The 230,686-nt window shown below is 67.9% G+C and carries 205 protein-coding genes, 5 tRNA genes, 1 other RNA gene and 1 pseudogene (2 of these 212 running past the window's edge); 86 read left to right on the forward strand and 126 right to left on the reverse strand.

Translation table 11 applies throughout. The features are described from left to right. Nucleotides 1-426 carry the 3' portion of a YgiQ family radical SAM protein gene (locus tag ING98_02185; protein ID MCA3100658.1) on the forward strand. 1,884 nt of this gene lie to the left of the window's left edge, so 426 of the gene's 2,310 nt are visible here — the last part of the coding sequence; the start codon falls outside the window, past its left edge; the stop codon is at nucleotides 424-426. Nucleotides 427-457: 31 nt separating this feature from the next. Here the strand turns inward: ING98_02185 and ING98_02190 are convergent, their stop codons facing one another. From ING98_02190 to ING98_02215, 6 genes are all read right to left on the reverse strand, one after another. Next, nucleotides 458-2,446 carry a hypothetical protein gene (locus tag ING98_02190; GenBank protein MCA3100659.1) on the reverse strand — a complete coding sequence of 663 codons (1,989 nt, stop codon included), beginning with the start codon at nucleotides 2,444-2,446 and terminating at the stop codon, nucleotides 458-460. Between the two features lie 80 nt (nucleotides 2,447-2,526). Beyond that, nucleotides 2,527-3,501, reverse strand: coding sequence for a 2-dehydropantoate 2-reductase (locus ING98_02195; protein MCA3100660.1), 975 nt, complete (start codon nucleotides 3,499-3,501; stop codon nucleotides 2,527-2,529). Between the two features lie 134 nt (nucleotides 3,502-3,635). After that, nucleotides 3,636-5,483, reverse strand: a complete 1,848-nt coding sequence (locus ING98_02200) for a methyl-accepting chemotaxis protein (protein ID MCA3100661.1) — start codon at nucleotides 5,481-5,483, stop codon at nucleotides 3,636-3,638. Continuing rightward, a complete protein-coding gene (locus ING98_02205; protein MCA3100662.1) occupies nucleotides 5,483-7,282 on the reverse strand; it encodes a HAMP domain-containing protein in 1,800 nt (599 codons plus the stop codon). The genes ING98_02200 and ING98_02205 overlap by 1 nt, the downstream gene beginning before the upstream one ends. A 526-nt stretch (nucleotides 7,283-7,808) precedes the next feature. Then, complete coding sequence (locus ING98_02210) at nucleotides 7,809-8,390, reverse strand: DUF2238 domain-containing protein (GenBank protein MCA3100663.1); 582 nt, start codon at nucleotides 8,388-8,390, stop codon at nucleotides 7,809-7,811. Between the two features lie 62 nt (nucleotides 8,391-8,452). Further along, on the reverse strand, nucleotides 8,453-8,905 hold the full coding sequence (locus ING98_02215) for a 6-carboxytetrahydropterin synthase (GenBank protein MCA3100664.1): 453 nt from the start codon (nucleotides 8,903-8,905) through the stop codon (nucleotides 8,453-8,455). 120 nt (nucleotides 8,906-9,025) lie between these two features. Here ING98_02215 and ING98_02220 point away from each other — a divergent pair, with 120 nt between their 5' ends. Further along, the gene (locus ING98_02220; protein MCA3100665.1) at nucleotides 9,026-10,255 is read left to right on the forward strand and encodes an aspartate kinase; all 1,230 of its coding nucleotides are present in this window, start codon (nucleotides 9,026-9,028) and stop codon (nucleotides 10,253-10,255) included. Between the two features lie 33 nt (nucleotides 10,256-10,288). Here the strand turns inward: ING98_02220 and ING98_02225 are convergent, their stop codons facing one another. Then, a complete protein-coding gene (locus tag ING98_02225) occupies nucleotides 10,289-11,296 on the reverse strand; it encodes a tripartite tricarboxylate transporter substrate binding protein (protein MCA3100666.1) in 1,008 nt (335 codons plus the stop codon). A 144-nt stretch (nucleotides 11,297-11,440) separates the two neighbouring features. Here ING98_02225 and ING98_02230 point away from each other — a divergent pair, with 144 nt between their 5' ends. Further along, a complete protein-coding gene (locus tag ING98_02230) occupies nucleotides 11,441-11,842 on the forward strand; it encodes a RidA family protein (protein MCA3100667.1) in 402 nt (133 codons plus the stop codon). Nucleotides 11,843-11,874: 32 nt separating this feature from the next. Further along, nucleotides 11,875-11,968 (forward strand) — tRNA-Ser (locus ING98_02235). 177 nt (nucleotides 11,969-12,145) lie between these two features. On the opposite strand, the gene ING98_02240 is transcribed toward ING98_02235, so the two are convergent. The 3 genes from ING98_02240 to ING98_02250 form a co-directional block, all read right to left on the reverse strand. Beyond that, nucleotides 12,146-12,997 (reverse strand): alpha/beta hydrolase, encoded by an 852-nt coding sequence (locus ING98_02240; GenBank protein ID MCA3100668.1) that lies wholly within the window; start codon nucleotides 12,995-12,997, stop codon nucleotides 12,146-12,148. A gap of 247 nt (nucleotides 12,998-13,244) precedes the next feature. Further along, complete coding sequence (locus ING98_02245; GenBank protein MCA3100669.1) at nucleotides 13,245-15,494, reverse strand: EAL domain-containing protein; 2,250 nt, start codon at nucleotides 15,492-15,494, stop codon at nucleotides 13,245-13,247. Between the two features lie 19 nt (nucleotides 15,495-15,513). After that, nucleotides 15,514-16,917 (reverse strand): transcriptional antiterminator, encoded by a 1,404-nt coding sequence (locus ING98_02250; GenBank protein ID MCA3100670.1) that lies wholly within the window; start codon nucleotides 16,915-16,917, stop codon nucleotides 15,514-15,516. Nucleotides 16,918-17,225: 308 nt separating this feature from the next. Between ING98_02250 and ING98_02255 the strand changes: the two genes are divergently transcribed. The 7 genes from ING98_02255 to ING98_02285 all read left to right on the forward strand — a co-directional run bounded on the left by ING98_02255 (nucleotide 17,226) and on the right by ING98_02285 (nucleotide 25,247). Further along, a tRNA-Arg gene (locus ING98_02255) sits at nucleotides 17,226-17,302 on the forward strand. A gap of 149 nt (nucleotides 17,303-17,451) precedes the next feature. Continuing rightward, the gene (locus ING98_02260; protein MCA3100671.1) at nucleotides 17,452-18,210 is read left to right on the forward strand and encodes a 3-oxoacyl-ACP reductase FabG; all 759 of its coding nucleotides are present in this window, start codon (nucleotides 17,452-17,454) and stop codon (nucleotides 18,208-18,210) included. Next, nucleotides 18,207-19,598, forward strand: coding sequence for an MmgE/PrpD family protein (locus ING98_02265; GenBank protein ID MCA3100672.1), 1,392 nt, complete (start codon nucleotides 18,207-18,209; stop codon nucleotides 19,596-19,598). Before ING98_02260 ends, ING98_02265 begins: the two co-directional genes overlap by 4 nt. A 4-nt stretch (nucleotides 19,599-19,602) precedes the next feature. Then, nucleotides 19,603-20,667 carry a tartrate dehydrogenase gene (locus ING98_02270; GenBank protein MCA3100673.1) on the forward strand — a complete coding sequence of 355 codons (1,065 nt, stop codon included), beginning with the start codon at nucleotides 19,603-19,605 and terminating at the stop codon, nucleotides 20,665-20,667. A gap of 62 nt (nucleotides 20,668-20,729) precedes the next feature. Continuing rightward, nucleotides 20,730-22,703, forward strand: a complete 1,974-nt coding sequence (locus ING98_02275) for an acetoacetate--CoA ligase (protein ID MCA3100674.1) — start codon at nucleotides 20,730-20,732, stop codon at nucleotides 22,701-22,703. Between the two features lie 54 nt (nucleotides 22,704-22,757). After that, nucleotides 22,758-25,037 (forward strand): copper-translocating P-type ATPase, encoded by a 2,280-nt coding sequence (locus tag ING98_02280; GenBank protein ID MCA3100675.1) that lies wholly within the window; start codon nucleotides 22,758-22,760, stop codon nucleotides 25,035-25,037. Between the two features lie 3 nt (nucleotides 25,038-25,040). Further along, nucleotides 25,041-25,247: a heavy-metal-associated domain-containing protein gene (locus ING98_02285; GenBank protein MCA3100676.1), complete on the forward strand. Its 207-nt coding sequence runs from the start codon at nucleotides 25,041-25,043 to the stop codon at nucleotides 25,245-25,247. A gap of 39 nt (nucleotides 25,248-25,286) precedes the next feature. Here ING98_02285 and ING98_02290 read toward each other — a convergent pair whose 3' ends face one another. Then, nucleotides 25,287-26,180 (reverse strand): outer membrane protein assembly factor BamD, encoded by an 894-nt coding sequence (locus tag ING98_02290; GenBank protein MCA3100677.1) that lies wholly within the window; start codon nucleotides 26,178-26,180, stop codon nucleotides 25,287-25,289. 29 nt (nucleotides 26,181-26,209) lie between these two features. Between ING98_02290 and ING98_02295 the strand changes: the two genes are divergently transcribed. The 6 genes from ING98_02295 (at nucleotide 26,210) to rimO (ending at nucleotide 32,792) form a co-directional block, all read left to right on the forward strand. Then, a complete protein-coding gene (locus ING98_02295) occupies nucleotides 26,210-27,217 on the forward strand; it encodes an RluA family pseudouridine synthase (protein ID MCA3100678.1) in 1,008 nt (335 codons plus the stop codon). Beyond that, a complete protein-coding gene (gene pgeF, locus ING98_02300) occupies nucleotides 27,214-27,972 on the forward strand; it encodes a peptidoglycan editing factor PgeF (protein ID MCA3100679.1) in 759 nt (252 codons plus the stop codon). Before ING98_02295 ends, pgeF begins: the two co-directional genes overlap by 4 nt. Then, a complete protein-coding gene (locus ING98_02305; protein MCA3100680.1) occupies nucleotides 27,969-29,639 on the forward strand; it encodes an alpha/beta fold hydrolase in 1,671 nt (556 codons plus the stop codon). Before pgeF ends, ING98_02305 begins: the two co-directional genes overlap by 4 nt. A gap of 232 nt (nucleotides 29,640-29,871) precedes the next feature. After that, nucleotides 29,872-30,615 carry an acetoacetyl-CoA reductase gene (phbB, locus tag ING98_02310; GenBank protein MCA3100681.1) on the forward strand — a complete coding sequence of 248 codons (744 nt, stop codon included), beginning with the start codon at nucleotides 29,872-29,874 and terminating at the stop codon, nucleotides 30,613-30,615. A gap of 233 nt (nucleotides 30,616-30,848) precedes the next feature. Further along, nucleotides 30,849-31,415 (forward strand): polyhydroxyalkanoate synthesis repressor PhaR, encoded by a 567-nt coding sequence (phaR, locus tag ING98_02315; GenBank protein MCA3100682.1) that lies wholly within the window; start codon nucleotides 30,849-30,851, stop codon nucleotides 31,413-31,415. Between the two features lie 3 nt (nucleotides 31,416-31,418). Beyond that, on the forward strand, nucleotides 31,419-32,792 hold the full coding sequence (gene rimO, locus ING98_02320; GenBank protein MCA3100683.1) for a 30S ribosomal protein S12 methylthiotransferase RimO: 1,374 nt from the start codon (nucleotides 31,419-31,421) through the stop codon (nucleotides 32,790-32,792). 45 nt (nucleotides 32,793-32,837) lie between these two features. Here rimO and ING98_02325 read toward each other — a convergent pair whose 3' ends face one another. Further along, nucleotides 32,838-34,838 carry an ATP-dependent DNA helicase gene (locus ING98_02325; protein MCA3100684.1) on the reverse strand — a complete coding sequence of 667 codons (2,001 nt, stop codon included), beginning with the start codon at nucleotides 34,836-34,838 and terminating at the stop codon, nucleotides 32,838-32,840. Between the two features lie 146 nt (nucleotides 34,839-34,984). On the opposite strand from ING98_02325, the gene ING98_02330 reads away from it, so the two are divergent. Together ING98_02330 and ggt are read left to right on the forward strand one after the other, a co-directional pair. Beyond that, entirely contained in the window at nucleotides 34,985-36,634 is a 1,650-nt protein-coding gene (locus ING98_02330) for a DEAD/DEAH box helicase (GenBank protein ID MCA3100685.1), read from the forward strand. A gap of 68 nt (nucleotides 36,635-36,702) precedes the next feature. Beyond that, nucleotides 36,703-38,415 carry a gamma-glutamyltransferase gene (gene ggt, locus ING98_02335; GenBank protein MCA3100686.1) on the forward strand — a complete coding sequence of 571 codons (1,713 nt, stop codon included), beginning with the start codon at nucleotides 36,703-36,705 and terminating at the stop codon, nucleotides 38,413-38,415. Nucleotides 38,416-38,452: 37 nt separating this feature from the next. Here ggt and rfaD read toward each other — a convergent pair whose 3' ends face one another. From rfaD to gyrA, 15 genes are all read right to left on the reverse strand, one after another. Further along, nucleotides 38,453-39,454, reverse strand: coding sequence for an ADP-glyceromanno-heptose 6-epimerase (rfaD, locus tag ING98_02340; protein MCA3100687.1), 1,002 nt, complete (start codon nucleotides 39,452-39,454; stop codon nucleotides 38,453-38,455). Between the two features lie 2 nt (nucleotides 39,455-39,456). After that, the gene (rfaE1, locus tag ING98_02345) at nucleotides 39,457-40,440 is read right to left on the reverse strand and encodes a D-glycero-beta-D-manno-heptose-7-phosphate kinase (GenBank protein MCA3100688.1); all 984 of its coding nucleotides are present in this window, start codon (nucleotides 40,438-40,440) and stop codon (nucleotides 39,457-39,459) included. Next, entirely contained in the window at nucleotides 40,437-41,783 is a 1,347-nt protein-coding gene (locus ING98_02350) for a UDP-glucose/GDP-mannose dehydrogenase family protein (GenBank protein MCA3100689.1), read from the reverse strand. Before ING98_02350 ends, rfaE1 begins: the two co-directional genes overlap by 4 nt. A 3-nt stretch (nucleotides 41,784-41,786) precedes the next feature. Further along, the gene (gene pyrF, locus ING98_02355) at nucleotides 41,787-42,503 is read right to left on the reverse strand and encodes an orotidine-5'-phosphate decarboxylase (protein MCA3100690.1); all 717 of its coding nucleotides are present in this window, start codon (nucleotides 42,501-42,503) and stop codon (nucleotides 41,787-41,789) included. Between the two features lie 92 nt (nucleotides 42,504-42,595). Then, entirely contained in the window at nucleotides 42,596-43,771 is a 1,176-nt protein-coding gene (gene lapB, locus ING98_02360) for a lipopolysaccharide assembly protein LapB (GenBank protein MCA3100691.1), read from the reverse strand. Continuing rightward, on the reverse strand, nucleotides 43,761-44,195 hold the full coding sequence (locus ING98_02365; protein ID MCA3100692.1) for a DUF1049 domain-containing protein: 435 nt from the start codon (nucleotides 44,193-44,195) through the stop codon (nucleotides 43,761-43,763). Before ING98_02365 ends, lapB begins: the two co-directional genes overlap by 11 nt. A 75-nt stretch (nucleotides 44,196-44,270) precedes the next feature. Beyond that, a complete protein-coding gene (locus ING98_02370; GenBank protein ID MCA3100693.1) occupies nucleotides 44,271-44,558 on the reverse strand; it encodes an integration host factor subunit beta in 288 nt (95 codons plus the stop codon). Nucleotides 44,559-44,567: 9 nt separating this feature from the next. Further along, the gene (rpsA, locus tag ING98_02375; GenBank protein MCA3100694.1) at nucleotides 44,568-46,310 is read right to left on the reverse strand and encodes a 30S ribosomal protein S1; all 1,743 of its coding nucleotides are present in this window, start codon (nucleotides 46,308-46,310) and stop codon (nucleotides 44,568-44,570) included. A 200-nt stretch (nucleotides 46,311-46,510) separates the two neighbouring features. Next, nucleotides 46,511-47,239 (reverse strand): (d)CMP kinase, encoded by a 729-nt coding sequence (locus ING98_02380; GenBank protein MCA3100695.1) that lies wholly within the window; start codon nucleotides 47,237-47,239, stop codon nucleotides 46,511-46,513. Next, complete coding sequence (aroA, locus tag ING98_02385; protein MCA3100696.1) at nucleotides 47,236-48,582, reverse strand: 3-phosphoshikimate 1-carboxyvinyltransferase; 1,347 nt, start codon at nucleotides 48,580-48,582, stop codon at nucleotides 47,236-47,238. Before aroA ends, ING98_02380 begins: the two co-directional genes overlap by 4 nt. 27 nt (nucleotides 48,583-48,609) lie before the next feature. After that, entirely contained in the window at nucleotides 48,610-49,527 is a 918-nt protein-coding gene (locus tag ING98_02390) for a prephenate dehydrogenase/arogenate dehydrogenase family protein (protein ID MCA3100697.1), read from the reverse strand. Next, nucleotides 49,524-50,654: a histidinol-phosphate transaminase gene (locus ING98_02395; GenBank protein ID MCA3100698.1), complete on the reverse strand. Its 1,131-nt coding sequence runs from the start codon at nucleotides 50,652-50,654 to the stop codon at nucleotides 49,524-49,526. The genes ING98_02390 and ING98_02395 overlap by 4 nt, the downstream gene beginning before the upstream one ends. Nucleotides 50,655-50,732: 78 nt before the next feature. Then, nucleotides 50,733-51,878, reverse strand: a complete 1,146-nt coding sequence (gene pheA / locus ING98_02400; protein MCA3100699.1) for a prephenate dehydratase — start codon at nucleotides 51,876-51,878, stop codon at nucleotides 50,733-50,735. A gap of 65 nt (nucleotides 51,879-51,943) precedes the next feature. Next, nucleotides 51,944-53,026, reverse strand: coding sequence for a 3-phosphoserine/phosphohydroxythreonine transaminase (gene serC / locus ING98_02405; protein MCA3100700.1), 1,083 nt, complete (start codon nucleotides 53,024-53,026; stop codon nucleotides 51,944-51,946). Next, nucleotides 53,023-55,653 carry a DNA gyrase subunit A gene (gyrA, locus tag ING98_02410; GenBank protein MCA3100701.1) on the reverse strand — a complete coding sequence of 877 codons (2,631 nt, stop codon included), beginning with the start codon at nucleotides 55,651-55,653 and terminating at the stop codon, nucleotides 53,023-53,025. Before gyrA ends, serC begins: the two co-directional genes overlap by 4 nt. A gap of 261 nt (nucleotides 55,654-55,914) precedes the next feature. Here gyrA and ING98_02415 point away from each other — a divergent pair, with 261 nt between their 5' ends. From ING98_02415 to ING98_02445, 7 genes are all read left to right on the forward strand, one after another. After that, nucleotides 55,915-56,805 carry an OmpA family protein gene (locus ING98_02415; protein MCA3100702.1) on the forward strand — a complete coding sequence of 297 codons (891 nt, stop codon included), beginning with the start codon at nucleotides 55,915-55,917 and terminating at the stop codon, nucleotides 56,803-56,805. Nucleotides 56,806-57,057: 252 nt separating this feature from the next. Beyond that, complete coding sequence (locus ING98_02420; GenBank protein ID MCA3100703.1) at nucleotides 57,058-58,386, forward strand: TRZ/ATZ family hydrolase; 1,329 nt, start codon at nucleotides 57,058-57,060, stop codon at nucleotides 58,384-58,386. 67 nt (nucleotides 58,387-58,453) lie between these two features. Next, on the forward strand, nucleotides 58,454-59,158 hold the full coding sequence (gene ubiG, locus ING98_02425) for a bifunctional 2-polyprenyl-6-hydroxyphenol methylase/3-demethylubiquinol 3-O-methyltransferase UbiG (protein MCA3100704.1): 705 nt from the start codon (nucleotides 58,454-58,456) through the stop codon (nucleotides 59,156-59,158). Between the two features lie 11 nt (nucleotides 59,159-59,169). Continuing rightward, nucleotides 59,170-59,841, forward strand: a complete 672-nt coding sequence (locus ING98_02430) for an HAD-IA family hydrolase (protein ID MCA3100705.1) — start codon at nucleotides 59,170-59,172, stop codon at nucleotides 59,839-59,841. Between the two features lie 58 nt (nucleotides 59,842-59,899). Beyond that, nucleotides 59,900-60,264: a transfer-messenger RNA gene (gene ssrA / locus ING98_02435) on the forward strand. A 307-nt stretch (nucleotides 60,265-60,571) separates the two neighbouring features. Beyond that, entirely contained in the window at nucleotides 60,572-60,802 is a 231-nt protein-coding gene (locus ING98_02440) for a hypothetical protein (GenBank protein ID MCA3100706.1), read from the forward strand. 3 nt (nucleotides 60,803-60,805) lie between these two features. Continuing rightward, entirely contained in the window at nucleotides 60,806-61,186 is a 381-nt protein-coding gene (locus ING98_02445) for a type II toxin-antitoxin system death-on-curing family toxin (protein MCA3100707.1), read from the forward strand. 188 nt (nucleotides 61,187-61,374) lie between these two features. Here ING98_02445 and ING98_02450 read toward each other — a convergent pair. The 6 genes and pseudogenes from ING98_02450 to ING98_02475 form a co-directional block, all read right to left on the reverse strand. Continuing rightward, a pseudogene (locus tag ING98_02450) lies at nucleotides 61,375-62,868 on the reverse strand (IS66 family transposase). Nucleotides 62,869-62,948: 80 nt separating this feature from the next. Beyond that, nucleotides 62,949-63,377, reverse strand: coding sequence for a hypothetical protein (locus tag ING98_02455; GenBank protein MCA3100708.1), 429 nt, complete (start codon nucleotides 63,375-63,377; stop codon nucleotides 62,949-62,951). A 305-nt stretch (nucleotides 63,378-63,682) separates the two neighbouring features. Next, nucleotides 63,683-64,939, reverse strand: a complete 1,257-nt coding sequence (locus tag ING98_02460) for a radical SAM protein (protein ID MCA3100709.1) — start codon at nucleotides 64,937-64,939, stop codon at nucleotides 63,683-63,685. Between the two features lie 7 nt (nucleotides 64,940-64,946). Further along, the gene (locus tag ING98_02465) at nucleotides 64,947-66,197 is read right to left on the reverse strand and encodes a radical SAM protein (protein MCA3100710.1); all 1,251 of its coding nucleotides are present in this window, start codon (nucleotides 66,195-66,197) and stop codon (nucleotides 64,947-64,949) included. Then, nucleotides 66,194-66,838, reverse strand: coding sequence for a class I SAM-dependent methyltransferase (locus ING98_02470; GenBank protein MCA3100711.1), 645 nt, complete (start codon nucleotides 66,836-66,838; stop codon nucleotides 66,194-66,196). The genes ING98_02465 and ING98_02470 overlap by 4 nt, the downstream gene beginning before the upstream one ends. A gap of 54 nt (nucleotides 66,839-66,892) precedes the next feature. Next, nucleotides 66,893-67,360 carry a 2OG-Fe(II) oxygenase gene (locus tag ING98_02475; protein ID MCA3100712.1) on the reverse strand — a complete coding sequence of 156 codons (468 nt, stop codon included), beginning with the start codon at nucleotides 67,358-67,360 and terminating at the stop codon, nucleotides 66,893-66,895. A gap of 299 nt (nucleotides 67,361-67,659) precedes the next feature. On the opposite strand from ING98_02475, the gene ING98_02480 reads away from it, so the two are divergent. Further along, nucleotides 67,660-70,359, forward strand: coding sequence for an HAD-IC family P-type ATPase (locus ING98_02480; GenBank protein ID MCA3100713.1), 2,700 nt, complete (start codon nucleotides 67,660-67,662; stop codon nucleotides 70,357-70,359). A gap of 177 nt (nucleotides 70,360-70,536) precedes the next feature. Here the strand turns inward: ING98_02480 and ING98_02485 are convergent, their stop codons facing one another. Continuing rightward, on the reverse strand, nucleotides 70,537-72,783 hold the full coding sequence (locus ING98_02485) for a xanthine dehydrogenase family protein molybdopterin-binding subunit (GenBank protein ID MCA3100714.1): 2,247 nt from the start codon (nucleotides 72,781-72,783) through the stop codon (nucleotides 70,537-70,539). Between the two features lies 1 nt (nucleotide 72,784). Beyond that, complete coding sequence (locus tag ING98_02490) at nucleotides 72,785-73,240, reverse strand: (2Fe-2S)-binding protein (GenBank protein ID MCA3100715.1); 456 nt, start codon at nucleotides 73,238-73,240, stop codon at nucleotides 72,785-72,787. 334 nt (nucleotides 73,241-73,574) lie between these two features. Here ING98_02490 and ING98_02495 point away from each other — a divergent pair, with 334 nt between their 5' ends. From ING98_02495 to ING98_02510, 4 genes are all read left to right on the forward strand, one after another. Beyond that, entirely contained in the window at nucleotides 73,575-73,955 is a 381-nt protein-coding gene (locus tag ING98_02495; protein MCA3100716.1) for a hypothetical protein, read from the forward strand. Nucleotides 73,956-74,064: 109 nt separating this feature from the next. Next, nucleotides 74,065-74,502: a cytochrome c5 family protein gene (locus ING98_02500; protein MCA3100717.1), complete on the forward strand. Its 438-nt coding sequence runs from the start codon at nucleotides 74,065-74,067 to the stop codon at nucleotides 74,500-74,502. A gap of 54 nt (nucleotides 74,503-74,556) precedes the next feature. Beyond that, nucleotides 74,557-75,855: a glycosyltransferase gene (locus tag ING98_02505; protein ID MCA3100718.1), complete on the forward strand. Its 1,299-nt coding sequence runs from the start codon at nucleotides 74,557-74,559 to the stop codon at nucleotides 75,853-75,855. A 62-nt stretch (nucleotides 75,856-75,917) separates the two neighbouring features. Next, nucleotides 75,918-76,313 (forward strand): DoxX family protein, encoded by a 396-nt coding sequence (locus ING98_02510; protein MCA3100719.1) that lies wholly within the window; start codon nucleotides 75,918-75,920, stop codon nucleotides 76,311-76,313. Between the two features lie 8 nt (nucleotides 76,314-76,321). On the opposite strand, the gene ING98_02515 is transcribed toward ING98_02510, so the two are convergent. Further along, entirely contained in the window at nucleotides 76,322-77,068 is a 747-nt protein-coding gene (locus ING98_02515) for an aspartate/glutamate racemase family protein (GenBank protein MCA3100720.1), read from the reverse strand. A 329-nt stretch (nucleotides 77,069-77,397) separates the two neighbouring features. Here ING98_02515 and ING98_02520 point away from each other — a divergent pair, with 329 nt between their 5' ends. After that, nucleotides 77,398-78,324 (forward strand): fused MFS/spermidine synthase, encoded by a 927-nt coding sequence (locus ING98_02520; GenBank protein ID MCA3100721.1) that lies wholly within the window; start codon nucleotides 77,398-77,400, stop codon nucleotides 78,322-78,324. Nucleotides 78,325-78,408: 84 nt separating this feature from the next. Here ING98_02520 and ING98_02525 read toward each other — a convergent pair whose 3' ends face one another. Further along, nucleotides 78,409-78,891 carry a cupin domain-containing protein gene (locus ING98_02525; GenBank protein MCA3100722.1) on the reverse strand — a complete coding sequence of 161 codons (483 nt, stop codon included), beginning with the start codon at nucleotides 78,889-78,891 and terminating at the stop codon, nucleotides 78,409-78,411. Between the two features lie 72 nt (nucleotides 78,892-78,963). On the opposite strand from ING98_02525, the gene ING98_02530 reads away from it, so the two are divergent. Next, a complete protein-coding gene (locus ING98_02530) occupies nucleotides 78,964-80,022 on the forward strand; it encodes an alpha/beta fold hydrolase (GenBank protein MCA3100723.1) in 1,059 nt (352 codons plus the stop codon). 102 nt (nucleotides 80,023-80,124) lie between these two features. Here the strand turns inward: ING98_02530 and ING98_02535 are convergent, their stop codons facing one another. The 22 genes from ING98_02535 to earP form a co-directional block, all read right to left on the reverse strand. Then, nucleotides 80,125-81,060 carry a tripartite tricarboxylate transporter substrate binding protein gene (locus ING98_02535; GenBank protein ID MCA3100724.1) on the reverse strand — a complete coding sequence of 312 codons (936 nt, stop codon included), beginning with the start codon at nucleotides 81,058-81,060 and terminating at the stop codon, nucleotides 80,125-80,127. Between the two features lie 59 nt (nucleotides 81,061-81,119). Continuing rightward, complete coding sequence (locus ING98_02540) at nucleotides 81,120-82,127, reverse strand: tripartite tricarboxylate transporter substrate binding protein (GenBank protein ID MCA3100725.1); 1,008 nt, start codon at nucleotides 82,125-82,127, stop codon at nucleotides 81,120-81,122. 14 nt (nucleotides 82,128-82,141) lie between these two features. Next, nucleotides 82,142-82,840, reverse strand: a complete 699-nt coding sequence (locus ING98_02545; GenBank protein MCA3100726.1) for a class II aldolase/adducin family protein — start codon at nucleotides 82,838-82,840, stop codon at nucleotides 82,142-82,144. Nucleotides 82,841-82,877: 37 nt separating this feature from the next. Continuing rightward, nucleotides 82,878-83,402, reverse strand: coding sequence for a hypothetical protein (locus tag ING98_02550; GenBank protein ID MCA3100727.1), 525 nt, complete (start codon nucleotides 83,400-83,402; stop codon nucleotides 82,878-82,880). Nucleotides 83,403-83,419: 17 nt separating this feature from the next. Further along, complete coding sequence (locus ING98_02555; protein MCA3100728.1) at nucleotides 83,420-83,992, reverse strand: TMEM165/GDT1 family protein; 573 nt, start codon at nucleotides 83,990-83,992, stop codon at nucleotides 83,420-83,422. A gap of 161 nt (nucleotides 83,993-84,153) precedes the next feature. Then, the gene (locus ING98_02560) at nucleotides 84,154-85,227 is read right to left on the reverse strand and encodes a tripartite tricarboxylate transporter substrate binding protein (protein ID MCA3100729.1); all 1,074 of its coding nucleotides are present in this window, start codon (nucleotides 85,225-85,227) and stop codon (nucleotides 84,154-84,156) included. Between the two features lie 111 nt (nucleotides 85,228-85,338). Further along, nucleotides 85,339-86,673: a sensor histidine kinase N-terminal domain-containing protein gene (locus ING98_02565; protein MCA3100730.1), complete on the reverse strand. Its 1,335-nt coding sequence runs from the start codon at nucleotides 86,671-86,673 to the stop codon at nucleotides 85,339-85,341. 86 nt (nucleotides 86,674-86,759) lie between these two features. Further along, nucleotides 86,760-87,437, reverse strand: coding sequence for a response regulator (locus ING98_02570; protein ID MCA3100731.1), 678 nt, complete (start codon nucleotides 87,435-87,437; stop codon nucleotides 86,760-86,762). Between the two features lie 14 nt (nucleotides 87,438-87,451). Next, a complete protein-coding gene (locus tag ING98_02575) occupies nucleotides 87,452-88,075 on the reverse strand; it encodes a hypothetical protein (protein MCA3100732.1) in 624 nt (207 codons plus the stop codon). Between the two features lie 44 nt (nucleotides 88,076-88,119). Next, on the reverse strand, nucleotides 88,120-88,938 hold the full coding sequence (locus ING98_02580) for an SDR family oxidoreductase (protein ID MCA3100733.1): 819 nt from the start codon (nucleotides 88,936-88,938) through the stop codon (nucleotides 88,120-88,122). Beyond that, nucleotides 88,935-89,618: an iron-containing redox enzyme family protein gene (locus tag ING98_02585; protein MCA3100734.1), complete on the reverse strand. Its 684-nt coding sequence runs from the start codon at nucleotides 89,616-89,618 to the stop codon at nucleotides 88,935-88,937. The genes ING98_02580 and ING98_02585 overlap by 4 nt, the downstream gene beginning before the upstream one ends. After that, a complete protein-coding gene (locus ING98_02590; protein MCA3100735.1) occupies nucleotides 89,605-91,131 on the reverse strand; it encodes an AMP-binding protein in 1,527 nt (508 codons plus the stop codon). Before ING98_02590 ends, ING98_02585 begins: the two co-directional genes overlap by 14 nt. A gap of 11 nt (nucleotides 91,132-91,142) precedes the next feature. Next, nucleotides 91,143-91,853: a thermostable hemolysin gene (locus ING98_02595; GenBank protein ID MCA3100736.1), complete on the reverse strand. Its 711-nt coding sequence runs from the start codon at nucleotides 91,851-91,853 to the stop codon at nucleotides 91,143-91,145. A gap of 71 nt (nucleotides 91,854-91,924) precedes the next feature. Then, nucleotides 91,925-92,908: a tripartite tricarboxylate transporter substrate binding protein gene (locus ING98_02600; GenBank protein MCA3100737.1), complete on the reverse strand. Its 984-nt coding sequence runs from the start codon at nucleotides 92,906-92,908 to the stop codon at nucleotides 91,925-91,927. A gap of 34 nt (nucleotides 92,909-92,942) precedes the next feature. After that, the gene (locus ING98_02605) at nucleotides 92,943-94,586 is read right to left on the reverse strand and encodes a UbiD family decarboxylase (protein ID MCA3100738.1); all 1,644 of its coding nucleotides are present in this window, start codon (nucleotides 94,584-94,586) and stop codon (nucleotides 92,943-92,945) included. 43 nt (nucleotides 94,587-94,629) lie between these two features. Beyond that, entirely contained in the window at nucleotides 94,630-95,634 is a 1,005-nt protein-coding gene (locus ING98_02610) for a tripartite tricarboxylate transporter substrate binding protein (GenBank protein MCA3100739.1), read from the reverse strand. A gap of 45 nt (nucleotides 95,635-95,679) precedes the next feature. Further along, the gene (locus tag ING98_02615; GenBank protein ID MCA3100740.1) at nucleotides 95,680-96,681 is read right to left on the reverse strand and encodes an amidohydrolase; all 1,002 of its coding nucleotides are present in this window, start codon (nucleotides 96,679-96,681) and stop codon (nucleotides 95,680-95,682) included. Nucleotides 96,682-96,739: 58 nt separating this feature from the next. After that, on the reverse strand, nucleotides 96,740-99,163 hold the full coding sequence (locus tag ING98_02620) for a xanthine dehydrogenase family protein molybdopterin-binding subunit (GenBank protein ID MCA3100741.1): 2,424 nt from the start codon (nucleotides 99,161-99,163) through the stop codon (nucleotides 96,740-96,742). A gap of 11 nt (nucleotides 99,164-99,174) precedes the next feature. Further along, nucleotides 99,175-99,672, reverse strand: coding sequence for a (2Fe-2S)-binding protein (locus ING98_02625; GenBank protein ID MCA3100742.1), 498 nt, complete (start codon nucleotides 99,670-99,672; stop codon nucleotides 99,175-99,177). 100 nt (nucleotides 99,673-99,772) lie between these two features. Continuing rightward, nucleotides 99,773-100,666, reverse strand: a complete 894-nt coding sequence (locus ING98_02630; protein MCA3100743.1) for an FAD binding domain-containing protein — start codon at nucleotides 100,664-100,666, stop codon at nucleotides 99,773-99,775. A 103-nt stretch (nucleotides 100,667-100,769) separates the two neighbouring features. After that, complete coding sequence (gene efp / locus ING98_02635; protein MCA3100744.1) at nucleotides 100,770-101,330, reverse strand: elongation factor P; 561 nt, start codon at nucleotides 101,328-101,330, stop codon at nucleotides 100,770-100,772. A gap of 109 nt (nucleotides 101,331-101,439) precedes the next feature. Next, complete coding sequence (gene earP / locus ING98_02640; GenBank protein MCA3100745.1) at nucleotides 101,440-102,651, reverse strand: elongation factor P maturation arginine rhamnosyltransferase EarP; 1,212 nt, start codon at nucleotides 102,649-102,651, stop codon at nucleotides 101,440-101,442. A gap of 118 nt (nucleotides 102,652-102,769) precedes the next feature. On the opposite strand from earP, the gene ING98_02645 reads away from it, so the two are divergent. Continuing rightward, complete coding sequence (locus ING98_02645; protein ID MCA3100746.1) at nucleotides 102,770-103,255, forward strand: hypothetical protein; 486 nt, start codon at nucleotides 102,770-102,772, stop codon at nucleotides 103,253-103,255. Nucleotides 103,256-103,272: 17 nt separating this feature from the next. Here the strand turns inward: ING98_02645 and ING98_02650 are convergent, their stop codons facing one another. The 3 genes from ING98_02650 to ING98_02660 are packed head-to-tail and all read right to left on the reverse strand — an operon-like array spanning nucleotide 103,273 to nucleotide 104,885. Continuing rightward, a complete protein-coding gene (locus ING98_02650) occupies nucleotides 103,273-103,887 on the reverse strand; it encodes a hypothetical protein (GenBank protein MCA3100747.1) in 615 nt (204 codons plus the stop codon). Between the two features lie 3 nt (nucleotides 103,888-103,890). Further along, a complete protein-coding gene (locus ING98_02655) occupies nucleotides 103,891-104,466 on the reverse strand; it encodes a hypothetical protein (GenBank protein MCA3100748.1) in 576 nt (191 codons plus the stop codon). Continuing rightward, a complete protein-coding gene (locus tag ING98_02660) occupies nucleotides 104,463-104,885 on the reverse strand; it encodes a hypothetical protein (protein ID MCA3100749.1) in 423 nt (140 codons plus the stop codon). The genes ING98_02655 and ING98_02660 overlap by 4 nt, the downstream gene beginning before the upstream one ends. A gap of 40 nt (nucleotides 104,886-104,925) precedes the next feature. On the opposite strand from ING98_02660, the gene ING98_02665 reads away from it, so the two are divergent. The 5 genes from ING98_02665 (at nucleotide 104,926) to ING98_02685 (ending at nucleotide 113,175) form a co-directional block, all read left to right on the forward strand. Continuing rightward, nucleotides 104,926-105,762, forward strand: a complete 837-nt coding sequence (locus ING98_02665; protein MCA3100750.1) for an ABC transporter ATP-binding protein — start codon at nucleotides 104,926-104,928, stop codon at nucleotides 105,760-105,762. Nucleotides 105,763-105,806: 44 nt separating this feature from the next. Further along, on the forward strand, nucleotides 105,807-108,353 hold the full coding sequence (locus ING98_02670) for an FtsX-like permease family protein (GenBank protein MCA3100751.1): 2,547 nt from the start codon (nucleotides 105,807-105,809) through the stop codon (nucleotides 108,351-108,353). A 61-nt stretch (nucleotides 108,354-108,414) separates the two neighbouring features. Continuing rightward, nucleotides 108,415-109,587, forward strand: coding sequence for a carotenoid 1,2-hydratase (locus ING98_02675; GenBank protein MCA3100752.1), 1,173 nt, complete (start codon nucleotides 108,415-108,417; stop codon nucleotides 109,585-109,587). 136 nt (nucleotides 109,588-109,723) lie between these two features. Then, nucleotides 109,724-112,081, forward strand: coding sequence for a xanthine dehydrogenase family protein molybdopterin-binding subunit (locus ING98_02680; protein ID MCA3100753.1), 2,358 nt, complete (start codon nucleotides 109,724-109,726; stop codon nucleotides 112,079-112,081). Between the two features lie 83 nt (nucleotides 112,082-112,164). Then, nucleotides 112,165-113,175: an ABC transporter substrate-binding protein gene (locus ING98_02685; protein ID MCA3100754.1), complete on the forward strand. Its 1,011-nt coding sequence runs from the start codon at nucleotides 112,165-112,167 to the stop codon at nucleotides 113,173-113,175. Between the two features lie 25 nt (nucleotides 113,176-113,200). Here ING98_02685 and ING98_02690 read toward each other — a convergent pair whose 3' ends face one another. From ING98_02690 to ING98_02750, 13 genes are all read right to left on the reverse strand, one after another. Continuing rightward, complete coding sequence (locus ING98_02690; protein MCA3100755.1) at nucleotides 113,201-114,151, reverse strand: N-carbamoyl-D-amino-acid hydrolase; 951 nt, start codon at nucleotides 114,149-114,151, stop codon at nucleotides 113,201-113,203. A gap of 52 nt (nucleotides 114,152-114,203) precedes the next feature. Then, nucleotides 114,204-115,436, reverse strand: coding sequence for an amidohydrolase family protein (locus ING98_02695; protein ID MCA3100756.1), 1,233 nt, complete (start codon nucleotides 115,434-115,436; stop codon nucleotides 114,204-114,206). A 12-nt stretch (nucleotides 115,437-115,448) separates the two neighbouring features. Next, complete coding sequence (locus ING98_02700) at nucleotides 115,449-116,420, reverse strand: ABC transporter substrate-binding protein (protein MCA3100757.1); 972 nt, start codon at nucleotides 116,418-116,420, stop codon at nucleotides 115,449-115,451. A 64-nt stretch (nucleotides 116,421-116,484) separates the two neighbouring features. Further along, entirely contained in the window at nucleotides 116,485-117,471 is a 987-nt protein-coding gene (locus ING98_02705) for a tripartite tricarboxylate transporter substrate binding protein (protein MCA3100758.1), read from the reverse strand. A gap of 61 nt (nucleotides 117,472-117,532) precedes the next feature. Next, nucleotides 117,533-117,916: a PaaI family thioesterase gene (locus ING98_02710; GenBank protein ID MCA3100759.1), complete on the reverse strand. Its 384-nt coding sequence runs from the start codon at nucleotides 117,914-117,916 to the stop codon at nucleotides 117,533-117,535. 369 nt (nucleotides 117,917-118,285) lie between these two features. After that, nucleotides 118,286-118,636, reverse strand: coding sequence for a hypothetical protein (locus ING98_02715; GenBank protein ID MCA3100760.1), 351 nt, complete (start codon nucleotides 118,634-118,636; stop codon nucleotides 118,286-118,288). Beyond that, nucleotides 118,633-119,070 (reverse strand): phage holin family protein, encoded by a 438-nt coding sequence (locus ING98_02720; protein ID MCA3100761.1) that lies wholly within the window; start codon nucleotides 119,068-119,070, stop codon nucleotides 118,633-118,635. The genes ING98_02715 and ING98_02720 overlap by 4 nt, the downstream gene beginning before the upstream one ends. Nucleotides 119,071-119,089: 19 nt before the next feature. Next, a complete protein-coding gene (locus ING98_02725; protein MCA3100762.1) occupies nucleotides 119,090-119,392 on the reverse strand; it encodes a DUF883 domain-containing protein in 303 nt (100 codons plus the stop codon). Nucleotides 119,393-119,500: 108 nt separating this feature from the next. Further along, nucleotides 119,501-120,439 (reverse strand): dimethyl sulfoxide reductase anchor subunit, encoded by a 939-nt coding sequence (locus ING98_02730; GenBank protein MCA3100763.1) that lies wholly within the window; start codon nucleotides 120,437-120,439, stop codon nucleotides 119,501-119,503. A gap of 1 nt (nucleotide 120,440) precedes the next feature. Beyond that, the gene (locus ING98_02735; protein MCA3100764.1) at nucleotides 120,441-121,202 is read right to left on the reverse strand and encodes a 4Fe-4S dicluster domain-containing protein; all 762 of its coding nucleotides are present in this window, start codon (nucleotides 121,200-121,202) and stop codon (nucleotides 120,441-120,443) included. Next, nucleotides 121,199-124,078 carry a molybdopterin oxidoreductase family protein gene (locus ING98_02740; GenBank protein ID MCA3100765.1) on the reverse strand — a complete coding sequence of 960 codons (2,880 nt, stop codon included), beginning with the start codon at nucleotides 124,076-124,078 and terminating at the stop codon, nucleotides 121,199-121,201. Before ING98_02740 ends, ING98_02735 begins: the two co-directional genes overlap by 4 nt. Before the next feature lie 301 nt (nucleotides 124,079-124,379). After that, a complete protein-coding gene (locus tag ING98_02745; protein ID MCA3100766.1) occupies nucleotides 124,380-125,237 on the reverse strand; it encodes an isocitrate lyase/phosphoenolpyruvate mutase family protein in 858 nt (285 codons plus the stop codon). A 27-nt stretch (nucleotides 125,238-125,264) separates the two neighbouring features. Beyond that, nucleotides 125,265-125,852, reverse strand: a complete 588-nt coding sequence (locus ING98_02750; GenBank protein MCA3100767.1) for a TIGR00730 family Rossman fold protein — start codon at nucleotides 125,850-125,852, stop codon at nucleotides 125,265-125,267. A 245-nt stretch (nucleotides 125,853-126,097) separates the two neighbouring features. On the opposite strand from ING98_02750, the gene ING98_02755 reads away from it, so the two are divergent. From ING98_02755 to ING98_02765, 3 genes are read left to right on the forward strand one after another with little or no spacing between them, the layout of a single operon-like run. Next, a complete protein-coding gene (locus tag ING98_02755) occupies nucleotides 126,098-126,670 on the forward strand; it encodes a LemA family protein (protein ID MCA3100768.1) in 573 nt (190 codons plus the stop codon). Between the two features lie 43 nt (nucleotides 126,671-126,713). After that, on the forward strand, nucleotides 126,714-127,640 hold the full coding sequence (locus ING98_02760) for a hypothetical protein (protein MCA3100769.1): 927 nt from the start codon (nucleotides 126,714-126,716) through the stop codon (nucleotides 127,638-127,640). Nucleotides 127,641-127,696: 56 nt separating this feature from the next. Beyond that, nucleotides 127,697-128,641: an alpha/beta hydrolase gene (locus ING98_02765; protein MCA3100770.1), complete on the forward strand. Its 945-nt coding sequence runs from the start codon at nucleotides 127,697-127,699 to the stop codon at nucleotides 128,639-128,641. Nucleotides 128,642-128,669: 28 nt separating this feature from the next. On the opposite strand, the gene ING98_02770 is transcribed toward ING98_02765, so the two are convergent. Then, nucleotides 128,670-129,746 (reverse strand): AI-2E family transporter, encoded by a 1,077-nt coding sequence (locus ING98_02770; GenBank protein MCA3100771.1) that lies wholly within the window; start codon nucleotides 129,744-129,746, stop codon nucleotides 128,670-128,672. A gap of 134 nt (nucleotides 129,747-129,880) precedes the next feature. Between ING98_02770 and ING98_02775 the strand changes: the two genes are divergently transcribed. Further along, a complete protein-coding gene (locus ING98_02775; protein ID MCA3100772.1) occupies nucleotides 129,881-130,231 on the forward strand; it encodes a hypothetical protein in 351 nt (116 codons plus the stop codon). Between the two features lie 40 nt (nucleotides 130,232-130,271). Next, nucleotides 130,272-131,165, forward strand: coding sequence for a hypothetical protein (locus tag ING98_02780; protein ID MCA3100773.1), 894 nt, complete (start codon nucleotides 130,272-130,274; stop codon nucleotides 131,163-131,165). Here ING98_02780 and ING98_02785 read toward each other — a convergent pair. The 5 genes from ING98_02785 to ING98_02805 form a co-directional block, all read right to left on the reverse strand. After that, nucleotides 131,119-132,819: a glutamine--tRNA ligase/YqeY domain fusion protein gene (locus ING98_02785; protein MCA3100774.1), complete on the reverse strand. Its 1,701-nt coding sequence runs from the start codon at nucleotides 132,817-132,819 to the stop codon at nucleotides 131,119-131,121. The genes ING98_02780 and ING98_02785 overlap by 47 nt on opposite strands. 239 nt (nucleotides 132,820-133,058) lie before the next feature. Then, nucleotides 133,059-133,262, reverse strand: coding sequence for a cold-shock protein (locus tag ING98_02790; protein MCA3100775.1), 204 nt, complete (start codon nucleotides 133,260-133,262; stop codon nucleotides 133,059-133,061). Nucleotides 133,263-133,529: 267 nt separating this feature from the next. Next, nucleotides 133,530-134,123: a disulfide bond formation protein B gene (locus tag ING98_02795; GenBank protein MCA3100776.1), complete on the reverse strand. Its 594-nt coding sequence runs from the start codon at nucleotides 134,121-134,123 to the stop codon at nucleotides 133,530-133,532. 103 nt (nucleotides 134,124-134,226) lie between these two features. Then, nucleotides 134,227-134,568: a hypothetical protein gene (locus ING98_02800; protein MCA3100777.1), complete on the reverse strand. Its 342-nt coding sequence runs from the start codon at nucleotides 134,566-134,568 to the stop codon at nucleotides 134,227-134,229. A 76-nt stretch (nucleotides 134,569-134,644) separates the two neighbouring features. After that, the gene (locus ING98_02805; protein MCA3100778.1) at nucleotides 134,645-135,631 is read right to left on the reverse strand and encodes a quinone oxidoreductase; all 987 of its coding nucleotides are present in this window, start codon (nucleotides 135,629-135,631) and stop codon (nucleotides 134,645-134,647) included. Nucleotides 135,632-135,823: 192 nt separating this feature from the next. Here ING98_02805 and ING98_02810 point away from each other — a divergent pair, with 192 nt between their 5' ends. Both ING98_02810 and arfB read left to right on the forward strand, forming a co-directional pair. Continuing rightward, nucleotides 135,824-136,030 carry a DUF465 domain-containing protein gene (locus tag ING98_02810; protein MCA3100779.1) on the forward strand — a complete coding sequence of 69 codons (207 nt, stop codon included), beginning with the start codon at nucleotides 135,824-135,826 and terminating at the stop codon, nucleotides 136,028-136,030. 14 nt (nucleotides 136,031-136,044) lie between these two features. Beyond that, complete coding sequence (arfB, locus tag ING98_02815; GenBank protein ID MCA3100780.1) at nucleotides 136,045-136,479, forward strand: aminoacyl-tRNA hydrolase; 435 nt, start codon at nucleotides 136,045-136,047, stop codon at nucleotides 136,477-136,479. Nucleotides 136,480-136,483: 4 nt separating this feature from the next. On the opposite strand, the gene ING98_02820 is transcribed toward arfB, so the two are convergent. The 4 genes from ING98_02820 to ING98_02835 all read right to left on the reverse strand — a co-directional run bounded on the left by ING98_02820 (nucleotide 136,484) and on the right by ING98_02835 (nucleotide 139,690). After that, nucleotides 136,484-137,581: a carbon-nitrogen hydrolase family protein gene (locus ING98_02820; GenBank protein MCA3100781.1), complete on the reverse strand. Its 1,098-nt coding sequence runs from the start codon at nucleotides 137,579-137,581 to the stop codon at nucleotides 136,484-136,486. Between the two features lie 33 nt (nucleotides 137,582-137,614). Further along, entirely contained in the window at nucleotides 137,615-138,346 is a 732-nt protein-coding gene (gene dnaQ, locus ING98_02825; protein ID MCA3100782.1) for a DNA polymerase III subunit epsilon, read from the reverse strand. 19 nt (nucleotides 138,347-138,365) lie between these two features. After that, on the reverse strand, nucleotides 138,366-138,818 hold the full coding sequence (gene rnhA / locus ING98_02830; protein ID MCA3100783.1) for a ribonuclease HI: 453 nt from the start codon (nucleotides 138,816-138,818) through the stop codon (nucleotides 138,366-138,368). 77 nt (nucleotides 138,819-138,895) lie between these two features. Further along, nucleotides 138,896-139,690, reverse strand: coding sequence for a class I SAM-dependent methyltransferase (locus ING98_02835; protein ID MCA3100784.1), 795 nt, complete (start codon nucleotides 139,688-139,690; stop codon nucleotides 138,896-138,898). Between the two features lie 60 nt (nucleotides 139,691-139,750). On the opposite strand from ING98_02835, the gene gloB reads away from it, so the two are divergent. Then, on the forward strand, nucleotides 139,751-140,578 hold the full coding sequence (gloB, locus tag ING98_02840; GenBank protein MCA3100785.1) for a hydroxyacylglutathione hydrolase: 828 nt from the start codon (nucleotides 139,751-139,753) through the stop codon (nucleotides 140,576-140,578). Between the two features lie 242 nt (nucleotides 140,579-140,820). Beyond that, nucleotides 140,821-142,389 carry a transglycosylase SLT domain-containing protein gene (locus tag ING98_02845; protein MCA3100786.1) on the forward strand — a complete coding sequence of 523 codons (1,569 nt, stop codon included), beginning with the start codon at nucleotides 140,821-140,823 and terminating at the stop codon, nucleotides 142,387-142,389. Nucleotides 142,390-142,410: 21 nt separating this feature from the next. Here the strand turns inward: ING98_02845 and ING98_02850 are convergent, their stop codons facing one another. The 4 genes from ING98_02850 to ING98_02865 are packed head-to-tail and all read right to left on the reverse strand — an operon-like array spanning nucleotide 142,411 to nucleotide 149,253. Continuing rightward, a complete protein-coding gene (locus ING98_02850) occupies nucleotides 142,411-144,465 on the reverse strand; it encodes an ABC transporter ATP-binding protein (protein ID MCA3100787.1) in 2,055 nt (684 codons plus the stop codon). A 29-nt stretch (nucleotides 144,466-144,494) separates the two neighbouring features. After that, a complete protein-coding gene (locus ING98_02855) occupies nucleotides 144,495-145,976 on the reverse strand; it encodes an ABC transporter permease (GenBank protein MCA3100788.1) in 1,482 nt (493 codons plus the stop codon). After that, a complete protein-coding gene (locus tag ING98_02860; GenBank protein ID MCA3100789.1) occupies nucleotides 145,973-146,950 on the reverse strand; it encodes an ABC transporter permease in 978 nt (325 codons plus the stop codon). The genes ING98_02855 and ING98_02860 overlap by 4 nt, the downstream gene beginning before the upstream one ends. Further along, nucleotides 146,947-149,253, reverse strand: a complete 2,307-nt coding sequence (locus ING98_02865; protein MCA3100790.1) for an ABC transporter substrate-binding protein — start codon at nucleotides 149,251-149,253, stop codon at nucleotides 146,947-146,949. Before ING98_02865 ends, ING98_02860 begins: the two co-directional genes overlap by 4 nt. A gap of 103 nt (nucleotides 149,254-149,356) precedes the next feature. On the opposite strand from ING98_02865, the gene fabI reads away from it, so the two are divergent. Further along, nucleotides 149,357-150,139 (forward strand): enoyl-ACP reductase FabI, encoded by a 783-nt coding sequence (gene fabI, locus ING98_02870; GenBank protein ID MCA3100791.1) that lies wholly within the window; start codon nucleotides 149,357-149,359, stop codon nucleotides 150,137-150,139. An 81-nt stretch (nucleotides 150,140-150,220) separates the two neighbouring features. Here fabI and ING98_02875 read toward each other — a convergent pair whose 3' ends face one another. The 9 genes from ING98_02875 to ING98_02915 all read right to left on the reverse strand — a co-directional run bounded on the left by ING98_02875 (nucleotide 150,221) and on the right by ING98_02915 (nucleotide 159,525). Next, a complete protein-coding gene (locus tag ING98_02875; protein MCA3100792.1) occupies nucleotides 150,221-152,116 on the reverse strand; it encodes a SurA N-terminal domain-containing protein in 1,896 nt (631 codons plus the stop codon). 105 nt (nucleotides 152,117-152,221) lie between these two features. Beyond that, a tRNA-Asp gene (locus ING98_02880) sits at nucleotides 152,222-152,298 on the reverse strand. A gap of 198 nt (nucleotides 152,299-152,496) precedes the next feature. Continuing rightward, nucleotides 152,497-152,572, reverse strand: a tRNA-Val gene (locus ING98_02885). A 12-nt stretch (nucleotides 152,573-152,584) separates the two neighbouring features. Then, complete coding sequence (locus ING98_02890) at nucleotides 152,585-152,857, reverse strand: HU family DNA-binding protein (GenBank protein ID MCA3100793.1); 273 nt, start codon at nucleotides 152,855-152,857, stop codon at nucleotides 152,585-152,587. A 332-nt stretch (nucleotides 152,858-153,189) separates the two neighbouring features. Then, on the reverse strand, nucleotides 153,190-155,685 hold the full coding sequence (lon, locus tag ING98_02895) for an endopeptidase La (GenBank protein MCA3100794.1): 2,496 nt from the start codon (nucleotides 155,683-155,685) through the stop codon (nucleotides 153,190-153,192). A gap of 239 nt (nucleotides 155,686-155,924) precedes the next feature. Beyond that, a complete protein-coding gene (clpX, locus tag ING98_02900) occupies nucleotides 155,925-157,196 on the reverse strand; it encodes an ATP-dependent Clp protease ATP-binding subunit ClpX (protein MCA3100795.1) in 1,272 nt (423 codons plus the stop codon). A 114-nt stretch (nucleotides 157,197-157,310) separates the two neighbouring features. Next, entirely contained in the window at nucleotides 157,311-157,895 is a 585-nt protein-coding gene (gene clpP, locus ING98_02905; GenBank protein MCA3100796.1) for an ATP-dependent Clp endopeptidase proteolytic subunit ClpP, read from the reverse strand. A gap of 117 nt (nucleotides 157,896-158,012) precedes the next feature. Continuing rightward, a complete protein-coding gene (locus tag ING98_02910; protein MCA3100797.1) occupies nucleotides 158,013-159,326 on the reverse strand; it encodes a trigger factor in 1,314 nt (437 codons plus the stop codon). 114 nt (nucleotides 159,327-159,440) lie between these two features. Continuing rightward, a tRNA-Leu gene (locus ING98_02915) sits at nucleotides 159,441-159,525 on the reverse strand. A 215-nt stretch (nucleotides 159,526-159,740) separates the two neighbouring features. On the opposite strand from ING98_02915, the gene hpnC reads away from it, so the two are divergent. From hpnC to ING98_02935, 4 genes are all read left to right on the forward strand, one after another. Next, on the forward strand, nucleotides 159,741-160,601 hold the full coding sequence (gene hpnC / locus ING98_02920) for a squalene synthase HpnC (GenBank protein ID MCA3100798.1): 861 nt from the start codon (nucleotides 159,741-159,743) through the stop codon (nucleotides 160,599-160,601). Beyond that, nucleotides 160,598-161,452: a presqualene diphosphate synthase HpnD gene (hpnD, locus tag ING98_02925; GenBank protein MCA3100799.1), complete on the forward strand. Its 855-nt coding sequence runs from the start codon at nucleotides 160,598-160,600 to the stop codon at nucleotides 161,450-161,452. Before hpnC ends, hpnD begins: the two co-directional genes overlap by 4 nt. Continuing rightward, complete coding sequence (locus tag ING98_02930; protein ID MCA3100800.1) at nucleotides 161,449-162,783, forward strand: FAD-dependent oxidoreductase; 1,335 nt, start codon at nucleotides 161,449-161,451, stop codon at nucleotides 162,781-162,783. The genes hpnD and ING98_02930 overlap by 4 nt, the downstream gene beginning before the upstream one ends. Before the next feature lie 90 nt (nucleotides 162,784-162,873). Next, a complete protein-coding gene (locus tag ING98_02935; protein MCA3100801.1) occupies nucleotides 162,874-163,665 on the forward strand; it encodes an SDR family NAD(P)-dependent oxidoreductase in 792 nt (263 codons plus the stop codon). A gap of 37 nt (nucleotides 163,666-163,702) precedes the next feature. On the opposite strand, the gene ING98_02940 is transcribed toward ING98_02935, so the two are convergent. Continuing rightward, entirely contained in the window at nucleotides 163,703-164,101 is a 399-nt protein-coding gene (locus ING98_02940; protein MCA3100802.1) for an acyl-CoA thioesterase, read from the reverse strand. Nucleotides 164,102-164,325: 224 nt separating this feature from the next. Between ING98_02940 and ING98_02945 the strand changes: the two genes are divergently transcribed. The 7 genes from ING98_02945 to glgA all read left to right on the forward strand — a co-directional run bounded on the left by ING98_02945 (nucleotide 164,326) and on the right by glgA (nucleotide 179,850). After that, nucleotides 164,326-166,047, forward strand: a complete 1,722-nt coding sequence (locus tag ING98_02945) for an electron transfer flavoprotein-ubiquinone oxidoreductase (GenBank protein MCA3100803.1) — start codon at nucleotides 164,326-164,328, stop codon at nucleotides 166,045-166,047. A 41-nt stretch (nucleotides 166,048-166,088) separates the two neighbouring features. After that, nucleotides 166,089-167,726 carry a glucose-6-phosphate isomerase gene (gene pgi, locus ING98_02950; GenBank protein MCA3100804.1) on the forward strand — a complete coding sequence of 546 codons (1,638 nt, stop codon included), beginning with the start codon at nucleotides 166,089-166,091 and terminating at the stop codon, nucleotides 167,724-167,726. A gap of 185 nt (nucleotides 167,727-167,911) precedes the next feature. Continuing rightward, nucleotides 167,912-171,358 (forward strand): PAS domain S-box protein, encoded by a 3,447-nt coding sequence (locus tag ING98_02955; protein ID MCA3100805.1) that lies wholly within the window; start codon nucleotides 167,912-167,914, stop codon nucleotides 171,356-171,358. 61 nt (nucleotides 171,359-171,419) lie between these two features. Next, nucleotides 171,420-172,376 (forward strand): response regulator, encoded by a 957-nt coding sequence (locus tag ING98_02960; protein MCA3100806.1) that lies wholly within the window; start codon nucleotides 171,420-171,422, stop codon nucleotides 172,374-172,376. Nucleotides 172,377-172,422: 46 nt separating this feature from the next. After that, nucleotides 172,423-173,487, forward strand: coding sequence for a response regulator (locus ING98_02965; GenBank protein ID MCA3100807.1), 1,065 nt, complete (start codon nucleotides 172,423-172,425; stop codon nucleotides 173,485-173,487). Between the two features lie 4 nt (nucleotides 173,488-173,491). Next, entirely contained in the window at nucleotides 173,492-178,159 is a 4,668-nt protein-coding gene (locus ING98_02970) for a PAS domain S-box protein (protein MCA3100808.1), read from the forward strand. A gap of 98 nt (nucleotides 178,160-178,257) precedes the next feature. After that, complete coding sequence (glgA, locus tag ING98_02975; protein MCA3100809.1) at nucleotides 178,258-179,850, forward strand: glycogen synthase GlgA; 1,593 nt, start codon at nucleotides 178,258-178,260, stop codon at nucleotides 179,848-179,850. Here the strand turns inward: glgA and glgP are convergent. From glgP to orn, 3 genes are all read right to left on the reverse strand, one after another. Then, nucleotides 179,810-182,374, reverse strand: coding sequence for an alpha-glucan family phosphorylase (gene glgP, locus ING98_02980; GenBank protein MCA3100810.1), 2,565 nt, complete (start codon nucleotides 182,372-182,374; stop codon nucleotides 179,810-179,812). The two genes, glgA and glgP, sit on opposite strands and share 41 nt — an antisense overlap. Before the next feature lie 19 nt (nucleotides 182,375-182,393). Further along, nucleotides 182,394-182,888 (reverse strand): TIGR02281 family clan AA aspartic protease, encoded by a 495-nt coding sequence (locus ING98_02985; GenBank protein MCA3100811.1) that lies wholly within the window; start codon nucleotides 182,886-182,888, stop codon nucleotides 182,394-182,396. Nucleotides 182,889-182,970: 82 nt separating this feature from the next. Then, on the reverse strand, nucleotides 182,971-183,516 hold the full coding sequence (gene orn, locus ING98_02990; protein MCA3100812.1) for an oligoribonuclease: 546 nt from the start codon (nucleotides 183,514-183,516) through the stop codon (nucleotides 182,971-182,973). A gap of 230 nt (nucleotides 183,517-183,746) precedes the next feature. Between orn and ING98_02995 the strand changes: the two genes are divergently transcribed. The 3 genes from ING98_02995 (at nucleotide 183,747) to rsgA (ending at nucleotide 186,417) form a co-directional block, all read left to right on the forward strand. Next, the gene (locus ING98_02995) at nucleotides 183,747-184,991 is read left to right on the forward strand and encodes a M48 family metallopeptidase (GenBank protein MCA3100813.1); all 1,245 of its coding nucleotides are present in this window, start codon (nucleotides 183,747-183,749) and stop codon (nucleotides 184,989-184,991) included. Between the two features lie 31 nt (nucleotides 184,992-185,022). Further along, nucleotides 185,023-185,367, forward strand: a complete 345-nt coding sequence (locus ING98_03000; protein ID MCA3100814.1) for a 4a-hydroxytetrahydrobiopterin dehydratase — start codon at nucleotides 185,023-185,025, stop codon at nucleotides 185,365-185,367. 132 nt (nucleotides 185,368-185,499) lie between these two features. Further along, nucleotides 185,500-186,417, forward strand: coding sequence for a ribosome small subunit-dependent GTPase A (gene rsgA / locus ING98_03005; protein MCA3100815.1), 918 nt, complete (start codon nucleotides 185,500-185,502; stop codon nucleotides 186,415-186,417). Here rsgA and ING98_03010 read toward each other — a convergent pair. After that, the gene (locus ING98_03010) at nucleotides 186,414-187,457 is read right to left on the reverse strand and encodes a class I SAM-dependent methyltransferase (protein ID MCA3100816.1); all 1,044 of its coding nucleotides are present in this window, start codon (nucleotides 187,455-187,457) and stop codon (nucleotides 186,414-186,416) included. The genes rsgA and ING98_03010 overlap by 4 nt on opposite strands. 124 nt (nucleotides 187,458-187,581) lie before the next feature. Beyond that, a complete protein-coding gene (locus ING98_03015) occupies nucleotides 187,582-187,974 on the reverse strand; it encodes a hypothetical protein (protein ID MCA3100817.1) in 393 nt (130 codons plus the stop codon). Nucleotides 187,975-188,131: 157 nt separating this feature from the next. Between ING98_03015 and ING98_03020 the strand changes: the two genes are divergently transcribed. Together ING98_03020 and ING98_03025 are read left to right on the forward strand one after the other, a co-directional pair. Then, nucleotides 188,132-188,797, forward strand: a complete 666-nt coding sequence (locus ING98_03020) for a hypothetical protein (GenBank protein MCA3100818.1) — start codon at nucleotides 188,132-188,134, stop codon at nucleotides 188,795-188,797. 39 nt (nucleotides 188,798-188,836) lie between these two features. Next, nucleotides 188,837-189,241 carry a hypothetical protein gene (locus ING98_03025; protein ID MCA3100819.1) on the forward strand — a complete coding sequence of 135 codons (405 nt, stop codon included), beginning with the start codon at nucleotides 188,837-188,839 and terminating at the stop codon, nucleotides 189,239-189,241. A 49-nt stretch (nucleotides 189,242-189,290) separates the two neighbouring features. Here ING98_03025 and ING98_03030 read toward each other — a convergent pair whose 3' ends face one another. The 8 genes from ING98_03030 to ING98_03065 all read right to left on the reverse strand — a co-directional run bounded on the left by ING98_03030 (nucleotide 189,291) and on the right by ING98_03065 (nucleotide 196,554). Further along, nucleotides 189,291-190,124: a pantoate--beta-alanine ligase gene (locus ING98_03030; GenBank protein ID MCA3100820.1), complete on the reverse strand. Its 834-nt coding sequence runs from the start codon at nucleotides 190,122-190,124 to the stop codon at nucleotides 189,291-189,293. 23 nt (nucleotides 190,125-190,147) lie between these two features. Continuing rightward, a complete protein-coding gene (gene panB, locus ING98_03035; protein MCA3100821.1) occupies nucleotides 190,148-190,975 on the reverse strand; it encodes a 3-methyl-2-oxobutanoate hydroxymethyltransferase in 828 nt (275 codons plus the stop codon). A gap of 147 nt (nucleotides 190,976-191,122) precedes the next feature. Then, nucleotides 191,123-191,767, reverse strand: a complete 645-nt coding sequence (locus tag ING98_03040; GenBank protein MCA3100822.1) for a deoxynucleoside kinase — start codon at nucleotides 191,765-191,767, stop codon at nucleotides 191,123-191,125. Between the two features lie 22 nt (nucleotides 191,768-191,789). Further along, on the reverse strand, nucleotides 191,790-192,227 hold the full coding sequence (folK, locus tag ING98_03045; protein MCA3100823.1) for a 2-amino-4-hydroxy-6-hydroxymethyldihydropteridine diphosphokinase: 438 nt from the start codon (nucleotides 192,225-192,227) through the stop codon (nucleotides 191,790-191,792). Between the two features lie 67 nt (nucleotides 192,228-192,294). Continuing rightward, entirely contained in the window at nucleotides 192,295-193,824 is a 1,530-nt protein-coding gene (pcnB, locus tag ING98_03050) for a polynucleotide adenylyltransferase PcnB (GenBank protein ID MCA3100824.1), read from the reverse strand. A gap of 110 nt (nucleotides 193,825-193,934) precedes the next feature. Next, nucleotides 193,935-194,597 carry an HAD family hydrolase gene (locus ING98_03055; protein ID MCA3100825.1) on the reverse strand — a complete coding sequence of 221 codons (663 nt, stop codon included), beginning with the start codon at nucleotides 194,595-194,597 and terminating at the stop codon, nucleotides 193,935-193,937. 27 nt (nucleotides 194,598-194,624) lie between these two features. Next, entirely contained in the window at nucleotides 194,625-195,371 is a 747-nt protein-coding gene (locus ING98_03060; protein MCA3100826.1) for a DnaA regulatory inactivator Hda, read from the reverse strand. A gap of 109 nt (nucleotides 195,372-195,480) precedes the next feature. Next, a complete protein-coding gene (locus ING98_03065; GenBank protein MCA3100827.1) occupies nucleotides 195,481-196,554 on the reverse strand; it encodes an AI-2E family transporter in 1,074 nt (357 codons plus the stop codon). Between the two features lie 256 nt (nucleotides 196,555-196,810). On the opposite strand from ING98_03065, the gene purM reads away from it, so the two are divergent. The 13 genes from purM (at nucleotide 196,811) to ING98_03130 (ending at nucleotide 210,668) form a co-directional block, all read left to right on the forward strand. Then, nucleotides 196,811-197,830 (forward strand): phosphoribosylformylglycinamidine cyclo-ligase, encoded by a 1,020-nt coding sequence (gene purM, locus ING98_03070; protein MCA3100828.1) that lies wholly within the window; start codon nucleotides 196,811-196,813, stop codon nucleotides 197,828-197,830. Nucleotides 197,831-197,885: 55 nt separating this feature from the next. Further along, a complete protein-coding gene (locus tag ING98_03075; GenBank protein ID MCA3100829.1) occupies nucleotides 197,886-198,563 on the forward strand; it encodes a phosphoribosylglycinamide formyltransferase in 678 nt (225 codons plus the stop codon). A 12-nt stretch (nucleotides 198,564-198,575) separates the two neighbouring features. Next, a complete protein-coding gene (locus ING98_03080; GenBank protein ID MCA3100830.1) occupies nucleotides 198,576-199,355 on the forward strand; it encodes a DUF3108 domain-containing protein in 780 nt (259 codons plus the stop codon). Between the two features lie 149 nt (nucleotides 199,356-199,504). After that, the gene (locus ING98_03085; GenBank protein ID MCA3100831.1) at nucleotides 199,505-200,431 is read left to right on the forward strand and encodes a DUF3108 domain-containing protein; all 927 of its coding nucleotides are present in this window, start codon (nucleotides 199,505-199,507) and stop codon (nucleotides 200,429-200,431) included. Between the two features lie 243 nt (nucleotides 200,432-200,674). Continuing rightward, nucleotides 200,675-201,904: an RsmB/NOP family class I SAM-dependent RNA methyltransferase gene (locus tag ING98_03090; protein MCA3100832.1), complete on the forward strand. Its 1,230-nt coding sequence runs from the start codon at nucleotides 200,675-200,677 to the stop codon at nucleotides 201,902-201,904. Nucleotides 201,905-201,912: 8 nt separating this feature from the next. Continuing rightward, the gene (locus tag ING98_03095; GenBank protein MCA3100833.1) at nucleotides 201,913-202,521 is read left to right on the forward strand and encodes a phospholipase D family protein; all 609 of its coding nucleotides are present in this window, start codon (nucleotides 201,913-201,915) and stop codon (nucleotides 202,519-202,521) included. 136 nt (nucleotides 202,522-202,657) lie between these two features. Next, nucleotides 202,658-203,653, forward strand: a complete 996-nt coding sequence (locus ING98_03100) for a tripartite tricarboxylate transporter substrate binding protein (protein ID MCA3100834.1) — start codon at nucleotides 202,658-202,660, stop codon at nucleotides 203,651-203,653. Between the two features lies 1 nt (nucleotide 203,654). Then, a complete protein-coding gene (locus ING98_03105) occupies nucleotides 203,655-204,668 on the forward strand; it encodes a tripartite tricarboxylate transporter substrate binding protein (GenBank protein ID MCA3100835.1) in 1,014 nt (337 codons plus the stop codon). 93 nt (nucleotides 204,669-204,761) lie between these two features. Next, nucleotides 204,762-205,742, forward strand: a complete 981-nt coding sequence (locus tag ING98_03110) for a tripartite tricarboxylate transporter substrate binding protein (protein MCA3100836.1) — start codon at nucleotides 204,762-204,764, stop codon at nucleotides 205,740-205,742. A 142-nt stretch (nucleotides 205,743-205,884) separates the two neighbouring features. Then, entirely contained in the window at nucleotides 205,885-206,811 is a 927-nt protein-coding gene (locus tag ING98_03115) for an SMP-30/gluconolactonase/LRE family protein (protein MCA3100837.1), read from the forward strand. Nucleotides 206,812-206,938: 127 nt separating this feature from the next. Continuing rightward, complete coding sequence (locus tag ING98_03120; protein MCA3100838.1) at nucleotides 206,939-207,859, forward strand: hypothetical protein; 921 nt, start codon at nucleotides 206,939-206,941, stop codon at nucleotides 207,857-207,859. A gap of 11 nt (nucleotides 207,860-207,870) precedes the next feature. Beyond that, on the forward strand, nucleotides 207,871-209,682 hold the full coding sequence (gene recQ, locus ING98_03125) for a DNA helicase RecQ (GenBank protein MCA3100839.1): 1,812 nt from the start codon (nucleotides 207,871-207,873) through the stop codon (nucleotides 209,680-209,682). A gap of 80 nt (nucleotides 209,683-209,762) precedes the next feature. Next, on the forward strand, nucleotides 209,763-210,668 hold the full coding sequence (locus ING98_03130; GenBank protein MCA3100840.1) for a TauD/TfdA family dioxygenase: 906 nt from the start codon (nucleotides 209,763-209,765) through the stop codon (nucleotides 210,666-210,668). A 47-nt stretch (nucleotides 210,669-210,715) separates the two neighbouring features. Here ING98_03130 and ING98_03135 read toward each other — a convergent pair whose 3' ends face one another. Genes ING98_03135 through ING98_03145 form a run of 3 tightly spaced genes read right to left on the reverse strand, consistent with a single transcriptional unit; the run spans nucleotide 210,716 to nucleotide 213,574 of the window. Next, nucleotides 210,716-211,612, reverse strand: a complete 897-nt coding sequence (locus ING98_03135; GenBank protein ID MCA3100841.1) for an NAD(P)-dependent oxidoreductase — start codon at nucleotides 211,610-211,612, stop codon at nucleotides 210,716-210,718. 2 nt (nucleotides 211,613-211,614) lie between these two features. Beyond that, nucleotides 211,615-212,721, reverse strand: a complete 1,107-nt coding sequence (locus ING98_03140; protein ID MCA3100842.1) for a hypothetical protein — start codon at nucleotides 212,719-212,721, stop codon at nucleotides 211,615-211,617. Between the two features lie 55 nt (nucleotides 212,722-212,776). Further along, a complete protein-coding gene (locus ING98_03145; protein ID MCA3100843.1) occupies nucleotides 212,777-213,574 on the reverse strand; it encodes a GntR family transcriptional regulator in 798 nt (265 codons plus the stop codon). A gap of 141 nt (nucleotides 213,575-213,715) precedes the next feature. On the opposite strand from ING98_03145, the gene ING98_03150 reads away from it, so the two are divergent. The 5 genes from ING98_03150 (at nucleotide 213,716) to ING98_03170 (ending at nucleotide 219,118) form a co-directional block, all read left to right on the forward strand. Continuing rightward, a complete protein-coding gene (locus ING98_03150; protein MCA3100844.1) occupies nucleotides 213,716-214,672 on the forward strand; it encodes an enoyl-CoA hydratase/isomerase family protein in 957 nt (318 codons plus the stop codon). 10 nt (nucleotides 214,673-214,682) lie between these two features. Continuing rightward, nucleotides 214,683-215,942: a CoA transferase gene (locus tag ING98_03155; protein MCA3100845.1), complete on the forward strand. Its 1,260-nt coding sequence runs from the start codon at nucleotides 214,683-214,685 to the stop codon at nucleotides 215,940-215,942. A 3-nt stretch (nucleotides 215,943-215,945) separates the two neighbouring features. After that, the gene (locus ING98_03160; GenBank protein MCA3100846.1) at nucleotides 215,946-216,368 is read left to right on the forward strand and encodes a VOC family protein; all 423 of its coding nucleotides are present in this window, start codon (nucleotides 215,946-215,948) and stop codon (nucleotides 216,366-216,368) included. Between the two features lie 113 nt (nucleotides 216,369-216,481). Further along, nucleotides 216,482-217,840 carry a mechanosensitive ion channel gene (locus tag ING98_03165; GenBank protein ID MCA3100847.1) on the forward strand — a complete coding sequence of 453 codons (1,359 nt, stop codon included), beginning with the start codon at nucleotides 216,482-216,484 and terminating at the stop codon, nucleotides 217,838-217,840. 105 nt (nucleotides 217,841-217,945) lie between these two features. Then, nucleotides 217,946-219,118, forward strand: a complete 1,173-nt coding sequence (locus tag ING98_03170; protein MCA3100848.1) for a fatty acid desaturase — start codon at nucleotides 217,946-217,948, stop codon at nucleotides 219,116-219,118. Nucleotides 219,119-219,184: 66 nt separating this feature from the next. On the opposite strand, the gene ING98_03175 is transcribed toward ING98_03170, so the two are convergent. The 5 genes from ING98_03175 to ING98_03195 all read right to left on the reverse strand — a co-directional run bounded on the left by ING98_03175 (nucleotide 219,185) and on the right by ING98_03195 (nucleotide 224,291). After that, a complete protein-coding gene (locus ING98_03175) occupies nucleotides 219,185-219,796 on the reverse strand; it encodes a glutathione S-transferase (protein MCA3100849.1) in 612 nt (203 codons plus the stop codon). Nucleotides 219,797-219,888: 92 nt separating this feature from the next. Beyond that, on the reverse strand, nucleotides 219,889-221,382 hold the full coding sequence (locus ING98_03180) for an amidohydrolase family protein (GenBank protein ID MCA3100850.1): 1,494 nt from the start codon (nucleotides 221,380-221,382) through the stop codon (nucleotides 219,889-219,891). 74 nt (nucleotides 221,383-221,456) lie between these two features. Continuing rightward, nucleotides 221,457-222,278 carry an ABC transporter permease gene (locus ING98_03185; GenBank protein MCA3100851.1) on the reverse strand — a complete coding sequence of 274 codons (822 nt, stop codon included), beginning with the start codon at nucleotides 222,276-222,278 and terminating at the stop codon, nucleotides 221,457-221,459. Nucleotides 222,279-222,312: 34 nt separating this feature from the next. Further along, a complete protein-coding gene (locus ING98_03190; protein MCA3100852.1) occupies nucleotides 222,313-223,194 on the reverse strand; it encodes an ABC transporter permease in 882 nt (293 codons plus the stop codon). Next, nucleotides 223,191-224,291 carry an ABC transporter ATP-binding protein gene (locus ING98_03195; protein ID MCA3100853.1) on the reverse strand — a complete coding sequence of 367 codons (1,101 nt, stop codon included), beginning with the start codon at nucleotides 224,289-224,291 and terminating at the stop codon, nucleotides 223,191-223,193. The genes ING98_03190 and ING98_03195 overlap by 4 nt, the downstream gene beginning before the upstream one ends. A gap of 257 nt (nucleotides 224,292-224,548) precedes the next feature. On the opposite strand from ING98_03195, the gene ING98_03200 reads away from it, so the two are divergent. After that, on the forward strand, nucleotides 224,549-225,601 hold the full coding sequence (locus ING98_03200) for an extracellular solute-binding protein (protein MCA3100854.1): 1,053 nt from the start codon (nucleotides 224,549-224,551) through the stop codon (nucleotides 225,599-225,601). 126 nt (nucleotides 225,602-225,727) lie between these two features. Here ING98_03200 and ING98_03205 read toward each other — a convergent pair whose 3' ends face one another. From ING98_03205 to radC, 4 genes are all read right to left on the reverse strand, one after another. Beyond that, entirely contained in the window at nucleotides 225,728-226,309 is a 582-nt protein-coding gene (locus tag ING98_03205; protein MCA3100855.1) for a superoxide dismutase [Fe], read from the reverse strand. Between the two features lie 136 nt (nucleotides 226,310-226,445). Then, complete coding sequence (rpmG, locus tag ING98_03210; protein ID MCA3100856.1) at nucleotides 226,446-226,601, reverse strand: 50S ribosomal protein L33; 156 nt, start codon at nucleotides 226,599-226,601, stop codon at nucleotides 226,446-226,448. 25 nt (nucleotides 226,602-226,626) lie between these two features. Continuing rightward, on the reverse strand, nucleotides 226,627-226,863 hold the full coding sequence (gene rpmB / locus ING98_03215) for a 50S ribosomal protein L28 (GenBank protein ID MCA3100857.1): 237 nt from the start codon (nucleotides 226,861-226,863) through the stop codon (nucleotides 226,627-226,629). Nucleotides 226,864-227,070: 207 nt separating this feature from the next. Continuing rightward, entirely contained in the window at nucleotides 227,071-227,748 is a 678-nt protein-coding gene (gene radC / locus ING98_03220; protein MCA3100858.1) for a DNA repair protein RadC, read from the reverse strand. A 200-nt stretch (nucleotides 227,749-227,948) separates the two neighbouring features. Between radC and coaBC the strand changes: the two genes are divergently transcribed. Continuing rightward, nucleotides 227,949-229,139, forward strand: a complete 1,191-nt coding sequence (coaBC, locus tag ING98_03225) for a bifunctional phosphopantothenoylcysteine decarboxylase/phosphopantothenate--cysteine ligase CoaBC (GenBank protein ID MCA3100859.1) — start codon at nucleotides 227,949-227,951, stop codon at nucleotides 229,137-229,139. After that, nucleotides 229,136-229,603 carry a dUTP diphosphatase gene (dut, locus tag ING98_03230; protein MCA3100860.1) on the forward strand — a complete coding sequence of 156 codons (468 nt, stop codon included), beginning with the start codon at nucleotides 229,136-229,138 and terminating at the stop codon, nucleotides 229,601-229,603. The genes coaBC and dut overlap by 4 nt, the downstream gene beginning before the upstream one ends. A gap of 52 nt (nucleotides 229,604-229,655) precedes the next feature. Here dut and ING98_03235 read toward each other — a convergent pair whose 3' ends face one another. Together ING98_03235 and ING98_03240 are read right to left on the reverse strand one after the other, a co-directional pair. Continuing rightward, entirely contained in the window at nucleotides 229,656-230,156 is a 501-nt protein-coding gene (locus ING98_03235; protein ID MCA3100861.1) for a hypothetical protein, read from the reverse strand. Nucleotides 230,157-230,255: 99 nt separating this feature from the next. Continuing rightward, a protein-coding gene (locus ING98_03240; GenBank protein MCA3100862.1) for a fumarylacetoacetate hydrolase family protein crosses the window boundary here: on the reverse strand, nucleotides 230,256-230,686 show its final stretch. Its footprint extends 454 nt past the window's final position; the window shows 431 of its 885 coding nt (coding positions 455-885); its start codon lies beyond the right edge, outside the window; its stop codon occupies nucleotides 230,256-230,258.

Here is a 230,686-nt window from a genome sequence, read left to right on the forward strand (position 1 = left end):
CAGGTGCAGACGTTCTATCCCAGCCCGATGGCCACGGCCACCGCGATGTACCACTCGGGCCGCAACACCTTGCGCAAGGTTCGCCGCGAGGCCACCGCCGAGGACGCCGTGGATGTCGTGCGCGGCGAGCGCCGCCGGCGCCTGCACAAGGCCTTCCTGCGCTACCACGACCCGAACAACTGGCCGTTGCTGCGCGAGGCGCTCAAAGCCATGGGCCGCGCCGACCTCATCGGCAACGGCAAGCACCACCTGATTCCCACCTTCCAGCCCGCCGCCGACGGGCACTACGTCTCGGCGCGGCGCAAGAACTCGACGCCGGGCGGCCAGCCTCAGCGGGGGCGCCTGCTCACGCAGCACACCGGGCTGCCGCCGCGCGCGACCGGCGGCGGCAAGCCGGCTCCCGGGAATCGTCGCAAGCGAGGCTGAATGAAAAGATGCCCGGGCCGGCGCCTCGCATTCACCAGCGCACCCGCGCCGCCCTCGACTCGATCCGCTGCGCGTCTTCCTCCAGCAGCAGGCCGGACTTCACCATGCCGTCAGCGACTGCCCGTACCCGCGACAGGTAGGCCTCCGGCGTCTGGTAGCGCTCCGACAGCGACGGCCTGGGATCGCCGAAATCGCGCCGCTGGTCGGCACGCCGCAGGAACGGCACGATGCTTCCATCGAGGTAGCACAGTTCGCCCGGCGTACCGGACGCCGCGCCGCGCACGCCCCAGCCCATGCTGGTAGCCACCGGTACCGCCTGCTCCGGCACCCGCAGCCCGCCGATCTCGTTGCCGTCGGCATCGACCTGGGGTACCCGCACCGGGTAGTCGCCAGCCAGGACGCCGGGCAGCCCGCCGGCGAACCGGCCCTGCGCGAAATCGGGTCCGTAGTCGAAGCGCCTCTTCGGTGCCGGACCGGTCGCCTTCTGCACGCCGGGCAGGTTCGGAAAACGCCAGCGCGACGCCGCCACCAGCGTGCCATCGGAGAGCTTCGGATAGGCCGACGCCGGCGGCGGCGTGCCGTCGCGTACCCAGCGGTCCATCGCCAGCAGCAGGTTGCGCAGCAGCGGCCGCGGGTCGATGGTGTTGGGCGGCAGTGCGCACACGCCCGGCGGCATGGTCGCACCCATGATGTGCTGCGTGCCTGCGAAGTGGTAGACGCGCACATCGTCTGGCAAAGCTCCATCGCGCTGGCCGGTGGGGTCGGTCGTCACCAGCGACTGACCGCTCTGCCAGTACTCGATGCCGGTGGTCGTGTGGACCACCTTCGGGCAGTTGTTGCGCGCCCGGCACCGGTTGAGGATGCCGTCGACCCGGCCGCCGAACGGATCGGTCTCGTCCTGGTAGGCAAACGGAAACGTGGTGTCGGGGAAGCCGAGGAAGCCGTACCCGATGTCGGTCATCCGGATGGGCTGCGCGAAGCGCTGGTTCAGGAACAGCCGCGCCGTCGATATGTGCGGGTTGATGGCATCGAACACCTGTCGGCCGGCCTCGTCCTCGTTGAAGCCACGCCAGGTGAAATCGCGCAGGTAGCGGCCGCTCTGCGATGCGCCGTAGGCCAGCGTGCGCTGCACGCCACCGGCGAGCGGGTTGGCTTCGCTGCGGTCGTGGCGCAGGAAGGAAACCAGGTCACGCGTCGCCGCGAAGCCGATGCCGGACACCGGCGGGTTTTCTGCCGGATAGACGAACTGGTAGAGCACGCCGAGTTCGAACGGCGTACCCGAAGGCAGCAGGCGGATCGAACGGTCGCCCGAGTACTCCCAGGCCCCCGCGGGGACCAGCGCGGGCTCGTCAGCATTGCGAACGCGCCGGTAGAGCTTCGCCCGCGCCGGGTCGGTCGATGCCGGGCGGAACGTGAGCGGCATCGTCATCGCGTTGCGGGTGTTCGGCAGCAGTTCGTCCCAGACGTCCTGCGCCAGCCCCGGTGCCGAGGGCACCTGGATGCGCAGCGCCCCACCCGCCGCCGGCAACTGGTGGATCCAGCCACTCCACACGACGGTGATCCCCTGCCGCATCAGGAAGCCGTTGCCGAGGTCGTCCGGCTTCAATGGGTTGTTGGTGTCACTGCCGTCGTTGAAGTCGCGCAGTGCGCGCTTGTTGCCACGGTTGTTCACGTCGTAGAGCAGCGCGCCGCTGCCTTTGGCGAGATCGACCGGCTTCAGTATGTCGAGGTCGGACACGTACTCGACGCGGCCGCGGGCGTTGCGCGGCGCAAGCGCGATGTCGACGATGTCGCGGTTGAGCGGATGGACCGGGTCGAGTTCGCCATGGAAGCGCCCGGTGATGCGCTCGTATGCACCGACGGTGCCGAACCCCGGGCCCGGGATCACGTCGCGCCGCACGATCTCGATGCGGGTGACTTCGGCACGTGCGGGCACGGGCAGGCCCGGCAGCGCCATTGCACCCAGCAGTGCCGCAGCCCATACGGCCGGTACCCCGGCCGCCGCTCTCGCATTTCCCATGTTCTCCTCCCCTGATCGTGGTCTTCCCCGGCTTCGACGAAGTCCGCCGCCCCTGGCCGGACGAGCCCGTACGGCGCCGGTCAGCGCGCGCGCAGCGACTGTCCCAGCCCGCGCAGCAGCGGCAGGATCGCATCCATCGTCGGCACCGGCACGCCGGCCTCGTGCGCGAACGCATGCACCTGGCCGAACAGCGCCTCGACTTCGATCGGCCGCCCCTGCAGCACGTCCTGCAGCATCGACGGACGCTGGCCCCAGGTACCGCGACGCGCGATCGTCGGCAGGTCCATCTGGCCGCGCAGATCCCAGCCGAGCGCGGCCGCAACCGCCAGCACTTCCTCCATCACCGACACCATCTGGCCGCAGAGGTCCGGATCGGCCGCCAGCGCGCCCAGGTCGAGCCGTGTCAGCGCGGCGATCGTGTTGCCCGAAGCGTTCGACACCAGCTTGCCCCAGATGTCGCGCCGCAGGTCGTTCGACGCGCGCCCGTCGATGCCGCCCCGGCGCAGCATCGCGACTGACTGCTCCAGCCTTGCGCTGCTGCTGCCATCCGGCTCGCCCAGGATGAAGTGGTTGCTGCCGACATGCGAGATCACGCCAGGCTCGACCAGTTCGCACGGGCAGTAGATCACGCAGCCGACCACGCGCTCGGGACGCACCTCGCGCCACAGCGCGCCGTCGGGGTCGAGCAGCGGCAGCGTACCGCCGGGCCCGGGCCGGCCATGCCGCCACCACCACTGGATGCCATTGAGCATGAACACTACGCTGCCGCCGGGCGCCAGCAGCCGCGCGATGGCTGCGGCCGCCCCCGGCACCGCATGCGCCTTGAGCGTCACCAGCACGAGGTCCTGAGGCGGCAGGGTTGAAGGATCATCGGTCGCCGCCGGCACCGCAGCCTTCAGTTCAGTGCCGCCCGATCGAAGCACCAGACCCCGGCTGCGCATCGCCTGCAGTTGCGGCCCCCGGGCCACCACCGAGATATCGTCTGCACCGGCTGCCAGCAAACGGGTCGCCAGGCTGCCACCGACCGCGCCCGCTCCGAACACGCATACCTTCATTGCACTCCCCCGTCTGTCGCGCGGTTCGCCCGATACGGGGACAGCGCGCTCAGCCGGGATTGTGCGCCCAGTCACGGCGGGCTGCGCAGCCCGCCGCAGGATCAGGGAGCCCTCAGTCAGCCCTCAAGCAGCCCTCAAGCAGCCTTCCGGTCGAGCCGTCTCACGCCCCTGGGCTTGCGCTGCTCGGTACCACCCTCGTCCGCCAGGCAGAAGAAGGCCATCAGGCGCTGCACTTCATCGGCCCTGGCGCGCAGTTCATCCGACGTCGCCGCGAGTTCTTCAGAGCTCGCAGCGGCCTGCTGAGTCGTCGCATTGAGCTGGCCCATCGAATGGGTGATCTGCGTGACCGCATCGCTCTGCTCGGCCGATGCACCGGATATCTCCTGGACCAGCTGGCTGGTCTTGCGGATCGACGGCACCATTGCATCGAGCATCTGCCCCGCACGTTCGGCCTGCTCGACGCTCGATCGGGCCAGCGCCCCGATTTCCTGGGCCGCAACCTGGCTGCGCCCGGCGAGCTGGCGTACCTCGGCCGCCACGACCGCAAAGCCACGCCCGTGTTCGCCGGCGCGCGCTGCCTCGACAGCGGCATTCAGCGCCAGCAGGTTCGTCTGGTAGGCAATGTCGAAGATCACCGAAATACGGTCGGCGATCGCCCGCATCGCCTGCACGGTCTCGGCCACCGCCTTGCCGCTCTCCTGCGCTTCCGTTGCGGCGATGGTCCCGATCTCGTCGGTCTTCGCCGCGCTGCGTGCGTTCTGTCCGACGGAATCGCTGATCTCCTTCAGCGATACGGCGGTCTGGTCGACGCTCGATGCCTGTTCGGACGCGGTCTGCGCGAGCGCCTGCGAGGTCTGCGAGACCTCGGCCGAAGACAGCACGACTGCACCGGCCGCCACGTTCACGTTGCGCACCGTCTGTGCAAGGTGCTCGACGGTGGTCGACAGCGCCTCGGACAGCCGCAGGAACGTTCCCTGGAAAGACCCGGTTTCGCCGACGGTCAGGTCGCCCGTCCGCAGGCGCCCGAGGCCTGCCTCCAGCGCTTCGAGCGGCTGCCTGACCGCATCCAGTGTATCGTTCATTCCGGCAACGACCCGTCCGTAGTGACCGGCATGGCGGCCCGCATCCACCCGCGCATCCAGCCGGCCTTCCGCCGCTGCTGTGGACAGCCCGGTGGCATCTTCCACCAGCGTGCGGACGTTGCAGCGGACCTGCTCGAGCGATCGTGCGACCAGCGCCAGCTCGTCCTGGCCCGACGCGTCCACCGGCTCATCGAGGTCGCCGGCAGCGATCCGATCCGCGATCGAAGCGAGCCCGGACATGCCCGCCGTGATACGACGCACGGTCTGCCTCGCGAGCCAGCCGATGCCCAGGCAGGCGAGCAGCGTCGCGAGCGCAGCAGCGGCGAGGACGAGGCGTTCCATGCTGCGGATACCCTCCCTGGCAGCGCCCACCCGAAGGTCGATGGACTTCGTGACTTCTTCGAACGCCTTGTCCGCGGTCCGGACAGCGGCCTTCAACGGCTCCATCGCCGCATTGCCTGCGGCAGGATCGCTGAGCCGGCCCGCCCGGATGCCCTCGTGGATGCCCTCGACCCCCTTCCGATACCCGGCCAGGCCGCCGCGCAACCGGTCGACGGTCGCCTTCTCTTCCACCGAAAGCAGCGGAAATGCGACGGCCAGGTGGGCTTCGGCGCCGTCCAGGGCCTTGCGCCACTGGTCCATGTACTGCGCAACGCGCTTGGCATCGGTGATGTTGAGGAAAAGGTCCTTCTCGTAGCGCCGGGTGTTGCCGATCCCGGACTGCGCGGCATCGAGTGCGCGCTGGGCAACGAGCTCGCCGTCGAGCAGCCGCCCATTGCGATCGGCCACGCCGCTCAACGCGACCATCATCGCCACCGCGACGACCAGCAGCACTGCACAACTGATCGCGGAAAGCACCAACAACCGGGCACGGATGGTCATCGTCGAACGGACGCTCATCATGCAACCTTTCTTGCAGTGCGTGCGCTGACTACATTGTCTCGCCGATGCCCCCGTACGGCAGCGGGTGCCGCGTCCGCAGCCAGGCGGAAGTACGCCATCAGGCTCTGCAGCTGCTCGGCCTGCGCCGACAGCTGCTCAGCGGTGGCCGAGAGTTCCTCGGATGCCGCTGCCGTCTGCTGGGTGCTCGAGTTCAACTGGCTCATGGCATCGGAGATCAGCGTGACGCCCTGGCTCTGCTCGCCGGATGCCGCAGCGATCTCCTGTACCAGCCCGCTGGTCTTCTTGATCGACGGCACCATCGCCGACAGCAGCTTGCCGGCGCGCTCGGCCAGTTCCACGCTGGACCCGGCCAGCGTGCCGATCTCCTGCGCCGCGACCTGGCTGCGTTCGGCCAGCGTGCGCACTTCGGCGGCGACGACCGCGAAGCCACGCCCGTGTTCGCCGGCACGCGCAGCCTCCACCGCCGCGTTGAGCGCCAGCAGATTCGTCTGGTAGGCGATGTCGAAGATCACGGAGATCTTCGTGGCGATCGACTTCATCGCATCGACTGTCTGCGCAACCGCCTGGCCGCCTGCCTCGGCCTCACGCGATGCCTCGGTGGCGATGCCGTCGGTGAGCGTCGCGCTCTCCGAGTTGCGCTTCACCGAGATGCTGATCTGGTGCAGCGAGGCGCTGGTCTGGTCGACGCTCGCCGCCTGCTCGGACGCAGCCGTGGACAGCGATTGCGAGGTTTCGGAGACCTGGCCCGAAGCCGAGGTCAGTTCATTGGCCGCGTTGCGGACCTCGGCGATCGTGCCGCTGACGGTCTCGATCAGATCGTTGAACTTGCCGCACAGCTCGGCATGGAAGCGCTCCTTGCCGTCGAGCGGGATGCGGTGCGTGAAGTCGCCACGGGTGGCTCCGTCGACCGCGACGCCGATCTCTTCGGCCACGAGGGAGGCAGCCTTTGCGGCGGCCTCGGTGGCTGCCATCCGCTCGGCATCGTCGGCCTGCCGCTGCCGCAGGTTACCCTGCATCGCCTTGAAGCACTTGAGCAGTTGGGCAGCCTCGTCGTTTCCGCTGTCGTCGATCGTATGATTCAGGTCGTTGGCTGCCACCGCATTGGCAGCATCGACCGCCAGTCCGAGCGGGCGCGTGACCGATCGGGTGATCGCGACGCCGAGTACGATGGCCAGCAAGCCCATGGCGCCAAGCATGCCGAGCAGGCTCGCCAGCTGCAGTTGCGTGGACTGCACGCGCTCGGACAGCAGGGTTTCCAGCGCGCTGGCGGTCTCGTCGATCGCCTTGTACTGCGCATCGACGGCCACCGTGCCGGCCTTGAAATAGTCGCTGGCTGCCATGGTCGCGGTTCCAGGCTGCGCGAATTGTGCGTCGGCCAGCTTGAAGAACTTTTCTGCCTCGGCAGCGCTGGCGGCGCTGGTGCCTCCGATGATGCGCTTGACATCGGCGCTGATGGTGGTGGCCTTGCCGATCTGCATCGACGCACGACCATGCAGGTAGCGTGCCGCGCGCACGTCGAGGCCGATCAGGGTGCGCTCGCCATCTGTGACTTCCGTTGTAGACAGCATTGCCGCGCCACGCCCGCGCATCGTCGCCACCGACTCCGCGAGTCTGGGCAGGTGGTCGATCAGCGCGGTCATCACGTAGTAGCTCTCGGCGACCGGATCCAGCGACAGGCCTGACCCGTCCGCGATCAGGTCAAGGACCAGGAAGTTCCGTTCGATCAACGCAGTGTGCGCGGCGAAGCTTTCGGCCGCGGACAGGCTGCGCGCATTGACTTTTTCGCTGAGCGCCATCCAGCCGGCCTTGATCGCGGCCAGCTCGTCCGACGCGCCCGTATAGCCGGCTGCCGCGAGCGACGAACCAAGCTTGTCGAACTCGGCGTTGACGTCGGCAAGGCGGGCACGGCGGTCACCGTCCACAGACGTGTTTCCGCCGAGCAGCATGCCGGACAGCCCGCGATGAGCCTGCAGCTGGCGCTGCAGAGCCACGGCGCTGCGCGCGGGGCCCAGGCCTTCGGCTTCGGCGCGCGCCACCGCGATCTCGCCGTTCTTGTACTTGATCACTGTCATCAGTGGGACGGCGCACATCACCGCGCCAATGACCGCGAGAGCCGCGAACTTCTGCCACAATTTCAACGACCTGAGGGAGCTTTTCATCGAGGGCCTGTCCTGTGCAATGCTGGAGCCGCCACGGTTGACTGACCGCGGAACGAGAGGGGGCCGAGTGCCTGCCAGACGTTCCGCAGGCGAACCAACCCGAGTGCCTCAGTGATAGCGGCAGCCCGGCTGAATCCTTGAGCGCGGCTACCGGCCTTTCTGACTAACGGCCTGGGAACCCCATGCGCGCGAGCTGTCTTCCGTGCAAGCCGGACAGCATGATGAGCGCCATCGTCGCACCGACCAGTGCGAGGAACATGTCCCATTGCGTATCCCACGGATCGCCCTGCGTACCGAGGAAGGCCACTGCCTCGTCGCCGCTCGCGAGAGCGACCCACCATTCGATCAGTTCGTAGAATGCCGAGAACGCGAGGCAGAAGCAGACGACGAGAAACGGCAGCCAGCGACTGCCTGCCAGCGGCGAACGGCGCAGCAGCACCTCGCGCGCGACGATGGCTGGCGTGAAGCCCTGCATCAGGTGCCCGAGCCGGTCATAGTGGTTGCGCGCAAGGCCATAAGCGTCGCGTACCCAGTCGAACAGAGGGACCTCGGCATAGGTGTAGTGCGCACCGACCAGCAGCACCGCGGCATGCAGCGCGATCAGCACATAGGCAAGCGTCGTGAACCGGAAACGCGCGTAGATTCCCGGCAGCAGTAGCAGCACGACCAGCGCGGGCAAGGCCTCGAGCCACCAGGTGAGGCCATCCTTGGGCGCGATCGCCGACCAGGCCGTCACGGCCGCCACGGCCAGCCAGAGCAACGCGGGAACCGCAGGACCCGGTGGCGAAGGCGGTGTGCCCGGCACGCTCACCGGGCACCCGGCCCGGCATCCGCCCAGGCATTCGGCGTTTCGTACAGGCGTACCCGCGACAGCACGACGCGCGCCCCGTAGCGAGCGGCGAGCGCCGCCTGCAGCAGATCGAAGGCAGTCGCTGCCAGATGCTCGGCCGTCGGCGGCTGCTCGAATTCGACGGTCCGGTGGCCAGGCAGCGTCGCCAGGAAATCGACAACCTGCCGATCGTGCTTCCATGCAAGGAAGGCGTGGTCCCATGCTTCGACCACGGTGCGATTGGCGATCGCCTTGACCTCGGAGAAGTCCGCCACCATCGCCTGATCCGGCGCTCCGTCGACATCGACCAGCGCGCCCACCACCGTGATCTCCAGGGCATAACGATGTCCGTGCAGGTGACGGCACTGGTTGGCATGATGGGGAATGCGGTGCCCGGCGTCGAACTCGAGCCGTCGGGTGATGGTGACCACGCGTGTCGCCTCGTGTCGATTATGGCGATAGTCTAGCAGGGCCATCGCAGGACGGAAGTGCGCCACGGGCTGTGTCGCGCTATGATTGATGGTTTACCTCGATTTCCAACACGCCCACTCATGGCACTCATCGTCCAGAAATACGGCGGCACCTCGGTCGGCTCGCCCGAGCGCATCAAGAACGTCGCGCAGCGTGTCGCGCGCTGGAAGGCCAAGGGCCACCAGGTCGTGGTCGTGGTCTCGGCCATGTCCGGCGAGACCAATCGGCTGATCGCGCTCGCGCGCGAGGTGCAGCCCGAACCCGACCCGCGCGAACTCGACCAGATGGTGTCCACCGGCGAACAGGTCACCATCGGGCTGCTCGCGATGGCGCTCAAGCAGGCCGGTGTGGACGCGCGCAGCTATACCGGCCCGCAGGTCAGGATCCTCACCGACAGCGCCTTCACCAAGGCCCGCATCCTGAGCATCGATGAACAGAACATGCGCGCCGACCTCGATGCCGGTCGCGTTGTCGTGGTGGCCGGGTTCCAGGGCATGGATGCCGACGGCAACATCACCACGCTCGGTCGTGGCGGCTCCGACACGACGGGCGTGGCGCTCGCGGCGGCCCTCAAGGCAGACGAGTGCCAGATCTACACCGATGTCGACGGGGTCTACACGACCGATCCCCGCATCGTGCCGAACGCACGCCGGCTGAAGACGGTCACCTTCGAGGAAATGCTCGAGATGGCGAGCCTTGGTTCGAAGGTGCTGCAGATCCGCTCGGTCGAATTCGCCGGCAAATACAAGGTCAAGCTGCGCGTGCTGTCCTCGTTCCAGGACGAGGGCGATGGCACGCTGATCACGTTCGAAGAGGAAGCAGACATGGAACAGGCGATCATCTCCGGCATCGCGTTCAACCGGGACGAAGCGAAGATCACCGTGCAGGGCGTGCCAGACAAGCCGGGCATTGCCTACCAGATCCTCGGTCCGGTGGCCGATGCCAACATCGACGTCGACATGATCGTGCAGAACGCGGGCATGCACGGACTGACCGACTTCTCGTTCACTGTGCCGCGCAACGACTATTCGCGAGCCAGGAAGCTGATCGAGGAGGTACAGAAGCATATCGGCGCGAAGGAACTGATCGGCGACGACCGGATCGCGAAGGTCTCGATCGTCGGGGTCGGCATGCGCTCGCACTGCGGCATCGCCAGCAAGGCCTTCCGCGCACTATCGGAGGAAGGCATCAACATCCAGATGATCTCTACATCCGAGATCAAGATCTCGGTGGTGATCGACGAGAAGTACCTGGAACTCGCGGTGCGCGTGCTGCACGACGCATTCGACCTGGCGCACGAGCCGGCATGATCGACCGGCGGCGGGCGGTCGCGCCGCCTGCCGCTACTGAACCTGGCCCCTGGCCCCCGACTGCACGATCACCGGGCCCCAGCGACGGATTTCCTCCTGCAGGAATCGCCTGAAATCCTCAGGCGTGCCCGGCAGCGGTTCGCCACCGACGTTCCGGATGCGCTCGGCCGTCTCGGGCGTGTTCAGTGCCTTCACCGCGTCGGCGTTGAGCCGGGCGACGATCGCGCGCGGCGTGCCCGAGGGCACCACGATGCCGCCGAAACCAACGGCCTCGAACGGCACGCCAGCTTCCTTGAAGGTGGGGATGTCGGGCAGCGCACTGGACCGGATGCGGCTTGCCATCGCCAGGCCGCGCGCCTTGCCCGCCCTGACCTGTGCGAGCGCGCCGGGAACGTTGCCGAACATCACGTCGGTCTGGCCACCGATGAGCGCGGTGAGTGCCTGCGGACTGCCCGGATACGGCACATGCGTAGCCTGGAACCGGTTCTGCGTGCGGAACAGTTCCATCGCCAGGTGCTGCGGGCTACCCACGCCGAGCGAGCCGTAGTTGAAGCCGCCAGCCTTGCCGCGAGCCGCGTCGAGGAACTCCCTCACGGTACCGATCGGTGACTTGGCCGCCACCAGCAGCACGTTCGGGAACTGCGCAAACAGCGCGACTGGCGCGAAGTCCTTCTCGGTGTCGAAGGCGAGCTTCTCGTGCAGATTCAGGTGGAACGCGAACGGTGTACTGACGAACAGCACTGTATGGCCATCGGCCGGCGCGCGCGCGCCCAGTTCATAGGCGATCAGACCGCTGGCGCCGGGCCGGTTGTCGAACACCAGCGGCCGACCGAGCGACTCGGCCATCCGCTCGCCGACCAGCCGCGACAGGATGTCGGACACGCCGCCGGCCGGGAAGTCGATCAGGAAGCGGACCGGCCGCGACGGATAGCCCGCCGTCCCCTGAGCGAAGGACGGCGTTGCGAAGAGCAGCGCAGTCAGGGCGCATCCGGCCACCAGGCCGCGGACGATGGAACGGCAGAACGGTTCGGTGGGGGCCATGGCACCTCCTGAGTGGGAGTACAACAGGATAGCCCTGCCCGGCGACAGACGGCAACCCGAGGGAACCAGGGCTGCGCGGTTGGCTCGAGCAGTGGTACCGTCCAGGCAGTCGGCCCCCCCTGCCGCATCGACCAGGAGCAGATGATGAGCGACCTCGACAAGCAGCTGATCTTCCCCGACGGGCTGTCCCGCCCGACCGGCGTCTGGAGCACCGTCACCGTGGCCCGACCGGGCCGGCTGGTGTTCGTGTCCGGCCTGACCGCCAAGAATTCAGCCGGCGTGGTCGTCGGCAAGGACGACATCCGCACGCAGACGATCCAGGTCTGCGAAAACCTGAAGCTGGCGATGGCCTCGGCTGGCGGCACCCTGCGCGACATCATGCGGGTGGACGTCTACATCAAGGACATGGACCACTTCAAGGTGATTCACGAGGTGCGCGGCAAGTACTTCGACCAGGACCCGCCCGCCTCCACGATGGTGGCGGTGTCCGCCTTTACCCATCCGGACATGCTGATCGAGATCAACGCGATCGCAGTGCTGCCGTAAGACGCCCCGGTTGGGTATACTCAGCCCTGTCCGGAGAGATGGCCGAGTGGTCGAAGGCGCTCCCCTGCTAAGGGAGTATACGGGCTTAAACCTGTATCGAGGGTTCGAATCCCTCTCTCTCCGCCAGAACACGGCCCTGCTGCGTACGCGGCCAGGTTGCAGAATGCTGTGAGCCCCGCGCCTCGCGGGGCTTTTTGTCTTGGGCTCCTGACTGACCCCATCGCCCCCCCGAAACCCGTCTCAAACTCCGGCTCGTCTCTGAACCTCCTGACTTTTTGGCTGCGATACGGCGGGAGGCGACGCTCAATTCGTGGCGAGATCCACACCCTGCAATCGCGTGGCGGAACGACAGTCACCCCGATGGAGCCCGTCGAGGAAGGCGCCGATGACCTGGGAGGTCAGCGTTTCGGTCTTGCGCGACATCCCATTGCCAGCGAAATTCAGATGACTGGCCCCTTCGATGACTCCCAGCCACTTGCATCCCTTGGGCATGTTCTTGGAGGGCTCGGTGCGCGTTTCCCAGGAAGCGCCCCCCAGTTCATTGTCGTGGGTTCCCGTGAGGAGCAAGACAGGTTTGGTAATCCCCGACCACGCGTTGTCGGGAAAGATCAGTCCCGCGCCTTGCGGCGACAGTGCGATATAGGCGCTGAACGCATCGGCTCCCTGGATGCCGAGCTTGTTGCGCGCACCCGCCTCCATCATCACAGTCGCCGCACCCATCGAGTGCCCGATGAGGAGGGACTCGCTCGCTTCGCATCGGCCTTTGGTCCACTGGCGCGACACTGCGATGTCCATGAATCGTCCGCGGTAGGCCTCCGGATCTGTGATCAGTTCGGCCAAGCCTTCGCGAAGACCGTTGCCCCGAACGTGCTCGCGCAGGGCTCTTCGACCACTCTCGGGGTGACCGATGACAACCGCAAAGTAGCCGAGGGATGACATGGCTTCACCAAGATATCGATAGCCCTGCTCGGACCCGCCCGCTCCCGGTGAAATGATTGCAACACCACGGCAGATTCTGTCCCGTGGAGCGTAGGCTGTCATTGACACGACTACCCGATCCTTGCGGGCGAGTTGGATTGTCTCCTGACTGAGGGCTGCACTTGGGGCCCATTGAGCCAGGGCGCCCAGAAAAATGAGGAAGGTGGTTTTGCGCATGCACGACTTCGTACGGAAGGTATCGGTTGCCTGCGATTGACCAGTTTGCATCATTGGAGCAATCAAGTTCGAATTGCCAAGCCTGCCAGGAACACGGGGTCTGGAAACTGAGCGAGTTGTCTATACAGTCCCTTTTGGGCCGCCAGAACAAGACCTTCCAACCCGCTCAGCAGGCTTGCAATGCACCGGGGGTTCCGCACCAGGCGGGACTTTCTTTCGTGAGCTCCTGGCGGTAGCGGGCGAAGGTTCACGCAGCGTCCCCGAGTGGCTCCCGATCGGCGCCCGATTTCGACGGCTGGCGCAGCCAGCACGCTTCGAACTCTTGCGCCGGCAGCGGATGGCCGACGTGATAACCCTGAAGCAGCGGGCAGCCCAGCTGTTTCAGGATGGATTGCTGCGCCGCGCTCTCGACCCCTTCCGCAACCACGCTCAGGCCCAGTTCCTGCCCGAGCCGAACCGCTGCTGCCACGAGCGCGCGGGCACCGTCATCGTCGTCCATCTCGCGCACGAACTCGCGGTCGATCTTCAGCACGTCGAAGGGGAAGCGATGAAGGCAGGACAGGGAAGAATAACCGGTGCCGAAATCGTCCATGGCCAGGCGTACGCCGGCCTCGCTCAGGCGCAGCAGGGTCTCGCGCACCTTCCGTGGATTGTCGATCATCAGCCCCTCGGTGACCTCGATCTGCAGTTGCCGTCCTTCGAGGTCGTTGCTCCGCAGGGCCGCGAGAATGCCATCGGTCAACCCGGAGTCGCGGAACTCGCGCGGCGATACGTTCACGCTGATGTGATCGAGCCGCGCACCGGAGGCAAGCCACCGGGCCATCTGCGCGCAGGCCTGCTCCAGCACCCACCGACCGAGCGGGACGATGAGACCGGTGCGTTCGGCGATCGGGATGAACTCCTCGGGAGATACCGCGATACCGTCGCCGCCGGTCCAGCGCAGCAGGGTCTCGGCTCCGACCAGGCGCCCGTCGGCCGCAGTGACGAGCGGCTGGAACGACAGCCACATCTCGCCGCGCTCGACCGCTCCGCGCAGACGAGCTTCGATCCCGAGATTGCGCGCCGCGCGTTCGTGCATCGCGGCGTGGAAGAACCGGAAGGTGTTGCGTCCGGCCGCCTTGGCTTCGTACATGGCAAGGTCGGCGTTGCGCAGCAGCGTCGAGGGGTCGCGACCATCGTCGGGATAAACGGCCATGCCCAGGCTGGGCGTGATGTGGACGGACGAGTCCACGACCCTGAAGGCCGGCTGAAAGGCGTGTCTCAGCTTGTCCAGAACGGCGTGGGTGCTGTCGACGTTCGCGATGTCGCCGAGTACGACGATGAATTCGTCGCCGCCGAGCCGCGCCACGGTGTCACTCGCGCGCACGGATTCGCGCAGGCGCCGTGCCGCCTGCATGAGGAGTTCGTCGCCGCCGGCGTGGCCGAGGGTGTCGTTGACCTTCTTGAAGTCGTCGAGGTCCAGGAATACAACCATGGCCAGCGTACCATCGCGCTCGGCGTGAAGCAGCGCCTGCGACAGGCGCTCCAGGGCGAGCATGCGGTTGGGAAGATCGGTCAGGCTGTCGTACTGCGCCTGGCGCTGCAATTGCGCCTCGGCGTCCCGGCGCACGCCGACTTCGTGCAGCAGCGCGGCGTTGGCGCTGGCGAGTTCGTTCGTGCGCTGTTCGACACGGCACTCGAGCTCTTTACGCGCCGTACGCAGCAAGGCCTCGCGCTCGGCGACCCGGTCCTGCAGCGTGTTGAAGGCATCGCCCAGATCGGCCAGTTCGTCCCGTCCCGCCACCGGCACGGGCACCTGGGCCGTCCCCTCGGCGACTCGTATCGCAGCGGCGCGCAGCCCGGCAACGCGGCGCAGGAGCTGGCGCGTCAGCGCGCCCAGGCCCAGACCCACCGCCAGCAGCCCGCTCAGCGAAACCAGGACGAACCACGCACGCTGTCGTTCGCGGGCCTGCGCAGCAGCAACCAGCTGCTGCTCCGCTTCGCGTTCGGTGTGACCGCTGGCCGCCAGCAGCGCGCGCGTGATGGCCTGATGCCGGGGCCCGGACTCGAACGTGGAGATTGCAGCGACGGCGCGGCTGTCCATCGCCATCGCCAGGTCGATGATCCTTTCGAGATCGTCCTGGTACCGCGCCCATTGGTCGATCAGGCGCGCGAGGTCGTTTGTCGGCAGCGCTGCCGCCGACTCCGTCCAGCGCCGCAGGCTGACATCGAAGGCCGACGCTTCCGAACGCAGAAAGCTTACCTGATCGGACATCGCGAACATGTCCTCGATCCGTGCCAGCTCGATCTCGAGTACGCGTATGCGGGCCGCCTGGGCCTGCAGTCCGTTGAGCTGCACCAGGGGCAGGAGCTGTTGCTGACGAGCCTTCTCGAGCTGCACGGCCGCTTCCCGGAGCGTCCGGTCACCGAGAAACACGAGCGCGAGCACGAGGATACCGACGCCGACGAATGCCAGCGTCAGCTTGATGCGCAGGGAGTTGCGGTGCCGGACAATCACTTCTGTGGCGACGGGAGGATCACGGTCCGCTCGTCGCTGCGGTGCCGGGCGCCGCCTGCTGCAGTGCGCGCCAGTGTGCAATCTGCGCCGCGCGTCCGAGCCGGTCGGTAATGGCATCCCACTCGCGCGAGGTTCGCGCCATCGCCTCGCGCGAGGTGATGCGCCCGGCCGCCGCCTGCCAGAGCTGGTTGCTCAGCGCCGCCATGTACTCGGCATCGCCGGGCAGCCCGGTGCCTCCCGGGCGCACGATGCGCAGCTCCTGGCGCATGAGGTCCAGCGCCTGCGGCGTGTAGAGCGCCCGCACCTGCTCGTCGCGCAGGTGGTGGTGCCGGTAGGGGTCCGCGAGACCGTTGGCCGTGACCGAACGCAGCGAGTTGTCGGGATCGGTAAGCCACATCGCGTAGAGAAAGGCGAGCTCCGGCTGGATGCCGCTTCTGGGAATGACGAGGTTGTTTCCGTAGATGAAGGCAGTGCGGCGCAACAGCTTTCCATCATGCACGTATCCGGGCATCGGTGCGGCAATGAAGCGGCCGCGGATCGCGGAACCTTCGCGGTTGGCAATCTTCGCGGTCGCAACGGTGAGGATCGTCGAGAACGTGTTGCCCCGAACGAACAGCGGCAGCGTATAGTTGAAATCCTTGCCGTCCTCCAGCACCTGCGGCGGCGAGAAGGGCACCGTGGCGAGAAAGCTCTCGGTGGCGGCGATGCCTGCCGCCGTGAGCAGTTGCGGGCGCATGCGCGCGTCGAAGAAGGCGGTCCCGCCTGCGCTGGCAGAGAGGTAACGGGGCAGCCAGTACATCCACGCGGTGTGTCTCTCGCGCGGCTCCCCGGCGCCGTAGAAGCCATCCTGCGGCCGGTGGAAGAACTCGGTGAGCTGCTGATAATGCGCCCAGGTCGCAGGCGGTGCCAGCTCGCGGCCGTAGCGGGCACGGAACCGGGTCCGGTTGTCTTCGTTCTCGAGCAGATCGCGGCGCAGGAAGAGCAGTGCCACGTCGAGGTCGGCAGGGATCGCCAGCAACTTGTCGCCGCGGCGCGACTGCGCATCGAGCAGCAGGTAGCCTTCCGGCTCATCGGCCTGCAGCTGGAAGCCGAAGCGCTGCAGCAGCGGGCGCAGGTCGGCGATCAGCCCGGCAGCGTCGAGATCGGCAAACTCGTGCGTGCGTGCGATGGTCAGGTCGGCGTCACGCCGGTCCCGGATGAAGGTCATCGAGTCGACCTGAGGCATGACGCTGGCGTCGATCGGGATGCCGGTCAGACGCTCCCACTCGCGTTGCAGTTCAGTGTCGCGGCCCAGCAACGAGACGAGGTTACCCTGCTTGGCACGCAGGCGCAGCACGGTCCCTGGCTTGACCTCACCTGAGGCGACAAGCTTGCGCACGGCAGCGATCGCCCGGTCGGCCTGCTCACCGGCCACCGCTTGCATCGAACAGAGCGCGAGGGCTGCAGCCAGAAGGGCTGCGTGGATCAGATGTGGCGAGCGCGGTGCGATACTGTAACGTCGCGCCGCGAAAGGAAAATGTATCGGGTGCTCCATGACGGTGTTTCTGAGGTGCTAAAGTTGTGTAGTTTATCCCTTTGAACGAATGGCTCATATCGATCATTTCACGTCGGCAGCAGCAACTTTGGCATGCAGCGGGCTGCCCGGCGGAATGCTCCCCTCCAGGCTCATGCCTCGCTGGAAAAGCCGTTCGATGTTCAGGAAGACGATTTTTCGCATATAATCCGGGCTGTGCGCCTGTAGCTCAGTTGGATAGAGTACTTGGCTACGAACCAAGGGGTCGTGGGTTCAAATCCTGCCAGGCGCGCCACCTCTTCCACGCCCGGACTTCGGTCCGGGCGTTTGTTCTTGTGCCGGTGCCCGCGCAGCACCGTTCCCGCGGCTGGCGTTCTGCTAGCATCTCCCGCACTTCGGCAACGCCGGAACGCAGGGGGAGAACAGGTGTCCAGCACGATCGGCATGGCGCCCGGGCGCGAGCTCGAAGGCAAGGTAGCACTCGTCACCGGTGGCGCGCGCAACATCGGGCGTGCGATCTGCCGCTCGCTGGTCAGCGGCGGCGCATCGGTGATGATCAACGCCAATACATCGAAGGCCGAGGCCGATGAGACGCGCGCGATGATAGCGGCCGCCGGCGGCACGGCGGAGGTGCATGTCGCCGACGTCACCGATCCGGAGGCGGTCGAAGGCCTGGTCGAAGCGACGGTGAAGCGCTTCGGGCGAATCGACATCCTGGTCAACAATGCAGCGGTACGCGCAGAGACACCATTCGCGGAGATCACCCATGCGGAATGGCAGCGTGTGATCGCGATCATCCTCGACGGCGCCTTCCTGGTCACTCAGGCCTGCCTTCCACACCTGTCGAAGCACGGCAATGGCGCGGTCGTGATGATCGGCGGCCAGACCGGACACAAGGGAGCGGCCGGGCGGGCGCACGTGGTCGCCGCCAAGGCCGGCCTCGCGGGCTTCACCAAGGGGCTTGCGCTCGACCTGGCGCCGATGGGCGTGACGGTGAACAACGTGGTGCCCGGCACGATCGACACGGTGCGCGGCCTGCCAGGCGCGCCGGCCAGGCCAGCCCACCGCACGAGCCTGCCGCCACTGGGGCGGCGCGGCGAACCGGAAGAGATCGCGGCGATGGTACGCATGCTGTGCGGACCGGACGCGCGCTATCTGACCGGACAGACCATACACATCAACGGCGGGGGATGGTTGCCATGAGTGGCGCTGGCGCAAAGGGAAAGAAGGGCCCGGCAATCTCGCCGATGATGACCAAGCTGGCCGCCTACCTGGCAGCCTCGCCGCGCAAGGCACTGCCGCCGGCCGTAGTCGAGAAGACCAAGCACCACCTGCTCGATACGCTGGCGGCGATGGTGTCCGGATCGAGGCTTTTGCCCGGCGAGCGCGCGATCGCATTCGTGGAGGGGCTCGGCGGCAAGCCGGAAGCCTGCGTGATCGGCACGCCGATCGTCACCTCGGCGATCAACGCCGCGCTGGCCAACGGCATGCTGGCCCATGCCGACGAGACCGATGATTCGCACGCGCCCTCGCTGACCCATCCGGGCTGCGGCATCGTGCCGGCAGCGCTGGCGATCGGCGAGCGTAACCGCGTGTCCGGGCGCGCGCTGCTGCGCGCGATAGCGGTCGGCTACGACCTGTCATCGCGCCTGACGATGTCGCTGAACGCCTACGAGTTCCGCGAAGACGGGCATTCCACGCACAGCTTCGGGCCGATGTTCGGTGCGGCCGCCGCCGGCGGCGCGCTGCTCGGTTTCAACGCGCGGCAGATGCGCCACCTGCTCTCGTACACCGCACAGCAGGCCTCGGGCGTGTCGTGCTGGATGCGCGACCCCGACCACGTCGAGAAGGCGTTCGACTTCGGTGGCATGCCGGCGCGCAACGGCGTCTATGCTGCGCTGATGGTCGATTCCGGCATGACCGGCGTCGAGGACGTGTTCTCGGGAGAGCGGAACTTCTTCGTCGCCTACGGCCGCAAACCGGAGCCCGAGATGCTCGTGAACCGGCTCGGCAGCACGTTCGAGATCATGAACACCAACATCAAGCGCTGGTCGGTCGGCTCGCCGATCCAGGCCCCGCTCGACTCGTTGCTCGAACTGATCACCAGCAAGGGTGTGCGTGCCGAGGATGTCGCGCAGGTCGATATCCGGGTCGCGAAACAGGGTGCGAACACCGTCGACAACCGCGAGATGCCCGACATCTGCATGCAGCACCTGGCTGCCGTGATGCTGCTCGACCGCACGGTCACGTTCGTGTCGACGCACGACGTCGCGCGCATGCGCGATTCGAAGGTGCTGGCGCTTCGCAAGCGCGTGACGCTCACCGGCGACGAGGCGCTCACGCGCGCAATGCCGAGCCGGCAGGGCATCGTGTCGATAACCCTGAAGGACGGCACGAAACTCACCCACCACACGAAGGCGGTGCGCGGCACGGCGGAGAACCCGATGAGCCGGGCCGAGGTCGATGCGAAGTGCTACGACCTGCTGGCGCCGATCACCGGCAAGCGCCGCGCGCGCCGGCTGTGCGACACCGTGTGGTCGCTCGACAGGCTGGCCGACGTCCGCGCACTGCGCCCCTTGTTGAAGGCCTGACGCCATGCGCACTTACACGATTGCATCCATCCCGGGCGACGGCATCGGCAAGGAAGTCATCCCCGCAGGCCAGCGCGTGCTCGAGCACCTGGCGCAGAAGAGCGGCGACTTCTCGATCGCGTTCCGCAGCTTCGACTGGGGCAGCGATTACTACAAGCGGCACGGCGTGATGATGCCCGCCGACGGGCTGTCGCAGTTGAAGGACCTCGACGCGATCTATTTCGGCGCAGTCGGCGCACCCGACATTCCCGACCACATCACGCTCTGGGGCCTGCGCCTCGCCATCTGCCAGCCGTTCGACCAGTACGCCAACGTGCGCCCGGCGCGCGTGCTGCCCGGCATCGCCAGCCCGCTGGCGAGCCCGGACGCGGCGAAGATCGACTGGGTGATCGTGCGCGAGAACTCCGAGGGCGAGTACTCGGGTGCCGGCGGACGCGTGCACCGCGGGCTGCCGGAAGAGACCGCGATGGAAGTGTCGGTGTTTACCCGCACCGGCGTCGAACGGGTGATCCGGTTCGCATTCGAGCTCGCCCGCTCGCGCCCGCGCAAGCTGCTGACGGTGGTCACGAAATCCAATGCCCAGCGCCACGGCATGGTGCTCTGGGACGAGATCGCCGAAGAAGTCAGCCGCAAGTACCCGGATGTCACCTGGGACAAGATGCTGGTCGACGCGATGACGGTGCGCATGGTGGTGAAGCCGGCCAGCCTCGACACCATCGTGGCCACCAACCTGCACGCGGACGTGCTCAGCGACCTCGCAGCCGCGCTGTCGGGTTCGATGGGCGTCGCGCCGACGGCCAACCTGAACCCGGAGCGCCGGTTCCCGTCGATGTTCGAGCCGATCCACGGGTCGGCCTTCGACATCACCGGGATGGGCATCGCCAACCCGATCGGCACCTTCTGGTCCGCAGTGATGATGCTCGAACACCTTGGAGAGAAGGAGGCTGCCGCCCGCCTCATGGGAGCGATCGAGGCGACGACGAAACAGGGCCGGCTGCACACCCCCGACCTCGGTGGCGAGGCTTCCACCGAACTGGTCACCGAAGCCGTGCTCGACTTCCTCGGCTGATACCACCCACCGACCGATCCGGCCACGTTGCCGGGCCGATCGCCCCTGCCCCCTCCGATGCCATGAACGAACCTGCCCTGCCCCTGTGGTCCCCGTCCGCCGACCGTGTCGAACGTTCGCACCTGAAGCGGTTCATGCGCGAGGTCGAGCGCAGATGGGGCGTCCACTGCAGCGACCATGCTTCCCTCTACCGCTGGTCGATCGAACAGCCTGAGCGGTTCTGGCTTTCAGTCTGGGACTTCTGCGACGTGGTTGCGCAGACGCGTGGCGAGGTCGTGCTGGAAGAGGGCGACCGCATGCCTGGGGCACGGTGGTTCCCGGGGGCCCGCCTCAACTACGCGGAGAACCTGCTGCGCCGGGCCGACGACGCGGTGGCGATCGTGTTCCGGGGCGAAGGCAAGGTACGCAGCTCGCTCACGTATGCCGAGTTGCACCACGAGGTCTCCAGGCTGCAGCAGGCGCTGCGCGCGGCCGGCGTCGGCGTCGGCGATCGCGTCGCCGGATACGTGCCCAACATCCCCGGCGCGATCATCGCGATGCTGGCTACCGCCAGCCTCGGCGCGACCTGGTCGTCGTGTTCGCCCGACTTCGGACCGCAGGGCGTGCTCGACCGGTTCGGACAGATCGAACCGAAGGTGCTGATCGCGGCCGACGGCTACTTCTACGGCGGCAAGACGATAGACGTGATGCCGCGCGTGGCGGAGGTGGTATCGCGATTACCGTCGGTGCATCGCACCGTGATCATTCCCTACACGCGCCGCGACCCTGATCTCGCAGGCATACCGGGGGCGGTCGACGTGCACGATTTCATGGCGCCGTTCCAGCAGGCGAAGCTGTCGTTCGAGCAGCTGCCGTTCGACCATCCACTGTTCATCATGTTCTCCTCGGGCACCACCGGCGTGCCCAAGTGCATCGTGCACGGCGCCGGCGGCACGCTGCTGCAGCACCTGAAGGAACACCAGCTGCATGTCGACCTGCACCCGACCGACCGCCTGTTCTACTTCACCACCTGCGGCTGGATGATGTGGAACTGGCTGGCGACCGGCCTGGCGAGCGGCGCGACGCTGATGCTGTTCGACGGCTCGCCGTTCTATCCGAGGGGCAACGTGCTGTTCGACTTCGCGCAGGACGAAGGCATGACGATCTTCGGCACATCGGCGAAGTACATCGATTCGCTGCGCAAGCTCGACCTCAAGCCGAAGGACACGCACGACCTGTCGCGGCTGCGCACGATGCTGTCCACCGGTTCTCCGCTCGTGCCGGAGAGCTTCGAGTACGTGTACGCGAACATCAAGGCCGATCTCTGCCTGTCGTCGATCTCGGGCGGCACGGATATCGTGTCGTGCTTCGTGCTCGGCAGTCCGATGCTGCCGGTGTGGCGCGGTGAGATCCAGTGCCGCGGGCTGGGCCTGGCGGTCGATGTGTGGAACGACGAAGGCCAGCCGGTGCGCGGGGAACGCGGCGAGCTCGTCTGCACGAAACCCTTCCCGTGCATGCCGATCGGGTTCTGGAACGACCCGGACGGCAGCCGCTACCGCGCCGCCTACTTCGAACGCTTCCCGAACGTCTGGTGCCACGGCGACTTCTGCGAACTGACCGAACACGACGGGCTGGTCATCCACGGCCGCTCCGATGCCGTGCTCAACCCGGGCGGCGTACGCATCGGCACCGCCGAGATCTACCGGCAGGTCGAGCAGCTCGATGAAGTGGTCGAGTCGCTGGTGATCGGGCAGGACTGGCCGCCCGCGCGACCGACCGACGTCAGGGTGGTCCTGTTCGTGCGCCTGCGCGAAGGCCTCGTACTGGACGACGCGCTGGTCTCGCGCATCAAGGCCCGGATCCGCGACAACACCACGCCCAGGCATGTGCCGGCCAAGGTGCTGCAGGTCGCCGACATCCCGCGCACGAAGAGCGGCAAGATCGTCGAACTCGCCGTGCGCAACGTCGTGCATGGCCTGCCGGTGAAGAACCGCGAGGCGCTCGCCAATCCCGAGGCACTCGAACTGTTCGCCAACCGCCCGGAACTGTCGGGCTGATCGCCACCCGCACCCACGCTTGACCCGCATGCCCCGCGGGCGTAGGTTCGATGGATGGATACCCAGCCCGAGCCGGGCACGCGGCGCCCTTCCCCTGCGTCGCTGGACCTCGCCATCGAAGGCATGACGTGCGTCGCATGCGCCGCGCGCATCGAGAAGGTGCTGGAGCGCCTGCCAGCGGTGCGCGCATCGGTGAACTTCGCGACCGGCCACGCGCATGTGGCGTTCGATCCCGGCTGCACAGACGCGGCGGCATTGACCGATGCGGTCGCGCGCGCCGGCTACGCCGCCCGGGTCATCGAAACCCTGCCCGGGGCCGAAGACGCGACGGCCACCGCCGCAGCCGATGCCCGTCGGCATGAGGCCACCCTGGCCCTGGCAGGGTCCGCGCTGCTCACGCTCCCGCTGCTGGCGCAGATGGGCGGCATGTTCACCGGTCGCCACGAGTGGATGCTGCCCGACGTGCTGCAGTTCGCGCTCGCGACCGCCGTCCAGTTCGGCTTCGGCCGGCCGTTCTACCGGGGCGCGTGGAACGCGCTGCGCGGCGGCGGCGCGAACATGGACGTGCTGGTCGCGCTCGGCACCTCCATCGCCTGGGGCTACAGCGCCGTGGTCACCTTCGTCACGCCCGGCGGCCACCTCTACTTCGAATCCAGCGCGACGATCATCACGCTGGTACTTCTGGGCAAGTGGCTGGAGGCACGCGCCCGAAGCCGCACCGGCGCGGCGATCGCCGCGCTGATCGCCCTGCAGCCGCCGACCGCCCGCGTTGAAAGCACATCGCCGGCTGGCGCCATCGATGTGCTGGAAGTGCCGGTATCGCAGGTGCTGCCCGGCGATACGCTCCAGTTGCGGCCAGGCGAATCGTTCCCGGTGGACGGCGAGGTCATCGATGGCCGCTCCACGGTCGACGAAGCCATGCTCACCGGCGAGAGCGTGCCTGTGCAAAAGGGCAGCGGAGATACCGTGTTTGCCGGGACGCTTAACGGAACCGGCGCGCTACGGGTACGCGCCACGGGCATCGGTTCGACCACGGCACTGGCCCGCATCGTCCGGCTGGTCGGCGAGGCGCAGGGATCGAAGGCTCCGATACAGCGGCTCGCCGACCGGATCGCGGGCGTATTCGTCCCCGTCGTGCTGGCCCTGGCCATGCTCACCTTCGGCGGGTGGATGCTCTCCGGCGCTGCCCTGGTCGATTCTCTGGTGCCGGCGATCGCGGTGCTGGTGATCGCCTGCCCGTGCGCGCTCGGCCTCGCGACGCCCACGGCGGTGATCGTCGGCATCGGCGAAGGTTCGCGTGCCGGCATCCTGATCCGCAACGCCGCCGCGCTGGAAGCCGCGCACCGGCTCGACCTGCTGATCGTCGACAAGACCGGCACCCTCACGACCGGCGCGCCGCAGGTGACCCGCGTCATCGCATTCGACGGCGCATCCGAGGCCGACGTGCTGGCGATCGCCGCCGCGCTGGAAGCCGATTCGGAGCATCCGCTGGCTGCCGCGATACGCCGTGCGGCCGCCGCAGTACCCGGTACGCCAGCGCCGCGCGCCGAGGCCTTCCAGGCAGTGATCGGCTGCGGCGTACGCGCCCGCATCGATGGCCGCGATGCGCTGCTCGGATCGGTCGACTGGCTGCAGTTCGAGGGTGTCGTGCTGCCGGCACAGGCACAGCCTCCCGGTGAAGATGCCGACCCGCTGACCTGGGTCGCGGTCGCCTACGGCGGACGGGCGCTGGGCATGGTCGGTATGGCGGATGCGTTGCGGCCCGACACGGCTGGCGCTGTAGGCAGGCTGGAGTCCGCCGGCGTCGAACTCCTGATCATGTCCGGCGATCATCCGGCGGTCACGGCGCGCATCGCGGCGCAGGCTGGCATCGAACACTGGCGAGCACGCTGCACGCCGGCCGACAAGGCGGCCGAAGCCGTGCGTCTGAAGGCCGCCGGTCGTTCGGTCGGCATGGTCGGCGACGGCATCAACGACGCGCCTGCGCTGGCCGCAGCCGACGTGAGCTTCGCGATCGGCAGCGGCTCCGGCATCGCACTGCACACGGCCGACATCACATTGATGGCGAGCCGGCTGTCTCAGGTCGTCGATGCGATCGACCTGTCGCGCGCGACGATGACGAAGATCCGCCAGAACCTGTTCCTGGCCTTCGCCTACAACGTGCTCGGCATCCCGCTGGCAGCAGCTGGCCTGCTGGACCCGGTGATCGCCGGCGCCGCGATGGCAGCCAGTTCGGTATGCGTCGTCGGCAATGCGCTGCTGCTGCGCCGCTGGCGCCCGGCGCACCCGGCGCCGGAGCAAATCCTGCACTACCCTGCGACGAAAGGAGCCTGAACGATGGAAACCATCCACATCGCAGTCGATGGCATGACCTGCCAGGGCTGCGTGAACAGCCTGACCCGAGCGCTGCAGACGGCGCCTGGCGTAGCGTCCGCGACGGTCACGCTGGTGCCGGCGCAGGCCACCATCGAGCACGACCCGGCGACCGCGCCAGTGGATGCGCTGCGCGCCGTGATTGCCGATGCCGGATTCGAAGCGCGCTGAGCCTGCGTCCGGGCCGCCGGACAAGGCCGCGCTGCCGGTTCACCAGAGATGCCACCACCGCCGCCCGTCCGTGCGCGGGTCGCTGGCCAGGTACTTGCTCTTCGGGAAGTTCGCCCGCATCACCCGCTCGGCATCGTTGCGCAGGTCGACCAGGCCCATCGCGTCGTAGGCCTTGACCATGATGAGCAGGCCTTCTTCGTTCGCGGGCGCCTGGGGATAGGTGGTCAGCGCCGTCTGTGCACGGTTGGCAGCGGCGACATATGCGCCCTTGCGCAGATAGAAACGGGCGACATGCACCTCGTTCGATGCAAGCATGTTCACGACGAACTTCATCCGCGCCGCAGCGTCGGGTGCATAGCGACTGTCGGGGAAGCGCGTGACCACTTCGCGGAAGGAGTCGAACGATTCGCGCGCCGAGCGGGGGTCACGCTCGCTGACATCCTGCCGCGACAGGGAGCTCAGCACGCCCAGGTCGTGGTTGAAATTGATCAGCCCGCGCAAGTACCACGCATAGTCGGCGCTGGGATGCGTGGGATAGAGTTTCAGGAAGCGGTCGATCGTCGCCAACGCCTGGACCGGCTCGACGTCCTTCCATTGCGAGTATGCGAGTTCCAGCATTGCCTGCTGCGAGTACCGTCCGAAGGGATAGCGCGACTCGAGCGTCTCGTACAGCTTGATCGCGCGCTGCCAGTTCCGGCCGTTCATCTCGTCGCGCGCTTCCGCGTAAAGCTTGGGCGCGGACCAGCCGCGGGTCTCGTCGAAGTTGCGGACGGACGCGCAGCCGCCGATCAGGGCGGCCGCAACGACCGCGATCACCGCCTGGCGCACTGCCAGTACACTTGGCCTTCCCCTCGCGCCCGACGCGGGCGGGCAGGAGCCACTACCTGTCCGGTCGGCATCCGGCCGATCGGGATTCGAAGCTGCGGCTTTCATCGATTCGTCCGTTCCATGGCAAGCAATTGATTCGCCAACAGTATAGCCCGTCCCTTCCGTCACCCGACAGCGCACCGGAGCACCGTCCCGCGCACGACAGCGCCACCGCGCCGCAGCCGCTGGTGATCCCGGTATCCAGCGCCGGAGAGCGGATCGACCAGGCACTGGCCGCACTGCTGCCCGAGCACTCGCGCAGCCGGCTTCAGCAGTGGATACGCGACGGACGCGTGCTGGTCGACGGCCGCACGGTGCGCAGCGCAGACAAGGTCTGGGGCGGCGAGCGCCTGGACGTGTCGCCCGGGACCGACCCACGGCAGGATGCTGCGCTGCCCGAGGCGATCGCGCTGCAGGTCGTCCACGAAGACGAGGCGGTGATCGTGCTCGACAAGCCACCCGGGCTCGTCGTGCATCCCGGCAGCGGGAACTGGACGGGGACCCTGCTCAATGCCCTGCTGCACCACCATCCGCCGATCGAAGGACTGCCGCGCGCGGGCATCGTGCATCGCCTCGACAAGGACACCAGCGGGCTGATGATGGTCGCCAAGACACTGGTCGCACACACCGCGCTGGTGCGTGCGCTCGCCGCCCGCGAGGTCGAGCGCATCTACCAGGCGATCGTGGTCGGCATCCCGGCGCCATCGGGCGAAGTCGAACAACCGATCGGGCGCCACCCGGTCAACCGCGTGCGGATGGCGGTGGTCGCGGGCGGCCGTCCGGCCCTGACCCGCTTCCGCCTGCTCGAGGCGCTCGCCGGAGCGGCGCTGGTCGAATGCCGCCTGGCCACGGGCCGCACCCACCAGATCCGGGTGCACATGGAATCGCTCGGCCACCCGGTGCTCGGCGATCCGGTCTATGCACCGAAGGCAGGCCGCCTGGCACCCGCGCTGGCGGCCGCCTCCACGGCCCTGGACCGGCAGGCGCTGCATGCGGTGGAACTGGCCTTCGCACACCCGGTGACCGGGGCACAACTGCGTTTCCGTTCATCGCTGCCGGCCGACATCCGCGCGGCGCTCGAAGCCCTGCGCGCACCGGCATGACGGCCACCGGTTCCATCGCTGCAGCCGATCTGTTGGTGCCCGACTGGCCTGCACCGCCGGGTGTGCATGCGTTGTGCACCACCCGCAGCGGCGGGGTCAGCACCGGCCCGTACCGGTCGCTGAACCTCGGCACACGGACCGGCGACGATCCCGCCGCGGTAGCCGAGAACCGGCGCCGCCTCGATGCACTGCTGCCGGGGCCTGCGCGCTGGCTGCAGCAGGTCCACGGCAGCCAGGCCATCGCCGCGCATTCGATCGAGGCGCCACCGCAGGCCGATGCTTCGTTCACCGACCGTGGCAGTACCGTGTGCACGGTGATGATCGCCGACTGCATGCCGGTCCTGCTGTGCAGCGAAGACGGGCTTCGCGTCGGCGCCGTGCACTGCGGCTGGCGTGGCCTCGCGGGCGGAGCGATCGAGAACACGCTCGCCGCGATGGGCGTCGACGGGCAGCGCATCATCGCATGGCTCGGGCCCGCGATCGGCCCCGCCGCGTTCGAGGTCGGCGCAGACGTGCGCGATGCTTTCCTGGCGGCGGATCCATCGGATGCCGCTGCCTTCGTGCCGTCGCCGACGCTGCCCGGCAAATGGCACGCAGACCTGTTCGCGCTCGGCCGGCGCCGGCTGGCGCGTGCCGGGGTCGAGCGTGTGCATGGCGGCGGCCTGTGCACCGTGTCCGATCCGGACCGTTTCTTTTCCTACCGGCGCGACAAGGTGACCGGACGCATGGCCGCGCTCGTCTGGAGGGACGCGTGAACCACACGCCGGCCATCGCGCGTGCGTTCGCGACACTGGCGGCGGCACTGGAGCGCAAGCCCGGCACGTGGCAGGCGCTCGGCCGCGAGCTGACCGAACGCCACCTGGCGCTGTGGCAATCGGCGATCGGACAGCCCGCCCAGGCGGCGCCCGACCCGGAACTGCAGGCGCTGGCCGCTCGCGACCGCCGCTTCAACGCACCGGCCTGGCAATCCCACCCCTGGTTCGATTACCTGCGGCAGGCACAAATCCTCAACGAACGCTGGCTCGAAGGGGCAATCGCGGCGGCGGCCCTCGATCCCGCGAGCGAGCGGCACGCCCGCTTCTTCCTGCGCCAGTGGATCGATTCGATGTCGCCCGCGAATTTCGCGCCGACCAATCCGGAAGTGCTGGAGCTGGCGGCACGCAGCGGCGGAGACAGCCTCGCGCGCGGGCTGCAGCGCGCTGCCGAGGACGCGCGCCGTGGCGCCCTGACGATGACCGACGAACAGGCCTTCGAAGTCGGCCGCAACCTCGCGGTGACGCCGGGGGCGGTGATCCACCGCAACGAGATCGTCGAACTGATTCACTACCGCCCCGCAGGGCCGACCGTGCATGCGCGGCCGCTCGTGATCGTGCCACCGTTCATCAACAAGTACTACATCCTCGACCTGCAGCCAGGGAACTCGTTCGTGCGCTTTGCACTGGAACAGGGCTTCGATGTGTACATCCTGTCGTGGCGAAATGCACCGACGGAACTCGGCCACCTGCGCTGGGAGGACTATGCGCAGCGCGGCGTGCTCGAATCGATCCGTGTCGCGCTCGAGGTCTCGCGCAGCGCGCAGGCCAATGCGCTCGGATTCTGCGTCGGGGGTACGCTGCTGTCGACCGCGCTTGCCCTGGCCGCCGCCCGCGGCGAGCACCCGGTTGCATCGACGACCCTGCTGGCGACCCTGCTCGACTTCAGCGACGTCGGCGACATCGGCGTCTATATCGACCGCGACGCGGTCGAAGCCTGCGAGCGCCGGTTCGATCCGTCCGCTGCACCGGCGGTGATGAGCGGGCGCGACCTCGCGTTCACCTTCGCCAGCCTGCGCGCGAACGATCTGATCTGGCGCTTCGTGGTCGACCACTGGCTGAAGGGCAAGGCTCCGGAACCGTTCGACCTTCTCTACTGGAACAGCGACGGCAGCAGCCTGCCCGGCGTCCTCTACGCCTGGTACCTGCGCCACATGTACCTCGAGAACCGTCTGCGCCAGCCCGGCCGCGTGCAGCTCGACGGCGTCCCGCTCGACCTGCGGGCGATCCGGTCGGCCTGGTACCTGCTCGCGGCCGAGGAAGACCATATCGTGCCCTGGCGAACCGCGTGGCTGGCGCGCGGACTGCTGCGCGGCAGCCGGACGTTCGTGCTGGCCGCCAGTGGCCACATAGCAGGCGTCGTGAACCCGGCCTCGAAGAACCGCCGGCATTTCCTTGCAGCAGACGGTGCTGCCGGCTCACCGGCGCGCACGAAGACGCCCGAGGCCTGGCTCGCCGCGGCCAGCCGCCACGAAGGCAGCTGGTGGACGCACTGGGCGGGCTGGCTGAAGAAGCGCTCCGGCCGGCGTGTGAAGGCGCCCGACATCGATGCCGATCCGACACATCCGCCGCTCGATCGCGCGCCCGGGCGCTACGTCCTGGAACGCTGAACCGCACGACCTGGCCGGACTTGCAAGCGTCATTCATCTGGCACGCTTGCTGCTTCGCAGCAGCGGTTTTCGCCGGAGGCGGCGAAGGCTTGGGTTAACATCTTCGTCACGATACGTCGTTACCGTGCTGCTCCTTCCAACTGGCGGCCATCGGGTCTGCGATGCGATCCGGCGCGTGTCCAGACATGGTCGGACGAAGGATGCATTGTTCAACGAAGCAACGGAGGACCTGATGACGAAGCGAGTGGCACTGGTGACGGGCGGCATGGGCGGGCTGGGCGAGGCGATCGCGACCAAGTTGTCCAACATGGGCGACAAGGTGGTGGTCAGCTATTCGCCCGGCAACACGAAGGCTGCCGGCTGGCTGGCAGAGATGAAGGAGAAGGGACACGACATCTACGCCGTGCAGATCGACGTCTCGGACTTCGACTCCTGCGCTGCCGGCTGCGCGCAGGTGATGGCCGATGTCGGGCCGATCGACGTGCTGGTGAACAACGCCGGCATCACCCGCGACATGACCTTCAAGAAGATGGGCAAGGTCGACTGGGACGCGGTGCTGAAGACGAACCTCGACAGCGTGTTCAACATGTGCAAGCCGGTGGTCGACGGCATGGTCGATCGCGGCTGGGGACGCGTGGTCAACATCTCGTCGGTGAACGGCCAGAAGGGCGCGTTCGGCCAGACCAACTACTCGGCAGCGAAGGCCGGCATGCATGGCTTCACCAAGGCCCTGGCACTGGAAGTGGCGCGCAAGGGCGTTACCGTCAACACGATTTCGCCCGGCTACATCGGCACGAAGATGGTGATGGCGATCCCCAGGGAAGTGCTCGACACGAAGATCGTGCCGCAGATCCCGATGGGCCGGTTGGGCAAGCCGGAGGAGGTGGCTGGTCTGGTCGCCTATCTGTGCTCGGAAGAGGCGGCGTTCGTCACCGGCTCCAACATCGCGATCAACGGCGGCCAGCACATGTCCTGACCGGGGCGCCCTGCGGCTTGCGATTTCCATGAACCGATGGAAATCCATTAAAATCCGCGCCCCCGGGAAGCCTGCAGGGCCCATGTGGCGTGCGCTGTTCGCGCGTCGGTTGGCGCACGGCCGACAAGTCATGTCCGATCCGCCGGGCGATCGGCACCACGGCGAACAGGTGCATACTCGCCACTGCAGCATCGACGCTACCGTTGAACAGCCGGACGAGGGATCAAGGGACCATGAGCGACACGCCGCGCATCATCAAGAAGTACCCGAACCGCCGTCTCTACGACACCGCCACCAGCACCTACATCACGCTGGCCAACGTCAAGCAACTGGTCATCGAACAGACACCTTTTCAGGTGATCGACGCCAAGACGAACGATGACCTCACGCGCAACATCCTGCTGCAGATCATCCTCGACGAAGAGAACAGCGAGGCGCCGATGTTCTCGTCCGACATGCTGTCGCAGATGATCCGTTTCTACGGCAATGCGATGCAGGGCATGATGGGCAGCTACCTCGAGAAGAACATCCAGACGTTCATGGGCATCCAGCAGCAGTTGCAGGACCAGTCCCGCTCGCTGTACGGCAGCAACCCGATGGTGAACACCGAAGCCTGGAACCAGATCGTCAAGATGCAGGGTCCGGCGGTACAGAGCCTGATGAGCGGCTACCTGGAGCAGAGCGCGAAGATGTTCGTCGAGATGCAGCAACAGATGCAGAAGCAGACCCAGAACCTGTTCAGCGGCTTCCCGTTCCCCGGCTTCGGCGGCACTTCCGGCAGCAAGCCGGAAGAGAAGTAGGCGTTGCCTCCCGCGCGAGGGCGTCCCGGCAAGACCGGCGGCGCGGCGCAGTCGGACGCGCCCGCGGTGCCGCGGGTGGGCTTCGTGTCGCTGGGCTGCCCGAAGGCGCTCGTCGACTCCGAACGCATCCTTACCCAGCTCCGCGCCGAGGGCTACGCGATCTCGCCCGACTACGCCGGGTCAGACATGGTGATCGTCAACACCTGCGGCTTCATCGATGCCGCCGTCGAGGAATCGCTGGAGGCGATCGGCGAGGCCCTGGCGGAAAACGGCAAGGTGATCGTTACCGGCTGCCTCGGTGCCAAGGGCACGGTGGTACGCGACCACTTCCCGAACCTGCTGGCGGTCACTGGCCCGCATGCCACCGAAGCGGTGATGCAGGCAGTGCATGAGCACCTGCCGCATCCGCACGATCCGTTCACCGATCTGGTCCCGCCGCAGGGCATACGGCTGACGCCCAGGCACTATGCGTATGTGAAGATCTCGGAAGGCTGCAATCATCGATGCACCTTCTGCATCATCCCGTCGATGCGTGGCGACCTCGTCTCGCGGCCGGTCGGCGACGTGCTGCAGGAGGCAGAGAACCTCGTGCGCGCCGGCGTCAGGGAACTGCTGGTGATCTCGCAGGACACCTCGGCCTACGGCGTCGACGTCAAGTACCGTACCGGCTTCTGGGGCGGGCGCCCGGTGAAGACCCGCATGACCGAACTCGTCCACGCCATGTCCTCCCTCGGTGCCTGGGTGCGCCTGCACTACGTCTACCCTTACCCACATGTCGACGAGGTGATCCCCCTGATGGCCGAGGGCAAGGTGCTGCCCTACCTGGACGTTCCCTTCCAGCATGCCAGCCCGCGCATCCTCAAGCTGATGAAACGTCCTGCCAGCGCCGAGAACAACCTCGCCCGCATCCGCGCCTGGCGCGCAGCCTGTCCGGACCTGACCATCCGCAGCACGTTCATCGCCGGCTTCCCCGGCGAGACGGAAGCCGAGTTCGAACAGCTCCTCGAATTCCTGGAAGAAGCACAGCTCGACCGTGTCGGCTGCTTCGCCTATTCGCCGGTCGAAGGCGCGGCCGCCAACGCCCTGCCCGACCCCGTGCCGGACGAGGTCCGCGAAGAACGGCAGGCGAGGTTCATGGAGGTACAGGCGCGCATCAGCGCCGCCCGGCTCGCGCGCAAGGTCGGCACGACGGTTCGGGTGCTGGTCGATTCGGCCGAGGGCACCCGCGCCGTCGGCCGCAGCGCCGCGGATGCACCCGAGATCGACGGGCTGGTCCATGTAGCGCGGGCGCGCGGCGCCAGGCCGGGCGACTTCATCGACGTCAAGGTCACCCGCGCCGACGAGCACGACCTGCACGGCAGCCGGGTCGGCGACTGAGGGCGGCGACCGGCGCATGGCCGCCGCGCGTCCTCGAAATCCCGCTCAGTCCCGGAAGAACGCCTGCACCGGGGCCAGCTCGCGCGTGAGCTTCATCGGCGGCAGGCTCTTCAGGATCTTTCGTCCGTAGCCCTTGGACATCAGCCGCGGGTCGCAGATCATCAGCACGCCACGGTCGGTCTCATCGCGGATCAGACGGCCTGCGCCCTGCTTGAGCGTGATCGCCGCGTCCGGCAGCTGGATCTGCGCGAACGCGTTGCCGCCGTTGCGGTTCATGTGTTCGATGCGTGCGGCGAGCACCGGGTCGTCCGGCGGCGCAAACGGCAACTTGTCGATCACCACCAGCGACAGGGCGTCGCCGCGCACGTCGACGCCTTCCCAGAACGAATGGCTGGCCACCAGCACGGCGTTGCCGCGCGTGCGGAACTGCTCGAGCAGTTCGGTACGCGAGGCCTCACCCTGGACCATCAGCGGGAACAGCAGTCCGCGGCGCCGGAAGGCCTCGTCGAGCAACTGGTGCGCGGCGCGCATGGCGCGCAGGCTCGTGCACAGCAAGAACGCGCGGCCCCCTGCTGCCTCGATCACCGGCAACGCGGCCTCGACGACCGCACGCACGTAATCGGCGGTATTGGGTTCCGGCATCCCGGTGGGCACATACAGCATCGACTGGCGCGGAAAATCGAACGGACTCGGCCAGGTCGCGCATTCCGCATCCGACAGCCCGAGCGCACCCGCGTAGTGGCTGAAGTCGCCCTCGATCGACAGCGTCGCGGACGTGAACACCCAGGCCTTCGGATGGCCGCCGTTGCCGCCGAGCTGCTGGCGGAAGATGCGGGCGATCGACAGCGGCGTGGCATGCAGTTGCAGCGACTGCGCGAAGGTCTCGCCCCAGAGTACCCAGCCGGCGTCGTCGTCCGCGCCGGCACCGTCACCTTCGTCCTGATCCGGACGTCCCGCGCGTACGGTCTCCGCGACTGCCTGCACATGCCAGCGCGACAGGCGGCGGAACAGTTCATCGCAGCGCTCGGCGCACTTGCCGAGCCCTTCGCTGCGCTCGCCCTGCTCCGCCAGGTGCCCGGACAGCGCCTCGAGCGCAGCCAGCAGCTGTTCCAGCGCGGGGAGGAACGAAGCACGCTCACGCAGCAAGCGGAGCGTCAGGCGGCCGGCATCCTCGCGCACCGCGAGGCGGAGGTCGCGCGCCGCCTTTTCCAGCACGCCGGCAGCCAGCGGCAGCGGCGCATAGTCGCGGGCGCCCGCAAGCCCCTCGGCCCGCGTGTCGCGTGCCAGGTCCAGCAGTTGCGAGGTCGATACCGATTCGCCGAAGAACATGCTGGCGGTGTCTGGCAGCGCATGGGCTTCGTCGAAGATCACGGCGTCGCAGGTCGGCAGCAGTTCGGCAAAACCGGTGTCACGCAGGGCGACGTCGGCGAAGAACAGGTGATGGTTCACCACGACGAGGTCGGCGGCGAGCGCGTTGCGCCTCGCCTCCATCACGAAGCACTGCTGGAACTGCGGACATTCCGCGCCGAGACAGTTCTCGCGCGTGGACGTGGCCATCGCCCACGCCGGTGCGTTGTCGGGTACGGCCGCGAGTTCGCTGCGATCGCCCGACTTGCTGGTGGCGGCGAAACGCTCGATTTCCCGGAAATGCCGCACGTCCTGCGCGTTGCCGAAAAGGCCCTCGCGCGCGTTGCGCCCAAGGTGGTAGTGGCACACATAGTTCGAGCGCCCTTTCAGCAGAGCCACCGAAACCGGTACGTTGAGCGCCGCACGCACCAGCGGCAGGTCGCGGTCGAACAGCTGGTCCTGCAGCGTCTTGGTACCTGTCGAGATGATCACCTTGCCGCCGGAGAGCAATGCCGGCACCAGATAGGCGAAGGTCTTGCCAGTCCCGGTGCCGGCCTCCGCGACCAACACTCCGTTGCTGTCCAGCGCGCGCGCGATCGACTCGGCGAGTTCCACCTGCCCGGGTCTCGGGCGGTAGCCGGGCACCGCGCGGGCGAGCGGCCCACCGGCGGAAAAGACGTGTTCGAGACTGGAGTTCAGGACGCGGAACCGGTTGCTTCGGGTTGTCGCTGATGATCGCACGGGCCACCGCAGGGCGGGCGCCGGGAACAGGCGCCCAGTCGCCGATACCGGCACACCGGCCCGGCTTCGCGTGTCGAGCAGGGCGCGTGCTATGCTTACGGGTTATGGCGAGTACAGAACAAACCGATCAGACATCAGCCGAGAACGGCGTGAGCAACGGCGAAGCGCAGAACGTTCGCCCGACGGCCGTCCCCGAACCCTCGCCAGCGCTGGCGCAGATCGCGGCCGCTCCAGCAGCGCCGTCAACGGAGCCGCCTCCCGTGGTGCAGTTCCGCGACCTCGGCCTGGCCCCGGAAATCCTTCGCGCGCTCGACGAACTCGGCTACAAGGTGCCGACGCCGATCCAGACTCAAGCCATCCCGCATGTGTTGCGTGGCATCGACCTGCTCGGCGGCGCGCAGACTGGCACTGGCAAGACCGCGGCCTTCGCGCTGCCGATGCTGCAGCGGCTGCGCGTGCACGCGAACAACAGCGTGTCGCCCGCGCGCCACCAGGTACGCGCGCTGATCCTCGCCCCGACGCGCGAACTGGCCGCCCAGGTCGAAGAAAACGTCCGTGCGTACTCGAAGTACACGATGCTGCGCGTGACCTGCGTGTTCGGCGGCGTCTCGATCGACCCGCAGATCGCCCAGCTGCGCGCGGGTGTCGAGATCGTGGTCGCCACACCGGGTCGCCTGCTCGACCATATCCAGCAGAAGACCCTTTCGCTGTCCCAGGTCGAATACCTGGTGCTCGACGAGGCGGATCGCATGCTCGACATGGGCTTCATGCCCGACATCAAGCGGATCCTCGCGCTGTTGCCGGAGCGGCGGCAGAGCCTGCTGTTCTCGGCCACGTTCCCCGAAGAGGTGAAGCGCCTGTCCGAGCAGCTGCTCAAGTCGCCGATCCGCATCGAGGTGGCACGCCCGAACGCGACCGCCGAGACGATCACGCACATCATCCATCGCTGCGACGACGGCAACAAGCGCCGCCTGCTGTCGCACCTGGTACGCAGCCGCAGCCTGACGCAGGTGCTTGTCTTCACGCGTACCAAGCAGACCGCACGCAGGCTCACCGTATCGCTGCAGCAGGAAGGGTTGTCCGCTGCCGAGATCCACAGCGACAAGACGCAGGCCGAGCGGATGCAGGCGCTGGCCGACTTCAAGGCAAACCGGATCACGCTTCTGGTTGCCACGGACATCGCCGCGCGCGGGCTCGACATCGATCACCTGCCGCACGTCATCAACTACGAGCTGCCGCAGTCGGCCGAAGACTACGTGCACCGCATCGGGCGCACCGGACGCGCTGGCATGCTGGGCGAGGCGATCTCCCTGGTCAGCCCGGGCGAAGACGAAATGCTCGCCAGCATCGAGAAGCTGATCAAGCGCAAGCTGCCCGTGTGCGAGGTAGAAGGCTGGACACCGTCCGTCCGTCCCGGCCCCGGTCTCGGCGGCGGACATGAACGCGAACGACCCCAGCGCGATGGCGATCGCGGTGGACGCCCTGGCGCGTCGCACGGGCGCTCCTCGGCGCCTGCGTCCGAACGTCCCGCGCGCGGTGAACCGATGCGCGAACGCGGCCGTCCCTCCGACAGGCCGGCGCCGGTCGGTGCACGACGGCGTATCCCGGACGATCCGCTGTTCACCACCGCCTACGTGCCGCCGCCACTGCAAGAAAAGCCCGCGCTCGCCAGCCCCGCCGGTCAGGCCGCCATCGTCCGCCGCCGCCGGTCGCCGGTGCCGGCGCTGCTGGCGGCACCGCCCGAGTCGGCCTGACCGGTACGACGATGCGGTTGCCCGGTCGCCTTGCCGGTGCAGCCCGTGCGATCGTGGCCGCTGGCACGATCGCGCTGGCACTCGTGCCAGCGAGCCTCTCCGCGCTGCTGTCCACTGCAGCGCCCGCGCGGGCGGCGGCGCAGGGCGAACCGGCTGCCCGGCCGGCTCCGGTACCGGCTTCGCGCGAAGGCATCGCCTCTGCGCACCCGCTGGCGAGCGAAGCCGGCCGCCAGGTACTCGCCGCAGGCGGCAATGCCTTCGACGCCGCGATCGCGGTCGCCGCCGCGCTTGCGGTCGTCGAGCCCTATTCCTCGGGCATCGGTGGTGGCGGGTTCTTTCTGCTGCACAGGGCGCATGACGGCCATCAGGTGATGGTCGACGCGCGCGAGACCGCACCCGCCGCAGCCGATGCGCACATGTATGTCGACGAATCCGGGCGTGCAGTACCGCGCGCGTCGCTGGATGGCGCACGTGCGGCGGCGATCCCGGGACTGCCGGCAGGGATCGTGCACCTCTCCCGGCAGTACGGGCGGCTGCCGCTCGCGCGTTCACTGGCACCGGCGATAGGGCTCGCGCGCGACGGCTTCACGGTGGATGCCCGATTCGCGACCGTCGCCCGCCTGGCCTCCGCGCGCCTGCAGCGCGACGCACGTACTGCAGCCGTCTTCATGCCCGCAGGCCGCGCGCTCGCGGAGGGAGACCACCTGCGCCAGCCCGCGCTCGCCGCGACGCTCGAGCGGCTCGCGAGGGACGGCCACGCCGGCTTCTATGCGGGCCCGGTCGCTGCCGAACTGGTTGCCTCGGTGCGCGCCGACGGCGGGATCTGGCAAGCGCACGACCTCGCCGCCTATGCCGTCGTCGAACGCCCGCCGATGCGGTTCGAGTACCGCGGCGCCACGATCACCGCGGCTGCGCTACCGTCGTCCGGCGGCGTGGTGATTGCACAGAGCCTGGCTATGCTGTCGCGGTTCGGCGCGCTGGAGCACCGGTCGCCGGCAGGCGCACACCTGGTTTCCGAGGCGCTGCGGCGTGCATTCGATGAGCGGGCCCGCTGGCTCGGTGACCCCGACTACGACCCGGTACCCCTCGACCGGCTGCTGTCGGAAGCGCACCTGCGCGCGCGCGGGGCCGATATCGATCCTCTGCAGGCGACCCCGAGCAGCCGCCTGGGCGACAGCCCGGCTGCGCGCGGGAGCACCGACACGACCCACCTGTCGGTGGTAGACCGCGACGGCAACCGGGTCGCGGCGACGCTCACGATCAACACGCTGTTCGGCTCCGGGTTCATCGCCGGCAGCACCGGCGTGCTGTTGAACAATGAAATGGACGACTTCGCGCTGCCCGGTGCACAGCCGAACGCCTACGGGCTGACCGGGCGCGAAGCGAACCGGATCGAACCCGGAAAGCGTCCCCTGTCCAGCATGACGCCGATGTTCGTCGAGACGGCCCGCGGCGTCCATGTCCTGGGGGCGCCCGGAGGCTCACGCATCATCAGCATGCTGCTGCTGGCGGTGCTCGACATCACCTCCGACGATCCACCCTCGCCGGCCGTGCTGGTGGCACGGCCACGCTATCACCACCAGTTCAGGCCTGACCGGATCGAGGTCGAGCCGGGTGCGTTTGCCGACGACTGGATCGACGCGCTGCGCAGCCGGGGCCATGCAGTCACGATCGGTGGCCGTGCGTGGGGCAACATGCAGGTCGTCCACATCGACAGAGCCAGCGGCGAGGTCAGCACGGCGAGCGATCCGCGCGGGCGCACCGGGATCGCCTGGTTCTGATCCACGCCGCCCCGCAAGGCCTGCGTAGCCGCGCAGCTTACGCAGCGCGCGCGAGATGGTCCACGTAGCGCACGACGCCCTCGCCCACACCCGCGAACGGCGCAGCATAGCCGGTGCGCCGCAGCAGCGACAGGTCGGCTTCGGTGAAACTCTGGTACTTGCGCGCGAGGTCGGCGGGCATCGGGAAATACTCGATCAGCCCCGCGGCCCGCATCGCGTCGAGCGACAGCGAGCCCTGGTCGTGCTGCGCGCGGCAGGCGTTCACGGTCGCTACCGCGACATCGTTGAACGTCTGCGCCCGGCCGGTCCCGCAGTTGTAGATCCCGCTGGCGTCGGCCTTGCCGAGGAAATGCATGTTCACCGACACCACGTCGTCGACCGATACGAAGTCGCGCCGCTGTTCGCCATCGCCGTAGCCAGCGGAGCCTGCGAACAGGCGGACCTTGCCGGTGGCCCGGTACTGGTCGAAGAAATGCATGGCCACCGACGCCATCCGCCCCTTGTGGCGCTCGCCGGGGCCGTACACGTTGAAGTAGCGCAGCCCGACGATCGGAGCAGTTCGCACGGCGAGTTGCCGGCGTACGACCTGGTCGAGCAGGAACTTGGAATAGCCGTAGACATTCAGCGGCCGCTCGAACTCGCGCGACTCGCGGAACACGCCGCTCCCGCCGTAAACCGCAGCCGACGATGCGTACACCAGCGGCACCTCCTCGGCCTGGCAGAACTCGATCAGTTCAGCCGTCCAGCGGTAGTTGTTGTCCATCATGTAGCGCCCGTCGGACTCGACCGTGTCAGAGCAGGCCCCCTGGTGCAGCACGGCCTCGATACCGCCTTCGAACGCACCGTTCGACAAGGCCTCGAAGAAGTCCTTCTTGTCGAAGTAATCGGCGATCTCGCAGTCGACCAGGTTGCTGAACTTGTCGCCGCGCGTGAGGTTGTCGACTGCGATGATGTCCCGCTCGCCACGCGCATTGAGCGCCCGCACGAGGTTGGACCCGATGAACCCGGCCGCGCCGGTGACGATGTAGTAGCCTGCCATCTTCAGTTTCCTTCCTGCATGGGCGCAGCGAGTTCTTCCGGATGCACGACCGCCGTGCCCAGCTTGCCGACGACGATTCCCGCGGCGCGGTTGGCCACGCGCATTGCCTCCGGCAGCGCTGCGCCGCAGGCGAGCATCACGCCGATAGTCGCAATCACCGTGTCGCCGGCCCCGCTGACGTCGTAGACCTCGCGCGCATGCGTCGGCTGGTGATGCATGCCGTCGGCGTCGAACAGCGTCATGCCTTCCTCGCTACGCGTGACGAGCAGGGCTTCGAGGCCGAGGTCGGCGCGCATGCGTTGTGCCTTGTCGGCCAGGGCAGCGTCGCCGCTCCAGTTCCCGGCAACCTGCCGGAACTCGCTGCGGTTGGGCGTGAGCAGCGTGGCACCACGGTAGCGCTGGTAATCCTCCCCTTTCGGGTCGACCAGCACAGGCTTGTTCGCCGCGCGAGCCGCCGCGATCATCCGTTCGATGTGGGCGAGCCCACCCTTGGCGTAATCGGACAGGATCACCACGTCCGACTCGGGCAGCGCCTCCTCGAACGCGGCGAGCTTGGCGGCCAGCACCTCGTGGCTCGGCAGCGTTTCGAAATCGATGCGCATCAGCTGCTGCTGCCGACTGATCACCCGCAGCTTGACCGTGGTCGAGATGGTCCGGTCGCAGTGCATGTCGGCGACCACGCGCTCTGCACCGAGCAGGCGCTCGAGCGTGGCGCCCGCCTCGTCATCGCCGACCACGCACAGCAGCCGCGTACGCGCGCCTAGAGCGGCTGCGTTGCGTGCCACATTCGCCGCTCCGCCGGGCCGCTCCTCGCTGCGCTCGATGCGCACCACCGGCACCGGCGCCTCGGGGGAAATACGCTCGACCGCGCCGAACCAGTAGCGGTCGAGCATCACGTCACCGACCACCAGTACGCGGCCCGTGCTGGCGCGTTCATGGGAATAGACGCCCGGATGCGAACCCTCGGGGCGCGGAGGGTTCTTCATGGTGCCTCGGACGCCTTCGACTGCGCCCGACCAGTCGGGTAGTACTCGATCCCGGCGTCGGTCACCATCGCGGGATCGTACAGGTTGCGCCCGTCGATGATCACCGGATGCCTGAGCTCGCGGCGGATCGACTCGAAATCGGGGCTGCGGAATTCCTTCCATTCGGTGACCACGAGCAGTGCATCGCAGCCTTGCAGCGCGGCATGTGCGCTGTCGAAGAACGTGACGCCGGCGCGCGCCTCGAGCAGACCACGCGCGACATCCATGGCCACTGGATCGTAGGCGTTCACGGTGGCACCCCGCGCGAGAATCGCGTCGATGATCACCAGGCTAGGCGCCTCGCGCATGTCGTCGGTGTTCGGCTTGAACGCGAGCCCCCAGAGCGCGAAGCGCCGGCCGGCGAGCGACTCGCCGAAGCGCGCCACGACCTTGTCGACCAGCACCTGCTTCTGCCGTTCGTTCACGTCGTGCACCGCTTCCAGGATGGCCAGTTCCATGCCGTACTGCTGCGCGGTCCGGCGCAGCGCCCGCACATCCTTCGGAAAGCACGATCCTCCGAAGCCGGCACCGGGATACAGGAAGTGGTAGCCGATGCGGGGATCGGAACCGATGCCCTTGCGCACCTGCTCGATGTCCGCCCCGAGCCGCTCCGCCAGGTTGGCCAGTTCGTTCATGAAGGAGATACGTGTCGCGAGCATCGCGTTGGCTGCGTACTTGGTGAGTTCGGCCGAGCGCACGTCCATCACGATCAGCCGCTCGTGGTTGCGCTGGACCGGTGCGTACAGCTCGCGCATGATGCGCAGCGCGCGCTCGTCGTCCACGCCGAGCACGACGCGGTCGGGCCGCATGAAGTCCTCGACCGCCGCACCCTCCTTCAGGAACTCGGGATTGGACACCACGCTGAACGGATACGATACGCCGCGCCGCGCGAGTTCTCCGGCGATCGCCTCGCGCACGAGATCGGCGGTACCCACCGGTACCGTGGACTTGTCGACGATCACGCGATAGCCGTCGAGGTACTGGCCGATCGACCTTGCCGCGGCGATCACGTGCTGCAGGTCGGCCGAGCCATCTTCCCCCGGCGGCGTGCCGACGGCGAGGAACTGCACCCGGGCGAACGCTGCGGCCTGCTGCGGGTCGGTCGTGAAGGTCAGGCGCCCGGCGGCGACATTGCGCTTGACGATCGCCTCCAGCCCCGGCTCGTGGATCGGGATGCCGCCGGCCCGTAACTGCGCGATCTTGCGCTCGTCGATATCGAGGCACAGAACATCGTTGCCGAGGTCGGCGAAGCAGGCGCCCGAGACGAGGCCCACGTATCCGGTACCGATCACCGTCAGTTTCATCGGCTAGCCCCCGGTCTGTTCGATGATCGAGGACAGTGCCTCAACAGGATCGGCCGCCTGTGTGATCGGCCGTCCGATGACCAGGTAGTGCGCCCCGGCGGCGACCGCCTCCGCCGGCGTCGCGATGCGCGACTGGTCGTCGGCCGCGGCTGTCGGCGGCCGCACGCCCGGGGTAACCAGCACGAAACCCGGCCCGCAATGCTCACGCAGCAGGCGTGCCTCACGCGGGGAACACACCACGCCGTCCATGCCGCTGTCCCTGGCGAGAAGCGCCAGCCTGAGCACCTGCGCTTCCGGATCGGCGGGCACCCCGACCTCGGCAAGATCGCGTGCATCCATGCTGGTGAGAACCGTCACCGCGACCAGCAGCGGACGCCGGCTGAACGGGGCGAGCGCCTCGCGCGCGGCTTCCATCATCCGCCGTCCGCCGCTCGCATGCACATCGAGCATCCAGGCCCCGTCCGAGGCTGCTGCGCGGCAGGCGGCCGCCACGGTGTTCGGAATGTCGTGGAACTTCAGGTCGACGAACACCTCGAAGCCCATCGCGCGCAGCCGCGTCACCAGCAGAGGGCCGCCGGTCGTGAACAGTTCCTTGCCAACCTTCACGCGACAGCGGCGAGGGTCGAGCCGACGCGCCATCTCGAGCGCTGCGTCGGCGCTGGCGAGATCGAGCGCGACGATCACGCGCGGTCCGATCGGAAAGGAGGACTGGTCGGTCATCGTCAGGGTCATGGAATGGACTTGAAGTTCATGAGAGGTGCCACAGTACAGGGGCAAAGTGACCCTTGCAGGACAGCGGATCGAAAAGCCCTTCAGACGCTCAATTCACGTTCCTCGGTACGTTTCGGCGAATAGGTCTCCCAGCCGCGGCAGGCCGGGCAGTGCCAGTAGAACTGGCGGGCCTTGAAGCCGCACTGGTCGCAGCGATACATCGCCAGGCTGCGCGTCTGCTGCTGCACCACGTTGCGGATGAGTTCGAGGTCGGCACGCTGTTCGATCGGCGTGGTGACCAGTTGCGCCTCGAGCAGCTTGCCGAGCCCGATCAACGTCGGAGTGCGCTTCAGTTCGTCGCGCACCAGCCGGTAGGCGTCCTCGGCCCCCTGCTGCTCTAGGGTCGCCTGGAACACCACGGCCATCAGGTCGAGGGACGGATGGTTCGCCAGGTAGTACTGAAGCAGACGCAGGCCGACCTCGGGCTTTTCGAGGGTCCGGTAGGCATTCAGCAGCCGTTCAGCGACCATCGACAGATAGGCCGGATTCTGCGACTCGATCCGCTTCCAGGCGTCGATTGCCGCCTCGACCTGCCCGGTCGCCAGTTCGATGTCGCCGAGCAGGATGCTTGCACGGACGCTCTTGCGGTGGCCGGCCAGCGCTTTTTCGAGGTGGTGGCTGGCCTCCTCGGGGCGGGCATGGGCGAGTTCGTTGGCGGCCAGCTCGCAATAGTAGTTGGCGATGTCCATCTGGAACGAGCGCCCGTCGCGCGATTCGGCGCGGCGCGCTGTCTCGATCGCGCGCTCCCACTCGCGTTCCTGTTCGTAGATCTCGAGCAGAGCAAGCGCCGCGAGATCCTCCCTCGCCGTGCCTTCGAGCTTTCTGAAAAGCTCCTCGGCGCGGTCGAGCAGGCCAGCCTTCAGGTAGTCCTGGGCGAGTTCGTAGATCGCGTCCAGCCGCTGCTCGGCAGGCAGGTCTTCCCGGTCGACCAGGCTCTGGTGCATGCGGATCGCCCGCTCGACCTCGCCGCGCCGGCGGAAAAGGCTGCCCAGCGCGAAGTGCAGCTCGACGGTCTGGGGGTCGACCTTGACGACCTCGATGAACGCCTCGATCGCCTTGTCCTGCTGCTCGTTGACCAGGAAGTTGATGCCGCGAAAATAGGAGACCGGCAGCGCTCGCGACTCGGTCACCAGTTGCTTGATGTCGATGCGCGCAGCAAGCCATCCCAGACCGAAGAACGTCGGGAAGGCGAGCAGCCACCAGTACTCAAAGTCCATGGGGCACCGGGCGGACAGCGGCCGTACCGCCGGCCGTCGGCAGCGCTGTATCCGCTGTCGCCGGTGCGGCTGGCGCCAGCACCGCGAGTTCGCCACGCAGTCGGTCGCGTTCGACGCACAGATCGTCGCGTTCGTGACGCAGCGCGACCGCTTCCGCCCGTGCGCGCGATCCGTCGCGGCGCAGGCGGAACGCATACCCCGCCATGGCCAGCACGCCGAAAAACGCGCCGGCACAGAGCGCGGCCACCAGGGCGAGCGCGAGCGACGTCTCGACCTCGCGCCCGAGGAAGAAACGGAGCGTGACCGGCTCGCTGTTCTTGACCGCCAGCACGAAAACGAGTGCGAACAGGCCCAGCTTGATCGCAAGCGCCACGTAACCGAGCAGGCGCTGCAGCGCGGAAGGTCTGCCGGGCGGTACCGGCAAAGGCGCCCCGTTGCTGGCAACCGACTCCCGTGCAGGAAAGCTAGGCACGAGGGGAAGAATCCGGGTCGACGGCGCTCACGCGCCGGCGACGTCGACGCGTTCGCGCAATTCCTTGCCTGCCTTGAAGTGCGGCACGTGCTTTGCAGGCACGTGCACCTTCTCGCCGGACTTCGGATTGCGTCCGACCCGGGGCGGTCGGTAGTTGAGGGCGAAACTGCCGAACCCGCGGATCTCGATTCGATGCCCGTCCGCGAGGCTGTGCGCCATCGTGTCCAGTATCATCTTGACCGCGAGCTCGGCGTCCTTCGCGACCAGTTGCGTATGACGCGCCGCAAGGTTGGCGATCAGCTGCGACTTGGTCATGGCGGACGATTACTCCGACTTGTTGTCGAGTTTGGCCTTCAACAGCGCGCCCAGGTTGGTCAGGCCCGCATTGGACGGCTGCTCTCGGGTGACCTGCTGCATCGCCGATGCTTCGTCGGCCATTTCCTTGGCCTTGATCGACAGGTTGATGCCGCGGTTCTTGCGGTCGATGTTGATCACCATGACGGTGATCACGTCGCCTTCCTTCAGGTGCGTGCGGATGTCTTCCACCCGGTCGCGCGCCACTTCGGAAGCCCGCAGGTAGCCTTCGACCTCGCCCTCGAGCATGATCACGGCGCCCTTCGGATCGATCGCCTTCACCGTGCCGCTGACGATGCTGTTCTTGTCGTAGCGCGAGACGAAGCTGTTGAACGGATCGCCCTCGAACTGCTTGATGCCCAGCGAGATGCGCTCGCGCTCGACATCGATCGACAGCACCATCGCCTCGACCTCGTCGCCCTTCTTGTAGTTGCGCACGGCCTCTTCGCCCGGCGCCGACCACGACAGGTCGGACAGGTGCACCAGGCCGTCGATGCCGCCCGGCAGGCCGATGAACACGCCAAAGTCGGTGATCGACTTGATCTGGCCGGCGACCTTGTCGCCCTTCTTGAAGGTCATCGAGAACTCGTCCCACGGGTTCGCCATGCACTGCTTGATGCCCAGCGAAATACGGCGGCGGTCTTCGTCGATCTCGAGGATCATGACTTCGACTTCCTCGCCGACCTGCACGACGCGGCCCGGGTTGACGTTCTTGTTCGTCCAGTCCATCTCGGATACGTGCACCAGGCCTTCGATACCCTGCTCGATCTCGACGAACGCACCGTAGTCGGTGATGTTGCTGACCTTGCCGAACAGGCGGGTGCCCGACGGATAGCGGCGCGAGATGCCGACCCACGGATCTTCGCCGAGCTGCTTCAGGCCCAGGGAGACGCGGTTCTTCTCCTGGTCGAACTTGAGCACCTTGGCCTCGACTTCATCGCCGACCGCCAGAACTTCCGACGGATGCTTGACCCGGCGCCAGGCCAGGTCGGTGATGTGCAGCAGGCCGTCGATGCCGCCGAGGTCGACGAACGCACCGTAGTCGGTGATGTTCTTGACGATGCCCTTGACGACCGAACCTTCCTTCAGCGTCTCGAGCAACTGCTGGCGCTCGGCGCCCTGCGTCTGCTCCAGCACGGCACGGCGCGAAACGACCACGTTGTTGCGCTTGCGGTCGAGCTTGATGACCTTGAAGTCGAGCAGCTTGCCCTGGTAGGCGGAGGTGTCCTTGACGGGACGCAGGTCGACCAGCGACCCCGGAAGGAAGGCACGAATGCCATCCATCATGACGGTCAGGCCGCCCTTGACGGCACCGTTGACCATGCCCTGCACCACCGAGCCGGTGTTGTGCGCATCTTCCAGAGCTAGCCAGGCGGCCAGCCGTTTGGCCTTGTCGCGCGACAGGCGGGTCTCGCCGTGACCATCCTCCAGCGATTCGATCGCCACGCTGACGAAATCGCCGGCCTGCACTTCGACTTCGCCGCGGTCGTTGTGGAACTCCTCGACCGGGATGTAGCTCTCGGACTTGAGTCCTGCGTTGACGACCACGTAGTTGGGGTCGACACGGACCACCTCGGCGGTGATCACCTCACCCTGGCGCATTTCCTTGCGCAACAGGCTTTCTTCGAACAGGGCGGCGAAGCTCTCCGGCGGATGCTGGGAGATGGCGTTGGAGACGGCGGAGGCAGCAGCAGAAGCGGTGGCGGTTGACATGCGGTAGGTGACCTGTGTTTTCTGTTTCCGGGTTCGCACCGGGGTGGGTAAGGAGAAGAATCCGGCCCTGTCCCATGACGGCACCCGGTTGCGGCGAACACGCTACCGGGCGACAGGGAGTGCTCCGATGCGCCGCTGGTTCACCTCCGGGCTGCCACGGACCCCGGCAGCTAGCAACCCGCCTGCCGTATGACCCGCCGTCAATCCTGGAGTGTCGAACCACCTGCGCCGGCGGAACGGCCGAACGCCTGAACACGCACGGCGATGCGGTACCGTTCCAGGACGATCGAAACGACCTGTTCGATCGTCAAATCGTCGGAATCGAGGACAGCCTCGGGTGCGCCTGCCTGCAGAGGAGCGACTGCACGTCCCGAATCACGGGCATCACGCATACGCAGATCATGAAGGATTGTCTGAAGGTTAGCAGGTAATCCCTTTCCCATCAACTGCTTATAACGGCGCTCGGCGCGCGTTTCGGCAGTCGCGGTCAGGAACACCTTCAGGACGGCGTCCGGGAAGACCACGGAGCCCATGTCGCGGCCATCCGACACCAGTCCCGGCGGCTCGCGGAAGGCACGCTGGCGATCGAGCAGCGCATCGCGCACCGCCGGATGGGCGGCGACGATCGATGCCGCCTCCGAGATCGGCTCGGCCCTGATTGCATCGCCGACCTCCTCGCCCGCCAGTTCGATTCGACCGTCCGGAAACGCCACCGGCAGGCTGGCAGCGACCGATGCTACACGTGCCGCGTCGCCGGTCGGCACGCCGGCACGCAGCGCGGCCAGCGCAGTCAGGCGGTAGAGCGCACCGCTGTCCAGGTAGTGGAAGCCGAGCACCATGGCCACCCGCTGGGCGATCGTGCCCTTGCCGGAAGCCGTCGGCCCGTCGATCGCAATCACCGGCACCGTGCCGGGGACGGGCGCATTCATGCCGCGATCGACGCGAACACGTCGAAATAATCAGGGAAGGTCTTGGCCACGCAGTCGGGATCGTTGATCCGCACAGGCACTCCGCCAAGTGCCGCGAGCGAGAAGCACATTGCGATACGGTGGTCGTCGTAGGTGTCGATCGCCGCCCCCGGCAGAAGCGCCACCGGCGCCTCGACGCGCAGGTAGTCCGCACCGGCCTCGACGGCGGCGCCGAGCTTTGCCAGTTCGGTGGCCATCGCATGTATTCGGTCGGTCTCCTTGACGCGCCAGCTTGCGATGTTGCGCAGCGTGGTCGGGCCATCGGCGAACAGGGCCAGCACGCCGAGCGTCATCGCGGCGTCGGGAATCCGGTTGCAGTCGAGGTCGATGCCGCGCAGGCGTCCCTGCGGCGCGGCAGCTTCGATCCAGTTGTCGCCGAGGTCCACTCGTGCCCCCATGAGGCGCAGGGCATCGGCGAACGCGACATCGCCCTGGATGCTGGACCGGCCGACACCGTTCACCCGTACCGGCCCGCCACCGATGGCCCCGGCCGCCAGGAAATACGACGCAGCCGATGCATCGCCCTCGACATGGACGGTACCGGGCGATCGGTAGCGCGCGCCGGTTGGCACGGTGAAGCGCAACCAGCCGTCGCGCGCAACCTCGACGCCGAACCGCGCCATCAACGCGAGCGTGATCTCGACATACGGTTTCGAGATCAGTTCCCCTTCGACCTCGATCACCAGCGGAGCGCCACCGGCATCGGTCGGCGCGCCGATCAATGGCGCGGCAAGCAGCAGCGCCGTGAGGAACTGGCTGGACACGTCGCCACGCACCCTGATCGGGCGCCTGACGACCAGCCGGGCCGGATGCAGTTCCAGTGGCGGGTAGCCCTCGTTGCCCAGGTAATCGATGTGCGCGCCCAGTGCACGCAGGCTGTCGACCAGATCGCCGATCGGGCGCTCGTGCATCCGCGGCACGCCACTCAGCCGGTAGTGCCCGCCGACGGCGGCCAGCGCGGCGGTCAGCGGCCGGAAAGCGGTGCCGGCGTTGCCCAGGAAAAGATCGGCCTCGCGTACCGGCAGGTTGCCGCCGCACCCCTCGACCATCGCCGTCAGGCCACCGCCTTGCGCGCTGCCGTCGACGGACTGGACAATGTCCACGCCGAGCCCTTCGAGCGCATCGAGCATGCGGGCAGTGTCGTCCGAGCGCAGCAGGTCGAGCACGCGCGTGCGCCCCTCGCTGAGCGCGCACAGCAGCAGCGTCCGGTTGGATATGCTCTTCGACCCGGGCAGCCGGATCGTGCCCGCCGCGCGCGACAGCGCGGGCAGGTCGAGGTATTCGCGTCGCGCAGCATGGGCCATGTCGGATCCTGTTGCCGGTGGCACGCCTCAGTCGCGCGGCCGGGCGCTGGCGTTTAGCATCGTGGTCAGCCCCTCGCGCGCCACGCGAGCGGACTCGAACTCGCGCTCGAGCGCGGGCCCGTCGCCCATCGCGATCCAGTGCCGCAGCTGCGCAAGGCGCGCGCTGAACGTGTCGATCTCGTTGCACAGGGAGTCACGGTTCGCCAGGCAGATGTCCCGCCACATCTCGGGATTGCTCGCGGCGATGCGAGTGAAATCGCGGAAGCCGCCGCCGGTCAGCGACAGCATCGCCTCGGCCTGCGGACGCCTGGCGATCTCGTTCATCATCGCGAACGCCAGCACATGCGGCAGGTGGCTGGTCGCGGCCAGCGCCATGTCGTGCATGGCGACATCCATGCGCAGGGTCTTCGCACCGGTGAGCTGCCAGGTCGCCCGCACGCGCTTGAACGCGAACGGATCGGTCTCCTCGATCGGCGTGATCACTACCGGCCGGCCAACGAACAGGTTCGGCCGGGCCGCGGCGGCCCCGCTCTTCTCCGCACCGGCGATCGGATGGGCCGGCACGAAACGCGGCAGCGCCTTGCCGAGGGCGGCACGGGCATAGAGCACCACGTCGCGCTTGGTGCTGCCCGCGTCGGTGAGCACAGTGTCCCTGCCGATGCGCGGTGCGATCACCGGCAAAACCTCCGGCAGCTGGCCGACCGGCACCGCGAGCAGGATGAGGTCGCATCCTTCGATGTCGTCCCACCCCGTAGCGATCTGGTCGATCACGCCCATCTTGCGCGCGGTGTCGAGGTTGGCGCGGCTGCGCCCGAAGCCGACCACGGTATCGGCCGCCTTGACGGTCTTGAGCGCCAGCGCGAAGGAGCCGCCGATCAGCCCGACACCGACGATGCCGACGCGCCTGAAGCGCAGCGTCGACACGCCCGAAACGTCGAAGCTCATCGCACGTTCCCGGACAGCACGCCGGGCAGCCCGGCGGTGACGGTGCGCAGCGCATCGAGGAAGCGCTGGTTCTCGTCGCGCGTTCCGATCGAGACCCGCAGGTACTCCGGCATGCCGTAGCCGGCGATCGGACGCACGATCACGCCCTGTTTCAGCAGGCGGTCGAACACCTCGGCAGCCGGGCCGACGCGGAACGACACGAAGTTCGCACACGAGGGGATGTAGGCGAAACCGAGGGCGCGCAGGCCATCGGTCAGCTGCTTCATCCCGGCAAGGTTGACCTCGAAGCTGCGCTCGAGGAAAGCCGGGTCGTTCAGCACCGCGACCGCACCGGCCTGGGCCACGCTGTTCACGTTGAACGGCTGGCGGACCCGGTTCAGCAGGTCGATCACCGCGGGCGAGGCAAGGCCGAAGCCCACGCGCAGCCCGGCCAGCCCGTAGGCCTTGGCCAGGGTGCGCGACACCATCAGGTTGGGATGCTTCGCGAGCCAGGCGACGCTGTCGTAGCGCAGCGCCTTCGGCAGATAGTCGGTATAGGCCTCGTCGAGCACCACCAGTACGTCGGGCGGCACCGCCGCGATGAACCGGGCCAGGCTGCCCCCGTCGATGAAGGTGCCGGTCGGATTGTTCGGGTTGGCGAGGAACACGATCCGTGTATCGGACTCGATCGCGGCCAGCATCGCGTCCAGGTTGTGGCCGAAATCGCGCGCCGGCACTTCGATGCCGCGCGCACCGGTGGCCTGGGTGACCAGCGGATAGACCGCGAAGGCATGCTGCGCGTAGACGGCGGAACTGCCCGGCACCAGGAAAGCGCGCGCGGCCAGTTCGAGCACGTCGTTCGAGCCATTGCCGAGCACCACCTGCTCCGGATCGACGCGGAAGCGGCGGCTGATCGCCGCCTTGACCTCGAAGCCATTGCCGTCCGGATAGCGGGTGACCTCGGCCAGCGCTCTGGTCATGGCGGCCAGTGCCGCCTCGTTCACGCCGAGCGGATTCTCGTTCGACGCGAGCTTGACGATGCCCGCCTCGTCCAGGCCTAGTTCGCGTGCAAGGTCGGAAATCGGCTTGCCGGGTTGGTAGGGGGCGATCGCCTTCACATGGGCGGGGGCGCGGTCTTCGACACTCATGGGATGCTCATTGACTGCTGCAGGGTTGCGGGATGCCGTGTACGCCTTGCCGGCGGCCGGGCGCCGGCCATGGCGGGCTCAGCCGCGCGCGGCGGGATAGGCACCGAGGCGTTTGACGAAGGTGGCGCGGGTCTCGATCTCGGCCAGCGCACGCGCGACATGGGGTTGCGACGGATGGCCCTCGATGTCGACGAAGAACATGTATTCCCAGCGGCCGGTACGCGCCGGGCGCGACTCGAACCGCGTCATGCTGACGCCATTGGCCGCCAGCGGCTCGAGCAGCGCATGCACGGCGCCAGGCTGGTTCTTCGCCGCCACCACCAGGGACACCTTGTCCTGCCCGGATGCGGCGACTTCTTCGCGGCCGATAACCAGGAAGCGAGTGGTGTTCTGCGGCTCGTCCTCGATGTTCTGGTGAAGCACCTGCAGGCCGTAGCGATCGGCGGCGGCGCGCCCGGCGATCGCGGCCGTGCCGGGCTCCGCCGCCGCCTGCCGCGCCGCCTCGGCGTTGCTCACCACCGGCACCGGGCGCGCATCCGGCAGGTGGCGCGCCAGCCAGCGCGCGCACTGACCCAGGCTCTGGCTGTGCGAATAGACGATACGCACCGGCGCGGATGCGTCACCGCCGGCAGCGGCCATCAGGCAGTGGTGGATAGGCAGCAACAGTTCGCCGGTGACCGACAGCGGCGTAGCCAGCAGCAGGTCGAGCGTGCGACCGACCGCGCCCTCGGTGGAATTCTCGACCGGCACCACGCCGTAATGGGCGTTGCCCGCCTCCACCTCCCGGAAAACTTCGTCGAAGGTCGCGCAGGCACGACGCTCGACCAGCGTGCCGAACTGCCTGACCACCGCCTCTTCGCTGTAGGTGCCGGCCGGCCCGAGGTAGGCGACCACGAGCGGCGCCTCGATCGCCCGGCAGGCGCCCATGATCTCGATGAAGACGCGGCGCAGAGAGTCCGAGGGCAGCGGGCCCGGGTTCGCGGCCGCCAGCCTGTCGAGGACCTGCGCCTCGCGATCGGGACGGTAGACCGGCCCCGTACCCTTGAGGTGGCCGATCTCGCCGGCGAGGCGCGCGCGCTCGTTCAGCAGTCCGAGCAGTTGCGTGTCGATCGCGTCGACGCGGCCGCGCAGGGCCAGCAGGGCCGCCGGCACTGCTGGCGCCGTGTCAGGCGCCGTCGCCACTGCTGCAGCCTCTGCGGGGCGTTCGCTGCGGGACGCGTTCATCGCAACCTCGATCCTGTTCTCGGTTTCAAATCGTATCGACGGAATCGTAACGCCGCACCAGTGCCTCAGCCGTTGCGCTGCTCGAAATCGCGCATGAACGCGACCAGAGCCTCGACGCCGGCACGCGGCATTGCGTTATACAGCGACGCCCGCATGCCGCCGACCGAGCGATGCCCCTTGAGCTGCTGCAACCCGGCCGCCTCGGCTTCCTGCAGGAAGCGGTCGTCCAGCCGTGCATCGCGCAGCGTGAACGGCACGTTCATCAGCGAGCGATCCGCCAGCGCCACCGGGCAGCGGTAGAACTCGGTGATGTCGAAAAGGTCGTAGACCAGCCTCGCCTTTTCGGCATTGCGGCGTGCGATCTCGTCCAGCCCGCCGAGGTCGCGCAGCCAGTCGAAAACCAGTCCGGCGATGTAGATCGCCCAGGTCGGCGGCGTGTTGTACATGGATTCGCTCGACGCCTGCACGGCATAGTCGAGCATCGCGGGCGTGGACTTCGGCGCGCGCCCGAGCAGGTCGTCGCGCACGATCACCACCGTCAGCCCGGCCGGGCCGATGTTCTTCTGTGCGCCCGCGTAGATCACCCCGAAGCGGGACACGTCGACCGGGCCGGACAGGATATCGGACGACATGTCGCACACCAGCGGCACCGGACCCGCGTCGGGGACATGGTGGAACTGGACGCCGCCGATGGTCTCGTTGGAGGTGTAGTGCAGGTAGCTCGCCGCCGGATCGCACGCCCAGGCCTCGCGCGGCGGGATGCAGCTGAACTTCGACGCGGCGCCGGTCGCCACCACGTTGACCGGACCGGACTTGAGCGCCTCGTCGATCGCCTTCTTCGACCACTGGCCGGTATTCAGGTAATCGACGCCCGCGCCTGCCCGCCGCAGGTTCATCGGCACCATCGCGAACTGCAGCGTCGCGCCGCCCTGCAGGAAGAGGACCCGGTAGCCCGACGGGATGCCCATCAGCGAACGCAGCCCCGCCTCGGCGCGCGCGGCGATTTCGATGAACTCGTCGCTGCGATGGCTCATCTCCATCACCGACAGGCCGCGCCCGCCCCAGCTCAGCATCTCGGAGGCCGCGCGCTCGAGCACCGACTCCGGCATCACCCCGGGACCGGCGCTGAAGTTCAGCACGCGCTTCATGCGGCGGGCGCGTCGCCACCGGAATCGAGGCCGGCGCCACCCTCCGGGCCGACGTCGGCATTGCCCGCGTCCTCGTCGGAATCGACCACCGTTTCGAGCCCGGCGAGGCGCTCGCCGCTGTCCAGCGCGATGAGCGTCACCCCCTGCGTCGACCGGCCCATCTCACGCACTTCGGAGACCCGCGTGCGGATCAGCACGCCGCCGGTCGTGATCAGGATGATCTGGTCGGCGGGCGCCACCAGCCGCGCGGCCACCACCTTGCCATTGCGATCGCTCGGCTGGATGGAGATCATGCCCTGCGTGCCACGGCCGTGACGCGTGTATTCGATCACCGGCGTGCGCTTGCCGAAGCCGTTCTCGGTGGCGATCAGCACCGATTGTCCGTTCGCCTCGTCGGCCACCAGCAGGGAGATCACGCGCTGGCCCTCGGGCAGTCGCATGCCGCGCACGCCGCGCGCCGTGCGTCCCATCGGCCGCACGTCGCGCTCGTCGAAGCGCACCGCCTTCGCGCCTTCGGAGAACAGCATCACGTCCTGCGTGCCGGAGGTGAGCGCGACACCCACCAGGTAGTCTTCCGGATCGAGGTCGATCGCGATGATCCCCGACGCACGTGGCCGCGAGAACTCCGACAGCGGCGTCTTCTTCACGGTGCCGTCGGCGGTCGCCATGATCACGAAGCGATGGTCGTCGAACGCCTTCACCGCGAGGATCGCGTTGATCTTCTCGCCCTCGGCCAGCGGCAGCAGGTTGACGATCGGCTTGCCACGGCTCTGGCGGCCGCCCTGCGGGACGTTGTAGACCTTGATCCAGTACACCCGGCCGCGGCTGGAGAAGCAGAGGATGTAGTCGTGGGTGTGTGCGACGAACATCTTCTCGATGAAATCGTCGTCCTTGGTACCGGTGGCCTGCCGGCCGCGGCCACCGCGCCGTTGCGCCTGGTAGTCGCCCACCGGCTGCGCCTTCATGTAGCCGCCGTGCGACAGGGTGACCACGACGTCTTCCGGCGTGATCAGATCTTCCATGTTCACGTCTTCGGCGTTCTGCACGATCTCGCTGCGCCGGTCGTCGCCGAACTGGTCGCGGATCGCGGTCAGCTCGTCGGAGATGATGCGGGTGACACGCTCCGGCCGCGCAAGGATGTCGAGCAGGTCGGCGATGCGTGCCATGACCTCGTGGTATTCGCCGGTTATCTTGTCCTGCTCGAGTGCGGTCAGGCGCTGCAGACGCATGTCGAGGATGGCCTGGGCCTGCACCTCGGAGAGCCGGTAGCCCTGGGCCTGCAGGCCCAACGCGGCATCCAGTCCGTCCGGACGCGAGATCGCGGTGCCGCCACCGGCGCCCTGCATCGCGCGGTTCAGCATTTCTTCCACGATGGGGGAGCGCCACGCGCGAGCCATCAGCGCGGACCGGGCTTCGGCCGGGGACGCAGCCGCCTTGATCAGCGCGATCACCTCGTCGATGTTCGACATCGCGACCGCCAGGCCCTCGAGCACATGGCCTCGCTCGCGCGCACGCTTCAGGTCGTAGACGGTGCGCCGCACCACGACCTCGCGCCGATGGCGCAGGAATGCGTCGAGCATCTGCCGGATGTTCAGCAGGCGCGGCTGACCGTCCATCAGCGCGACCATGTTGACGCCGAAGCTGTCCTGCAGCTGGGTCTCTTTGTACAGGTGGTTGAGCACCACCTCGGGAACCTCGCCACGCTTGAGTTCGATCACCGCGCGCATGCCCGACTTGTCGGACTCGTCGCGGATCTCGGAGATACCCTCGAGGCGCTTCTCGCGCACCAGTTCGCCCACGCGCACCAGGAGGTGCGCCTTGTTGACCTGGTAGGGCAGTTCGTCGATGACGATCGCCTGCCGCTGGCCGCGGTCGATATCCTCGAAGTGGGTGCGACCGCGGATCACCACACGGCCACGGCCGGTGCGGTAGGCGTCGCGGATGCCCGACACGCCGTACAGGATGCCCCCCGTCGGGAAGTCGGGCGCGGGCAGGTGCTCCATCAGCCCGTCTACATCGATCTCGGGGTTCTCGAGCAGGGCGAGACAGGCCGCGACGACCTCGCGCAGGTTGTGCGGTGGAATGTTGGTGGCCATGCCCACCGCGATGCCCGAGGACCCGTTCACCAGGAGGTTGGGCACCTTCGCCGGCAGGATCAGCGGTTCGCGCTCGGAACCATCGTAGTTCGGCCCGAAATCGACGGTCTCCTTGTCGATGTCGGCCAGCAGTTCGTGGGCGATCCGGGACATGCGGATCTCGGTGTAGCGCATCGCCGCCGCGTTGTCGCCGTCCACCGACCCGAAATTGCCCTGGCCGTCGACCAGCGGATAGCGCAGCGAGAACGGCTGGGCCATGCGCACGATCGTGTCGTAGACCGCGGAATCGCCGTGCGGGTGGTACTTGCCGATCACGTCACCGACGATGCGGGCAGACTTCTTGTATGCCCGGTTCCAGTCGTTCGACAGTTCGTGCATCGCATAGAGCACCCGCCGATGCACGGGCTTCAGCCCGTCGCGGACATCCGGAAGCGCCCGCCCCACGATGACGCTCATCGCGTAATCGAGGTACGACCGGCGCATCTCCTCTTCGAGGCTGACGGGTACTGTTTCCTTGGCGAATTGATCCATCTATGGCCGGTCGGTGAGCGTTGATATGAACAAAGCCATGCATTCTATCATCCGGGCAGACCCCGCCCTTGCCCCCGTGCGCGGCAGACTCGACAGGGGCGTCCGGACACGGACCCGCATTGCTCCCGCGATATTCCGAGAATACGTGTTGCGTTGACGCCACAAATCTCCCTACAATCCGCCAGCTTTCTGGGGTTTATGTGGAAAGCCAGCTATCTTTGGCGCTCAAGGACCCTAAGTCCGCGTGTTAGACTCAGATCGTTGAACTCAGTTGCCGGATTTGTTGTTGCCGGGTCGCGACGCTTCGGCAGAATCCCTCGCCTTTTCGGAAATACTTCGCCTCGTAAGAATAAGGAGGAAGTCGTGGAGCATAGTGAAGTGATCAAGAATCGAATCCTCAGCGGTCTGAACCTTTCCGCCGCCGCACTGATGATGACCGCCGGCCTTGCCTCGGCCCAGGTCGACCGAGGCGCCTATCTCATCACCAGCACTGGCGAGGCCGTTCGTGCCGCTGGCTACGGTGTCTGCGTCCGCAGCAGCAACTGGACGCCTGCACAAGCCACCGAGCAGTGCGATCCCGATCTGCTGCCGCGGAAAGCGCCGCCCGCGCCGCCCGCGCCGGTAGCGAAACCCGTGCCCCCGCCCGCCCCGGTCGTGAAGCCTGCACCGGAGATGAAGCCCGAGGTGAAGAAGCCGGCCGCACCGCTGCCGTTCTCCGAGCGCGTGGACGTGCCCTTCGAGTTCGCGAAAGCCGACCTGACCGCCGATGGCCGTACGGCACTCGACGAGCTCTTCAAGGAACTGAAGAAGGGTCCGGTCACGATGAACGTCGTGATCGTCACCGGCCACACCGACAAGATCGGCAGCGCTGCTTACAACAAGAAGCTGTCGGAAGCGCGTGCCCAGGTCGTGCGTGACTACCTCGTCAACACGGGCGGTCTCGACTCGAAACTGATCTTCTGGGAAGGCGTCGGTCCCCGTCAGCCGGTGAACGTCACCAAATTCTGCGATGCGAAGATGAATCGCAAGCAGCTGATCGACTGCCTGGCACCGAACCGCCGTACCACGGTTGAAGTGACCGGCACGCGTCCGAAGCCGGCACCGAAGCCTGCCGCCGCCAAGCCGGCCGCGAAGCCTGCTGCGACGATGTAAGCAAGTCCGCTCCAACAGAAAGCCCTGCACTCCGGTGCAGGGCTTTTTGCTTTCTGAGGGGCATGCATCGCTCCGGAGTCGCTGTGAGGTCCATGTCGGAGACAAAGTCCGACGCAGTGCATCGCGGCCGGGATCAGATAAGCTCCGGCTGCCATGGCCTCGCCGACGACCGACTTTCCTGCGCCCACCCGGCCCTGCATGCCGGGTGCCTCCGATGCCGCCGGCATGAGCCGGGAGAGCACTGGCACGACGATGCCCTCGTTCGACCTCGCGATCGACGCGGGCATCGTCGTGCCGGTGCGTCCTGCGCGCACGGTGCTGCGCGACCACACCGTGCTGGTGCGAGACGGGCAGATCGAAGCTGTGCTGCCGAGCGCTTCCACGTTGGACATCGACGTGCACGAGCGCGTGAGCCTGCCCGAGCACCTGCTGATGCCGGGCCTGGTGAACCTGCATACGCATGCCGCGATGGCCCTGATGCGTGGCCTGTCGGATGACCTGCCGCTGATGCGCTGGCTGCAGGAACACATCTGGCCGGCCGAGGCGAAGTTCGTGTCCGACCCGTTCGTCGAAGCCGGTACCCGCCTCGCCTGCGCCGAGATGCTGCGAGGCGGCATCACCTGCTTCAACGACATGTACTTTTTCCCCGAGGCAGCGGCACGCGCCGTGCTGCAGGCCGGGATGCGCGCCAGCCTGGGCATGATCGCAATCGAGTTCCCGACCGCATATGCAGCCGATGCACAGGACTACCTGGCGCGCGGCATCACGACCCGCGATGCGCTGCGCGGCGAGCCGCTGCTGTCGTTCTGCTTTGCGCCGCATGCGCCCTACACCGTCAGCGACGACACCTTCGCGCGCATCCGCACCTATGCCCAGCAACTCGACACGCCAGTGCATGTCCACCTGCATGAGACCCGGCAGGAGATTGCAGACAGCCTGGCCGCGTTCGGCGTACGCCCGATCGAGCGGCTGGACCGCCTCGGCCTGATCGGTGCCGAGACCATTGCCGTGCATGCCGTACACCTCGACGAGCAGGACATCGAGACGCTGGCCCGCCGCGGCGCGCATGTCGCGCACTGCCCTTCCTCGAATCTCAAGCTGGCCAGCGGCTTCGCACCGATCGCCCGGCTGGCGGCCGCCGGCGTCAATGTCGGCCTGGGCACCGACAGCGCAGCGAGCAACAACCGGCTCGACCTGTTCGCCGAACTGCGGCTTGCCTCACTGCTGGGCAAGGCGGTCAGCGGCTCGGCCGAAGCCATTCCTGCGTTTGACGCGATCGAGATGGCCACGTTGGGCGGTGCCCGCGCGCTCGGGCTGGACGGCCGGATCGGCTCGCTGGAACCGGGCAAGGCCGCCGATCTCATCGCACTGGACATGTCCGCGATCGAACTGCAACCCTGCTACGACCCGGTGTCGCAACTCGCCTACGCAGCCGGTCGCGAACAGGTCACGGATGCCTGGGTTGCCGGCCGGCGCTGCCTGCACGACCGCCGGCTCACGACGATCGACACGGCTGCGCTGTCACTGGAAGTAACCGAATGGCGCCACCGCCTGGCCGTGCATGCGGACGGGCGCAGCTGAGCCCCGACTTCCGATGACCGACTTCGATGCAGCATCCGACACCCTTCACCCCGCCCGAGGCAGACTGATGACCACCCTCAATTCCGATCCGGCAGAACTGGCCAAGTTCAATGAACTGGCCCATCGCTGGTGGGATCCGACCAGCGAGTTCAAGCCGCTGCACGACATCAACCCGCTGCGCCTGGACCATATCGACCGGATCGCCGGGCTGGCGGGCAAGCAGGTGCTGGACGTAGGCTGCGGTGGTGGCATCCTGTCTGAATCCATGGCTGCGCGCGGCGCGCAGGTGACCGGCATCGACCTGGGCGAGAAGCCACTCGGCGTCGCGAAGCTGCATCTGCTGGAGAGCGGCCTGACCGTCGACTACCGCGCCATTGCCGCCGAGGCCCTGGCCGAGGCGCAGCCGGCGAGCTTCGATGTCGTGGCCTGCATGGAGATGCTGGAACACGTACCCGACCCGGCGCGCACCGTCGCGGCCTGCGCGACGCTCGCGAAACCCGGTGCCCACCTGTTCTTCTCGACGCTCAACCGCAATCCCAAGTCGTTCCTGTTCGCCATCATCGGCGCGGAGTACGTGCTCAAGCTGCTGCCCAGGGGCACGCACGACTATGCGAAGTTCATCACCCCGTCCGAACTTGCACGCATGTGCCGCCAGTGCGGCCTCGAGCCGGCCGGCGTGACCGGCATGACGTACAACCCGTTCACCAAGGTGTACCGCCTGGGCAGCGACGCAACGGTGAACTACATCATCCACGCGCGGAAGCCGTCTTGAGCGCGCCACCGATGCGGACGACACAGACGGTCGACTGTGTACTCTTCGACCTCGACGGCACGCTCGCCGATACCGCCCCCGATCTGGCGTATGCACTGAACCTGCTGCGTGCCGAGCGCGGCCTGGATCCGGTACCACTCGCCACACTGCGCGCCCATGTCTCGCACGGCGCCCGTGGCATGCTCGAGGCCGGCCTCGGTCTTCTGCCGGACGCCCCGGAATTCATCGCCCTGCGCGACCGCTTCCTGCAACTGTACGAAGACAACCTCGTGCGCGACTCCCGCCTGTTCGACGGCATGGCCGCACTGCTCGACGACCTCGAAACGCGCGGGCTGTCGTGGGGCATCGTCACCAACAAGGCCGAACGCTTCGCGGTGCCGCTGGTCGCCGGCCTCGGCCTCTCGACGCGTACCGGCTGCCTGGTCGGCGGCGACACGACGGGCAAGGCCAAGCCGCACCCCGACCCGCTGCTCGAAGGAGCCCGGCGGATCGGCGTCGATCCGTCCCGCTGCCTCTATGTCGGCGACGATCGGCGCGACGTGGAAGCCGGCATCGCCGCAGGGATGACGCCGGTGATCGCGCTGTACGGCTACCTGCACGGCGCCGACCCGCACGACTGGGGGGCGCCATGGATGATCGAGGAGCCGCTCGACCTGCTCGTTGGACTGCCGCCCGTCAGGTAGGCGCCCGCTCAACGCGATGCCCTTGAAAGCCGGGATTGCGCTACCATGTACCTCTCATGGGGGCGTCCCGGTTTCGACGCGGGTTACAAAGCAGATCAGTGCATGCCGAGGGCCAGAATACCTCGTAAATCCAGTCTGGAAACGCTACAAACGCCAACGACGAGCGTTACGCTCTAGCCGCTTAATCCGGCTGGACTTCGCACCGGTCAGGTCCCGGGCCGGGAGGGGCAACCCTCAGCGAAGCCATTCAGGGACCTCGTGTCGAGTGGGGCTACGACGCCCGGCATTAAAGTCGCAGTAGATCGCCCGAGATGAGCCCGTCGGCCGGCGCATCAACGGTTAAATCCAAAGGGTCAGACTAAGCATGTAGACCTGGCTGTAGAGGGCTTGCGGACGCGGGTTCAATTCCCGCCGCCTCCACCACTCACAAGGGCTCGGATAGTCTCCGGGCCCTTTCTTTTGGCGTTTCCCCGGGGAAGCGCGTCGATGTGCTGCGGGTGACTGCCGGCCGAAGTAACCGAAATCGACCGCTTTTCGCCCCGGCCCCGTCTCTGTTCTCTGTTTGGCCTGCGGGTAGGCGCAGCGGGTGGTCATTCAAATTCAACCACTTACGCGCGCTGGTTCGTTGTCAACCAAGGCGACCAAGCACGCTTTGGACTCTTTAGACGCTAGCGCAAGTGCCCATCTTGCTTTATCATGAAATGTCAAGAAAAATCATGATGAGGGTGCCATGAGCACTGCCGCACGCGAAAAGTTTTCGTCACAAGCCGCGCCCGATGTCCTCGCGGCATTGCGCCACATCGCAGAAAGCCAGGGGCGCCAGTTCCAGGCCGTGCTCGATGATGCCCTGCGCGACTACATCGACCGGCAACAGAAAGAGCGTCCCCGTCGCCATGTGATGACCGCGTTCGCCTCCAGTCTGCAAGAGTTCGACAGCCTCTACCGCGACCTGGCCAAGTAAATCGTGGCAAGCGACTACCTGACCGTCGCCGATGTGCTTGGCATGCACAGCGTGCTGATGCAGCGGTATGGCGGCGCTCCGGGCGTGCGAGATCCCGGGGCACTCGAGGCTGCACTATTCCGGCCGCAGACGGGCTACTACGAAGACATCGTGGCTGAGGCTGCCGCATTGATGGAAAGCCTGGCGATCAACCATCCGTTCGTGGACGGAAACAAGCGCATCGCCTTCGCCGCGGCCGACGTATTCCTGCGCGTCAACGGCTGGCACTTGAAGCGTGCGCCGACGCAGATCTACTCCGAGATGATGCAGATGCTCGAGTCCGGCACGTTTGACATTGCCCACCTCGATCCCTGGTTACGGTCTTTCGCCAACCCTGTGGAGTGATGCCCCGGCGGCCACCCAAATTCCCCCACCTGTGGCCACCTCTTTCCTAAATTTCCAGTTCTTGTTGGTAAGCGTCCGATCAGCGCCGTATTGACTCAGCCATCATTGGCTGATCGATCTCGTCGGCGCCGGGCGTACAGGCCGGTGTCTACGCCGCCAGGCGGGATTGCAGAGCGGGTTCGAGGGGGGACGCACCACGGCAGCAATTCCTCGAGGCGATTGATCGGGTGCTCAGCAATACGCTCGATAACGTAGCGCAGGTAAGCCTCGGGATCCAGCCCGTTGAGCTTGGCCGTGCCGACGAGACTGTAGATGGCTGCCGCCCGCTCGCCACCGGCGTCCGAGCCACAGAAGAGGTAGTTCTTCCGGCCTAGCGCCACGGTGCGCAGCGCCCGCTCGGCCGCATTGTTGTCGATCTCGATCCGCCCGTCATCGCAGTAGCGCGTGAACGCCCCCCATCGGGTCAGCACGTAGCTGATAGCCACCGCGAGCCCGGACTTCTTCGACGTTCTGGCCAGCATCTCGTGCAGCCACTGGCGCAACTCGTTGAGGATCGGCACAGCGCGCAGCTCGCGCTGTGCTTTGCGTTCATCCGGGGGCTTGCCGCGGATGTCGGCTTCGATGTCGTAAAGCTTCCGGATTCGCGCCAGCGCCTCGGCCGCGATCGGCGACTGTGTGGCCTGGTGCACATCGTAGAAGCCACGCCGCGCGTGCGCCCAGCAGGCTGCTTCCTTGACTTTGCCGCCTGCGTAGACGGCATTGAAACCGGCGTAGGCATCGGCCTGCAGGATTCCGGCGAAGCCCTTCAAGTGCTGCCTGGGTCGCTCGCCCGCGCGGTCGGGGGCGTAGCGGAACAGCACCGCAGGCGGATCGTCACTGCCAGCCGGCCGGTCATCTCGCACGTAGGTCCACAAGCGCCCGGTCCTGGTCTTGCCGCGCCCCGGGTCGAGCACCGGAACCGGCGTGTCGTCGGCATGCAGCTTGCCGGTGGCCAGAACGTAGCGTCTGAGCGCGTCGACGAGCGGGTCGAGCAAGGCGAAGCCCCCGGCCACCCAGTCGGCGAGCGTCGAGCGCTCCAGGTCGACGCCTTCGCGCGCGTAGATCTCCGACTGACGGTACAGAGGCAAGTGATCGGCGTACTTCGATACGAGCACGTGAGCAAGAAGCCCGGCGCCGGGAAGCCCGCGCGCGATCGGCCGCGACGGTGCGCTCGCCTGCGCGATATGGTCGCAGCGCGTGCAGGCGAACTTCGGGCGCACATGACGGATCACCCGGAAGCGCCCAGGTACGTAATCGAGTATCTCCGACACATCGTCACTCAGATGCTTCATCTGCCCGCCGCAGTCGGGGCAGTTGCATTCACCCGTGACCGGCGAATGAACGATCGGCTCGCGCGGCAGGTGATCGGGCAAGGGCTTGCGCCCGCGTGGCGCCTTGTCTTCCTTCGTCTCACGTGCAGCCGCTCTGTCGGAGATCGCCGTCTCGGTCTGCAGTTCGTCCAGTGCGAGCTCCAGTTGCTCGATCTCCTGCGTGACGCGCTCCGATGATCGGCCGAATTGCATGCGCCGCAGCTTCGCGATGAACAGCGTGAGCGCTTCGATGCGGGCGCGCTGCTCGATCACGATGCGCTTGAGCGCATCGATCTCTTCGGGAAGCTCGTTCTGTGCGGCGTTGGTGTTCACGCGATTCGGTGCTCGTCGTCGATGCCGGTCTTGTTCTAAGACTGGCATCGCCCCTCGGAGTTCCGGGCCCGATCAGATATTCATGCAGCCAGCTCCGGTTGCGCGTGCCCGCAGGCAGCGCGATCATCGGGTATGTCCGAGCGCAGCACGTTGTGCAGCGCGACCGCCTCGACGGGCACGTACAGTCGAACGACGGCGTGCCCGATCTGGATCTCGATCACGCCCGCGGTCGGACGATCGTTGGGCGCACGATCTGGCTTTATCGACCGCCGCTTCGTCGCTTTTCGAGCCAACCGCGCGGGAGGCTCATCGACCTCGCTCACCGACACCGGAATCAGGCGCTGCCGCCCCATGGCTTCGGCTTGCGCCGCCTGATGGGCGCGAATCCACTTGCGCACCAGGTTCGCGTCGAACCCATGTGCCATAGATACCGCGGCCAGGCACTGCTCAACGACACGCCGCTTGTGCTCGGCACCGAAGTACCGGCGACCGTTGCGGGTGATCGTCAACGGTTCGACCCCTGATCCCTTGCGCTCCAAGTCCATGTGTCCACCAACTGTTTTGGTGGACACCATCGTCGCTGGCTACCTCAACGTCGGCAAGACGGTGGTGGTCGGACGCTTACGGCCAGTCTGCACATGGTCAACCGTCCTCCACCACTCACAAGGGCTCGGATAGCATCCGGGACCTTTTCTTTCTGGCGTTTGCCCGGGGAAACGCGAGGATATGCTGCGGGTGTCAGGGCGTGCGGCTACAACGGACAAGCATCCGGGTCCAGCCCAGTGGCCTTCGCAGCAACCACCGTCACCGCAGATCAGTAGGGCTCGCCGGGCGGTGGAAAGATCCAGAAGTACTCGCCCGCCCTGCCGCCCTCGGCGGCAGCCCTCATCGCCACGTGCTCACACTCGCGGCGCAGCGACTGTGCCGTCCAGCCCAGGCAGGCACGCATCTTCAGCGTGACCGGGTCGAAATCCATCGCGTAGCTCGCCGGCGCGCGCACCATCAGCGCCGAGGGCAGCACGACACAGTGATACACCCGCAGCGCCACCGGCAGGGCCCGGGCGCGCTCGAAGCTGCGGCGGAAGTTCTCGGGCGTGTCGCCGGGCAGCCCGAGAATGATCTCCACGGCCACCTTCGACACCGATTTCAACTGCCAGAGCGTGTCTTCGAAGCGGCGCTCGTCGTAGGAACGCTCGACATGCGCCAGCACCCCGTTGTCGAAGGACTGCAGCCCGATGCCCACCAGCGCCTGCCCTACCCCGCCGAGGAAGCGGATGTGCTCGTCGCGCACCGCTGCCGGATACACCTCGCAGACGAGCGCGCGCTCGCGCAGGAACCCGTGCCGCTCGACCGCCTCGCGCAGGTTGCGGAAGGCATGCGGATTGAGGTTGAGCCCCGCATCGACCAGGATCGCACCCTGCACATCGAGCGCAGCCATGCCCGAGAACTCGCGCTCGAGCTGCGCCACCCCGCGCACCCGCCGCGGCGACTCGAGCGTGCCCCACTCGCAGAACGAGCAGGTCATCGGACAGCCACGGTAGGTCTGCAGCACGGCAAGCCCGCCGCCCGGCACCACCCCGAGTTCGTAGGGCGAGGCCAGCGTATCGAGATCGGCGAGCGGTCGCTCCGGCGTCGACTGCCAGCCCTGCTCCGTGGGCAGAGCGAGCCCGGGGATGCCGGCGAGCGACTCGGCGCTGCGGTCGGTCGCCGCGACGATCTGCGCGAAGGTGTGCTCGCCGTCGTTGATCGCCAGCGCGTCGACCCACCGGCGCGCGGCGCGGAACGGCAGCAGTCCGAACATGCTCGGGCGTGCCGAGGGGCCGCCGAAGACGATCAGCCGCGACGGGTCGTCGCGCTTGAGCTCCCGGGCGACGTCGACGAAGAAGGCGAAAGACCAGATGTAGGCAGAAAAACCGACCACGTCCGGATCCCAGGCGACGAGCGCGGAGACCAGTTCGGCGGCGGAGCCACCGGACAGGTCCCACACCTTCAGTTCGAGATCCTCGAGGCCCGCGGTACGCAGCGCCGCCTCGACCATGCGCAGCCCGTGGTTCGAAATGAACTGCGGCATCGCGCGGTCACGCGCGGGATAGCGCGCCACCAGTGCGACCCGGCGGCCGCGGCGGCGGACAGGCAATCATCGCGAGCGTCTGCGGGTCGAAGCGCATGTCCCAGCCCTCGCGCGCGCGCGACAGCAGGGCATCGGGCAACACCAGGCAATGATAGGCACGTACCCCGACCCGGAACGAGCGGGCGTACTCCAGCGTGCGCAGGAATCCCTCGGGCGAGTCGCCCGGCAGGCCGAAGATGATCTGCAGTTCAGGGGTGGCCACGGTGACCAGGTCGCGCATCGCACGCTCGAAGCGCGCCCGGTCGAACGGCCGATCGTGCTCGCGCAGCACGTCAGGGTCGAGCGACTGCAGCCCGACGCCGAGATAGGACGCACGCACCCTCGAGAGGAAGTCCAGGTGCTCGCGGCGAATGTGGGTGGGGTAGATCTCGGCCCACAGGTCGGCCGACTGGAACAGTCCGGTGCGCGCCTCCGCCTCGACCAGGTTGCGAAAGCCGCGCGCGTTGAGGTTGAGGCCCGCGTCGAGCAGGAACACCGACGGGACGCCATGGTCGCGGAAGGCCCGCAGTTCCCGCTCGATGTAGTCGGCGGAGAACACGGCGCGGGAGGTCTCGGCGGCACCCCATTCGCAGAACCGGCAGGACATGGGGCATTCGCGGTAGGTCTCGAGGTACGCCACCGACCCGCGCGGCATCAGCCCGAGCTGGAACGGCGAGGCGATCGCATCGAGGTCTGCGATCGGATCACGATGGGCGGTCTGCAGCCACCCCTCGGGCGTGGGCAGGTGCAGGCCGGCGACGCCACGCAGCGCCGCGTGGGTGAACACCGGAAGGCGGGCCACATCCTGGAATACCGCCTCGCCCTCCGAGCTCACCAGCGCGTCCATGTAGTCGTGCGCAGGCGCATAGGCCGGAAGGTCGAACAGTTCGCGCCGGGCCGACGGGCCGCCGAAGACCACCGCACAGGCCGGACGTGCGCGCTTGATCCGGCGCGCCACCTCCACCAGGCAGGGCGTGGACCACACGTAGATGGAGAAGCCGACGAGATCGGGCTCGAACTGCAGCAGCGTGTCCACGTAGGCCTGCGGATCGGGACGTGCAAAATCGACCACGGCGATGCGCGCATGGGCGAGCGCGGGATCTCCGGCGACGGCGGCCAGTACCCGGCGGATGCCGTAGCTGGGAAGCGTGGCCCCATCCAGTTCGCCGCCGTCCGGCGTGGGCGTCATGCACGCGAGCGCGATGCGAAGTGCGCTCATCGTGCAGCCGGCTCGAGGCGCAGCAGCACGTAGCGCAGATGCCCCTCGTCGTGCAGCCACTTCAGCATGAGTGCCGCGCGCGCGGCCGGCCCCGCCGCGGGCGAGGCCAGGGCCTCGCGCAGGGTGATCCCGCTGGGGGCGGTGAACCGATGACTCGGGCGGACCTGCTCGCCGACGTCCTCGAGCACCGAGCAGTGCAGGCCCGCCTCTCGGGCGAGTCCATGGTGCCCGCCCTCCTCGCCCCAGAAATCAGGCCAGGGGCCGTAACCTTCGTCAAGCACCCGGCGGATCGGAAACGACGGGCTGTCGAGCGCGCGCGCCGCCGCCGAGACGATCAGGTCGGATGCCACCAGCACGCCGGAGGCGCGCAACACCCTCGCCGCCTCCGCCATGAACCGGCGCCGCGACGCGAAGTGGAACATCGCCTCGACGCAGAGCAGCCGGTCGAAGCGGTACGCCGCGAAGGGCAGCGCACAGGCGTCCGCGGCAACCCAGACGAAACGGTTGCCTGCCCGGGGAAGCAGCTGTCTGCAGAGGTCGAGCTGGCGCGGATCGCTGTTCAGCCCGCAGAGCACCACCCGCACCTCGCGTTCGTTGATGGTATCCAGCGTTCCGCCCAGCCCGCAGCCGACATCGAGCACGACATGGCCGGGCCGAAGGTCTGCCAGCGCGAGCAGCCGCTCGTCGAGCCGGTGCTAGGCGAGCGCGAAGCGCTGCGCCGACTGCTCGCCCGGCGCGGACGTTGCACCGGGCGGCGGCGGCGGGTCCCAGTAGCCCAGGTGCGCCGCGCGCGCGATGAAGCTGCAGGCGGTCCAGCGGCGCGAGGCGCCGACCACTGGCGTCACGCGGTGCAGGTATCGGCCGGAATCCACGATGATCATGTCGCCAGCCGGCACGCGGAAGGCGACCGACGCGAGGTCATCGAGACGCGGGCGCACCGCCCCGTCGGCGCTGATCATGCGCGCATCGCCCGGCTCGCACCGGCAGTCGAACACCTCGAGCGCGCCCCCGGCCTGCGCCATCGACAGCGTGAGCACGAACGACGACATGTCGGCCTCGACGATCTCGCGCAGGTGGGCAAAACCCGGCCGCAGGGCCTGCTCGTTGTCGAAATGCGGAGGAATGTAGCCGCCTTCGGCGTGGCCGCGCAGGGTGGTAAACAGGTAGCGCGTGTCCGGGCGCGACCCTGGCGGGGCGAGAAAGGGACGTCAGTCGTCGACATGGGCCGGAATCGCGTACGGGCATGGGCCGGAAGACGCAAGTGCGGGCCCTGCCCCCGCGTCGACAGCACCTCAGCGTGGGGCCGGCGGTGACGTGGCTCGTACCGGACGGAACTCGTGTGAATCCGACGGCGCACGGCGTATCCTGAAGCGGTACCGACGTAAGTCAGGCCACCGTCCGCCGGCTCCGCCTCGAGCGCTGGCCGCCATACCGGTGGCTGCGCCGATTGCGGGCAAGCGAGATGACCAACGAGCGCTCCAACCCACCCCAGGCCTGGCATGCCTTGCAGGCAGACGCCGCCCTGGCACACCTGGGCTGTGAAGCCGGTGTCGGGTTGTCAGCGCCTGGCGCTGCGCAGCGCATGGTCGAGCACGGGCCGAACGCCTTGCCTGAAGCCGCCCGGCGCCCGGTCTTCCTGCTCCTGTTGAGCCAGTTCAAGAGCCCGCTGATCTACATCCTGTTCGTCGCTGCGGCACTGGCCAGCGCCATGGGTTACTGGGGCGACGCTGCCGTCATCCTGGGCGTCGTGCTGGCGAACGCCCTGATCGGCACTTGCCAGGAAGGGCGTGCCGAACGGTCGATGGCTGCGCTGCGCCGGCTGTCGACGCTGCAGGTGCGGGTTCTGCGCGAAGGCGCGGAAAGCACCATCGCAGCGCGCGACCTCGTGCCCGGCGACATCCTGCTGCTGGCTGCGGGCGACGCGGTGGGCGCGGACGCGCGGCTGGTGCAGGCGGCCTCGTTGGCCGCGGCCGAGGCGGCGCTCACCGGTGAGTCGGTGCCGGTACCGAAACACGTGGCACCGTTGCCCGAAGCCACGGGCCTGGCCGACCGCCGCAACATGGTGTTCTCCGGCACGTACATCACCGCGGGACGCGCACGCGCGGTGGTAACGGCGACGGGGATCCACACCGAGGTGGGTGGCATCGCGCGCCTGACCGAAGATGCACCGGAGCCGAAGACGCCCCTGGAGTTGCGCATCGCACAGTTCGGCCGCTATCTCGTGGTCGCCGCCCTGGTGCTGTTCGGGATCGTCATGGCGCTCGGCCTGGTGCGCGGGCTGCCCTTCGCCGACGTGCTGATGGTGGCGATCAGCCAGATGGTGTCGATGGTGCCCGAGGGCCTGCCGGTGGCGATGACCATCGCACTGGCTGTCGGCATGCAGCGCATGGCAGGGCGCGGTGCGATCATCCGTCGCCTCTCTGCGGTAGAGACCCTGGGATCGACCACGGTCATCTGCAGCGACAAGACCGGCACGCTGACCCGCAACGAGATGACCGTCAGCGTCTTGTGGCTGCCTGGCGGGCGGTCGGTCGCCGTCAGCGGCGTAGGGTACTCGCCGGAGGGCGCGCTCACCGAAGCCGGAGCCGCCATCGATCCTGGAGACACGGCCGTCCATGCGTTGCTGCAAGCCGTCGCGCTCTGCAACGACGCCGAACTGGTGCCGCCCCACGATGGCGCGACCCAGTGGACGGTTCTCGGCGATCCGACCGAGGCAGCGCTGCTCGTCGCCGCAGGCAAGGCCGGCATCGATGTGGGCGCCCTGCGCCGGCGATGCACTCGCGAAGCCGAGTTGCCCTTCGACTCCGATACCCAGATGATGGCGACACGTCACGGCGGCTTGCCGTCGCCACGCCGAGTGTTCATCAAGGGCGCACCGGAAGCCGTATTGCGCCTGTGCACGGCCGACGGCCAGGCAGCGCTCCAGGCGGCCCGGGAGGCTGCCGAAGGCATGGCGGCCCGGGCGCTGCGGGTGCTGGCTGTCGCAGTGGTGGCGGACGACGCACTCGAAGCGCAAGCGGGCTTCGATGCGCTGGCGGGTCGTGCCACGCTGCTCGGGCTGATCGGTCAGATCGACCCGCCGCGAGAAGAGGTCAAGGTGGCGGTCGCCCAATGTCGGGCAGCCGGTATCCGGCCCATCATGGTCACCGGCGACCACAAGCTCACGGGCCTGGCCATTGCCCGCGAACTGGGCATCGCGCGCGCAGGCGACCACGGCATCGACGGCGCCGAACTGGAACGGATGAACGAGGCCGAACTGCTGGAAGGCCTTGACCGCATCGTCGTGTTCGCGCGCGTGCATCCGGCGCAGAAGCTGCGCATCGTGGAAGCGCTCCAGTCGCGCGGCGACGTGGTGGCCATGACCGGCGACGGCGTCAACGACGCCCCGGCGCTGGCCCGCGCCGACGTGGGCGTGGCGATGGGCATCACCGGGACCGAGGTGGCCAAGAGTGCCGCCAGGATCGTGATCACCGATGACAACTTCGCGACCATCGTGGGTGCGGTCGAACAGGGCCGGGTGGTCTACGGCAACCTGAAGAAGGTGATCCTGTTCCTGTTCGTCACCTCGGTCGACGAGGTGCTGGTGCTGCTGCTGGCGCTGGTGGGTGGCTTTCCGTTGCCGCTGGCCGCGGTGCAGATCCTCTGGATCAACATCGTCACCGAGAGCACGCTGACGGTGAACCTGGTGATGGACCCGCCCGATGGCGACGAGATGGCTCGAGCGCCGGTGCCGCGCAACGACCGGTTGCTCGACCGCGCGATGCTTTGGCGCATCGCCCTGCTGGCGCCCATGGCCGTAGCCGCGACCTTCGGCTGGTTTGTCTGGAGGCAGAGCGTGGGCGTACCCTGCGAGATCGTGCGCACAGAAACGTTCACCATGCTGGCGGTGTGCCAGTGGTTCAACGTGCTGAACTGCCAGTCGGCGACGCGTTCGGCGTTGACCTTTCGCATCTTCAGGAACCGATGGCTGATCGGCGGGTTGGCCCTGAGCGTCGTGTTGCAGGCGCTGGTGTTGTACTGGCCGCCGTTGAACACGCTGTTTCACACGGTGCCGATTCCGCTCGCCGATCTGCTGCCCATCGTGGCCGTGGCGAGCGGCGTGCTGTGGATGGAGGAACTGCGCAAGGGTTTCATTCGATGGCGCAGAAGCCGCTCGGCTTGAAGAACGGCCCGCTCAGGGCGAGCGGGTAATCGAGAAACCCGCGCGCAACTGGCCCGGCAGCCACCGGTTGTCGTCGAGGATGCTCTCGCCGTAGCCATTGAAGTGGCAGGAGAGCAGGCTCGCGCACTCAGCGCGGACGCAATGACCGCTGGGAGCCGAACTGCAGCAGTGCGAAGCTCAGGCGCGCCTCTCCTGCAGCCCCTGCAGCACCCGCGCCGGCGTCAGCGGCAGGCGCCGAAAGCGGATACCGGTGGCATCGAACACCGCGTTGGCCAGCGCTGCACCCGTGGGTCCCTGAGAAGCTTCGCCAGTGCCGAGGAACGGCTGGCCAGGACGGTCGATCAGCACCACATCCACGGGCGGCACTTCCGAGAAGGTGAGGATCGGGTAGCTCGCCCAGTCCTCGGAGAGGATCCGGGTCTCGTCCATCTGCACCTCTTCCTTGAGCGTCCACGACAGCGACTGCACCAGCCCACCCTCGATCTGGTTGCTGACGCCATCCGGGCTGACGATATGCCCGCTGTCGGCGCTCGCCACCGCACGCAGCACACGGATGCTGCCGCTGCGCGAATCGACCTCGACCTCGAGCGCCACCGCGCAGTAGCCAGCGATGTTCTTGTACCGGGCGAAGGCGATGCCACGTCCCCGCCCGGGAGACCGCTTCCAGGTCGACCAGCCGAAGCGGTCGGCAGCCGCGCGGATCGCGTCGCGCGCACGCGGGTCATTCAGGTGCCGTACCCGATACTCGGCGGGGTCGCTGCCCGTCGCGTGGGCGAGTTCGTCCATGAAGGATTCGATCGCGAACACGTTGCCGTACGCGCCCAGCCCGCGATGCGAAGACACCCGCACCGGCATCTCGGTGATGAAGTGCGTGAGCACGTTCTGACCGGGGAAATCGTAGAGCGCGATCGCGTTGCGATCGGCTGCGTAGTTGGGCGCCCCGTTGTTCGCCGGCACTGGCTGCACGAACGGCTTGCCGAGATAGCCCGCCGGCAGCAGATTGCCCGGCTGGTTTGCAGGGCGGGTCGTGTGCGGCGTCGACCAGAGTTCGAAGTCCCAGTCGAGGACTTTGCCCTGCGCATCCAGGCCCGCCCGCGTGCGGATCAGCATGGCCGAACCGTAGGGCTCCCAGCGGTGCTCCTGCTCGCGCGTGTACTGGAATCGCACCGGACGGCCGGGCACCTGCACCGCGAGCAGCGCTGCATCGGCGGCGGCATCGTCGGCGAGGTTGTGCCCGTAGCAACCCGCGCCCTGCACATGCTGCAGCCGCACCCGCTCACGCGGCAACCCGAGCATCGCGGCGATCGCGGTCGCCGTCTCGAACACCGACTGGCTGTGGGTCTGCACGACCAGCGTGCCGTCCGCGCCCATCGTGGCCACGGCAGCAGAGGGACCGATCGAGGCATGCATCTGGTACGGGCGGAAGTAGGAGGCCTCGACCGTACGGATCACCTCGCCAGGCGTGGTGCGTGGCTGCCGGCGCGTGGGGATGTCACGGGCGATCGGTGCCGATCGCAGCCAGGCCTCCACCCCTTCGGTGCGCGGCAGCGCGGAGGGCGTCTCCCAGCGACAGCTGCGCGCGAGTGCCTCGGCCGCGGCATTCGCCTGCGATTCGCGCTGCGCGACCACGCCGAGGAAGCTGCCGTCGCGCACGACCTTGACGACGCCGGGCATGCGCTCCACGGCGGCGGTATCCGCTGCGAGCAGCCGCGCCCGATAGGTCGAAGGCCGCACCACCCGCCCGAACAGCAACCCTTCCGGGCGCAGTTCGTGCACGAACATCGCCTGGCCGAGGATCTTCGGCGTGAGGTCCAGCCGCGGTACGGAGCGCCCGATGTAGCGGTGCCCGGAACGCTTCGGCGGCACCTTGCCGGTGGCCTCACGGCGCAGTTCCTCGCCGGCGGGAAGATCCCAGTAGGTCGTGCGCGCACCGGTGTCGGCAATGACCACCGCATCGTCCACCCGCAGGTTCGCCATGGCGACGGCCAGCCGCGTCGACGCCAGCTCGAGCAGCGCCGCGCGCGCCTCGGCCGCGGCATGCCGAACCGCATTGCCGGAGTCAGGCATGGAGAACGAGCCGGCGGTCGTCCCTTCGTTGGGTACCACCGCCGTGTCGCCGGAGACGATGCGGATACGCTCGATGTTCACGTCCAGCTCATCGGCGCAGAGCTGCGCGAGGGCCGTGAGGATGCCCTGTCCCAGTTCGACCTTGCCCACCATAAGCAGGATCGAGCGGTCGGCCGGCTGCACCCGGATCCAGGCGTCGAGCCGGCGGTTGCGATCGAGGCTGCCAGGCAGGCGGGCTTTCGCGGGCTCCGCTGGCGTCTGGGCGAGCCCGCTCGGCAGGGGCAGCGAGAAGGCGAGCGTGAAGCCCCCGGACTGCCGCAGGAAGCGCCTGCGGTCGCTGCGAGCGACACCAGCCATGTCAGGCTCCCTTCGCCGCGCGCAATACCGCGCGCACGATGCGGTTGTGCGCGCCGCAGCGGCACAGGTTGCCGTCGAGTGCCGCGCGCACCTGCGCGTCGCTCGGCTTCGGGTTGCGCTGGAGCAGCGCCTGCGCCTGCAGGATGATGCCGGAGGTGCAGTAGCCGCACTGCGCGGCCTGCTCGTCGATGAACGCCTGCTGCAGCCGACCCGGGCGACCGCCCTCGGCAAGCCCGGCGAGCGTGGTGATGGTGCGTCCGTCGGCTGCCGACAGCGGCAGCACGCAGCTGCGTACCGGGTTTCCGTCCATCAGCACGGTGCAGGAGCCGCACTGCGCCTTGCCGCAGCCGTACTTGGGGCCGTCGGCCCCGAGATCGTTGGCGAGGACCTGCAGCAGTGGCTCGCCGGAAGGCAGTGCAACCTGCACGGCGCGTCCGTTCAGCGTGAAACGGGTCATGGACTCCTCCTGACGGCGCCGGCTCGCGGGAGGCCGCGGCAGGCTTGTATTGTTGTCGCTGGCATTCTATCAGCGCTCCTGCAAGCCGCCCGGCCACGAAAAGGCGGCCGATGCTGCAATCGACAGATCCCTTGATCCTCATCAACAGGCGGCGGGCCCGGGCCTGCCACGATCGTGCAGTCGACATCCTGTTCGATCGCCTGCTCGCCGAACCCTGGGGCCCTGCATTGCGCCGGCTGCGCGTCGGCGTGCGAGCGCCAGGCGCAGACGGGCGGCGGCACCTTTGCCGGGCTGTTCCCCATTCAACAGTTCCCCTCTTTGCAGGAGTGCCCAGATGACCTTGTTCCATGCAGTCGTCCGTATCGACCACCATGCCGCCCAGATCCTGCAGTTCGACCAAGACCACATCGAGGCGCAGACACTCAGGGCGCACAATCACCCGACGCGCCAGCATGGCAGCCAGCTGCGCACCGAGCACGAATTCTTCGGTGCGGTCTGCGACGCGCTCGCCGGCACAGGCGAGGCGCTGGTGGTCGGCTCGAAGACGGCGCAGACCGACTTCAGGCACTACGTCGAGAAGCACCGGCCGCAAACCCTGCCGCAGATCGTCGGCTACGAAACGATCGACCAGCCCAGCGACGCGCAACTCGTCGCACTGGCCCGGAAGTACTTCGTGAAGCACGACCGAATGACCGGCCGGCCTACGCCGACCTGACAGCCGGGATCGCGGCGCGAGTGGGTCAGGCGACGCTGCCATGCAGCGTACGCGCGGCGGAGGAATGGGAGTAGAGTGGACCAGGGAGTCACGGTTGGAGGCTGAACACATGACGGTATCGATCCATCCACTCGCCCTCGCCCGTCCGGGCAGGCGCGCTTCACTGCTGGTACTGATGGTCGGGCTGTTGGCGCCAGCAGCATTTGCCGCCGAGACGGCCGCCTCCGGCGAGCAGGTCTACAAGCAGGTGTGCATGGCCTGCCACGCCGCTGGCGTCGCCAACGCGCCGAAGCTCGGCGACCGCACGGCCTGGGCGCCGCTGATCAAGGAAGGCCAGGAGGTGCTTACCGCGCATGCCTGGGTGGGTGTGCGCGCAATGCCACCCAAGGGCGGTCAGGCGGATCTGCCTCTGGATGCGTTCGCACGTGCCACGGCTTACATGGCGCGCGCAGCCGGCGGCAACTGGAAGGATCCCGATGCCGCGATACTCGGCCGCATCCGTGCCGAAGAGGTCAAGCGAATCGCGCAGATGAAGGCGATGAAATAGGGACGGGGGTGCCTCCGTCCACGACTTCGCGTTCATCATGCAGCAGGTGATCCATTGGCAGCTGAACATCCGGTAGCACCGGCTCGACGCGCGCGCGTTCTGCTGCACTGTATCGGCAGCGCAGGCGACGTGCTGCCGTTCATCGCGATCGGCCGGCAACTGGTCGAGCTTGGTGTCGACGTGACGCTGGCGACCAGCGCGTATTTCGAACCGCAGGCGCACGCAGCCGGCGTGCCGCTGTGCGCGCTCGGGACGCCGGAAGACTACCGCGCGGCACTCGCCGATCCGCTGCTCTGGGACCCGGCACGCGGCATCAGCCGGTTGTGGGCGCGCGTCCTGCACGCGGCGCCACGCGCACTGGAGGCAATGATGCCGTGGACCGAGGACCCGCACTGCCTGCTGGTCGGCTCTACGCTCGCGCTGGCTGTGCGTATCGCTGCTGAGCGCGGGCATCCGCGTACGGCGAGCGTGCACCTGTCACCACTGTGTCTGCTCTCGGCGCACGACTTTCCGTGTGTCCCCGGAGGCGGCTGGGTGCGCCGCCTGCCGCTGGCGGCTCGGCACGGCGCACTCGGTGTCATGGCGTGGCAGCTCGATCGGATGGTCGCGCCCGGTCTCAACGCGCTGCGGGCGCAGTACGGGCTGTCACCGTCGCGCGAAGTCCATCGGCACTGGTTGCATTCGCCCCACACGGTGATCGCGGCCTTCCCCGAGTGGTTTGCCCCCGCCCAGCCCGACTGGCCAGCCCATGGCGAGCAGTGCGACTTCGCGCTGCCGTGGCCTGGCGACGCAGCACCCGGTTCACAAGGGCTATCCCCTGAGCTGGAGGCATTTATTGCCGCTGGCCCGGCACCGGTGGTGTTCACCGCAGGCACCGGAATGGCGCAGCCCGAGCGATTTCTCGCGTGTGCGGTCGACGCGGTGCGCCGTGCCGGCTGCCGAGGGCTGCTGGTGAGTGCGCTGGCCGATGCATTCCCGGCGGACTTGCCGGCGTCGATGATGGCGATCCGCCGTGCGCCGTTTGCCCGATTGCTGCCGCGCTGTGCGGCGATCGTCCACCACGGTGGCATCGGCACCGTCGCCAGCGCGCTGGCGGCGGGTATTCCGCAACTGATCGCGCCGTTCGCCTACGACCAGTTCGACAACGCTGCACGGATCGAGCGTATGGTCGCGGGACGACGGGTGTCCGCGCGCAACGCTGGCGACTGGGCGACGGCACTGCGTGAGGTGAGCGGCGAATGTACCGAGCGCGCGCAGGCACGCCGGCTTGCGCAGCGGATGGCCAGTGCCCCCGCTGGGGCGCGTCGAATCGCCGAGCGGCTGCGTGCGCTCGCTGCACCGGCGGGTCGCTAGCGCCGCGCGGCGGTATTCGCCATGGTATGGTTTCGACCGTCGTGTAATCTTTTGCAGGATGCATGCACTCGCTCGTAGCGCTCGATATCGCATTGCTCGCCCTGCGACTGGCCATCGGTGCCGGCTCGTTCGTGCATGGCTGCAACAAGCTCGGCCATGTCGGACGCTTTGCCCAGGCCCATGGATTACCGACCTGGCTGGCGGGCCTGGCCACCGGTGTTCAGATCGGTGGTGGCGCTGCGCTGGTGCTCGGGTTGGCGACGCCGCTTGCGGCTGCCGGCCTGACCGTGTTCGGGGCCTGGGCGACCCGTGAACTGATCTGGCGCAAGCGCGAGCCGTTCGCTGCCCCAGGGCAGCACAGCTGGGACGCCGGCCTGATGTACACGGTGATTCCGCTGGTGCTGCTGCTGCTCGGGCCGGGCAGGCTGTCGCTCGACCACCTGTTGGTCGGCGTCTGAGCAGGCGCTCAGCGCCGATCGACCGGTGCCATCGGTGCGAATACGCCGTCGTAGCGCTTCGCCCGCGGTGGCGCATAGGCGCCCCGACGAGAGGTCGAAAGGCCCAACCCGACCAGTGACTCGGCGAGCTTGACTGCGGCGGCGACGCCGTCCACTACCGGTACCCCATGCTCGCGTGCGAGATCACGGGCGAGGTCGGTCATGCCTGCACAGCCGAGCACGATCGCCTCGCTGCGGTCTTCGCGCAGCGCCGCGGCGATCTCGGCCGAGATGCGGGCGCGGGCATCGGAACCGGGCTGTTCCAGCGCCAGCACCGGCACCTCGGCTGCGCGCACCCGGGCGCAGCGGGCGGCCAGCCCGTAGCGCAACAGATTGTGCTCGATCGCCGCGATCGAGCGCGCGAGCGTGGTCACCACGCTGAAGCGGGTGCACAGCAGGCTGGCCAGATGGAAGGCTGCCTCGCCGATGCCGATCACCGGCGAAGCCGTCAGGCAGCGAGCGGCATCCAGTCCGGTGTCATCGAAGCAGGCGATGACATAGGCGTCGGCAGGCCCGGCGCGCTCGGCACCGGCAATCAGCGAAAGGATGCCGGGTACCGAGAACGCCTCGTCATAGTAGCCCTCGATCGACTCCGGGCCGTCCGGCGGTTGAAGTGCGATCAGCGCGGTACCGGCACCGGCCGCCGCGCGCGCGGCGTGCCCGATCTTTTCGGTCATCGATACCGTCGTGTTCGGATTGATTACCAGAAGCTTCATGGAGGCGTCTCTATCGTCGGATCGGCAGGTGCGCCTGCCAGGGTGGCAGCGGTGCGCAGGCAGCATGCGTCGTACGCGACTGCAAGCTCCACCTGGGGCAGCCGGGTCGCTGCCCAGGCAGTTTGCATTCACGCGCAGCGTTCAGCAAATGCACCGCCTGCCGGCAACCGCTTCAGATCGGACGCCGAGCGCACCGTACGCCCGGATCCTGAGCAACGCGATCGTTCAGGAGTGACGCCGCCCGCGGGAGCCAGCCGCCGCTGCTATGCTAGACGCGCAGCGGGGTCCTGCCGATCGGCGGCCACAGCCCGCGCCCGGAGGCTCGCCCCATGCATCCCCCGATTCCCTGGAACCGCCGACGGCGCACTGCACCGCTTGCGTGCAGCCTGCTTGCGCTGCTCTTTCTGACATGGAGCCTCGGCGCGTTCGCACAGGTCGCGGAGCGGGTGATCCACACGGCGCCATCGCGCTTCAGCGACCTGCTGGTGGTCAGCGAGGACAGCGACGGGCTGCGATCACTCCGGTTCGAGATGTATGGCGCACGGCAGAGCGTGGTGAAGCCCGGTGATCCGGACCACCTCGAGCTTGCGTATGCACGGGCAATCCTCGCCGTGTTCACCTGGAAGCCGGAACCGCGGCGGATCCTGGTCGTCGGTCTCGGTGGGGGCACGATCCCGATGTTCATGCGCAAGCACCTGCCGGACGCGGACATCGACGTGATCGAGCTGGATCCGGCGGTAGTCGAGGTCGCGCGCTCCCATTTCGGGTTCCGCGACGACCGGCGCCTGAAGGCGCACGTCGGCGACGGCCGACACTGGATAGAACGCGCAAACAGCCGGTACGACCTGATCGTGATCGATGCCTTCGGTGCGCATGCCGTGCCGTATGCGCTCGCGACACGCGAGTTCCTTCTCGCGGTGCAACAGTCGCTGGCGGCAGACGGCGTTGCCATCGCCAACATGTGGGGCCGGTCTGCCAACCCGCTGTACGACGACATGGTCTCCACCTACCTGTCGGTGTTCCCCGCCGTGTCGGTGATGGATGTCGCCGGTTCCGGCAACAGGCTGATACTCGCCAGCCGTTCGACGGCAGTACCGGACCTGGACGAGGCGACCGCGCGCGCCAGTGGCCTCAACGCGCGGTTCAGGCTGCGCCACGACCTGGCGGCAATGGTCAGGCGGGGATTGCGGCAGGCCGATCGCGACGAGCGTGGCGGTTCGGTGCTGACCGACGCCGAACGCCCCGTCCGGCCTTAGGTCCAGGCAGGCCCTGCACCCACGGCCCGCCTGGAGCTGGCAGCGGGCAGCAGGCAAGGGCCCGCGAGCCCGCACCGCCGGCGGTCAGTGGCCGGCGGTCTTGTCGTTGTTGTGCTCGGTCCAGCCGGTGGTCTTCGCACCTTCGGTGGCAATCAGCACGTAGGCCATCACGCAGTCGACCGTGCCCGGATTGCGCCAGTTGTGGTTGGTGCCGAGCTGGATCACGACGTCACCCGCCTTCAGGTGCACCGAGCCCTCGTCCATTTCCATGATCATCTCGCCGGCGATGCAGATCGCGTAGTCGACCGAGTCGGTGGCGTGCCAGCGCGGCACGTTGCCCGGCGCGTAGACGCCGAAGCGGAACACGGACCCGCCGGCCAGGCTGGTGCCCAGTTCCCAGGTGTTCGGATCGTCGGTGGCCGTCTCGGCCGGCAGCTTTCTGGTCGCCCACAAGGGGATGTTGTCGAAGCCGGGACGCACGTTCTTCGGCTCGATCTGGGTATCCCACTTGATGCAGCTCTTGCCTTCCTTGTTGAAGCCGGTGACAACGCGACGGAAAGTCTTCATGGGTCCTGTCCTGTGTTGGGGTCCGTTGGAGCCGTCGAGTATATTCCGGACCAACGAACGAGGAGGTGGCCGATGGCTCGCGATCCGATGGTGAACCTGATCTTTTCCCATTTCACGCCGCGCTATGTCGCCACCGGCGTGGATCCGAACGACCTCGAGCGCCTGGTCTCGCGCATCGAACGGTGGGACGACTGGTGCAGCATCTGGTCGGACGAGGCGCGCCGGCACGAGAAGCATGCCGCCGAATCGGCCACGCTCGGACGCCGGCTGACCGCCGCCGAGAGCCATCTGCGTGCCGCGATCTACTACCACTACGCGAAGCACCTGTTCGCAGCGGCCCCGGGCGAGTATCGCGCCGCGCACGACAACATGCTCCGCTGCTACACGGCAGCCGCGCCGGACCTCGACCCGCCGATGCTGCGCGTCGAGTTCCCGTTCGAAGACACGCACCTGGTCGGCTGGTTGCGTCGGCCGCGCGGCGGCGTGCGCGCGCCGGTGGCGATCATCCTGCCCGGCCTCGACGCCTGCAAGGAAGAGTTGCACGCATGGAGCGATGCCTTCCTGGACCGTGGCATGGCGACGCTTACGCTCGACGGCCCAGGCCAGGGCGAGACCGCATTCCACCTGCCGATCCGCACCGACTGGGGACGGGTGATCGGCGCGGTGATAGACGTGCTGGAACGGCGCGACGATGTCGATGGCGGCCGCGTCGGCGTCGTCGGCCAGAGCCTGGGGGCCTTCTATGCGCCGCTGGCCGCCTCGGGAGAACCACGCCTGAAGGCCTGCGTCGCCAACTGCGGGCCGTTCGACTTCGCGCCGGTGCTGCCGCAGATGCCGCTGGTGTCGCAACAGGTGTTCAGCGCGCGGGCACACGCACTCACGCAGGCGCAAGCCGATGCCGCCGCCGCACAGCTCACGCTGGACGGCAAGGCACAGCACATCCGCTGCCCGCTGCTCATCGTGTTCGGCGGCGGCGACCGCATCATCCCGCCCGCCGAAGGCGAACGGCTGGCGAAGGCCGCCTCCGGCCCGACCGAACTCGTCGTCTACGAAGACGGCAACCATGTCTGCTTCAACATCAGCTACCGCTTCCGCCCGCTGACCGCCGACTGGATGGCCGAGCACCTCTGACCACGAAATGCGAAATCCGTGTCTGACCACACTTGCGTTCCGCATTGACATCCCGCGACCCGGAACCAGGGTCAGACACGGTTTTCCGGCTGCTGATGCGCGTCAGTCGGCCTTGATGCCGGCGCTGCGGATCACGCCGGCCCAGCGCGCCATATCGTCGCGGATGTAGGTGGCCGCCTGTGCGGCCGTGGAGGACATCGGCTCACCGCCGATGCCCGCCAGCCGCTCGCGCGCCTCGGGCGTGCCCATCGCCTTGACCGCAGCCGCATTGAGCCGGTCGATGATCCCCGCCGGCGTATCGCGCGGTGCGAGCAGCGCGTACCAGCCCTCCGCCATCAACTGAGGATAGCCGACCTCCGATGCGGTAGGCACCTCGGCCATGTAGGCGAGCCGATTGCGGTCGAGCACCGCCAGTGCGCGCAACCGGCCATCCTTGACGTACGAGGCCGCACTGGACGACGAGACGACGACGACATCCACTTCGCCGGCCATCGCACCCGCAAGCGAGATCGTCGCGCTCTTGTAGGGCACATGCAGCATCTTCATACCCGCCAGCGCCTGCAGGAGTTCGGCCGCCAGGTGCGGCGTCGAGCCGACCCCGCCCGATCCATAGTTGAGCTTGCCGGGGTACCGGCGTGCCAGGGTGACCAGTTCCTTCAGGGTCCTGGCCGGCACCGATGGATGCACAACCAGCACGCGCGGGATCGACGCGACCATCGCAACGGCGGTGAAGTCCTTGACCGGATCGTAGCGAACCCGCGGATTGAGCAACGGGTTGAGCACCAGCGGCGTCCCGGACATCAGCAGCGTATGGCCATCGGGTGCTGCGCGGGCGACCGCCTCGTGCGCGATGTTGCCGCCGGCACCGAGCCGCTGGTCGGACACGACTGGCTGGCCCAGCGTAACGGAGAGCCCCTGGGCGAGCAGGCGTCCGACGACGTCGGTGCCACCGGCGAAAGACAGCACCAGCCGGATCGGCCGCGTCGGGTACTCCTGCGTCTGCGCGATCGCGGGCGGAACCGCTGCGACAGCCACCACGACAGCCACCACGGGGACAACCGCGGCGAGGCCTCGATGGTGCCCGCCCCCGCTCGGGTTCATTCCGCCTTCACGCCCGCGTCGCGGATCACCTTGCCCCAGCGCACCATCTCGTCGCGGATGAATGCCGCCGCCTGCGAGGGCGTGGTGGACATCGGTTCGCCGCCGATCCCGGCGAGGCGTTCGCGCGTCTCCGGCGCGTTCATCGCCTTCACCGATTCGGCATTGAGCCGCTCGACGATCGCCACCGGCGTGTCGCGCGGCGCGAGCACCGCATACCAGTTGACGGCGAGCAGTTGCGGGTAGCCCGCCTCCGCGGCGGTGGGTACATCGGGCATCGACCCGACGCGCTTGCCGTCGAGCACCGCCAGGGCACGCAGCCGGCCGTTCTTCACGTACGGCGCGGCACTGGAGGACGCGACCACCACGACATCGACCTCGCCGACCATCGCCCCGGTCAGCGCGATGGTGGCGCTCTTGTACGGCACATGCAGCATCCGGATACCGGCGAGGGACTTCAGCAGTTCCGAGGCCAGGTGCGGCGTCGATCCGACGCCACCCGAGCCGTAGCTCAGCTTGTCCGGATTACGGCGCGCCAGTGCGACCAGGTCCTTGATCGATTTCGCCGGCACCAGCGGATGCACCACCAGCACGCTGGGTATCGCCGCGACCACCGCCACCGGCGTGAAATCGCGTACCGGATCGAAGCCGACCTTCGGGTTGAGCAACGGATTCAGTACGACCGGCGGTGCCGCCATCAGCAGCGTGTAGCCATCCGGCGCGGCCTTGGCCACCGCCTCGTGCGCGATGTTGCCGCCGGCGCCCAGGCGCTGGTCGGCAAGCACCTGCTGGCCCAGCGACGCCGACAGCCGCTGCGCGAGCAGCCGCGCGACCACGTCGGTGCCGCCGGCAAACGGCAGCACCAGCCGGATCGGGCGGTTGGGGAAATCACCGCCCTGCCCCTGCGCCCGGCCGGGCGTCGGCAGGCCGCCTGCCAGCAGCACGGCCGCCAGCACGCCGGCGCTGGCTGCCAGGCTGCGGCCGCGGATACCACGCATCGTCGTCATGTTCCGTTCTCCAGTCACTGGCCGGTGGCCTCGGCCGCTTCATCCGCTTCCAGCAGCGCCCAGACACGGCGAAACGGCCCGCGGCTACGCACCAGTTCCTCGCCGGCATCCTTCGCCAGGTCGTCCTCGATCCACACCGGCTCGCCGATCTGCGCGCTGATGACCGCGCGGTGCGCGTTCTCCTCGAACAGGAAGGCACCGGCAACCATCTCCTCGATCGTTCCACCGGTGATCGCCGCACCATGCGCGCGCATCAGCACTGCACGGTGCGGGCCAAGCGCCTTAACCAGCGCCTGGCCGCGCTCGGGAGTACTGACCAGGCGCGGATCATGGTAGGTCGGCACACCGTCGTGGAACAGCGTGCCCATCAGGTGGATCGGCTTGAGCGTCGGTCGCGAACTGGTCGTGAACGCGGTCGAATACATGCCGTGGTAGTGCACCAGGCTGCCGACGTCCGGCCTTGCCCTGAGGATCTCGAGGTGGATCGGATACTCGCCCGGCATGTCGCCCTTGCCGGATACGCGCCGGCCCTCGAGGTCGTACACGAGGAAGTCTTCCGGGTGCGCATCCGGCCCGAGCGAGTGGCGCGTGATCATCCACTGGTCGCTGTCCGGGATGCGCGCGCTGATGTGGCCGAAGCCTTCGATGAAGCCGCGGCGGTAAAGGAAGCGCCAGGCCTTCATCATCGTGCTGATCATCGCATCGCTGCTCATGCCGCTGTTCTCCCCTGGTTGCTCCGCGGTGCGCCGTTCAGCGCCCGGGGTCTATCGCCGCCAGCAGCGCCCGATAGCCATCGGTCGCCGCGTTCGCCCGCTCGTCCGACTCGAGGTAGACGCAGTATCCGCTGCCGCCGAGCGGCCCTGAAAGGGTCCAGCCCTCTCCGACCGCCGCACCCGCCAGTTCGACGAACACGTCGAGCGGCGAATTCTCCCAGTGGCTGTAGGCGACCAGCGCATCGGGCAGCGCCATCGACTCGGCCAGCCCGAGCGCATTATCGGCGAACTCCGCGACATCCTCTGCGCTGGAGGCGAGGTCCGAGAAATCCGACCAGGCCGCAGCGAACTCGTCGTAGACCGGGCTGCCTTCGATCACATCGTCCCACACCCACGCACGGAGGTGGTTGCAGGTGTCGCCCGCAGCGGGGCTGTTGAAGTAGCCGCACAGCGGGCAATTCTCGCCATCGTCCTCGGCGCCGTCGCGGCCGGGACCGCCAGCCTCGGCGCCATCGGAGTCGTCGTCGCCGTCATCCCGGCTGCGTTCGCTGCCTGCGCTCATGTCGCCTCCTGCCCTGCTCAGAAAAGGTTGTCGATGCCGAACAGCGTCAGCACGCCCATCGCCGCGAAGATGGCGGCTGCGATCGAGTGCACCAGCTTCATCGGGATCTTCGCCGCAAAGCGGTTGCCGACGAACACGGCCGGCACATCCGCGACCAGCATCCCCAGCGTGGTCCCGATGACCACCAGCAGCGGCGCGGCGTAGTGAGCAGCCAGCGCGACGGTCGCGATCTGCGTCTTGTCACCCATTTCCGCAAGGAAGAAGGTGACCAGCGTCGCCCCGAACACCCCGAGGTGCTTGGCGACCTGCGTCTCTTCGTCCTCGATACGGTCGGGGATCAGCGTCCAGATCGCCATGCCGATGAACGACAGACCGAGGATCCAGCGCAGCGCGCCCGGGCTGACCACCGAGGTGATCCAGGCTCCGAGCGCACCGGCGAGCCCGTGGTTGATCAGCGTCGCGCACAGGATGCCGGCGATGATCGGCAGCGGCTTCTTGAAACGAGCGGCGAGGATGAACGCCAGCAGCTGCGTCTTGTCGCCGATCTCGGCGAGTGCGACCACCCCGGTCGATATGAGCAATGCTTCCATCGGGAACTCCACGGCCGGGGACGAGCGATGACCGCACACGCCTCCCGGCCATCCAGGGGCGCTGCGGTCAAAGGTCTTGCCATGCGTGGGCCGACCGATGGAGGATACCCCGGAACGGACCCCGAGGTCGTCCAGCTTCGCGCGGAGACATCAGCGTCGAATCACTCGGGCTGTATGCCCGCAGCCTTCACTACCTTCGCGATCCGGGCGACGTCGTCCTTGATCTGCGCGACGAAGGCTGGCTGGCTGACCGGGAATGCATCCGCGCCGAGCTGCAGCAGCCGCTCCTTCAGGTCGGGCGCGTTCAGCGCCTTGTTCAGGGTCTCGCTCAGGCGCGACACCAGCGCCGGCGACAGGTTGGCCGGCGCATGCAGCCCGGACCAGAAGTTCAGCGTCGCCTCGGGAACGCCCGCCTCGGCGAAGGTCGGCACCTCAGGCATCAGCGCCGCGCGCCGCGGCGACAGCACTGCCAGTGCACGTACCTTGCCCGCCTTGATGTGGTTGATCGCCGCCGGCAGCGTGTCGAACACCATCGACACGTTACCGCCGATCACGTCCGGGTATGCGGCGGCCGAGGTCTTGTACGGCACATGCACCATGTCGGAACCGGTGACCGAACGCAGCAGTTCGCCAGACAGGTGTCCGATGCTGCCGACACCGGCCGAGCCGTAGCTGAGCTTGCCCGGGTTCGCCTTAGCGAAGGCAAGCAGGTCGCCCAGCGACTTGAACGGCAGGCCGGCATGGATCGCGAGCACGTTCGGGGCATAGGTGACGATGCCGATCGGCGTCAGCCCGTTCACCGGGTCGTAGCCGAGCTTCTTCACCAGGAAGGGCCCGATCGCGATCGTCGAGACGCTCGACAGCAGCAGCGTGTAGCCGTCGGCCGCCGCGTTCGCGACGAACTCGCTGCCGACCGCACCGCCGGCACCGGCGCGGTTCTCGATGACCACCGGCTGGCCGAAGAGTTCGCCCATCTTCTGCCCGAGGGCACGACCCACGATGTCCGACACGCCACCCGCTGCGAACGGGACTACCAGGCGGATCGGCTTGTTCGGGAACGCCGCCTGCGCGTACGCTGCCGAGGGAAGCATCGCCGACACCAGTCCTCCGGCAGCAGCGCAGGCCCCCGCAGCCAGCGCGCGGCGCCGACCCTCGCCGCCGGGCGGCAGCAGACCATCGCAGGTTGCCGTCGAAGTGGACGATCCGGGGTGGGCGGCGGCGGGTGCTCGGGGCATCGTGGATCCTTTCGGAATGTGGAAGAACACGCGTTGCCAGCATGCACGAATCCTGCCAGCAGTGACACCCCCGGCCGGCCGGCGGCAGCCGCCACTCGCAGGCCGAGCCGATCAGCCGAGGGGAACCCGGACTTCGATGCTCGTGCCCGCGCCCGCGGCCCCGCAGGCGATCGAGATGCTGCCCCCGAGCCGGTCGACGACCTCGCGAACGATGGACAGGCCGAGACCACTGCCCACGCCAGCCGCTCCCGGCACCCGGTAGTAGGGCTCGAACACACGGTCGCGCAGGGCCTCGGGGATACCCGGGCCGGTATCGGACACCGTGAGCAGCACCTCGGCACCCGCACGCTCGAGCGAGATCGACACCGCGCTGCCCTGCGCCGAGTAGCGCATCGCGTTGTCGATCAGGTTGCCGACCATGCTGGACAGGGCGGAAGCATCCGCCACTCGGGTGCAGGAGTCGTCGCACAGCGACACGTCCAGCCGGTGTCCGGTGGCCCTGGCAGCTGCCTCGCGCTGGCGCACCGCGTCGGCCACGACCTCGCGCAGCGGCACCGCCGCCTGCTCCGCTGCCGGTCGCCCTGCCCGGCTGAACGCCAGCATCTGCTCGGCCAGGTGGGCAGTACGCTCCACGCCTTCGAGCACGCGTGCCAGCGACGCGGCGCGCTCGGCTTCGTCTCGCGCCCGCTGCAGGTTCTGGGCATGCAGGCGCAGCGCCGCCAGCGGCGTGCGCAGTTCATGGGCAGCGGCGTCGACGAAGCGGCGCTCCCGGTCCAGTGCCTGCCGAACCCGCTCGAGCAGCCTGTTCAGCGCAGCCATCAGCGGCGCGATCTCGGCCGGCACGCGCGACAGCTGGATCGGGCCGAAGGCCTGCGGCGAACGTGCGCCTATGCGCACCGCCAGTTCGGACAGCGGCGCCAGGCCGTAGCGGATCAGCGCGGCGCTGGCAGAGAGCACCAGAAGCAGGCCGATCAGCATCGGCGCAATCACCGCCCAGCCCAGTTCATCGGTCAGTTCGGAGCGCGCGTCGTCGCGCTCGCCGGCGACGATCCACACGCCACCGCTCGACAGGGCGAACACCCGCCACAACCGGCCGTCGATCACCCGGCCGGAGAAGCCCGGTTCGAGCGCCGAGATCGGCTCCTGCGGCGCCGAACTGGAACGCGCGATCAGGCGTGGCGGCGAGCCCTCGACGACGCGCCAGACCTGATAGGCAATATGCGTCTCGTAGTAATGACCGAGTGCGGTCGGATCGTCGCGATGCTGGCCATTATCGGCCAGCGGCGCCGGCAGCGACATCACCAGCGGCGCCTCGATGGTCGCGGTCTCGACCGACCGCGCGATCAGGCTCTCGATCACCCGGGCAGACGTCGCCAGCCGCGCATCGAACAGCTCCTCGGCCTCTTTCTGGCCAGCCATGAAGGACAGCAGCGCGCTGATGCCCATCACCGCCAGCAGGATCAGCGTGGTGCCGGCAAGCAGCAGCAACCGGATCGAGCGGCCCGTGGTCGTGGCCGCCTGCCTCACGTGCCTCACGTGCTGGCGTCCCCCGCCGGCGGATCGACCACATAGCCGACACCGCGCACGGTACGGATAAGCGACGGATAGAGCTTGCGCCGCAGGTTGTGCACATGCACCTCCAGTGCATTGCTCTCGACATCGCCCTCCCAGCCGTAGATGGATTCTTCCAGTTGTCGCCGGGTCATCACCTGCCCGGTGTGGTCGAGCAGCTTGCGCAGCAACAGGAACTCGCGCCGCTGCAGCGCCACCGGCTGGCCACGCAGCCGTACCGACAGGCCTGCGGTATCGATCTCGAGGTCGCCATGGCCGACACGGTTCTCGACCGCACCGCGGTGGCGCCGCTCGATCACGCGCAGTCGGGCCAGCAGTTCATCTACGTCGAACGGCTTGACCATGTAGTCGTCCGCGCCGGCATCGAGACCGCCGATGCGCTGCGTCGTGGTGTCGCGCGCACTGAGTACCAGCACCGGCGTGCGTACCCCGGCCTCGCGCGCCCGGCGCAGCACTTCCATGCCATCGAGCCGCGGAAGGCCGAGGTCGAGCACGGCCAGGTCGAAGCTGCCGCTGCGCAGCGCCTCGAGGCCGAACGCACCGTCGCGAACCCACTCGACAAGGTAGCGGCCGCGCTCCAGCGCGTCGCGGATGCCGGCACCCAGCGACTCGTCGTCCTCAACCAGCAGCAGGCGCATCGATCATCGGATAGTCAGTTGAGCTTATGCCTCACCAGCACGAGCAGCGCTTCGACTTCGCGCCGCCGACCCTCATCGGCCAGTGGGCGTGCAGGCCGGGCGGGCGCCTGCAGCGCCAGTTCCAGCACACGCCGGGAACCTTCGTAGTCGCCAGTCCGGTACAGGAAGTCACCCATGAAGAAGTTGGAATCGATGCCGCGCGGGCTGATCGCCAGTGCACGGCCGAGCAGGTCGCGTGCCTTGTCCTTGTCGCCAAAGCCGATCGGCCAGCCCGGCACCTGATAGTACAGCGACCCGAGGCTGGTGTAGGCAGACCCTTCGAGGGCCTTCGGGTCGCGCGCGATCGACTGCTCGAGCGCGGCCTTCGCCTCCTTCGCCAGCGACAACGCACCGAGGCCGCCCTTCGCACCGGCATGGCTGGCCACCACGATCGCGTACCAGATGTCCACGTCGGCGCGGTCGCGGAACTCGGCGCGCACGGCCGCGGCCTTCTTCGCCAGCGCTTCGAACGCCCGTTCCTGTCGGTCTGCCGGCTGCCGGTACTTGATCTGTTCCCACTCCGACTGCAGTGCCGCGACCGATTCCTCAGGGCCGGCCAGTGCCGGCGCAGCCCCGAGTCCGAAGGTTGCGGCCAGCATCGTCCAGAGTCCGGCTGCCATCGTTTTCCTGCGTCCGCCATCGATCATGCTGCGTTCCCTCCCTTTGTCGCCGCGTGCCGCCGCACGACGGCGGCGCGCTTGCCCAGTGCCCGGTCGACGACCGACGGCAGCAGGCGATTGAGCCGGACAAAGAACCGCTCCGGCCATCCAAGGTGCATCTCGGCCCTGTGGCCATCGAGCAGCGCGAGCAGCGCGCGCGCAACGGTGTCCGGGGTATCGCTGCCGTTGCCGAGTTCGGCGTTGAGCGCATCCTGCGCCGCACTGTTCAGGGCGGTACGCGTCGCGCGCGGCGCAAGGTATTGCACCCGGATGCCGCCGTCGTGCAGTTCCCTGCGCAGTGCCTCGCTGAAGCCGCGCAGTGCGTACTTCGCCGTGCTGTAGGCCACGTTCCCCGGGTTGCCGATGTCGCCGAGGATCGAACCGACGTTGACCACTGCGGACCGAGGCCCCGGACGCATCAGCGGCAGCAGCGCGCGGGTGAGCAGCACCGGCGCCAGCAGGTTGGTGCGGATCACGCGCTCGATGTCCGCCTCCGACTCGTCGGCGAACCAGGCGAAGTCGCCGACGCCGGCATTGTTGACCAGCAGTTCCGGACCGCCGGGCAACGCGCGTGCAGCCTCGACCAGGGCCGCGCGGCCCGACACCGAGCACAGGTCGCCCGCTACGGTCGACACCTGCAGGGCAGGATGCTCGCTCCTGAGCCCGGCAGCCATCGCCTGCAGGCGACCGTCGTCGCGCGCGGCCAGCAGCAGCGAACCGGCGCGAGGCGCCAGTGCCGACGCGAACGCGCGACCGATGCCGCCGGTTGCGCCGGTGAGCACGATGTTCAACCCGGCGGTCATGCGTACTCCTTCGGTGCCTCGGTCGCGGGAACCGCCGGCGACAGCGATCGGAACAGGTTGCCGTACAGGCGGTACATCACGCGCGCCACATGCAGCACCGCAGCCTGGTCGTCCGGATCGTCCAGACCGTCCATCAGCAGACCGAACATGCGGACATGCTCCAGGTCGAGGCTGCCATGCGAATTGAGGTAGCTGAACGCGGACGCCGGAAGGCCGAGGCTGTGCGACAGGCTCTGCGCGGCCGCGGTGGCGATCGTCACGCTGGTTCCTTCCAGCACGTGCACCATGCCGAAGAAGCCGACCGGGTTGCGGCGTGCGATCCAGTCGTAGGCATGCGCGACCATCAGTTCCGCCTCCAACCCGGGCATGGCCTCGCGCGCCAAGGCTCTGTCGCCGCCGCAAGCGACGATATCGTCGAGGATCCATTCCTCGTGGCCCACCTCTTCGTCGATGTAGTCGACGATCGCCCGGCGCAGCACCTCGTGGCGTGCCGGCAGGCGTGCGCCGCAGGCCATCAGCAGCGGCACCGTATGGCGAACGTGGTGGAAGGCCTGCCCAAGGAATTCACGGTACTGGCCGAGCGTCACCCGACCGGCGAGGGCATCGCCGATCACTGGTGCGGCGAGCAGCCATTCGCGCTCGGCGGCAGTCTGGCGCTGCAGTTCTTCATGGAAGGGCATCGACTATCTCCATCGGGGATCGTTCATAAAGCGCATCGATCGCGGACCCGTGGCGCGCGAGGATCGCGTCCCGCCGAAGCCGGCCATTGGCAGTGAGCAGCCCGTCGGCCAGGGTGAAGGCCCTGGTCGCGACGACCCAGCCACCGATGCGGGCATAGTCCGGCAGCATCGCGTTGGCTTCGGCAACGGCTGCCTCGATCGCTGCATGCGCGGTTCCGGCCGGGACGACGAGCACCGCAGACAGCCAGGGCTGGCCTTCGCCGAACACCGCGGCCTGCCGGATCGGCGCTCGCGCGAGCAGTTCCGACTCGGGCCACTCCGGCGAGACGTTGCGCCCGAAGCCGGTGATCAGCAGGTGCTTCAGGCGACCGGTCACTCGCAGGCGTCCATGTACATCGATCGATCCGAGGTCGCCTGTGCGCACCGGTGCATGTGGCACCCGCAGTGCCGCGCCGAGGTAGCCCAGGAACGCCGGCCCTTCGACCAGGATCTCGTGCGCCGCATCGCCGACACCGGCATCGACCCTTGCAGATGCTCCAGCCGCGGCCCGTTCGCCCCACACGGCCGCAGCCGCGAGCCGCGCGCGGGCATGCGGCAGCAGTCGCATGCCCGCATCGGGCGCGTCCTGCGGCAGTGCCAGCGCGACCACCGATCCACATTCGCTCAGGCCATAGCCTTCGCAGGCCGGGATGCCGAGAGCGCGGGCGCGCGCGATCAGTGCTGGCGGCACCCGCCCGCCGCCGACGGCAGCCAGGCGCAACGACCCCGGCGAAGACGCTCCCGCCGCCACCGCATCGACCAGAGCCTGCAGCATCTGTGGCAGCAGGATCACGCTGTGGACATCATGCCGGCGGATCGCGGCCAGTGCCCGCACCGGATCGAACCCGCTGGATCCGGCGAGGCCAACCTCCGCCAGCGGCACCGCTACCGTGGTCGCGCCAGCGAGCGCAGCGGCGCCGGCGCCGGCCACCTGCTCCAGCAGCACCGCGAGTGGCAGCAGGCACAGGTGGCGCTCGATGCCCAGGCTCGAAGCGACCGTCGCCACGCCCTGAGAGACCCGGTCCAGTGCCTCCCGGCCGAGGCAGACGCCACGCGGAGCACCCGTCGTGCCGGAAGTGAACGTGACCAACCCGGTGCCCCGAGGCATCAGGGCACGTACACCCGAGCCGGCTTCGGGCGCGGCGCGCTGCATCGTATCCAGCTGCGTTCCCGGCAGGCTGCCGGCACGCGCGAACCCGAGCCGGCTGCCGCGGTCCGGGTCATCGGTGAGCAGCAATCCGGCGCCGGTCGCCTCGATCGCATGCAGGCACTGCGCGTCGGTGAAGAAGGCCGGCAGCGGCAGCAGGACTGCGCCGTTGCGTTCGACCGCCGCGGCCGAAACCAGCCAATCGATGCCGTTGTCCGCCATCAGTGCGACCACCGACCCGCCGCGCAGCGCACCGAAGCGGGCAGCCGACGTCGCGCATCGTTCGAAACGCTCGCGATCGACCTGTACCACCCCGTCGTAAAGCATCCCGACGCTGCTCAATCGGGCAGCTGGCCGGCCACCGGCATTCCGCTGGCCACGCGGCCGGCCAGGATGCGTGGGTCATGCCGATAGTAATCGCCCCATTGCGCTTCGCCGCCCGGGACGCGGCCCGGGTCGGCTGCGCCGATGTCGGCCAGCGGTACCCCCAGACGCGTGAAGGCATTGGACAGTGCGCGCGTCGCGGTGAACACCACATGCTGAACGCCCTGCTCGAACAGGTGCACCGTCGACAGCGCGATCAGCAGGCGACCGAGCCCGTCGGCCGATGCCGCGAGGTTGCCGACCTCGGCGAACGAATCCCGTGCCACCGGTTCCTGCAGGGCCGCCGCCACGACCTGCTCGACCGGCTGGTCGAGGTAGTGCTCGACGAACAGCGGACTGCTGCCGCCACGCGTATAGCCCAGCGCCGCGCACCACCGTCCGTCGCCGCCGCGCAGTCCGAGCAGGCGTTCGGCGAAATGCGTGGTGCGCGCACCGTAGCGCTCGAGGAAAACGCGCGCGATGAACGCCTCCAGTTCGTCGCGTCCGGCATCACCGGGGCACAGCGGCTCGAGCCGGGGCATCATCCGGGCGAGTCGCCAGGCGGTCGAGGTACGGCGCGCGGCAGGCGCGTCGACCGGTGACACGGCTGACGGGAGCAGGCGCGACAGCGCCGGCAAGGCAGGGCGCGCGGCAGGCGATGCGAGGGGATCGACGGATGGGAACATTGCAGACTCCGGGAAGCGGAGCCTGCACGATGCCGCCCGAAGCTTAACTGCGACTTAACCGCGCCGGCCGGTCACTCCACCTTGATGTTGCGCTCCTTGACGACCCTGCCCCACTTCACCATCTCCGCCTTCAGGAAGGCCGCGAAATCGGCCTTGCTGTTGCCGACCGCCTCCACGCCATCCCTGGCGAAACGCTCGACGATGTCCGGGCGACGGATCACTTTCACCAGTTCCCCATGGATGCGTTCGGAAAGGGGAACCGGCATCTTCGCCGGCGCCAGGAAACCGAACCAGTTGCTGGTCTCGTAGCCGGCCATGCCGGGCGCATCGGCGATGGCCGGCACGCCCGGCAGCATCTCGAGGCGTCCGGTGCCGGTATGGGCGATCGCCTTCAGTTTGCCGCCCCGGACATGCGGCATCGCAGAGCCGAGGTTATCGATCATGAAAGGAACGTGGCCGCCCATCACGTCGGGCAAGGCCGCGCCGCTGCCCTTGTAAGGGATGTGCACGGCCTCGATCTTCGCCATCGCCGCGAACAGTTCCATCGACATGTGCGCCATGCTGCCATTGCCGGCCGAGGCGAACTGCGCCATGCCCGGCTTCGCGCGCGCGAAAGCGATCACGTCGGCCACGCTGTTGATCGACGAACCGGCATGTGTCACCAGCACCAGGCCGCTGCGCGTGGCCATGGTCAACGGCTCGAAGTCGGCCACGGTGTCGAACGGAAGCTTGCGGATCAGCGACGGGTTGATCGCGAACGCGGCCGCCTGCATCAGCAGCGTGTAGCCATCCGGCTTGGCGCGCGCCACCAGGTCGGTGCCGATCACCGAGCTGCCGCCCGGGCGAAGGTCGACCAGGAAGTTCTGGCCGAGGTTCTTCGTCAGTTCCTGCGCGATGATCCGCCCCGCCACCTCGGTCGGTCCGCCGGCCGAGTAAGGGATGACGATGCGCACCGGCTCGCGCGGCCAGTCGGATACCTGTGCTGCGGCGATGCGGGGCAACTGCAGGCCGGCGCCGGTGGCACCGGCCGTGGCGATGAAGGTCCTGCGATCCATGGTGCTCCTCCTTGGTCTTGTTCGTGCTGCTGGATCAGTCGGGGCGGAACTTGGTCTCGGGCTTGAGGCCCTTGCGCTGCTGGCCTTCGCTGATCTTCCCGTTCTCGATCCACTCTCCACGCACCGCCCGCTCGGCAGCGGCATCCCAGGCCGGATGCCAGTCGCCCAGCGAATAGCCATACCACGGCGGCTGCGGGCGCACTGGCGGCAGCCCGAGTTCTTCCCAGATCGCCTTCGCGCGCTCCATGTACTCCTGCTTGGGCAGCGCCAGCGGCGGCATGCCGGACTTCATCGTCGCATCGATGAGCAGCGTGGAATCCTCGTCGCCATCGCTCTCGCGCTTCGGTCCGTGGCCCTGCCCGCGGTGCGGCAGCGTCAGAACGTCGGCCACCGGGTTGGAGCGGTAGGCCATCGCCCACAGCAGGGCGTCGGAATTGTCCGGATCGATGTCGTCGTTGATCGCGATGCAGATCTTGCTGCAGTCGCCCTTGAAGAAAGCGGCGCCGTACAGCGCACGCCAGACCTCGGTGCGCGGCATGCCGCGTTCGCAGGTGATAATGGTCACCCGCAGCAGGCCGGTCAGCGGCTCATGCAGCGTCACCCGCTTCACGCCCCGGATGCCCAGCCCGTCGCGCAGGTGGGTGAGGAACAGCGGCTCGTAGGCGACGCGCTTGATCACGCTCGACTCGCTGGGCGCGACCTGGCTGATGTAGGACGGGATCACCGCGTCGCGGCGGTGCGTGATCGCCGTGACCTTCATCACCATGTTGAACTCCTCGAGCGCAACATGACCATGCGATTCGCCGAATGGAGCCTCGGGCTCCACCGTCTCGGTGTCGATCATCCCCTCGATCACCACCTCGGCCTCGGCCGGCACCATCAGGTCGACCGAATGCGCTTTCGTGATGCGGATCGGATGGCCGGCAAGCCCCCCGGCCACGTCGAGTTCGTCGACGCCGATCGGCAGCTTCTGCGGGCCCATGAACGCGACATAGGGCGGGCAGCCGAGCACGATCGCGCACGGCATGTAGCGGTCGCCGCGCTTCTGGTGCTTGGTGTAATGGAGGTAGCCTTCCGCACCGCCGACGCGGGTGGCCATGCGTACCACCATCCGGTCGGGCGCCTTCAGCGCGCAGCGGTAGGTGCCCATGTTCTGGCCACCGGTCTCCGGGTCCTTCGTGACCACGTTGGTTGCGGTCAGCGTCGGCGAACTGTCGAAGCCCGGCGTGGAGATCGGGATCGGCAGCCGGCCGAGCCCGTTGCCCGGCCCGACCAGCGCATCGCCTTCCAGGATGACTTCCTGGCAGGGCGGCTTCTCGACCACCAACGGCTTCACCGGGTTGGCGATCGCGCGGTCCCACTTCGCCTGGATACCCTCGACCGGCGCATCCATGCCGACCGAATACACCGCACGGTTGGCCGCCAGCGCGCCGACCACCACCGGGATGTCGTACCTGCGGCCCTGGCCGTCGACGATGTTGGTGAACAGGAAGGCCTTGCGCTCGGACTCGGACATGCCGCCGACGAACTGCCAGCGCACCAGCGCATGCAGTTCCGAGTCCTTGTCGATCTGCCGGTCGATCTTCAGCAGCAGGCCCCGCCGCTCGAGTTCGGCCAGGTGTTCATGAAGGTCGCGGTAGCCGCGTGCCGGCTCGGCGCCGTTGTCGGGACTGTCCATGGTTCGTGTCACTCCGGTTCGGTAAGCGGTTGCAGGCTGTGCATCAATCCATCTTCAGGCCGATGGACTTCACCAGCGGCGTCCAGCGCGCAATCTCCTGACGGATGAAGCGGTCGGCGGACTCCGGCGTGGAATCGACGGCTGGCGTACCACCGACGGTCTCGAGATCCTTCTGCAGCAGCCCTTCGTTCCAAGCCGCACGGGTCGCCGCATGCAGCTGTGCCACCACCGGCTGCGGCGTGCCGGCCGGTGCGAACACGCCGTGGAAGATGCTGGTCACCATCTTCGGCAGGCCCTGCTCGACCGCGGTCGGGATGTCCGGGGCGGCCTTCAGGCGCTGCTCGCCGAACACCGCCAGGATGCGCAGGCGGCCGGCGCGATGCTGGGCCAGCGGCTGTGCGCCGAAGATACCCATGAACAGCGGAATGTGTCCGGCCATCAGGTCGGCCACGCCGGGTCCCGCGCCCTTGTAGGCCACGTGCTGCAGCTCGGCTGCACCGACCAGCTGCTTGAAGAGTTCGCCCGCGAGGTGGTTGATGCTGCCTGCACCAGGGGACCCGTAGCTCAGCTGCTTCTGGTTCGCGCGCACGAATGCGACCAGCTCCTTCAGGGTCTTCGCCGGGATCGACGGGTTCACCATCACGCAGGTGGGCGAGGAACTGACGAGCGTCACCGGCATGAAGTCGCGCAGCGGATCGTACGGCGGCTTGCTCATCGCCGCCGGATTGATCACGTGCGTGGTGGTGGTGCCCGACAGCAGCGTGTGGCCGTCGGGCTTCGCGCGCGAGGCTTCGCCGGCACCGACCGCACCGCCGGCCCCGGGACGGTTGTCGACGATCAGCGTGGAGCCCAGGTGGGGCGACACGCGGTTGGCCCAGGTGCGCGCGACGAAATCGGTCTCGCCGCCGGGCGCGAACGGCACGATCAGCCGCACCGGCCGGTCGGGAAACTTCGGCTGCGCCGACGCGCGGCCGGGCGATCCGGCCAGCGAGGCAGCGCCTGCCGCGCCTGCCACGGCAAGCAGGCGCCTGCGTTGGATCTCGATCATCACTCCTCCAGTGTCTTCCTGCGGGCAGCGGCCTGGCCGAAGGGCTCAGCCGGGCATCGCGCAATCCGGGCGCACCCGGAATACCCGGCGCGCATTCTCTTCCAGGATCTTGCGCCGCACGGCCGCGTCCTTGACCGCCTCGTCGATCGGGCGCAGCGGATGCGGGTCGCCGGCCGGGAACGGCATGTCCGAACCCATCATCACCTTGTCGTCGCCGGCCTTGTCGATCAGGTACGAGGTCGAATCCGCATCGAACACCAGCGCATCGAAGTACAGCGCCTCGAAGCCCTTGCGCGGATCGGCGTACTTGTCGCCATGGTGATCGTAGTGGCGGCCGAGCCGGCCGAGCACGAACGGCAGCGCCGCGCCGCCATGCGACAGCACCAGCCTGGCGCCAGGGTACTTGAGCAGGTGGCCGGAGAACAGAAGCCGGGACACCGCGATCGAGGTGTCGACCACGCGGCCGATCGCATTGACCAGGTCGTAGTCGCCCAGGCGCGGCTCGCCGCAGACGAACATCGGATGCAGCATCACGGCCGCGTTCAGGCGCGATGCAGTCTCCCAGAACGGATCGAGGTCGGGCGAATCGAGGTTGCCGCCTTCGCCGCTGGGCAGCGTGCCGACCATGACGCCGCCGAAACCCTGGCCCATCGCCTCTTCCAGCACCTGCGCCGCCAGCTTGCCGCTCTGCATCGGCACGGTGGCCAGCGGCGTGAAGCGCTTCTCGTCGCCGAGATTCTCGAGCGTGCATGCGTTCATGAATCGGCTCCAGGCGAGCCCCTGCTCGGGCGGCAGCTCGTAGCCGGTGGCGTCCATCCAGGCACCGACCAGCTGGTGGTCGATGCCGTTGGCATCCATCCAGGCACGCCGGTCCGCCAGCGCCGACAGCTTCGGCATGATCGGCCGCGACAGGTCCTTGCCGACGAAACCGATGCGCACACCCTTGTCGTCGCGCTTCAGCGCGACGCCGGGGAACTTCGAGGCTTCGCGCTCGAAGCGGTCGAACACGAGCTGCGGAATGTAGTGGGCGTGGATGTCGATGATCATGCGTGGGGCCTTGGTGGGTTCGGGGTGGCGAGGAATGCTTCGTGCAGCGCCGCGCGGTTCAGGCGGCGTCCTTCATCGTCGGCTTCGCGCGTGCAGCCCGGATCAGGCCCCACAGCGCGAGGTGGGACATCGGCGTCTCGGCGATGGCCGTGCCGATCGGGTCGAGCGCATCGTTGATCGCGCAGGCAATCGCAGCCGGCCCGCCGAGATAGCCGGCCTCGCCGGAACCCTTCTGGCCGAAGGTGGTCAACGGCGATGGCGTGCAGTGATCGACGATGCTGATCTCGGGCACCTCGAGCGCACTCGGGATCAGGTAATCCATGAAGGTGCCCGACAGCAGCTGACCTTCTCCGGAGAACGCGAACTTCTCGTACAGCGCCGCCCCCACCCCGTGCGCGACGCCGCCGTAGGTCATGCCGTGCACGATGTCCGGGTTGATCATCACGCCGCAGTCGTGGCCGACCACGTAGCGCTGCAGCACGGGCTTGCCTGTATCGGGATCGATCTCGACATAGACCACGTGCGTCTCGAACGAATAGCACGGATACATCTGCACCTGCCCGTCCTCGGTCGGCAGCGTGCCGCCGGTGGGGACCTCCCACACGAACTTGGCCTGCAGGCCCGGCTCGAGGTCCGGCGGCATCTTGTGGAACTTGCGGTGCGCGACCTCGACCAGCTGGTCCCAGGTCATGCGCTTCTCGGGATGCAGCGTGTCGAACACGTCGCCATCGCGATAGGTCACCGCGGACTCGGCGAGCCCCAGGTTGTGCGCTCCGATCCGCACCAGCGTGTCGCGGATCTTGCGCGCTGCGCCCGCGGCGGCGCCGCCGAGCATGATCGCCATCCGGCTGCCCACCGGGCTGTTCGACGGCAGTGCGTTGAGCGAATCGGCCGCGATCACGCGGATGCCGGAGGGATCGCGCTCGAGCACCTCGCCGACGACCGTCGACACCAACGTCTGGTGCCCCTGTCCGGAACTCGAGGTGCCGAACACGCCGGTGATCGCACCGTTGAGATCGACGCGTACCAGGCACGAATCCATCCAGGTGGTGGTCTCGTTCTTCGGGTTGAACAGCGGCTCGAACGACGAGTTGCCGCCCGAGGGCTCGAGGCAGGTCGACACGCCGATGCCGGCCAGCCGCCCTGCCCGGCGCGCTTCGTCCCGGCGCCGCACCAGGCCCTCGTAGTCGGCCGCCTTCAGGGCCTTGTCGAGCACCGTGTGGTAGTCGCCCGAGTCGTAGGTGGTTCCGCTCGGGATGCGGTAAGGGAACTCTTCCTTGCGGATCAGGTTCTTCCGGCGCAGCTCGAGGCGGTCCATGCCGAGGTGGCGAGCGACCCGGTCGATCGTGCATTCCATCGCGAAGTTGGTCGGTGCCTGGCCGAAGCCGCGCACCGCCTCCTGCGGCGTCTTGTGCGTCATCACCGACGTGGGTTCGTATTCGACCGCCGGGATGCGGTACGGACCGCAGATCGCACTGACCGGCTTGCCCAGCTGCAGCGGCGAGCGGCCGGCATAGGCGCCGACATCGTCCAGGGCCTTTATCTTCCAGGCACGGATCGTGCCGTCGGCGTCGAACGCGACCTGCATGTCGAAGATACGGTCCGGGCCGTGCATGTCGCCGCCGCGCATGTTCTCGAGGCGGTCTTCCAGGAAACGCACCGGCGCACGCAGCTTCATCGCCAGGTAGGACACCAGCAGCGTGTGCTTGATGCCGCGCTTCACGCCGTAGCTGCCGCCGACATCGACGTCGAAGTGCACGCGTACCGAATTGCCCGGCAGGCGCAGCGCGCGCGCGAGCTGGTCGGGGAACTTCGGCATCTGGATCGAGGCCCAGATGTCGAGGATCTCGTTGCCGGCGTCCCATTGCGCCACCGCGACGAAGGTCTCGATCGGTACCGTCGCGCTGCGCCCCCACCGGGCGCGGAACGCGAGTCGGTGGTCGGCGTTCTCGAACGCCTCGTCGACCGCCCCCCAGACGAACTTGCGGTGATAGAGCACGTTGGTGCCGTGTTCCGGATGCACCAGCACTGCGCCCGGCCTGGCCGCATCCTCAGGATCGACCAGGTGCGGCAGTGGCTCGTAGTCGACCTCGACCAGCTCCACCGCGTCCTCGGCGATCGCGCGCGTCTCGGCCACCACTGCCACCACCCACTCCCCGGCATAACGCACCAGCCCGTCGGCCAGCGGGTAGCGCTTGACCTTCGGCGCATCGACGCCGACATACAGCGCATCGACCGCCGCGCACAGCTCGGCACCGGTCAGCACATAGCGCACGCCGGGCAGTGCCAGCGCTTCGGCGGTTGCGATCGACCTGATGCGCGCGGACGGATACGGACTGGCGACGATCGCCACATGCAGCATGCCGGGCAACTGGATGTCGGCCGCATAGCGGCCGCGCCCGGTGACGAAGCGCGGGTCTTCCTTGGTGCGCCGCCTGGCACCGATGTAGCGAAAGCCGTACGGCGAAGTCTTCTCAGCCATGGTTCGGTGTCCTATCGGTTGCCGTTGCCCGCCGCGACCCGCCGCGCGGCGAGTTGCACGGCGTCGACGATCTGCTGGTAGCCGGTGCAGCGGCACAGGTTGCCGCTGATCGCGTCGCGGATATCGCCGGCGGAAGGGTTCGGATTCGTCTTCAGCAACGAATGGGTAGCCACCAGCATGCCGGGCGTGCAGTAGCCGCACTGCAGGCCGTGCGTCTCGCAGAAGCTGTCCTGCAGCACGCTCATCGAACCGTCGGAATTGGCCAGGCCTTCGACGGTAGTGATCGAATGGCCGTCGGCCTGCACCGCGAACATCAGGCAGGAGCGCACCGGGTCTCCGTCCAGGATCACCGAGCAGGCGCCGCAGATGCCGTGCTCACACCCGACATGGGTACCGGTGAGCCGTAGCGTCTCGCGCAGGAAGTCGACCAGTGACAGCCGCGTGGGAATTTCGCACCGGTGCGCTACGCCGTTGACGCTGATGCAGACGCTGCTGGTGGGTTCGTTCATGGTGTGCCCTGCCTGATGGGCCGCGGGTGGCTGCGCCGCGGCCGGGAGTGAAACGGGAACCTGTAACGGGACCGTCGCCGGCCCGCGCGGAGGCTGCGCGTCAGGCGCGCGTGCCCCTTGCGAGGCTGGCGGCGTTCGTGCGTGCCTGCCGCAGCACGCGCGCGGCGAGCACCCGCGCGAGGTGGACCCGGTATTCGGCCGTCGCGTGGACGTCGGAACCTGGATCGAGGTACTGACCGATCGATTCGACCGCGGCGTCGATCGTCGCGTCCTCGAGCTGCGTGCCATGCAGCGACCGGGCGATCGCCTCGGCCGATACCGGGACTGACGCGGCGCCGCCGATACCCAGTGCCGCGCGCACGCAGCGCCCTGCGGAATCGATCTCGACCTGCGCGCAGGCGGCGACGATCGCGAAGTCACCGTGGCGGATGCTCACCTCGTCGAACGCGCTGCCGACCCGCTCGCCCTGCCAGACCGGCCAGTGCACTTCGACCAGGCATTCATCCGGCTCGGTCGCGGTCATCATCGGCGCCTGGAAGAACTCGTCAGCCGGCACCGTTCGCTCGCTGCCGGACCGGCGCAACAGAAAGGATGCACCGAGCGTCCGGGCGATCAGCGGAAGTTCAGCCGAGGGATCGGCGTGCACGAGGCTGCCGCCGATCGTGCCGCGGTTCTTCGTCTGCACATGGCCGACCCAGTAAAGCCCCTGGCGGATCAGTGGCACCGCGCGTGCGAGTTCGCCGTCGCGCTCCACGTCCACTTGGCGCAGGCCTGCGCCGGTCGCCCAGGCAGCACCGTCGCCCCGGCTACCCTTCAGTTCGGCGATCTCGTTGACATTGATCAACCAGGCCGGACGCGCAAGCCGCATCGCCATCATCGGCACCAGGCTCTGGCCGCCGGCCAGCAGCTTGGCATCCGCCCCATGCTCGGCGAGCAGGCTGCAGGCCTGCGCAATGCTGTCCGCCCGCGCATACTCGAAAATCGCAGCCTTCATCGTTTCTCCTGCAACTGCGGAAACGGCACCGGCTCCGCCGCCGAACCCTTGGCTCGACCGCAGGATTCCACCCTGAGGCCGGACCCCGGGTTCAGCCTCGCGTTCAACCCTTGACGCGGTTGCGGTACTCGTTCGTGCGGGTATCGATCTCGATCTTGTCGCCGGTATCGCAGAACAACGGCACCGGGATCTCGAAGCCGCTCTTCAGCTTCGCGGGCTTGAGCACCTTGCCCGAGGTATCGCCACGTACCGCCGGTTCCGTGTACATGATCTCGCGCACCAGCGTCTGCGGGATCTCGACGGAGATCGGGCGATCGTTGTAGATCACCACTTCGGCAGGCATGCCTTCCTCGAGATAGTTCAATGCATCGCCCATGTTGTCGCCATCGATGTCGAACTGGTTGAACTCGGCATCCATGAACACGTAAGACGGATCGGCGAAGTAGGAAAAGGTCACCTCCTTGCGCTCGAGCGAGACCATGTCGAACTTCTCGTCGGCACGGTACACCGACTCTGCGGCGGTGCCGGAGAGCAGGTTCTTGAGCTTCATCTTCACGACCGAGGCGTTGCGGCCCGACTTGCTGAACTCGGCCTTCTGGACGACCATCGGGTCCTTGCCGACCATGATGACGTTGCCCGGGCGGATTTCCTGTGCGGTTTTCATTTGTGCACCACTGGATCGTTGAACTGCGCGCTGGACTGCGCGTTGGACTGAGGGTTGGACTGCCCGGACTCGTTCGACCGGCCTGGCCGCACCAATTCCGAAAAGCCCTCTATTTTAGCTGCTCCCGGCAGAAACCTGCCAGTCTGGCAGCGAGGTCAGGCTGCCCGCCGAGAGACGTCGCCAGCGCGCTGGCGCGCCGATGCAGTGCCGGCAGCCCCGCCAGCACCGCCGGCCAGGCGGCCGCGACCCGCTGGCCGCGCGCCGCCGGCGCGACGCGGCAGCCGTTCCAGGCGTGCTGCAGCGCTGCCAGCGCCACGGCGGCGGCGCGCTCCCCGACGTCGTTCGTGGCCACCGACCCGTACAGTCGGTCACAGACATCGATGAAGGCCTGCAGTTTCGGGCATTGCGCATCGTCCTGCTGCGGATACAGTTGCCAGCAAAGCGGCTGCGCCGCCCACAGCCCTCGCACCAGCGAGTCCTCCCCGCGCACGAAGTTGAGATCGGCCGACCAGAGCAGCCGGTCGTAGTCGGGCTGGGACAGGAACGGAAGCGTACGTACCTGCAGCATGCCGGCCGACGCGGCGCCGGCGGTGGAACGCACGCCGCCGGTGGCAAACCACTCGGCCACGCCGTCCGCGAGCGGACCCGGCGCCACCGCGAGTACCACCGGCCGTGGTCCGGCAGCCATCGCTGCGAGCAGGTCGTGCAGGCCCGGGTTCGCGTAGCCGAACAGCGACACCAGCGCCGCCTGGCCGTCGAGGCGCGGCAATCCGAGCCGCTGCCGGAACCGGGCCTGCTCGTACCCATCGGCTTCAAAAGCGGCCCGCGCCTCCAGCAACCCCTGCTCGCGCAGCAGCCCGCCAGTGCCCGGGTCGAAGCCCGGGCAGAAGAACCGGCGGCGGATGTCGAGGGCAGGATGCGGAGAGGCCAGCCGGTGCACGTCGGCGGCCCAGCGCTCCGCGGTCAGATATTCCAGCACGATCCACAATGCGCGCGGCCGGCGCGCAGCGAGCGCCGAGGCATAGCCGTCCGGCAGCCCGCCCCCGAACGCATCGATCGCGATGTCCGGCAGGTCGGCTTCCTCGGCCGACGGCGGCGAGCGGTGCACCTGGACCGCATCCAGCCGCTGGACGTCGAGCCTCGGATCGAGGGCTGGTTGCAGCGCCGCGAGCACCTCCATCCGGTCGATCCAGAGCCGCACACGAAATCCCTGCTCGCCCGCCAGCGACCGCGCCAGGCGCCAGCACACCGCAGCATCGCCATAGTTGTCGACCACGCGGCAGAATACGTCGCAACGCAGCGCATCGGCATCCGGCGTCATCGATCGCGTCCTGGCAGGGTATCCATGCTGCGGACTGTACCGGATCGGCCGCGACCGCCCGGCGCAGCGCAGCGGTCGCGCGGACACCCGCAGGCGCGATTCACCGATGCGCCCGGCCATGCGATCCTCGCCCCCGATGGACACCTTCACCACCACCCTGCTGCTGGCGGGCCTGGCCGGCGGCTTCGGCTGGCTGATGCTGGCCGCCGCGCGCAGCCGGCGCGGCCAGGGAGAAGCCCTTGCCCGGCATGCGCTGACCATTCCGGACGCGCTCGTACTCCCCCTGCACGACCACCTGCTGGACGCGGCCCTGGCCCACTATGCCGAGCGCGAACTGCGCGCCGGGCGCACGCTGCTGGAGTTCGCGGTCACCCTGCGCGACCGGCTCGACCGGCAGGCCGGGCTCGAGCACGGTGCGCTGAATCGCGCGAAGATCCGGTCGCGGCTGATGCCGGCGGCACACCGGTTGCGCGGCGATCCGAACCCGTTCCGGGTGCGCGAGTTCCGCGAAACGTTCCTGCTCGCACTGGACGCCGAGCGCGATCCCGTGCAACTGCATCCACTCGTCGAGGGCTTCCGTGCCGCCTCGTCCGGCGGCGCCTGAGCTGCCGACCCGCGCCGTCAGCCGTTGCGCCGGCTGAATGTCACCGAGCGCCAGGCCAGGCCGCTGTCCTCGCGGCTGACTTCGACGTCGCCGGTGGCTTCGTCGCTCTCGCGAATGGTGAACGCCAGCCCGAGTGGCGGCAGCGCGTCTTCCTTCCAGTCTAGCCGGTAGCGCGCGGCGATCGCGTCGGTGTCCAGCCGTGGCAGCTTCGAGTCCGCCGGCTCGATCAACTCCAGCACGCCCTCCCAGTTGTCGCCGGCGCTGGTGATGCCGCCGCTGCTATTGGCAAAGGGCAGCAAGCCGTTGCGCTCGACGAAGCGCGACAGCACCGCGACGCCCACCGCGTCCACGGCCGGCGCCGACAGCGTAGGCAGCGCGAGCAGCGAGACGACCGGCGGCGCGGCGTCGGCGAGCACCGCGGCGAGCAGATCGTTGCTGCGCTCGGGATGCTTGAACAGGGCACGCAGGTCGGCACGCAGGTCGCCGGCCACGTTGGCCGCCAGGATGCGCGAGGCAGCGCGCGGATAGCCGATGCGGAACGGCGCGCCGATGAAGTAGATCCCGGCACAGGGCGGCAGCTTCGCGCGCAGGTCTGCGAACGGCTGCCACTGGATGCGTACGGTCAGGTCCATCGCTCACTCACGGACCACCTCGACCTTCAGGGCCTGGGTGACCAAGGCCCGGCGCGTCTGCAGGAAGATTGCCGCCTGCCGACCATAGGCGGCGATGAACTTCGGTTCGCCGAGCACCACCGCATAGTGAGTGCGGTCGAGCATCGACTGGCGCAGGTTCTTCACCATGTCCTCGGTCACCGGCGGCGAACGCAGCGATACCACGAAGTGGTCCCCGGTCTCGGGGCGCAGCCGGATCGGCGCGGCCAGCGCCGCCGGAGAAGGATTGACCAGCGGCTGGTAGGCGGCGAGGAACTCCAGCACACCGTCCTCGCCGCCGGTGACCGAGCGTCCGAGGCGCACGTCGACGATACGGCCGATCCAGAGTACCGTCGGCTGCACGCCGGCCTTGTTTCGGATCGTCGCCTGCGTCTCGCGCGGGCTCCATTTCCATTCGATGCCGCCGATGCCTTCGATCAGCGCGATGGCCTCCTGCGACTGGGCGACCGCGGCCGGCTGCTGCGCCAGCAGCGGACCGGACAGCCAGGACATCGCGCAGGCCAGCACAACTGCACGCGCCGATCGGCACGCGACGCTCACGACGGCTGTCCTGCGGAAACCGGCGCGCGCTGGCGTGTCATCGGCATGCCCAGCAGCGCGAACAACAGGTGCGATCCGTAGACATACCAGAGCAGCATGTGCGCCAGGGTCGGGAACGCGGAGCCGTACAGCAACTGGTTGAGCAGCGGGATCACCACGGTCTGGATCAGTCCGATCACGCCGAGGATGGCGGCAAACACCCGCACCAGCCCGAGCAGGTCGCCGCGCCGCAGGTAGAGCACGAGCAGCGCGAGTTCCACCAGCGACAGGAACGCCGCACCCATCGGCACGCGATTCGAACGCAACACGTTCGGGTCTGTCTCGGAAAGGCCCGATGCGATCAACCAGCCGAAGAACAGCAGCACGACCGCGATCGCAAGCAGGAAGTTGATCGACACGAAGCGGCGTGCGGCGGGCATCGGCGGGCGGCGGGGAGCGGCAGTAGAGACAGAGGCCGGTATGCTAACCCGCCGGAAGCGGTGGGTCGCGCCAGATCGACGCGATCGTCGTGGACGCAGCCGGACATGCGCCGGCAGGCCGGCGCCTCCGGACCGCTCTGCTACGCTTGCGCTCCTTCAGAACCCTGTCCTGCCCGGAACCCGCGTGACCGCACTGCTCGAACTGATCGATGTCGGCAAGCGCGTGGGCACGGAGCGGCCGAGGACGCTGTTCGAAGGCCTGTCGTTCGCAGTGCACGCTGGCGAATCGATCGCGCTGGTCGGCGAATCCGGCACCGGCAAGTCGACGCTGCTCAACGTGATGGCCGGGCTCGACCGGGCGGACAGCGGCCGGGTACGGCTCGACGGCATCGACCTGGCCACGCTTGGCGACGATGCGCTCGCGTGGCTGCGGCGCCGGCGCATCGGCTTCGTGTTCCAGGCCTTCCACCTGCTGCCACAGCTGACGCTGCTGCAGAACGTCGCGCTGCCGCTGCAACTGCTGGAGGTGCCCCGCGCCGAGGCGCACCCGCGCGCGCTGGCGATGCTGGAGGCGGTCGGCCTGGGCGGACGGGCGGACGATCCAGTGCAGCAGCTGTCCGGCGGCGAAGCGCAGCGAGTCGCGGTCGCACGTGCACTGGTGCACCGGCCGGCACTGGTGCTCGCCGATGAACCGACCGGCAACCTCGACAGCGCTGCCGCCGACGGCGTGCTCGCGCTGTTGCGCACCCAGGTGAAGGCACATGACGCCGCCTGCGTGCTGGTCACCCATTCGATGCGCGCTGCGGGCAGCGCCGATCGGGTGCAGCGGCTGACCGCCCATGGCGTTGCACCGGATTTCGAGGCCGGCCCGGCATGACCCGGCGCGGCTGGATCGCCGGCCTGCCCCCCCTCACCGCCTGGATGACGGGTTGCGCCCGCGCGTCCGTGGGACGCACGCTCGCGGTCGTGCTTGCGATCGCGATCGGTGTCGGCATGGGGCTCGCGGTCTACCTGATCAACCGCACCGCCCTCGACGAGTTCAGCGGCGCGGTGCAGTTCCTGCTCGGCGACACTGACCTCGAACTGCGCGGCACGCGCGACGGCTTCGACGAGGCCGCCTATGCGCTGGTCGCACGGCTGCCCGAGGTCGCTGCGGCCTCGCCGGTAGTCGAAGTGAATGCGCGCGTCGAAGGAAGCCGGGCAGGCGCGGCCGTCGCGCTGCGGGTGGTCGGCATCGACGTGCTCAGGGTGGCGACGCTGAATGCCGGACTGGTACCGGAGGTCGCGCGCGCTGGCGACGATGGCAGCACCGGCCGCGACCGCCGGTCGACGAGCGCCCTGTTCGCTGCCGACACCATCTTCCTGTCGCCGGCAGCGCTCGAGTGGCTCGGCGTGGCGCCGGGAGACGTACTGCAGGTTCGGGTCGGGGCCGCGCTCAAGCCGCTGCGCATCGCCGGCACGCTGCCCGGTGCGCCGCGCGGACAACGCGTCGCCGTGATGGATATCGGCGCTGCACAATGGCAATTCGACCGACTCGGCGTGCTGAACCGCATCGACATCAAGCTGCGCCAGGGAACGGACGAGGCGCGCGCGCGGCAATCGCTGTCGGCGGTGCTGCCGGCGGGCGTGGACATCGCCACGCCTGCCGATGCGGGCAGGCGCACCTCGAACCTGTCGCGCGCCTACCGGGTGAACCTGAACGTGCTCGCGCTGGTGGCACTGTTCACTGGCGCATTCCTGGTGTTCTCGACCCAGGCGCTCTCCATCGTGCGCCGGCGCCCGCAGATCGCACTGCTGCGCGCGCTGGGGGCCAGCCGCGGCCGCATCACGCGGATGCTGTTGCTCGAGTCGTTGGTGGTCGGCGCGATCGGTGCGGCAGTCGGCGTCGCCCTTGGCATCGGCGTGGCAGCGATCGCGATCGCGCGCTTCGGTGCCGACCTCGGTGGCGGGTACTTCCCAGGCATCGAGCCGCGCTTCGTGCTGGAACCGTTCGGCGTCGCGCTGTTCTTCGCACTTGGCATCGCGGCCACACTGGCCGGCAGTGCCGCACCGATCCTCGCCGCCCGGCGTGAGCCGATCGCCGGTGGCCTGCGCGCCTTCCCGCAGGCCCTGCCTTCGCGCCGGTCGCGTGCCGGGATACTGCCCGGCCTGCTGCTGGTCGGCGTGGCAGGCGTGCTGGTGGTGCTCCCGGCGTGGTCGGCACTGCCACTCGCCGGGTATGTCTCGATCGCGCTGCTGCTGGTAGCCGGCATGCTGCTCACGCCGTCGATCGGGCGCCGTGTGTTCCATGCGGTCGAGGTGGTCCTGGGTCGCACCGATGCACCGGCCTGGCTTCAGCTCGCAGCCAGCCGCGCTCGTGCGGCGACCGGCATGACCACGCTCGCGCTGGCCAGCGTGGTCGCTTCGTTCGCGGTGATGGTGGCAATGGCGATCATGGTGTCCAGTTTCCGCAGTTCGGTGGACCAGTGGCTGGTGTCGGTACTGCCGGCGGACCTGTACCTGCGCAGCGCGCGCGACGGAGACACCGGCTACCTGTCGCCGCAGGACCTCGCACTGATGCGGGCGGTGCCCGGCGTGGCCACGATCGAGGCGCTGGGCACCGGGTCGCTCACGCTCGACCCGCTGCGCCCGGCGGTGGCGCTGATCGTGCGCCCGATCGATGCGTCCGACCCGGGCGCGCGGCTGCCGCTGATCGGGCGCGCAGTACCGGCACCACCGGGCCGGATCGCGGTCTACGTGTCGGAACCGGCTGCGCGCATCTACGGTCTGCAGCCCGGACAGACGGTCACCCTGGCGCTCGGCGGCCAAGCCGTCGAGTGTTTCGTCGCGGCCGTGTGGCGCGACTATTCCCGCCAGTTCGGCGCGATCACCGTCGACACCGAAGACTACCGCCGGTTCGCGCCCGGCGCACGACCGACCGATGCGGCGATCTGGCTCGCGCCGGGTGCGACGGCAGCCGCTGTCACCGCTGGCCTGGCCGCTGCCCTGCCCGACTTCGAGCGCTTCGAACTGGCCGAGCCAGGTGCGATCCGCGCCTACAGCCTGCGCATCTTCGACCGCAGCTTTGCCATCACCTACCTGCTGGAGGCGGTCGCGGTGGTGATCGGCCTGTTCGGCGTCGCCTCGACCTTCAGCGCAGAGGCGCTGGCGCGTGGGCGCGAGTTCGGCGTCCAGCGCTGCCTTGGCATGACCCGGCGCGAGATCGCACTGCAGCTGGCAGCCGAGGGGGCGCTGTTCGCCGCGCTCGGGGCACTGATCGGCGGCCTGCTCGGTCTGGCGATCAGCCTGGTGCTGATCGACGTGATCAACCCGCAGTCGTTCAACTGGACGATGCCGCTCCACCTGCCTGCAGGGTTCCTTGCGGTGCTTGCGGCCGCACTGGTGCTCGCGGCTTCCATCACCGCGGTGGCGAGCGCACGCGGTGCGCTGTCGGTGGCGGCGGTGCGGGCGGTGAGGGATGACTGGTGAGGACGCAGGCGACGAAGATGCGACGATCCGCAGGAAGAACGCCGGCGAACGAGGTTGCGCGATGAACGGTTTCGGCGCGCGCCGGCGCATGCTGGCGGCACTGGCTGCGCTGCCCTCGCTGCCTGCGGCGGGACAATACATGGCACGGCCACCCGACGACGCGCCGGGGCAGGTGCGCTATCCCACCGTGCGTCGCGGCGTGCCACTGGTCTTCCCGCGCGACTTCGGCGCGCATCCCGAGTACCGCACCGAGTGGTGGTACGCCACCGGATGGCTGCAGGTGCAGGGCGCGGTCCATGCGAAGGCTCCACCGCTCGGCTTCCAGATAACCTTCTTCCGGTCACGGCCGCAGGTCGACACCCGCAACCCGAGCCGCTTCGCGGCGCGCGAACTGGTGCTGGCGCACATCGGCCTGTCGGACGAACGGCAGCGCTCGCTCGTGCATGACCAGCGCACCGCGCGCGCCGGCTTCGCCCTCGCAGGCAGCAGCAGCACGGATACCGACGTGTGGATCGACGACTGGCGCTTCTCGCGCCGCCCCGCAGGCGCGGGCGCCAGCCGCTACATCGCGTCGATCCCGGGCAACCGGCTCGGCTTCGAACTGCAGCTCGACAGCACTCAGCCGCTGCTGCTGCATGGCGAGGCCGGCTTCAGCCAGAAGGGTCCGCTGGAGCGTCAGGCGAGCTACTACTACACCCAGCCCCACCTCGCTGTGTCCGGGCGCGTCGTGCACGATTCGACCGCGCTGGAAGTGACCGGAGGGGCGTGGCTCGACCACGAGTGGTCGAGCGAGATCCTGGCCGATGGCGCGACCGGCTGGGACTGGATCGGCATCAACCTGGACGACGGCGGCGCACTGATGGCATTCCGTATCCGCGATCGAAGCGGCAGGACCGTGTACGCGAGCGGCACCTGGCGCAGCCGCGCGGACGGCACGGCGCCGCGACTGCGTACCTTCGGCCCGCGTTCGGTCGTGTTCGAGCCGCAACGCACCTGGCGCTCGGCGCGCACCGGCGCTACCTGGCCGGTCGGCATGCGCGTCACCGTCGGCGCTGGCAGCCCCGATGCCCTGATCCTCGACCTGGACGCGATGTTCGACGACCAGGAACTCGACGCCCGCTCCAGCACCGGCATCGTCTACTGGGAGGGGGCCGTCACGGCCCGCCAGCAGGGCCGCCCCATCGGCCGCGGCTATCTCGAACTCACCGGATACCACACCGCCGTCATCCTCTGACCAAGACCCGAGTCAGACCCTGGGGTCAGACCCTGGGGTCAGACCCCGGGGTCTGACCCCAGGGTCTGACCCGGATCATCGGCGCGCGGTATATTCAGTTCCGGCATCCGCCCTGACATTGCTCAACCTGACATCGATGAACGATCCGAAACCGCTGATCCTCCCGAATTCCGAACGGGGCCTGGCGGTTGGCCAGGGAGTGGAGCGCGTGGAGGATGAGCGCCTGCTGCGGGGCCAGGGCGCGTTCGTGGACGACGTCCGCCTGCCCGAGGCGCTGCACGCGGTGATCCTGCGCAGCTCCGTCGCGCATGGACGGGTGCTCGGCGTCGACGGCTCGGCTGCGCGCGCGATGCCGGGCGTGCGCGCGGTGTTCACGGCACAGGATGTGATCACGGTGCTCGGCACGCTACCGCTGATCCCGATGCGCCTTGATCACCTGCCGGTGTTCGACCCGTTCCAGCAGCCGGTGGTTGCGTACGACCGGGTGCGCTATGTAGGTGAACCGCTGGCGATCATCGTCGCGGACACTGCGGCACTGGCCGAGGACGCGCTGGAGGCGATGTCCTTCGACATCGAATCGCTGCCGGCCGTGGTCGATGGCACCCTGATGGCGAAGGACGACACCCTGCTGTTCGACGATTCAGGCAGCAACCTCGCCGCACGCGTATGGGCCGAACGCGGCGACATCGATGCCGCCTTCGCGAATGCGCCCTACGTCAGGCGCGAACACTTCAAGGTGCACCGGCACGCAGCCTTGCCGATGGAGACGCGTGGCGTGCTCGCACACCAGGATCCATCCACCGGCCGTCTGGTGGTGCATGGCGCGAGCAAGGTGCCATTCGCCAACAGGCGCATCCTCGCTTCTCTGCTGTCACTGCCCGAATCCGAGATCGACATGCTCGAGGGCGACACCGGCGGCTCTTTCGGTACCCGCGGCGAGTTCTACCCGGAAGACTTCCTGGTGCCGTTCGCCGCGACGCGCCTCGGCAAGCCGGTGAAGTGGATCGAGGACCGGCGCGAACACCTGCTCGCCTGCAACCATGCACGCGACGTCGACTGCGAGCTCGAACTGGCCTGCACGCGCGACGGCCGCCTGCTCGGCCTGCGCGGCAAGGTGGCCACCGACGTCGGCGCCTACATCCGAACCAATGCGATCGCGCCCTCGCGCAACGTGGTGCAGCTGTCGACCGGCCCGTACCGCATCCCGGACGTCGACATGCGCCTGTCGATCCAGCTCACCAACAAGACCCCGGTCGGCACCTACCGCGGCCCTGGTCGCTGCGAGACCGATTTCTTCCGCGAGCGCATGTTCGACATCGTCGCCGACGATCTCGGCATCGACCGCATCGAATTCCGCCGGCGCAACCTGCTCACGCGCGCGGAGATCGAAGCTCCGTGGAAGTTCGCCACGCTGCAGCCGTACAACGCGGACAGCTTCACCGACAGCGGCGACTACCACGAGACCCTGGACCGCTGCCTCGCGGAGTTCGACTGGGCCGGCAAGTCGGCCCTCAACGGCAAGCTGGTCGACGGACGCCATCACGGCATCGCGGTCGGCTGCTATGTCGAGGGCGGCGCCTCCGGCCCGCGCGAAGGTGCGCGGCTGGTGCTGGAGGATGACGGCCGCGTCGCCGTATACACCGGCTCGTCCGCGAATGGCCAGGGCCTTGCGACCGTGCTCACCCAGATCGCCGCCGATGCGCTGGAACGCCCGATGTCGGCGATCAGCGCCATCCACCATGGCTCCACCACCGGCGTGAAGGAAGGCTTCGGCAGCTACAGCTCGCGCAGCTCGGTGATGGGCGGATCGGCGATCGTCACGGTGGCGAAGCTGCTGCGCGAGAGAATCCTCGCGGCCGCTGCAGAAGAACTCGACTGCACGGTCGACGATGTCGCGCTGATCGGTGGCGACCGTATCGTCGCCCGCGACGGCCGCGCGCTGTCGCTCGCCGAACTGGCACAGGCCCGCGCGAAGCACGGCGGCCTGTCCGCCGAAGGCAGCTTCGCCAGCTCGAAGCGCACCTACAGCTACGGCGCCCATGCAGCTCACGTGTCGGTCGATGCGCGCACCGGCCATGTGGAACTGGTCGACTATGTCGCGGTCGAGGACGTCGGCCGCATCATCAACCCGAACACGCTGCATGGCCAGGCCATGGGCGCGGTGGTGCAGGGGCTCGGCGGCGTGTTCCTCGAGCATCTGGTCTACGACGACCAGGGCCAGCTCCTCACCGGCTCGCTCGCCGACTACCTGATGCCGGTGGCCGACTCGTTCCCGTGCATCCGCGCGTTCGCGCTGGAGAACCATCCGTCGCCGCACAACCCGCTCGGCGCCAAGGGCGCTGGCGAAGGCGGCATCATCCCGGTCGCAGGGGTCGTCGCGAACGCGGTGTCGGCGGCCCTGTCCACGCTGGGCGTGAGCCCGCGCGAGCTGCCGCTGTCGCCGTCGAAGCTGTGGCACATGATCGACGCAGCCCGGCAGCGCGCCGCCGCCTGACCAGTACTCAGGCCCGTACCCAGACCCGCATCCAGACCCAACCTGCCGCAACCTCGCCTCACAGACAACCAGGAGTCCGCCGCATGAGCGAAGCCCCCAACCCGCAGGTCACGCACCCCAACAAGGGCGGCATCCCGATCACCCTCGCCTGCGCGCTGTACGACCGGATGCAGGCGCTGTACACCGGCGAAGTGAAGGCCGAGGGCATCGAACTCACCTTCCGCGTCGAGGACTTCCCGCGCAAGCTGTTCGACCACGCCATGGCCGAAAAGTCGTTCGACGTCTGCGAGATGTCGTCGTCCGATTTCATCACACGCTACGTGGACGGCACCAACCCCTTCGTCGCGCTGCCGGTCTTCCCGTCGAAGATGTTCCGCCACGGCAACATCGTGATCAACGCGAAGTCCGGCATCAGGACGCCGAAGGACCTCGAAGGCAAGCGTGTCGGCGTGATGCGCCACACGATGACCGCTGCGGTCTGGATCCGCGGCCACCTGCAGAACGACTACGGCGTCGACCTGAAGTCGATCAAGTGGCTCGAAGGCTCGATCAACACCCCTGGCATGCACGGCGTGCCGACCATCCACCCGCCCGGCTGGGACATCACCGTCAACCAGACAGGGAAGTCGCTGAGCCAGCTGATCGACGCCGGCGAGCTCGACGCCACCATCGGCACCCATCTGCCCGACTCGCGCAAGACCAACCCGGACGTTCAGCGCATCTTCCCGAACTTCCGCGAAGTCGAGCGCGATTATTACAGGAAGACCGGTATCTTCCCGGTGATGCACCTGATCGCGATCAAGCGCGAGGTGTACGAGAAGAACCCGTCCATCGCGAAGAGCCTGTACGACGCGTTCGAGAAGTCGAAGCGCGCGGCGCTGGTCCGGATGCGCAACTACTCGGCGCTGCGCTACATGATCCCCTGGCTGCCGGACGAGATCGACGAGATGGAACGCGTGTTCGGCGACGACCAGTGGAGCTACGGCGTCGAAGCGAACCGGTCGACCTTCGAGACCATGATGAAGTTCATGGTGCAGCAGGACATGCTGAAGAAGGCGCCGTCGGTGGAGGAGCTGTTCGTGAAGGTGGATTGAGGGCGGCGGCGGGGACGCCCCCCGCTCACGGCCCCTGCGCCGGCGTCACCTCCGCCCCCACCCGCTCGACGATCAGCCGGTAGTGCTCCGGCCGCCGGTGCGCGGCGAAGTTGAACATCGTCTTCTTCAGGTCGTTGGCAAGGTCGATGTCGGCGTTGAAACAGACCACCTCGTCCTCCTCGCTCACCGACTTGGCGACGATCTCGCCGGTCGGGGCGACGATCAGCGAATGGCCGAACATGCGGTTGCCGTCCTCGAAACCGCACTTGGCGGTCTCGACCAGCCAGGTGGCGTTCTGGAATGCCATCGACTGCGCCATGATCAGGTGGTGGTGCACGCGCAGCGCCGGCGGCTCAGGGTAGTGAAGGTTCTCGCTCGGCGTGTTGAAGCCGAGCGAAACGATCTCCGCGCCCTGCAGCGCGAGCACGCGGAATGCCTCGGGCCAGCGCCGGTCGTTGCAGATCAGCATGCCGGCGATCATGTCCATGAACTTCCAGACGCGAAAACCCAGGTTGCCGACCTCGAAATACTTCTTCTCCAGGTGCTGGAACGCCGCTTCGGGCTTGTGCTCGGCATGGCCGGGCAGGTGGATCTTGCGGTACTTGCCGGCGATGCGCCCGTCCGGGCCGACCAGGATCGCGGTGTTGTAGCGATGCACGACGCCATCCTCGACGATGCGCTCGGCGTAGCCGAGGTAGAAGCCGATGCCGAGCTTCTTCGCCTCGTCGAACAGCGGCTGGGTCTCCGGCGAGGGCATCGTGAACTCGTAGAACCGGCGGTCGACCTCGTCCTGGTCCTCGAACCAGTAACGCGGAAAGAAGGTGGTGAACGCAAGTTCCGGGAACACGACATAGCGCGCGCCCATCGCGTGCGCATCGCGCAGCAGCTTGACCAGCCGCGCGGTGGCAGTGACGCGCGTATCGACCAGGTGGAGCGGGCCGAGCTGGGCCGCCGCGATCTTCAGGTGTCGAGCCATGTCATTCCCTGGATGTCGTTGCTGATGGATTCCAAGAAGGAAGCGGGTGCGCTCAGGAGCGCTGGAGCACGGGCAGTTCGCGCTGGAACAAGCGGCGCCCGCGCTTGAAGCCGGCCAGCGGCAGCGCCGCCTTCGCGATCACGTCGCCCGGCGTATCCTCGCCCCAGACCACCAGGTCGGCATCGTTGCCGACGGCGATGCCATAGCGCGGAAGGCGCAACGCCCGCGCCGCACGATCGGTGATCATCTCGAAGCAGGTCGCCAGGTCCTTCGGACCATGGCGCTGCACCACGTTCGCATACAGGTTCACGATGCGGGTAAGCGAACAGTCGCCCAGCGGCGTGAACGGGTTCAACACGTTGTTGGTGGAGAGCGTGCAGTTGGCGCCCTGTTCGATCAACGTGTTGGCATCGGTCACGCCACGGATCACGCTGTGCGCCATGTGCCGGCCGGCGTTGAACAGGTCGGTGGCCGGCAGAACCGCCAGCGACACGCCCGCCTCGCCCAGCCGGCGGCCGATCGCCTTCTGTTGCGCGACCGGCATGCAGGAATACTTCGATCCGTGCCCGAAGGCCACCCTGCCCTGCCAGCCGATGGCCTCGGTGAGGTCGCACACCTGCGGATAGTCGAGGCTGCCGGTCTCGTAGCCGCCATCGAGGTGGAAGTCGACGTCGATGTCGTACCGCTTCGCGAGTTCGAACACCCGGCGCACCTGCCCTGGACCATCCTTGTCGTAGCGGATGCCGCCACCTACCACCGGCGCGCCGCGATCGAGGCAGGACACCAGGTTCTCGTCTGCGCCGGCCACGCCGGTCCAGCCTTCCTGCAGGAACACGCAGGACTGGATGTCGATCGCCCAGGCGTAGTCCTTCTTCAGTTGCTCGATTGCCTCGAAGCCGAGCAGCCCGACGTTCGGATCGACCTCGACCTGGGTACGCATGTGGGTCACGCCGTGCAGCAGGCTCTGTTCCAGCGTGCGTCGCGCGCGGTCGTAGATGTCTTCCGCGGTGAACGTATGCTTGATCGACGCGGTGCGCTCCATGTGGTCGCGCTTCATCCGGTCGGGCTGCATCGGCACCCGGTCGACGATCAAGGCCTTGTCGAGGTGGAAATGGCTCTCGACCAGGCCGGGTGACACGAGGTGCCCTCCCGCGTCGTGCACCGGGCCCTCGGACTGCAGCCGAGGCTGGACGGCGACGATCCGGCCGTCATCCACGCCGATGTCAACCAGCGGATCACCCGGCCCGGCGGCAGTGAGCCTGGCGTTCCGGATGATCAGGTCCACGGTGATTGCTTCCTAGATCTTGAACAGGTCGAGCACCGACGGGCAGAACAGCTCTTCCGGCGCGACCTTGCGTGCCGACAGGCCCTGCTCGAAGTGGTAGCGGGTGAAGGTCTCGAGCACATGGTGGTTCGGCTCCAGGCCGTAGCTCCAGTAGTTCTCGCCCATCAGCTGCTTCGCCTTGTGGAACTCGGACACGCCCCAGGGCAGGCTCACGAACAGGTGGCCGATCTGCCCGAGCTCGTACAGCGACAGCTCGCGCGCCTGCAGGAAGGCCTTGAACACGCTGACCGGCAGCCAGGGATGCTTCTCGACCAGCGACTTGCGGATACCGATGATATGCATCGTCGGGAAGATCTTCGTGCGGCGGAAGTAGTCTTCCTCGGTGGTGCGGTAGTCCGGGAACAGCCGCGCGACATTCTTCGCGCCGCGCTCGAAGCACGACGGCGCGCGCGCGCTGATCATCGCGTCGATCTCGCCCGCCTCGAGCATGCCGGACAGGGTCTTGCCATCCGGCACCTGCTGCAGGTCCACGTCCGGCGGCAGCTTGATCGGCGCGCGCTCGAGCCGCCCCGGATCTTCAACGCCGCCGCGACGCCAGTGGATCGACGATGGCTTCACGCCGAAGTCGTCCTCGAGGATGCCGCGGATCCACACATTGGCGGTGATCTGGTACTCGGGGAGCCCGACCGTCTTGCCTGCGAGGTCCTGCGGCTTGTCGATGCCGCGGTCGGTGCGGATGTACACGCCCGAGTGGCGGAACAGGCGAGACACGAAGGCCGGGATGCCGACGTACGCGTTGCTACCGCGGGAGGTCATCATCGTGTGGCTGGAGATCGACAACTCGGAGATGTCGAACTCCTGGAAGCCGAATGCGCGATGGAAGGCCTCCTCCGGCTCGATGTTCACCGCGGCCACGTCACAGCCCTCGATCTGCACCCGGCCGTCGAACAACCCACGCGTGCGATCGTAGTCGCAGACACCCATGCTTACCTGAAGCTTGCCCACTGAATCTTCTCCTGTCCCTGTTGCCGTGTATTGTCCGAACCGTCTACTCCGTCGCCTTGATCCCGAACGCCTTCACCGCCTTCGACCAGCGCGCCACCTCGGCGCCGAGGAACCTGCCGAACGCTTCCGGCGACACCGGATTCAGGTCGTAGCCACGCTCGCGCAGCACGGTCGCGGCAGGGCCGCTGCCCGACAGGATGCCGTTGATCGTGGCATTGAGCTTCGTCACCACCGGTCGCGGCGTGCCGGCCGGGGCCAGCATGCCGAACCAGCCGCGGATGTCGGTGCCCTTGAAGCCCGACTCGTCCAGTGTCGGGGTGTCGGGCGCCTGCACGAAGCGCCTGTTCGACGTCACCGCGAGCAGCCGCAGCTTGCCCGCCTTCACCTGCGGCAGCGCGGCGCCGGGACCGGTGAACGTGGTCTGCACCTCGTTGCCGAGGTTGGCCGCCATCAGCGGCCCGGTGCCCCGATAGGGCACGTGGGTCATGTCGAGCTTCGCAGTCGAGTAGAACAGCGCCTGGGACACGTGCGAGATCGCCGAGCCGGAACCGTAGTTGTACTTGCCCGGGCTCGCCTGGACCAGCTTCACGAAGTCGACCATGGTCTTCGCCGGCACCGACGGGTGGAGCGTGATCAGGTAGGGCTGCTCGACCAGGATGGCGATCGGCGCGAAGTCTTTCATCACGTCGAACGGCGGCGGCGAGATCAGCGCAGGCGAGATCACCGTCGCGGCATCGACGATGGTGAGGGTGTAGCCGTCATTGATCGCGCGCGCGCCGATCTGGGTGCCGACCACGCCCTGCGCCCCTGCGCGGTTGTCGATCAGCACCTGCTGGCCGAGCTGCTCGGACAGCTGCGGGGCGATCGCCCGCATCACGAAATCAGTGCCGCCACCGGGCGGGAACGGCACGATCACGCGCAGCGGCTTGACGGGATAATCGGGGGCGGCGGCTGCAAATGCACTGGCGGCCAGGAAGGCGGACAGGCAGCAGGCGCCCGCGTGTCGCGCAAGGGGGCTCTGCAGTTTCATGCAAGATTCTCCGTTACTGGAATGCCTTGGCGGGACAGCGGAATATAACCTGCCCATGGCGTCATCGGACTACCGCGGGCGGCAGCACGATCTGCGTCTGCGTGACGAGCGCGACCAGCTTGCCGTCCTCGTTCGTGATGCGCGTCTGCCAGACGTTGGTGCTACGCCCGACGTGCAACGGCGTCGACTCGGCCAGCAGCACCGGCGGCTGCCCGGCGGCGAAGAAATTGGTCTTCGACTCCAGCGTCGTCGTACGCCAGCCTGGCTCCAGGTTCATCACCGTGCCTGCCGCGCCGAGCAGGTCGGCAAAGGCCATCAGCACACCGCCATTGACCCGCTGGCCGCGGTTCATGTGGGTCGGGCGGATCGGCAGCCGCGCCGTGATCTTCGTGCGCGAGGCCGATTCGAGCAGCACTCCGAGCCGCCGGGCCGGCTGCCCGGCCATGATCAGCTGCACGCCATCGATGCCGTTCTTCCGGAACGGAGGCGCCTTCGCGACCGCCGCCGGTTTCGCGCGTTGTCCAGCGCCGGGCTTCGCCGCCGTCTTGATCACTGCCTTCGCCGCGCCCCTGCCCGCTGGTGCCTTCGCCACCGCTTTCCTGCCTGCAGCCATCTCGTCCCTGCTCCTCGTCGATCTACGTGGGCTTCACTTTTCGCAGCCGCGGACGATACCGCGTCGGTGACTTGTCTGGCGAGACCCCGTACCGCCCGGCTTGACGCGCAACCGATGGCCGGTCTCGAATGACTCACCCTCCCAGTGACCCGCTCGCGCACGACACGTCGGCGTCGATCGACACGACATTTCGCCGCCCTCTCAGCGGCGGCCGCGCAAGCCCCGGTACATGTCGAGGAACCGGGGCAGCAGCGCCCAGACCAGGCGCGCACGCGGCGCGCGCAGCGCGCGCCAGGCCGCCCATAGTCGCAACCCGACTCGCGCCAGGGTGACCACCCCGCGTGGCCGCACCAGAACGATCGCTACCAGCGCAGCCACCCAGGCGGCCGGATTGACCTTCAGCCAGCGTACGCCGCCGACGACCCGATCGAACAGCCGCAGCGGACCCTCGAGCCTGCGCACGCTGGCGGCAATCGCGTCGCGCTGCCCGTCGGCACGCACACGCAGCCGCTCGCGCCGCAGCGACAGCGCCAGCAACTGCTCGCCGATCATCGCGGTGTGGCCGCGCCGCTGCGGTCGGCGTCCGGGGCGCCGGCGGACAGCGCCTCGCGGTCGCGTGCGAGCGTCTCGAGCGTGGCCGCGAACAGGCTGGGCGCCAACCGTACATGGCGACGGGCGAGCAATGCGCATCCGCCGCCGGCGAGCAGGAAGAACGCGCTGAGCAGCGCGACCGCAAGGACAGGGCTGCGATCCCAGAATGCCACGATGATCAGCAGCGCGAGCAGCACCGTGCCGGTGAACAGGCAGAACAGCGCCACGATGCCATAAAGCGCGATCGCGGCAAGACGCCATCCGGCCTCCTGGGCATCGACCGACAGCAGTTGCAGCCGGGTCTGGAGGGCCGCGACTGCGTTGCCGGCAAGGTCGCGCAGCGACTGCAGGACACCCGGGGGCGTCTCGCCACCACCACCGGCCGGATCAGTCACGATACGGACCGGGTTGCGTTCAGCGGCGGGCGATCAGCAGCCCGATGATCATGCCGACGGCAGCGCCCACGCCGACAGCCGTCCAGGGCTTGTCGTGCACGAAATCATCGGTCGCACGTGCAGCCTGCTTGGTCTTGTCCACGACCAGCGCCTCCGCATCGCGCAGAGCGAGGCGCGCAGAGCGCAGCGAATCTTCCGCCTTGGCGCGCACTTCGCCGATCTTGTCGCCCGCCTGTCCGGCAGTGGCCTTCACCAGGGCTTCAGCATCGGAAACGACGGTCTTGAGGTCGACGATGAGCTTTTCGCGGTTTACGTCATTCATGGAGATCTCCGCAGGGTTGAGCGAGTCGTCAGGAGGGAAGTCAATCTACCGCAAATGCAAGCCGCGGTGCAATTCGCCTTTGGCGCAGTCCCGGCCGGGAAGCGCCCATCAGGAAATCGTCTGGTAGTAGAGGTTCTGCGGATGGTTGGCCTGTGCGAAGAAGAACCAGCGCTCTGCGAGCAGGCCGATGTACTGAACCGCGAAAGCCACTGCAAGCACCGCCGTCGCCCCGCTCGCAGCCCCCAGCCACAGCAGGGCTGCGGGCAGCGGAAACGCGAGCAGCAGGAATGCCCACTTGACCGACCGCAGGAAGGTCCGCGTGCGTCCATGGACGAATTCGCGCGTATTGAACGAACCACCGATCGCGCCCTGCGAGGTCTGCCGCACCTTCGGATGCTTCATGCCGATCGCCGACTGTACGGTGGACTTCGGTCGCAGGCGGGCATTGCGCGCCAGCATCGCTGCACGCACCACCAGCGCGACCGTGGTCAGACCGATCGCCCAGGTGGCCAGCACCTCGGTGTAGCCCGGTGCCAGCAACGAGGACAGCAGCGTCGCGAACGTGCTGCCGGACGCACAGCCGAGCAGGAAGTAGTTGAGCAGCGTCAGCGGCGACGCCCATTCCTGCAGGAAGCGCAGGCACGCATAGATCATCCCCGTGCAGACGAACAGCGCGATGCAGGCCACCACGGCGACCAGACCGAACAGGTCCGACCACAGGGAACCGGTCGCATAGGACACACCGTAGGCCGCGACGCTTGCGAGGAAGGCCGGCAGCACGATCACCTCGCGCGACAGCCAGGAGGTACGCCACATCGTGGCTGCACGCCAGGCACGCTCCGGACGGCCGAGGTGCCAGAACGAGGCAAGCAGCCCGAGCGCGCAGAGCAGCACCGACAGCGTGCAGCCGACGATGATGAACGACGGCATCGGCAGTTCCGACAGCCCGAGGCGCGACAGAACGTCGATCGAGTACACCGCGAGGAACAATCCCTGCGCGACGCCGATCAGCGTGGTGAGGAAGATCACCGAGAAGGCCGGATGCATGTCAGCGCCCTCCCCCGGCCGATGCCGACGTCGGATCGGCGGCGGCCTGTGCCTCGGCGATCAGCGCCGCCAGCGTGCCCGGGATGCGGCCGTCGACGTTCAGCGGCGAATCGATCCGGCTGACCTGGTCGGCGTCGACCACCACCGTACCTTTGTGACGCGGCAGGTAGTGGTTGGCCGGCTCGGTACCCCATTCGGGCATCAGGGCATAGCCACCACGCTCGCGGATCGCACGCGACACTTCCGAGTCGGCGTCATGGATGTCGCCGAACAGCCGCGCGCTGGTCGGGCAGGCCACCACGCAGGCGGGCTTGCGCTGCGCCTCCGGGATCGCCTGGTCGTAGATGCGGTCGACGCACAGGGTGCACTTCTTCATCACCTGCTGCTTCTCGTCGATCTCGCGCGCGCCGTACGGACAGGCCCAGGCGCAGTACTTGCAACCGATGCACTTGTCGTAGTCGACCAGCACGATGCCGTCTTCCTTGCGCTTGTACGACGCGCCGGTCGGGCACACCGGCACGCAGGGCGGGTCTTCGCAGTGCAGGCAGGACTTCGGGAAATGGACGGTCTCGGTGCAAGGGAACTCGCCGACTTCGTAGGTCTGCACCCGATTGAAGAAGGTGCCGGTCGGATCCTTGTCGTAAGGGTTCTCGTCGCTCAGGAAACCGGCAACGCCGGAGGTGTTCCATTCCTTGCAACTGGTGACGCAGGCCTGGCAGCCGACGCAGACGTTCAGGTCGATGACCAATGCAAGCTGGGTCAACGCGTTTCTCCCTTCTTCAGTTCACGACCCACAGCGGTCATTTCGGTAGCCAGGCCCTTGCCCGCGAAGAACGCCTGCCAGCCGCGGCGGGCCGACCCGGTGCCCGGCAGCGCCGGCATCGCCGCGAACTGCGGGAAGGTTTCCTCGGGGTCACCCGCATCGGCCTTGCTGATGCGCACATGCACGTCGTACCAGCCGGCCTGACCGGTGATCGGGTCCGAGTTCGACAGGCGCGCACCCGAGGCATCGGCCGGGAGTTCCTCGGAAATCAGGTGGTTCAGCAGGAAACCCTTCTGCGACTCGTTGGCTTCCGGGCCGAGATTCCAGGCGCCCTTCGCCTTGCCGATCGCATTCCACGTCCAGACCGTGCCCGGCTCGACGGCTTCGGTGTAGCGACACAGGCAGCGCACCTTGCCGTGCATGGATTCGACCCAGATCCAGTCGTCGTCGGCGATGCCCGCCGCCTTCGCCGTCACCGGATTCACCATCAGGTAGTTGTGGCCGTGGATCTGGCGCAGCCAGGCGTTCTGAGAATCCCACGAGTGGTACATCGCCATCGGCCGCTGCGTGACCGCGTTGAGCGGGTAGCGCTCGCGGTCGGTCGCCTGCGCCTCCAGCGGCGCATACCAGAACGGCAGCGGATCGAAATAGGTCTCGACGCGCTCGCGAAGCCGCTCCGGCGGGCGCCGGGTGCCAGGCCCCTTGCCCTGGGCAGCGAGCCGGAACTTCTGCAGCACTTCGCAGTAGAGCTGGATCACGACCGGGTCGGCATGCAGGCGCAGCTTGTTCTTCACCGCCCAGTCGTTGTAGCCCTGGTTCCAGTTGCGCATGTACTGGTGTTCCGGCGGCATCGCGTAGTGGAACACGCAGTTGTTCTTCTCGTACATCTCCCACTGCGCCGGGTTCGGCTCGCCGACCAGCGCCTTGTCGCCATCCGGGCCGCGATAGCCGGCGAGGAAGCCCACGCCGGAATCGGGCGCGGTCTGGAAGTTGATCACGAAGTCCTTGTAGTCCTTGAACTTGCGCGACCCGTCGGCAGCGGTGAACGCCGGGAACTTCAGGCGCGAGGCCAGTTCGACCACCACGTCCTGGAATGGCTTGCAGTCGCCTTTCGGGGGCACCACCGGCACACGCACCGAATCGCAGGGACCGTCGAACTCGGAGATCGGCCGATCGAGCAGCGACATCGCATCGTAGCGCTCGAGATAGGTGGTATCCGGCAGCACCAGGTCGGCATAGGCGCACATCTCGGACTGGAACGCATCGCACACGATGATGAACGGGATCTTGTACTGCCCGTCGGGGTCCTTGTCGTTGAGCATCTTCCGGACTTCGGAGGTGTTCATCGACGAGTTCCAGGCCATGTTGGCCATGAACATCAGCAGCGTATCGATGCGGTACGGATCTCCGCGCCAGGCATTGGTGATCACGTTGTGCATCATCCCGTGCACCGCCAGCGGATGCTCCCAGGAGAACGCCTTGTCGATGCGTACCGGCCTGCCCTCGGCATCGATGAACAGGTCGTCGGGCCCGGCCGGGAAGCCGAGTGGTGCACCGCCCAGCGGCGTGTCCGGCTTGACCATGTCGGGCGAGTTCGGCACGCGCGCGATCACCGGCGGTGTACCGCGCGGGTACGGCGCCTTGTGCCGGAAGCCACCCGGGCGGTCGATGGTGCCGAGCAGGGTCATCAGGATGGACAGCGCGCGGATGGTCTGGAAGCCGTTGGAGTGCGCAGCCAGGCCGCGCATCGCATGGAAGGCGACCGGGTTGCCGGTGACGCGGTCGTGCTTCTTCCCCCAGGAGTCGGTCCAGGCGATCGGCAGCTCGATGCGGTGGTCGCGGGCCATCACGCCCAGTTCGGTCGCCAGCCGGCGGATGGTCTCGGCCGGGATGCCGGTGATGCCGGCCGCCCATTCCGGCGTGTTCTCGACCAGCCGCTCGGCGAGCAGCTGGAAGGCCGGTTTCACCGGCGTGCCGTCGTGCAGCCGGAAGCTGCCGAACAGCTGCGGGTCGCTGTCTCCGGCGTGGTTGATCACCGGCTTCCCGGTGTGGCGGTCCCACCAGAGCTGGTTGTGCTGGCGGAACGGATTCATGTGGGCCAGGCCCTCGCCGCCCACCGTCATGCCATGCGAATCGCTGGCCGGATCGATGTTCACCAGGTAACCGGCATTCGAATAGCGCGCAACGAAATCCCTGTCGTACAGCCCGAGCCGGATCAGTTCATGGCAAAGCGCGAGCATCAGCGCGCCATCGGTGCCCGGACGGATCGGGATCCATTCGTCGGCGATCGCCGAATAGCCGGTGCGCACCGGGTTGACCGAGATGAACTTGCCACCGTCGCGCTTGAACTTCGACAGCGCCATCTTCAGCGGGTTCGAGTGGTGGTCTTCGGCAGTGCCGATCATCACGAACAGCTTCGCCCGGTCGAGATCCGGCCCGCCGAACTCCCAGAACGATCCGCCGATGGTGTAGATCATGCCGGCGGCCATGTTCACCGAGCAGAAGCCGCCATGCGCTGCGTAGTTCGGCGTGCCGAACTGCCGCGCAAACAGGCCGGTCAGTGCCTGCATCTGGTCGCGGCCGGTGAACAGCGCGAACTGCTTCGGGTCGGTCGAGCGGATCTTCCCCAGTCGCTCGGTCATCAGGTCGAACGCCTGGTCCCATGAGATGACCTCGAACGCGGCCGCGCCGCGTTCCGAACCCGGCTTGCGCAGCAGCGGCCGGGTCAGCCGCGCCGGCGAATACTGTTTCATGATGCCCGAGGCGCCCTTCGCGCATATCACCCCCTTGTTCAGCGGGTGGTCCGGGTTGCCCTCGATGTAGCGCACCTCGTCGTTGCGCAACGTCACCCGGATGCCGCAGCGGCAGGCGCACATGTAGCAGGTGGTGTTCCTGGTGCGGACCGTCGCGCCGGGCTGTCCTTCGCGTTCGGCGGGGCTGTCCTGCTGAAGCTTGAGCGGCGGCGGTGCGGCTGTATCCAAGGCGGTCTCCGGAGGCGGCTGCGGCGCACGGGGACTGGCGGCGCATCGCAACCCCTGATGCTACCGGGCGGCGCGGGGCAGCGTGCTCAGTATCGCTTATGGGGGCATAAGGGCGCCGATGTCCGATCGGCGGCAGCACGCCGGCCGCCCGACGCAAACGTGGCGCCTGCCGCCGCCACTGAACGGTCGCGCCGGCTCAGCGCAGGAATGCCTTCTGCCAGCCCTTGTAGTCAGCCACCCGGGTGACCGCGTCCATCTGTTCGACGGTCGCAATCTTCGATCTGAGTTCGGCCGGGGCGCCACCGCCGATCAGGTGGGTGTACACCTCGGTCAGCGTCTTTACCACCGCGGCGGTCGGATGGTGACCCTGCAGCAGCACTCGCCCGCCGTTGGCCGCGAATTGCTCGCGCGTGATCGTGGCCGGAGCCGACCCGATGATCACCGGCAGTTGCGTGGCGGCTCGAATGGCAGCCAGCTGGTCAAGACTCTCGAGGCCGACCACGAACACGCAATCGACGCCGGCTTCGGCATAGGCCTTCAGCCGCGCGATCGCGCCATCGATTCCCTCGCCGCGGATCGCGGAGGTCCGGCCCGCGATCACCAGCGCGGGATCACGGCGCGCGGCGAGCGCAGCCTTCATCTTGCCGACGCCCTCGGCGATGGAGATGAAGCGCTCGCCGCTGGCACCGAACGGCGTCGGCAGTTCGGTGTCCTCGATGGAAAGGCAGGACACGCCCGCGTGCTCGCACTCCTCCACCGTGCGCATCACGTTCAGCGCATTGCCGTAACCGTGGTCGGCGTCGACGATCAGCGACAGCTCGCTGGCGCGCTGGATGCGGCGGATCTGGTCGGCGAACTCGGTCAGCGTGAGCACGATCAGGTCCGGCGCGGCCAGCGTGGTGTTCGACGCAACCGACCCCGCCAGGATGCCCAGATCGTAGCCGACCGACTGCGCGATGCGCGCGGACAGTCCGTCGAACACGCTCGCTGGCGACTTGCACTCGTGGCCGTTCAGGATCGCCCGCAGGCGCTGCCGTTGTTCGGTTGCGGTCATCATGGTCGCGCCCCCCGTTTCGCTCGTTCAGGTCGACTGGCGGTCGAGCCACTTGTTCACGACCGGCATGTTGAAGGTTTCCAGCTGGTCGAGCAGCCTCGCCGGCTCGGTGTCGGTCAGCACCATTCCACGATGCCCGGCGTGCACGAAGCCCTGCACGACACAGTGATCGAGAAAGGCAAGCAACTGGTCGTAGTACCCGGCCACGTTAAGAAGCCCGCACGGCTTCGAGTGGTACCCGAGCTGGGACCAGGTCAGCACCTCGAAGAATTCCTCGAAGGTGCCGATGCCGCCGGGCAACGCGATGAACGCATCCGACAACTCGGCCATCATTGCCTTGCGCTCGTGCATCGACTCGACCACGTGCAGTTCGGTGAGGCCGGTATGGGCGACTTCCTTCTCGACCAGCCGGCGCGGCGTGACGCCGATCACCCGGCCACCGGCGGCCATCGCCGCATCGCCGATCACGCCCATCAGGCCGACACGGCCGCCGCCGTACACGAGCGTACAGTCCGCCGCGACGATCTCGCGCGCAAGGCTCTCGGCCGCCGCCCGGTACTCGGGCAGCAGGCCCGGATTGGATCCGCAGAACACGCATACCGCTTTCACGTCGATTCTCCTCCGGCGTCGGTGCGCGGCGGGCGCGGGCCGTTCCCGGCACGACCGCCTTTCCGGGACTTTACCGCACGGCGCAGCTTCTCGAACGATTCGATGGGACTGCAGCGCGTGCATGCCGCAGAAATGACTTGTACAGTACCTTCTGCCGTACCCGCACAGTCACTCGCACGTTCCCTGCCTTCAGCGCCGCAGGTGTCCGTGCAGGCAGTGCGCTCCGCCACCGACCTCTACCGGATATCCCGATGACCCTCGCACTCGTAATCCTGCTGGCGATCGCCCTCCTGGTCGGCGTGTACTTCGTGATGGTCTACAACGCGCTGGTCCAGGTGAAGCACAACGTATCGAAGGCCTGGGCGAACATAGAGGTGCTGCTGAAGCAGCGGCATGACGAACTTCCCAAGCTGATCGAGACCTGCAGGCAGTACATGAAGTTCGAGCAGGACACCCTGCAACGGGTGATCGAAGCGCGCGGCCGCGTGCATGCAGCCACGCAGTCGCAGGACGTCGCTGCGCTCGGTCCGGCCGAGGGCGCGCTGCGCATGGGCCTGGGCAACCTGTTCGCGCTGGCCGAGTCCTATCCCGACCTGAAAGCCAACGCGAGCTTCCAGCAACTGCAGAGCCGCATCAGCGCGCTCGAGGATTCGATCGCCGACCGGCGCGAGTTCTACAACGAAAGCGTGAATATCAACAACGTGCGCATCGAGCAGGTGCCGGACGTCTTCGTCGCGCGGCTGTTCGGCTTCACCCCGTTCAAGCTGCTGGAATTCACGGCTGACGAGACGCACGATGTCGACGTGAAGCAGTTGTTCAGCTGAGCCGGCGGCATCCGCAGAGCGGGGACGGAGACGGAGACACGCCGTGAGCTTGCAAGGCGCCTCGCCGTCGCGGGCCGGTCCTCGGGGACGGTTCGCCTGGGCCAACTGGACCACCTCGTTCGCCCATGTCAGCCTCCTGGGCATCGCGATCGAGTCCGAGAGCCGTACCGTGGCCGGCGTCTGCCTGCTGGTGATCGCCGCGATCAGTCTGCTGGCATGGGCCGGCAACTACCGGCGCTGGCGGTTCATCGTCGACACACCCACGTCGCGTATCGACTCCGCCGCGCAGGGATACGTCGAACTTGCGGGTGCTGCACGCTGGCCGGGCGACACGCCACTGACCAGCGAACTGGCGGGGGTCCCCTGCTGCTGGTACTGGTTCAAGATCGAGCGGCAGGATGCCAGGGACCACTGGACTCAGGAGCGCGATGGCGAGAGCTTCGTGCCCTTCGTACTCGACGACGGCAGCGGCCAGTGCGTCGTCCATCCGGCGGAGGCGGAGGTGCACTCGCACCGCCGCAAGACCTGGATCGAAGGCGACCGTCGGTTCACGGAAGTGACGATCCTGCCCGATGACCGCCTGTATGCGATCGGCGCCTTCTCGACCCACCAGCCGCTGGACGGCGAGGCAGCCGTACGCGCCGCGATCGCAGCGCTGATCGTGAAGTGGAAGAGCGATCCGCCGGCGCTGCTCGAGCGTTTCGATCTCGACCGCGACGGCACGATCGACATGGACGAGTGGCAGCTCGCCCGCCAGCAGGCGCGGCGCGAGGTCGAGCGCGAGCGCGAGGGGCGTCCACTGCCGCCGCCGGCGGTGCATATGATGCGCGCCCCGCAGGACGGCCGCCTGTTCATGCTGTCAAACCTCGACCCGGAAGCCCTGGGCCGACGCTATCTGCACTGGAAGTGGTTACATCTGTGCGCGTTCCTGGCCAGCCTCGGGATCGGCTGCTGGCTGCTGCTGCACTAGTTGCGCGATTCATGGTCGAATCGCGGGTGCTTCCAGCCTGCGCCACCATGCCACACATGCCGCCCCCGGGTAGCCCGGATACCGCGGGTACTTCGCTCGCCTCTCCCCGCCTCGCCTCGCTCACCGGCTTCTCCGCCGCCGGCTTTCACCGGATGGCCTATGCCGAATGGGGAGACCCCGACAATCCACGGGTGGTGGTGTGCGCGCACGGGCTGACCCGCAACGGCCGCGACTTCGACTGGCTGGCGAGGCGCCTGGCACCGGCCGCGCGCGTCGTGTGTCCGGACATCGTCGGGCGCGGTGCGAGCGACTGGCTGCCGGAGGCGGCACTCTACGGCTATCCCCAGTACCTCGCCGACATGAACGCGCTGCTCGCGCGCATCGCCGCTCCACCGTCGCGCGCAGGCCGGCCACTCACGATCGACTGGGTCGGCACCTCGATGGGCGGGCTTATCGGCATGATGCTCGCCGCCGCGCCCGGCTCGCCGATCCGGCGCCTGGTGATGAACGATGTCGGGCCGGTGCTCGCCCGCGAGGGACTGACCCGGATCGGCGGTTACGTCGGCGGGGATCCGCGCTTCGACACGGTCGAAGCGTTCCGCGCGTGGTACGTCAGCCTGATGCAGCCGTGGGGCGCGTCCACCCCTGCACTGCCGGATGACCGCCTGCAACACCTGGTCGCCCATGGCATGCGCCAGTGCGCGGACGAGGCCGGGCGCATCACCTTCGCGCCCGCCTACGATCCGGCGATCGCGGCCGGCTTCCGTGGCAAGGTGTTCGAGCGCGACGTCACGCTCTGGCCGATATGGGACAAGGTGTCGATCCCGGTGCTGGTCCTGCGCGGGGGCGACTCCGAACTGCTGCGCGAAGACACCGCACGCGCAATGGTCGACGGCCACGCGGAGCGCAGCCTGCTGACCTTCGCCGGCATCGGCCACGCGCCGGCGCTGGCCAGCGACGACCAGATCGAATCGGTCGCCCGGTTCCTGCTGGACGACTGACACGGCGCGCCCTGCCTGTCCGCGCCGATCAGTCGTCCAGCGGATCGTGCATCCGCGGCGGTTCGGTCTCGCTGTTGATCCAGTGCTGCAGCAGCGCGAACGCAAGCGCCAGCAGCGTCGGGCCGATGAAGATGCCGATGAAGCCGAACGCCAGGAGGCCACCGAGCACGCCGATGAACACGAGCAGGAACGGCAGGTCGGCACCCCGGCTGATCAGGATCGGTCGCACGACATTGTCGATGCCGCTGATCGCGAACATGCCCCAGACCACCATGAACACAGCCCATGCCACCTGCCCCTCCGACACCAGCCAGACGGTGGCCCCGATCCAGACCAGTGGCGGGCCCGCAGGGATCATCGACAGGAAGAACGTGGCGATGGCTAGCACCAGCGCCGCCGGCACGCCTGCGATCAGGAAACCGATCAGGGACACGGCCGCCTGCGCGAGTGCGGTGCCGATGATGCCGAACACGACACTGATCACGGTGTTATGGATGATCTGGACGATGCGCTCGCCCAGTTCCCCGCCCAGGCGCAGTGCGGTCTTGCGCACTGCCCACATCAGGCTGTCGCCGTCACGGTACAGGAAGAAGCAGATCAGCACCGCGAGCGACAGTTGAACGAGGCCCTGACCGAGCACCGACCCGACCGCTACCAGCACCGTACGTGCGGGCTCGATCATCCGCTCAACCAACCGGCGCAGTTCGTCGCGGCTCTCGACCACCTGATGCCAGTAGTCGTCGACCCACTGGCCGATGACCGGCAGGTGGCGTATCCACTCGGGCAGTTCCGGCGACCCACTCTTGACCAGCCCCGACGCGAAATCGACCAGCGCGCTGACGTTGTCGGTCAGCGCGATGGCCAGCAGCGCGACCGGGACGATCACCACCAGCGCCAGCAGCGTGGTCATCAGCAGCGAAGCGACTACCGGCCGGTCGCCCACGCGGCGGCGGATGCGCACGAACACGGGCCAGGTCGTCGTGCACACCACGGCCGCGAACAGCACCGACGCCACGAATGGCGAGACCACGTAGAAGCAGCCCACCACCAGCACCGCGACACCGGCGATCTGCGCGTATCTTTCCAGCTGATTGCGTTCCAGCATGACGGGTGGGGCAACGGCTCCTGGCTTGATGTCGCCGCGTGTGCGGCGCAGACTGACTTGGTGAAAAGCGGTCCCGGCACACCCGGAATCGCATTCTGCTTCCGATCAATAGCACAACCACCGGGATACTGCCTGTGACGATGTCACCCGATGATCCGCAACCAGTCGACGGCCGGTCGTCTGGCGCCTCGGCCGGCAGCGGCGCGCGCAATCCGCGCGTACAGGTCTTCGAGGCACGGATGGACGGGCGCGGTGCATGGCGCCTGGATGAACCCTCCGCCGCGCACGGCTGGCTCGCGTCGATCAAGAAGTTCCTGCTGGTCGCCGTATCGCTGGCGGTTGCCGTTGCCCTCTGGATATTCGCCTTCGCGCTCCTGCTGGTGCTGTTGCCGCTGGCCGTAGTCGCGGGATGGTGGATGTGGCGCCGGCTGCAGGCACTGCGCGCTGCCAACCCGGCCCGGCGCAACGGCGCCGGACCGTTCTGACCGTCCGCTCCGAAAGCCCGCCATGCCTGCAACGCAACCGATGCCCACGATCTCCGTGCTGCCTCCACCGGCTCCATCGCCTGCTGCTGGACGCGTTGCCGCAGCCGAGCGCCTGGCCAGCGTTTGCTGCGCAGGCGCGCTGCGCCGTCGGCTGCTGGCGGGTTTCACCTTCGCCATGGTCGCCCTCACTTCGGGCTGCATGACGCTGGAGGGCGGCGAACCCGGGCCCGCAGTCGACGCAGGTGTGCCGGTACGGCCCGGTACCGAACTGACCTACCGCACCCGCAACGGTTACAACGACGAGGCGCGCGCCCCCGCGCTGCGGCGTTTCGACGCCGAGGGTTCGCGCCTCGAGGGCATGGCCTACGAAGAGGCCGGCAGCGGTGGCTTCGGCCGGCCGGTCGCCGCGCTGGTCGCGCAGCAGTTCGACGTACGCGGCGACCTGGTGGCATGGGAACGCGCCGACGGCACCCGCACCACCTTCGACCCGCCGCTGCGGATACTGCCGTTTCCGCTGGTGCCCGGACAATCGGTACGCCAGGATACGACCGCCAGGGTCGAGGGCGATCCGCGGCCGCACCGCGTGGTCATGGTCGCGCGGGTCGGCGGATGGGAGACCGTGGACGTCCCGGCAGGCCGTTTCCGTGCGCTGCGCATCACGCGCGACCTGTGGCTCGGCGACTTCGAGTTCCATCGCACGGAGACCCGCCGCATGGAGATCGACTGGTACGCGCCCGAGGCCGGCGTGGTGGTACGTTCAAGCGAGGACAGCGGACACCAGGATCTTATGATGGGGCGCAGCCGCTTCGGCGGCGGTGCGACCGTGCGGCGTGGTGACTGGCTGATCCGGGAACTGGACGCAGGCTCCGTCGGCCGCGTACCCGGCCTCAGCCGCGCGACGCCCAGGAATCCTTCAGCGTCACCGCCCGGTTGAACACCGGCGCGCCCGGCTGGCTGTCGACCCTGTCGGCGACGAAGTAGCCGTGCCGTTCGAACTGGAAGCGCTGTTCCGGTGCCGCGCCGGCCAGGCCAGGTTCGCACTGCGCGGTGATCACGGTCTTGGAAGACGGGTTCAGGTCGAGCTTGTAGTCGCGCTCGCCGGTGCCCGGATGCGGCACCGCGAACAGGCGGTCGTACAGCCTCACCTCCGCCGCCAGCGCGTGGTCGACCGACACCCAGTGGATGTTTCCCTTCACCTTGCGTGAATCGGCGCCCGGGGTGCCGCTCTTTGTCTCCGGCAGGTACTCGCAGTGCACCGCCACCACCGCGCCGGAGGCGTCCTTGTCGAAGCCCGTGCAACGCACGACGTAACCGTAGCGCAGGCGCACCTCCGCGCCGGGCGACAGCCGGAAGTAGCCCTTGGGCGGCGTTTCCTCGAAATCGTCGCGCTCGATCCAGAGTTCGCGCGTCAGCGGGAACTCGCGCCGCCCCATCTCGGGATGATGCGGATGAACCGGTGCGCTGCACGGCTCGATGCGGCCCTCGGGGAAATTGTCGATCACCAGCCTGAGCGGCGACAGCACCGCGATCGCACGCGGTGCCTTCGGCTCCAGATCGTCGCGGATCGCCTGCTCGAGCACGCCCATGTCGATCCAGGACTCGGCCTTGGACACGCCGATGCGCTCGCAGAACAGCTGCATGCCCTCTGGCGTATAGCCGCGACGGCGAACGCCGACCAGCGTGGGCAGGCGCGGATCGTCCCACCCGTCGACGCAGCCGCTGTCGACGAGGTCGATCAGCCGGCGCTTCGAAAGCACCGCGTAGGTCAGGTTCAGCCGTGCGAACTCGTACTGGTAGGGCCGGTACGGGACGGGCAGGTTCTCGACGCACCAGTCGTACAGCGGTCGGTGGTCCTCGAACTCCAGCGTGCAGATCGAATGCGTGATGTGTTCGATCGCATCGGACAGCGCATGCGTGTAATCGTACAGCGGGTAGATGCACCAGGCGTCGCCGGTGCGATGGTGGGTCTGGTGCCGGATGCGGTAGATCAGCGGATCGCGCAGGTTGATGTTCGGCGACCGCATGTCGAGCTTCAGGCGCAGCACGTGCGCACCGTCGGGGAACTCGCCCGCCTTCATCCGGCGAAGCAGGTCGAGGTTTTCGACAGGGGTACGCGTGCGGTACGGGCTGTCACGGCCCGGCTCGGTGAGCGTGCCCCGACAGGCGCGGATCTCGTCGGCCGACAGGCTGTCTACATACGCATCGCCGCGAGTCACCAGCAGCTCGGCGTAGTCGTAGAGCTGCTGGAAGTAATCGGAGGCGAAATGCAGGTGCTCGCCCCAGTCGAAGCCCATCCAGCGCACCGAGGACATGATCGACTCGACGTACTCGGTTTCTTCCTTCGCCGGGTTCGTGTCGTCGAAACGCATGTGGCAGCGGCCACCGAAGTCGCGTGCGATGCCGAAGTTCAGGCAGATCGACTTGGCATGCCCGATGTGCAGGTAGCCGTTCGGCTCGGGCGGGAACCGCGTCGTCACCTGCCCCCCGTGGCGCCCGCTGCGCTGGTCTTCCTCGATGATGCTGCGGATGAAGTTCGACGGGGCAGGCGGTGGCGCAGAAGGACTCGGCGGCTTCGGGGGCTTCGACATTGGCGGTTCGGCGATTGCAATCCACGGATTCTAGCGGAACCGGTCGACCCGAAACGCCTCATGTCGCCCAAGGGTCGGGCACGGGCGACGACGTCGGCCCGGCGAAGACCGCCTTCGCGAAGCGGGTTGCCGCTGTCGGGTGGAACGGATCGCTGCCGGCGTGCCTGCAGGTATCGGGCACGACGGACGAAAAAAAAGCCGGGCATGCCCGGCTTTTCTTCACTGCTTCGACGCGGCGATCAGACGGCCTGGATGTTGGCAGCCTGCTGGCCCTTCTTGCCCGGCACGACGTCGAAGGAGACGCGCTGGCCGTCCTTCAGGGTCTTGAAACCCGGCATGTTGATCGCGCTGAAGTGCGCGAACAGATCTTCGCCGCCGCCATCAGGGGTGATGAAGCCGAAGCCCTTCGACTCGTTGAACCACTTGACTACGCCCGTTGCCATAACTTGATTCCTTGAGAGCCATTTATAAAGCGGGTAACCCGCAACCGCTGTTCACATCCCAAGGCACAACAGCCGCCAACCACTGCAGGACGGGCCATCTGAGGTGGCCCGCACCCGCTGAAGAAGCAGCGGTCGGATTGCAGACTTCGGACTTAGAGAGGAACAACAGTCTGCGGTATACCGGGTAATTCGGGACGCGTCAACCATTTCGTGTCCCTGTGTCTGTGCGGTGCCCGACGGTGGCCGCGACAAGGGGCGACCGGCACCTCAGAATCCGTCGTGGCGACGCCGTACCGAACGCCAGCCGACCGCGATCGAGAGCACGATCAGGCCCGAAAACCATAGCAGCGTCCATGCAGGAATGGTCAGTCCGAGGAAGCGCCAACCGGCCTCGGCGCATTCGCCGGACCCGCGCAGCACCAGCGAAAAAACCTGCGACAACGGGAACTGCTGCAGCATGAAGTCGAGGCCTGGCCCGCACTCCGGCACGCGATCCTTGGGCAGGTTCTGCAGCCACACATGGCGCCCGGCCACCGCCGCCCCGGCCGCACCGATCATTGCCGCCAGCACGCTGTAGACGATGAGCCCCCTGCCCCGCGGCGCGTGCAGCGCCGCCACCATGAACACCAGGCCCATGCCGATCATCGCGATCCGCTGCAGGATGCACAGCGGGCAGGGATCCTCCTTCTGCACGTACTGCAGGTAGAGGGCAAAACCGATCAGGCAGAAGCAGGCAATCGCGGCGAGGCCGTATGCGCGCCTGGGCGCGAGCCAGCGCGCCGCCCAGCCGCCACCCGGCGCCGCGAAGATCGCGCGCCCACCGCCGTCGTTCCAGCCATTGCGTCCGCGTCTGCCGTTCATCGTTCTCGCTCAGGCACAGGCGATCGGCGCAACCCGGACCTTCGGGCCCCGGGTGCATCGTCTCGCCGTTCGATCATCGCGCATCGTAGCGTCACCGGGCGGCTCACCGCAGTTCGACCGGCTGACCACCTTCGAGGGTGATCCGCTCCGCACGCATCTGCCGCGCGTCGCTACGGTGCGGATAACCGACCAGCGTCGCGGTCGCGCCGACCTTCAGGCTGCCCGCGGGCAGCCCGCGCGCATCCATCCGGGCCGGCGGTGCGAGAATGACGCGCCACACCTGGTTGCCGGCCTTCATGCGCACGAAACCGTGCGGATTGTCGTGGCCGGCCTCGAGGATCGCACCGGTGATGGTAAGCGCGCGGCCGGTGTCGTACTCGCTCCAGCCGTGGTGCGCGCAGGCACCTGCCGCCGCAAGCAGCAGGCCGGCGCCGGCGGCGAGCACGCCGATCACGCGCAGGCCCGGTCGAGGCGACAAAGGCTTGGTCGATGTCATGGTCATCCCCGGGCAGACAGGCAAATCACGGAATCAGCACGGTCGAGCCCGTGGTCCGCCGTGCCTCGAGGTCGCGGTGTGCCAGCGCCGCCTCGGCCAGCGGATAACGCTGCTGGATCTCGATCTTCACCTTGCCAGTGAGCACGGCATCGAACAGGTCGGCCGCGCTCGCGAGCAGGTCTTCGCGCGTCGCGGTGTAACTCATCAGCGTCGGGCGGGTGAAGAACAACGAGCCGCGCGATGCGAGGTCGGCGGTGTTCACCGGCGGGATCGGTCCGGACGCGTTACCGAAGCTGACCATCATGCCGAGCGGCTGCAGGCAGTCGAGCGAAGCCGGCCAGGTGTCCTTGCCGACGGAGTCGTAGACCACCGGGACGCCACGGCCACCGGTGATCTCCTTCACCCGCTCGACGAAGTTCTCGCGCGAGTAGACGATCACATGATCGCAGCCGTGGGCCTTCGCGAGGCGGGCCTTCTCGTCCGAGCCGACCGTGCCGATGACGGTGGCACCGAGCGCTTTCGCCCACTGGCAGGCGATGAGGCCGACGCCGCCGGCCGCTGCATGCCACAGGATGGTCTGTCCCGCCTTCACCGGATACGTGCGCTTGAGCAGGTACTGCGCGGTCATGCCCTGCAGCATCATCGCTGCGGCCTGCTCGAACCCGATGCCCTCGGGCAACTTCACCAGCTTCGCTGCCGGCATCACGCGCGCCTGTGAGTAGGCGCCGGTCGGCGTCCCGGCGTAGGCAACACGGTCACCCACGGCGATATCGGTCACGCCCTCGCCGACCGCCTCGACCACGCCCGCACCTTCCATGCCCAGCCCGCCCGGCAGCGGCTGCGGGTAGAGACCCGTACGGAAATAGACGTCGATGTAGTTCAGGCCGACCGCATGATGGCGCACCGTCGCCTGGCCGGGGCCAGGCACGGGCAGCGGCACCTCCTCCCAGGACATCACCTCGGGGCCACCCACGGCCTGGATACGGATCGCCTTCGTGGTACCGGTGCTCATCTGCGTGTGCCCTCCGATCGTTCGTCGCGCGGCTCTGTCGCCGTCGCCTCTGCAGATGATAAGCGAAGCGTGCCGCGTTGCCGTCGGCGGCGGCCGGGCCGCCCGGGTGTATAGTCTCCGTGCGGTATCCACCGCGCCGTCGAAACGGCCGCGCGCACAGGCCTCGCCCTTGTGCAACGGCACGGAACAACCATGAGCCACCCCTACCGGGCGCAGCTTCTGGCCCGCGTCGATGAACTGGCGGGCGAGCATCGCGACCTCGACCGTCTGCTGGACGCGCTCCTCTCAGAGCCGGTCGTGGACCAGTTGCAGGTACGCCGCCTGAAGAAGCGCAAGCTGTTGCTGAAGGACCAGATCGCGCTGCTGAGGCGCGAACTCGATCCCGACGTCAGCGCCTGAGCGCGTCGACCGCGATGGCTGCCCTGATCCCGGTCGCGCCCGGCATCGGCCTCGACCCCGGCTGCATCGAGGTACGCTTCGTGCGCGCCTCCGGTCCAGGCGGTCAGAATGTCAACAAGGTCTCTACCGCGGTCGAGCTGACCTGCGACCTGCCCCGGTCCGGATTGCCGGCCGAGGTACAGCAGCGCGCGATCGCGCTGGCGGGCAGCCGCGCCACGCTCGACCGGCGCATCCTGATCAGCGCCCAGCGCCACCGCACCCAGCAGCTGAACCGGGACGACGCGATGGCCCGCCTGCTCGAACTCATCGCACGCGCCTGCGTGCGCCCGAAACGCCGCGTCGCGACCCGCCCGACGGCCGGTTCGCGCGAGCGCCGACTCAGCGACAAGAAGGCGCAGGGCTCGATCAAGCGCAACCGCGCCGGCGGCCGCGGCAGCCTCGACGACTGACGGGTCAGTCGGCGTCGGCGGGCGGCTTGATGCCGAGCGCGGGACGGGCCGCGGACGGCTGCGGCAGCGTCGGCGCCGCGGGGGGTATCTCGCGCAGTCCGGTCCGAGGCGCTTCAAGGGCTCCGGCCGAGGGCTCGGCATGCACGGTATACAGCTGCGGGACGTCCCGGTTGATGTGCAGCTGGAAGATGTCCGGCCGGTTGTAGTGTCCGGCGAAATCGTGGCGCAGCTTCATGTTGATGCCAGCCTCGAGGTTGCATTCGGCGTACAGGATGCCCTCCTCCGGGCCCATCGGCCCGGCGACCACGCGGCTGTACGGCGACACGATCAGGCTGCCGCCGCAGCAATCGGGGCTGCGCAGGAACTTCTCCCCCTCGGGCCCGACCTCGAGCTTGCGGATCGTGTCCTCGTCGACCGTGCCGCAGGCCGAGATCACCCACGCCTTGCTCATCTGCGCGAATGCCTGCGAGTCGATCGCGACGCGGTTGCGCAGCGGATCGCCGCTGGTGGGGAAGTGGTTCGGCCAGCTCATCACGTGGATACGGGTGTGTTCGGCGGTGAGCGCGAAGATCGCGAGCGGATTGGAGTTCTCGCCGCAGATAAGCCCGCTGACCGGCCCGAACTGCGTCTGCACCGCGCCGAAGGTGTCGCCGAAGCCGCCGGTATGCACCAGCCGCTCGCCTACCGTGGGCATGATCTTCTGGTGCTTGCCGAGCAGCGTGCCGTCCGGACCGAACCACACCTGCGTGTTGAACAGCGTACCGAGCGTCTTCGGCAGCTTTTCGCAGACGCCGATGACCACGTAGGCTCCGGCCTCGGCGGCAGCTGCGGACAGCGCCGCGATCTCGGGACCCGGGATCTCGACCGCGTTCTTGAACAGTTCCACCGCGAACCGGTTGGCCAGCGTGCCGGTGGCTGGATGATGGTGGTACCAGATCGGATGGGCCGGGATGAAGCTCTCCGGAAAAGCGATGAGCTGCGCGCCGTTGGATCCCGCTTCACGGATCAGCCGGCATGCCTTCTCGGTCGATCCCTCGCGGTCGAGGAACACGGATGCCGCCTGGACGGCAGCGACTTTCACGACGGGATACTGGTCACCCACGCTGCGACTCCTGGAAAGGGGCTGGATTGAAGTTCAAGCTGCGGCTGCGGCAGGGGTGGAAGGGTCAGCGCCAGGCAGCCGCCACAACGACGGGCCACGCGACGCCTTGTCGATCGCATCGAGGCGCGCCTCGTGTGCAGCCACCTCGGAGGCATCGGCGGCAACGACCGGCAGCACCAGCGTCGCGAGGTCGGCCTCGCCGCCGGCTGCGAGGCGATCGGCCGGTGCAGTGTCGATCACCAGCCGGTCCTGGCCCCGCGTCATCGCCAGGTAGACCTGCGCCAGCAGCCGGGTGTCGATCAGCGCACCGTGGCGCACCCGGCCACTGCGGTCGATCGAATAGGCTTCGCACAACGCATCGAGGTTGTTGCGCTTGCCGGGGCGCAGTTCGCGCGCCAGAGCGAGGCTGTCGATCACCGGCCCGCAGTAGCGCGACAGCGGCTCGTGTCCGGCCAGCGCCAGTTCCGCATCGAGGAACTCGATGTCGAAGGCCGCGTTGTGGATGATCAGTTCGGCACCGTCGATGAACTCGAGGAGGTCGCGCGCGATCTCGGGGAAGGCCGGCTTGTCGGCCAGGAACTCGCTGGTCAGGCCATGCACCTCAAGCGCGCCCGGTTCGCTGTCGCGCCCGGCATTCACATAGCGGTGAAAATAGACGCCGCTCAGCTGGCGGTTCACGATCTCGACCGCCGCGACCTCGATCACGCGGTTGCCGAGCTTCACGTCGAGCCCGGTGGTCTCGGTGTCCAGGGCCACCTGTCGGATCGTGCGCATCAGTCGCCCCTCAATCGCCGGAAGCGGCAGACACGCCGCGATTGGCCAGCGCATCGGCCCGCTCGTTACCGGGATGCCCGGCGTGGCCGCGCACCCAGAGCCATTCGATCCGGTGGCGCGAAGCCGCCGCGTCGAGCGCCTTCCACAGATCGACGTTCTTCACCGGTGCACCGGCGGCCGTCCGCCAGTTCTTGCGTTTCCAGCCATGGATCCAGGTGCTGATGCCCTGCTGCACGTACTGCGAATCGGTATGTACCCGGACCACGGACGGACGGGTCAGCGCGTCCAGCGCGCGGATCACCGCCAGCAGTTCCATCCGGTTGTTCGTCGTATGCGCCTCGCCGCCGAACAGTTCCTTCTCGTGGCTGCCGCGCCGGAGCAGCGCGCCCCAGCCCCCGGCCCCCGGATTGCCCTTGCAGGCGCCGTCGGTGTAGATATCGACCGGCGGCTCGCCGTCGGCCATACCCGCTTTGTCATCGTCCGGCATCGCCGGCTGCTGCGCTTGCATGTGTGGTGAACCCTCGTCTTGCGGATGCGCGTTCAGTTGGAAGGCAGATGTGGATGGGGCGGCGGCGGCGCCTCGCACGCGGCGGCGCCTTCGGGCCGGCGCACCCGCCGCGGCACCACGGCCAGCGCCGGTTTCGCGCGCCGGTTCTCGGACCAGCGGGGCAGGATCACGCGCATGCCGACGACGCGCTTGACCGCCTGCAGGAAATACACGCCGCCGGCGAACGGCCACCAGCGGTTGCCGGCCGCCTCCATGAAGCCGCCGCGGCGCAGCCACTTCTGCTGCGCGAACGGCGGGGCGTAGCAGGCCATGCGGCCCGCAGTCACCTCGAATCCGAGCAGCGTCAGCCAATCCTTCAACTGCAGCAGGCTGATGTATTCGCCCTGCCAGGGGGACGCCCCGCCACCACCGGCCAGCGTGCGGCGGATACCCCAGAGGCTCCACGGATTGAGCCCGGAGATCAGCAGGTTCCCGTCGGGCATCAGGATACGTTCGACCTCGCGCAGGATCTGGTGCGGATGCGGGCTGAACTCGAGCACATGCGGCAGCACCACCAGGTCGACCACGTTTGGCGCGATTGGCAGCGCGGTGCAGTCGGCACGCAGCCCGGCCGGTGCGATCGGGGCGACGCGCTCGCGCAGCGTCATCCGGCTGGCGCGCAGCAGGTCGACCTGGGGCAGCCCGATCTGCAGGGCGTTGTAGCCGAACAGGTCGACGACGGTCGCGTCGAAGAAGCGCTGCTCCTGTTCGACGAGATAGGTGCCCAGCGGCGTGGCGAGCCAGTCAGCATCCGGCGCACCCAGCCCCGGAGGCTGTGCGTTTACCATCTTGACCTGGTTCTTCATTCCGTCCGACACGAACTGCCTTCCTGACTCCGGAGCCTTGCCATGCCCGCCTCGTCCGCCGCGCGTCCCGCCGTCCCGACCACCCTGCCGGACGGCATCACGATCGAGCCGATCGATGCATTCAAGGATAACTACATTTGGTGCATCCGCGCCGGTGGCCATGCCGTCGTAGTCGATCCGGGCGAGGCGGCGCCGGTGCTCGCGGCGCTGCGGGCGAGCAGCCTGCGGCTCGCCGGCATCCTGCTGACGCACCACCACGCCGACCATGTGGGTGGCGTCGCCGGGCTGGTGCACGCCCTGGGGCCGGTCCCGGTCTACGGCCCGGCCGACGATCGGGTCACCGAGGCGACCACACGCGTGCGCGACGGCGATCGGGTGGTACTCGATGGCCTCTGCGACGGCGGGCTCGAGTTCGAGGTACTGGAGGTGCCAGGGCACACCACCAGCCACGTCGCGTTCCACGGACACGGACTGCTGTTCTCCGGCGACACCCTGTTCTCGGTCGGCTGCGGACGGATGTTCGAGGGTACGCCGTCTCAGATGTCGGCCTCGCTCGACCGGCTGGCGGCGCTGCCACCGGAGACGCTGGTGTTCTGCGGCCACGAATACACCGCAGCCAACATCGCCTTCGCGCGCACGGTCGAGCCGGGCAACGGCGCGATCGACGAGTGGGCGAGCGAGGTCGATGCCCGGCGCACGTCGGGTCGCCCCTCATTGCCATCGACCCTTCGCACCGAACGCGCGACCAATCCGTTCCTGCGCTGTGCCGAGCCGGCAGTGGCCGATGCCGCGGCGGCACATGCCGGACGCGCACTGTCCGGCCCGGTGGAGGTGTTCGCCGAACTGCGTGCCTGGAAGAACGTCTTCTGAGGCCAGCGCGCGAGGCAGACTCGAGACATTCGGCCAATATCTTTGAAGAATCAGTCAGATACGATTCCAGTCGATTGTCGTTCCGCCTTGACTCGACCGCCCCGGCCGACTAAGCTGCCGTTTCTCAATTCATCCCCGGCCGTGTGCGATCTTGCATGCTGAAGCGTCGACCCCCGCAGTCGCGATGACATGACATCGCGTCCCGGTGATCGTGCGCAGTCGCACCACCGGAGCACCGATCGATGGCTGTACCTTCCGTACCGACCGCCCCACGCCGGTCTCGCCCCTCCCTCCTGCATCCGTTGCGCGGGGTGCTGGACGTTCCTTTGCACCGCCTGATGCGCGGTCTTGCGGTCGCGGTCGTGGTGACCCTGGCAGGCCCGGTCGCCGCCGAGGAAGCAGTCGATCCGTCCACGGGCCGCGTGAGCATGGTCCAGCAGGCACCCGGGGCGGACACGCCCGACCTGTCGTCCCTCGGCCTGCGCAGCGAGGGCGGCGGCTTCGGCCTGTTGTCCGGCCAGATAAGCGACATCAGCCTCGTACCGGCCAGCGACCTCACGCAGCCGCCCACCAGCCTGTGGACGCGGCTGCGCAACGGGTTCGGCATGCCCGACCTGGTCCATCCGGCTGTTCGCCAGGAGGAAGACTTCTACGCCAACCGCCCGGACCACCTGCGGCGGGTGGTCGAGCGCAGCCGGCGCTACCTGTTCCACATCGTCGAGGTGATCGAGCGCCGCGGCATGCCCGCCGAACTCGCACTGCTGCCGATCATCGAGAGTGCGTACAACCCTGTCGCGGTGTCCCCGGCACGCGCGGCAGGCATGTGGCAATTCATACCCTCCACCGGGCTCAACTTCGGCCTGCGCCAGAACGCCTGGCTCGACAGCCGGCGCGACATCCTGCTGTCCACCGAAGCAGCGCTCGACTACCTGCAGAAGTTGTACGACATGTTCGGCAGCTGGGAGCTCGCACTCGCCGCCTACAACTGCGGCGAAGGCTGCGTGCAGCGGGCGATCGCCCGCAATGCGCTGCGCGGGGACCGGGTCGATTTCTCCAGCCTCCAGTTGCCCGCTGAGACGCGCGCCTACGTGCCCAAGCTGCAGGCGGTGAAGAACATCATCGCCAACCCGCGCCAGTTCAACATGACGCTGGCCGACGTGCCGAACGAGCCCTACTTCGGTACCGTGCAGGTCGAGCAGCACATGGATGTCAAGGTCGCCGCCAGGCTCGCCGGGATGACCGTCGAGGAGTTCGTCGCGCTCAACCCGGCGCACAACCGGTCGGTCATCAACGTCAACAAGCTGCCGACGCTGCTGCTGCCGCTCGACCGCATGACCCAGTTCAGTGCGGGGCTGCGCGACCTGGGCGAACGCGCGCTCGCGTCGGTACGGATCTACACCCCGCGCGCCGGCGAACCACTCGACCAGATCGCGCGCCGTAACGGCGTGACGCTGGCGGCGCTCAGGCGAAGCAACGACCTGCCGCAGAGGATGCGCGCTGCGGCAGGCGACGTCGACCTGTTGATTCCGACCGGCGCCAGCGCGCAATTCGAAGAGCCGCCGGTGCGTGCGGCACGGCCGGTTGCCCGTTCCGCTGCAGCCCCTCGCACTGCCGCAGCGCCGCGTGGTGCCGCCACTGCCCGAGGCACGCCGCGTCCGCCCCTGGCAGCCGCCGGCAGCCGACAGCCAGCGCGCCCTGCAGCGACGTCCCCGCGCCCGCCCGGACAAGCCGCGACTGCCCGCAAGGCAACGCCGCCCACGCCGCCAGCCCGGCCGACGATCGTCGCCACCCAGCAGGGCGAGCGTCGCTGAAGCCTTAAGCCGCGGGGCCGCTCAGCGCGCGGCGTCCTCCGGGGCATGCAGGTGGCAAGCCACCACTCGCCCGCCCGCCAGTGCGAAACTGGCTGGGTAGCGCTGCTGGCAGACCGGCATCGCATGCAGGCAGCGCTGGCGGAAGTGGCATCCAGCCGGCGGATCGATCGGCGAGGGCGGATCGCCGACGATACGCTCAGCCGCCGGCAGCACGCCGCGATCGATCCGCGGGACCGCCGACAGCAACGCACGCGTGTATGGATGGGCCGGGCTGTCGAGCACCGCGCGCACCGGCCCCCGCTCGACGATGCGTCCGAGATACATCACGGCGATCTCGTCGGCCACGACTTCGACCACGCCGAGGTTGTGCGTGATGAACAGATAGGACAACCCCATCTGCTGCTGCAGACTGCGCAGCAGGTTCAGGATCTGCGCCTGCACCGACACGTCGAGGGCGCTCGTCGGTTCGTCGCACACCACCAGCTGCGGCTCGACCGACAGCGCGCGCGCAATCGCGACCCGCTGCCGCTGGCCGCCGGAGAACTGATGCGGAAAGCGGTTGCCTGCCTCCGCCGGCAATCCGACCTGTTCCAGCAGGCGCAGGATGCGCCGCGCACGTTCGGCGGCGCCCCACTCCGGGCGCAATGAGCGCATGCCTTCGTCCAGCGCATCGCCGATGCGGATGCGCGGATTCAGCGATGCATAGGGATCCTGGAACACGATCTGCATCCGCGCGCGCAACGGACGCAGCGCGGCGCGGCCCAGCCCGCTCAGGTCGCGCCCCCCGAAAGCGATGCTGCCCCCCGTCGGCTCGACCAGCCGCAGCAGCGCCTTGCCGACCGTCGTCTTGCCACAGCCCGATTCACCGACCAGTGCCAGGGTGCGGCCCGGGGCGATCTCGAGCGAGACACCGTCGACCGCGCGCACCGTACCGCGCGCGCCGCGCAGCAGGCCACCGCGCAACGGAAAGTGCACCTGCAGGTCGCGCGCAACGAGCAGCGGCGCAGCCTGCGCCGCGGCAACGCGCGCCGACGCGGTGCCAGGCTCAGGCCCGGACTGCGCCGGATGTGGCTGCAACGCGGGCGGCGCCTCGGCCCCACGCACCGCAAACAGGTGGCAGCGTACGCTCTGCCCGTCCGCCAGCGCGACCAGCGGCGGCAGTGTTGCGCGGCAGGGCGCGAACGCCTGGTCGCAGCGCTCGGCGAACCGGCAACCGATGAACGTCCCGTCCAGCGCGGGCACGCTGCCGCGGATCACCGCCAGCGGGGTATCGCGGCTGCCGCGCTCCGGCAGCGAATCGAACAGCTTGCGCGAATATGGGTGCGCCGGGCCGCGCAGAAAGGTGTCGACCCGGGCGACTTCGACGATTTCGCCGGCGTACATCACGGCCACCCGCTGCGCCGTCTCCGCGACCACGCCGAGGTCGTGGGTGATCAGCAGCATCGCCATCCCTCGGCTGCGCTGGATTTCACGCAGCAGGTCGAGCACCTGCGCCTGGATCGTCACGTCCAGCGCGGTGGTCGGCTCGTCGCCGATCAGCAGTTCGGGATCACAGGCCAGGGCGAGCGCGATCATCACCCGCTGGCGCATGCCACCCGAGAGCTGGAACGGATACTCGTCCATCCTGCGCGCCGCCTCAGGTATGCCGACGGCCTGCAGCAGTTCGAGGGCTCGGGCGCGCGCTGCAGCACCGGCCATGCGCCGGTGACGGTACAGCGCCTCCTCGACCTGCATGCCGACGCGCATCACCGGGTTGAGCGACAGCATCGGCTCCTGGAAGATCATGCCGATGCGTGCACCACGTATCTCGCGCATCGCCTTTTCCGGCAGGTCGAGCAGGTCCTCGCCCTCCAGCCGGACAGTGCCGTCGACCACCTCGGCGGCGTCCGGCAGCAGCCGCATGACCGACAGCGCGGCCATCGACTTGCCACAGCCCGATTCGCCGAGCAGCGCCAGGGTCTCGCCACGCGCGAGTACCAGGCCGACCGAATCGACCGCCCGGACGATCGAGGTGCCACCGTCGACCCATGTGCGCAGACCGTCGATCTCGAGCAGGGCCGCAGGTTCCGGCGTCATGCTGCCGTCGTCGCGATCGGTCATGTCGGTCATGCGCGTTCCCCTGCCCTGCCCGGCCCGCGCACCGGACCGATCCGGAAGCCGGCCCGGCGTACCGTCGAACGCGGATCGAACGCGTCGCGCACCGCATCGGCGAAGAGGTTGGCTGCGAGCACGAGCGCGAGCATGAATGCGAATGCCGAGGCCAGCGACCACCAGACCATCGGTTCACGCGCCATCTCCAGGCGCGCGTCGTTGATCATCGTGCCGAAGCTGATCATGCTCGGATCGACGCCGACGCCGACATACGAGAGTACCGCCTCGGCCAGCACGAGCCCGGAGAAGCCCATCACCGCCGAGATCAGCACGATGTGCAGCATGTTCGGAGCCAGGTGGCGCACGATGATCCGCCAGTGGGATACGCCGAATGCGTGGGCCGCCTGAACATACTCGAGTTCGCGCAGCTTCAGCGCCTCCCCGCGCAGCAGCCTGCAGAGTCCGGTCCAGTTGGCAAGCCCGAGGATCACGCACAGCATCAGCAGGCGGAAGTCGGCGCGCTGCGCCGATGTCTCGAACAGCCCCGGCCGAGTTTCCATGTACACCTGTATCAGAAGCACCCCGGCCGCGATCAGCAGCACGGACGGGATCGACTCGATCGTCGTGTACACGTACTGGATCAGGTCGTCGACCCAGCCCTTGAAGTAACCGGCGGCGATACCGAGCAGCACGGCGAATGGCATCAGCACGAGCGTGGTCAGCGTACCGATGACCAGGCTCGTGCGGATGCTCTTGAGGGACAGGTACAGGACGCTCTGGCCGATCTTCGACGTGCCGAGCACGTGGTAGTGGGCCGACAGCACCACGACCGGACCGGCGAGCACCAGCAGCACCGACGCAGTCACCAGCAGCGCGCGCCAGTTCACGCCGTCCCCGACGCCGCGCCGGATGTCCACCAGGGTCGCCCGGAACGCGGCTCGCCGGCGGCGGGCGATCGCGGCGATCCAGAGCGTGCAGAACGCGCCCGCCGCGAGCACCCCGGCCAGCAGGCCGGCAACGGCACGCAGTGCGACGTCGGCGGCCCGGTCGGCAGGATCGGCAAGATGCGCGCCGCCATGGCGCAGGCGGGGGAACTCCCGGACCTGCGCCCCATCCGGCCGTTCGATCGTCTCCTTCTGGAACGAGACTGCGGCGAGCGGGGCGGAGTAGGTCTTCTCGCGCCGCTCGCGCAACGGCGCGACCAGCAGGTCGAGCACGCTCAGCACGTCGACCGAATACGCTGCCTTGCCACCCTCGCCCGGCTTCTCGAGCGCGGGCCGGAAGTGCAGCGAATCGAGCAGGCCGATTCCGACGAACAGCGCGAGCACCACTGCCGAACCCATGCCGATGCTGTTGCCCGCGACGCGGCGCCAGCCCCGCCTCAGGTTCTCGTTGCGCCAGCAGGACCAGGCGAACGCGCACAGCACGGCAACCAGCAGGAACACGAGTGCATCGGTCCACAGCAGTACCGGCAGGAATGATCCCTGGCCGATCATGCGAAACGCACCCGCGGATCGACCCAGGCGTACGAAAGGTCGGTGAGCACCAGGCCGACGATGTAGAGCACCGAACCGAGGAAGACCATCGCACGCACCACGGCGAAGTCCTGCGCATTGATCGCATCGATCGTGTAGCTCCCCAGCCCCGGGATGCCGAAGAACGACTCGAACAGCAGGCTGCCGAGGAACAGCGACGGGATCACCACGACCACGCCGGTGAGGATCGGGATCATCGCGTTGCGCAGCACATGCCCGGACAGCACGCGCATCTCCGACAGCCCTTTCGCGCGCGCCGTGCGCACGTACTCTCGACCCATCTCGTCGAGGAAGATCGTGCGGTACCAGCGCGTGCTGCTGCCGATGCCCGCCACCACGCCGATCACCACCGGCAGCAGCAGGAAGGGAACCATCGCCACGCCATCGGCGAACCCCGAGATCGGGGCGAGGCGCCAGGCCTTGCTCACCAGGTACTGTCCGCCGATGATGTAGAACATCGCCGACACCGACATCAGCACCACGCAGGCGATCACCCCCGCCAGGTCGAGTGGCGTCTGCCGGAAGAACACCAGCAGCAGCGCAGCGCAGACATAGGCAAACAGCCCCAGAACGAACACCGGCAGCGCGATCGCGAGGCTCGGTCCCATCCGCTCGCGGATCTCCCGGCCGATGTCGCGGCCGTCGTCCGAGAACCCGAAGTCGAACGCGAACAGCCGCACCGACTTGTCGAAGAAGATCGTGTCGGTGAATCGCGCGCCACCTTCGGCCGACGCATTGACGAACAGCGGCCTGTCGTAGCCGCGTTCGCGCTTCCAGTCCTCGATCGCCTCGGGTGTCACGCGTTTCACGCCCAGTTGCATGCGCGCCATGTCGTCGGGCGTGTTCACCATGAAGAACAACGCGAAGGTGAGCAGGTTGACCCCGATCAGGATCGGGATCGCATAGAGCAGGCGGCGCAGCAGGTAGGCGATCATCGGCCTGGATCCCCGGCTCCGCGGCCGCCGACGTCGCGCTGCGGTTTGTGCCACCCGAGCCGCTCGAACCGGCCCGCTCGCCGCTCGCGCCGCCGGTAGCCGGCCCAGGCGGGCAGCACCAGCGCGAGCAGGCCGAGCACGGCAAGCCCGATCGGCCAGATCGCCGGATCGTTCCACGCCGCCTGCGCGGCCGCGCGTGCCGCACCATCCACACGGTGGTACTTCAGTTCGTTCTGCGCCATCGAATTGGGCTTGCTGTTGAGCAGCCAGCCGTGGCGCAGCGTGTAGTCGACCGGGTGCAGGCCCCATACCCACGGCGCGTCATGGCGCGCGATCTCGACCATCCGGTCGATCACCTGCTGCCGGGCCGGGCCATCGTCCATCCCCTTCATCTGCTCGAACAGGCGATCGTATTCCGGGTTCGCATAGTTGGCCGAATTGTTGCCATCGCGCCCGGCCTTTCCTTCGGGCCCGTACAGCAGGAACAGGAAGTTCTCCGGATCGGGATAGTCGGCATTCCATCCGAGGAAGAACAGCTGCACATTGCCCTGCCTGAGCTTGTCCTGGAAGCGGTTCCAGTCAGTCAGGCGCGGTACCAATTGGACATCGATCTTCTGCAGTTGCCGCACGTACCATTCGATGCGCGAGCGCGCACCCGGCCCGCCGCCGGTCGTGTCGAGGTACAGGACCAGGGGCTGCCCGGTCCTTGCATCGCGGCCATCCGGATAGCCGGCCTCGGCCAACAGCCGCTTCGCTTCCGTCAGCGGCTTGCGCCTCGGCAGGCCGTCGACCCAGTCGTACATGTACCGGTTGACGCCGTCCTCGCCATCGCGAAACCCGATGATGCCCGGCGCGATCGGCCCCTGTGCGGGGATCGCGCGACCGTTGCGGAAGATCGAGATGAACTCCTCCTGGTCGATCGCAAGCGACACCGCATGGCGCAGCTTGCGTGCACGCTCGCGCTCGGCCGGGCCGGCCTTGCCGCCGGAACCGACCACCGGGTCGTTCCAGTTGAAGCCGACATAGAACACCGAGGTGGCCACCGAGGTCTGCAGGCGGATGCCGCGCGCCGCCATCCCGTCGCTGATGCCGATGTCGCCCGACTCGTTCATCTGCACCGCCTGGTCGAACGCATCGGAACTGATGCCGGAGGTGTCGAACCAGCCCTGCAGGAACTTGTTCCAGTACGGGATCTGCTCCTTCTCGAGCGTGAAGACGAGGCGCGGGGCGAGTGGCAGCGGCCGTCCGGCATCGGCGAGCAGGCCGGCTTCGCGGTCGCCGGGCGCCCCCTCGGACGGGTAGACCTCGCCCGCATAGTGCGGATTGCGCTCGAGCACCATGCGGCGGCTCGGGTTGTTTTCCGTGAGCATGTAAGGGCCGCTGCCGATCGGGTACCAGTCGAGCGAGATGTTCTTTTTCGCGAGCCCCGGTTGCGCGTAGAAGCGGTCGGCCTCGGGCGGCATCGGCGCGAAGAACGGCATCGCGAGCCAGTAGACGAACTGCGGATACTTGCCGGCGAGGCGCACGCGGAAGGTATGCCGGTCGACTACCTGCACGCCTTCGATCGAATGCGCTTCGATGTCGATGAATGCATCGCGCGGCAGCAACTTCGCCTGCTCGCGCAGCGTCTCGGCCAGCGGTCCGAGGCCGACGATGTAGTTCGCCATCTTGCCGAGGATCGGCGACTGCAGCCGCGGATGGGCGAGCCGTTTGATCTGGTGCACGAAGTCGGCTGCGACGACTTCGCGCGTCCCCGTCTGGGGGAAATCCCGGAGCGCATGGATGCCGGCGAGCTGGGCGGCCCCCAGTGCGTGGTAGAGCGGACGTCCCTGGGCGTCGAGCGCCAGCGCCGGATGCGGCTGGTAGCGCAGACCCGGGCGGATGCGCACGTCGTAGACGCTGAATGCCACCTCGGAAGCCGGGGCATCGGCGGGCAGCTCGCGCCCCTGGCGGTCGAGGTAGCGCGGCCGGGGCACCTCGGTCGCCGCGAAACCGGTGAGTTCGAACGGCCGCTTCAGGTAGTGGTACTGCAGCGGCGGCTGGTAGATCTGGCCGACGAATACATATGCATCCGAGGTGTAGGCGCGCGCGGGATCCAGATGCTTCGGCCGTTGGTTGAACGCCGCATAGATCGTCTGTTCGCGGACTTGCGCGGAGTCGTCAGGATAGGGGTCATTCCACGGACCGCTGCAACCGGCCAGCAGCACACCCGCGCACAGACATGCCAGGCCGTACCGCGCGATCGTGGCCACGATGGATTCCGGGCGGCTGGATCGTGCGGTGACAGGACGGGCGGCTGGCATCTCACGCTCAGTGTAACGAAAACATCCTGCCCGGGGTCAAGCAATTCCCGTGCTGGAGCCCGGCGCTATACTCCGCCCACATTCATTGCATACGGGGCACTCGATGGGCTTTCTTTCAGGCAAGCGGATCCTGATCACCGGCATGCTCAGCAACCGGTCGATCGCCTACGGCATCGCAAAGGCCTGCGCGCGCGAAGGCGCCGAAATGGCCTTCACATACCAGGGCGAAGGCGTGAAGGACCGCGTCGTCGCACTCGCGGCGGAGTTCTCGTGCGATCGTGTGTTCCCTTGCGATGTCGGAAGCGACGCCGACATCGAGCGGCTGTTTGCCGACCTCGGCCAGTGCTGGGACCGGCTCGACGGCCTGGTCCATGCGATCGCGTTCGCACCGCGCGAGGCGCTGTCCGGCGAGCTGCTCGACGGTCTGGATCGCGAAGGCTTCCGCATCGCACACGAGATCAGTTCCTACAGTTTCGCTGCGCTCGCGAAGTCCGCACGGCCGATGATGGGCGCCGGCGGAGCACTGCTGACCCTGTCCTACCTCGGCGCCGAGCGTGTCGTACCGAACTACAACGTGATGGGGCTGGCGAAGGCCAGCCTGGAGGCGAACGTGCGCTACCTCGCGGCGAATCTCGGTCCGCAAGGCATCCGGGTCAACGGCATCTCGGCCGGTCCGATCAAGACGCTGGCTGCGGCCGGTATCGGCGGCTTCGGCAAGATTCTCAAGTTCGTCGAGGAGAACGCGCCGCTGCGCCGGAACGTGACGACGGAAGACGTGGGCAATGCGACCGCCTTCCTGCTGTCCGATCTCGCCGCCGGCATCACCGGCGAGATCACCTACGTAGACGCTGGCTTCAACGTGATGGGCGCCTGCATCCCGCGCTGAACGAGGATCGTCGCCATCGGCGGTCGGTGCGGCGGCCGATGGCTGTCGCCGCAACGACCGCCGCCGCGACAACCCACGCCGCTACTGGGGCCGCTCGACGGCAGCAGGCGCAAGGCTCACCTTCGCCCCCGCGCGCAACGCCGTGATGTACGCGCCGACCTGTTCCTGTGCAGCCAGCTGATAGGCCTGGCGGGCAAAGCCGGCCCGTACATTCGGATCGATTCCGCGCGACTCGACGACGCGCGACACCCGGAGCAGCAGGTAGCCGCCGCCCGGCTGCTCGACACCGGCATAGGCAGGCAGCTTCGATGCATCGGCGCGGAACACCTGCCGCAGCGCGGCCTCGGGCAGGGAGCCGGGCTTCTGCCGGCTCAGCAGTTGCGGCGCGGACCAGCCGCCACCAGCATCCTTGCCGGCACGCAGGTCCGCCAGCCGCTTGCGACCTTCGTCGATCGCCAGTTCGGATGCCCGCTGGAAGCGCAGACGCTTCTCGAGCGCTTCGGAGACCTCTGCGAACGGCCTGAGCCCGGCCGGCTTGACCTCGACGACGCGGGCGGCCATCAACACCCCCGGCGCGACTTCAATCGCGGCGGTGTTGCGCTTGTCGCGCAGCACATCGTCGGAGAACACCGCATTGACCAGCCGGTCGTTCGAGCCCTTGGGTATGTCGCCACCTTGCCGGCTGAACCAGCCACTGGTCTGCACCGGCTGGCTCAGCTGATCCGCCGCCGGCTTCAACGTGTCGGCCTGCTCGAACACGGTGTTGGTGAACGATTCGGCCAGTTCCGCAAAGCGGCGCGACGCGCGCGACCGGCGCAGTTCTTCCTCGACCTTCGCCCGTACCTGCTCGAAACCGGGACCGGCCTCGCCGCGCACCCCTGCGAGGCGGATCACGTGGAAACCCGCTTCACTCTCGACCGGACCGGCGATTTCGCCCGGCTTCATCGAGAACACCGCCTGGTCGAAGGCCTTGAGCATGGTGCCGCGCGCAAAGAAACCGAGGTCTCCGCCCTGTGCCGCAGACCCCGGGTCTTCCGACGACTTGCGCGCAACCTCGGCGAAGGTCTGCGGCGCCTTCTTCAGCTGCTCGGCGATCGCTGCCGCACGCTCGCGCGCCGCTGCCTTCGCCTTCTCGTCGGCACCAGCCGGCAGCCGGATCAGGATATGGCTTGCCTGTCGCTCTTCCGCCCCGCGGAACTGCGCCGCGTTCTGGTCGAAGTACTCCCGGACCTCCTGCGGTGTGACCGTCAACCGGGCGGCGAGCGCAGCCTGCGACAGCGCCAGGTACTCCACCCGCACCTGTTCGGGGATTTCGAACTCCTTGCGGTTGGCCTCGTAGAACTTCTGTACCGCGCCCGTATCGAGCGTGACCTGCTTCAGGAAGGCTTCCGGCGAGACCACCAGCTGGCTCGCCTCGCGCTGCTGGTCGATCACCCGGACGAGGCGGTCCACCACGCTCGCCGGAATGATGGTGCCGGCATTGAACGCGGCCTGCACCTGCGACAGCGCCAGTTCCGTCCGAACCCGTTCCTGGTACATCGTCTCGCTCATGCCGGCGGTGCGCAGCAGCGACTGGTAGCGAGCGAGCGAGAAGGTCCCGTTCTCCTGGAACTCGGGCTGGCCGGCTATCACGCCCTGCAACTGTGCGTCGGACACGCGCAGGCCGGCTGCATCGGCCGCGCGCTGCAACAACCGCTCCTGGATCATGCCTTCCAGTACCGCTGTACGGAACTCCGCGCCATCGAACATCTCGGGGCGGGCCTGCGCGCCGAGTGCCTCGCGCATGCGGTCCTGCTGCTCCCGCAGGCGGCGGTCGAAATCGCGCTGCAGGATCTGCTCGCCCGCCACTTCGGCGACATGCGTTTCGCGGCCGCCCCCCTGAAAGTAGCTCTCCATGCCGAAGAACGCGAACGGGAGGATCAGCAATGCCAGGATGATCTGGGCGACCCGCTTCTGCTTGTGAACGAAATCGTACATGGAAGCCTGCGCGAAAAAAAAGGCGAACGATGGTTCGCCTTGCTTGACCTCGGACCCTCTCCGGACTTTCCTCGGGAAATCTCCGGGAGAAGGCAACACAGCGGCTGGCGGAGTGGACGGGACTCGAACCCGCGACCCCCGGCGTGACAGGCCGGTATTCTAACCAACTGAACTACCACTCCAGCTGCTCTTGCGTGTGTTTGCCGCTGCTTCCCTGCCTCGCTTCGAAAATCTCGGAACAAGTGTCCGCCGAGCCGCCGATTATAACCACGCTTTGACGTTCCGGCCATCTCCCCGCATCAATCTCGGCAAAGAACCGCGCCGTTCATGCCTGTCCGGCAACGACGTCTTCCATTGCCGTGATCGTAGCGGCCGGTGTGTGGTGGGTGCTGACGGGGTCGAACCGCCGACATTCGCCTTGTAAGGGCGACGCTCTACCAACTGAGCTAAGCACCCGAAAATGAGACCTCAGTTGATGGCGTCTTTCAGTGCCTTGCCCGCACGGAACTTCGGGACCTTGGCCGCCTTGATCTTGATCGCATCGCCGGTGCGCGGATTACGCCCGGTACGCGCAGCGCGCTTGCCGATGAAGAACGTGCCGAAACCCACGAGGGAGATCGTGCCGCCCTTCTTCAACGCGATGCGAATCGAGTCGAGCGTCGCATCCAGCGCACGGCCCGCAGAGGCTTTGGACAGGTCCGCCGACTCGGCGATCGCGTCGATCAGTTCTTGTTTATTCACCAGGTTCCCCTTGTTCTTGTGCGAATCCGGAAGAAAATCGTTTTTGTGCCGGTGTCATCGACACCTGCCGGGCGGACCGGTGCACAACCAGGCAGCGACAGGGTCGTCACCGTGTTCCGTGACGGGGTCGCGCCTTCGATGTGCAACCCACGCTCGCTGTCCAGTGCCAAGCCCGTTCGCCCCGCACGCGACCGGAACACTGATCAACGATCAAAAACCAGACAGGCTTTATAGCGACGCCCCAGAGGAGTGTCAAGCCGTCCCTGGCGGCTGCCCGCCCGCCCCGGCACCAGGGATGCAGCAGGCCCCGGGCGCCAGGGGTTTCGACGCCGTCAGTGCTTCAGGCCTGGCGTGTTCGCCGTTTCGTCGACCGGCGCGGGCAAAGCCACCGGGGCTGCCGCCTCCGCCGCCGGCTCCGGCAATGGGTCGGGGGCACGCTCGAGTGCGAGTTCCAGGACCTCGTCGATCCACTTGACGGGCCGGATCTCGAGCTTCGACTTGATGGTCTCGGGGATCTCGGCGAGGTCCTTCACGTTCTCGGTGGGGATCAGAACGATCTTGATGCCCCCGCGCAGCGCAGCAAGCAGTTTCTCCTTCAGTCCACCGATCGGCAGCACCTCGCCGCGCAGCGTGATCTCGCCAGTCATCGCGACGTCGGCACGCACCGGAACCCCGGAGAGGACCGATACCATGGCGGTACAGATGCCCACGCCAGCGCTGGGACCATCCTTCGGGGTGGCCCCTTCCGGCAGGTGGATGTGGATATCGTTCTTCTGGTAGAAGTCGTCGGTCAGCCCGAGTTTCCGGGCACGACCGCGCACCACCGACAGCGCTGCCTGGATGGACTCCTGCATCACGTCGCCGAGCTTTCCGGTGGTGGTCATCTTCCCCTTGCCAGGCAGCACCACGGCCTCGATCGTCAGCAGTTCCCCGCCGACTTCCGTCCACGCCAGCCCGGTGACCTGGCCGATCTGGTTGTGCTTCTCGGCGATGCCGTAGGTGTACTTGCGCACGCCCAGGTAGTTGGCCAGGTTGCGCGCGGTGATGGTGACCTTCTTCTGTACGTCCTTCGCCGCGCCGTCTGCCGGTTTCGCCTTGCCGGCCTTCGCAGTGGCGGCATCCTTCTGCACGATGGCCTTCACCACCTTGCGGCAGATCTTCGAGATCTCGCGCTCGAGCGATCGTACGCCAGCCTCGCGGGTGTAGTGCCGCATCACGTCACGCAGCGCGCTCTCGGTCACCACCAGTTCGTCTTCCTTGAGCCCGTGATTCTTCATCTGCTTGGGCACCAGGTAGCGGGTCGCGATGTTGACCTTCTCGTCCTCGGTGTAACCGGCCAGCCGGATCACTTCCATCCGGTCGAGCAGCGGCGCCGGGATGTTCAGCGAGTTGGCCGTGGCGACGAACATCACGTCGGACAGGTCGTAGTCGACCTCAATGTAATGGTCGGCGAACGTATTGTTCTGCTCCGGATCGAGCACCTCGAGCAGTGCCGACGACGGATCGCCACGGAAATCCATGCCCATCTTGTCGACTTCGTCGAGCAGCAGCAGCGGATTGCGCACGCCCACCTTGGTCATGTTCTGCAGGATCTTGCCCGGCATTGAACCGATGTACGTACGGCGGTGACCACGGATCTCGGACTCGTCGCGCACGCCGCCCAGCGACATGCGGATGAACTTGCGGTTGGTGGCGCGCGCGATCGACTGTCCGAGCGACGTCTTGCCGACCCCCGGCGGGCCCACCAGGCACAGGATCGGCGCCTTCACCTTGTCGACCCGCTGCTGGACCGCCAGGTACTCGAGGATGCGTTCCTTGACCTTCTCGAGCCCGTAGTGGTCGGCGTCGAGCACTTCCTCGGCCTGGTTGAGGTCCTTGCTGATCTTGCTCTTCTTCTTCCAGGGCAGGTTGAGCAGGGTCTCGATATAGTTGCGCACGACCGTGGCCTCGGCCGACATCGGCGACATCAGCTTGAGCTTCTTCAGCTCGCCCTCGGCCTTCTTGCGCGCTTCCTTGGACATGCCCGAGCGCTTGATGCGCTTGTCCATTTCGTCCAGGTCGGCGCCGTCTTCCATGTCGCCAAGTTCCTTCTGGATCGCCTTGACCTGCTCGTTGAGGTAGTACTCGCGCTGGCTCTTTTCCATCTGCCGCTTGACGCGGCCGCGGATGCGCTTCTCGACCTGCAGGATGTCGAGCTCGGTCTCGACCTGGGTCATCAGGTGTTCGAGACGCTTCTTCACGTCGAACATCTCGAGTACTTCCTGCTTCTGCTCGAGCTTCAGCGGCAGGTGCGCAGCGATGGTGTCGGCCAGGCGGCCGGCCTCGTCGATGCCGGCGATGGACGTCAGGATCTCGGGCGGGATCTTCTTGTTCAGCTTCACGTACTGGTCGAACTGCGTGACCATCGTGCGCCGCATTGCCTCGACTTCAGTCGCCTCGGGCCCGTCGGCCGGTGGTACCGGATCGGCGACGCCCGTGAGGAAGCCCGCCGTCTCCTGGATGTCGGACAGGTTCGCGCGCTGGTTGCCCTCGACCAGCACCTTGACCGTGCCATCGGGCAGCTTGAGCATCTGCAGGATGTTGGCGATGCTGCCGACCGAGTAGAGGTCTTCAGCGCCCGGGTCGTCCTTGGAGGCGACACGCTGGGCTGCGAGCAGGATGCTCTTGCCCGATTCCATCGCGGCCTCGAGCGCCTTGATCGACTTCGGACGCCCGACGAACAGCGGGATCACCATGTGCGGGAATACCACGACATCGCGAAGCGGCAACAGCGGAAGCGCAACCGCGGGCGATGCAGCAGCGGGATCGGGGGTCTGATTGGGCGACATTTGCGTCCTTGGAAAAAGTCTCTGGGACGGTAGGTGGGGCTGGAACGGCCGCGTTCAAGACGAACCGGGAAGCCCCTCCGGCAATCCCCAGGATGGCGGCAACGCCATCCCATACCCTGCATGCTACAAGGTCGCGCGCCTGCGTGCGCGCGAGCACGCTCTGCAGATGCCTGCGCACCATCGGATATGCCGGCTTACACCGGCACTGCGTTCGCCGCGCGGACCTTCACCAGTTGCCGTCACACCGAACCGGCGACCTTCGGCTGCTCGGAGTAGATCAGCAGCGGCTTGCCGTCGCTGTCGACCGTCGCCTCGTCGATCACGACCTTGGTCACGCCTTCCATCGACGGCAGTTCGAACATCGTGTCGAGCAGCGTCTGCTCGAGGATGGAGCGCAGGCCGCGCGCGCCGGTCTTGCGCGCCAGCGCCTTGCGTGCGATAGCGAACAGCGCGCTCTCGCGCACCTCGAGTTCGGCCCCCTCCATCGCGAACATGCGCTGGTACTGCTTCAGGAGCGCATTCTTCGGCTGGGTGAGGATCTGGATCAGCGCCGCCTCGTCGAGTTCCTCGAGGGTGGCAACGACTGGCAGACGGCCGACGAATTCAGGGATCAGGCCGTACTTGATCAGGTCTTCCGGCTCGACATCGCGCAGCACCTCGCCGATGTGCTTGCGGTTGTCCTTGCCGTGCACCTTGGCGCCAAAACCGATGCCACCCTTGTCGGACCGGCCGCGGATCACCCGGTCGAGGCCGTCGAACGCGCCGCCGCAGATGAACAGGATGTTGGTGGTGTCGACCTGCACGAACTCCTGATTCGGATGCTTGCGCCCGCCCTGCGGCGGCACGGACGCGATCGTGCCCTCGATCAGCTTGAGCAGCGCCTGCTGCACGCCCTCGCCGGATACGTCGCGGGTGATCGACGGGTTCTCGGACTTGCGCGAGATCTTGTCGATCTCGTCGATGTAGACGATGCCGCGCTGCGCCTTGTCGACGTCGTAGTCGCACTTCTGCAGCAACTTCTGGATGATGTTCTCGACGTCCTCGCCGACGTAGCCGGCTTCGGTCAGTGTCGTCGCATCGGCCATCACGAACGGTACGTTGAGCAGCCGGGCCAACGTCTGGGCGAGCAGCGTCTTGCCCGAACCGGTCGGACCGATCAGCAGGATGTTGCTCTTGGCGAGTTCGATATCGTCGTTCTTGCCGATCGCCTTCAAACGCTTGTAGTGGTTGTAGACGGCGACCGAAAGGATCTTCTTGGCCTTGTCCTGGCCAATCACGTACTGGTCGAGGATCTGCTGGATCTCGCGCGGCACCGGAAGGTCGGATTTGGACCCGCGCGCTGCGCCTGCATCACCCTGCGTCTCCTCGCGGATGATGTCGTTGCATAGCTCGATGCATTCGTCGCAGATGAATACGGAGGGGCCCGCGATGAGCTTCCGCACCTCGTGCTGGCTCTTGCCGCAGAAAGAGCAGTAGAGGAGCTTTTCGCCGCCGCTCACTTTTTCCGTCATGGTGTCCTGTGCCCTTGCCGCAGGCCCGAGTGGTAGGTTGGCCTGCAGGCCGATGTGTCAATCGTCGATGCGCGTCGCTTGCCGGGATCGCCCGCCAGGGTTCGCTCTGCCCGTTCAGCCTGCGGAACGGGCCATCAGGACCTGGTCGACGACACCATACTTCATCGCATCTTCAGCGCTAAGGAAATTGTCACGGTCGCTGTCGCGGAGGATGGTGTCCACGGCCTGCCCGGTGTGCTTCGACAGCAACTCGTTCAACCGCTGCTTCAGGTAGAGAATCTCTTTCGCGTGGATCTCGATGTCCGAGGCCTGGCCCTGGAAGCCGCCGCTGGGCTGGTGGATCATCACGCGCGAGTTCGGCAGACAGTAGCGCTTGCCTTTCGTGCCCGCGGCGAGCAGGAACGCGCCCATGCTGGCCGCCTGGCCGATGCAGAGCGTGCTCACGTCGGGTTTGATGAACTGCATCGTGTCGTAGATCGCCAGCCCGGCCGACACCATCCCGCCGGGCGAGTTGATGTAGAACGAAATGTCCTTGTCGGGATTCTCGGATTCGAGGAACAGCAGCTGTGCGACGACCAGGTTGGCAGTCTGTTCATTCACAGGCCCGACCAGGAAGATCACGCGCTCCTTCAGCAGACGCGAGTAGATGTCGTAGGCGCGTTCGCCACGACCGCTCTGCTCGATCACCATCGGCACCATGCCGAGCCCCTGGGGTTCGATCCGCTCGCCACCCTGGGGGTTTGCACCGCCGGCCGTGAAGCCCGGACTGTTCCAGTTGATCATCTGAGACCCGACTTTCGTGTGAGGGCGGGCCGTTCAGCCCGCCGATTCCGTGCCCATCAGCTCGTCGAAGGCCGTCGGCTTGTCGACTACCTGCGCCGCGCCGAGCGCCCATTCGACGACGTTCGCTTCGACCACCATGGCCTCGACCTCCGACAGCCGCTGCGCCGATCCATAGTACCACTTCACTACTTCCTCGGGCCTTTCGTAGCTTTCGGCGAGCCCCTGGATCTCGGCCTTTACCTGCGCCGGTTTCGCGTGCAGCGCGTGCTTCTTCACGGCCTCCGCGAAGATCAGGCCGAGGCTGACCCGGCGGCCAGCCTGCGCCGCGAACAGATCGTCGGGCAGCGGCGCATTGCCGATCGACATGCCGCGCGCCTCCATGTCGCGCCGCGCCATGTCCTTCAGGCGTTCGGTCTCCTCGGCGACCAGAGCCTTGGGCACTTCGATCGGGGTCGCTGCCAGCAGCGCTTCGACGACCTTCTCTTTCAGGCGGGCCTTCACGCGGCGCTCGACCTCGCGCCGGACGTTCGCTTCGACCTCGGTGCGCATGCGCGCCAGATCGCCGTCCGCAACGCCCATCTGGCGCGCGAAGTCGGCGTCGAGTTCGGGGACCACCGGGCCGGAGACTTCCTTCACGGTGACGACGAAACTGGCCGCCTTGCCCGCAACTTCGCGACCGGCGTAATCCTCGGGGAAGTTCACCGGGAACGTCTTCGTCTCGCCTGCATTCATGCCGACCAGAGCCGCTTCGAACTCGGGCAACAGGCGCTTCTTGCCGAGCACGAATCGCGCGTCCTGCCCGGTACCGCCTTCGAAGGCGATGCCGTCGATCGTGCCGGCGAAGTCGACCGTCACCTCGTCGGTCGCTTCCACCGGGCGGTCGACCTTGACGAAGGTCGCCCGCTGGTTGCGCAGGATGTCGAACGTGCGGTCGATGTCGGCGGCGCCGACCTCGACGACCGGGCGTTCGATCGTCGACTGCGCGAGGTCGCCCAGTTCGAACTCGGGATAGACCTCGAACGTGGCGGAGTAGGAGAAATCGGTGGCCTCGGGTGCCTCGCCGGCCGCTTCGAACTTCGGCATGCCGGCCACGCGCAGGTTGCGCTCGCGCACCGCGTCTCCGAAACTCTTCTGCACGGTGTCTCCAACCACCTCCTGGCGGACCTGCGGGCCGTACTGCTGGGCCACCAGACGGAACGGCACCTTGCCCGGGCGGAACCCGTGCAGCTTGACGGTGCGCGCGAGCTTTTTCAGCCGCTGGTCGACTTCGGACTCGATCTGCGTGATCGGCAGCGACACGTTGACGCGACGCTCAAGGTTGCTCAGGTTCTCGACGGATACGTTCATTGGCTGGGGTCACGACAAATGGATGGGAACGATACAGGCCCGCTGCCGGGCTGGCTGGCGCAGGAGGGAAACGGACTGGCGGCGTCGTGCGGGGACCGTGGTGCCGTGGTGCCGTGGTGCGAAAGGAGAGACTCGAACTCTCACGCCTTTCGGCGCTGGAACCTAAATCCAGTGCGTCTACCAATTCCGCCACTTTCGCCGCGACATACCGCAGACGTGCGGAGTTTAAACTACCGGGGCTTGGACTGTAGCCGACCGGGTGCATGGCGGCGCCGGATTGTGCCGCAGTCCCGGCTGCCGCGGCACCGGACGGATGCACCGGCCCGGCAACGGGCGGGTGGTATCGTCGACGCGGCCACCCCGTCCACCGCCCTTCACCGTCCGGCATTTGCCCGCCGCCCCCGCTCCCGCCCGATGCCCGTCGATCACTACGAAAACTTCCCGGTCGCCTCCTGGGTCATGCCGGCCCGGCTGCGGCGACCAGTCGAGATCATCTACGCCTTCGCCCGCTCGGCGGACGATCTGGCCGACGAGGGTGACGCGCCGGCTGGCGAGCGGTTGAAGGCACTGGCCGAGTACGCTGCGGAACTCGACCGGATCGAAGATGGCCTGCCGGCCGAGGGCGTGCTGTTCCGCGACCTCGCGCAGGTGATCGCCGCGCACCGCCTGCCCCTGGATCTGTTCCGCGACCTGCTCGATGCCTTCGCGCAGGACGTGGTGAAGACGCGCTACGCGTCCTTCGCCGAAGTACTCGACTATTCGCGCCGTTCAGCCAATCCGGTCGGCCGGCTGATGCTTCACCTGTTCGATCGCACCGAGCCCGCGATGCTGGCGTGGTCGGATTCGATCTGCAGCGCGCTGCAGGTGATCAATTTCCTGCAGGATGTCGCTGTCGACTGGCGCAAGGGACGGGTCTACCTGGCGCAGGACGAGCTGGCCGCCGCGGGCCTGGACGAATCATGGATCGCGCAGGCACGCGTCGACGATCGCTGGCGTGGGTTCCTGTCGGCGCAGGTCGGGCGAGCCGGTGCGATGCTCGAATCGGGCGCGCCACTCGCGCGCGCCCTGCCCGGCCGCGTCGGCCTCGAACTGCGGATGATCGTCAGCGGTGGCCTGCGCATCGTGCACCGGCTGCACCGGGTACGCGGAGACGTGTTCCAGCACCGGCCGGTCCTGGGCGCGCTCGACTGGCTGGCGATCGCAAGGCACACGCTCTGGTTCCCGGCAGGCGGTGCGCGGCCGGCGGCGACCACCGTACCGGGGGCCACGCGGTGACGCCGGACGAATACTGCCAGCAGCGCACAGCCGCCAGCGGCTCGAGCTTCTACTACAGCTTCATTTTCCTGCCTCCCGAGCAGCGGCGGGCGATCACCGCGCTGTATGCGTTCTGCCGCGAGGTCGACGACGTCGTCGACGAGGTCACCGAAGACCGGGTCGCGCGCCTGAAGCTCGACTGGTGGCGGCATCAGGTGGCCCTCGCCTTCGGCGCGACGGCGACCGTCCCCGGCGGCGAAGCACCGCACCCGGTCACGCGCGCGCTGGGGCCGACGATCGCCGCATTCTCGCTGCCTCGGCTGCCATTCGACGAAATCATCGACGGCATGCAGATGGACCTGGATTACAACCGGTACGAAACCTTCGCCGACCTGCGGCTCTACTGCCACCGCGTCGCCGGTGCGGTAGGGCTGCTCTCGGCGCGTATCTTCGGCTATTCGAACGAGGCCACGCTCGACTATGCCGACCGGCTGGGCATCGCGCTGCAGCTCACCAACATCGTGCGCGATGTGGCCGAGGACGCGCAGCGCAATCGCATATACCTGCCGCTGGAAGACCTCTCCCGCTTCGCCGTCTCCGAGGACGACCTGATCCAGCGCCGCGACGGCCCCGCGGTCCGTGCGCTGATCACCTTCGAGATCGACCGGGCCGACCAGCACTATGCCGAGGCACTCGCGCTGCTGCCGCCGGAGGACCGGCGGGCCCAGCGCACCGGGCTGATCATGGCCGCGATCTACCGCACGCTGCTGGCGGAGATCCGCGACGGCGGTGCGACGGTGCTGACCGAAAGGACCTCGCTCACGCCCTTGCGCAAGCTCTGGATCGCCTGGAAGACGGCGCGCGCCCGATGAATCGCGGCACGCCTGTGGCCGTGGTCGGTGGCGGCTACGCCGGCATGGCTGCCGCGGTGGCGCTCGCCGATGGCGGCCTCACCGTGCGCGTGTTCGAGTCCGCCCCGGAGCTCGGCGGCCGTGCTCGGCGCGTCGCGCACCGCGGCATCGTGCTAGACAACGGACTGCACATCGGCATCGGCGCCTACCAGAGCCTGCTGTCCATCGGCCGCCGTGTGCGCCGGGAAGCCGGTGTCGCCGGCGACGGCTGGCAGCGCCGGCCGCTCGAATGGCATGTCGAGGGCGGCCTGCAGATGCGCGCCCCCCGGCTGCCCGCGCCGCTGCACCTCGCCGCCGCGCTCGTCGGGGCACGCGGACTGGCCACGGGGGCACGCCGCGACGCACTGCGGCTGATGCTGGCGCTGCGGCGCGCTGGCTACCGGCTCGCCGCCGACACCACGGTCCAGGCTTTCCTCGATGCACACCGCCAGCGCGCGCCCATCGTCGATGGACTCTGGACCCCGCTGTGCGTTGCCGCCCTGAACACACCGCCAGAGCGCGCGTCGGCGCAGGTCTTTGCGAACGTGTTGCGCGACAGCCTGGGCGCCGCGCGCGCAGCGAGCGACCTGCTGCTGCCGACGGACGACCTCAGCGCGCTGTTCCCGGATCCCGCCGCCCGCCACGTCGAGTCGCGCGGCGGATCGGTGCACTGCGGCCATCGCGTCGAACGGATCGAAGCGGCCGCCAGCGGCGCCGGGTGGCAGCTTCGGTTCGCACAGGAGCGGGCCGAGCCTGCCGGACCGTTCGGCGCCGTCGTGCTCGCGGTTGCCCCGCGCGCGCTCGCCGCACTCACCGCGGACTGGCCTGCGCTGCATGACGTGCATCGGTGCGTCGGGGCATATGCGCACGAGCCGATCACCTCGGTCTACCTGCAGTACCCGCCGTCGGTCGCGCTGGCCCATCCCATGACGGGATTTTCCAGAGGCCCCGGCCAGTGGGTGTTCGACCGCGGCGCACTGGCCGGCCAGCCCGGACTGCTCGGCGTGGTGATCAGCGCCTCGGCCGCGCAGCGCGCGATGGATGCAGGCACGCTCGCGGCAGAGGTGCATGGCCAGCTGTGCGGGCTGTTGCCCGGACTGCCGGCACCCGCCTGGACCAAGGTGATCACTGAACGGCAGGCCACCTTCTCGTGTACGCCGGGGCTGCAGCGCCCGGGCACGCTGACCGCGGCGCCCGGCGTGGTACTGGCCGGCGACCATGTCGCGAGCGACTATCCGGCGACGCTGGAAGGCGCGGTGCGCAGCGGCCTGCAGGCGGCCGGCGCGGTACTCGCCGGCCTGCGCACCGGATGACCCGCGACAGACATCGAGCGACAGACATCGACCGACAGACGATAATCGCGCCCCGCCGCCGCGCGGACGAAACCCCAGGACCCGAAAGACATGCACTCATTCCGACTGCCCGATACCTATGCGCCCGCCGCCGACTGTCTGCGTGACCGGGTCGTGATGGTCACCGGTGCCGGGCAGGGCCTCGGCCGCGCCGTGGCGCTCGCCTGCGCGCGGCACGGTGCCCATGTCGTGCTGCACGGGCGCCGGCAGAAGAAGCTCGACGCGGTCTACGACGAGATCGTCGCCGCGGGAGGGCCGGAGCCGGCGCTGTTCGCACTCGACCTGGCGAAGGCAACCGACGCCGATTTCCAGGCGACCGCCGCGGCGATCGGCGCCCAGCTCGGCCGGCTGGACGCGCTGGTGCACTGCGCGGTGCATGTCGACCAGCTGCGCCCCCTGGACGACGAGACGGTCGACCGCTGGCTGTCGATGCTGCGCGTGAACCTTGTCGCCGCGGCGGCGCTGAACCGCGCCTGCCGGCCGCTGCTGGAGGCCTCGCCGTCGGCATCGGTGGTGCTCACGGTCGAATCGCACGCGCTGTCACCGTCGATGTTCTGGGGCAGCTTCGCGCTGTCGAAGCAGGCACTGCTGTCCCTGGTGGCGGTGCAGGCGCAGGAGTGGCGCGTGTTCTCCAACCTGCGCATCAACGCGCTGCTGCCCGGTCCGGTAGCCACGCCGCAGCGCAATCGCACCCATCCCGCCGAGGACGCGTCGACGCTCCCCACCCCGGACAGCCTGGCCCCGGGCTACCTGTACCTGCTGGACCCCGCCGGCGCGCCGGTGTCGGGAGGGCTGCTGGACATGCGCGCCGGCCCGGCCAGCGCGGACATGCCGGCTGCTTAGGAGGCCCAGCGCCCCCGCCCCCGATGCGCCGGGCGCTTCAGGTCAGGGCCTTCGGCAGGTTGTCGCGGATGCGGTCGGGAATCGGCGTGGACTTCTGGGTCTCGTGGTCGATCCAGACCATCACGGCCTCACCCTCCGCGTAGACCAGCGCGGTGTCCTTCGCATCGCGCAGCACGTACCGGTGGCGGAAGCTGCTGCGTCCGGGCACGGCACAGTGCACGAGGATCTCGAGGGTGGCCGGATATACGACCGAGCGGATGTACCTGCAGGATGTCTGCGCGACGACCGGCCCCTTGCCCTCGCCGTGCCGGTCGGGCGCAAAGCGATCGAACCATTCGATCCGGGCCTGCTCGGTGAACCGGAAGTACTGCACGTTGTTTACATGCCCCTGGGCGTCCATGTCGCCCCAGCGCACCGGCAGCGTGACGGTCAGCATCAGTTCATGGCCGTCGGTGAAGGCGGCGGGTCTTGAAGTCGGGTGCGGGGTATCGGCGGGCATGGGACGGTCTTGAAAAGTGGGCCTGGGAGAAACATGGCGGGGGGTGTCGAAAGCGCCCGCGGGCGGGTGCCGGAAACGATTCCGATAGAATGCGAGGTTACCCGACGTTGTCCCGGTGCTGCGCGCCGGCGTCGGACGCGGGCGTTGATCGATCCGAAACGATGGAGTCTGCATTGAGCGCATCACACGACGGTCCCCACTCCGCCTCCGGCGCCGCGGCTGCTGCGCGTACCGACCGGGAGTCGATGCCCTACGACCTCGTGGTCGTGGGCGCCGGCCCGGCGGGCCTGTCCGCCGCGATCCGCGCGAAGCAGCTGGCCACCGAAGCCGGGCGCGAGGTCAGCGTCTGCGTGATCGAGAAGGGATCGGAGGTCGGCGCACACATCCTGTCGGGCGCGGTGATGGATCCGCGCGCGATCGACGAACTGCTGCCCGACTGGAAGGCCATGGGCGCACCGCTGCAGGTCGAAGTCAGCGAGGACCGCTTCCTTTTCCTCACGGAGACGGGCCAGTACCAGGTGCCGAACCCGCTGCTGCCCGACTGCTTCCGCAACCACGGCAACTACGTGATCAGCCTGGCCAACGTCTGCCGCTGGCTGGCAACCCAGGCCGAGGCACTGGGCGTGGAGATCTTCCCCGGCTTCGCGGCGACCGAGGTGCTGTTCGACGAGGCCGGCGCAGTGCGCGGCGTCGCGACCGGCGACATGGGCGTCGACCGCTCGGGCGCGCGGACGGCCGCGTTCCAGCCCGGCATGGAACTGCACGCGGCGTACACGCTGTTCGCCGAGGGCTGCCGCGGCCAGCTCGGCCGCCAGCTCGAGGCCCGCTTCGACCTGCGTGCCGGTCGCGATCCGCAGACGTATGGCATCGGCCTGAAAGAGTTGTGGCAGGTCGATCCGGCGAAGCACCAGCCCGGGCTGGTCGTGCACACCGCCGGATGGCCGCTCGACCGGGATACCTATGGTGGCTCCTTCCTGTACCACCTCGACGACAACCAGGTCGCGATCGGTTTCGTGGTCGGGCTCGGCTACCGCAATCCCTACCTGAGCCCGTTCGACGAATTCCAGCGCTACAAGCAGCATCCGTCGATCCGCGGCTTCCTGGAGGGCGGCAAGCGCATCGCCTACGGCGCGCGCGCGATCGCCGCCGGCGGCCTGCAGTCGCTGCCGAAGCTGGTGTTCCCGGGCGGCGCGCTGATCGGCTGCGATGCCGGCTTCCTGAACGCATCGCGCATCAAGGGCAGCCATGCGGCGATCAAGTCCGGCATGCTGGCCGCCGAGGCTGCCCTCGCTGCGCTGGGCGATGGGCGCAGCGCCGACGAGTTGTCCGCGTACCCGGCCGCATTCGAGGCCAGCTGGCTGCACGACGAACTGCATCGTGCGCGCAACTTCAAGCCTTCGCTGTCGAAGGGGCTGTTCACCGGCGCCCTGCTGGTCGGCATCGAACAGGTCCTGCTGCGCGGCAAGGCGCCATGGACGATGCACCATGCCTGTGCCGACCACGAGACGCTCGTCGACAAGCGCGAGGCGAAGCCGATCGCCTATCCGAAGCCCGACGGGGTGATCTCGTTCGACCGGCTGTCGTCGGTATTCCTGTCGAATACCAACCATGCCGAAGACCAGCCGGTGCACCTGACACTGAAGGATCCGACAGTGCCGGTACGGATCAACCTCGAGCGCCATGACGCGCCGGAGCAGCGGTACTGCCCGGCCGGTGTCTACGAGATCGTGAACGACACGGTCGACGGCCGGGTATCGCCGCGGCTGCAGATCAACGCGCAGAACTGCGTGCACTGCAAGACCTGCGACATCAAGGACCCGACGCAGAACATCGTCTGGGTCGCTCCCGAAGGCGGAGGCGGTCCGAACTACCCCAACATGTGAAGCGCCCGGCTTCACTGCGAACGAGCGAGGCAGGCCCGGAGATGAGCGCACTGACCGATTCCCCCGCCTGGAAGGCGCTCGAGGCCCACCAGCGCACGATCGCATCGCGGCACCTGCGCGAGTGGTTCGCGGCGGAACCCGATCGCGCGGCACGTCATTCGCTCGAAGGCGCCGGCCTGTTCGCAGACTTCTCCAAGCACCGGGTCGACGACCGTGCGCTGGAACTGCTGCACCGGCTGGCCGTGCAGCAGGATGTCGCGGGCTGGCGCGACCGCATGTTCGCGGGCGAAGCGGTGAACACTGGCGAAGGGCGCGCGGCCCTGCATACCGCCCTGCGCAGGCCCGCCTCGATGCCGCTGCCGGTCGACGGCGTGGACGTGATGCCGGCGGTGGCCGAGGTGCTCGGTCGCATGCGAGCTTTTTCCGCTGCGGTGCGCTGCGGCGACCGCCGGGGCCACACCGGCCGGCGCTTTACCGACGTCGTCAACATCGGTATCGGCGGCTCGGACCTCGGACCGGCGATGGTCACCGAGGCGCTGCAGCCCTGCACCGACGATTGCCTGCGCGTGCACTACGTGTCCAACCTGGACGCGGCAGACCTCGCGCCCAGGCTGGCCAGCCTCGATCCCGAGACCACGCTGTTCATCATCTGCTCGAAGACCTTCACCACGATCGAGACGATGACCAATGCCGATACCGCCCGCCAGTGGCTGGTCGCGGCAATGGGCGACCCTCGGGCCACCGGTGCGCATTTCGTGGCGGTCAGCACCAATCTCGAGGGGACCCGGAAGTTCGGCATCGATCCGGACAACGTGTTCGGTTTCTGGGACTGGGTGGGCGGCCGCTTCTCGCTCTGGTCCGCGGTGGGCCTGGCCGTGATGCTGGCGATCGGGCCCTGTGCCTTCGATGAACTGCTCGCCGGTGCGCGCGCGATGGACGAACACTTCCTGCAGGCGCCGCTCGAGCGCAACCTGCCGGTGCGCATGGGCCTGCTCGGCGCCTGGTACACGAATTTCTTCGGGGCTGCCTCGCATGCGGTGCTGCCTTACGACCAGCGGCTGCACCGGCTCCCCGCCCACCTGCAGCAGCTCGAGATGGAAAGCAACGGCAAGTCGGTCGACCGTCAGGGATGGCCAGTCGATCATGCGACCTGCCCGGTCCTGTGGGGTTCTCCCGGGACGAACGGCCAGCATGCGTTCTACCAGCTGCTGCACCAGGGCACGCAGCTCATCCCCTCCGATTTCATCATCGCCCGCCAGCCGCACCATGCGCACCCGCTGCACCACCGGCTGCTGGTCGCCAACTGCCTGGCACAGACCGAGGCGCTCGCGTTCGGCAAGGCCGGCGACGTGGCGCGTGCCGAACTGGCCGCACGCGGTATCGCCGGCGAACGCCTCGAGCTGCTGGCTGCAAACCAGACCTTTGCGGGGAACCAGCCCACCACGACGCTGGTGGTCGAGCGGCTTGACCCGCATGCCGTTGGCGCCCTGGTGGCGCTCTACGAACACAAGGTGCTCGTGCAATCCGCAATCTGGAACATCAACCCGTTCGACCAGTGGGGCGTCGAGCTGGGAAAGAAACTCGCACTGCGTATCGGCGCCTGCCTGCTGCCTTCAGCCGTGCCGGCCGCCGGCCTCGATGACTCCACCCGAGCCCTGATTGACCGCCTGCGGACATGATGGCCCGGACAAACCAGCCCCCGGGTGGAGACCGGGGGATTCGCCCGCGCCATGCGCGATCGAACCCGCGCTAAACCCGGACAGCAACCTGCCGCTAAAGGAATGTCCTCGTCCGCCCGGCGGAGCGGGGTGCGCCCGTGCACGCCGCCGGGCGCGGACGAACCTCCCGGACTCCCGGCGCCTCGATGGCAAGTGTTTCCCCGTTCACCCTGCCCCGGCCACCCGCACGGCGGCACCCGGCCGGCCTGTGGGTCATCCTGTCGGGCATCCTGCTGTTCGTGCTGCTGGCCACCTTCGCGTCATCGCGGCAGAACGATCGCCGCGCACGCTTCGAGTTCAGCCAGGCGGTCGACCGCTACGAGGCGGACGTCGAGCGACAGTTGCGCGCGCTGCAGGTCGCGACCCTGAGCATGGCGGCCGGCATGGAAGTCGGCACCGAACCAGTCTCTCGCGCGCGCTTCGACCGGCTGGCCGCCGCGCTGAGCGCCAACGAGTCGCTCGGCGCGCTGGGTGCGATCACTCTGCTCGACCGGGTCGAAGATGCCGAGATCGCGGCGTGGCGGACGCGCGCCCAGCGCCAGTATCCGGAGTACGACGTGCAATCGGGCTGGGACGCCGCGCCCTCGAAGCAACGCCTGCTGGTGCGCAATCGCTGGCCGGCGCGGATGGCCGACGGTGCCATCGGACGCAACATGGGCGCCCAGGCGCAGCACCTGGCCGCGGCCCGGGTTGCCGACGGATCCAGGTTGCCGCTGCTGAGCGAGCGCTTCAGCGAACCGATGCCGACCGGTCCGCGCGCAGCCTACGTGATGATGGCCCCGGCAGGGCCGATCGCCAACACCGACTCGTCCCGACTGCAGTCGCCGCCGCTGGCACCTGCCCCGGATGGCAACGGCACCCGCCATTGGATCTCCGTGCTCGTGCTCGCCGACGATCTGTTCGGCAGGCCCCTGCCTGCGGCCGACGCACCGCTCTCGGTGCGGGTCGTCGACCTCGACGCCGCCGACGCCGGCATCCGGGAGATCTTCGATTCGAACGGCGCACGCGGCCGGCAGGCGGCGCGGTTCACCGAAGACCGGACGCTGTCGACGATGGGCCGCAGATGGCAAGTGAACTACGCCACCACGCCCGCCTTCGAGGCTGCCAACCGCGACATGGTCACGGCCGCGATCGCGCTGGCAGGGCTGCTGGTGGGCATCGGCGTGCTCCTCGCCCTCCTGCGTTCCGGCCGCGGCGCTTCCGGCACCATCGAGCAGCGCAGGGTCGAGGCAAGGCTGCGCGAGTCGATCGATTCCCTGGACGCCGCATTCTCGCTTTTCGACAGCAGCGAGCGACTGGTCGTCTGCAACCACATCTACCCGCAGCTGTTCGGCAGCGTCGCTGGCCAGGTCGTACCTGGGCGGCTGAAGGCTGAACTGCTCGAACTGCTCTGGCAGGAGACCTTCGCGTCCATCGGCACCGATGCCGCGTCCCGGCGCGACTGCTGGATCGAAGCACGGCTCGCGGAGTTTCGTGCGGCCGACGGCTGCAGCGAGTACCCGATCGGGGAGCGCTGGTACAGCACCACCCATCGACGCACCCCGATCGGCGACATCGTCGCGCTGCGCATCGACATCACCGCACGCAAGGCAGCCGAGGCTGCTGCCGCGAATGCACTGGCGGAACAGCAACGCGCCGAAACCCGCCTGGTACAGGCGATCGACTCGCTGGACGAGGCCTTTGCACTGTACGACGAGGACGAGCGTCTGGTCATCTTCAACGAGCGCAACCGCGAGCTCGCCGGCGATATCGGGAACCGCATCCGCATCGGCATGACCAAGCGCGAAGTGCTGGAGGTGATCGCCGACGCGCACGTGCCCGAGGCGGCAGGTCCGCAGGCACGCGCGGCCTACATCGAGGGCAGGCTGGCCGAGCACCGGGCGGGAGATGCACAGGTCGAACGCCGCGTCGGCGACGGCTGGTATCGAATATCGCTGCGGCGCACGCCCCTGGGCGATGTGGTGGTGACCCGCGCCGACGTCACCAAGGCACGCGAACGCGAGGCACAGCTGGAGAAGCTTTCGGTGGTGGCCAGCCGTACGGCCAATTCGGTCGTGATCATCGACGAGCACAACCGCATCGAGTGGGTGAACGAGAGCTTCGAGCGGCAGACGGGGTACCGGATGGAACAGGTACTCGGCCGCTCGCCGGAGGATCTGCTGACCGGCCCGCTGACCGACGCAGCGCTGATCGCCGAAATGGCGCGAATGATCGAGCAGGGCATAGGCTGCCGCATCGAGCTGATCAACTATCGCGAGAACGGCGACCCCTACTGGGCCAGCATCGAGCGCCAGCCGATCCGCGACGAACGAGGACGCGTCGTGCGCTGGATCCGCCTGTCGCTGGACGTGAGCGAACGCAAGCGCGCCGAGCTCGCCCTGCGCTCGAGCGAAGCGAAGAACCGGATGCTGGCGGCCGTAGTTCAACAGACCACAGCAGCGGTGATCACCAAGGACCTGGACAACCGGGTCACCTCCTGGAACCGCGGCGCCGAGCGGCTGTACGGCTACCCGGCCGAGCAGGCGATCGGCCGTCTGTCGCATGAATTCCTGAATCCCGACATCACACCGGAGCATCTCGAGGGCCTGCTCAGGCGCGTGCGCAGCGGCGCTACGGACGTGAACCGCCTGCAGCATGTCCGCGCCGACGGCGTGCGCATCGACATCGAATCGTCGCACGCGCCGCAGCTCGACGATCGGGGAGCCCTCGTCGGCCGCATCACGGTAATCCGCGACATCACCGAACAGTTGAGCGCGCAGCGATCGATCGAGGCTGCGCGTATCGCAGCCGAGCATGCGCAGGAGGCGATGTCGACGTTCCTGTCCAACATGTCGCACGAGCTGCGCACGCCGATGCACGCGATCCTCTCGTACGCGCGGCTCGGCCAGGAACGCATCTCCAGGGGCCTGCCCGACAAGACGCAGCAGTACCTCGACCGGATCGAGCAGAGCGGCGTGCGGCTGCTGGCGCTGCTCAACGACCTGCTCGACCTGTCGCGCCTGGAAGCCGGGCGGCTGCCGATCGACCCCGGCGTGCATGAACTCACCACGACCGTCGATGCAGTCATCCTCGAGGTAGGCGGCCTCGCCCAGTCACGGCAACTGGCGATCGAACGCACCGGCCTGCGTTCCCTGACCGCCTGGTACGACCCGGCCCGGATCGCACAGGTTCTCACGAACGTGCTGGGCAACGCGGTCAAGTTCAGTTCCCCCGGGGGCGTGGTCACGATCTCGCTCGGGCAGCGCACCGGACCGGACGGACGGCCGCTCGCCGAAGTGGTCGTCGCGGACAATGGCATCGGAATCCCGGCAGACGAACGGGAGGCGATCTTCGACAAGTTCGTGCAGAGTTCCACCACCCGTACCGGCGCGGGCGGCACCGGCCTGGGGCTCGCCATCTCGCGCGAGCTCGTCCATGCGCATGGCGGTGACATACGGGCCGAGGGCAACCCCGGGGGTGGTACCCGCTTCATTTTCACGCTGCCTCGGGAGCCTGGCGCGCAGGCGTCCGTCCAGGTGCCGTCCGAACCGGATCGCGCGGGCGGCCCCGCGCGAGCGCCCGCCCGGCTTAAGATGACGGCCGGCCTGCCGTAAACGACATGTGTATTAGCATTCCCACCATCCGCCGCGCGCCGCCCCTCCCTGACAACCCGACATGTCTGATCCAAACGACCAACCGAGCCGCGTCCTGATCGTCGATGACGACGCGTTCAATCGCGAAATCCTCGTCGAATTCCTGGAAGGGGAAGGCTACAACCTGTCGACCGTGGCCGACGGACAGGAGGCTCTGGCCGCACTGGCCGTGCCTGAGCGCTTGTACGACGCGGTGCTGCTCGACCGGATGATGCCGGGCATCGACGGCATGGAAGTACTGCGGCGGATCAAGGCGACCCCGGCGCTACGCTGGCTGCCGGTGATCATGCAGACCGCAGCAGCCGCCCGGGACCAGGTCGTCGAAGGCATCGAAGCCGGTGCGCTCTACTATCTGACCAAGCCGTTCGAGATGCAGATGCTGCGCTCGCTGGTACGTTCGGCGGTCGAGGCGTCGCTTTCCCAGCGCCGGCTGCTGGCCGAACTGGAGCAGCACCGGCTGCTGCTCGTGATGATGAACCGGGCATCGTTCACGGTGCGCACGCCCGAGGAGGCAGGGCGGCTGGCGGTACTGGTCGCCAACGCGGCACCCGATCCCGAGCAGGCAGTACTGGGCCTGTCCGAACTCCTTCTGAACAGCATCGAGCACGGAAACCTGGGGCTGACCTATGACGACAAGTCGCGCATGCGCGAAAACGGCACGTGGGAATCGGAAGTCACGCGCCGGCTTGCGCTGCCAGCCTTCGCCGATCGCACCGTGAGCCTCGAGTTCGAGCGGCATGGCGACGCGGTCGAGATCCTGATCACGGATCAGGGCGACGGCTTCGACTGGACGCCCTATCTTGAACTCGACCCGACGCGCGCGTTCCACGCGCACGGGCGCGGCATCGCGCTGGCGCGCATGCTGAGCTTCGAATCGCTCGAGTACCTCGGCAAGGGCAACCGGGTGCTGGCGCGGCTCGCCCCGCGCCGCGCGGCGCCAGCCGCACCGGCAACGCCTTCGGAGAAGGCCCTTGCCTGAACAGCAGATACTGGTCATCGACGACGTGTCGCTCAACCTCAAGCTCATGGAGCACCTGATCCGACGCATGCCGGACTGCGCGTCGGTACTGTTCGAATCCTCCGCCGACGCCCTCGACTGGTGCGCCACACACGATCCGGACCTCGTCATTGTCGACTACATGATGCCCGCACCGGACGGGCTGGAGTTCGCCGCCCGCTTCCGACAGATCCCCGGAAAGTCGGATACGCCGATATTGATGGTGACGGCGAACACCGAACTCGAGGTCCGCTACCGGGCACTGGAAGCGGGCATCAACGACTTTCTCAACAAGCCGATCGACCGTACGGAACTGCTGGCGCGGGCGCGCAACATGCTGCGCCTGCGCGACGCACAGAAGCAGCTGGAGGGCCGTGCGGCGTGGCTGGAGACGGAGGTTCGCGCGGCCACGGCCGAGATCGCAGCTCGCGAACTGGAGACCATCGTGCGGCTGGCGCGTGCCGCAGAGTTCCGCGACCCCGAAACCGGCGCGCACATCCAGCGGATGGCCCACTGTTCGCGGCTGATTGCCCGGCAGATCGGTCTTTCGGAACAGCAGCAGGAGATCCTGCTGCTGGCGGCGCCACTGCACGACGTGGGCAAGCTGGGCACTCCGGATCGCATCCTTCTCAAGCGCGGCAGGCTGGAGCCGGACGAATGGGAGGTCATGAAGGAGCATGCCACGATCGGCTACGAGATCCTGCGTGAGAGTGCATCCCCGGTGATCCAGGCCGGCGCGGAGATCGCCTGGTCCCACCACGAGAAATTCGATGGCACGGGTTATCCGCGCGGCCTCACCGGAGATTCCATTCCACTGTTCGGGCGCATCGTCGCCATTGCCGACGTGTTCGACGCGCTGACCTCGGCACGGCCTTACAAACGCCCCTGGAGCGTGGAGGAAGCCCTTTCGTTCATGCGCGAGCAGGCTGGCCGACACTTCGACCCACGCCTGCTCGATGCCTTCTTCGTGGTACTGCCCGACGTGATCGCCATGGGCGCGCGCTTCAGCGATGACGACGAGCCCCTGCATTACGACGCCGACCCGGGCCGTGCGGACGACCGCTTGCCGCCAGGGCTCGCAGGCACTGGCTGATCCCATGCGCGATCGCATACGCCGCATGTCATGGCTGCTGCCGACCCTGCTGGTCGGAGCGCTCGCGATCAGCCTGCTGGTCGCGATCGTCGTACGCACGAGTACGGCAGAGAGTCGCGCCGAATCCGTTCACGTCGCGCTGCTCGAGCAACTCGCCCAGAAGCGGGCCCTGGCGCTCGGCCAGGCCGGCGGCGATGCCGCGCGGTCGCAGACGATGCTGCAGCAGGCGATCGAGTTTCCGCGCGTGCTCGACGCCCTGCTCTGGCGCTCGGACGGCACGCTGGTGTCGCGGGCCGTGCAGACGGCAGCGGGCGCAGGCGCACCGGACTTCCGCCCGCCCCAGACACGCGCACCTGCGGTCGTCGTACCCGCCTCCGGCGATCGACAGACAGCCGGCTCGAACGGCGTGCACGGCACGCTGGCGAACCTCTGGCATCCAGTCACCGGCACCGGGTTCGACGGATGGCTGCAACTGGTGGTGGAGCGCGAGCAGGTCGACAACGTTTATCTCGAACACCTGCTGCAGGTGGCGCTGATGTCCACAGCCGTCGGACTGCTGGTCTGGCTCTGCGTGCTGGGCGTGACCCGTCGTACGAGGGAGGCGCTGGAGAAGATCAACCGCTTCGCACTGGAGCTGGACGGCTCCGGCCGTCAGCTGGCGGCCGACCCGCGAAACCTGGAACTGCACGGCCTGGTCGACGCACTGAATCAGGCCTCGCTCCGGCTGTCGGAGCAGCAGCGCGTGGCCGACATCAACCAACGCGAACTGCGTGCGCTGACCGGAAACATCCCCGGCGTGGTCTACCGCTGCCTGGCCGATTCCAGGATGACAATGGAATATCTCAGCCAGGAGTTCGAACGTCTGACCGGCTATCCGGTCGTCGAGCTGATCGAAAACCGCACGCGCAGCTACGCCAGCATCGTACATCCGTCCGACACGGCCAAGATGCGCGGCCTTATCGGAAGCGCGATCGAGCAGCGGCGTCCGTTCGCAGCCGAGTACCGCCTGCGCGCGGCCGATGGCAGCACACGCTGGGTACTCGACAAGGGACAGGGCGTCTTCAACGAGCGCGGCGAGTTCCTGCACCTGACCGGCGTGATCATCAACGACACGGCCAGGCATTCCGCGATCATCGCTCTCGCCCGCAGCGAGGCCCGCCACCGGCGGCTCGTGGAGAACCTGTCCGAGGTAGTCTGGCAATCCGACACCGAGGCAAGGGTGAGCTTCGTCAACCGCGCCTGGCTCCAGGTCACCGGACATCAGCCCGAGGAACTGGTGGGTCGCCGCCTGTTCGAACGAATCGCGCAAGCCGACCGGCCGGCGGCGGTCCGTGCGTGGCGGCGGATGCTGTCCGGCATCGACGGGGTCGCGCAATGGCAGGCCCGCATCGAGACCGCTTCCGGCGAGCTGCGCTGGGGAGAATTCACGGCACGGCTGACCGTCGATGCCGACGGGAAGACGAACGGCGTAGCAGGGCTGCTCAGCGACATCAATGAACGGACACTGCTCGCTGCGCGGCTGCGAGAGGGCGAGGAACGACTGCGTGAAAGCCTCGAGCTGTCGCGCCAGCTGCTGGAAGCCATGCCGCACCCCGTCTACTACAAGGACCGTAACGGCCGGTTCCAGAGCGTGAACCGGGCATGGGAAACCTTCTACGGGCGCGGCCGTGACACGGTGGTCGGGCGGACCAGCAGCGACCTCTGGCCATCCCAACTGTCCGAACTGATCGAGTTACGCGACCGCGAACTGCTCGAGGGTAGCGCGGCATACCAGGCATTCGAGGCAGAGCTGACCAATGCCGCAGGCGAGCAGCGTGCCATGCTGTTCTCGAAGGCGGTGCTGACCTCCTCCTCACAGGAACGTACCGGCCTGATCGGCGTGCTCACCGACATCACCAGCAACCGGAACACCGAGGCCGAGCTGCGCAAGCTGTCCCTCGTGGCGAGCCGAACCAGCAACGCCGTGGTGATCACCGATGCCGACGGCCATATCGAGTGGGTCAACGACGCGTTCACCCGGCTGACCGGAATCCCCGCCGCAGAGGCGATAGGCCACGTGCCCGGACACCTGCTGCAGGGCCCGGAGACGGATCCCGCGACGGTGGCGCGCATGCGCAGGCACCTCGCAGCGCGCGAGGGCTTCCAGGAGGAACTGATCAACTACACGCGCGATGGCCGCCTGTACTGGGTCGCGCTCGACGTGCAGCCGATCCGGGGCGAGAACGGGGAAGTACAGCAGTTCATCGCGGTGAAGTCGGACATCACGGAGCGGAAGCTGCGCGAGGAAGCCCTGCGCGCCAGCGAGGCCAAGGCCCGGCAACTCGCCCAGGTCGTCGACCAGGCTTCGGAGGCGATCATGCTCAAGGATCTCGACAATCGCCTGATAGCGTGGAACCGCGGCGCGGAGCAGTTGTACCAGTTCACCGAGGCGGAAGTCCTCGGTCGCAGTGCCTATGAAGTGCTGCGCATCGCCGAGACCGGCGGCGACGAGACCCATGCGATGGAGCGGGTACGGACCGGGCGCAACGAGCGCATGTCGATCACGCGCCGGCTGCGGAAGGACGGAAGCTCGGTCGATGTCGAACTGTCGCTCTCGCCCCTGTTCGATCCGGAGGGACGCCACATCGGCGAGATCGGCGTGGCGCGCGATATCTCGGAACGGCTGCGCTACGAAGCCGAACTCAAGGCGGCGAAGGATGCCGCCGAAGCCGCCAGCCAGGCCAAGGGTGCCTTCCTGGCGAACATGAGCCACGAGATACGCACACCGATGAACGGCATCATCGGCATGACCGAACTCGCGCTCGACACCGACCTCGATGCGGAGCAACGCGACTACCTGACCTCGGTTCGCCGTTCGGCCGAGAACCTGCTCCAGGTCATCAACGACGTGCTCGACTACTCGAAGATCGAGGCCGGCCGCATACAGCTCGAGCAGATCGGATTCTCGTTGCGTGCCATGCTGAGCGACCGCGTGAAATCGTTGGCACCCAAGGCGAGCGAACGGTCGCTGCAGATGATCCTCGACGTAGCGCCGGACGTACCGGATGCACTGGTCGGAGATCCGCTGCGCATCGGCCAGGTGATCCTGAACCTCGTCGGTAACGCGATCAAGTTCACGCAGATCGGGGAAATCGTGGTCTCGGCAGAGGTGGTCGGCCCGTGCACCGAAGGCGGACCGGTACAGGTACGATTCCGCGTGCGCGACACGGGCATCGGCATCGCGCCGCAGAAACAGGAGCAGATCTTCGAAGCCTTCACCCAGGCCGACAGTTCCACCACGAGGCGTTTTGGCGGCACCGGGCTGGGCCTGTCGATCAGCCGCCACCTGGTGTCCCTGATGGGGAGCGAACTGCGGGTGCAGAGCGCGCCAGGCGAAGGCAGCACGTTCTGGTTCGACCTCTCGTTGCTGCCCGACACGATCGGCCTCGGGCAGCCGGTCGTGCTGCGGCCGCTGCGCGTGCTGCTGGTCGATGGGTCGGCGAGCAGCCGCCGCTCCCTGGCACACCTGTTCGCGCACTGGGGCATGGCGCTGACCGAATGCCAGAGCATCGACGAGGCGAGGTACCTGGTGCCGGATCGCGCTGCGCTGGAAGCGGGCTTCGACCTGGTGCTGGTGCATGCCATGCCCGCGCTGCTGATCGAGCAGGCCGTATCCACCTGGATCGGCGATCGGGTACCGCTGGTGGTGGTCGCCCCGGCGGGCAGCGCGCGCGCGAGCGATCCGGCATGGACGCCGGTCGGCGCGGCGGCAGTACTCGTGCAACCGGTTACTGCCTCGGACCTGTTCGAGACGATAGGGCGCCACATGGCCCTGCCGGACGATCCGTCGACGCCCGCTGCCGTGCCGCAGCCACCCGTCCCGCAGCAGACCGCAGCGCTCGCGCTCGACGTGCTGCTCGCGGAAGACAACCCGGTGAACAGAAAGCTCGCGCGCATGCTTCTCGAGCGCGCTGGCCATCGGGTCACCGTGGCCAACGATGGCGTCGAGGCCGTCGAGGCGTGGAGCAGAGGCGAGTTCGATATCGTGCTGATGGACGTCCAGATGCCGCGCCTGGGCGGCCTGGAGGCGACCGCGCGCATCCGTGCCCTGGAACGAGAGCGCAACGCGGCAGCGGACGGCACGCCGCCACGCCACACCCCGATCGTTGCGTTGACGGCACACGCAATGATCGGCGACGAGGAACGCTGCCTCGCGGCCGGGATGGATGGATACCTCTCGAAGCCGCTGCGGCGCGAACGACTGGCGGTCGTGCTGGACCAGTTCGCGCTCGCGAAGGACGGAAACGACGCTGCGCAGCGGGGTCGCGCCGGACATCCGCCAGTGGGCTTTCCGGCGATCGATACGAATGCCCTCCTCCACACCGTCGGCGGCGACCGGCAACTGCTCGCGCACCTGTGCTCGATGTGCCTGGAGTCCCTGCCCGGCATGCAGGACAGGCTGCGCGCAGCGGTCGAGACGGGCTGCGCCCCGGAAATCGTCACCGCAGCGCATGCGCTGCGCGGCGTGATCCTGAACTTCCATGCACGCCCTTCGGTGGAGGCGCTGGCGACCCTCGAGCGCACTGCGATCGAAGGATCCCCGGACGCGCTCGGCGCTGGCTATCGCTACGCCGCCTCGGAAGTCGAGCGCGCGGCGGCCGCGCTGCGCGAGGCGGTCGCGGCCATGGCCTGAAGCGGATCGGGCACGCTGGCGCCAGCGCAAGCCGTACGGCGCACAAGGCCTCCCTGCCACGAGGTGCGCGCCTATAATCGCGAGCACCCGTACAACCGATGCGCGTACCCTTGGCCGAGCCGTCCTTCGAGCAGACCGCTTCCCCGCCAGTGCCGGCAGCCCTGCCCTCGGTCCTTTTCGCGACCTCGGAAGTCGCCCCCCTGGTGAAAACCGGAGGCCTGGCGGATGTCAGTGCGAGCCTGCCCGCCGCGCTGGCTGCCATCGGCGCAGATGTGCGCCTGCTGCTGCCCGGCTATCCGGCCATCCTCTCGGGCTTGCGCGAATCTCGCATCGAGGGGCGCATCGGCCCGTCGGCCGGATTGCCTGGCGCGACCCTGCTGTCGGGCCGGATCAATGACAGGCTGCACTGTCTGGTGGTCGACTGCCCGGAGTTCTACGGTCGCGCTGGCAACCCGTACGTCGACGGTGCAGGCGCCGACTGGACCGACAACCCGCTGCGCTTCGGCCTGCTGTCGAAAGTGGCGGCGCTGCTGTGCGGCGCAGCCTCCCCGATCGGGTGGCGGCCCGATGTGCTCCACTGCAACGATTGGCAGACCGGGTTGGCACCGGCCTGCCTGTCGTTCGATCGCCAGGCTGCGACAGCCGTTGCAGCGGCGAAGGCAACGGCAACGGTATTCACGGTGCACAACCTGGCGTTCAGCGGCAGCTTCGATCCGGCGCTGCTTGCCCGGCTCGGGCTGCCGCCCGAAAGCTTCAGCATGCATGGCCTCGAGTACCACGGCCAGCTTTCGTTCCTCAAGGCCGGGCTCTACTACGCCGACTGCATCACCACGGTCAGCCCGACCTATGCGCGCGAGATCCAGCAGGCGCCGCTCGGCTTCGGCTTCCAGGGACTGCTCGCCGCACGCAGCAGCCGGCTGTACGGCATCCTCAACGGCATCGATACCGCCGCCTGGGACCCGGCCACCGACCCCTGCCTGGCCGGACGATTCACGCAGGATACGCTCGAGGCACGCGCGGCCAACCGCCGCGCCGTGCAGCAACGCTTCGGCCTCGAACCCGACGACGATGCAATGCTGTTCGGCGTGGTCAGCCGGTTCACCGAGCAGAAAGGCATCGACCTGATCCTGGAGGCCTGGCCCGGGCTGGCCGCGCGGCACCGGCTGCAACTGGCGATGCTCGGGTCCGGCGACAGGCGGCTCACCGGTGCGGCTGCCGAATGCGTGCGCCAGCATCCCGGTCGGGTCGGCTTCATCGGCGGATTCGATGAGCCGCTGTCGCACCTGATCGAAGGCGGCTGCGATGCGTTCCTGATGCCGTCGCGCTTCGAACCCTGCGGGCTGAACCAGATGTACAGCCAGCGCTATGGTGCCCCGCCGCTGGTGCGCGCCACCGGCGGACTGGCCGATTCGGTGCTCGACGACGTCTCGGCCACGGCGACGAGAGGGACCGGTTTCGTGTTCACCGGCGACACATCGGCTGCGCTGGCGGCCACCGTGGCACGTGCGTTCGCCGCGTGGCAGGACCGGCCGCGCTGGCGCGCGCTGCAGGCAGCCGGCATGCAGCGCGATTTCGGCTGGCAGGCGAGCGCTGCGTCCTATGTCGCGGTATACCGGCAGGCGGTCGCTTTCGCGACCGCTTCCGGGCAGGCTACAGCCAGATCATCATCCCGAGTTCGAACGGATGCGTGAGCAGTTCGTGGCACGGGTAGACACGGACCCGGTACTCGAGCCTGCCGCATAGCTCCGGGGTCAGCGCGAGCGCGAAGCGATGCTCGCCCTGCACGGTGCGCTCTCCGGTCGATTCGAACGACAGCCGCTGCGACTGGCGCAGTTTCTCGTAGGGGCTCTGCCGGGCCAGCGTCATCTCGACGATCACGTCGTCAGGCGCGAGTCCGTTCAGGTCGACCGCGACGTCGATCCGCACGCCTTCGCCGAACCGCAGCGACTTGCGCGGCACATCGAGCCGGCGCACGGTCACCCCGTGCCAGGCCGAACGTACCCGTGCTTTCCACTGCGCCACCTCCTGCGCGCGCGCATAGCCGCCCTCGCTGTAGCGCCGCCACTGCAGGCTGGCCGGATGGTAGAACTTCTGCACGTATTCCCCGACCATGCGGCCGGTGTTGAAGCGCGGCAGCAGCGTCGCGATCGACCGCTTGGCCATGCGCACCCAGCGCGGCGAGAAGCCCGACGGGCTGCGGTCGTAGTACATGGGAATGACCTGGTCCTGCAGCAATTCGTACAGGGTCTGGCACTCCTCTCGCGTGCGGCGCGCATCGTCGAGGTACTGCGAAGCCGGCTTGATGCCCCAGCCATTTTGGCCGTCGTAGCCCTCGCCCCACCAGCCGTCCAGAACGGACAGGTTCAGCACACCATTCATGCCGGCCTTCATGCCGGAGGTGCCGCTGGCCTCCAGCGGATACACCGGGTTGTTCAGCCACACGTCGACGCCGGAGACGATGCGCCGCGCGATGCGCAGGTCGTAGCCCTCGAGCAGCAGCAGGCGACCTTCGAAGCCGGGCATTCGCGAGATCTCGTGCAGCCTGCGGATCAGCGCCTGCCCGGGCAGGTCCGCCGGATGCGCCTTGCCCGCGTACACGAACAGCACCGGGCGCTTCGCGTCCGAAATCAGGTCGCGCAGGAAGTCGAGGTCCTCGAACATCATCGTCGCGCGCTTGTAGGTCGCGAAGCGGCGTGCGAAGCCGATGGTCAGCACGTTGGGATTGTCCGGATCGGCGTACTTGAGCAGGCGGTCGAGGTGGGCTTCGGATCCGTTGTTGCGCAGGTGCTGCACCCGCGTGACGTGGTCCACCAGGTGCAGCATGCGCGCCTTCAGCGTCTGGCGGACGCTCCAGAACAGGTGATCCGGTATGTCGTCGACGCGCTTCCAGAACTCGAGATCGCGCTGCCGGGCAAGCCAGTCGGGCCCGAGATAGCGCTCGAAGATCTCCATCCACTCTTCGGCCAGGAAGGTCGGCACGTGCACGCCGTTGGTCACGTAGTCGATCGGGTTCTCTGCCGGGGTGATCTGCGGCCACAGTTCGCGGCAGATCTCGGCCGATACCCCGCCGTGTATCTTCGATACTCCGTTCTGGAAGCGCGATGCGCGGATCGCCAGCGCGGTCATGTTGAAGTCGCCGTTGCCCATGCCGTGGCCGAGCGCCAGCAACTGCGCGTGGTCGAGACGGAGCTGAGGGGCGAAGCGCTCGAAGTAGGACACGATCATCGACTCGGCGAAGTGGTCATGCCCCGCCGGTACCGGTGTGTGGGTGGTGAACACCGTATTCACGGCGACCGCCTCGAGCGCGGTGTCGAAGCTCAGCCCGCCGACGGTCAGCTCACGCATGCGCTCGAGTACCAGGAACGCGGCATGCCCTTCGTTGATGTGCCAGACGGTCGGCGCGATGCCGAGTGCACGCAGCGCGCGCACCCCGCCGATGCCCAGCACGATTTCCTGCTCGATGCGGGTAGTCCGGTCGCCGCCGTAGAGACGGCGGCAGATCTCACGGTCGGCGGGCGCGTTGGTTTCGACGTCGCTGTCCAGCAGGTACAGCGTGACGTGCCCGCAACGTGCGCTCCAGACGTTCAGGTGCACGATACGGCCGGGCATCTCGACCTGCACCATGACCTCGTTGCCGTCCGGCCCGGCAACGCGGTGGATCGGCAGGTCGTCGTAATCGGAATCGCCGTAGGTCGCGTGCTGGTTGCCTTCGCCATCGATGGTCTGGGAGAAATAGCCCTGCCGGTACAGCAGGCCCACGGCGATGAACGGCAGCCGTGCATCGCTGGCAGCCTTGCAATGGTCACCAGCGAGGATGCCCAGCCCGCCGGAGTAGATCGGAAAGCTCTCGTGGAAGCCGTACTCGGCGCAGAAGTACGCGACCTTGTCGGTATGGCGCAGCCATTCGGAACCGTTCCGGCGCAGCGGCTCGTCGTGGTAGGTGTCGTAGGCGGACAGCGCGCGGTTCAGGTTGGACAGGAACACCGGGTCGTCCGCCGCCTCCAGCAGACGCGCCTCGTCGACACGCTTCAGGAACTCCTTCGGGTTGTGTCCGGTCGCATCCCACAACCCCTTCTGCAGCAGCGAGAAGAGCCTGCGCGTCTGCCGGTCCCAGCTGTACCAGAGGTTGTTCGCGAGCTCGTCCAGACGAGCGAGCCGACGCGGAACGTTCGGCTCTACCTCGATCGTGAACGACGTGGCCGGTCGGCTTTCCATCGGTAGCTGCTCCGTTTCGTTAAGGCGTCTGGTTTCCGGCAGTGCCGGGCGCGACCCTGAGGGTCAGCCGATCGCCGCGCTGTGCGAACTCCACCCGCTTCAGGAAGCTCATCCCGAGCAGCACGATCGCCTCGTCCATGCCGTCGGTGGCGACCGCAGCGACGTCGCGCAGTTCGATCGGGCCGATGCGTACGCGCTCGAGCCGGGTGCGGTAGCCGACCGCATCGCCATTCGCGGTTCTCAGCTGGATGGCTTCGCCCAGCGGCAGTCCGAGCGCGCGGGCCGTACGCATGGGCAGCGCCACCTGGGTGGCGCCCGTATCGAGCATGAAGGTGACGGCGGTCCCGTCGATGTAGCCATCGGCCACGTAGTGCCCGGCACGGTTGCGCTGCAGGGAGACTTCGTGTCCGTCCATCGGCAGGGACGCCACCTGGTTCGGGTTCACCTGCGCGGCGTTCCAGTCGTGGAACCATGCGTACACGGCCCCGAACACTGCGAGCCAGACCGCGAACATCAGCCACAGGCCGCTACCGCGCGCGGTGACTGCAGGTGCGGCCGGCTGGCCACCGGAGGACGGGCTGATCGACATCTGCCAGTCAGAGCTTCAGGAAATGTTCGCGGTAATGGCGCAGTTCGCCGATCGATTCATGGATATCGGCCAGCGCCTCGTGCCTGCCATGCTTCACGAGCCCGGCTAGGATTTCCGGCCGCCAGCGCCGGGCCAGTTCCTTCAGCGTGCTCACGTCGAGGTTGCGGTAATGGAAGTAGGCTTCGAGCCGGGGCAGCCAGCGTGCCATGAATCGGCGGTCCTGGCAGATCGAATTGCCGCACATCGGCGAGGTCTTCGGTGGCACGTGACGAGCCACGAATTCGAGCATCTCCCTTTCGGCACCGCCTTCGTCCAGCGTCGATGCCCGGACCTTGTCGGTCAGGCCGGAGCGGCCGTGCGTTGCAGTGTTCCATGCGTCCATGCCGGACAGGACCACCTCGGACTGGTGCAACACCAGCACGGGCGCCTCGGCGACGACCTCCAGCCGGGCATCGGTGACCACGAACGCGATCTCGATCACGCGGTCACGGTCCGGATCGAGCCCGGTCATTTCCATGTCCACCCAGACCAGGTGTTCAGCGTTCTGTGCCATCCGTTCCAGCCCCCAAATCGTTGATTGCCAACCAGTAACGACCCGCGCGTACGCCACTGAAGCGCCGGATCGGCGCGGGCAGTAGTCCATCCTGGCGTCGGTGCTTCCCGGCCGCAGCGCCGCCGCGCAGGAACAGCGGTTGTGTCTCGCCGAACATCCAGCAGGAATCAAGCCAGCTCGCCACGATTGTGTCACAGTCCCACCCAGCGATTCCCGGTACATTTCACTGCATGCATCCATTCTCCCTGCTGTTTCTTGTCGCACTTGGCGCTGCCACCGCGGCGAGGCTATGGCTCGCGCTGCGCCACATGCAGCATGTCCGGGCCCACCGCGACCATGTCCCGGCAGCGTTCGCCGCCGAAATCCCGGCCTCAAGCCACCGTACCGCGGCTGACTACACGGTTGCCAAGGGGCGCCTGGATCTGGTCGAGATTCCGCTCGACGCGCTGGTCGTGCTGCTGCTCACCTTCGGCGGCGGCCTGGCCTGGCTCGACGGCCTGCTCCGGCCGCAGCTCGGCGACGGGCTGCTGCACGGGGTCGCGCTGATCGGCGCGGTGGTGGTACTCACCAGCGCGGTCTCCCTGCCCGCCAGTGCCTACCGTACGTTCGTGATCGAACAGCAGTTCGGCTTCAACAAGATGACACCGGCGATGTTCATCGGCGACCTCCTGCGCAACGCACTGCTGGGCGCCGCGCTCGGGCTGCCTCTGCTGGCGGCGGTTCTCTGGCTGATGGGGGCGATGGGGCCACTCTGGTGGCTGTATGTCTGGGCTGTCTGGGTCGGCTTCAACCTGCTGGTGCTGGCGGTGTATCCGACGTTCATCGCTCCGTTCTTCAACAAGTTCTCTCCATTGGAGGACAGCGCACTGGAGGCCCGCGTCCGGACGCTGCTCGAGCGTTGCGGCTTCCAGGCGCAGGGCCTGTTCGTGATGGACGGCAGCCGGCGCAGCAGCCATGGCAATGCCTATTTCACCGGGCTCGGGCGCAGCAAGCGCATCGTGTTCTTCGATACGCTGCTGGCCCGCCTCACGCCCGAGGAGATCGAGGCGGTGCTTGCGCACGAACTGGGCCATTTCAAGCTGCGCCATGTCGCCAAACGCATCGCATGGACGTTTGCCGCCAGCCTGGTCTTCCTGGCACTGCTCGCCTGGCTCGCTGCCCAGCCGTGGTTCCATGTGTCGCTGGGCGTCGATCAGCCGTCGACGGCCATGGCACTGCTGCTCTTCTTCACGGTGCTGCCGTCGTTCACGTTCCTGCTGAGCCCGCTGTTCGCATGGTACTCGCGGCGCCACGAATTCGAAGCCGACCACTATGCCGCACGCAACGCGAGCGCGCCCGACCTGGTTCGGGCGCTGGTCAAGCTGTACAAGGACAACGCATCCACGCTGACGCCCGACCCCGTGCATTCCATGTTCTACGACTCGCACCCGCCCGCCGCGATCCGGATTGCGCGGCTGCAGGCCGCGGCGCGCTAGGCGATCGATGGCCTCCGCGACCCAGCCCGGCATGGCCGGAGCACCGCCGCCCCCGCTGGTGCAGCGACACTGCCGACCGCTCGGGCCCGATGCCGCGCTCGATGCGTCAGCGGTGGAACAGTTGCTGCAGCAACTGCCCGAGTGGCGGATCGAGGGCGATTGCCTGATCCGCATCTACTCATTCGCCGACCACTGGGAGACGATGGCCTTCGTCAATGCGACGGCGTGGGTGACCCATCGCGAAGACCATCACCCGGAACTCGCGATCGGATACGACCGCTGCCAGGTCCGTTTCACCACGCATTCGGTCGGCGGTCTTTCGGAGAACGACTTCATCTGCGCCGCGAAGTTCGATGCGCTCCTCGCGCTGTGCTGACGGCGGGCATGCCGCCACCGACAACTCGGATGCCTGAACACCGGGACAACGCCCTTGGCTGAGCACCGTCCGAAGGGTCGTTCACAGAGCCGTAGCCCTGTCCGCCAGCGAGTGCCGGCACCTGCGGCCACGGTGCAGCGCGGCCGCGTGGTAGCCGCCTTCGGCCGCAAGGTCGAGGTGCTGGTCGATGGCAGCGGCGAGCGGGTCAAGTGCGCCGCACACGGGCGGCGCATGGAGGCGGTGTGCGGCGATCGTGTCGAGATCAGCCGGGCCGCCGAGGGCCATGATGCATCGCAGGGAATGATCGAATCGATCGACAACCGCTCCAGCATCCTGTTCCGGCGCGACGCAATGCGCGAGAAGGTGATTGCCGCGAACGTCACCCTGATCGCGTACGTGGTAGCCGGGGAGCCACCGTTCTCCGACGAACTGCTGTCGCGCTGCCTGATCGCCGCGAACGCCGCTGGCATCGACGCCCTGATCGTGCTGAACAAGACCGACCTGGCCGCCTCCACCGCAGTGGCGCGCGCGCAACTCGCGCCGTTCGCGGCCCTCGGCTACCCGATCGTCGACGTCGCGGCGAAACACGATGTCGCAGCACTGCGCGCGCGCCTCGTCGGCCACGAGTCTCTGCTGATCGGGCAATCGGGAATGGGCAAGTCGACGCTGGTAAATGCGCTCGTCCCCGCCGCTGGCGCCCGCACCGGCGAGATCTCCAGCGCGCTCGATGCCGGGCGCCACACCACGACCGCAAGCCGCCTGTATGCGCTGGATCCGCAGACGACGGTCATCGATTCCCCCGGCCTGCAGGCATTCGGCCTCGCGCATGTGCCCACCGACAGGCTTGCTGCGGCCTTTCCGGAGTTCGCGCCCCTGATCGGGTCGTGCCGCTTCGCCAACTGCCGGCACCAGTCCGAACCCGGCTGTGCGGTACGCGCGGCATTCGTGCGCGGCGCCGTGGATCCGCGCCGGATGCGCATCTTCGATACGCTGCTCGAGGAAGGGGAATACACCGCCCGCCGTGCGTTGCACGGAGGCGGCCAGCCCTAGGCTGTCTGGCCGCTCCGCGGGGCCTGCCAGCCGTCGCACAGCCGGTCGAGCATCGCGCGCGGATCGACGGGCAGGCGCTGCAGCGCCAGCGTCTCGTCGACACGACTCGCCATGCGCCGCAACGCGCGGGTGACCGGCTGCAGGGTCGCATGGTGGCGCCACGAGGTATGGGCAGACCGCACCTGCCAGACGCGGGCTGCGTTGCTCGGCATCGCCAGGGCACCGACCGACGCAGAGCCGGACCCGACCATGGCTGGCAGCGTCTGCGCAGCGGGTCGACGCAGCGTCAGGCTCAGGTTGCCTCGATCGGCAGAGAACCAGCAGGCCACCGGTTCGAGACCGGCCTTCTGTCCAAGGCGTTCGAGCGCCGCTGCGTTGAAGTTGTACAGGTGCGCCGCATGGAACAGGTGGCCCGGTGCCTGACAGGTCGCCTCGATGTTCGGGACCTCGACCACGGCCAATCCCCCGGGCGCGAGCCAGGCCGCGATACGGGCCAGCGCGGCACCCGGATCGCGCAGGTGCTCCAGCACGTGGAACATCGTGATCAGGTCGAAGGATCCACCGGCAGGCATGGCCTCGTGCAGCGGCGATACCACCAGATCGAGCCCGAGTACCTGGCGCGCATGTGCGGCGTATCCCTCGTTGGGTTCGATGCCGGTGACCGCAAGGCCACTGGTGCGGCCGAGCAGATAGGCAAACTCGCCGCCACCGGCACCGATGTCGAGTGCGCGCCCGCCACTGCTTGACGGCGCGGGCAATTGCGGCAATCGCGCCAGGCGATCGAGCGCTACCCGCCCGGCACGCAGGATGTGACGGCGGGAAGGTGCACGCTGGCGCTTGTAGTCGATGCGGTAGCGCTCGCGGTAATACTGATCGAGCATGTCCGGGTCAGGCATCGGGTCGCAGCGGACGAGGCCGCAGCCGGTGCACATGACCGTGCGCAGCGGCCGACCATCGCGATCGCGCAGCGAAACGACGCGTACGTCGGTGGCATTGCAGAGGTTGCAGTTCTGGTGCTCGGCAGGCAATGAAGTGTCCATCGGCGATGTCCTGGCGGTCGTCCCGGTCGCTGGCGCCGGGACGATAGGATACGGTGGGGTGCACGGATGCGCACAACGGCGCGATCCGGCAGGCGGGCATGGGACCGCCACAGGCGGCCCTCATTCAGACGGACGGTGGCGCCTGGGAGCGGTGTTCATGCACTGTCGGCGAAAGCCGTTCGACCTGTACCGGCGGCCACGCGACAGCGGCCGCGAGCGGCCCGACGACCAGGCCACCCGGCCGCTCGACACATCCGACACGTCCGGCAGATCCGCGCATCGCGACCAGGTCGGCCGACCGAGAGGTTGCCTCCTGCACGACGATCGTTGCGAGACCACGGCCATCCGCGGGCGCGCACTGCCATGCCTGCGCGACTGCTGTCGATGGGGACTCGGCTGTCTGCAATCGCTGGAACGGAACATGCAGGCCAGCCGGGTGGTCGACGCTCGGCACAGCCGTCGGATGCGCATGCAGCAGCGGCATCAGGACGAGCAGCGGCAGCATCAGCAGGGCCATGCCGACGTTCAGATGCGCGCGCCAGGATTTGCCATGCTGGAACATGTCAGTCAGACAGCACTTGACGCAGGAAGTTCCACGCCCGGCGATCGCCGGGGCTCTGCGGTATCCTCGTCTCATGTTCCGGATCCCCGACCGCAGACGGTATGCGCTTGCCATGTTCGCTCTGCCGGTGTTGTTCTCTCCGATGGTACCGGGCGGCGCCGCACGCGCGGCGGCACCGCTCACGGCCGACGAAACCTCGGTCTCCACCGGATCGTGGTTCTGCAGCCGCCATGCAGAGGCCGCAGCCGTTGGCGCCACAGGTGCTGCCACCGACGTGCTGTCGGCAGTCCGATCCTTCATGCTCGGTTATGTCTATGGCGTTTCCGATGCCGTCGGGAAGCCCTTTCCCGAAACATCGACCAACGCAAAGCGTATCACGGACCTGCTCGACGGCGGCTGTAGCCAGGACCCCGCGCGAGCCGTGCGCGACGCCGCCCTGCTCGCAGGCCGTGCGATGCTCGAGGATCCCCGGTCGCTGGAAGGCAGCACGGCAGCGGATGCGATCGGGGCGCTCGCCTGCAGCGTCTACCTGGACGTGCGCGGCGCCGCCGACGGCGCACCGTCTTCGCAGGCCGCCGGAAGTCGCGCCGCGGTGCGCGACTGGGCAGACGGCTACATCAACGCGCGCTTCGAACGTGCCGGGCGCGGGCTGATTCCGACGGCAAGGAACAAGGCGCTGATGCTCGACCGGTTCACCGACGCATGCGCGGCCAACCCGGCGACAACGGTGCGCGAGGCCGCGCGCAGCGTCGTCGGCGCTACGATACCGGTGCGATGATCAATCTTCTTTCAACCGCTGACATGCAAGGAACACACGATGGCTGAACGCCCCGAAGACAGGATGCCCGAACCGGTGATGGACCCTTCGGCACTGTGCCGCGAAGAGATCTACACCGACGGCAAGGTCGGTACCCTGCGCTGCATGGTCCCGGTGAACGTCGACGGCAGCACCGACGCGTCACGCCCGATGCGCTTCGTCGGCGAAGCACAGATCCTCACGCCGGCTGGCGCGCTGCCGCTGTCGTTCGAGGTCGACGGCAACACGCTGGCCGAGGCCGTGCAGAACTATGCCGCAGCGGCCAAGGAGAGCATAGAGCGCGCCGTCCGGGAGATCCAGGAGATGCGCCGCCAGCAGTCCTCCGGCCTGGTCATCCCCAAGGGACCGATCGGCCCCGGCGGACTGCCCGGTGGCATGGCGGGCGGCAAGATCCAGATGCCCTGAGGCTCCGGGAGCCTGGCGGACTGGCAGCTTGCGCAGGCCCGCCGGGCGATCAACCCGGGATATCGATTTCCAGGTTGTCGATCAGCCGCGTGCGGCCAAGCCGGGCCGCCGCGAGAACCACCAGGCGGCGATCGTCCGGCGTCGGCGACTGCAGGTCCTGCTGGCGCCTCACCGCGACATAGTCGGGCTTCCAGCCGCGCGCACCGAGTGCCTGCATCGCGTCACGCTCGACCATGCCATGCAGTTCACCCGATAGCACCGCATCGCATGCCCGCTGCAGGATCGCGTACAACTGCGGCGCTTCTGCGCGCTCGGTCGGGCTGAGATAGGAATTGCGCGACGACAACGCGAGGCCATCGGACGCACGAACGGTCTCTGCCGGGATGATCTCGATCGGCAGCGCGAGCTGGCGCACCATGTCGCGCAGGACAAGGTACTGCTGGTAGTCTTTCTTGCCGAACAGCGCGGCATGCGGGCGCACCATGTTGAACAGCTTCAGCACGACCGTAGCGACGCCCCGGAAATGCCCGGGCCGGATCGCGCCGTCGAGTACGTGCTGGATCTCCGACGGCTCGATCACGAAGGTCTGCGGTTCCGGATAGATCTCGCGTTCATCGGGGACGAACACGACATTGGCGCCGGCCTCGCGGCACTTGTCGCAATCGGATTCCAGGGTGCGCGGATAGCGGTCGAAATCTTCGCGCGGGCCGAACTGCAGCCGGTTCACGAAGATGCTGACCACGGTACAGGCCGCACGCGGCTTGGCCAGCCGCACCAGCTGTATGTGTCCCTCGTGCAGGTTGCCCATCGTCGGCACGAACACGTTGTTCGGTTCGCGCTGCAGCCGTTCGCGCAGCGCGTGTACCGAATGAATCACATCCATCGCAGAACCTGCCCGGTAAATGTCTAGAAGGAATGCTCGGCAGCGGGGAAGGTCCCCGCCTTCACTTCGGCCACGTATGCCGCCACGGCCGCCTCGATGCCGGCGCTGCCCGCCATGAAGTTCTTGACGAAACGCGCCTTCTTCCCGGGGAAAACGTCGAGCATGTCGTGCAGCACGAGCACCTGCCCGGAGCAACCGGCCCCGGCTCCGATGCCGATGGTCGGCACGCCCGCCTTGGCGGTAAGTTCGGCCGCCAGCGCCGCCGGGATCGCCTCGAACAGCAGCATACCCGCGCCCGCAGCCTCGAGCCGGGTCGCCTCGTCGCGCAGCCGCAGTGCAGCCGCATCGGTGCGGCCCTGCACGCGATAACCACCCAGCTGGTGCACCGACTGCGGCGTGAGGCCGATATGAGCGCATACCGGTATGCCGCGCTCGACCAGGAAGGACACCGTGTCGACCATCGCGACCCCGCCCTCGATCTTCACCATCTGGGCGCCGGCCGCCATCAACAGCGCCGCGTTCTCGAACGCCTGCTGCGGGCTGACCTGGAAGCTGCCGAACGGCATGTCCGCGATCACGAAGGCCCGGTGCGCGGCGCGGGCCACGCACTCGGTGTGGTAGATCATGTCGCGCATGGATACCGCGAGCGTGGAATCGCGGCCCTGGATCACCATGCCGAGCGAATCGCCGACGAGGATGGTCTCGACGCCGGCACGCTCCAGCAACGCAGTGAAGCTGGCGTCGTAGCTCGTCAGCATCGCGATCCGGTCTCCGGCCTGTGCCATCTTCTGCAGCGTGTGCAGCGTGACGCGGGCGAGTCTGGGTGTATCGGCGGCGTTTCCGTAGGTCATCGCGCGGTCAGAACCCTGTCGACAACAGGCAGTGGGGACGGGAGTATCGTCCCGGTCGCGCGCGGATGCAAACGCGCCCGTGCGCGCGGCCGCCCCGCGAAACCTGCCCCGGCAGGCTGCGCCTGCATGCCGCGCGATATCCGCTCGTCATGCGCTGCCCCGGCTGATGAATTCGCGTGGGCCGCGCATGTCGCGGATACAGCGCAGCAGGAGTTCGAAATCCGCCGGCTCGTCGGCGAAGTTCAGGTTGTCGCTGTTGACGATCAGCACCGGCGCCGCATCGTACCGGTAGAAAAACTGGCTGTAGCTTGCGGCGAGCCGTTCCAGATACTCCTCGCCGATGCGCCGCTCCTGCCCGATGCCGCGCCGGCGCACGCGCTCGACCAGCCGCTCGGTCGACGCCTGAAGGTAGATCACCAGGTCCGGCGCAACCGTCTCGGGCCTGACCTGGCCATACACCTGCTGATAGAGCCGGAACTCGTCGTCGTCCAGCGTGAGCCGCGCGAACAGCGGATCCTTCTCGAGCATGAAATCGGCGATAGTCACCGAACTGAACAGGTCGCGCTGCGCCATCGCACGCAACTGCCCTATGCGCTGGAACAGGAAGAACAGTTGTGTCGGCAGTGCATGGCGCCGCGGGTCTTCGTAGAAGCCGGCGAGGAACGGATTGTCGTCCGGTTTCTCGAACAGCTCTTCCCCCCCGGTGCGCTCGGCGAGCAGCCGCGCGAGGGTGGTCTTGCCGGCACCGATCGGTCCTTCGACGACGACATACCGGAAGCGCGTTGGCAGCATCGCAGGGGCCTCTGCCGGACGGTCAGGCGGCCAGCGCGCCGATGCGCCCGATCGCCTGTGCCGAGACCGCCCGGGCGAGCGCCTCAAGCGGCCCGGCCCCGGGCACGACGCAGCAAGGATCGAGTTCGGCGAGCGGCAGCAGCACGAAGGCACGGTCGACCATCCGCGGATGCGGTATGGTCAGCCGCGGCTCATCGACGACGCGCTCGCCATGAAGCAGCAGGTCGAGGTCGATCAGGCGCGGCGCATTGCGGAACTCGCGCGTGCGACCGCCCTCGTGCTCGATCTCCAGCAGCGCGTCGAGCAGCGCCTGGGGCGACAGCCCGGTGTCGAGCGCGACCACCGCATTGAAGAAATCGGGCTGGTCGAGGTAGCCGACAGGCGCACTGCGGTAGACCGAACTGACCCCGGCCACGGTGGTCGTCGGCAGTTTCGCGAGTGCGGCTACCGCGGCACGCATCTGTGCGAGCGGATCACCCAGGTTTGCGCCAAGCCCGACGTAGGCCCGGGCGACCTCCCCGGGCGCATCAATCACCGCCCGCTCCGCCGCCCGCGGGCACGGGGCCGGCGCCGTCGGGCGAACCGGCCTCTTCCGCGCGCGAACGGCCGCGGCCACTCCGGCTGCGCCTGCGCTTCGGCTTGCCGGCCGACGTCTCCGGCAACAGCATCTCTTCCCGCTCCGCTTCGCCGGCACGCTGGAAGCGCGTCCACCATTCACCGACCTCCGCGTCCAGTTCACCGCTCTCGCAGCGAAGCAGGAGGAAGTCGTAACCCGAGCGGAACCGTTCCTGCTCGAGCAGCCGGAACGGACGCCGGCCGAAGCGCTGTTCGAAGCGCGGCTGCAGAAACCAGATCTCGCGCATCTGCGCGGTGAAGCGGCGCGGGATCGCGAGTTGCTCGACCTGGCGCGAGATGACGGAATCCATCGCCTCGGCAAGCGCGATCATGGGTGGCTTGCCGCGCCCGGCGGGCGGGCCGTCGGTACCGCGCTTCCACGCGGCGAGCACTTCGTGCCAGAGCAGCGAGGCGAACAGGAAAGCCGGCGACACGCTCTTCCCGGAATTGATCCGAGCGTCGGTGTTGCCGAGCGCGAGCATCACGAACTTCTCCCCCATCGGCTGCTCGAGGATCACGTCGAGCATCGGCATCAACCCGTGGTGCAAGCCGTCGTGACGCAAACGGTTCACGCAAGCGACGGCGCCACCGGACAACAGCAGTTTCAGCATCTCGTCGAACAGCCGCGCCGGCGGCACATTCGACAGCAGCGGTGCGAGTTCGCGGATCGGCGCACCGGTGGACGCCTCGATCTCGAAGCCGATCGACGCCGCGAATCGCACCGCGCGAAGCATGCGTACCGGGTCTTCACGGTAGCGCGTGGCCGGGTCGCCGATCATCCGGATCTGTCGCTTGCGCAGGTCTTCGACGCCGTGGTGGTAGTCGACGATCTCCTCGGCCCTCGGATCGTAGAACAGCGCGTTCACGGTGAAATCGCGGCGCGCCGCGTCCTGCTGCTGGGTGCCGAACACGTTGTCGCGGATCAACCGTCCGTGCTGGTCGGCCTGCCGCGTGCCGGGCCCGGACTCGGGGCGCGGCCGCGACGACCGTGGCCCTCGGGACGGCGGCGGCTCCGGAGCCTCGAACGCATCGCCGGCGTCGTCGGCCGTTGCGTCGAGATCGGCCTCGCCCGGCGGCGATCCGTCGCCGCGGAAGGTTGCGGTCTCCACCAGTTCCTGGCCGCACATCACGTGCACGAGCCGGAACCGGCGGCCGATGATGCGCGAGCGCCGGAACAGCGCTGCGGCCTGTTCCGGCGTCGCGTCGGTCGCGACATCGAAGTCCTTGGGCTTGCGCCCGATCAGCAGGTCGCGCACCGCACCGCCGACCACGAACGCCTTGTAACCGTTGTCCTGCAGCGTCGAGGTCACGCGCAGGGCACAGGCGCTGATCCGGTCGCGGCCGATGCCGTGACGGTCGCGGGGGATGATCTGGGGAACCTTGCGAACTTCGGGCCGCGCGCCGCGGCTGCCGAAGACGCGCCGCAGGAAGGAGCGAATCATGAAGGAAGGCTGTAGCCTTCGTTAGGCCAGGGAGGCGCAGTATACATCGGGGCCCCCGTGGCAGGCCGTAGCGGTGCGCTGGAGGAGGCGCGCCACCCGGCCGCGCGGGCTCATTCTTGCAGGCCGAGGATCGGCCACCCGCGCTGCGTCGCGACCGCGCGCAGGCGATCGTCCGGATCCACCGCGACCGGATGCGTCGCCCATTCGAGCAGCGGCAGGTCGTTGGCGGAGTCGCTGTAGAACCACCGTTCGTCGAAATCGGAGGACTCGTGGTCGAGCCCGGCAAGCCAGGCCTGTACGCGGGATACCTTCCCTTCGCGAAAACAGGGAATGCCCGCGACGCGCCCGGTGAACTGGCCGTGCGCGTCCTGCTCCGGTTCGGTCGCCACCAGGTGCTCGATGCCGAAAGCCCGGGCAATCGGTGCGGTGACGAACGAGTTGGTCGCAGTGACCACGGCACGCAAGTCAGTGGCATGGCGCGCAACCAGCGCGCGCGCCGGCTCGCGAATCATGGGCGCGATCTTGCGCTGCATGAACCCGGCATGCCAGGCATCGAGCGTCTCGCGCGGATGGCTGGCCAGGGGTGCGAGCGCAAAGGCGAGGAACTCCATGATGTCCAGCGTCCCTGCCTTGTACTGGTCGTAGAAGCCCTTGTTGCGAGACTCGTATTCGGCGCGGTCGAGTACGCCGGTCTCGATCAGGAACTGGCCCCATTCAAAGTCGCTGTCCCCGGCGAGCAGGGTATTGTCGAGATCGAACAGCACGAGTTTCATGGCGTCATCTTTCCTGTAACGTGGGCATCAGCGGAGGCTGCGCAGCCATTCGCGCGCAAGTGGCAGCGTGACCGCGCGCTTGGCAGCGAGCGAATGGCTGTCGAGCGAGTCGACTACCGCCAGCAGGGTCGGCAGGTCGCGCGGCATCGTCTGCAGCAGCCATTCGAGCACCTCGTGACCGATCACTGCGCCGCGCGAGCGCGCGTGCGCCGACATCGCCGAAGCCTTCTGTGCATCGGTCAGCGGATGCACCTGGTAGGTGAGTCCCCATGACAGCCGGGTCACCAGGTCGGCGCGTAGCGCCAGTCCGGCGGGCGGACGCGGCCCCGACACGAGCAGGCTGCACCCGGGGTACTCCTGCCGTACCGTGTTGTAGAGGTTGAACAGCCGCTGCTCGCCCCCGGCATCGAGCGCATCGACGTTGTCGAGCGCGAGCCAGGTGACTGGCCGACCGCGGCTGTCGACCAGCAATTCGATGCCCAGCGGCGCATCGGGCTCGCGCAGGTCCATGTAGCGGCCGATGCGGGCCGCGCCGGAAGCATCGGCTGGCGCTTCGCGGGCATCCTCGTCGGGGCCGCCGGCGACCGCGTGCAGCAGGTGGCTGCGGCCGGAACCCGGCGTACCCCACAGATAGAAGAAGCGCGCCGCGACGGACGACGCGCCGCCGCGCAGCAGCGCGACCAGTTCCGCGTTGTCGCCGACGATGAAATTGTCGAATGACTGGCTCGGCTGCGGGATCAGGTCGAGCACGCCCTGCGGATGGCTCGGGGCCAGCCGGCCGACCGGCGCGCCGCCCACGCGCGCGACGCCCGCCTCGTCTTCGCCGCGGCCGAAAGGCAGGGGGCCGACCAGCGTACCGGCAAGTTTCGGCGGAACCGGCATCTCAGGTCTGGTAGAGCGGACTCGCGAGATAGCATCCGCGCAGGTAGCGCAGCCAGACCAGCAGCACCGCGCTGGCCGGCAACGCCAGCAGCACGCCGAAGAATCCGAACAACTGCCCGAACGCGAGCAGCGAGAAGATCACCACGACCGGGTGCAGGCCGATCCGGTCGCCGACCAGCTTCGGCACTACGAGATAGCCCTCGACCATCTGTCCGGCGAAAAAGACGCCCCATACCCATAGCAGCGGCCCGAGCGCCTGGAACTGCATCACCGCGACGACTGTGCCCAGCGTGATGCCGAACACCGCGCCCAGGTAGGGGATGAACGTGATCAGCCCGGTAAGCAGGCCGATGGCCACCGCATACTCGACACCGACCAGCGACAGCGCGATCGCATAGAACGCCGCCATCACCAGCATCACGGCGAGTTGCCCGCGCAGGAACTCGCCGAGCACGGCATCGATTTCGCGCGCCAGCCGCGCGATGATCGCGTGCTGGGCGCGCGGCAGCATGTGGTCGATCTCGGCGACGATGTCGCTCCAGTCGCGCAGGAAGTAGAACACGACCACGGGGATCAAGAGCAGGTTCACGAAGAAGCCCACCAGAGCCATCCCGCCGCTGGCGAGCGACGGCACGACCCAGCCGGCAACGGTCTGCGGCGATGGCAGCTGCTCGAGCACCAGCGCGCGCAGGTGGTCGAGTTCGACCTGCACGCCGAGATGCTGCTCGATCAACGGTTCGACGTTGGCGTTCGCCCATTCGAAAAAGCGCGGCATCGTCTCGGTGATGCGGGCCAACTGCTGCTGCAGCAGCGGCAGCAGGATAAGCACCATCGCCACGGCGGCGACGATGATCAGCAGCAGCACGAGCCCGGCCGCCATCGCGCGCGACAGCCCGCGCGCGGCAAGCTTCGCGACGACCTTCTCGAAGATGTAGGCGATGATCAGCGCGAGCAGGAACGGCGTGAGCACCGGCCCCAGCAGGTAGAACAGATAGCCGGTCAGCGCGACCAGCACCAGCCAGAAAGCGCGTGCGCCGATCTCCGGACCGGTGCCCCCGCGGGGCGACGGCGTCATCGCGCCACCGCCGCGCGGCGGCGCACCCCGGCAGCCGACGAGCAGACCGGGGCCCCGGAACAGGGGCCGGTTCCGCAGACGGGACGGGGGCTGGGTTGCGGCTTTGGTAGAATCACTCGCGGACTTTATCCGTGCCGCCCCCGGAACTCAACTGCGAGCCGCCCCCTTGAACGAGAAACATCCTGTAACGCCCGGCGACGCGGCGATACCCGCGCCCGGGACAGCAGCGGGCGCCTCCCCCGCCCGGGCGGCCGGCATGACCTACCGCGACGCCGGCGTGGATATCGACGCGGGCGACGCGCTGGTGGAAAACATCAAGCCGCTCGCCGCACGCACCCGCCGCGAGGGCGTGCTCGCCGGCATCGGCGGCTTCGGCGCGCTGTTCGAAGTGCCGAAACGCTACCGAGAGCCGGTGCTGGTCTCCGGTACCGACGGCGTCGGCACCAAGCTGAAGCTCGCCTTCGCGCTCGGCCGCCATGACACGATCGGCATCGACCTGGTCGCGATGAGCGTCAACGACGTGCTCGTGCAAGGTGCCGAACCCCTGTTCTTCCTCGACTACTACGCGACCGGCAGACTGGAGGTCGGGGTGGCGACCGAGGTCGTGCGCGGCATCGCGCACGGTTGCGAGCAGGCCGGCTGTGCGCTGATCGGCGGCGAGACCGCCGAGATGCCCGGCATGTACGTCGCCGGCGAATACGACCTTGCAGGCTTCTGCGTCGGCGTGGTCGAGAAATCGAAGATCATCGACGGGTCGACCGTTGCCGCAGGCGACGTGATCCTCGGGCTCGGTTCCAGCGGCCTGCATTCGAACGGCTACTCGCTGGCGCGGCGCATCGTCGAACATGCCTCTGCGGACCTCGACGCCGACTTCCACGGACGGCAGCTGGCCGATGCACTGCTCGAGCCCACCCGCATCTACGTCAAGCCGGTGCTCGCCCTGATGGCGACACTGCCGGTGAAGGCGCTGGCGCACATCACCGGCGGCGGCCTGCCGGGCAACGTACCGCGGGTGCTGCCGGACGACGTGGTGGCGGACATCGACGGCGCCAGTTGGCCTCGCCCACCGCTGTTCGGCTGGCTGCAATCCGCCGGCAAGGTTGCCGACGACGAGATGTACCGCACCTTCAACTGCGGCATCGGGATGATCCTGGTGGTCGCGGCAGCCGATGCCGCGCGCGCGATCGAACACCTGGTCAGCGCCGGCGAGACGGTGAGCCGCATCGGCACGATCCGCGCGCGCGCGGGCGGCGAAGCACAGACCGTGATCCGCTGATGCAAGCCGGCTGCAATCCCGCATGAAGCTGTCTCCAGGCATGGAATCCGCCGCGCTGCCATCCATCGTCGTGCTGATTTCCGGGCGTGGCAGCAATCTGCGCGCGATCGTCGAGTCCGCGCCGCCCTGCCGCATCGCGGCGGTCATCAGCAACCGGCCGGATGCGGGCGGGCTCGCATTCGCACGCGCGCACGGCATCGCCACCGAGGTGGTCGACCACACCACGTTCGCCGGTGCACCCGACCCGCGCGTCGCGTTCGATACTGCACTGATGCAGGCGATCGACCGGCACCGGCCGCAACTGCTGGTGCTCGCCGGCTTCATGCGCATCCTGACCGCTGGCTTCGTCGACCACTACGCCGGGCGGATGATCAACATCCATCCGTCGCTGCTGCCGGCATATCCCGGCCTGCACACGCATCGGCGCGCGCTCCAGGACGGCGTGCGACTGCACGGCTGCACGGTCCATTTCGTCACCTCGACGCTGGACAGCGGGCCGATCGTCGTGCAAGCCGCCGTACCGGTCGATGCCGACGACTCCGAGGACACGCTGTCGGCCCGCGTCCTGGAGCAGGAACACCGGCTGTATCCGCAGGCGCTGCGCTGGTTTGCCGAAGGCCGGCTGCGGATCGACGGCGCAAGGGTGCACGTGCTGCCGTCGCCCGATGCAGATACGGTTGTGGTTGCGGCAGCGAACGATCGCGCGCTGATCGCACCGGCGCTCGACCGGTAGATGGCGGCCACCATGGATCGGTACGGTTCCAGGATCTCGACCGCCAGACGCGCAGCCCTCGGCTCGGCCTTCGCCAGCCTGGTGCTCGGCACACTTCCGGCTGGCGCGCAGGCTGCCGAGGCCGGGAACGGCCTGCCGGCACGACTGGCACTGATCTATTCGCTGCTGCGCAGCGGGCTCGAGATTGCCCGGATCGAGGAAACCTTCGAACGCAGCGGCAATGGCTACCGGCTGCTGAGCGAAGCACGTGCGGTAGGCCTGGCTGCGCTGCTGGCGCGCGGCCAGGGGTGGCGCCGCGAAAGCCGCGGCACGGTGGCGGCCACCGGGCTGCGACCTGACCAGTTCACCGACCAGCGCGGTGCGAATCCGCTCCAGCGTGCGCGTTTCGACTGGGCGACGAACCAGATCCGTTTCGATCGTCCCGGCACCGATACCACCGAGGTCGACGGCGAAGCGCTGCCGCCGGGGACCACCGACCGGTTGAGCTTCCCGTACGCCCTCGCGCAGCGCGCCATGCAACCGCCCGGCTTGCCGGCCGGCGAATGGGAGGCGCCGATGACCGACGGGCGGCGTGTCACGCGCTACCGGTTCACCGTGTCCGGCCGCGAGACAGTGGCCACGCCGGCCGGGGCCTTCGAAACGATCCGGGTGAGCCGGGTGCGCGAGAAGGACGACAACGCAACGGAGGTCTGGCTGGCAGCCGCGCGCGGGATGATCCCGGTGCGCATCCTGGTGACCGAACCCGATGGCGCGACGTTCGACCAGGTGCTGGCGCAGATCGGTGGTCAGTGAACCGGATGGCCGCCCGGTCTCCCCGGCGCGGATTTGTCTGGGCGCTTGCCGCATCCCTGGTGTTGCACCTGTTCACCCTGTCCCTGCAGCCCCTGCGCATGGGTGGCCCGACGCAGGAGCCTGCGGTCCCGCTCCCACAGGAGTTGGCGGTGCGGTTGCTGCCACCGGCGGTCGCAGTCCCGGGCGCACGCGCCCTGCGGTCGCCTGCGCAGGCAACCGCCACCGACCGTGTCGCGCCCCCTGCACCGGCGCCAGTCCCCGCCACGCGGGCAGGACCCATCGACACCGCGCTGCCTGCGCCGGGCGCCGGACCGGTCGACGCCGCGCCGCTCGCCCAGCCGGGGCACACCGCCGCGGCGGTTGCCGATGCTGGCGGCGCGACCGGACCCGCCGCAGGAGAAGCCAGCCCGCCGCCCGGCAGCATCCGGTTCCCGCACAGCGGCCGGCTCGACTATTCGGTGTCCATCGGTGATCCGCCGACGCCGGTCGGGCGCGCCACCTATGCCTGGGAAGCCAGCGGTGAGGCATACAGGCTCAGCCTGAGTGCCGAAACCACCGGGCTGGTCGGGCTGCTGCGCCGGGTGCGCGTAGTCCAGACCAGCGAGGGCCGGATCACGCCCGACGGCCTGCGGCCGGATGCCTTCGCCATGGACCGCGGACCGAAGTCGCGCAACGAATTCGCGCGATTCGACTGGTCGGCGAAGCAGGTGACCTTCGGCTATCCGGATGCGTTGCAGACCGCCGCCCTGTACGCCGGCGCGCAGGACACGCTGTCACTGATCCTGCAATTCGCATTCGTGCCCATCGAGCAGGGTCGCCGCGACGTGCTGCTGACCACTGGCCGCAAGGTCTATGTCCAGGCCTACGAGCGGGTCGCCGAGGAAGTCATCGAGACACCGGCCGGCGGCTGGCGCACGTGGCATCTTCGGCGTGTCCGCGCGCAACCGGGCGACGAGGGCTACGATATGTGGCTGGCGACCGATCGTCCGTACCTGCCGGTGCGCATCCGGTGGACCGACCGCAACGGACGCACGATGAACGCGACCCTCGACACGGTACGCCTCGCGCAGGACTGATCCCGCGCCGCAACCCTTCTTCCGGGGCAACTGCTCCGCCCTTTCCCCTGCCCGCGACCGGCCACCGCCGCCCCTGCCACGATGGATGCACTGCCCTCCCCCAACCCGCTGCGGATCGATGCCGCCACCCAGGCCGTCGGCCTGGCCTCTGCGTTCACGATGCCGGCCGACCAGGTACTGCACCAGTTCTTCCGTGCCCGGCGCGAACTGGGCCCGCTCGACCGGGCCTTCGCCGCCGAGGTGATGTACGCAGTGCTGCGCCGCTGGCGTACGCTGAATGCGCGGGCGAGCATGCCCGGCCCGGCGCCGGCTGGCGCGGCCGCCCCCGCGATCGACGCCTCGACCTTCGCGAAGCTGGACGGCGCCGCGCTGGTGCCGGACCCCGCGGCCCCGGCGGGTGCCGACGCCCGCGCGCCGACACCGCGCCGGCTGGTGCTGGTCGCACTGACATCGGTATTCGGCCTGTCGGCGCGCGCACTGGAACCGGCGATCGGCCGCAACGACAGCGAATGGCTGGCCGCCACCCATGCGCTGGATGCGTCCACGCTGTCACCGGCGACCGTCCTCGATGTTCCCGACTGGCTGTACCAGCGCCTGTGCGCCCGCTTCGGCGCAACCGAGACGGCAACCCTGGTCGGCGCGCTGAACCAGCCGGCGCCGCTCGACCTGCGCATCAATCCCGCGAAGGTCGAGCGCACCGGGGCGATCGCCCAGCTGAAGGCGCGCGGCATCGTCGCCCGGGAGACGCCGTACTCGCCGTTCGGATTGCGCATCGACGGTCGCCCGACGCTCGGGCGCGACCCGCTTTACGACCAGGGCGCGGTCGAAGTGCAGGACGAAGGCAGCCAGCTGCTCGCCCAGCTGGTGGCACCGAAGCGGCGCGAGATGATCGTCGACTTCTGTGCCGGCGCCGGCGGCAAGACCCTGGCGCTCGGCGTGCTGATGCAGTCGACCGGGCGCCTGTACGCGTTCGACGTCTCGGCGAAGCGCCTCAAGGCCTTCGAGCCGCGGCTCAAGCGCAGCGGCCTGTCGAACGTACATCCGCAGCTGCTGTCGAACGAATCCGATGCCCGGGTCAAGCGGCTGGCCGGCAAGATCGACCGGGTGCTGGTCGATGCGCCCTGCACCGGCCTGGGCACGCTGCGCCGCAACCCGGACATGAAGTGGCGCCAGCCGGAATCGGCCGTGGCGGAGATGGCCGCGAAGCAGTCCGCCATCCTGGCCAGTGCAGCACGCCTGCTGAAGCCGGGCGGCCGGCTGGTCTATGCGACCTGCAGCCTGCTCGACGAGGAGAATCGCGCGGTGGTCGAAGCCTTCCTTGCCGCGAACCCGGCATTCTCGCTGCGGCCGGCGAGCGAGGTACTGGCCGGGCTGGGCATCGCGCTCGACACCGGGCCGTACCTCGAGATGCTGCCGCACCGGCATGGCACCGACGGCTTCTTCGCGGCGGTGCTGGAACGGGCGAAGGCCTGAACGCGGCGATGCATCCGCGCGCGCGCAAGACGGGCGTGCCGGCGCTCCTGGGCTGCCTGCTGTCGGCCACCCTGGCCTGGCCGGTCGCTGCGGCAGACGGGCATGCAGTGCACGGCCAGTCGCGGCTGTTCGCTGCGACCGGTACGGTGCAGGTCGCCTTCACCCCGGGCGACCCGGTGGACGAGATCCTGATCGGCGTGATCGGGCAGGCCAGGCAGCAGGTACTGGTCCAGGCATTCAGCTTCACGCACAAACGCATCGCGCGCGCGCTGGTCGATGCGCACCGGCGCGGCGTGCATGTCGAGGTACTGGCAGACGACCGGCAGGATCGACTGCTCGAGGGCAGCGTGCTGGCGGACCTCGCGCGCAATGGTGTCGCCGTGTGGCTGGACCCGCAGCAGTCGAGCGCGCACAACAAGGTGATGATCGTGGATGCCGGCACCCCGGCGGCCGTGCTGGTCACCGGCAGCTACAACTTCACCTATGCCGCCCAGCGCAGGAATGCCGAGAATGTGCTGGTCATGCGCGGGAACCCGGACCTCGCCGCAGCGTTCGCCGCCAACTGGCAGCGGCTGCGCGTCCACGCGCGGACATACCGGCAGCCAGGCAGCCGGTGACGCAAGGCATGCCGCGGTTGCGACCCGATCCCCGCCCGCCTAAAATGACCGGACAAAAGGTACGGACAAATCGCCGATGCCAGCGAACAGAACCGCGACGCACAGCGTCCATCCCACCGCCCGGAGGAAACCCCGAATGACACAGCCGCACCCAGCAGCGCTTTGCCTGATGTCCGTCCTCGCGGCTGCGCCCGCCGCCTGCGCGCTCGCGCAGCCGGCCGCAGGCTGGCCGGTGAAACCGGTGCGGATGGTGATTCCCTGGCCGCCTGGCGGCGGTGCCGACATCGTCGGCCGCATCCTCGCCGAACCGCTCGGGCAGGCGCTCGGCCAGCAACTGGTGGTAGAGAACCGAGGCGGATCGAACGGCGTGATCGGGGCCGAGGCCGTGGCCCGCGCCGCCCCGGACGGCTACACGATCATGTTCCACAGCGTGACCTCGCACATGCTGAATCCGTCCTTCTTCGCGAAGCTGCCCTACGACACCTTCACCGACTTCGCGCCGGTCGGGCTGGTCGCCGAGGTCCCGCTGGCAATCGTGGTCAACCCGGTGCTGCCGGTGAAGACGCTGCCGGACCTGATCGCCCTCGCGCGCAAGAACCCCGGCCAGCTGTCGTTCGCCTCGTTCGGCGCAGGCAGCATCAGCCAGCTTGCAGGCGAACTGTTCAACCGCCAGTTCGGCCTGAAGATGACGCATATTCCCTACAAGGGCGGCGGGCCGGCGTTGATCGACACGCTCGGTGGCCATGTACCGATCTACTTTTCCGGCATCGGCACCTCGCTGCCGCAGTTGCGCGCCGGCAAGCTGCGCGCGCTGGGCGTCACGACCGCCACGCGCTCGAAGCTGCTGCCGGACGTGCCGACGGTGGACGAGGCCGCAGGCAGCAAGGGCTACGAAGCCTCGGTGATGTTCGGGCTGTTCGCTCCGGCGAAGACACCACCGGCGATCGTTGCCCGGCTCAACGCCGAAACGGTGCGCCTGCTCGAGTCGGCCGACTTCCAGAACCGGCTGGCGAACAACGGCGGATCCGATCGCGCGACCGCGACCTCGCCACAGGAGATGCTCGACTACATGAAGGTCAACACCCCGCGCTGGGCTGCGCTGGTGAAGGAAATCGGTGCGCGAATTGACTGACATGATCCGCCCGACCCCCACGACGTCGCTGCGGCCGAAGCGATCGGCGCACAGGTACCAGTTCGCACTCGCCACGGCAGCCCTGCTGCTGCCGGCCTTGCCGGCGTTGGCGCAGGCCTGGCCGGCGAAGCCGGTGCGCTGGATCGCGCCCTACCCGCCCGGCGGCTCGTCCGACCTGGTCGCGCGTGCGCTGGGCAACCGCCTCGCCGAACAGCTCGGGCAGCCGGTGCTGATCGACAACCGTCCGGGCGCCGGCGGCAGCCTGGGCACCGAGATCGCGGCGCGTTCGGCGCCAGACGGCTATACGCTGCTGCTGGCCAACATCGCGCCGCTGGCGATCAATCCGCACATCTACCCGAAGCTCGGCTACGACGTAATGCGCGACTTCGAAGCCGTCACGCTGCTCGCCACCGGACCGACGCTGCTGGTGGTCGGCCCGTCGCTGCCCGTGAAGAACGTGCAGGAGCTGATCGCGCTGGCGAAATCGAAACCGGGTGCCATCAAGTACGGCACCGGCGGCAGCGGCACGCCGGCCCATCTGACCACCGAGTTGCTGCGGCTGATGACCGGCATCGAATTGCTGCACGTGCCTTACAAGGGCACCGGACAGTCGGTCACCGACCTGCTCGGCGGACAGATCGATTTCGTGTTCGCCAGCCCGCCGGTGGCGGCCGCGCATGTGAAGAGCGGCAAGCTGCGTGCGCTCGCCGCCTCCAGTGCGAAACGCACGCCTCTTGCTCCGGACGTGCCAACGGTCGCCGAGAGCGGCGTGCCCGGCTTCGACATGGTGACCTGGTGGGGCGCCGTAGTCCCGGCGAAGACGCCGGCGCCGATCATCGACCGCCTGAACGCCACGCTGCGCAAGTCGCTGGAGTACGCCGACACCCTGGAGCGCTTCGCGGCACTGGGCATCGACGTGCAGTCGAGCACGCCTGCCGCGTTCCGCGCCTTCATGGCGGCTGAACTCGCCCGCTACGCAAAGCTGTCGAAGCAGGTCGGGCTGAAGAACGAATGAAGCGGCCTCCACGCTTGTGCATCCGCCGCCCGTACGGGGGCAATACTCCCTGTTGTGAATCCACTTCATGAGGCAGCTTCCCAGATGCGTCGAATGATCCGTGCCGCAATCTCCGCCTGCGTCATCGGCAGCCTTTTCGCCCTGCAGTTGCCCGTGATGGCACAGACTCAGTGGCCGGCCAAACCGGTACGCATGGTCATCCCTTGGCCGCCCGGGGGCGGCACCGACATTCTCGGGCGGCTGTTCGCCGAACCGCTGGCGCAGGCGCTCGGCCAGCCAATCGTCATCGAGAATCGCGGGGGATCCAACGGACTGATCGGTGCCGAGGCTGTGGCGCGTGCGGCGCCCGACGGCTACACGATCATGTTCCACAGCGTGACGTCCCACATCCTGAACCCTGCTTTCTACCCGAAGCTGCCCTACGACACGCTGGGTGATTTCCAGTCGATCTCGCTGGTCGGAGACGTGCCACTGGTCATTCTGGCAAATCCAGCGTTGCCCGTGCGCAACCTCAGGGAACTGGTCACGCTGGTCAAGCAGCAGCCGGGCAAGATGTCATACGCGTCCTTCGGCATCGGCAGCATGAGCCATCTCGGCGGCGCACTGCTGATGGAGATGCTGGGTCTGAAGATGATCCACGTGCCGTACAAGGGCGGGGGGCCGGCGATGACCGACCTGATCGGAGGACACGTCCCGCTGTTCTTCGCCAGTTCCGCCACGGCACCGGAGCCGGTCAAGGCAGGCAGGGCGCGCGCGCTGGCCATCGCCTCGGCCTCGCGCAGCCCGCTGCTGCCCACCGTTCCTTCGGTCAATGAAGCGCTGGGAATCAAGGGCTACGAGGCGACGATCATGTACGGCGTGTTCACGCCGGCGAGGGTTTCCCCGGATATCGTGCGGCGGCTCAGCGAGGTCACCGGCAAGGTCCTGCGCGCGCCCGATATCGTCGCCCGCCTGCAGGCGCAGGGCATGGCAGCCCCCGCCCCCGGGACGCCGGAGCAGATGACCGCCTACATCAAGGAAAACCTGCCGCTCTGGGCGAAGGTGATCCGCGAGGCCAATATCCGTATCGACTAGCGTCCGCAACGAGACGACAGGTTTCGCACCAACGCGCGGATTTGCGCCGCAGCTTCCGCACGATTCTTGCGTTACCTTTCCGGCAGGTCCACCGGGTTCCATCACAGCACGCGCCAGACGCGCACGAAAGGAAGACGTACAAATGTTCAATCCGTTCCAACCCCTGCAACTGATCGAGACCGAAGTCTTCGCGACACTGCCCGCCAAGTACCGCAAGAAGCAGTACAGCGACTGGGCGCATCCGAACCGGCAGGGCACCGAGATCGAGTGTTTCCTCGAAGGGCCTTCGTTCGACCGTGACGGCAACCTGTGGTTCGTCGACTGCGCATTCGGCCGTATCTTCCGCGCCGACCCGAAGGGCAACATCGAACTCGCGCTGCAGTACAACGGCTGGCCGAACGGCCTGAAGTTCCACAAGGACGGCCGCATCTTCGTCGCCGACTACAAGATGGGCATCCTGACCATCGATCCGAAGACGATGAAGATCGAGGAAGTGCTGCGCACCGCGTTCAGCGAAGGCTTCAAGGGCTGCAACGACCTGCACTTCGCGACCAACGGCGACCTGTACTTCACCGACCAGGGCCAGACCGGCATCGCCGACCCGACCGGCCGCGTGTTCCGCTGGCGCGCCAACGGTGCCCTCGACCGGCTCTGCAACAACGTGCCCAGCCCGAACGGCATCACCCTGTCGACCACCGAGAAGCACTGCTATGTCGGCGTCACCCGTTCGAATTCGGTGTGGCGCCTGCCGCTGATGCAGGATGGTTCGATCTCCAAGACTGGCGTCGCGATCCAGCTCTCGGGCGGCGTCGGCGGCCCGGACGGCATCGAGATGGACGGCGAGAACGGTCTGTTCGTCTGCCAGCTGGGGGTCGGTGTCTGGCGATTCGATGCGAACATGCTTCCCACGCACCTGATCCACTCGACCAACCATGCCCACCACCACCTGGCCAACATCTGCTTCGGCGGCCCGGACCTGAAGACGCTGTACATCACCGAGTCACTGTCGGGCGATATCCTGATGGCCAAGCTGCCGGTGGCCGGCAAGCGCATCTGGGGCCTCAGCTGATCGACGACAGCAGGAGATGGACGTCTGCGGGCGGCAACGGCTCGCAGACGTGGGCAACGCCCGCGGGCCGTACCCGTCCACGGGCGCGCAACCACCAAGGGGCGGCAGTGCGCCCCCGGAGAGCACGATGAAGAAGATCCAGAGCGTACTGATCTACGGCTATGGCGTGATGGGCCGTGGCGTGGCGAAGACCTTCGCGCAGGCCGGGTTCCAGACCATGGTCCGCTCGGCGCGGGCCGCATCGATCACCGACCTGCCCGAGGGCGTCACCGCGGTGGCCACGCTGCCGGCACAGGCGCCCGATCTGATCATCGAACTGGTGCCGGAGATCGTCGCCACCAAGCAGCAGGTGTTCGCCGATGTCGAGGCTGCATACGAGGGGCAGGACTACCTGCTCGGCACCGGGACCTCGGGACTCGACCTGGTCGAGCTGGCGAAGACGCTGAAGCGTCCCGAGAAGTTTCTCGGCATCCACTACTTCATGCCGGCCGACACCGCGCCGGTGGTCGAGGTGATGGGTGGGCCTGCCTCGTCGCGCGAGTCGGTCGACATTACCGCCGACGCGCTGCGCCGATCGGGCAAGGAGACAGTCGTGCTGTACAAGCCGATCATCGGCTTCCTGGTGAACCGGCTGCAGCATGCGATCCTGAACGAGGCCTACTACCTGATCGAGGCCGGCGTAGCCGACGCCGCTGCGATCGACCATGCGGCACGCCGGCTGCTGGCCCCGCGCATGGTCCTCAACGGGCTGATCCAGCAGAAGGACATCAGCGGGCTGAAGATCCACGCCGAGGCGCAGGCGTCGATCGTGCCGGCACTGTTCCACACCAATGTCGCCAATCCGATGCTGCAGGCGATGGCCGGGCGCGGCGAGACCGGGCTGGCTGCCGGCAAGGGCTTCTACGACTGGGCTGGCTGCGATACCGATGCGGTGCGCAGGCAGGCTTCCTCGCAGCTGTCCGCGCTGCTGAAATTCATCGACAACGACCTGCCGAAACCGCTGCCGGCCACCGAGCCGAAGCCGCGCGATCCCCGGCAGCCGGGGTGACCGACGGCGGCATCGCTCGCGCCCGGGAAGTCCTGGGCCGGGTGTTCGGCTATCGGGAGTTCCGCGGCCACCAGCAGGAGATCATCGGCCACCTGGTCGACGGAGGCGATGCGCTGGTGCTGATGCCCACCGGCGGCGGCAAGTCGCTCTGCTACCAGATCCCGTCGATCGTGCGCGAAGGCGCGGGCGTGGTCGTCTCGCCGCTGATCGCGCTGATGCAGGACCAGGTCGACGCGCTGAAGCTGGCTGGCGTGAACGCGGCCTTCCTCAATTCGTCGCTCGATGCGCGCGCGGCACGCGAGGTCGAGCACGCGTTCGAGGCGGGCGAACTCGACCTGCTGTACGTGGCTCCGGAACGGCTGCTTACCGACCGCTTCCTCGCGCTGCTCGAACGCTCGAAGGTCGCGCTGTTCGCGATCGACGAGGCGCACTGCGTGTCGCAGTGGGGCCACGATTTCCGGCCGGAGTACATCCAGCTGTCGGTGCTGCACGAGCGCTTCCCGTCGATCCCGCGCGTCGCGCTGACCGCCACCGCTGACGCCATCACCCGGCAGGAGATCCTCGACCGGCTGGGACTGAACGACGCGCGGTTGTTCGTGTCGAGCTTCGACCGCCCGAACATCCGCTACCGGGTGGTCGAGAAGGACGCTGCGCGGGAGCAGCTCGGCCGCTTCCTGAAGGACGGGCACGAGGGCGCGGCCGGCATCGTCTACTGCCAGTCGCGGCGCAAGGTCGACGAGACCGCAGTCTGGCTCTCGGGCCTGGGCGTCAACGCCCTGCCCTACCATGCCGGGCTCGATGCCGACGTACGGCGCCTGCACCAGCAGCGCTTCCTGCGCGAGGACGGCATCGTCATGGTGGCCACCGTCGCCTTCGGCATGGGTATCGACAAGCCCGACGTGCGCTTCGTCGCCCACCTCGACCTGCCGCAGAGCCTCGAGGGCTACTACCAGGAGACCGGCCGCGCCGGACGCGATGGCGACGCTTCTGAAGCCTGGCTCGCCTATGGCCTGTCCGACGTCGTGCTGCTGCGCAACCGCATCGACGAGTCCGGCTCTCCCGACGAGGTGAAGCGTATCGAGCGGCAGAAGCTCGATGCGATGCTCGGCTACTGCGAGACCACGCACTGCCGGCGCCGGGTGCTGCTCGACTATTTCGGCGAGACGCTCGATGCCGACTACCAGTGCGGCAACTGCGACAACTGCCTGGAGCCGCCGGAGACCATCGACGGCACCGTGCCCGCGCAGAAGCTGCTTTCGGCTGCGCTGCGCACCGGCCAGCGCTTCGGCGCCGGGCACCTGATCGACCTGCTGCTCGGGAAGGCCACACCCAGGATGGTGCAGTTCGGCCATGACAAGCTGCCGACCTTCGCGGTGGGCACCGAGTTCGACGACATGGGCTGGCGTGCCGTCGCACGGCAACTCATCGCCGCCGGCTACCTGCATGCAAATGCAGAACGTTTCGGCGCGCTGCAGCTGACCGAGTCTGCGCGCGCGCTGCTCAAGGGCGAAATCGAGATCCGCATCCGCAAGGTGTCGCGGCGCAAGGCAACCGGCCGCGATCGCGCCACGAAGGCGCGGCGCGCTGCCGAGTTGCCGGCCGGCGTCGACGCCGCGCTGCTGGAGGCACTGCGCGCCTGCCGCCGTCGGCTGGCCGCCGAACAGGGCGTACCGGCCTATGTCGTGTTCCACGATGCAACGCTGGTCGAAATGGCGATGCTGCATCCGCAGACGGTCGAAGACCTGCGCCAGGTCAGCGGCGTCGGCGACACCAAGCTCGCGCGCTATGGCGAGGCATTCCTCGAGACGCTGCGCGCCGCCTGAGTGCGCCGGGCGGGTTGCAGTATAGTCATCCGGACAGGTGCTCCCCGATCGGCGGACGCCGCGAACAGGAGCAGCAACCGATGGACCTCAGACCGCTCAGCCCCGTCTTCGGTGCCGAAGTGCTCGGCGTCTCGCTGGCCGACGTCGCGGATGCCGGCCCGCGCGGCGACGCAGCCTATGCGTTCGTGCGCGCGGCCTTCGAGGAACACTCGGTGCTGCTGTTCCGCAGGCAGGAGATCACCGACGAGCTGCAGGTGGCCTACTCGCAGCGCTTCGGCACGCTCGAAGTGGCGAAGGTGGCATCGCTGGGCGAAGGCACGCCTTTCAGCATCCTGACCAACGTCGACCGCGCGACAGGCAAGCTGGTGGCGCCCGACCACAAGGAGTCGCTGCGCGCGAAGGCCAACCAGCTCTGGCATACCGACAGCTCGTTCAAGCAGCATCCGGCGCTGGCCTCGGTGCTGTCGGCGCGCATCATCCCGCCGACCGGGGGCGAGACCCAGTTCGCCTCCCAGCGCGCGGCCTGGGACCGGCTGTCGGAGGCTGCCAGGGCGCAGCTGTTCGACGCCTGCGTCTGGCACGACTATGCGCATTCGCGCGGGCAGATCGCCCCGCACCTGGCCTCCGAGCGCGAACGCGCCGCGATGCCGCCGGCCTGCTGGCGCATCCGCTGGCGCAATCCGGTCAACGGCCGCGATTCGTTCTACCTCGCGTCGCACGCGTATGCGATCGAGGGCCTGCCCGAAGCCGACTCGAAGGCGCTGCTCGCCGAGCTCATGGAACACATCACGGACCCGGCGCACACCTACACCCATGCCTGGCAGGCTGGCGACGTGGTCATGTGGGACAACCGCGCGACGATGCACCGCGGACGGCCATGGCCTGCCGGCGACCATGCACGGCTGATGATGCGCACCACGATCAGCGCGTCGGATGCGGACGGGGTGGCGGGCACCCGGCCACCGGTGGACGCGGCGACGGCCTGACCCGGTGTCGGCGCCGCTGCCCTGGCAGGCCGCCAGGGCAGCGGCCCTCAGCGCAGCCGGGCGATCAGACTCGACGTGTCCCAGCGCCGGCCACCAGCCTGCTGCACGTCGGCATAGAACTGGTCCACCAGCGCCGTTACCGGCAGCAGCGCACCGTTGCGCCTGGCTTCGTCGAATACGAGCCCGAGGTCCTTGCGCATCCAGTCGACCGCGAACCCGAACTCGAACTTGCGCTCGACCATCGTCCGGCCACGGTTGTCCATCTGCCAGCTCTGCGCCGCGCCCTTGCCGATCACCGCCAGCACGGCATTCATGTCGAGGCCGGCACGCTGGCCGAACGCGATGGCTTCGGACAGCCCCTGCACCAGCCCGGCGATGGCGATCTGGTTCACCATCTTCGCCAGCTGGCCGGAGCCGCTCGGACCGAGCAGCGTCACCGCCTGCGCGAACGCACCGGCCACCGGCGCGATCGTGTCGAAGGTCGCCTGCGCACCGCCGCACATCACGGTGAGCATGCCGTTCACCGCCCCCGCCTGGCCGCCGGACACCGGTGCGTCGATGAAGCCCAGGCCCTTCGACGCCGCCAGCGCGGACAGCTCGCGCGCGACGTCCGCCGATGCGGTGGTGTGGTCGACGAAGATCGCGCCGGCCTTCATGCCGGCAAACGCGCCGGAGGAGCCGTCGCCGACGACCACGGACCGCAGGTCGTCGTCGTTGCCGACGCAGGCGAACACGATGTCGGCACCGGCTGCCGCCGTCGCGGGCGTCGCCGCGGACGCACCGCCGTACTCGGCCACCCACTGCGCGGCCTTCGCCGCAGTACGGTTGTAGACGGTGACCGAGTGTCCGGCGCGCGCCAGGTGCCCGGCCATCGGATAGCCCATCACGCCCAGGCCGAGGAAAGCCACCTTGCGCGACGGTACGGCTGCATAGGTCTTCGCCATGGTCAGAGCGCCCTCTGGTACTTGCGCACCTTCGATTCGTCGACTTCGACGCCGAGCCCGACGCCGCCGGGCACCTCTGCATGGCCCTCGACCACGCGCAGCGGCCGCGCGACGATGTCGTCGGCAAGGTACTGGTTGGTGATCGACAGGCCCCAGTCGAGGCCGGGCAGCGCCGCGGCCAGGTGCAGCACCCCGGCGATGCCGATGCTCGACTCGGCGACCTTGTTCGCCAGGTTGACGCGCATGCCGAGCTTCGCGCACAGCACGCCGGCATCGAACACCTCGCGCATGCCGCCGAGCTTGATCGTCTTCAGGCTCACGCCGCTGGCCGCCTTCATGTCGTGGTGGCGCTGGATATCCTCGGGGCTGTGCAGGCCTTCATCGGCGCCGATCAGTACCCTGCTCGCCGCCGCGACCTTCGCCATCCCGGCGAGATCCTTCGAACGCACCGGCTGCTCGAAGAAGTCCAGGCGCGAATCCTTCACGACATCGACGTATGCCAGCGCACCGTCAACCGTGTAGCCCTGGTTCGCGTCGGACGAAATCAGGTTGCCGTCGCCCAGCACCTCGCAGATCGCGAGCGAGCGGCGTGCATCGTCGATTGCCTCGCCGGTGCCGACCTTGATCTTGTAGGCGACGAAGCCAGCCGCCTTGCGCGCCTTCGACTCCGCCACGTCGCCATCGGTCGAACCCGTGCCGATCAGCCAGAGCACTGCCATGCGCTCGCGGCGCTGCTCGCCGAACAGCTTCCAGGCCGGGATGCCGGCCGCCTTCGCGGTCAGGTCCTGCAACGCCATCTCGATCGCCGACTTCGCGGCATGGTTGCCGTAGAGCGCGAACTCCCAGTGCGAAGCGAGGGCGTGCAGATCCTCGACATTGCGGCCTTCGGTCGCGGGAGCGAGGTAGCGCACCGCGGCGACCATGCTCTCGACCGTCTCGCCGGTCATGTGTGGCGCCGAAGCGGCCTCGCCCCAGCCGACGCTGCCATCGGCCGCCTCGATGCGTACCAGCAGGTTGTCGGCAGTGCGTATCTCGACGCCGGCCATCTTCATCGGCTTGGCCATCGGCAGGCTGACCGCGATCGCCTCGATGCGCTTGATCTTCAGCATGGGACTCCTCCAGTGTTGAACGGTTACGGCAATGGAATGGCCGGCACGGGCCTGCTCAGCCGCGGCGTGGCTTGCGCGGCTCGCGCTGCACGTCCATGGTGTAGGTGAATCGGTGCTCCGGATGCACGGTCACCGAGTTCTCGAAGTTCTCGCCGCTGGCGCCGAAGTAGCGGCGCACGAAGGTCAGCGCCGGCGTGCCGCTGGCCACCTTCAGCGGCCGCGCGAGCCGGGTCGGGATGCGGCTGGCGAAGATCTCGAACCGTGCACGCACGGTCGGCTCGCCGAAGATCCGCTCGACCTGCTGGTACACATGGGTCTGCGCGTGGTCGACCGCGTCGACCACCTTGCTGTAGCGCGGCAGCAGATAGATGTCGGTCCAGCCCAGCGGCTCCGGGCTGGAATTCGTACGCCGGATCGCGCTGATCCGGAACCAGCGGCTACCCACCTCGCAGGCGAGCAGTTGCGCGAGCGGCTTGTCCGCGACCACCAGTCGGCTGCTCACGTTCTCCCGGAATGTGTCCGGCGGATAGTTCATCAGCTCCTCGACGTTCTTCACGCTCTGCGTGAAGGCGGTCGGCGTCTCCGATGCAACCACCACCGACCCGGCGCCCGGACGACGCACCAGCAGGCCGCGCTCGGTGATCGTACGCAGCGCTTCGCGTACGGTGTAGCGGCTCGCTTCGAAGCGCTTGCAGAGCTCGACCTCGGGCGGCAGCAGTCCACCCACCGGCAACACCCCGGAACGGATCTCCTCGATCAGTCGCTGGGTGATCACCTGGTACAGGGGTGCCGCAGCGCGGCCGCGCCCCTGGGCGGCCCGCTTCGATCGTTCGCCGTCGACTGGGGATTCCACGACTTTGTTGCTCCGCTGGAGACGCTTCACTGACGCGCCACCGATGGTAACATTTGTCCGGACAAAAACGCCCGGCGGGGTCACATCCACTCCACGCGGGCCAACCTGGCTCAACCACCCATCACAGGGGAGACGGAAGCAATGGCAACGAGCGGCACCAAGGCCACCAAGGTCACCAATGCGAAGAAATCGGGCAAGGCCAAACCCACGGTCGCGACCGCGCGCGCGCGCAAGTACACCGACATCCTGTTCGAAGTGAAAGACCAGGTCGCCTGGATCACCATCAACCGTCCGCGCGTGCTCAATGCCTTCCGCGAGCAGTCGCTCGACGAGATGATCGACGCGCTGAAGGCCACGCGCGAAGACCCGTCGATCGTCTGCGCGGTGATTACCGGCACCGGCGACAAGTCGTTCTCCGCCGGCGGCGACTTCTACGCCATGAAGCGCCTGAACTTCACCAATGCCTACATGTGGAACGACCGCATGCTCGGGCTGGCGATGACCATCCGCGGCCTGCCGATCCCGGTGATCGCGATGGTCAACGGCTGGTGCATGGGTGGCGGCCACGAACTGGCGCTCTGGTGCGACCTGGTGATCGCCTCCGAGAACGCGGTACTCGGCCAGACCGGTGCCAAGGTCGGCGCCTGCCCGACGGTCGGTGCCACGCAGTATCTGCCGCGCATCATCGGCGAACGCCTGGCGCGCGAAATGATCTTCTGTGCCCGCCGCTTCCCGGCAAAGGAAGCCGTCGAGGTCGGCCTGATCAACAAGTGCGTACCGCAGAAAGACCTGCTGGCCGAGACGCTGAAGTGGTGCGAGACCATGAAGGGCCACAGCGCGCTCACCCTGCGCATGACCAAGAAATCGCTCAACTTCGAGTCGGACAACCTGTACTCGTCGTGGCAGCACGGCATGGAACTGCTCGCGCACGTCTGGGGTTCGCCCGAGGCCAACGAGGGCATGGACGCGTTCCTGCAGGGCCGCAAGCCCAACTTCCAGCAGTTCCGGATGCAGGCCAAGCGGGAACTGGCGAGCTACGTCGACGGCTTCGAGCGGAACCTGAACGAGCCGCCCGAAATGCGCAAGCTGCACAAGTAAGGCTTACACGATGAGCGAGTCTTCTGTCCCGAGTAACGACAACGGCGGGCCGGCGGGTGCGCTCGACGGCATCCGGGTCCTCGACCTGACCCGGGTGCTGGCCGGGCCGCTGTGCGCCCAGATGCTGGGCGACCTCGGCGCGGACGTGATAAAGGTGGAGCCTCCGGGCGCGGGTGACGACACCCGCACCTGGGGCCCGCCCTGGGTCTCGAAGCCCGGCGCGGCGCCGGGCGATGCGGAGGCGGCGTACTACCTCGGCGCCAACCGCAACAAGCGCTCGATCACCCTCGACCTCGGGCAACCGGCCGGGCGTGCACTGCTCGGCAGGTTGATCGAGAAGGCCGACGTGGTGGTCGAAAACTACAAGAAGGGCACCCTTGCCCGCTGGGGCTTCGACGATGCCTGGTTCGACGCCCATGCGCCACGTGCGATCCGCGCCAGCGTGACCGGCTACGGCAGCACCGGTCCGAAGGCGGCGCTGCCGGGTTACGACTTCATCGCCCAGGCCGAATCCGGCCTGATGAGCATCTGTGGCGACGTCGACGGCGAACCGATGAAGTACGGCGTCGCGATCGTCGACATCGCCACCGGGCTGATCACCACCAACGGCGTGCTGGCGGCCCTGGCCGCGCGCCAGCGCACCGGCCGCGGCCAGAAGGTCGAGGCCTCGCTGTACGAGACCGGGCTGTTCCTGCTCGCCAACGTGGCGATGAACCATCTGGCAAGCGGCCGCGACGCGCGGCGCTTCGGCAATGGCCATCCGAACATCGTGCCCTACACGACCTACCCGGCCGCCGACGCGATGATCGCGGTCGCGGTGGGAAACGACGCGCAGTTCGCCAAGTTCGCCGAACTGATCGGCGAGCCGGCCTGGGCAAGTAATCCGCAGTTCGCGACCAATGCCGAGCGCATCGCCAACCGCGATGGCCTCGATGCGTCGATCGGCCTGCGCACCCGCGAGCGTCCGGCAGACGCATGGATTGCCGCGATGCGTGGCGCCGGCATTCCCTGCGCACGCATCAACACGGTCGCGCAGGCGCTCGCCGACGAACAGACAGAGGCGCGCGAGATGGTAGTGCCGATGTCGCACGATGCCTACGGCGACTTCCGCACCCTCGGCTGCCCGGTGAAGCTGTCCGGGACGCCGGCCACCTACCGCAAGGCGCCACCCCGGCTGGGCGAGCACGGCGACGAGGTACTGCGCGGTGAGCTCGGCATTGACGACGCCGAGATCGCCCGCCTGCGTGCCGACCGCGTGTTGGGAGGCTGACCCGTGTTCACCCACCTCGCCCATGTCTCGATCGCCGTGCCCGACCTCGATGCAGCGATCGGCACCCTGCAGGCCCGCTACGGCCTGGCGGCCGGCGAAATCATGGAGAACCCGCAGCAGCAGGTGCGGATGACCTACATCGAACTGGCCAACGCCCGCATCGAACTGATGGCGCCGACCGGCCCGGCTTCGCCGATTGCCGCCTTCCTGGCGCGCAATCCGCGCGGCGGCATCCACCACTTCTCGCTCGGCACCGAAGATGTCGGTGCGACGGCCGCCGGGCTGAAGGCTGGCGGCGTGCAGGTGCTGGGCGACCCGTCGACCCAGCGCAACGTGCACGGCGACCCGATCGCCTTCATCCATCCGAAGGAATTCCTCGGCGCGCTGGTCGAGATCGAGCCAGCGGCCAGCGGCGCACACGATTGAGCGATCCGTTAAAGGCTGACGAGTACCGAGCCATGTTCACGGCGAAAGCCGGCACGTTCTGAGGCATCTGCTTCAGGATCGCAGGGCTGCAGCACCCCACGCATTCTCCGACGATGGCCCAGCCTCCCGCAGTCAACGATATCCCCTCCGCGCTTTCGCTGCTCGGCCACGGCCTGCAGCAGGTGACCACTGCATGGCAGCTGGGCGCGATCGCCGTGGCGCTGGCCTTTGCATGGGCGGTGAAGCTGTGGCTGCAGCCTCGGCTCGACCGGGTCGAGGGCCGCTGGAAGTCGAGCGTCGCCGGGCTGGAACGGGCGCTGTTCCCGGTGTCGGGCCTGCTGCTGCTGCTGCCGGCACACGCGCTGCTAGCCGAGTGGAATCCGACCGCACTGCTGGGCATCGCCAGCTCTCTGCTGGCGGCGTTGGCGATCGTGCGCGTGCTCGCCTGGCTGATGCGTTCGGCGTTCAACGCCTCGCCGGCGATGGATGCCTGGGAGCGCCTGATCGGCTGGACGGTCTGGATCGGCGTCGCCCTGCACCTGACCGGCGTGCTGCCGGCGATCACCCGCATCCTTGACAGCGTGACGATACCGATGGGCAAGGGCCATGTATCGGTGCTGCTGATGATGCGAGGTACGCTGTCGGTGGTGCTGACCCTACTCGTCGCGCTCTGGATCGGTCGGCTGATCGAAGCGCGCCTGATGGGCGCTCAGGCGATGGACATCAACGTACGGGTGATCTTCGCGAAGGCTGCGAAGGCACTGCTGATCGTGATCGGGGTGCTCGTCGCGCTGTCGGTCGTCGGCATCGACATCACGCTGCTGTCGGTTTTCGGCGGTGCGCTCGGCGTCGGCCTGGGCTTCGGCCTGCAGAAGATCGCCAGCAACTACGTCAGCGGCTTCATCATCCTGGCCGACCGCTCGGTGTCGATCGGCAACACGGTAGTGATCGACAACCGGGAAGGTGTCGTCACCCGGATGACCGGCCGCTATGTGGTGGTGCGCAGCCTGGATGGCAACGAGGCGATCATCCCGAACGAGACGATCATCACCAGCACGGTGATCAATCAGTCGTACAGCGACCCGAAGGTGCGCATCGCGGTGCCGATACAGATCGCCTACGAGTCCGATCTCGAGGCGGTGATCGAACTGATCCGCCGAGTGGCCGCTCGCAATCCGCGCGTGCTGGAAGACCCAGCGCCGACCGTGCTGGTCCGGTTGTTCGGCGAAAGCGGCATAGAACTCGAACTCGGTGCCTGGGTCGGCGATCCGGACCGCGGACGCAACAATCTGCGGTCGGATTTGTACCGGGAACTGTGGCAGACGTTCCGGGAACATGGCGTCCGTATTCCCTACCCGCAGCGGGAAGTGCGGCTGCTCGGCCCGGACCTGCCCGAGCAACCCTCTGCCCGGGCCGCAGCGGCGCCTGCCGGCAGCACTCCCCAATCCGAAAAGGGCGCTGCAAGCGCTTGAAAGTCAAGGTTTTCGGGGCAATATCCGAAATAGGTGACGCGGAGACCAGAAACCTCCGGTTTTTCGGTAGACTGCCGCTCACTTTCGTTTGAAACAGGATACTTGATGCTCTCCGGCCTGATCGATCTCCCGTGGTGGGGTTATGTCGTCTATGCCCTGGTGGTCACGCATATCACCATCGCAGCAGTGACGATCTTCCTGCACCGCGCGCAGGCGCACCGCGGCCTAGACCTGCACCCCGTCGTCTCGCACTTCTTCCGTTTCTGGCTGTGGCTCACCACCGGCATGGTCACCCGCGAATGGGTTTCCATCCACCGCAAGCACCATGCACGTTGCGAGACGCCGGAAGATCCGCACAGCCCGCAGATCTTCGGTATCCGCAAGCTGCTGCTCGAAGGTAGCGAGTTGTACCGTGCCGAGGCCAAGAACAAGGAGACCCTCGAGAAGTTCGGCAGCGGCACGCCGGATGACTGGATCGAGCGCAACCTCTATTCGCGCTACTCGGTCATGGGGCCATACACCACCCTGGCGCTGAACGTGCTGCTGTTCGGGCCGATCGGCATCACCATCTTCGCGGTGCAGATGCTCTGGATCCCGGTCACCGCCGCCGGCGTCATCAATGGCATCGGCCACTTCTGGGGCTACCGGAACTTCGCTGCCGAGGACGCCAGCCGCAACATCCTGCCGTGGGGCATCCTCATCGGGGGCGAGGAGCTGCACAACAACCACCATGCCTACCCCAGCTCCGCGCGGCTGTCGTCGAAATGGTATGAGTTCGACATCGGCTGGATGTACATCCGGCTGATGGAGATGGTGGGGCTCGCGCATGTGAAGAAGGTGGCTGCGCAGGTCCGCCTCGATACGACGAAGACGGTCGCGGACGTCGATACCCTCGATGCCGTGATCGCACACCGCTACGACGTACTCTCGCGCTACGGCAAGATGCTGGCGGCCACATGGCGCCAGGAAATCGGTGCCATCCGCAACGGGGCGCCGGCAATGCCGCACCTCGACCTGTCCTCGCTGCGGCACTGGCTGCAGCGCGACGCCGCAGATGTGCCGGACACGGTGCGTCCGGCACTCTCCGAGGTGCTCAGCCGCAGCGAAGCACTGCAGAAGATCTACACGATGCGCCAGGAACTGTCGGCGCTTTGGGCCCGCTCGACCGCATCCAAGGAACAGCTGGTACATCAGTTGCAGGACTGGTGCGTGCGTGCCGAACAGAGCGGCGTCGCACAGCTTCGTGAGTTCTCGATGCGCCTGCGCAGCTACGCCTGACCGGCCGCAACAGCCAGTACCGCGAAACGGGGTCGCTGGCGACCCCGTTTCCGTTGGTGGCCCGGTTCAGGCCGTCGGCCGGGTCGCGAGCATCGACGGCCGCTCGCCGAACACCGCGAGCCAGGACGCAAGCGCCGGCCGGCCCTTGCGCCAGTCGTCGGCTCCGTAGCGAAAGTCGAGCCAGGCCAGCGTGGCCGCGACCGACAACGAGCCGATGGTCGGCTCGCCTTCCAGGCTCTTCGCATCTGCCTCCAGGAAATCGAGCGCCTGCTTCCATTTCGTGCGCTGGCCATCCTGCCAGTCGGTCCACTGCAGTTCCTTGGGCGCCAGCGCGGTCTGGTAACGCACGCCGATCGCGGCGTCGAGGATGCCGTCGGCGATTGCCTGCTGGCGCAGCGCGCTCCAGCGGGCTGCGCCAGCAGCCGGGAACAGCTTGCGCCCGGCATTCAGGCTGTCGAGGTACTCGCAGATCACCGGCGAATCGAACAGCGCGAAGCCTTCGTCGGTGACCAGCGTCGGCAGCTTCATCAGCGGGTTCGCCTTCGCCAGGTCGCCGTTCGGCTTCAGCGGCGACACTGCGGTCGGGATCTCATCGACCCGCGACGCAAGGCCTGCCTCGTGCGCGACCAGGCGCACCTTGCGCGCGAATGGCGATGCTGGGCTGATGTAGAGCTTCATCGATGTCTCCTCGGGGGCGGGTCGCCAAAGCCGCGATGCTACCCCGGAGCCGGAAATCAGGGTCGGATACCCTCTCCGGGAACGGCGCCGTTTCAGAGCCGGGCGCTGAAGGTGTCCCGTGCCACGGGCTGCGCTTCGCAGCGCGCCAGCACCGCGCGCATCACGCGATGGATATCGCCGACCGAGGCTTCGGCCAGTTCGAACTCGGGCGTCAGCCGTTCGGCTGTGGCGCAGATCTCCGCGAGCAGGGCCGACTCGTCGAACCGCACGAAGCGGCCATCGCGCAGCACCGGCTCGCCATCCACCAGGACCAGGTCGAGGCCGGCACCGCGTTCGCCGTAGACCAGTTGCCGGACCGGGTCCGCGAGCGGGGTGAAGCCGATGGTATCCAGGCGCCAGGCACACAGGTCGGCGATCGCACCGACCTCGATCCTGCCCAGGCTGTCGCCGAATCCGAACGCACGCGCCCCACCGGCCGTGGCAATGGCGAACGCTTCGCGGGCACTCAGCCAGTCGCCATCGTCGCCGCGCAGCTTGGACAGCGCCGCTGCGGATCCGACCGACGTGAGCATGTTCGCCGTGACCGTCGAGGCCATGCCATCGGTACCCATGCCGACATTCACCCCTGCGCGCAGCAACTCGCGCACCGGGGCGACGCCCGAGCCGAGCATCAGGTTGCTCCATGGATTGTGCTGGGCTGTCGCCCCGGCGGCGGCGAGCAGTCCGATCTCGCGCGGGTTCAGCCAGACCGCATGGATCAGCGTGGTCTTCTCCTTCAGGAAGCCTAGCGCATGCAGGTGTTCGACCATTGTCCGACCGTAGAAGGACTGGCCGGTCACCACCTGCATCCGCGTTTCCTGCACATGCGTGATGACCGGCAGGTCGAGCTCATCGGCCAGCGCGCGCGACGATCGCAGGAATCCTTCCGTGCAGCGCTGCGGCGCCGAGCACGACACCAGCACGCCGACACGGTTCGACTGCGGATGGCGGCTGCGCGCGAGTTCGCGCACCAGCCCGTGGAACGCGTCCGGGGACGGCCGCGGCAGCGCGCGCAGCCGCGCGAGCATCGCCGCATCCGCACACTCGTCCACGTACGGGAAATTGTCGATCACCGCGCGGTCCATCATGGCGAAGCCGACCAGCGCGCGTACGCCGGCATCCTCGTAGGCCTGGAACACGGCATCGAGCAGCGGACGGTCGATGGCCGCGCCGAGCGTGAGGTCATCGACCACCGTGGTCGCGCCGCTGCGCAGGCATTCGATCGCGCCGATCATCGTGCGCAGGTATGCGTCGCGCGGGGTGAGCGGCACCGGCCGGACCGGGCGCACGTTGTGCATCCACAGCTCGAGCGGCTGGTTTTCGTGTCGCCCACGCTGGAAATGCTCGTGCGAGTGGAAGTGTCCGTTGACCATACCGGGCGCGAGCAGCCGGCGTTCGAGCGAGATCACCAGCGGCGCATCGGGCAGGCTGCCCGCCGGACCAATGGCCCGGATCCGCCCGTCCGCTATGGCGACATCGAGTGGCCCGGACAGGTTGAAATCGGTGCCGAGCAGCGCACGGGCACCCCGCAACAGCAACGATGCCATCCGGTCATCCTTTCTCGAGCGTGATCCGTGACTGCACGGTGATGCCCCGGCCGCGCGGCGCCTGGCGACCTTTCCTAGCGCACATGGCGGCTGACTCCGACAACCCGCTCCATCACGATCACCAGCACCGTGGTCACCGCGATCAGCACGCCCGACACCGCGGCAGCGCGTACGTCGAGGTTCGATTCGATGATGTTCCACAGGCGAATGGGCAGTACCTCGCTGCGCGCATCCGACAGGAACAGCGAGATGGCCACGTTGTCGAACGACATCATGAAGGCGATGAACGCGCCGGCAGCCACGCCGGGCAGTATCAACGGCAGGGTGACCGTTCGAAAGGCGAACAGCGGCCCCGCGCCGAGGCTCTTGGCACTTTCCAGCAGCACCCCGTCGAGCTGGCTCAGGCTGGCACAGGTCGTGCGCAGGATGTAGGGCGTGGTGATGGCGGTGTGGCCGATGACCAGCGTCACCATGGAAACCCCGGTACCGAACACATTGAACCAGACCAGAAGCCCGAGACCCAGGGCCAGCGTGGGCAGCATCAGCGGCGACATGAACACCGAGTCGAGGAAACGCGCCCATAGCCGCGGCTCGCGCGCCAGCGCGAGCGCCCCGCATACGGCCAGCACGGTCGAGATCGCGGTCGCCATGCCCGCCACCTGAAGCGACAGCGTCGCCGCACGCCACAGGTCCGGCGAGTCGGTCAACAGCGCCTGGTACCAGCGCAGTGACCAGCCCGGCGGCGGGAAGCGCAGCGACTGGCCGCTGGTGAACGACACCAGCAGCACGATCAGCGTCGGCGCGATCAGGAGCACGATGGCGATGGTGGAGAGCGTACCGACCGCGGCATGGAACGTGCCGCGTTCAACACGCGAGGCAACCGATTCGCCACGCATCGCCCCCCCGGTCGCGGGCAACCGGTACCCTCCCTCACCCATGGACCATCCCGCGCATGCGCCGTGCAAGAAGGTTCACCGTCACCACGATCGCCAGCACGCTCGCCAGCAGGATCATCGCGATCGCCGCCGCGAACGGATAGTTGTTGGCCTGGATCGCCTGCTGGTAGATGTAGAACGGCATGAACATCTGCTGCCCGCCGCCGACCAGCGTCTGGGTCACGAAGGCGCTCACCGACGAGGCGTAGACCAGCAGGCAGCCGGCGAGTACGCCCGGCGCCGACAGCGGCAGGATCACCCGCAGGAAGGTACGCCAGCTGCCCGCCCCCAGCGACAGCGATGCCTGGCGCAGGTTGGGATCGATCCCGGCGAGCACCGTGATGATCGGCAGCACCATCAACGGCAACTCGATCTGCGCCAGCGCCACGACCACCGCGGTCGGCGTATACAGCAGCTTTGCCGGCATCTCGAACAGACCGATGGCGACCAGCAACTCGTTCACGATGCCCTGCCGGCCCAGGATGACCAGCCACGCGAACGTGCGCACAACGGCGCTGGTCAGCAGCGGCAGGACGATCAACAGCATCAGCACGCCCTGCCAGCGCGGCGCCGAGACCGAATACAGGTAGGCCAGCGGATACCCGATCAACAGCGTGAGCAGCGTCACCTTCAGCCCGAGCCAGAGCGTCGCGCCCAGTACGCCGAGGTTGAAACGGTCGGCGAGGAACTTCGTGTACTGGGCGAGGCTGGCTTCCTCGAGCGATACGTCCGTATGCAGGCTCACGTAGCCGAGCAGGGCCAGCGGCCCGAGCACGAACGCGCCGAAGAACAGCGCCAGCGGCAGCACCAGCTGCCATTGCCGCAGCGGCGATCTGCGAAGCACGACGGCCTCGCCCTGGACAGGTGCTGGCGTCATGCCTGGAACACCGCGACGGGTGCGCCTGGTGCGACGGCGAGGCCGGTACGCGTCCCTGGCGCCAGCCATGCGTGAGCGCCTGTACGCGCCACCGTTACCTTTACCCTGTCGCCATTGTCTAGGGCCAGCTCATGCACGACCGTCGGCCCGAGCGGCAACGCGAACTCTACCGTCGCGTTGATCGTCCCGTCGGCGGGCGGCACGAACACCAGGTGTTCCGGACGCACCGACACACTGACCTGGCCGGGACGCGAGCAGGGGCCGGGATCGTCCAGCTGCAGGCGTCCGCCCGCCGCGAGCTGCACCGCGAAGCGATCGCCTTCTCGCTCGAGCCGGCCGCCGAACAGGTTTGCCGTGCCGACGAAGTGGGCGACGAACAGCGACCGGGGGCGATCGTAGATCTGCTCCGGGGTACCTAGCTGCTCGACGCGACCCTCGCTCATCACCGCGATGCGATCGGCCATGCCCAGTGCCTCTTCCTGGTCGTGCGTCACCATCACGGTAGTTATGCCCAGTTCGCGCTGCAGCCGCTTGACTTCGATCTGCATTCCCAGGCGCAGGTTCTTGTCGAGTGCACCAAAGGGCTCGTCGAGCAGCAGCACCTTCGGGCTGACCGCCAGCGTACGCGCCAGGGCGACACGCTGCTGCTGGCCACCGGACAGCTGGCGCGGATAGCGCGCCGCATGCTCCCTCATGCGCACCAGCGCGAGCATCCGTTCGACCACGCCAGCCCGTTCCGCCTTCGGCATGCCGCGCGCCCGCAGGCCGTACTCGATGTTCGCCGCGACGGTCATGTGCGGGAACAGCGCATAACTCTGGAATACGATCCCGGCGCCGCGTTCGTTGGGCGGCAGCGCGTCGACGATCTCGCCGCCGATCGTCACATGGCCCTCGCTCTGCCGGATCAGTCCGGCGACGATGCGCAGCAGCGTCGTCTTGCCGCACCCGGACGGGCCGAGCAGTGCGAGGAACTCGCCGGCCCGGATCTCGAGCTGGATGTCCTGCACCGCGGTGAATGCACCATAACGATGGGTCACCCGGTCCAGCACGACCGCGGAGGACGACCGGTCATCGTTGGGGGGTGTCTCGCTTTGCATCCGTGCAATGCCTCGGGGTGGTGATCGGTCCCCGAAGGAAAGAAAGAAGCATGCCAGAGCGTCACGACCCCGCCTGCCCTTCTGGCACACCGCTTGCATTTCGCCACTCATGGGAACGGATCGTGTCGTGCGCAACCTTCGTGCGCGCCGCACGCCCGCACGACGGATGCACCTCGATCGGGCATCCGTCGCCCTGCCCCGTCCACGCTGGTGCGCTGGCCGGGTCCGTTCGAATCCACATGGGGAGAAACCTGGATATGAGCATCCAACTGGGCAGGCGTCGTGCAGTGCAAGGCCTGGCAGCCCTCGGGGCCGTCGGCGCATCCGGCGGCGTCGGTCTGTCGTTCGGACAGACCCGGTCGCTGTCGGCCACAACCTATTTCGGCGCATGGGAAACCGCGCACCGCGGCATCCTGGTGCCGGCCTTCCAGAAAGCGTCCGGGGTGAAGCAGGTGAACCTGGTGCCTTCGCTCGCGGTGGACACGGTATCGCGCATCGTCGCCTCGCCGAAGAAGCCCCCGTTCGACGCGATCATCCTCGATGAAGGCCCCTACATCGCGGCGCTTGCAAACGACATCTTCGAGAAGGTTCCGGCGCTGCCGAACCTCAAGGACATTCCAAAGCGGTTCGTCGACCCGCGCGGGCTCGGCGTCTTCGTCTCCGCCCAGATCCTCGGCATCACCTACAACACCGAGCGAGTGAAGAATCCGCCGAAGAGCTGGAACGACCTGCTGCGTCCCGAGTACAAGGGTCGCATCGGTCTGGTCGGGCTGGGCTCGACCCTCGGCATCGCCTGGATGACCGAGCTGGCGCGGGTGAACGGCGGTGGCGACGACAACCTCGAACCCGCCTTCGCGTGGCTGAAGAAAGTGATGCCGAACGTCGGCGCGGTGGCCGCCAACCCGGGTGCGCTGGCGACGATGCTCGCACAGGGACAGATCGACATCACCTGCCACTACAACAACAATACCGGCGACCTGCAGGCGAAGGGCGTGCCCGTGAAGCTGGTAGCACCGGACTCCGGCTTCACGATGATCCGCAGCACGATGCACATCGTGAAGAACTCACCCAACGCCGACCTCGCTGCCGAGTACCTGAATCAGGCGATCAGCCCGTCGGTACAGGCGGCGATGGCCGAAGCGCCGAACTATCTCGTCCCGACCAACTCGCGCGCGCCGTTCAGCAAGGGCCTGCAGGAGTATGCCAAGGACATGGCGGTCATCGAGAAGATGAATACGGTCGACTGGGCCGTGGTCAACCCACGCCGCCAGGAGTACATCGACCGATTCAACCGGGAGGTCAAGGCCTGACCCCGAGCCTGCCCCCCGGGTCAGACCCTGGGGTCTGACCCCGGGGTCTGACCCCAGAATGCAACGCCAGAATGCAGAACGCCCCGGTCGTTTCCGGCCGGGGCGTTCGATGCTGCGGCGGGGCGATCAGCCGAAATTCTTCTCGGCGAACGACCAGTTGACCAGGCCGGACAGGAACGTCTCGACGAACTTCGGACGGGCATTGCGGTAGTCGATGTAGTACGCGTGTTCCCACACGTCGATCGTCAGCAGGGCCTTGTCGCCAGTGGTCAGGGGTGTGCCGGCGTTGCTGGTATTGACGATGTCGACCGAACCGTCGGCCTTCTTAACCAGCCAGGTCCAGCCGGCACCGAAGTTGCCCACCGCGCTCTTGGTGAACGCGTCCTTGAATCCGTCGTACGAACCGAACTTCTTGTCGATCGCTGCTGCCAGCGCGCCCGACGGTGCACCGCCACCGGCCGGCTTCATCGAATTCCAGAAGAACGTGTGGTTCCAGACCTGCGCCGAGTTGTTGAACACGCCACCGCTCGACTTGCGGATGATGTCCTCGAGCCCCATCGACTCGAACTCGGTGCCCTTGATCAGGTTGTTCAGGTTGGTCACATAGGCCGCGTGATGCTTGCCGTAGTGGTACTCGAAGGTCTCCTTCGAGATGTGCGGGGCGAGTGCATCCATCGCGTACGGCAGGGCGGGCAGGGTGTGTTCCATGGCAAGAGTCTCCGGACGGTCGGTCAAGAAAAAACGGTGGATGAGCCTGGCATTTTTGGCAGGGCCATGTCCACCGTTTCAGGTGTGCACACTGTGAGTCACTGGGGCAGCGACGCGAGTCGCGTGCCCGGGCCTGTCACTTCAGCTTCGTTTCCTTGTACATCACGTGCTTGCGTGCGACCGGATCGAACTTCTTCATCTCGATCTTCTCGGTCGTCGTGCGCTTGTTCTTCGTCGTGGTGTAGAAGTGGCCCGTTCCGGCGGAGGATTCGAGCTTGATCTTGTCACGCATGGTCAGGTCTCCTGGTGGCGGGAATTCAGATCACTTCGCCGCGGGCGGCGAGGTCTGCCAGCACGGCTTCGATGCCGTTCTTGTCGATCGTGCGCAGGCCGGCACCGCTGACGCGCAACCGCACCCAGCGGTTCTGGCTCTCGACCCAGAACCGGCGGTAGTGCAGGTTCGGGAGAAACCGGCGCTTGGTCTTGTTGTTGGCGTGGGACACATGGTTCCCGCCGATCGGCTTCTTTCCGGTGACCTGACAGACGCGTGACATGACGACCTCGATACGATGTTTGGATCCCGCCTGCGCCGGTGCTGCACGCCGATGCCGCAAGCGGACACCGGATGCCTGCCCGGCAGACCGGGATGACAGGGGTAGGAATGAGGGCTCGCGCCGTCCTCTGGCAAGGCACAGGCATCGAACCGAAAGCCGGTGTTTATAGCACGGGCGAGCCGGCATGGGCAAGCCCATGCGCGGCGGTCAGATCAGCCCCCGCTCCGCGAACGACACCACGCCGCCGCGTGCGACGACGAAGTGGTCGAGCACGCGCACGTCGACCAGCGCCAGCGCGTCCTTCAGCGCGCGCGTCAGCATTTCGTCGGACCGGCTCGGCTCTGCTATTCCGGACGGATGGTTGTGCGCGAAAATCACCGCCGCTGCATTGGAGGCCAGCGCGGCCTTCACCACCTCGCGCGGATAGACACTGGTCTGCGACAGCGTACCGCGGAACAGTTCGCTGTCGATCAGGACCCGATGCTGGGTGTCGAGGAACACCGCGACGAACACTTCGTATTCGCGCCCGGCGAGGCTGAGCTTCAGGTAGTCGCGCACCTGCTGCGGCGAATCGAGCACGCTGGAGGTACGCAGCGTCTCCTGCAGCATCCGCCGCACGACCGCCACCATCGCCTGCATTTCGACGAAGCGGGCCGGGCCCAGCCCCGGCGCCGCGCAGAAGCTGCACTCGTCGGCGAGCACCAGGCGGCCGATGCTGCCGAAGCGGTTGATCAGGTCGCGTGCGAGGTCGAGCGCTGTATGCCCGCGCACCCCGTGGCGCAGCAGGATGGCCAGCAGTTCGGCATCGGACAGGGCGTCGGCGCCGCGTGCGAGCAGTTTCTCGCGCGGCCGTTCGCCGCTCGGCCATTGCTTGATCGGAGTCATGGCATTTCCATCGGACGTGTCCACCGGGTGCGGGCAACTGCGGAAGCGCTACACTACGGCGCCGGCGGGTGGGATGCGCCCGCGGGATCGGCCCGATCCCCGTAGAAACAATCCCTTGCGCGGCCTCACGGGCACCGGCCCACCCTGCGCGCTGCCCCCACCGTTGCCCCACCGCTGCCCTCCCTGCTACCGCCCGGCCCATGAACCCTCCCCGCGTCGACCGCCTGCTGCTTGGCATCACCGGCGGCATTGCCGCCTACAAGACCGCCGAACTGGTGCGCCTGCTGGTCGGGCAGGGTAACGAGGTCGACGTCGTGATGACCGAGGCGGCACGCCAGTTCGTCACCCCGGTCACGCTGCAGGCGGTATCAGGCCGGCCCGTCTGGCACGACGCCTGGGATCCGCGTGTGCCGAACAACATGGCCCATATCGAGCTCTCGCGCGACAAGGGGTTGGTGCTGATCGCGCCGGCGTCGGCGGACTTCATCGCGAAGCTCGCCAACGGACTGTGCGATGACCTGCTGTCGACGCTGTGCCTCGCGCGCGACTGCCCGCTTGCCGTCGCCCCGGCGATGAACCGCCAGATGTGGGAGAACCCGGCAACGCGGCGCAACATCGCGCGCCTGCTCGACGACGGCATCGAGATATGGGGCCCGGCCGCGGGCGACCAGGCCTGCGGTGAGATCGGCATGGGCCGCATGCTCGAGCCGGCACAGCTCGCAGAGCGCGTCGTACGGTCGTTCACCACCAAGACGCTGAACGGCCTGCGGGTGCTGGTCACCGCCGGCCCGACATTCGAACGCATCGATGCGGTCAGGGCGATCACAAACCTCAGTTCGGGCAAGATGGGCTACGCCATCGCGCGTGCCGCCTGGGAGGCCGGCGCCGAGGTCACCCTGGTCAGTGGCCCCACCTCGCTCGACGCGCCGCCGGTGGCGCGCTTTGCGCAGGTCTCCAGCGCGCAGGACATGCTCGCCACGGTGAATGCCTTCGTACCCGATGCCGACATCTTCGTGAGCGTCGCCGCGGTCGCCGACTACCATGTCCTCAACCCGAGCGACCAGAAGATCAAGAAGGATGCACATATCCTCACGCTCGAACTCGCGCCGAACCCGGACATCCTCGCCAGCGTGAGCGCCCTCCCCGATCCGCCGTTCTGCGTCGGCTTCGCGGCCGAGAGCGAGAACCTCGACGAATTCGCCGAGGCCAAGCGGCGCCGCAAGAACCTCCCGCTGCTCGCCGCGAACTTCGTGCAGACGGCCTTCGGCGCGGACGACAATGAACTCGTGCTGTTCGACGACGACGGACGCCATCCGCTGCCGCGCGCGTCGAAGCTCGAGCAGGCACGCATGCTGATCGCCCATATCTCGAAGCTCTACCAGCCCCGATGACCGCTCCAATCTCCCGTCCCACCGTAGCGCTGCGCATCCTCGACGACCGGTTGCGCAGCCAGCTGCCCGCCTACGCGACTGCCGGCTCGGCCGGCCTCGACCTGCGTGCCTGCATAGCGGAGACGATGGTGGTCGAGCCCGGGCGCACCGAACTCATCCCCACCGGGATCGCGATGCACCTGGCCGACACCGGGCTGGCCGCGATGGTGCTGCCACGGTCCGGCCTCGGGCACAAGCACGGCATCGTGCTGGGCAACCTGGTGGGGCTTATCGACTCCGATTACCAGGGCCAGGTGTTCGTGTCGCTGTGGAATCGCGGCAATGCCGCGTTCACGCTCGAGCCGATGGAGCGCATCGCGCAACTGGTGGTCGTGCCGGTGGTGCAGGTGGCGTTCGAGGTCGTCGAGTCGTTCGACCAGAGCGAACGCGGCGCGGGTGGTTTCGGCAGTACCGGCCGCGGCTGAGCACGCTTCACGCCGGCGACCGCGGCCACCGGCATGAAACGCAGACGCCGCGTCAGACCGCCTGGTACTTCAGACGGCGCACTTTCTCCATGTTCATGCCTTCGATGCGGATCAGGTGCGTCGAGGCCGTACGGTGGGGCGAATGCAGGTCGCCTTCGTTGTACACATGCGCGATGCCCGGGGTCAGCGGATAGCTGCGGGTCTTCTTCACTTTGCCGGGCGTGTCTTCCGAGGCCGCCTCGAGCAACTGGTAGTCGTTCATCAGCGTCTCGCCCTTCGCCTGGCCGTAGATGGCCCATGACGGGCCATGGTCGTGCGGAGGGCTGTCCTTCGGACCGCGGTAGTGGTGGGCGAGAATGCAGAAGCCCAGCTTCGGGTCTTCGTACAGGATCTCGCGTTCCTTCGTGTCTTCGCGCAGATACTTCGAGACGAACTCGGCGTCGGTCAGGACCTGCTTCAGGCGGTCGCGCACCTTCTCGCGCCCTTTCGGCCCCGGCTCGGCTTCGAGGTAGCCACGGAATTCGTTGCCCAGTGCTTCGGCGGTGAGACTCATCGGAATGCTCCTCCGTTCAGGCGGCGGCCCTGAGGCCCGCCGTATCCACAACAAGCCCGGCGCTGGCGCGCCCTTCGGCACGCCGGCGCCGGATCCAGGTCAGGCCAGCGTGACTTCCAGCTCGCCCAGCTGTTCGACGACCGTCTTCACCCGGTCTCCGGCCTTCAGCCACTTCTGCTTGTCCTTCGGGTAGCCGAGGATCACGCCCTGCGGCGTGCCGGTGTAGATGATGTCGCCCGGCTTCAGCGTCATGTGCCTGGAGCAGTAGCTGATGATCGTCTTGCAGTCGTAGATCATGTCGGACGTGTTCAGGTCCTGGCGGATCTTGCCGTTCACCCAGGTCTGGATCGCGAGGTTGTTCGGGTCCTTGATCTGGTCCGCGCTCACCACCCACGGGCCGAGCGGCGCGAAGCCGTCAGGGATCTTGCCCAGCATGAACTGGCTGGTCGCTCGCTGCAGGCCGCGCGCCGACAGGTCGTTGCCGTTGGCGTAGCCGAACACGTACTTGAGTGCATCCGCCTCGCTGACGT

It is taken from the genome of Rhodocyclaceae bacterium, assembly GCA_020248265.1.
In the GTDB taxonomy this organism is placed as follows: domain Bacteria; phylum Pseudomonadota; class Gammaproteobacteria; order Burkholderiales; family CAIKXV01; genus CAIKXV01.

Bases quoted from the DNA above. Each gene is read 5' to 3' on its own strand.
- ING98_02190 (MCA3100659.1), bottom strand. From the start codon at position 2,446: ATGGGAAATGCGAGAGCGGCGGCCGGGGTACCGGCCGTATGGGCTGCG.
- ING98_02195 (MCA3100660.1), bottom strand. From the start codon at position 3,501: ATGAAGGTATGCGTGTTCGGAGCGGGCGCGGTCGGTGGCAGCCTGGCG.
- ING98_02200 (MCA3100661.1), bottom strand. From the start codon at position 5,483: ATGAGCGTCCGTTCGACGATGACCATCCGTGCCCGGTTGTTGGTGCTT.
- ING98_02205 (MCA3100662.1), bottom strand. From the start codon at position 7,282: ATGGCGCTCAGCGAAAAAGTCAATGCGCGCAGCCTGTCCGCGGCCGAA.
- ING98_02220 (MCA3100665.1), top strand. From the start codon at position 9,026: ATGGCACTCATCGTCCAGAAATACGGCGGCACCTCGGTCGGCTCGCCC.
- ING98_02225 (MCA3100666.1), bottom strand. From the start codon at position 11,296: ATGGCCCCCACCGAACCGTTCTGCCGTTCCATCGTCCGCGGCCTGGTG.
- ING98_02230 (MCA3100667.1), top strand. From the start codon at position 11,441: ATGAGCGACCTCGACAAGCAGCTGATCTTCCCCGACGGGCTGTCCCGC.
- ING98_02240 (MCA3100668.1), bottom strand. From the start codon at position 12,997: ATGCGCAAAACCACCTTCCTCATTTTTCTGGGCGCCCTGGCTCAATGG.
- ING98_02250 (MCA3100670.1), bottom strand. From the start codon at position 16,917: ATGCAAGCGGTGGCCGGTGAGCAGGCCGACCGGGCGATCGCTGCCGTG.
- ING98_02260 (MCA3100671.1), top strand. From the start codon at position 17,452: ATGGCGCCCGGGCGCGAGCTCGAAGGCAAGGTAGCACTCGTCACCGGT.
- ING98_02265 (MCA3100672.1), top strand. From the start codon at position 18,207: ATGAGTGGCGCTGGCGCAAAGGGAAAGAAGGGCCCGGCAATCTCGCCG.
- ING98_02270 (MCA3100673.1), top strand. From the start codon at position 19,603: ATGCGCACTTACACGATTGCATCCATCCCGGGCGACGGCATCGGCAAG.
- ING98_02275 (MCA3100674.1), top strand. From the start codon at position 20,730: ATGAACGAACCTGCCCTGCCCCTGTGGTCCCCGTCCGCCGACCGTGTC.
- ING98_02280 (MCA3100675.1), top strand. From the start codon at position 22,758: ATGGATACCCAGCCCGAGCCGGGCACGCGGCGCCCTTCCCCTGCGTCG.
- ING98_02285 (MCA3100676.1), top strand. From the start codon at position 25,041: ATGGAAACCATCCACATCGCAGTCGATGGCATGACCTGCCAGGGCTGC.
- ING98_02290 (MCA3100677.1), bottom strand. From the start codon at position 26,180: ATGAAAGCCGCAGCTTCGAATCCCGATCGGCCGGATGCCGACCGGACA.
- pgeF (MCA3100679.1), top strand. From the start codon at position 27,214: ATGACGGCCACCGGTTCCATCGCTGCAGCCGATCTGTTGGTGCCCGAC.
- phbB (MCA3100681.1), top strand. From the start codon at position 29,872: ATGACGAAGCGAGTGGCACTGGTGACGGGCGGCATGGGCGGGCTGGGC.
- phaR (MCA3100682.1), top strand. From the start codon at position 30,849: ATGAGCGACACGCCGCGCATCATCAAGAAGTACCCGAACCGCCGTCTC.
- ING98_02330 (MCA3100685.1), top strand. From the start codon at position 34,985: ATGGCGAGTACAGAACAAACCGATCAGACATCAGCCGAGAACGGCGTG.
- rfaD (MCA3100687.1), bottom strand. From the start codon at position 39,454: ATGGCAGGCTACTACATCGTCACCGGCGCGGCCGGGTTCATCGGGTCC.
- rfaE1 (MCA3100688.1), bottom strand. From the start codon at position 40,440: ATGAAGAACCCTCCGCGCCCCGAGGGTTCGCATCCGGGCGTCTATTCC.
- ING98_02350 (MCA3100689.1), bottom strand. From the start codon at position 41,783: ATGAAACTGACGGTGATCGGTACCGGATACGTGGGCCTCGTCTCGGGC.
- pyrF (MCA3100690.1), bottom strand. From the start codon at position 42,503: ATGACCGACCAGTCCTCCTTTCCGATCGGACCGCGCGTGATCGTCGCG.
- lapB (MCA3100691.1), bottom strand. From the start codon at position 43,771: ATGGACTTTGAGTACTGGTGGCTGCTCGCCTTCCCGACGTTCTTCGGT.
- ING98_02370 (MCA3100693.1), bottom strand. From the start codon at position 44,558: ATGACCAAGTCGCAGCTGATCGCCAACCTTGCGGCGCGTCATACGCAA.
- rpsA (MCA3100694.1), bottom strand. From the start codon at position 46,310: ATGTCAACCGCCACCGCTTCTGCTGCTGCCTCCGCCGTCTCCAACGCC.
- ING98_02380 (MCA3100695.1), bottom strand. From the start codon at position 47,239: ATGAATGCGCCCGTCCCCGGCACGGTGCCGGTGATTGCGATCGACGGG.
- aroA (MCA3100696.1), bottom strand. From the start codon at position 48,582: ATGGCCCATGCTGCGCGACGCGAATACCTCGACCTGCCCGCGCTGTCG.
- ING98_02390 (MCA3100697.1), bottom strand. From the start codon at position 49,527: ATGAGCTTCGACGTTTCGGGCGTGTCGACGCTGCGCTTCAGGCGCGTC.
- ING98_02395 (MCA3100698.1), bottom strand. From the start codon at position 50,654: ATGAGTGTCGAAGACCGCGCCCCCGCCCATGTGAAGGCGATCGCCCCC.
- pheA (MCA3100699.1), bottom strand. From the start codon at position 51,878: ATGAACGCGTCCCGCAGCGAACGCCCCGCAGAGGCTGCAGCAGTGGCG.
- serC (MCA3100700.1), bottom strand. From the start codon at position 53,026: ATGAAGCGCGTGCTGAACTTCAGCGCCGGTCCCGGGGTGATGCCGGAG.
- gyrA (MCA3100701.1), bottom strand. From the start codon at position 55,653: ATGGATCAATTCGCCAAGGAAACAGTACCCGTCAGCCTCGAAGAGGAG.
- ING98_02420 (MCA3100703.1), top strand. From the start codon at position 57,058: ATGCCCTCGTTCGACCTCGCGATCGACGCGGGCATCGTCGTGCCGGTG.
- ubiG (MCA3100704.1), top strand. From the start codon at position 58,454: ATGACCACCCTCAATTCCGATCCGGCAGAACTGGCCAAGTTCAATGAA.
- ING98_02430 (MCA3100705.1), top strand. From the start codon at position 59,170: ATGCGGACGACACAGACGGTCGACTGTGTACTCTTCGACCTCGACGGC.
- ING98_02440 (MCA3100706.1), top strand. From the start codon at position 60,572: ATGAGCACTGCCGCACGCGAAAAGTTTTCGTCACAAGCCGCGCCCGAT.
- ING98_02460 (MCA3100709.1), bottom strand. From the start codon at position 64,939: ATGCCGCAGTTCATTTCGAACCACGGGCTGCGCATGGTCGAGGCGGCG.
- ING98_02465 (MCA3100710.1), bottom strand. From the start codon at position 66,197: ATGAGCGCACTTCGCATCGCGCTCGCGTGCATGACGCCCACGCCGGAC.
- ING98_02480 (MCA3100713.1), top strand. From the start codon at position 67,660: ATGACCAACGAGCGCTCCAACCCACCCCAGGCCTGGCATGCCTTGCAG.
- ING98_02485 (MCA3100714.1), bottom strand. From the start codon at position 72,783: ATGGCTGGTGTCGCTCGCAGCGACCGCAGGCGCTTCCTGCGGCAGTCC.
- ING98_02490 (MCA3100715.1), bottom strand. From the start codon at position 73,240: ATGACCCGTTTCACGCTGAACGGACGCGCCGTGCAGGTTGCACTGCCT.
- ING98_02495 (MCA3100716.1), top strand. From the start codon at position 73,575: ATGACCTTGTTCCATGCAGTCGTCCGTATCGACCACCATGCCGCCCAG.
- ING98_02500 (MCA3100717.1), top strand. From the start codon at position 74,065: ATGACGGTATCGATCCATCCACTCGCCCTCGCCCGTCCGGGCAGGCGC.
- ING98_02510 (MCA3100719.1), top strand. From the start codon at position 75,918: ATGCACTCGCTCGTAGCGCTCGATATCGCATTGCTCGCCCTGCGACTG.
- ING98_02515 (MCA3100720.1), bottom strand. From the start codon at position 77,068: ATGAAGCTTCTGGTAATCAATCCGAACACGACGGTATCGATGACCGAA.
- ING98_02520 (MCA3100721.1), top strand. From the start codon at position 77,398: ATGCATCCCCCGATTCCCTGGAACCGCCGACGGCGCACTGCACCGCTT.
- ING98_02525 (MCA3100722.1), bottom strand. From the start codon at position 78,891: ATGAAGACTTTCCGTCGCGTTGTCACCGGCTTCAACAAGGAAGGCAAG.
- ING98_02530 (MCA3100723.1), top strand. From the start codon at position 78,964: ATGGCTCGCGATCCGATGGTGAACCTGATCTTTTCCCATTTCACGCCG.
- ING98_02540 (MCA3100725.1), bottom strand. From the start codon at position 82,127: ATGACGACGATGCGTGGTATCCGCGGCCGCAGCCTGGCAGCCAGCGCC.
- ING98_02545 (MCA3100726.1), bottom strand. From the start codon at position 82,840: ATGAGCAGCGATGCGATGATCAGCACGATGATGAAGGCCTGGCGCTTC.
- ING98_02550 (MCA3100727.1), bottom strand. From the start codon at position 83,402: ATGAGCGCAGGCAGCGAACGCAGCCGGGATGACGGCGACGACGACTCC.
- ING98_02555 (MCA3100728.1), bottom strand. From the start codon at position 83,992: ATGGAAGCATTGCTCATATCGACCGGGGTGGTCGCACTCGCCGAGATC.
- ING98_02560 (MCA3100729.1), bottom strand. From the start codon at position 85,227: ATGCCCCGAGCACCCGCCGCCGCCCACCCCGGATCGTCCACTTCGACG.
- ING98_02565 (MCA3100730.1), bottom strand. From the start codon at position 86,673: ATGGGCATCAGCGCGCTGCTGTCCTTCATGGCTGGCCAGAAAGAGGCC.
- ING98_02570 (MCA3100731.1), bottom strand. From the start codon at position 87,437: ATGCGCCTGCTGCTGGTTGAGGACGACGAGTCGCTGGGTGCCGGCATC.
- ING98_02575 (MCA3100732.1), bottom strand. From the start codon at position 88,075: ATGCTGGCCGCAACCTTCGGACTCGGGGCTGCGCCGGCACTGGCCGGC.
- ING98_02580 (MCA3100733.1), bottom strand. From the start codon at position 88,938: ATGACCGCCGGGTTGAACATCGTGCTCACCGGCGCAACCGGCGGCATC.
- ING98_02585 (MCA3100734.1), bottom strand. From the start codon at position 89,618: ATGCCCTTCCATGAAGAACTGCAGCGCCAGACTGCCGCCGAGCGCGAA.
- ING98_02590 (MCA3100735.1), bottom strand. From the start codon at position 91,131: ATGCTTTACGACGGGGTGGTACAGGTCGATCGCGAGCGTTTCGAACGA.
- ING98_02595 (MCA3100736.1), bottom strand. From the start codon at position 91,853: ATGTTCCCATCCGTCGATCCCCTCGCATCGCCTGCCGCGCGCCCTGCC.
- ING98_02600 (MCA3100737.1), bottom strand. From the start codon at position 92,908: ATGGATCGCAGGACCTTCATCGCCACGGCCGGTGCCACCGGCGCCGGC.
- ING98_02605 (MCA3100738.1), bottom strand. From the start codon at position 94,586: ATGGACAGTCCCGACAACGGCGCCGAGCCGGCACGCGGCTACCGCGAC.
- ING98_02610 (MCA3100739.1), bottom strand. From the start codon at position 95,634: ATGATCGAGATCCAACGCAGGCGCCTGCTTGCCGTGGCAGGCGCGGCA.
- ING98_02615 (MCA3100740.1), bottom strand. From the start codon at position 96,681: ATGATCATCGACATCCACGCCCACTACATTCCGCAGCTCGTGTTCGAC.
- ING98_02620 (MCA3100741.1), bottom strand. From the start codon at position 99,163: ATGGCTGAGAAGACTTCGCCGTACGGCTTTCGCTACATCGGTGCCAGG.
- ING98_02625 (MCA3100742.1), bottom strand. From the start codon at position 99,672: ATGAACGAACCCACCAGCAGCGTCTGCATCAGCGTCAACGGCGTAGCG.
- ING98_02630 (MCA3100743.1), bottom strand. From the start codon at position 100,666: ATGAAGGCTGCGATTTTCGAGTATGCGCGGGCGGACAGCATTGCGCAG.
- efp (MCA3100744.1), bottom strand. From the start codon at position 101,330: ATGAAAACCGCACAGGAAATCCGCCCGGGCAACGTCATCATGGTCGGC.
- earP (MCA3100745.1), bottom strand. From the start codon at position 102,651: ATGACGCCGGATGCCGATGCGCTGCGTTGCGACGTATTCTGCCGCGTG.
- ING98_02645 (MCA3100746.1), top strand. From the start codon at position 102,770: ATGCGATCCTCGCCCCCGATGGACACCTTCACCACCACCCTGCTGCTG.
- ING98_02650 (MCA3100747.1), bottom strand. From the start codon at position 103,887: ATGGACCTGACCGTACGCATCCAGTGGCAGCCGTTCGCAGACCTGCGC.
- ING98_02660 (MCA3100749.1), bottom strand. From the start codon at position 104,885: ATGCCCGCCGCACGCCGCTTCGTGTCGATCAACTTCCTGCTTGCGATC.
- ING98_02665 (MCA3100750.1), top strand. From the start codon at position 104,926: ATGCTAACCCGCCGGAAGCGGTGGGTCGCGCCAGATCGACGCGATCGT.
- ING98_02670 (MCA3100751.1), top strand. From the start codon at position 105,807: ATGACGGGTTGCGCCCGCGCGTCCGTGGGACGCACGCTCGCGGTCGTG.
- ING98_02675 (MCA3100752.1), top strand. From the start codon at position 108,415: ATGAACGGTTTCGGCGCGCGCCGGCGCATGCTGGCGGCACTGGCTGCG.
- ING98_02680 (MCA3100753.1), top strand. From the start codon at position 109,724: ATGAACGATCCGAAACCGCTGATCCTCCCGAATTCCGAACGGGGCCTG.
- ING98_02685 (MCA3100754.1), top strand. From the start codon at position 112,165: ATGAGCGAAGCCCCCAACCCGCAGGTCACGCACCCCAACAAGGGCGGC.
- ING98_02690 (MCA3100755.1), bottom strand. From the start codon at position 114,151: ATGGCTCGACACCTGAAGATCGCGGCGGCCCAGCTCGGCCCGCTCCAC.
- ING98_02700 (MCA3100757.1), bottom strand. From the start codon at position 116,420: ATGGGTGTCTGCGACTACGATCGCACGCGTGGGTTGTTCGACGGCCGG.
- ING98_02705 (MCA3100758.1), bottom strand. From the start codon at position 117,471: ATGAAACTGCAGAGCCCCCTTGCGCGACACGCGGGCGCCTGCTGCCTG.
- ING98_02710 (MCA3100759.1), bottom strand. From the start codon at position 117,916: ATGGCCGGGCAGCCGGCCCGGCGGCTCGGAGTGCTGCTCGAATCGGCC.
- ING98_02715 (MCA3100760.1), bottom strand. From the start codon at position 118,636: ATGATCGGCGAGCAGTTGCTGGCGCTGTCGCTGCGGCGCGAGCGGCTG.
- ING98_02725 (MCA3100762.1), bottom strand. From the start codon at position 119,392: ATGAATGACGTAAACCGCGAAAAGCTCATCGTCGACCTCAAGACCGTC.
- ING98_02730 (MCA3100763.1), bottom strand. From the start codon at position 120,439: ATGCATCCGGCCTTCTCGGTGATCTTCCTCACCACGCTGATCGGCGTC.
- ING98_02740 (MCA3100765.1), bottom strand. From the start codon at position 124,078: ATGTGCGCCTGCCGCTGCGGCATCCGGGTGACGTTGCGCAACGACGAG.
- ING98_02745 (MCA3100766.1), bottom strand. From the start codon at position 125,237: ATGACCGCAACCGAACAACGGCAGCGCCTGCGGGCGATCCTGAACGGC.
- ING98_02755 (MCA3100768.1), top strand. From the start codon at position 126,098: ATGACCCTCGCACTCGTAATCCTGCTGGCGATCGCCCTCCTGGTCGGC.
- ING98_02765 (MCA3100770.1), top strand. From the start codon at position 127,697: ATGCCGCCCCCGGGTAGCCCGGATACCGCGGGTACTTCGCTCGCCTCT.
- ING98_02770 (MCA3100771.1), bottom strand. From the start codon at position 129,746: ATGCTGGAACGCAATCAGCTGGAAAGATACGCGCAGATCGCCGGTGTC.
- ING98_02780 (MCA3100773.1), top strand. From the start codon at position 130,272: ATGCCCACGATCTCCGTGCTGCCTCCACCGGCTCCATCGCCTGCTGCT.
- ING98_02785 (MCA3100774.1), bottom strand. From the start codon at position 132,819: ATGTCGAAGCCCCCGAAGCCGCCGAGTCCTTCTGCGCCACCGCCTGCC.
- ING98_02790 (MCA3100775.1), bottom strand. From the start codon at position 133,262: ATGGCAACGGGCGTAGTCAAGTGGTTCAACGAGTCGAAGGGCTTCGGC.
- ING98_02795 (MCA3100776.1), bottom strand. From the start codon at position 134,123: ATGAACGGCAGACGCGGACGCAATGGCTGGAACGACGGCGGTGGGCGC.
- ING98_02805 (MCA3100778.1), bottom strand. From the start codon at position 135,631: ATGAGCACCGGTACCACGAAGGCGATCCGTATCCAGGCCGTGGGTGGC.
- ING98_02810 (MCA3100779.1), top strand. From the start codon at position 135,824: ATGAGCCACCCCTACCGGGCGCAGCTTCTGGCCCGCGTCGATGAACTG.
- arfB (MCA3100780.1), top strand. From the start codon at position 136,045: ATGGCTGCCCTGATCCCGGTCGCGCCCGGCATCGGCCTCGACCCCGGC.
- rnhA (MCA3100783.1), bottom strand. From the start codon at position 138,818: ATGGCCGACGGCGAGCCGCCGGTCGATATCTACACCGACGGCGCCTGC.
- ING98_02835 (MCA3100784.1), bottom strand. From the start codon at position 139,690: ATGGTAAACGCACAGCCTCCGGGGCTGGGTGCGCCGGATGCTGACTGG.
- gloB (MCA3100785.1), top strand. From the start codon at position 139,751: ATGCCCGCCTCGTCCGCCGCGCGTCCCGCCGTCCCGACCACCCTGCCG.
- ING98_02845 (MCA3100786.1), top strand. From the start codon at position 140,821: ATGGCTGTACCTTCCGTACCGACCGCCCCACGCCGGTCTCGCCCCTCC.
- ING98_02850 (MCA3100787.1), bottom strand. From the start codon at position 144,465: ATGACGCCGGAACCTGCGGCCCTGCTCGAGATCGACGGTCTGCGCACA.
- ING98_02855 (MCA3100788.1), bottom strand. From the start codon at position 145,976: ATGATCGGCCAGGGATCATTCCTGCCGGTACTGCTGTGGACCGATGCA.
- ING98_02860 (MCA3100789.1), bottom strand. From the start codon at position 146,950: ATGATCGCCTACCTGCTGCGCCGCCTGCTCTATGCGATCCCGATCCTG.
- ING98_02865 (MCA3100790.1), bottom strand. From the start codon at position 149,253: ATGCCAGCCGCCCGTCCTGTCACCGCACGATCCAGCCGCCCGGAATCC.
- fabI (MCA3100791.1), top strand. From the start codon at position 149,357: ATGGGCTTTCTTTCAGGCAAGCGGATCCTGATCACCGGCATGCTCAGC.
- ING98_02875 (MCA3100792.1), bottom strand. From the start codon at position 152,116: ATGTACGATTTCGTTCACAAGCAGAAGCGGGTCGCCCAGATCATCCTG.
- lon (MCA3100794.1), bottom strand. From the start codon at position 155,685: ATGTCGCCCAATCAGACCCCCGATCCCGCTGCTGCATCGCCCGCGGTT.
- clpX (MCA3100795.1), bottom strand. From the start codon at position 157,196: ATGACGGAAAAAGTGAGCGGCGGCGAAAAGCTCCTCTACTGCTCTTTC.
- clpP (MCA3100796.1), bottom strand. From the start codon at position 157,895: ATGGTGCCGATGGTGATCGAGCAGAGCGGTCGTGGCGAACGCGCCTAC.
- ING98_02910 (MCA3100797.1), bottom strand. From the start codon at position 159,326: ATGAACGTATCCGTCGAGAACCTGAGCAACCTTGAGCGTCGCGTCAAC.
- hpnC (MCA3100798.1), top strand. From the start codon at position 159,741: ATGCCCGTCGATCACTACGAAAACTTCCCGGTCGCCTCCTGGGTCATG.
- ING98_02930 (MCA3100800.1), top strand. From the start codon at position 161,449: ATGAATCGCGGCACGCCTGTGGCCGTGGTCGGTGGCGGCTACGCCGGC.
- ING98_02935 (MCA3100801.1), top strand. From the start codon at position 162,874: ATGCACTCATTCCGACTGCCCGATACCTATGCGCCCGCCGCCGACTGT.
- ING98_02940 (MCA3100802.1), bottom strand. From the start codon at position 164,101: ATGCTGACCGTCACGCTGCCGGTGCGCTGGGGCGACATGGACGCCCAG.
- ING98_02945 (MCA3100803.1), top strand. From the start codon at position 164,326: ATGGAGTCTGCATTGAGCGCATCACACGACGGTCCCCACTCCGCCTCC.
- pgi (MCA3100804.1), top strand. From the start codon at position 166,089: ATGAGCGCACTGACCGATTCCCCCGCCTGGAAGGCGCTCGAGGCCCAC.
- ING98_02955 (MCA3100805.1), top strand. From the start codon at position 167,912: ATGGCAAGTGTTTCCCCGTTCACCCTGCCCCGGCCACCCGCACGGCGG.
- ING98_02960 (MCA3100806.1), top strand. From the start codon at position 171,420: ATGTCTGATCCAAACGACCAACCGAGCCGCGTCCTGATCGTCGATGAC.
- ING98_02965 (MCA3100807.1), top strand. From the start codon at position 172,423: ATGGAGCACCTGATCCGACGCATGCCGGACTGCGCGTCGGTACTGTTC.
- ING98_02970 (MCA3100808.1), top strand. From the start codon at position 173,492: ATGCGCGATCGCATACGCCGCATGTCATGGCTGCTGCCGACCCTGCTG.
- glgA (MCA3100809.1), top strand. From the start codon at position 178,258: ATGCGCGTACCCTTGGCCGAGCCGTCCTTCGAGCAGACCGCTTCCCCG.
- glgP (MCA3100810.1), bottom strand. From the start codon at position 182,374: ATGGAAAGCCGACCGGCCACGTCGTTCACGATCGAGGTAGAGCCGAAC.
- ING98_02985 (MCA3100811.1), bottom strand. From the start codon at position 182,888: ATGTTCGCGGTCTGGCTCGCAGTGTTCGGGGCCGTGTACGCATGGTTC.
- orn (MCA3100812.1), bottom strand. From the start codon at position 183,516: ATGGCACAGAACGCTGAACACCTGGTCTGGGTGGACATGGAAATGACC.
- ING98_02995 (MCA3100813.1), top strand. From the start codon at position 183,747: ATGCATCCATTCTCCCTGCTGTTTCTTGTCGCACTTGGCGCTGCCACC.
- ING98_03000 (MCA3100814.1), top strand. From the start codon at position 185,023: ATGGCCGGAGCACCGCCGCCCCCGCTGGTGCAGCGACACTGCCGACCG.
- ING98_03010 (MCA3100816.1), bottom strand. From the start codon at position 187,457: ATGGACACTTCATTGCCTGCCGAGCACCAGAACTGCAACCTCTGCAAT.
- ING98_03015 (MCA3100817.1), bottom strand. From the start codon at position 187,974: ATGGCCCTGCTGATGCTGCCGCTGCTCGTCCTGATGCCGCTGCTGCAT.
- ING98_03020 (MCA3100818.1), top strand. From the start codon at position 188,132: ATGTTCGCTCTGCCGGTGTTGTTCTCTCCGATGGTACCGGGCGGCGCC.
- ING98_03025 (MCA3100819.1), top strand. From the start codon at position 188,837: ATGGCTGAACGCCCCGAAGACAGGATGCCCGAACCGGTGATGGACCCT.
- ING98_03030 (MCA3100820.1), bottom strand. From the start codon at position 190,124: ATGGATGTGATTCATTCGGTACACGCGCTGCGCGAACGGCTGCAGCGC.
- panB (MCA3100821.1), bottom strand. From the start codon at position 190,975: ATGACCTACGGAAACGCCGCCGATACACCCAGACTCGCCCGCGTCACG.
- ING98_03040 (MCA3100822.1), bottom strand. From the start codon at position 191,767: ATGCTGCCAACGCGCTTCCGGTATGTCGTCGTCGAAGGACCGATCGGT.
- folK (MCA3100823.1), bottom strand. From the start codon at position 192,227: ATGCGTGCCGCGGTAGCCGCACTCGCGAAACTGCCGACGACCACCGTG.
- pcnB (MCA3100824.1), bottom strand. From the start codon at position 193,824: ATGATTCGCTCCTTCCTGCGGCGCGTCTTCGGCAGCCGCGGCGCGCGG.
- ING98_03055 (MCA3100825.1), bottom strand. From the start codon at position 194,597: ATGAAACTCGTGCTGTTCGATCTCGACAATACCCTGCTCGCCGGGGAC.
- ING98_03065 (MCA3100827.1), bottom strand. From the start codon at position 196,554: ATGACGCCGTCGCCCCGCGGGGGCACCGGTCCGGAGATCGGCGCACGC.
- purM (MCA3100828.1), top strand. From the start codon at position 196,811: ATGACCTACCGCGACGCCGGCGTGGATATCGACGCGGGCGACGCGCTG.
- ING98_03080 (MCA3100830.1), top strand. From the start codon at position 198,576: ATGGATCGGTACGGTTCCAGGATCTCGACCGCCAGACGCGCAGCCCTC.
- ING98_03090 (MCA3100832.1), top strand. From the start codon at position 200,675: ATGTACGCAGTGCTGCGCCGCTGGCGTACGCTGAATGCGCGGGCGAGC.
- ING98_03095 (MCA3100833.1), top strand. From the start codon at position 201,913: ATGCATCCGCGCGCGCGCAAGACGGGCGTGCCGGCGCTCCTGGGCTGC.
- ING98_03100 (MCA3100834.1), top strand. From the start codon at position 202,658: ATGACACAGCCGCACCCAGCAGCGCTTTGCCTGATGTCCGTCCTCGCG.
- ING98_03105 (MCA3100835.1), top strand. From the start codon at position 203,655: ATGATCCGCCCGACCCCCACGACGTCGCTGCGGCCGAAGCGATCGGCG.
- ING98_03110 (MCA3100836.1), top strand. From the start codon at position 204,762: ATGATCCGTGCCGCAATCTCCGCCTGCGTCATCGGCAGCCTTTTCGCC.
- ING98_03115 (MCA3100837.1), top strand. From the start codon at position 205,885: ATGTTCAATCCGTTCCAACCCCTGCAACTGATCGAGACCGAAGTCTTC.
- ING98_03120 (MCA3100838.1), top strand. From the start codon at position 206,939: ATGAAGAAGATCCAGAGCGTACTGATCTACGGCTATGGCGTGATGGGC.
- ING98_03130 (MCA3100840.1), top strand. From the start codon at position 209,763: ATGGACCTCAGACCGCTCAGCCCCGTCTTCGGTGCCGAAGTGCTCGGC.
- ING98_03135 (MCA3100841.1), bottom strand. From the start codon at position 211,612: ATGGCGAAGACCTATGCAGCCGTACCGTCGCGCAAGGTGGCTTTCCTC.
- ING98_03140 (MCA3100842.1), bottom strand. From the start codon at position 212,721: ATGCTGAAGATCAAGCGCATCGAGGCGATCGCGGTCAGCCTGCCGATG.
- ING98_03150 (MCA3100844.1), top strand. From the start codon at position 213,716: ATGGCAACGAGCGGCACCAAGGCCACCAAGGTCACCAATGCGAAGAAA.
- ING98_03155 (MCA3100845.1), top strand. From the start codon at position 214,683: ATGAGCGAGTCTTCTGTCCCGAGTAACGACAACGGCGGGCCGGCGGGT.
- ING98_03165 (MCA3100847.1), top strand. From the start codon at position 216,482: ATGGCCCAGCCTCCCGCAGTCAACGATATCCCCTCCGCGCTTTCGCTG.
- ING98_03170 (MCA3100848.1), top strand. From the start codon at position 217,946: ATGCTCTCCGGCCTGATCGATCTCCCGTGGTGGGGTTATGTCGTCTAT.
- ING98_03175 (MCA3100849.1), bottom strand. From the start codon at position 219,796: ATGAAGCTCTACATCAGCCCAGCATCGCCATTCGCGCGCAAGGTGCGC.
- ING98_03180 (MCA3100850.1), bottom strand. From the start codon at position 221,382: ATGGCATCGTTGCTGTTGCGGGGTGCCCGTGCGCTGCTCGGCACCGAT.
- ING98_03185 (MCA3100851.1), bottom strand. From the start codon at position 222,278: ATGCGTGGCGAATCGGTTGCCTCGCGTGTTGAACGCGGCACGTTCCAT.
- ING98_03190 (MCA3100852.1), bottom strand. From the start codon at position 223,194: ATGACGCCAGCACCTGTCCAGGGCGAGGCCGTCGTGCTTCGCAGATCG.
- ING98_03195 (MCA3100853.1), bottom strand. From the start codon at position 224,291: ATGCAAAGCGAGACACCCCCCAACGATGACCGGTCGTCCTCCGCGGTC.
- ING98_03200 (MCA3100854.1), top strand. From the start codon at position 224,549: ATGAGCATCCAACTGGGCAGGCGTCGTGCAGTGCAAGGCCTGGCAGCC.
- ING98_03205 (MCA3100855.1), bottom strand. From the start codon at position 226,309: ATGGAACACACCCTGCCCGCCCTGCCGTACGCGATGGATGCACTCGCC.
- rpmG (MCA3100856.1), bottom strand. From the start codon at position 226,601: ATGCGTGACAAGATCAAGCTCGAATCCTCCGCCGGAACGGGCCACTTC.
- rpmB (MCA3100857.1), bottom strand. From the start codon at position 226,863: ATGTCACGCGTCTGTCAGGTCACCGGAAAGAAGCCGATCGGCGGGAAC.
- radC (MCA3100858.1), bottom strand. From the start codon at position 227,748: ATGACTCCGATCAAGCAATGGCCGAGCGGCGAACGGCCGCGCGAGAAA.
- coaBC (MCA3100859.1), top strand. From the start codon at position 227,949: ATGAACCCTCCCCGCGTCGACCGCCTGCTGCTTGGCATCACCGGCGGC.
- dut (MCA3100860.1), top strand. From the start codon at position 229,136: ATGACCGCTCCAATCTCCCGTCCCACCGTAGCGCTGCGCATCCTCGAC.
- ING98_03235 (MCA3100861.1), bottom strand. From the start codon at position 230,156: ATGAGTCTCACCGCCGAAGCACTGGGCAACGAATTCCGTGGCTACCTC.